Origin of the sequence: Peteryoungia algae, from assembly GCF_030369675.1 — a bacterium.
Taxonomy (GTDB): Bacteria; Pseudomonadota; Alphaproteobacteria; order Rhizobiales; family Rhizobiaceae; genus Allorhizobium; species Allorhizobium algae.
In genome coordinates, this window is sequence record NZ_CP128477.1 from 218,504 (window position 1) to 444,099 (window position 225,596).

Annotated in this window: 214 protein-coding genes, 1 tRNA gene and 2 pseudogenes (2 of these 217 running past the window's edge); 95 read left to right on the forward strand and 122 right to left on the reverse strand. The window is 62.1% G+C overall.

Annotated elements, in window-relative coordinates:
- The 10 genes from QTL56_RS01195 to QTL56_RS01240 form a co-directional block, all read left to right on the forward strand.
- Positions 1-482 carry the 3' end of an ATP-binding protein gene (locus tag QTL56_RS01195; RefSeq protein ID WP_245137595.1) on the forward strand. The gene continues 913 nt to the left of window position 1, outside the view, so the window shows 482 of its 1,395 coding nt (coding positions 914-1,395); its start codon lies off the left edge, out of view; its stop codon occupies positions 480-482.
- A 123-nt stretch (positions 483-605) separates the two neighbouring features.
- Positions 606-1,019, forward strand: coding sequence for an RT0821/Lpp0805 family surface protein (locus tag QTL56_RS01200; protein WP_229576540.1), 414 nt, complete (start codon positions 606-608; stop codon positions 1,017-1,019).
- Between the two features lie 197 nt (positions 1,020-1,216).
- Positions 1,217-2,422 (forward strand): c-type cytochrome biogenesis protein CcmI, encoded by a 1,206-nt coding sequence (gene ccmI, locus QTL56_RS01205; protein ID WP_245137593.1) that lies wholly within the window; start codon positions 1,217-1,219, stop codon positions 2,420-2,422.
- On the forward strand, positions 2,419-2,871 hold the full coding sequence (ccmE, locus tag QTL56_RS01210; protein WP_245137591.1) for a cytochrome c maturation protein CcmE: 453 nt from the start codon (positions 2,419-2,421) through the stop codon (positions 2,869-2,871). Before ccmI ends, ccmE begins: the two co-directional genes overlap by 4 nt.
- Positions 2,868-4,856, forward strand: a complete 1,989-nt coding sequence (locus QTL56_RS01215) for a heme lyase CcmF/NrfE family subunit (RefSeq protein WP_245137589.1) — start codon at positions 2,868-2,870, stop codon at positions 4,854-4,856. Before ccmE ends, QTL56_RS01215 begins: the two co-directional genes overlap by 4 nt.
- A 143-nt stretch (positions 4,857-4,999) precedes the next feature.
- A complete protein-coding gene (locus QTL56_RS01220; protein ID WP_229576749.1) occupies positions 5,000-5,455 on the forward strand; it encodes a cytochrome c-type biogenesis protein in 456 nt (151 codons plus the stop codon).
- Positions 5,456-5,916: 461 nt separating this feature from the next.
- Positions 5,917-7,464, forward strand: a complete 1,548-nt coding sequence (locus QTL56_RS01225; RefSeq protein ID WP_245137588.1) for a Do family serine endopeptidase — start codon at positions 5,917-5,919, stop codon at positions 7,462-7,464.
- A 97-nt stretch (positions 7,465-7,561) separates the two neighbouring features.
- Positions 7,562-8,320, forward strand: a complete 759-nt coding sequence (locus QTL56_RS01230) for a response regulator transcription factor (protein ID WP_280640741.1) — start codon at positions 7,562-7,564, stop codon at positions 8,318-8,320.
- A 1-nt stretch (position 8,321) separates the two neighbouring features.
- Complete coding sequence (locus QTL56_RS01235) at positions 8,322-9,737, forward strand: sensor histidine kinase (protein ID WP_245137586.1); 1,416 nt, start codon at positions 8,322-8,324, stop codon at positions 9,735-9,737.
- A 53-nt stretch (positions 9,738-9,790) separates the two neighbouring features.
- The gene (locus tag QTL56_RS01240) at positions 9,791-12,742 is read left to right on the forward strand and encodes a bifunctional [glutamine synthetase] adenylyltransferase/[glutamine synthetase]-adenylyl-L-tyrosine phosphorylase (RefSeq protein WP_245137583.1); all 2,952 of its coding nucleotides are present in this window, start codon (positions 9,791-9,793) and stop codon (positions 12,740-12,742) included.
- Between the two features lie 19 nt (positions 12,743-12,761).
- Here QTL56_RS01240 and QTL56_RS01245 read toward each other — a convergent pair whose 3' ends face one another.
- The 3 genes from QTL56_RS01245 to pepN form a co-directional block, all read right to left on the reverse strand.
- The gene (locus QTL56_RS01245; protein WP_245137582.1) at positions 12,762-14,252 is read right to left on the reverse strand and encodes an oligosaccharide flippase family protein; all 1,491 of its coding nucleotides are present in this window, start codon (positions 14,250-14,252) and stop codon (positions 12,762-12,764) included.
- Positions 14,253-14,391: 139 nt separating this feature from the next.
- Positions 14,392-16,746 (reverse strand): PAS domain-containing sensor histidine kinase, encoded by a 2,355-nt coding sequence (locus tag QTL56_RS01250; protein WP_245137581.1) that lies wholly within the window; start codon positions 16,744-16,746, stop codon positions 14,392-14,394.
- A 266-nt stretch (positions 16,747-17,012) separates the two neighbouring features.
- Complete coding sequence (pepN, locus tag QTL56_RS01255) at positions 17,013-19,661, reverse strand: aminopeptidase N (RefSeq protein ID WP_245137579.1); 2,649 nt, start codon at positions 19,659-19,661, stop codon at positions 17,013-17,015.
- A gap of 508 nt (positions 19,662-20,169) precedes the next feature.
- Here pepN and QTL56_RS01260 point away from each other — a divergent pair.
- Entirely contained in the window at positions 20,170-21,108 is a 939-nt protein-coding gene (locus QTL56_RS01260) for a DMT family transporter (RefSeq protein ID WP_245137578.1), read from the forward strand.
- A 4-nt stretch (positions 21,109-21,112) separates the two neighbouring features.
- Here QTL56_RS01260 and QTL56_RS01265 read toward each other — a convergent pair whose 3' ends face one another.
- The gene (locus QTL56_RS01265; RefSeq protein WP_229576528.1) at positions 21,113-22,348 is read right to left on the reverse strand and encodes an MFS transporter; all 1,236 of its coding nucleotides are present in this window, start codon (positions 22,346-22,348) and stop codon (positions 21,113-21,115) included.
- A gap of 329 nt (positions 22,349-22,677) precedes the next feature.
- On the opposite strand from QTL56_RS01265, the gene QTL56_RS01270 reads away from it, so the two are divergent.
- A complete protein-coding gene (locus QTL56_RS01270) occupies positions 22,678-23,574 on the forward strand; it encodes a hypothetical protein (RefSeq protein WP_245137576.1) in 897 nt (298 codons plus the stop codon).
- A gap of 78 nt (positions 23,575-23,652) precedes the next feature.
- Here QTL56_RS01270 and QTL56_RS01275 read toward each other — a convergent pair whose 3' ends face one another.
- From QTL56_RS01275 to QTL56_RS01290, 4 genes are all read right to left on the reverse strand, one after another.
- The gene (locus tag QTL56_RS01275) at positions 23,653-23,811 is read right to left on the reverse strand and encodes a hypothetical protein (protein WP_229576526.1); all 159 of its coding nucleotides are present in this window, start codon (positions 23,809-23,811) and stop codon (positions 23,653-23,655) included.
- Positions 23,812-23,954: 143 nt separating this feature from the next.
- Positions 23,955-24,146, reverse strand: a complete 192-nt coding sequence (locus QTL56_RS01280) for a hypothetical protein (protein ID WP_229576524.1) — start codon at positions 24,144-24,146, stop codon at positions 23,955-23,957.
- 143 nt (positions 24,147-24,289) lie between these two features.
- Positions 24,290-25,180 (reverse strand): uracil-DNA glycosylase family protein, encoded by an 891-nt coding sequence (locus tag QTL56_RS01285; protein ID WP_245137575.1) that lies wholly within the window; start codon positions 25,178-25,180, stop codon positions 24,290-24,292.
- A gap of 266 nt (positions 25,181-25,446) precedes the next feature.
- A complete protein-coding gene (locus QTL56_RS01290) occupies positions 25,447-26,739 on the reverse strand; it encodes an Hsp70 family protein (protein ID WP_229576747.1) in 1,293 nt (430 codons plus the stop codon).
- A 260-nt stretch (positions 26,740-26,999) separates the two neighbouring features.
- On the opposite strand from QTL56_RS01290, the gene QTL56_RS01295 reads away from it, so the two are divergent.
- The gene (locus QTL56_RS01295; protein WP_245137574.1) at positions 27,000-27,197 is read left to right on the forward strand and encodes a hypothetical protein; all 198 of its coding nucleotides are present in this window, start codon (positions 27,000-27,002) and stop codon (positions 27,195-27,197) included.
- A gap of 62 nt (positions 27,198-27,259) precedes the next feature.
- On the opposite strand, the gene QTL56_RS01300 is transcribed toward QTL56_RS01295, so the two are convergent.
- From QTL56_RS01300 to QTL56_RS01320, 5 genes are all read right to left on the reverse strand, one after another.
- Positions 27,260-28,057 (reverse strand): hypothetical protein, encoded by a 798-nt coding sequence (locus QTL56_RS01300; protein WP_245137573.1) that lies wholly within the window; start codon positions 28,055-28,057, stop codon positions 27,260-27,262.
- Between the two features lie 116 nt (positions 28,058-28,173).
- The gene (locus tag QTL56_RS01305; RefSeq protein ID WP_245137572.1) at positions 28,174-28,413 is read right to left on the reverse strand and encodes a hypothetical protein; all 240 of its coding nucleotides are present in this window, start codon (positions 28,411-28,413) and stop codon (positions 28,174-28,176) included.
- A 129-nt stretch (positions 28,414-28,542) separates the two neighbouring features.
- A complete protein-coding gene (locus QTL56_RS01310) occupies positions 28,543-29,328 on the reverse strand; it encodes an SDR family oxidoreductase (RefSeq protein WP_245137571.1) in 786 nt (261 codons plus the stop codon).
- Positions 29,329-29,420: 92 nt separating this feature from the next.
- Complete coding sequence (locus QTL56_RS01315; protein ID WP_245137570.1) at positions 29,421-30,824, reverse strand: FAD-binding oxidoreductase; 1,404 nt, start codon at positions 30,822-30,824, stop codon at positions 29,421-29,423.
- A 92-nt stretch (positions 30,825-30,916) separates the two neighbouring features.
- Positions 30,917-31,828, reverse strand: a complete 912-nt coding sequence (locus tag QTL56_RS01320; RefSeq protein WP_245137569.1) for an NAD(P)-dependent oxidoreductase — start codon at positions 31,826-31,828, stop codon at positions 30,917-30,919.
- Positions 31,829-32,218: 390 nt separating this feature from the next.
- Between QTL56_RS01320 and QTL56_RS01325 the strand changes: the two genes are divergently transcribed.
- From QTL56_RS01325 to QTL56_RS01335, 3 genes are all read left to right on the forward strand, one after another.
- Complete coding sequence (locus tag QTL56_RS01325; protein WP_245137568.1) at positions 32,219-33,883, forward strand: electron transfer flavoprotein-ubiquinone oxidoreductase; 1,665 nt, start codon at positions 32,219-32,221, stop codon at positions 33,881-33,883.
- Between the two features lie 248 nt (positions 33,884-34,131).
- The gene (locus QTL56_RS01330; RefSeq protein ID WP_229576511.1) at positions 34,132-34,746 is read left to right on the forward strand and encodes a L,D-transpeptidase; all 615 of its coding nucleotides are present in this window, start codon (positions 34,132-34,134) and stop codon (positions 34,744-34,746) included.
- A 317-nt stretch (positions 34,747-35,063) separates the two neighbouring features.
- Positions 35,064-35,471 (forward strand): winged helix-turn-helix transcriptional regulator, encoded by a 408-nt coding sequence (locus QTL56_RS01335; protein WP_229576509.1) that lies wholly within the window; start codon positions 35,064-35,066, stop codon positions 35,469-35,471.
- 21 nt (positions 35,472-35,492) lie between these two features.
- Here QTL56_RS01335 and QTL56_RS01340 read toward each other — a convergent pair whose 3' ends face one another.
- The gene (locus QTL56_RS01340; RefSeq protein ID WP_245137567.1) at positions 35,493-36,395 is read right to left on the reverse strand and encodes a DMT family transporter; all 903 of its coding nucleotides are present in this window, start codon (positions 36,393-36,395) and stop codon (positions 35,493-35,495) included.
- Between the two features lie 128 nt (positions 36,396-36,523).
- Between QTL56_RS01340 and QTL56_RS01345 the strand changes: the two genes are divergently transcribed.
- Positions 36,524-36,997, forward strand: a complete 474-nt coding sequence (locus QTL56_RS01345) for an Lrp/AsnC family transcriptional regulator (protein WP_245137566.1) — start codon at positions 36,524-36,526, stop codon at positions 36,995-36,997.
- 55 nt (positions 36,998-37,052) lie between these two features.
- Here the strand turns inward: QTL56_RS01345 and QTL56_RS01350 are convergent, their stop codons facing one another.
- Complete coding sequence (locus QTL56_RS01350; RefSeq protein WP_245137565.1) at positions 37,053-38,279, reverse strand: MFS transporter; 1,227 nt, start codon at positions 38,277-38,279, stop codon at positions 37,053-37,055.
- A 247-nt stretch (positions 38,280-38,526) separates the two neighbouring features.
- Here QTL56_RS01350 and QTL56_RS01355 point away from each other — a divergent pair, with 247 nt between their 5' ends.
- Positions 38,527-39,438: a diacylglycerol/lipid kinase family protein gene (locus tag QTL56_RS01355; RefSeq protein ID WP_245137564.1), complete on the forward strand. Its 912-nt coding sequence runs from the start codon at positions 38,527-38,529 to the stop codon at positions 39,436-39,438.
- Positions 39,439-39,475: 37 nt separating this feature from the next.
- On the opposite strand, the gene QTL56_RS01360 is transcribed toward QTL56_RS01355, so the two are convergent.
- From QTL56_RS01360 to QTL56_RS01380, 5 genes are all read right to left on the reverse strand, one after another.
- A complete protein-coding gene (locus QTL56_RS01360) occupies positions 39,476-41,083 on the reverse strand; it encodes an ABC transporter ATP-binding protein (protein WP_245137563.1) in 1,608 nt (535 codons plus the stop codon).
- Between the two features lie 2 nt (positions 41,084-41,085).
- A complete protein-coding gene (locus QTL56_RS01365; RefSeq protein ID WP_245137562.1) occupies positions 41,086-42,210 on the reverse strand; it encodes an ABC transporter permease in 1,125 nt (374 codons plus the stop codon).
- Positions 42,203-43,126: an oligopeptide ABC transporter permease OppB gene (oppB, locus tag QTL56_RS01370; RefSeq protein ID WP_229576502.1), complete on the reverse strand. Its 924-nt coding sequence runs from the start codon at positions 43,124-43,126 to the stop codon at positions 42,203-42,205. Before oppB ends, QTL56_RS01365 begins: the two co-directional genes overlap by 8 nt.
- A gap of 64 nt (positions 43,127-43,190) precedes the next feature.
- Positions 43,191-44,789 carry a peptide ABC transporter substrate-binding protein gene (locus tag QTL56_RS01375; protein ID WP_229576501.1) on the reverse strand — a complete coding sequence of 533 codons (1,599 nt, stop codon included), beginning with the start codon at positions 44,787-44,789 and terminating at the stop codon, positions 43,191-43,193.
- Positions 44,790-45,047: 258 nt separating this feature from the next.
- Positions 45,048-46,406: a glutamine synthetase family protein gene (locus QTL56_RS01380; RefSeq protein WP_245137561.1), complete on the reverse strand. Its 1,359-nt coding sequence runs from the start codon at positions 46,404-46,406 to the stop codon at positions 45,048-45,050.
- Between the two features lie 191 nt (positions 46,407-46,597).
- Between QTL56_RS01380 and QTL56_RS01385 the strand changes: the two genes are divergently transcribed.
- Positions 46,598-47,971: an aspartate aminotransferase family protein gene (locus QTL56_RS01385; RefSeq protein ID WP_245137560.1), complete on the forward strand. Its 1,374-nt coding sequence runs from the start codon at positions 46,598-46,600 to the stop codon at positions 47,969-47,971.
- On the opposite strand, the gene QTL56_RS01390 is transcribed toward QTL56_RS01385, so the two are convergent.
- The 6 genes from QTL56_RS01390 to QTL56_RS01415 all read right to left on the reverse strand — a co-directional run bounded on the left by QTL56_RS01390 (position 47,972) and on the right by QTL56_RS01415 (position 52,059).
- Positions 47,972-49,198: an RNA polymerase sigma factor gene (locus QTL56_RS01390; protein WP_245137559.1), complete on the reverse strand. Its 1,227-nt coding sequence runs from the start codon at positions 49,196-49,198 to the stop codon at positions 47,972-47,974. It abuts the gene before it with no gap.
- A gap of 9 nt (positions 49,199-49,207) precedes the next feature.
- On the reverse strand, positions 49,208-49,570 hold the full coding sequence (locus QTL56_RS01395; RefSeq protein WP_245137558.1) for a YciI family protein: 363 nt from the start codon (positions 49,568-49,570) through the stop codon (positions 49,208-49,210).
- Positions 49,570-49,956 (reverse strand): YciI family protein, encoded by a 387-nt coding sequence (locus QTL56_RS01400; RefSeq protein WP_245137557.1) that lies wholly within the window; start codon positions 49,954-49,956, stop codon positions 49,570-49,572. The genes QTL56_RS01395 and QTL56_RS01400 overlap by 1 nt, the downstream gene beginning before the upstream one ends.
- A 354-nt stretch (positions 49,957-50,310) precedes the next feature.
- Positions 50,311-51,084 carry an SDR family NAD(P)-dependent oxidoreductase gene (locus QTL56_RS01405; RefSeq protein WP_245137556.1) on the reverse strand — a complete coding sequence of 258 codons (774 nt, stop codon included), beginning with the start codon at positions 51,082-51,084 and terminating at the stop codon, positions 50,311-50,313.
- A gap of 88 nt (positions 51,085-51,172) precedes the next feature.
- Positions 51,173-51,460: a DUF2218 domain-containing protein gene (locus QTL56_RS01410; RefSeq protein WP_245137555.1), complete on the reverse strand. Its 288-nt coding sequence runs from the start codon at positions 51,458-51,460 to the stop codon at positions 51,173-51,175.
- A 2-nt stretch (positions 51,461-51,462) separates the two neighbouring features.
- A complete protein-coding gene (locus QTL56_RS01415; protein WP_245137554.1) occupies positions 51,463-52,059 on the reverse strand; it encodes a PadR family transcriptional regulator in 597 nt (198 codons plus the stop codon).
- A 152-nt stretch (positions 52,060-52,211) separates the two neighbouring features.
- Here QTL56_RS01415 and QTL56_RS01420 point away from each other — a divergent pair, with 152 nt between their 5' ends.
- Positions 52,212-52,685, forward strand: a complete 474-nt coding sequence (locus QTL56_RS01420; RefSeq protein ID WP_245137553.1) for an OsmC family protein — start codon at positions 52,212-52,214, stop codon at positions 52,683-52,685.
- 12 nt (positions 52,686-52,697) lie between these two features.
- Here QTL56_RS01420 and QTL56_RS01425 read toward each other — a convergent pair whose 3' ends face one another.
- Positions 52,698-53,582 carry a LysR family transcriptional regulator gene (locus tag QTL56_RS01425; RefSeq protein WP_245137552.1) on the reverse strand — a complete coding sequence of 295 codons (885 nt, stop codon included), beginning with the start codon at positions 53,580-53,582 and terminating at the stop codon, positions 52,698-52,700.
- A 98-nt stretch (positions 53,583-53,680) separates the two neighbouring features.
- On the opposite strand from QTL56_RS01425, the gene QTL56_RS01430 reads away from it, so the two are divergent.
- Positions 53,681-54,781 (forward strand): aldo/keto reductase, encoded by a 1,101-nt coding sequence (locus QTL56_RS01430; RefSeq protein WP_245137551.1) that lies wholly within the window; start codon positions 53,681-53,683, stop codon positions 54,779-54,781.
- 40 nt (positions 54,782-54,821) lie between these two features.
- Here QTL56_RS01430 and QTL56_RS01435 read toward each other — a convergent pair whose 3' ends face one another.
- Positions 54,822-56,324: an AMP nucleosidase gene (locus QTL56_RS01435; RefSeq protein ID WP_229576489.1), complete on the reverse strand. Its 1,503-nt coding sequence runs from the start codon at positions 56,322-56,324 to the stop codon at positions 54,822-54,824.
- A gap of 103 nt (positions 56,325-56,427) precedes the next feature.
- Positions 56,428-56,598, reverse strand: coding sequence for a hypothetical protein (locus QTL56_RS01440; RefSeq protein WP_229576488.1), 171 nt, complete (start codon positions 56,596-56,598; stop codon positions 56,428-56,430).
- 279 nt (positions 56,599-56,877) lie between these two features.
- On the opposite strand from QTL56_RS01440, the pseudogene QTL56_RS20870 reads away from it, so the two are divergent.
- A pseudogene (locus QTL56_RS20870) lies at positions 56,878-57,043 on the forward strand (VOC family protein); the annotation flags it as partial.
- 74 nt (positions 57,044-57,117) lie between these two features.
- Here the strand turns inward: QTL56_RS20870 and QTL56_RS01445 are convergent.
- Positions 57,118-57,453 carry a DUF2147 domain-containing protein gene (locus QTL56_RS01445; protein ID WP_229576487.1) on the reverse strand — a complete coding sequence of 112 codons (336 nt, stop codon included), beginning with the start codon at positions 57,451-57,453 and terminating at the stop codon, positions 57,118-57,120.
- Positions 57,454-57,962: 509 nt separating this feature from the next.
- On the opposite strand from QTL56_RS01445, the gene QTL56_RS01450 reads away from it, so the two are divergent.
- Positions 57,963-58,229, forward strand: a complete 267-nt coding sequence (locus QTL56_RS01450; protein ID WP_229576486.1) for an SEL1-like repeat protein — start codon at positions 57,963-57,965, stop codon at positions 58,227-58,229.
- A gap of 150 nt (positions 58,230-58,379) precedes the next feature.
- On the opposite strand, the gene QTL56_RS01455 is transcribed toward QTL56_RS01450, so the two are convergent.
- The 3 genes from QTL56_RS01455 to QTL56_RS01465 all read right to left on the reverse strand — a co-directional run bounded on the left by QTL56_RS01455 (position 58,380) and on the right by QTL56_RS01465 (position 60,568).
- Positions 58,380-59,492 carry a pyridoxal phosphate-dependent aminotransferase gene (locus QTL56_RS01455; protein ID WP_245137550.1) on the reverse strand — a complete coding sequence of 371 codons (1,113 nt, stop codon included), beginning with the start codon at positions 59,490-59,492 and terminating at the stop codon, positions 58,380-58,382.
- A gap of 109 nt (positions 59,493-59,601) precedes the next feature.
- A complete protein-coding gene (locus tag QTL56_RS01460; RefSeq protein ID WP_229576484.1) occupies positions 59,602-60,018 on the reverse strand; it encodes a PilZ domain-containing protein in 417 nt (138 codons plus the stop codon).
- 196 nt (positions 60,019-60,214) lie between these two features.
- A complete protein-coding gene (locus QTL56_RS01465; RefSeq protein ID WP_245137549.1) occupies positions 60,215-60,568 on the reverse strand; it encodes a hypothetical protein in 354 nt (117 codons plus the stop codon).
- A gap of 332 nt (positions 60,569-60,900) precedes the next feature.
- Here QTL56_RS01465 and QTL56_RS01470 point away from each other — a divergent pair, with 332 nt between their 5' ends.
- Entirely contained in the window at positions 60,901-62,118 is a 1,218-nt protein-coding gene (locus tag QTL56_RS01470) for an NAD(P)/FAD-dependent oxidoreductase (protein WP_245137548.1), read from the forward strand.
- A gap of 104 nt (positions 62,119-62,222) precedes the next feature.
- Here the strand turns inward: QTL56_RS01470 and QTL56_RS01475 are convergent, their stop codons facing one another.
- Together QTL56_RS01475 and QTL56_RS01480 are read right to left on the reverse strand one after the other, a co-directional pair.
- Complete coding sequence (locus tag QTL56_RS01475; protein WP_289393570.1) at positions 62,223-63,143, reverse strand: tyrosine-type recombinase/integrase; 921 nt, start codon at positions 63,141-63,143, stop codon at positions 62,223-62,225.
- Between the two features lie 311 nt (positions 63,144-63,454).
- Complete coding sequence (locus tag QTL56_RS01480) at positions 63,455-64,459, reverse strand: porin (protein WP_245137546.1); 1,005 nt, start codon at positions 64,457-64,459, stop codon at positions 63,455-63,457.
- A 606-nt stretch (positions 64,460-65,065) separates the two neighbouring features.
- Between QTL56_RS01480 and QTL56_RS01485 the strand changes: the two genes are divergently transcribed.
- A tRNA-Ser gene (locus QTL56_RS01485) sits at positions 65,066-65,156 on the forward strand.
- Between the two features lie 239 nt (positions 65,157-65,395).
- The gene (locus QTL56_RS01490) at positions 65,396-66,436 is read left to right on the forward strand and encodes a porin (RefSeq protein WP_245137545.1); all 1,041 of its coding nucleotides are present in this window, start codon (positions 65,396-65,398) and stop codon (positions 66,434-66,436) included.
- A 125-nt stretch (positions 66,437-66,561) separates the two neighbouring features.
- On the opposite strand, the gene QTL56_RS01495 is transcribed toward QTL56_RS01490, so the two are convergent.
- Together QTL56_RS01495 and QTL56_RS01500 are read right to left on the reverse strand one after the other, a co-directional pair.
- Positions 66,562-67,422 carry an alpha/beta fold hydrolase gene (locus QTL56_RS01495; protein ID WP_245137544.1) on the reverse strand — a complete coding sequence of 287 codons (861 nt, stop codon included), beginning with the start codon at positions 67,420-67,422 and terminating at the stop codon, positions 66,562-66,564.
- Positions 67,423-67,509: 87 nt separating this feature from the next.
- The gene (locus QTL56_RS01500; RefSeq protein ID WP_245137543.1) at positions 67,510-69,579 is read right to left on the reverse strand and encodes a lytic transglycosylase domain-containing protein; all 2,070 of its coding nucleotides are present in this window, start codon (positions 69,577-69,579) and stop codon (positions 67,510-67,512) included.
- Positions 69,580-69,800: 221 nt separating this feature from the next.
- On the opposite strand from QTL56_RS01500, the gene dapA reads away from it, so the two are divergent.
- Positions 69,801-70,685 carry a 4-hydroxy-tetrahydrodipicolinate synthase gene (dapA, locus tag QTL56_RS01505; RefSeq protein ID WP_245137542.1) on the forward strand — a complete coding sequence of 295 codons (885 nt, stop codon included), beginning with the start codon at positions 69,801-69,803 and terminating at the stop codon, positions 70,683-70,685.
- Between the two features lie 370 nt (positions 70,686-71,055).
- On the opposite strand, the gene QTL56_RS01510 is transcribed toward dapA, so the two are convergent.
- Positions 71,056-71,400, reverse strand: coding sequence for a hypothetical protein (locus QTL56_RS01510; RefSeq protein WP_229575762.1), 345 nt, complete (start codon positions 71,398-71,400; stop codon positions 71,056-71,058).
- 324 nt (positions 71,401-71,724) lie between these two features.
- Here QTL56_RS01510 and smpB point away from each other — a divergent pair, with 324 nt between their 5' ends.
- Positions 71,725-72,201 (forward strand): SsrA-binding protein SmpB, encoded by a 477-nt coding sequence (gene smpB, locus QTL56_RS01515; protein WP_229575763.1) that lies wholly within the window; start codon positions 71,725-71,727, stop codon positions 72,199-72,201.
- Positions 72,202-72,512: 311 nt separating this feature from the next.
- Here smpB and QTL56_RS01520 read toward each other — a convergent pair whose 3' ends face one another.
- A complete protein-coding gene (locus tag QTL56_RS01520; RefSeq protein ID WP_229575764.1) occupies positions 72,513-73,097 on the reverse strand; it encodes a LabA-like NYN domain-containing protein in 585 nt (194 codons plus the stop codon).
- 295 nt (positions 73,098-73,392) lie between these two features.
- Between QTL56_RS01520 and rpoZ the strand changes: the two genes are divergently transcribed.
- The 8 genes from rpoZ to era all read left to right on the forward strand — a co-directional run bounded on the left by rpoZ (position 73,393) and on the right by era (position 80,122).
- Positions 73,393-73,794 carry a DNA-directed RNA polymerase subunit omega gene (rpoZ, locus tag QTL56_RS01525; RefSeq protein ID WP_229575765.1) on the forward strand — a complete coding sequence of 134 codons (402 nt, stop codon included), beginning with the start codon at positions 73,393-73,395 and terminating at the stop codon, positions 73,792-73,794.
- Between the two features lie 97 nt (positions 73,795-73,891).
- Positions 73,892-76,120 (forward strand): RelA/SpoT family protein, encoded by a 2,229-nt coding sequence (locus QTL56_RS01530; protein WP_229575766.1) that lies wholly within the window; start codon positions 73,892-73,894, stop codon positions 76,118-76,120.
- A gap of 230 nt (positions 76,121-76,350) precedes the next feature.
- Positions 76,351-76,500: a DUF3563 family protein gene (locus QTL56_RS01535; protein ID WP_229575767.1), complete on the forward strand. Its 150-nt coding sequence runs from the start codon at positions 76,351-76,353 to the stop codon at positions 76,498-76,500.
- A 126-nt stretch (positions 76,501-76,626) separates the two neighbouring features.
- Positions 76,627-77,208, forward strand: coding sequence for a DUF2062 domain-containing protein (locus QTL56_RS01540; protein WP_245137782.1), 582 nt, complete (start codon positions 76,627-76,629; stop codon positions 77,206-77,208).
- Position 77,209: 1 nt separating this feature from the next.
- Positions 77,210-77,614, forward strand: a complete 405-nt coding sequence (acpS, locus tag QTL56_RS01545) for a holo-ACP synthase (protein WP_229575768.1) — start codon at positions 77,210-77,212, stop codon at positions 77,612-77,614.
- A 97-nt stretch (positions 77,615-77,711) separates the two neighbouring features.
- On the forward strand, positions 77,712-78,449 hold the full coding sequence (lepB, locus tag QTL56_RS01550; RefSeq protein ID WP_229575769.1) for a signal peptidase I: 738 nt from the start codon (positions 77,712-77,714) through the stop codon (positions 78,447-78,449).
- Positions 78,446-79,171 carry a ribonuclease III gene (gene rnc / locus QTL56_RS01555; protein ID WP_229575770.1) on the forward strand — a complete coding sequence of 242 codons (726 nt, stop codon included), beginning with the start codon at positions 78,446-78,448 and terminating at the stop codon, positions 79,169-79,171. Before lepB ends, rnc begins: the two co-directional genes overlap by 4 nt.
- Before the next feature lie 9 nt (positions 79,172-79,180).
- Positions 79,181-80,122: a GTPase Era gene (gene era, locus QTL56_RS01560; protein WP_229575771.1), complete on the forward strand. Its 942-nt coding sequence runs from the start codon at positions 79,181-79,183 to the stop codon at positions 80,120-80,122.
- Positions 80,123-80,143: 21 nt separating this feature from the next.
- On the opposite strand, the gene QTL56_RS01565 is transcribed toward era, so the two are convergent.
- The gene (locus tag QTL56_RS01565) at positions 80,144-81,307 is read right to left on the reverse strand and encodes an AbrB family transcriptional regulator (RefSeq protein ID WP_245137541.1); all 1,164 of its coding nucleotides are present in this window, start codon (positions 81,305-81,307) and stop codon (positions 80,144-80,146) included.
- A 105-nt stretch (positions 81,308-81,412) separates the two neighbouring features.
- Here QTL56_RS01565 and QTL56_RS01570 point away from each other — a divergent pair, with 105 nt between their 5' ends.
- Together QTL56_RS01570 and recO are read left to right on the forward strand one after the other, a co-directional pair.
- Complete coding sequence (locus QTL56_RS01570) at positions 81,413-82,048, forward strand: TetR/AcrR family transcriptional regulator (protein WP_245137540.1); 636 nt, start codon at positions 81,413-81,415, stop codon at positions 82,046-82,048.
- Between the two features lie 53 nt (positions 82,049-82,101).
- Positions 82,102-82,875, forward strand: coding sequence for a DNA repair protein RecO (gene recO, locus QTL56_RS01575; RefSeq protein ID WP_245137539.1), 774 nt, complete (start codon positions 82,102-82,104; stop codon positions 82,873-82,875).
- Here recO and QTL56_RS01580 read toward each other — a convergent pair.
- From QTL56_RS01580 to QTL56_RS01600, 5 genes are all read right to left on the reverse strand, one after another.
- Positions 82,803-83,057 carry a hypothetical protein gene (locus QTL56_RS01580; protein ID WP_229575775.1) on the reverse strand — a complete coding sequence of 85 codons (255 nt, stop codon included), beginning with the start codon at positions 83,055-83,057 and terminating at the stop codon, positions 82,803-82,805. The genes recO and QTL56_RS01580 overlap by 73 nt on opposite strands.
- Before the next feature lie 401 nt (positions 83,058-83,458).
- The gene (locus tag QTL56_RS01585) at positions 83,459-84,679 is read right to left on the reverse strand and encodes an MFS transporter (protein WP_245137538.1); all 1,221 of its coding nucleotides are present in this window, start codon (positions 84,677-84,679) and stop codon (positions 83,459-83,461) included.
- Positions 84,680-84,814: 135 nt separating this feature from the next.
- Entirely contained in the window at positions 84,815-85,660 is an 846-nt protein-coding gene (locus QTL56_RS01590; protein ID WP_245137537.1) for an MOSC domain-containing protein, read from the reverse strand.
- A gap of 13 nt (positions 85,661-85,673) precedes the next feature.
- Positions 85,674-86,327, reverse strand: coding sequence for an HD domain-containing protein (locus tag QTL56_RS01595; RefSeq protein WP_245137536.1), 654 nt, complete (start codon positions 86,325-86,327; stop codon positions 85,674-85,676).
- 66 nt (positions 86,328-86,393) lie between these two features.
- Entirely contained in the window at positions 86,394-89,165 is a 2,772-nt protein-coding gene (locus QTL56_RS01600; RefSeq protein WP_245137535.1) for a DUF2339 domain-containing protein, read from the reverse strand.
- A gap of 231 nt (positions 89,166-89,396) precedes the next feature.
- Here QTL56_RS01600 and nadA point away from each other — a divergent pair, with 231 nt between their 5' ends.
- The 4 genes from nadA to QTL56_RS01620 all read left to right on the forward strand — a co-directional run bounded on the left by nadA (position 89,397) and on the right by QTL56_RS01620 (position 93,539).
- On the forward strand, positions 89,397-90,467 hold the full coding sequence (nadA, locus tag QTL56_RS01605) for a quinolinate synthase NadA (protein ID WP_229575780.1): 1,071 nt from the start codon (positions 89,397-89,399) through the stop codon (positions 90,465-90,467).
- Positions 90,468-90,492: 25 nt separating this feature from the next.
- On the forward strand, positions 90,493-92,085 hold the full coding sequence (locus QTL56_RS01610) for an L-aspartate oxidase (RefSeq protein WP_245137534.1): 1,593 nt from the start codon (positions 90,493-90,495) through the stop codon (positions 92,083-92,085).
- Between the two features lie 13 nt (positions 92,086-92,098).
- Positions 92,099-93,004, forward strand: a complete 906-nt coding sequence (gene nadC, locus QTL56_RS01615; protein WP_245137533.1) for a carboxylating nicotinate-nucleotide diphosphorylase — start codon at positions 92,099-92,101, stop codon at positions 93,002-93,004.
- Between the two features lie 238 nt (positions 93,005-93,242).
- A complete protein-coding gene (locus QTL56_RS01620) occupies positions 93,243-93,539 on the forward strand; it encodes a hypothetical protein (RefSeq protein ID WP_289393338.1) in 297 nt (98 codons plus the stop codon).
- Between the two features lie 58 nt (positions 93,540-93,597).
- Here the strand turns inward: QTL56_RS01620 and QTL56_RS01625 are convergent, their stop codons facing one another.
- From QTL56_RS01625 to QTL56_RS01665, 9 genes are all read right to left on the reverse strand, one after another.
- A complete protein-coding gene (locus QTL56_RS01625; RefSeq protein ID WP_245137531.1) occupies positions 93,598-94,488 on the reverse strand; it encodes a mechanosensitive ion channel family protein in 891 nt (296 codons plus the stop codon).
- A gap of 61 nt (positions 94,489-94,549) precedes the next feature.
- Positions 94,550-95,512 (reverse strand): NUDIX hydrolase, encoded by a 963-nt coding sequence (locus tag QTL56_RS01630; protein WP_229575785.1) that lies wholly within the window; start codon positions 95,510-95,512, stop codon positions 94,550-94,552.
- Positions 95,509-96,045, reverse strand: coding sequence for a tyrosine phosphatase family protein (locus QTL56_RS01635; protein WP_245137530.1), 537 nt, complete (start codon positions 96,043-96,045; stop codon positions 95,509-95,511). Before QTL56_RS01635 ends, QTL56_RS01630 begins: the two co-directional genes overlap by 4 nt.
- Positions 96,042-96,671, reverse strand: a complete 630-nt coding sequence (locus QTL56_RS01640) for a YfbR-like 5'-deoxynucleotidase (protein WP_245137529.1) — start codon at positions 96,669-96,671, stop codon at positions 96,042-96,044. The genes QTL56_RS01635 and QTL56_RS01640 overlap by 4 nt, the downstream gene beginning before the upstream one ends.
- Position 96,672: 1 nt before the next feature.
- Positions 96,673-97,515, reverse strand: coding sequence for a CAF17-like 4Fe-4S cluster assembly/insertion protein YgfZ (ygfZ, locus tag QTL56_RS01645; protein WP_245137528.1), 843 nt, complete (start codon positions 97,513-97,515; stop codon positions 96,673-96,675).
- 95 nt (positions 97,516-97,610) lie between these two features.
- Positions 97,611-98,351 (reverse strand): hypothetical protein, encoded by a 741-nt coding sequence (locus QTL56_RS01650; protein ID WP_245137527.1) that lies wholly within the window; start codon positions 98,349-98,351, stop codon positions 97,611-97,613.
- 19 nt (positions 98,352-98,370) lie between these two features.
- Complete coding sequence (locus QTL56_RS01655) at positions 98,371-98,628, reverse strand: hypothetical protein (RefSeq protein ID WP_168801212.1); 258 nt, start codon at positions 98,626-98,628, stop codon at positions 98,371-98,373.
- Between the two features lie 94 nt (positions 98,629-98,722).
- A complete protein-coding gene (locus tag QTL56_RS01660) occupies positions 98,723-99,100 on the reverse strand; it encodes a TIGR02301 family protein (protein ID WP_245137781.1) in 378 nt (125 codons plus the stop codon).
- Between the two features lie 47 nt (positions 99,101-99,147).
- A complete protein-coding gene (locus QTL56_RS01665) occupies positions 99,148-99,573 on the reverse strand; it encodes an NUDIX hydrolase (RefSeq protein WP_245137526.1) in 426 nt (141 codons plus the stop codon).
- 134 nt (positions 99,574-99,707) lie between these two features.
- Here QTL56_RS01665 and QTL56_RS01670 point away from each other — a divergent pair, with 134 nt between their 5' ends.
- Positions 99,708-100,472, forward strand: a complete 765-nt coding sequence (locus tag QTL56_RS01670; protein ID WP_245137525.1) for an SOS response-associated peptidase — start codon at positions 99,708-99,710, stop codon at positions 100,470-100,472.
- A gap of 73 nt (positions 100,473-100,545) precedes the next feature.
- Here the strand turns inward: QTL56_RS01670 and QTL56_RS01675 are convergent, their stop codons facing one another.
- The 3 genes from QTL56_RS01675 to QTL56_RS01685 form a co-directional block, all read right to left on the reverse strand.
- A complete protein-coding gene (locus QTL56_RS01675) occupies positions 100,546-100,683 on the reverse strand; it encodes a hypothetical protein (protein ID WP_229575793.1) in 138 nt (45 codons plus the stop codon).
- A 194-nt stretch (positions 100,684-100,877) separates the two neighbouring features.
- A complete protein-coding gene (locus QTL56_RS01680; RefSeq protein WP_229575794.1) occupies positions 100,878-101,738 on the reverse strand; it encodes a CDP-alcohol phosphatidyltransferase family protein in 861 nt (286 codons plus the stop codon).
- A 12-nt stretch (positions 101,739-101,750) separates the two neighbouring features.
- Positions 101,751-102,449 (reverse strand): phosphatidylserine decarboxylase, encoded by a 699-nt coding sequence (locus QTL56_RS01685; RefSeq protein ID WP_245137524.1) that lies wholly within the window; start codon positions 102,447-102,449, stop codon positions 101,751-101,753.
- 244 nt (positions 102,450-102,693) lie between these two features.
- Here QTL56_RS01685 and QTL56_RS01690 point away from each other — a divergent pair, with 244 nt between their 5' ends.
- On the forward strand, positions 102,694-103,977 hold the full coding sequence (locus QTL56_RS01690; protein ID WP_245137523.1) for a GGDEF domain-containing protein: 1,284 nt from the start codon (positions 102,694-102,696) through the stop codon (positions 103,975-103,977).
- A gap of 16 nt (positions 103,978-103,993) precedes the next feature.
- On the opposite strand, the gene QTL56_RS01695 is transcribed toward QTL56_RS01690, so the two are convergent.
- Positions 103,994-105,883, reverse strand: a complete 1,890-nt coding sequence (locus QTL56_RS01695; protein WP_229575797.1) for an ABCB family ABC transporter ATP-binding protein/permease — start codon at positions 105,881-105,883, stop codon at positions 103,994-103,996.
- 113 nt (positions 105,884-105,996) lie between these two features.
- On the reverse strand, positions 105,997-108,063 hold the full coding sequence (locus QTL56_RS01700; protein ID WP_245137522.1) for a LysM peptidoglycan-binding domain-containing protein: 2,067 nt from the start codon (positions 108,061-108,063) through the stop codon (positions 105,997-105,999).
- A 158-nt stretch (positions 108,064-108,221) separates the two neighbouring features.
- Here QTL56_RS01700 and QTL56_RS01705 point away from each other — a divergent pair, with 158 nt between their 5' ends.
- Positions 108,222-108,842, forward strand: coding sequence for an LOG family protein (locus tag QTL56_RS01705; RefSeq protein ID WP_245137521.1), 621 nt, complete (start codon positions 108,222-108,224; stop codon positions 108,840-108,842).
- A gap of 57 nt (positions 108,843-108,899) precedes the next feature.
- Here the strand turns inward: QTL56_RS01705 and rarD are convergent, their stop codons facing one another.
- Both rarD and QTL56_RS01715 read right to left on the reverse strand, forming a co-directional pair.
- On the reverse strand, positions 108,900-109,796 hold the full coding sequence (gene rarD / locus QTL56_RS01710) for an EamA family transporter RarD (protein ID WP_245137520.1): 897 nt from the start codon (positions 109,794-109,796) through the stop codon (positions 108,900-108,902).
- A gap of 160 nt (positions 109,797-109,956) precedes the next feature.
- On the reverse strand, positions 109,957-110,862 hold the full coding sequence (locus tag QTL56_RS01715) for a LysR family transcriptional regulator (RefSeq protein ID WP_245137519.1): 906 nt from the start codon (positions 110,860-110,862) through the stop codon (positions 109,957-109,959).
- A gap of 100 nt (positions 110,863-110,962) precedes the next feature.
- Here QTL56_RS01715 and QTL56_RS01720 point away from each other — a divergent pair, with 100 nt between their 5' ends.
- The gene (locus QTL56_RS01720) at positions 110,963-112,138 is read left to right on the forward strand and encodes an MFS transporter (protein ID WP_229575802.1); all 1,176 of its coding nucleotides are present in this window, start codon (positions 110,963-110,965) and stop codon (positions 112,136-112,138) included.
- An 11-nt stretch (positions 112,139-112,149) separates the two neighbouring features.
- On the opposite strand, the gene cimA is transcribed toward QTL56_RS01720, so the two are convergent.
- From cimA to cysS, 5 genes are all read right to left on the reverse strand, one after another.
- Positions 112,150-113,766 (reverse strand): citramalate synthase, encoded by a 1,617-nt coding sequence (gene cimA / locus QTL56_RS01725; RefSeq protein WP_245137518.1) that lies wholly within the window; start codon positions 113,764-113,766, stop codon positions 112,150-112,152.
- A 25-nt stretch (positions 113,767-113,791) separates the two neighbouring features.
- Positions 113,792-114,751 (reverse strand): prolyl aminopeptidase, encoded by a 960-nt coding sequence (gene pip, locus QTL56_RS01730; RefSeq protein ID WP_245137517.1) that lies wholly within the window; start codon positions 114,749-114,751, stop codon positions 113,792-113,794.
- 1 nt (position 114,752) lies between these two features.
- Positions 114,753-115,244, reverse strand: coding sequence for a GFA family protein (locus QTL56_RS01735; protein WP_245137516.1), 492 nt, complete (start codon positions 115,242-115,244; stop codon positions 114,753-114,755).
- A complete protein-coding gene (locus tag QTL56_RS01740) occupies positions 115,241-115,708 on the reverse strand; it encodes a GFA family protein (protein ID WP_245137515.1) in 468 nt (155 codons plus the stop codon). The genes QTL56_RS01735 and QTL56_RS01740 overlap by 4 nt, the downstream gene beginning before the upstream one ends.
- 134 nt (positions 115,709-115,842) lie before the next feature.
- Positions 115,843-117,327, reverse strand: a complete 1,485-nt coding sequence (gene cysS / locus QTL56_RS01745; RefSeq protein WP_245137514.1) for a cysteine--tRNA ligase — start codon at positions 117,325-117,327, stop codon at positions 115,843-115,845.
- 308 nt (positions 117,328-117,635) lie between these two features.
- Between cysS and QTL56_RS01750 the strand changes: the two genes are divergently transcribed.
- Complete coding sequence (locus QTL56_RS01750) at positions 117,636-118,877, forward strand: GGDEF domain-containing protein (protein WP_245137513.1); 1,242 nt, start codon at positions 117,636-117,638, stop codon at positions 118,875-118,877.
- Here the strand turns inward: QTL56_RS01750 and QTL56_RS01755 are convergent, their stop codons facing one another.
- The 8 genes from QTL56_RS01755 to alr all read right to left on the reverse strand — a co-directional run bounded on the left by QTL56_RS01755 (position 118,878) and on the right by alr (position 126,209).
- Positions 118,878-119,756, reverse strand: a complete 879-nt coding sequence (locus QTL56_RS01755) for a DMT family transporter (protein ID WP_245137512.1) — start codon at positions 119,754-119,756, stop codon at positions 118,878-118,880.
- A 55-nt stretch (positions 119,757-119,811) separates the two neighbouring features.
- Positions 119,812-120,552, reverse strand: coding sequence for an SDR family NAD(P)-dependent oxidoreductase (locus QTL56_RS01760; protein WP_245137511.1), 741 nt, complete (start codon positions 120,550-120,552; stop codon positions 119,812-119,814).
- A 126-nt stretch (positions 120,553-120,678) separates the two neighbouring features.
- A complete protein-coding gene (gene purF / locus QTL56_RS01765) occupies positions 120,679-122,169 on the reverse strand; it encodes an amidophosphoribosyltransferase (RefSeq protein ID WP_229575811.1) in 1,491 nt (496 codons plus the stop codon).
- Positions 122,170-122,293: 124 nt separating this feature from the next.
- Entirely contained in the window at positions 122,294-122,890 is a 597-nt protein-coding gene (locus tag QTL56_RS01770) for a CvpA family protein (RefSeq protein WP_245137510.1), read from the reverse strand.
- A gap of 88 nt (positions 122,891-122,978) precedes the next feature.
- Complete coding sequence (gene radA, locus QTL56_RS01775; protein WP_229575813.1) at positions 122,979-124,382, reverse strand: DNA repair protein RadA; 1,404 nt, start codon at positions 124,380-124,382, stop codon at positions 122,979-122,981.
- Entirely contained in the window at positions 124,383-124,703 is a 321-nt protein-coding gene (locus tag QTL56_RS01780; RefSeq protein ID WP_245137509.1) for a type II toxin-antitoxin system RelE/ParE family toxin, read from the reverse strand.
- A complete protein-coding gene (locus QTL56_RS01785; RefSeq protein ID WP_245137508.1) occupies positions 124,700-124,990 on the reverse strand; it encodes a ribbon-helix-helix domain-containing protein in 291 nt (96 codons plus the stop codon). Before QTL56_RS01785 ends, QTL56_RS01780 begins: the two co-directional genes overlap by 4 nt.
- 52 nt (positions 124,991-125,042) lie before the next feature.
- Complete coding sequence (gene alr / locus QTL56_RS01790; RefSeq protein WP_245137507.1) at positions 125,043-126,209, reverse strand: alanine racemase; 1,167 nt, start codon at positions 126,207-126,209, stop codon at positions 125,043-125,045.
- An 84-nt stretch (positions 126,210-126,293) separates the two neighbouring features.
- Here alr and QTL56_RS01795 point away from each other — a divergent pair, with 84 nt between their 5' ends.
- From QTL56_RS01795 to QTL56_RS01805, 3 genes are all read left to right on the forward strand, one after another.
- Entirely contained in the window at positions 126,294-127,157 is an 864-nt protein-coding gene (locus tag QTL56_RS01795) for an AraC family transcriptional regulator (RefSeq protein WP_229575817.1), read from the forward strand.
- 69 nt (positions 127,158-127,226) lie between these two features.
- Positions 127,227-127,928, forward strand: coding sequence for an AzlC family ABC transporter permease (locus QTL56_RS01800; protein WP_245137506.1), 702 nt, complete (start codon positions 127,227-127,229; stop codon positions 127,926-127,928).
- Positions 127,925-128,227: an AzlD family protein gene (locus QTL56_RS01805; RefSeq protein WP_245137505.1), complete on the forward strand. Its 303-nt coding sequence runs from the start codon at positions 127,925-127,927 to the stop codon at positions 128,225-128,227. The genes QTL56_RS01800 and QTL56_RS01805 overlap by 4 nt, the downstream gene beginning before the upstream one ends.
- 37 nt (positions 128,228-128,264) lie before the next feature.
- Here the strand turns inward: QTL56_RS01805 and QTL56_RS01810 are convergent, their stop codons facing one another.
- From QTL56_RS01810 to QTL56_RS01840, 7 genes are all read right to left on the reverse strand, one after another.
- Positions 128,265-129,761, reverse strand: coding sequence for a replicative DNA helicase (locus QTL56_RS01810; RefSeq protein WP_229575820.1), 1,497 nt, complete (start codon positions 129,759-129,761; stop codon positions 128,265-128,267).
- Between the two features lie 253 nt (positions 129,762-130,014).
- Positions 130,015-130,590 carry a 50S ribosomal protein L9 gene (rplI, locus tag QTL56_RS01815; RefSeq protein WP_229575821.1) on the reverse strand — a complete coding sequence of 192 codons (576 nt, stop codon included), beginning with the start codon at positions 130,588-130,590 and terminating at the stop codon, positions 130,015-130,017.
- A gap of 13 nt (positions 130,591-130,603) precedes the next feature.
- A complete protein-coding gene (locus QTL56_RS01820; RefSeq protein ID WP_245137504.1) occupies positions 130,604-131,581 on the reverse strand; it encodes a DUF2232 domain-containing protein in 978 nt (325 codons plus the stop codon).
- Positions 131,582-131,761: 180 nt separating this feature from the next.
- On the reverse strand, positions 131,762-132,010 hold the full coding sequence (gene rpsR / locus QTL56_RS01825) for a 30S ribosomal protein S18 (protein ID WP_003502063.1): 249 nt from the start codon (positions 132,008-132,010) through the stop codon (positions 131,762-131,764).
- A 23-nt stretch (positions 132,011-132,033) separates the two neighbouring features.
- Entirely contained in the window at positions 132,034-132,489 is a 456-nt protein-coding gene (gene rpsF, locus QTL56_RS01830; protein ID WP_229575823.1) for a 30S ribosomal protein S6, read from the reverse strand.
- Positions 132,490-132,800: 311 nt separating this feature from the next.
- Positions 132,801-133,733: a calcium/sodium antiporter gene (locus tag QTL56_RS01835; RefSeq protein ID WP_245137503.1), complete on the reverse strand. Its 933-nt coding sequence runs from the start codon at positions 133,731-133,733 to the stop codon at positions 132,801-132,803.
- Between the two features lie 132 nt (positions 133,734-133,865).
- Positions 133,866-134,909, reverse strand: coding sequence for an aldo/keto reductase (locus QTL56_RS01840; RefSeq protein WP_245137502.1), 1,044 nt, complete (start codon positions 134,907-134,909; stop codon positions 133,866-133,868).
- 208 nt (positions 134,910-135,117) lie between these two features.
- Here QTL56_RS01840 and fabD point away from each other — a divergent pair, with 208 nt between their 5' ends.
- The 7 genes from fabD to gmk all read left to right on the forward strand — a co-directional run bounded on the left by fabD (position 135,118) and on the right by gmk (position 141,711).
- A complete protein-coding gene (gene fabD, locus QTL56_RS01845; RefSeq protein WP_229575826.1) occupies positions 135,118-136,062 on the forward strand; it encodes an ACP S-malonyltransferase in 945 nt (314 codons plus the stop codon).
- A gap of 30 nt (positions 136,063-136,092) precedes the next feature.
- Positions 136,093-136,830 carry a 3-oxoacyl-[acyl-carrier-protein] reductase gene (fabG, locus tag QTL56_RS01850; RefSeq protein WP_136558750.1) on the forward strand — a complete coding sequence of 246 codons (738 nt, stop codon included), beginning with the start codon at positions 136,093-136,095 and terminating at the stop codon, positions 136,828-136,830.
- A gap of 277 nt (positions 136,831-137,107) precedes the next feature.
- A complete protein-coding gene (locus QTL56_RS01855) occupies positions 137,108-137,344 on the forward strand; it encodes an acyl carrier protein (RefSeq protein WP_006727438.1) in 237 nt (78 codons plus the stop codon).
- 132 nt (positions 137,345-137,476) lie between these two features.
- Positions 137,477-138,733, forward strand: a complete 1,257-nt coding sequence (gene fabF, locus QTL56_RS01860; protein ID WP_245137501.1) for a beta-ketoacyl-ACP synthase II — start codon at positions 137,477-137,479, stop codon at positions 138,731-138,733.
- A gap of 190 nt (positions 138,734-138,923) precedes the next feature.
- Positions 138,924-140,147, forward strand: coding sequence for an endolytic transglycosylase MltG (gene mltG / locus QTL56_RS01865; RefSeq protein WP_229576019.1), 1,224 nt, complete (start codon positions 138,924-138,926; stop codon positions 140,145-140,147).
- 22 nt (positions 140,148-140,169) lie between these two features.
- Positions 140,170-141,060 carry a YicC/YloC family endoribonuclease gene (locus tag QTL56_RS01870; RefSeq protein WP_245137500.1) on the forward strand — a complete coding sequence of 297 codons (891 nt, stop codon included), beginning with the start codon at positions 140,170-140,172 and terminating at the stop codon, positions 141,058-141,060.
- Positions 141,061-141,063: 3 nt separating this feature from the next.
- Positions 141,064-141,711: a guanylate kinase gene (gene gmk / locus QTL56_RS01875; protein WP_229575830.1), complete on the forward strand. Its 648-nt coding sequence runs from the start codon at positions 141,064-141,066 to the stop codon at positions 141,709-141,711.
- Positions 141,712-141,772: 61 nt separating this feature from the next.
- On the opposite strand, the gene betC is transcribed toward gmk, so the two are convergent.
- On the reverse strand, positions 141,773-143,290 hold the full coding sequence (betC, locus tag QTL56_RS01880; RefSeq protein ID WP_245137499.1) for a choline-sulfatase: 1,518 nt from the start codon (positions 143,288-143,290) through the stop codon (positions 141,773-141,775).
- An 11-nt stretch (positions 143,291-143,301) separates the two neighbouring features.
- Positions 143,302-144,252 carry a choline ABC transporter substrate-binding protein gene (locus tag QTL56_RS01885; RefSeq protein ID WP_370660379.1) on the reverse strand — a complete coding sequence of 317 codons (951 nt, stop codon included), beginning with the start codon at positions 144,250-144,252 and terminating at the stop codon, positions 143,302-143,304.
- A 106-nt stretch (positions 144,253-144,358) separates the two neighbouring features.
- Between QTL56_RS01885 and QTL56_RS01890 the strand changes: the two genes are divergently transcribed.
- Complete coding sequence (locus QTL56_RS01890; protein WP_245137497.1) at positions 144,359-145,270, forward strand: LysR substrate-binding domain-containing protein; 912 nt, start codon at positions 144,359-144,361, stop codon at positions 145,268-145,270.
- A 40-nt stretch (positions 145,271-145,310) separates the two neighbouring features.
- On the opposite strand, the gene rsmA is transcribed toward QTL56_RS01890, so the two are convergent.
- From rsmA to lptF, 6 genes are all read right to left on the reverse strand, one after another.
- Positions 145,311-146,138, reverse strand: a complete 828-nt coding sequence (gene rsmA / locus QTL56_RS01895; protein WP_245137496.1) for a 16S rRNA (adenine(1518)-N(6)/adenine(1519)-N(6))-dimethyltransferase RsmA — start codon at positions 146,136-146,138, stop codon at positions 145,311-145,313.
- On the reverse strand, positions 146,138-147,160 hold the full coding sequence (pdxA, locus tag QTL56_RS01900; RefSeq protein WP_245137495.1) for a 4-hydroxythreonine-4-phosphate dehydrogenase PdxA: 1,023 nt from the start codon (positions 147,158-147,160) through the stop codon (positions 146,138-146,140). The genes rsmA and pdxA overlap by 1 nt, the downstream gene beginning before the upstream one ends.
- Before the next feature lie 18 nt (positions 147,161-147,178).
- Positions 147,179-148,123, reverse strand: a complete 945-nt coding sequence (locus tag QTL56_RS01905) for a SurA N-terminal domain-containing protein (RefSeq protein WP_229575836.1) — start codon at positions 148,121-148,123, stop codon at positions 147,179-147,181.
- Positions 148,124-148,257: 134 nt separating this feature from the next.
- Entirely contained in the window at positions 148,258-150,591 is a 2,334-nt protein-coding gene (locus QTL56_RS01910) for an LPS-assembly protein LptD (protein ID WP_245137494.1), read from the reverse strand.
- Positions 150,591-151,634 (reverse strand): LPS export ABC transporter permease LptG, encoded by a 1,044-nt coding sequence (gene lptG, locus QTL56_RS01915; protein WP_229576020.1) that lies wholly within the window; start codon positions 151,632-151,634, stop codon positions 150,591-150,593. Before lptG ends, QTL56_RS01910 begins: the two co-directional genes overlap by 1 nt.
- A 35-nt stretch (positions 151,635-151,669) precedes the next feature.
- Positions 151,670-152,836, reverse strand: a complete 1,167-nt coding sequence (lptF, locus tag QTL56_RS01920; protein ID WP_229575838.1) for an LPS export ABC transporter permease LptF — start codon at positions 152,834-152,836, stop codon at positions 151,670-151,672.
- Positions 152,837-153,106: 270 nt separating this feature from the next.
- Between lptF and QTL56_RS01925 the strand changes: the two genes are divergently transcribed.
- Together QTL56_RS01925 and QTL56_RS01930 are read left to right on the forward strand one after the other, a co-directional pair.
- A complete protein-coding gene (locus tag QTL56_RS01925) occupies positions 153,107-154,603 on the forward strand; it encodes a leucyl aminopeptidase (protein ID WP_245137493.1) in 1,497 nt (498 codons plus the stop codon).
- Positions 154,604-154,623: 20 nt separating this feature from the next.
- The gene (locus QTL56_RS01930; RefSeq protein WP_229575840.1) at positions 154,624-155,073 is read left to right on the forward strand and encodes a DNA polymerase III subunit chi; all 450 of its coding nucleotides are present in this window, start codon (positions 154,624-154,626) and stop codon (positions 155,071-155,073) included.
- A gap of 118 nt (positions 155,074-155,191) precedes the next feature.
- On the opposite strand, the gene QTL56_RS01935 is transcribed toward QTL56_RS01930, so the two are convergent.
- Together QTL56_RS01935 and QTL56_RS01940 are read right to left on the reverse strand one after the other, a co-directional pair.
- Positions 155,192-157,081, reverse strand: coding sequence for an ABC-F family ATP-binding cassette domain-containing protein (locus QTL56_RS01935; RefSeq protein WP_245137492.1), 1,890 nt, complete (start codon positions 157,079-157,081; stop codon positions 155,192-155,194).
- 103 nt (positions 157,082-157,184) lie between these two features.
- The gene (locus QTL56_RS01940) at positions 157,185-158,207 is read right to left on the reverse strand and encodes a diguanylate cyclase domain-containing protein (protein WP_245137491.1); all 1,023 of its coding nucleotides are present in this window, start codon (positions 158,205-158,207) and stop codon (positions 157,185-157,187) included.
- Positions 158,208-158,496: 289 nt separating this feature from the next.
- On the opposite strand from QTL56_RS01940, the gene QTL56_RS01945 reads away from it, so the two are divergent.
- Positions 158,497-158,796: a hypothetical protein gene (locus QTL56_RS01945; protein WP_229575843.1), complete on the forward strand. Its 300-nt coding sequence runs from the start codon at positions 158,497-158,499 to the stop codon at positions 158,794-158,796.
- The gene (locus QTL56_RS01950; protein WP_289393362.1) at positions 158,793-160,385 is read left to right on the forward strand and encodes a methyl-accepting chemotaxis protein; all 1,593 of its coding nucleotides are present in this window, start codon (positions 158,793-158,795) and stop codon (positions 160,383-160,385) included. The genes QTL56_RS01945 and QTL56_RS01950 overlap by 4 nt, the downstream gene beginning before the upstream one ends.
- A gap of 103 nt (positions 160,386-160,488) precedes the next feature.
- Here the strand turns inward: QTL56_RS01950 and QTL56_RS01955 are convergent.
- Positions 160,489-160,992, reverse strand: a pseudogene (locus tag QTL56_RS01955) (DinB family protein).
- A 134-nt stretch (positions 160,993-161,126) separates the two neighbouring features.
- Here QTL56_RS01955 and QTL56_RS01960 point away from each other — a divergent pair.
- Positions 161,127-161,810 (forward strand): glutathione S-transferase family protein, encoded by a 684-nt coding sequence (locus QTL56_RS01960; protein ID WP_245137178.1) that lies wholly within the window; start codon positions 161,127-161,129, stop codon positions 161,808-161,810.
- Positions 161,811-161,927: 117 nt separating this feature from the next.
- A complete protein-coding gene (gene ndk, locus QTL56_RS01965; protein ID WP_102021392.1) occupies positions 161,928-162,350 on the forward strand; it encodes a nucleoside-diphosphate kinase in 423 nt (140 codons plus the stop codon).
- Between the two features lie 109 nt (positions 162,351-162,459).
- On the opposite strand, the gene QTL56_RS01970 is transcribed toward ndk, so the two are convergent.
- Both QTL56_RS01970 and QTL56_RS01975 read right to left on the reverse strand, forming a co-directional pair.
- On the reverse strand, positions 162,460-162,972 hold the full coding sequence (locus tag QTL56_RS01970) for a hypothetical protein (protein WP_245137177.1): 513 nt from the start codon (positions 162,970-162,972) through the stop codon (positions 162,460-162,462).
- A complete protein-coding gene (locus QTL56_RS01975; RefSeq protein ID WP_245137176.1) occupies positions 162,969-163,520 on the reverse strand; it encodes a CGNR zinc finger domain-containing protein in 552 nt (183 codons plus the stop codon). Before QTL56_RS01975 ends, QTL56_RS01970 begins: the two co-directional genes overlap by 4 nt.
- Positions 163,521-163,580: 60 nt before the next feature.
- Between QTL56_RS01975 and QTL56_RS01980 the strand changes: the two genes are divergently transcribed.
- Positions 163,581-164,477: a branched-chain amino acid ABC transporter permease gene (locus QTL56_RS01980; RefSeq protein WP_245137175.1), complete on the forward strand. Its 897-nt coding sequence runs from the start codon at positions 163,581-163,583 to the stop codon at positions 164,475-164,477.
- Here QTL56_RS01980 and QTL56_RS01985 read toward each other — a convergent pair.
- The 5 genes from QTL56_RS01985 to QTL56_RS02005 all read right to left on the reverse strand — a co-directional run bounded on the left by QTL56_RS01985 (position 164,467) and on the right by QTL56_RS02005 (position 168,707).
- Positions 164,467-164,940 carry a molybdenum cofactor biosynthesis protein MoaE gene (locus QTL56_RS01985; RefSeq protein ID WP_245137174.1) on the reverse strand — a complete coding sequence of 158 codons (474 nt, stop codon included), beginning with the start codon at positions 164,938-164,940 and terminating at the stop codon, positions 164,467-164,469. The two genes, QTL56_RS01980 and QTL56_RS01985, sit on opposite strands and share 11 nt — an antisense overlap.
- Before the next feature lie 25 nt (positions 164,941-164,965).
- Positions 164,966-165,220, reverse strand: coding sequence for a molybdopterin converting factor subunit 1 (gene moaD / locus QTL56_RS01990; protein ID WP_229575851.1), 255 nt, complete (start codon positions 165,218-165,220; stop codon positions 164,966-164,968).
- Position 165,221: 1 nt separating this feature from the next.
- The gene (gene pgsA / locus QTL56_RS01995) at positions 165,222-165,803 is read right to left on the reverse strand and encodes a CDP-diacylglycerol--glycerol-3-phosphate 3-phosphatidyltransferase (RefSeq protein WP_229575852.1); all 582 of its coding nucleotides are present in this window, start codon (positions 165,801-165,803) and stop codon (positions 165,222-165,224) included.
- Between the two features lie 121 nt (positions 165,804-165,924).
- Positions 165,925-167,952 carry an excinuclease ABC subunit UvrC gene (gene uvrC / locus QTL56_RS02000; RefSeq protein ID WP_229575853.1) on the reverse strand — a complete coding sequence of 676 codons (2,028 nt, stop codon included), beginning with the start codon at positions 167,950-167,952 and terminating at the stop codon, positions 165,925-165,927.
- Positions 167,949-168,707, reverse strand: coding sequence for an SDR family oxidoreductase (locus QTL56_RS02005; RefSeq protein ID WP_245137173.1), 759 nt, complete (start codon positions 168,705-168,707; stop codon positions 167,949-167,951). The genes uvrC and QTL56_RS02005 overlap by 4 nt, the downstream gene beginning before the upstream one ends.
- A gap of 367 nt (positions 168,708-169,074) precedes the next feature.
- Here QTL56_RS02005 and QTL56_RS02010 point away from each other — a divergent pair, with 367 nt between their 5' ends.
- Entirely contained in the window at positions 169,075-169,734 is a 660-nt protein-coding gene (locus tag QTL56_RS02010; protein ID WP_229575855.1) for an outer membrane protein, read from the forward strand.
- 80 nt (positions 169,735-169,814) lie between these two features.
- Here the strand turns inward: QTL56_RS02010 and QTL56_RS02015 are convergent, their stop codons facing one another.
- The 3 genes from QTL56_RS02015 to QTL56_RS02025 are packed head-to-tail and all read right to left on the reverse strand — an operon-like array spanning position 169,815 to position 172,077.
- The gene (locus QTL56_RS02015; protein ID WP_245137172.1) at positions 169,815-170,411 is read right to left on the reverse strand and encodes a glutathione S-transferase; all 597 of its coding nucleotides are present in this window, start codon (positions 170,409-170,411) and stop codon (positions 169,815-169,817) included.
- Between the two features lie 30 nt (positions 170,412-170,441).
- On the reverse strand, positions 170,442-171,200 hold the full coding sequence (locus tag QTL56_RS02020) for a ribonuclease T2 family protein (protein WP_245137171.1): 759 nt from the start codon (positions 171,198-171,200) through the stop codon (positions 170,442-170,444).
- A gap of 13 nt (positions 171,201-171,213) precedes the next feature.
- Positions 171,214-172,077, reverse strand: coding sequence for a 23S rRNA (adenine(2030)-N(6))-methyltransferase RlmJ (locus QTL56_RS02025; RefSeq protein WP_245137170.1), 864 nt, complete (start codon positions 172,075-172,077; stop codon positions 171,214-171,216).
- 33 nt (positions 172,078-172,110) lie between these two features.
- On the opposite strand from QTL56_RS02025, the gene QTL56_RS02030 reads away from it, so the two are divergent.
- Positions 172,111-174,267 carry a molybdopterin-containing oxidoreductase family protein gene (locus tag QTL56_RS02030; RefSeq protein WP_245137169.1) on the forward strand — a complete coding sequence of 719 codons (2,157 nt, stop codon included), beginning with the start codon at positions 172,111-172,113 and terminating at the stop codon, positions 174,265-174,267.
- 4 nt (positions 174,268-174,271) lie between these two features.
- Positions 174,272-174,859 carry an NUDIX domain-containing protein gene (locus QTL56_RS02035; RefSeq protein ID WP_245137168.1) on the forward strand — a complete coding sequence of 196 codons (588 nt, stop codon included), beginning with the start codon at positions 174,272-174,274 and terminating at the stop codon, positions 174,857-174,859.
- Between the two features lie 9 nt (positions 174,860-174,868).
- Here the strand turns inward: QTL56_RS02035 and purN are convergent, their stop codons facing one another.
- Together purN and purM are read right to left on the reverse strand one after the other, a co-directional pair.
- A complete protein-coding gene (gene purN / locus QTL56_RS02040; RefSeq protein WP_245137167.1) occupies positions 174,869-175,525 on the reverse strand; it encodes a phosphoribosylglycinamide formyltransferase in 657 nt (218 codons plus the stop codon).
- On the reverse strand, positions 175,522-176,595 hold the full coding sequence (gene purM / locus QTL56_RS02045; protein WP_229575862.1) for a phosphoribosylformylglycinamidine cyclo-ligase: 1,074 nt from the start codon (positions 176,593-176,595) through the stop codon (positions 175,522-175,524). Before purM ends, purN begins: the two co-directional genes overlap by 4 nt.
- Before the next feature lie 240 nt (positions 176,596-176,835).
- Here purM and QTL56_RS02050 point away from each other — a divergent pair, with 240 nt between their 5' ends.
- The 4 genes from QTL56_RS02050 to ppx all read left to right on the forward strand — a co-directional run bounded on the left by QTL56_RS02050 (position 176,836) and on the right by ppx (position 182,490).
- Entirely contained in the window at positions 176,836-177,990 is a 1,155-nt protein-coding gene (locus QTL56_RS02050) for an AI-2E family transporter (RefSeq protein ID WP_229575863.1), read from the forward strand.
- Complete coding sequence (hdaA, locus tag QTL56_RS02055; RefSeq protein WP_245137166.1) at positions 177,991-178,704, forward strand: DnaA regulatory inactivator HdaA; 714 nt, start codon at positions 177,991-177,993, stop codon at positions 178,702-178,704. It abuts the gene before it with no gap.
- A 63-nt stretch (positions 178,705-178,767) separates the two neighbouring features.
- The gene (locus tag QTL56_RS02060) at positions 178,768-180,957 is read left to right on the forward strand and encodes an RNA degradosome polyphosphate kinase (protein WP_245137165.1); all 2,190 of its coding nucleotides are present in this window, start codon (positions 178,768-178,770) and stop codon (positions 180,955-180,957) included.
- A 12-nt stretch (positions 180,958-180,969) separates the two neighbouring features.
- Entirely contained in the window at positions 180,970-182,490 is a 1,521-nt protein-coding gene (ppx, locus tag QTL56_RS02065) for an exopolyphosphatase (RefSeq protein ID WP_229575866.1), read from the forward strand.
- 69 nt (positions 182,491-182,559) lie between these two features.
- Here the strand turns inward: ppx and QTL56_RS02070 are convergent, their stop codons facing one another.
- From QTL56_RS02070 to QTL56_RS02120, 11 genes are all read right to left on the reverse strand, one after another.
- Positions 182,560-183,918, reverse strand: coding sequence for an esterase-like activity of phytase family protein (locus QTL56_RS02070; protein ID WP_245137164.1), 1,359 nt, complete (start codon positions 183,916-183,918; stop codon positions 182,560-182,562).
- Between the two features lie 108 nt (positions 183,919-184,026).
- The gene (gene lhpI / locus QTL56_RS02075) at positions 184,027-185,712 is read right to left on the reverse strand and encodes a cis-3-hydroxy-L-proline dehydratase (RefSeq protein ID WP_245137202.1); all 1,686 of its coding nucleotides are present in this window, start codon (positions 185,710-185,712) and stop codon (positions 184,027-184,029) included.
- Entirely contained in the window at positions 185,712-186,722 is a 1,011-nt protein-coding gene (locus QTL56_RS02080; protein WP_245137163.1) for a DUF2891 domain-containing protein, read from the reverse strand. The genes lhpI and QTL56_RS02080 overlap by 1 nt, the downstream gene beginning before the upstream one ends.
- The gene (locus tag QTL56_RS02085; RefSeq protein WP_245137162.1) at positions 186,719-187,696 is read right to left on the reverse strand and encodes a small ribosomal subunit Rsm22 family protein; all 978 of its coding nucleotides are present in this window, start codon (positions 187,694-187,696) and stop codon (positions 186,719-186,721) included. Before QTL56_RS02085 ends, QTL56_RS02080 begins: the two co-directional genes overlap by 4 nt.
- Before the next feature lie 9 nt (positions 187,697-187,705).
- Entirely contained in the window at positions 187,706-188,203 is a 498-nt protein-coding gene (locus tag QTL56_RS02090) for a GNAT family N-acetyltransferase (protein WP_245137161.1), read from the reverse strand.
- A gap of 3 nt (positions 188,204-188,206) precedes the next feature.
- Complete coding sequence (gene rnd, locus QTL56_RS02095) at positions 188,207-189,352, reverse strand: ribonuclease D (RefSeq protein ID WP_229575872.1); 1,146 nt, start codon at positions 189,350-189,352, stop codon at positions 188,207-188,209.
- Between the two features lie 115 nt (positions 189,353-189,467).
- A complete protein-coding gene (locus QTL56_RS02100; RefSeq protein WP_245137160.1) occupies positions 189,468-190,355 on the reverse strand; it encodes an MBL fold metallo-hydrolase in 888 nt (295 codons plus the stop codon).
- Between the two features lies 1 nt (position 190,356).
- Positions 190,357-191,766 carry a multicopper oxidase family protein gene (locus tag QTL56_RS02105; protein WP_245137159.1) on the reverse strand — a complete coding sequence of 470 codons (1,410 nt, stop codon included), beginning with the start codon at positions 191,764-191,766 and terminating at the stop codon, positions 190,357-190,359.
- A gap of 98 nt (positions 191,767-191,864) precedes the next feature.
- Complete coding sequence (locus QTL56_RS02110) at positions 191,865-193,103, reverse strand: MFS transporter (protein ID WP_229575875.1); 1,239 nt, start codon at positions 193,101-193,103, stop codon at positions 191,865-191,867.
- Positions 193,104-193,233: 130 nt separating this feature from the next.
- Positions 193,234-194,079 carry a hypothetical protein gene (locus tag QTL56_RS02115; protein ID WP_245137158.1) on the reverse strand — a complete coding sequence of 282 codons (846 nt, stop codon included), beginning with the start codon at positions 194,077-194,079 and terminating at the stop codon, positions 193,234-193,236.
- Positions 194,080-194,082: 3 nt separating this feature from the next.
- The gene (locus QTL56_RS02120) at positions 194,083-194,514 is read right to left on the reverse strand and encodes an ABA4-like family protein (RefSeq protein WP_245137157.1); all 432 of its coding nucleotides are present in this window, start codon (positions 194,512-194,514) and stop codon (positions 194,083-194,085) included.
- Between the two features lie 99 nt (positions 194,515-194,613).
- Here QTL56_RS02120 and QTL56_RS02125 point away from each other — a divergent pair, with 99 nt between their 5' ends.
- The 3 genes from QTL56_RS02125 to aspS all read left to right on the forward strand — a co-directional run bounded on the left by QTL56_RS02125 (position 194,614) and on the right by aspS (position 198,038).
- Positions 194,614-195,222: a TetR/AcrR family transcriptional regulator gene (locus QTL56_RS02125; protein WP_245137156.1), complete on the forward strand. Its 609-nt coding sequence runs from the start codon at positions 194,614-194,616 to the stop codon at positions 195,220-195,222.
- A gap of 60 nt (positions 195,223-195,282) precedes the next feature.
- Positions 195,283-196,083 (forward strand): endonuclease/exonuclease/phosphatase family protein, encoded by an 801-nt coding sequence (locus QTL56_RS02130; protein WP_245137155.1) that lies wholly within the window; start codon positions 195,283-195,285, stop codon positions 196,081-196,083.
- Between the two features lie 164 nt (positions 196,084-196,247).
- Positions 196,248-198,038 (forward strand): aspartate--tRNA ligase, encoded by a 1,791-nt coding sequence (gene aspS / locus QTL56_RS02135; protein WP_245137154.1) that lies wholly within the window; start codon positions 196,248-196,250, stop codon positions 198,036-198,038.
- 124 nt (positions 198,039-198,162) lie between these two features.
- Here the strand turns inward: aspS and QTL56_RS02140 are convergent, their stop codons facing one another.
- Positions 198,163-199,359: an aq_1923 C-terminal domain gene (locus QTL56_RS02140; protein ID WP_245137153.1), complete on the reverse strand. Its 1,197-nt coding sequence runs from the start codon at positions 199,357-199,359 to the stop codon at positions 198,163-198,165.
- Positions 199,360-199,565: 206 nt separating this feature from the next.
- Between QTL56_RS02140 and parC the strand changes: the two genes are divergently transcribed.
- A complete protein-coding gene (gene parC, locus QTL56_RS02145) occupies positions 199,566-201,842 on the forward strand; it encodes a DNA topoisomerase IV subunit A (RefSeq protein WP_245137152.1) in 2,277 nt (758 codons plus the stop codon).
- Between the two features lie 74 nt (positions 201,843-201,916).
- Here parC and QTL56_RS02150 read toward each other — a convergent pair whose 3' ends face one another.
- The gene (locus QTL56_RS02150; protein ID WP_245137151.1) at positions 201,917-203,980 is read right to left on the reverse strand and encodes a putative bifunctional diguanylate cyclase/phosphodiesterase; all 2,064 of its coding nucleotides are present in this window, start codon (positions 203,978-203,980) and stop codon (positions 201,917-201,919) included.
- A 163-nt stretch (positions 203,981-204,143) separates the two neighbouring features.
- Here QTL56_RS02150 and QTL56_RS02155 point away from each other — a divergent pair, with 163 nt between their 5' ends.
- Positions 204,144-205,187, forward strand: coding sequence for a class I SAM-dependent methyltransferase (locus tag QTL56_RS02155; RefSeq protein WP_245137201.1), 1,044 nt, complete (start codon positions 204,144-204,146; stop codon positions 205,185-205,187).
- 84 nt (positions 205,188-205,271) lie between these two features.
- On the opposite strand, the gene QTL56_RS02160 is transcribed toward QTL56_RS02155, so the two are convergent.
- From QTL56_RS02160 to hemB, 3 genes are all read right to left on the reverse strand, one after another.
- Positions 205,272-206,033, reverse strand: coding sequence for an arginyltransferase (locus QTL56_RS02160; protein ID WP_245137150.1), 762 nt, complete (start codon positions 206,031-206,033; stop codon positions 205,272-205,274).
- 120 nt (positions 206,034-206,153) lie between these two features.
- A complete protein-coding gene (locus QTL56_RS02165) occupies positions 206,154-206,612 on the reverse strand; it encodes an RDD family protein (protein ID WP_245137149.1) in 459 nt (152 codons plus the stop codon).
- Between the two features lie 69 nt (positions 206,613-206,681).
- Positions 206,682-207,698: a porphobilinogen synthase gene (hemB, locus tag QTL56_RS02170; protein WP_245137148.1), complete on the reverse strand. Its 1,017-nt coding sequence runs from the start codon at positions 207,696-207,698 to the stop codon at positions 206,682-206,684.
- Between the two features lie 174 nt (positions 207,699-207,872).
- Here hemB and QTL56_RS02175 point away from each other — a divergent pair, with 174 nt between their 5' ends.
- The 3 genes from QTL56_RS02175 to QTL56_RS02185 all read left to right on the forward strand — a co-directional run bounded on the left by QTL56_RS02175 (position 207,873) and on the right by QTL56_RS02185 (position 209,989).
- On the forward strand, positions 207,873-208,310 hold the full coding sequence (locus tag QTL56_RS02175) for a DUF6163 family protein (protein WP_229575888.1): 438 nt from the start codon (positions 207,873-207,875) through the stop codon (positions 208,308-208,310).
- Between the two features lie 132 nt (positions 208,311-208,442).
- Positions 208,443-208,952, forward strand: coding sequence for a transcriptional regulator LdtR (gene ldtR, locus QTL56_RS02180; RefSeq protein WP_229575889.1), 510 nt, complete (start codon positions 208,443-208,445; stop codon positions 208,950-208,952).
- A 257-nt stretch (positions 208,953-209,209) separates the two neighbouring features.
- Positions 209,210-209,989, forward strand: coding sequence for a hypothetical protein (locus QTL56_RS02185; protein WP_245137147.1), 780 nt, complete (start codon positions 209,210-209,212; stop codon positions 209,987-209,989).
- Positions 209,990-210,019: 30 nt separating this feature from the next.
- Here the strand turns inward: QTL56_RS02185 and QTL56_RS02190 are convergent, their stop codons facing one another.
- Positions 210,020-210,223 (reverse strand): hypothetical protein, encoded by a 204-nt coding sequence (locus tag QTL56_RS02190; RefSeq protein ID WP_245137146.1) that lies wholly within the window; start codon positions 210,221-210,223, stop codon positions 210,020-210,022.
- A 425-nt stretch (positions 210,224-210,648) separates the two neighbouring features.
- On the opposite strand from QTL56_RS02190, the gene QTL56_RS02195 reads away from it, so the two are divergent.
- The 8 genes from QTL56_RS02195 to QTL56_RS02230 all read left to right on the forward strand — a co-directional run bounded on the left by QTL56_RS02195 (position 210,649) and on the right by QTL56_RS02230 (position 220,082).
- Positions 210,649-211,977 carry a L,D-transpeptidase family protein gene (locus tag QTL56_RS02195; RefSeq protein ID WP_229575890.1) on the forward strand — a complete coding sequence of 443 codons (1,329 nt, stop codon included), beginning with the start codon at positions 210,649-210,651 and terminating at the stop codon, positions 211,975-211,977.
- 189 nt (positions 211,978-212,166) lie between these two features.
- A complete protein-coding gene (gene glyA / locus QTL56_RS02200) occupies positions 212,167-213,456 on the forward strand; it encodes a serine hydroxymethyltransferase (protein WP_229575891.1) in 1,290 nt (429 codons plus the stop codon).
- Between the two features lie 12 nt (positions 213,457-213,468).
- On the forward strand, positions 213,469-213,945 hold the full coding sequence (nrdR, locus tag QTL56_RS02205; protein ID WP_229575892.1) for a transcriptional regulator NrdR: 477 nt from the start codon (positions 213,469-213,471) through the stop codon (positions 213,943-213,945).
- Positions 213,946-213,948: 3 nt separating this feature from the next.
- Positions 213,949-215,037: a bifunctional diaminohydroxyphosphoribosylaminopyrimidine deaminase/5-amino-6-(5-phosphoribosylamino)uracil reductase RibD gene (ribD, locus tag QTL56_RS02210; protein WP_245137145.1), complete on the forward strand. Its 1,089-nt coding sequence runs from the start codon at positions 213,949-213,951 to the stop codon at positions 215,035-215,037.
- Between the two features lie 576 nt (positions 215,038-215,613).
- Positions 215,614-216,072 (forward strand): 6,7-dimethyl-8-ribityllumazine synthase, encoded by a 459-nt coding sequence (ribH, locus tag QTL56_RS02215; protein WP_229575894.1) that lies wholly within the window; start codon positions 215,614-215,616, stop codon positions 216,070-216,072.
- 3 nt (positions 216,073-216,075) lie between these two features.
- On the forward strand, positions 216,076-216,552 hold the full coding sequence (nusB, locus tag QTL56_RS02220; protein ID WP_229575895.1) for a transcription antitermination factor NusB: 477 nt from the start codon (positions 216,076-216,078) through the stop codon (positions 216,550-216,552).
- 10 nt (positions 216,553-216,562) lie between these two features.
- Complete coding sequence (locus QTL56_RS02225) at positions 216,563-217,789, forward strand: MFS transporter (RefSeq protein ID WP_229575896.1); 1,227 nt, start codon at positions 216,563-216,565, stop codon at positions 217,787-217,789.
- Between the two features lie 154 nt (positions 217,790-217,943).
- The gene (locus tag QTL56_RS02230) at positions 217,944-220,082 is read left to right on the forward strand and encodes a sodium-translocating pyrophosphatase (protein WP_245137144.1); all 2,139 of its coding nucleotides are present in this window, start codon (positions 217,944-217,946) and stop codon (positions 220,080-220,082) included.
- A gap of 95 nt (positions 220,083-220,177) precedes the next feature.
- On the opposite strand, the gene QTL56_RS02235 is transcribed toward QTL56_RS02230, so the two are convergent.
- Positions 220,178-220,681: an outer membrane protein assembly factor BamE gene (locus QTL56_RS02235; protein ID WP_229576021.1), complete on the reverse strand. Its 504-nt coding sequence runs from the start codon at positions 220,679-220,681 to the stop codon at positions 220,178-220,180.
- Between the two features lie 240 nt (positions 220,682-220,921).
- On the opposite strand from QTL56_RS02235, the gene QTL56_RS02240 reads away from it, so the two are divergent.
- The 7 genes from QTL56_RS02240 to QTL56_RS02270 all read left to right on the forward strand — a co-directional run.
- Positions 220,922-221,461: a ubiquinol-cytochrome C chaperone family protein gene (locus QTL56_RS02240; RefSeq protein ID WP_245137200.1), complete on the forward strand. Its 540-nt coding sequence runs from the start codon at positions 220,922-220,924 to the stop codon at positions 221,459-221,461.
- A 64-nt stretch (positions 221,462-221,525) separates the two neighbouring features.
- On the forward strand, positions 221,526-222,086 hold the full coding sequence (locus tag QTL56_RS02245) for a YceD family protein (RefSeq protein ID WP_245137143.1): 561 nt from the start codon (positions 221,526-221,528) through the stop codon (positions 222,084-222,086).
- Between the two features lie 101 nt (positions 222,087-222,187).
- Complete coding sequence (plsX, locus tag QTL56_RS02250; RefSeq protein WP_229575899.1) at positions 222,188-223,234, forward strand: phosphate acyltransferase PlsX; 1,047 nt, start codon at positions 222,188-222,190, stop codon at positions 223,232-223,234.
- Positions 223,235-223,250: 16 nt separating this feature from the next.
- Positions 223,251-224,222, forward strand: coding sequence for a beta-ketoacyl-ACP synthase III (locus QTL56_RS02255; RefSeq protein ID WP_245137142.1), 972 nt, complete (start codon positions 223,251-223,253; stop codon positions 224,220-224,222).
- A gap of 109 nt (positions 224,223-224,331) precedes the next feature.
- Positions 224,332-224,670, forward strand: coding sequence for an integration host factor subunit alpha (locus tag QTL56_RS02260; RefSeq protein ID WP_054150580.1), 339 nt, complete (start codon positions 224,332-224,334; stop codon positions 224,668-224,670).
- A gap of 125 nt (positions 224,671-224,795) precedes the next feature.
- Positions 224,796-225,329 carry a MerR family transcriptional regulator gene (locus QTL56_RS02265; protein ID WP_229576023.1) on the forward strand — a complete coding sequence of 178 codons (534 nt, stop codon included), beginning with the start codon at positions 224,796-224,798 and terminating at the stop codon, positions 225,327-225,329.
- Between the two features lie 84 nt (positions 225,330-225,413).
- A protein-coding gene (locus tag QTL56_RS02270; RefSeq protein WP_245137141.1) for a hypothetical protein crosses the window boundary here: on the forward strand, positions 225,414-225,596 show its 5' portion. Its footprint extends 246 nt past the window's final position; only the first 183 of its 429 coding nucleotides appear in the window; the start codon lies at positions 225,414-225,416; the stop codon falls past the right edge of the window.

Here is a 225,596-nt window from a genome sequence, read left to right on the forward strand (position 1 = left end):
GCGTTCTGGCCCGCACCGAGGCTCAGCCGGTTCTGGAGCGTCTCGTTCGTGTCATGCGCAAGCTGAATGCCGAAGTGGCCTTCGAGCTCGATGCCGCGCCGGATCTGACTTTTGCCATGGAGCAGCAGGACGTCGAGGAAGTCGTCGGCAACCTCCTGGAAAACGCAGCCCGTTTTGCCCGCACCAAGGTGGTGACCCATGTTGTCATGACCGCACGCGAAGACGACCTGACGGACGGACGGCGCGGTTGGATCGAGGTCGTGGTCGAGGACGATGGGCCGGGTCTGGCGCCCGAAGAGATCGGCGAGGCCCTGAAACGTGGGCGAAGGCTGGACGAAAGCAAACCCGGAACGGGGCTAGGCCTGTCGATCGTCAAGGAGATTTCCGGGGAATATCAGGGTACATTCGGCCTGTCACGGGCCGGGATCGGCGGACTTCGCGCACAGTTGATCCTACCGGCTGTGACCAAAGACACTGGGTGATTGATTTTCCTGTGAAATTACATAGGTGTATAGGACGGCATTCGGCCAGCTGGCGGCATCCTTCGCGAAAGCGCGACAGGCGATGATCGGCAGCAACAATTCGACGGGACTTGGAACGGTCTGATGAGTGTGAAGCGATTCGGGATATTGGCAGCCACGGCCCTCGTGTCGCTTGCCCTTGTGGGCTGCACCACCTCGGGCGGCGGCCGCTCGGCCACTGCCAAGGCCAATTCCGCCGTCTATATCGCAGCACTTCAGGGCGGCATCGTCTCCCGCGTGGGCGTCGAGCTGTCGCGCAGCGAGACGCAACGCGCACTGGAAGCCGAATATCGCGCACTGGAAGCAGCCCCCGGTGGCCAGCCCGTGACCTGGGCAGGCTCAAATATGCGCGGCGAGGTCGTGGCGGCCGCGCCCTATCAGGTCGGCAAGCAGAACTGCCGCCAGTTCACCCACAAGGTGGTGAACGGCGGGCGTGAATTGCAGGCACGCGGTGCGGCCTGCCGCAATTCGAACGGGACCTGGACACCGTTGAGCTGAGGGCGCTGGCCCAAGCCTGATCCCGAAACGCAAACTCGATCTCCGCGTGACGGGGAAGGCCACTCTTCCCGCTTGACTTGGGTCAAGGCCGGGCGGGTTATGGCGGCCTAGAGAAGTCTTGCGGCCAAACGCCTCAACTTTCCGTCAGGGGGTGTTTGGCTGTTGGAAAGCACCCGTCCTTGACGTAATTGGGTCTCATGTTGTTCTGGATCATCTCCGCCCTGCTGACGGTCGTTGTCGCCGTCATCCTGCTCTCTCCGCTGATGCGAGCATCGGCCCGTGCATCCCTTTATGACGAGGGCGAGGCGGCTGTTTATCGTGACCAGCTGCGCGAACTGGAGCGGGACAAGGCGACAGGCCTGATATCCGCCGATGACGCCGACTATGCGCGCGCCGAAATCGGCCGCCGTCTGCTGGCGGTCGCCGGCCGTGCGACGACCGGCGAGGCGGCAACCGAACGGGCGTTCGAAGCCGCCGCAGCCGCGCCTGTTGCGCGCCGTCGCTACGGGCTCTCCCAGGCCTTCATCCTCCTCTGTCTTCCCGTCATCGGGCTCGCGGGCTATCTCGAAATCGGGAGCCCCGGCACGCCCGATGCGCCGCTCGCCGCCCGGATCGAAAATCCCGGCGATGACGTTGGTCTGCTCGTGGCCAAGGTCGAGCGGCATCTGGCGAGCAATCCTGAAGACGGCAATGGCTGGAACGTGCTGGCGCCCGTCTATTTCCGCATCGGCCGTTTGCCGGATGCCGAGATTGCCTATCGCAATGCGATCCGCATTCTGGGGCCCGATGCCGAGCGCATGAATGGCCTTGGCGAAACGCTGGTTCTGCGCAGTGACGGGATCGTCACGGACGATGCGCAGATGGCTTTCCAGGCAGCGCTGAAGCTCGAGCCGAACAATCCGCGTGCGGATTTCTATCTGGCCTTGGCGCTGGAGCAGTCCGGTCGTCGTGCCGAAGCTCTGGCCGCCTTCCAGGCGATTGCCACAGCCTCACCGCCAACCGCACCCTGGATGTCGCTGGTCAACCAGCACATTGCTGCCAACAGCGCCGGAGTGCCGCTCGCCAACGCCCCAGCGGCATCGGTGCAGCCGACGGCTCCGGCAGCACTCGGCAATCCCTCGGCAGACGACATTGCCAATGCGCAAGCGATGTCGGAAGACGACCGCAGCGAGATGATCCGCGGCATGGTGGCGAGCCTCGATGCGCGGCTGAAGGAAGACCCCAACAATTTCGAGGGCTGGATGCGGCTCGTCCGCTCCTATGCCATGCTGAAGGACAAGGAACGGGCGCAAGCCGCGCTGAAGGATGGCCTCAAGGCCTTCCCGGCTGACGGCGCCGAGGGCCAGCAGTTGATCGCCATGGCGACGGAACTCGGCCTTGATGTCGAGGAGGTGAGCCAATGACCCGCAAACAGAAACGTCTGGCTGTGATTGCCGGTGGCATGGGGTTCATCCTGACGGCCGTGCTTTTGATCATGTTCGCCTTCGGACAGTCGATCGCCTATTTCTACGTTCCCGGTGATCTCGCCAAGGCCGATCTGCAGCCGGGCACCCGCATTCGCCTAGGGGGCCTGGTCGAAACCGGCTCGGTCGTGCGGGGCGAGGGATCGACCATCACTTTCACCGTCACCGATACGCTGAGCGAACTTCCCGTCACCTATACCGGTATCTTGCCCGACCTGTTCCGCGAGGGGCAGGGCGTGGTGGCGGAAGGCCGGTTCGAGGGCATGGGCAAGGTCTTCGTGGCCGATACCGTGCTTGCCAAGCATGACGAGACCTATATGCCGAAGGATGTGGCCGATCGTCTGAAGGCGCAAGGGGTGGAACTCAGCGGCAAGGAAGAGATCCGATGATCATCGAGCTTGGCCATTATGCCCTCGTGCTGGCACTCGCCACCTGTCTGGTCGTCTCCATCCTGCCCGTCATCGGCGCCCGCCGCGGGGATGCGGCAATGATGGCCGTCGCGACAACAGGGACCTATGCGCTCTTCCTGCTCGTCGCCTTTTCCTTCGCGGTTCTTACCTACGGCTACGTCGTCTCCGATTTCTCGGTGCAGAACGTCTTCCAGAATTCGCACTCTCTCAAGCCGATGATCTACAAGGTCTCCGGCGTCTGGGGAAACCATGAGGGCTCGATGCTGCTCTGGGTGCTGATCCTGACGCTGTTCAGCGCCATGGTCGCCTTCTTCGGCACCAACCTGCCGGACCGCCTGAAGGCCAACGTGCTGGCCGTGCAAGCCTGGATCACGACGGCCTTTACCCTCTTCATTCTCCTGACCTCGAACCCCTTCGCCCGCCTGTCGCCCATTCCGGCCGAAGGACAGGATCTCAATCCCGTCCTGCAGGATATCGGCCTCGCGATCCATCCGCCGCTGCTCTATCTCGGCTATGTCGGTTTCTCCGTCTGTTTCTCCTTTGCGATCGCCGCCTTGATGGACGGCCGCATCGATGCGGCCTGGGCGCGCTGGGTGCGGCCCTGGACGCTGGCGGCCTGGGTGTTCCTGACGGCCGGCATCTCCATGGGCTCCTACTGGGCCTATTACGAACTCGGCTGGGGCGGCTGGTGGTTCTGGGATCCGGTCGAAAACGCCTCCTTCATGCCCTGGCTTGCGGGCACGGCCCTTCTGCATTCGGCGCTGGTCATGGAAAAGCGCGATGCCTTGAAGATCTGGACGGTGCTGCTCGCCATCATCGCCTTCTCGCTGTCGCTGCTCGGCACCTTCCTGGTGCGGTCTGGCGTGCTGACCTCCGTGCATGCCTTCGCGACAGATCCGACGCGCGGTGTTTTCATCCTCGGCATTCTCGTCATCTTCATCGGCGGGGCCTTCACCCTCTTTGCGCTGCGCGCACCGATGCTGAAGGCCGGCGGCCTGTTCCAGCCGATCTCGCGCGAGGGGGCGCTCGTCCTCAACAACCTGATCCTCACTGTCTCCACCGCGTCTGTTCTGATCGGCACGCTTTATCCGCTGCTTCTGGAAACGCTGACGGGTGAAAAGATTTCGGTCGGTCCGCCCTTCTTCAACATCACCTTCGGGCTTCTGATGATCCCGCTGCTTCTGGCCGTGCCCTTCGGGCCGTTTCTCGCCTGGAAGCGCGGCGATCTGCTCGGGGCTCTGCAGCGCCTCTACGTGGCGGCCGCACTCTCTCTCGTTCTCGGACTTGGCCTCTGGTACGCGCAGAATGGCGGTCCCGTCATGGCAGTGGGAGGCCTTGCGCTCGCCTTCTTCGTCATGGGGGGAGCGATCGCCGATCTCTGGTACAGGGCAGGCTTCGGCACGCATCCGCTGTCGACCGCCTGGAGCCGCCTCAAGGGCCTGCCGCGGTCCGCCTTCGGCACAGCGCTGGCGCATTTCGGCATGGGTGTGACCGTGCTCGGCGTCGTGGCCGTGACCACCTTCGAGACGGAAACCGTGGTCGAGATGAAGCCCGGCATGACGGCGGAGGCCGGCGGTTATGTCGTGACGTTCGACGGCATTCGCGCCGCGACCGGACCGAACTACACGGAGGATCAGGGACACTTCACCATCCGCGAGGGCGGTGTCGAGGTGGCCGATGTCTGGTCGTCGAAGCGGCTCTACACGGCGCGCCAGATGCCAACCACGGAGGCCGGCATCGTCACTTTCGGCTTCAGCCAGCTCTATGTGTCGCTGGGTGACCCGATGGCAGACGGCGGTATCGTGGTGCGCGTGTGGTGGAAACCCTGGATCCTCTGCATCTGGTACGGCACTCTCGTGATGATGGCGGGCGGTATCGTCTCGCTCTCGGACCGCAGACTGCGCGTTGGCGCGCCGAAGCGGGCCAAGGTGGCGGCAAAGCCGGCTCTGGAGGCTGCGGAGTGATGGGCTGGTTTCAGAAGATTGCCCCACTTGCAGCTGCCGCCGGCTTCTTCCTGCAAGCGGAAGGAGGGGCGAGACCGCCGATGTCGACCATGTCTTCTCCCCGCTTGCTGACAGAGGGTCTGGCGGAGGGGCGAAGCCGCCGGATGCTGCGTTGCCTGTTCATCCTGCTGGCCCTCCTTCTGACCCCCATTCATGCCTTCGCGGTCAATCCGGACGAAGTGCTGGCCGATCCGGTGCTCGAGCAGCGTGCGCGGGCGCTGTCGGCGGAACTGCGCTGCATGGTCTGCCAGAACCAGTCGATCGACGATTCCAACGCCGAACTCGCCCGCGATCTGCGCGTGGTGGTGCGCGAGCGGCTGGTGGGTGGCGATAGCGACGAGCAGGTGCTGGACTATGTCGTGTCGCGCTATGGGGAATTCGTGCTTCTGAAGCCGCGACTGAGTGTCCGTACGATCGGGCTCTGGGGCGCACCGGCGGCGCTCGCCATTATCGGTCTGATCGTGGCTGTGGTCTATACGCGCCGACGCGCTGTGCAGCCCGTGGCAAAGCTGTCGCCGGACGAGGAAGCGCGGCTCGGCAAGCTGCTGGATCGGGACTAGTCAAGGGCGCTTCCAGATCGGCGTCGTCAGCCAGCGCCATGCCCGGCGGCCGCCCGCGACCATGGCGGATCGTCAGGACACGCTGGCCGCGCCGATCTCGAGGTGGATCAGATCGTCTCCGGCAACGAACCGCCTTTGCGCCGCAAATACTCTCTTGCGCGGGGCGAAAAGTGCCCTGGCGCGTGACTGCGCCCGGCGTGAAGGTCGAACACCAGTCGAAGCGTGAGCGGATCTGACAGCCGCTGTTTCGATAGCGCTTACTGTTCCGGTTTCAGGACGGACAAATGCGTCAGCCGGGACCGGGTCCACGACAGGCGTACCTGTCGACGAACATTACGAAGAATTCATCTGCCGTACAGTTCGCCGTAACCTGACAGCTCCTATATCTCTCCTCATCCACCGCTTCCCGCCGCCAGATTGGCCGGCGGCTCCAGTCAGATGAACAGATGAAGGTAGATCACATGTCCAAGAACAAAGGTCGTTCGTTGCAGTCGATCCTGAAGACCTCCACCACCGCCGGCCTCACCGCCATGATGCTGGTGACGGCCGCCCCCTTCGCCGCCGTGCCGGCGCTTGCCGCACCGGTTGAAGTGGACGCGCCGCAGGTGCCGAGCTTTGGTGATGTCGTGCAGGCCGTCCTGCCGGCCGTCGTGTCCGTCCGGGTCCAGTCGAACGTTCAGCCGGCATCGTCCGACGAAAGCAATTTTTCCTTCAACTTTGGCGGTCGCAGCTTCGAGGATCTGCCGGATGATCACCCGTTGAAGCGCTTCTTCCGCGAATTCGGTGGTCCAGGCATGGAAGGTGGTCCGCAGGAGCGTGGCCCGCGTGCCGAGCGTGGTCCGGGTCGCCTGCGTCCGACCGCACAGGGGTCCGGCTTCTTCATCTCCGAAGACGGCTATGTCGTCACCAACAACCACGTCATCGACGACGGCGCCGCCTTCACCATCGTGATGAACGACGGCAAGGAATACGACGCCAAGCTGGTCGGCAAGGATAGCCGCACGGACCTGGCGCTGCTCAAGGTCGACGAACCCGACACGAAGTTCACCTATGTGAAGTTCGCCGATGACGAGAAGGTCCGCGTCGGTGACTGGGTCGTCGCCGTCGGCAATCCCTTTGGCCTCGGTGGCACCGTGACTGCCGGTATCATTTCGGCCCGTGGCCGCAATATCGGCTCCGGCCCCTATGACGACTACCTGCAGATCGATGCCGCCGTGAACCGCGGCAATTCGGGTGGACCCGGCTTCAACCTGAACGGCGAAGTCGTCGGTATCAACACGGCGATCTTCTCGCCCTCGGGCGGCAATGTGGGCATCGCCTTTGCGATCCCGGCCTCGGTCGCGACTGACGTCATCGCCAAGCTCAAGGAAAGCGGCACGGTTTCGCGCGGCTGGCTCGGCGTTCAGATCCAGCCCGTGACCAAGGACATCGCCGACAGCCTCGGCCTTGCCGAGGATAGTGGCGCCCTGGTCGTTGCCCCGCAGGCCGGTTCGCCCGGTGAAGCGGCCGGCATCAAGCAGGGCGACGTGGTGACGGCCGTCAATGGTGACCCGGTCAAGGATCCGCGTGATCTGGCCCGCCGCATCGGAGCCTTTGCACCCGACACGACGATCGACGTCTCGCTCTGGCGCGATGGCAGGGCAACCGAGGTCAAGGTCAAGCTCGGCGAACTGCCGGCCGACCAGGCAGCAAGTGCCGAGACCGAGAACAATGCGGCCCCGGCGCCGGAAGCCGAGCAGGAACTGTCGAGCCTCGGCCTTTCTGTTCGTCCGGCCGAAGACGGGAAGGGCCTTGCCATCGTCGATGTCGATCCCGACAGCGACGCCGCTGACAAGGGCCTGAAGTCGGGCGAGACGATCACCTCGGTCAACAACCAGGAAGTCTCGTCTGCGGCCGACGTGCAGAAGGTTCTCGACCAGGCCAAGAAGGACGGCCGCACCCGGGCGCTCTTCCAGGTCGAATCGGAGAATGGCAGCCGCTTCGTGGCGCTTCCAATCAACCAGGGCTGATTGTGATGTGACAAGGGGCGCCGGCGGTCTAAGGCCGGCGGCGCCCCTTGTCGTTTTCGACGGTCGGTGACCGTCTGGTGTCAGGAAAGGACGAAGCATGGGGATCGTGGAACAGGGACAGCCGGACACCGGCGAAACCGGCTATACGGTGGCGGATGCCGAGGCTAATGTCGCGCGCATGAAGATACTTGTCATCGAAGACGACCTGGAAGCCGCAGCCTACATGACCAAGGCCTTTCGCGAGGCCGGCATTGTCGCCGATCACGCGAGTGACGGCGAAAGCGGTCTTTTCATGGGCACGGAAAATACCTACGACGTCATGGTCGTCGACCGTATGCTGCCGCGTCGGGATGGCCTTTCGGTCATCAGCGAGCTGCGCAAGCGTGGCATCGATACGCCGGTTCTCATCCTGTCTGCCCTCGGCCAGGTGGACGACCGTGTGACGGGTCTGCGCGCCGGCGGGGACGACTACCTGCCCAAACCCTACGCCTTTTCCGAATTGCTCGCCCGTGTCGAGGTGCTCGGCCGCCGCAAGGGCAAGCCCGAGCAGGACATGGCCTATCGCGTCGGTGATCTCGAACTCGACCGTCTGTCACACGAGGTGAAGCGGGCCGGCAAGGAAATCCTGTTGCAGCCGCGCGAATTCCGCCTGCTGGAATATCTGATGAAAAATGCCGGCCAGGTGGTGACCCGCACCATGCTGCTTGAAAACGTCTGGGACTATCACTTCGACCCGCAGACCAATGTCATCGACGTGCATGTCTCGCGCCTGCGGTCGAAGATCGAGAAGGATTTCGACCGGCCGCTCCTGAAGACCGTGCGGGGTGCCGGTTACATGATCAAGGACGAAGGCTGACATGCGGCTGAAGTCCCGTCTCGGGGTGCTGGCCAAGTCCACGGCCGTCCGGCTTTCCGCGCTCTACATCATTCTTTTCGCGCTGTGCGCCGCCTTCCTCGTCTTCTACGTGACGGGGCTTGCCGAGCGTATCATGAACAATCAGACGCGTGAGGCGCTGCGCCAGGACGTGACCGAGATCCAGGGCGCTTTCGAGCGCGGCGGGATCAACCAGCTCCTGCGGACCCTGGAACGTCGCGCGCGGCAGCCGGGTGCCAATCTCTACGTGATTGCAAGCCCGACCGGCGAGATCCTCGCCGGCAATGTCGCCTCGCTGCAGCCCGGCGTCTTCGACGAGGAGGGCTGGACCAATTTCCCCTTCCGCTACCAGCGCTATACCGACAGTGGCGTTGCGAAGCGTCATCTGGCGACCGGGCATGTCTTCGTCCTGGAGAACGGCATCCGGGTTCTGGTCGGCCGCGACCTTGGCGAGCCCGGCAAGCTGCGCCAGCTGGTGCGGCAGGCGTTGATGGTGGCGCTGCTGATCATGGGAGTCGGTGCGGTGGTCATCTGGTTTGCCATTGGCCGCAATGCGCTCAAACGCATCGACCGAGTCTCGGCGGCCAGTCAGAAGATCATTTCAGGCGATCTGTCGCAGCGTCTGCCGGTTTCCGGTTCAGGCGACGAGTTCGATCGCTTGTCCTCGTCCCTGAACGAGATGCTGGGGCGGATCGAGCAATTGAACGAAGGCCTGAGACAGGTCTCCGACAACATCGCCCATGACCTGAAGACACCGTTGACACGCCTGCGCAACAAGGCGGCCGACGCATTGGACGAGGACGATGCGCAGGCGAGAAGAGCGGCGCTGGAGACGATCATCTCCGAATCCGACCAGCTGATCCGGACGTTCAACGCGCTGCTGATGATCTCCCGCGTCGAAGCCGGGTCGATCGCGGCCGAGCTGACTGACATCGACATTTCCACCATCGCTGCCGACAGTGCCGAACTCTACGAACCCGTGGCGGAAGAGGCGGGACAGGTCATGGTCTGCGAGATCGCACAAGGACTATCGGTTCGGGGAAATCGCGAACTCGTGGGTCAGGCGATCGCCAATCTGATCGACAATGCGATCAAGTATGGCAGCCAGGGCGATGCGGGGTCCGAGATCCGCGTGCGCGTGGCGCGTGGCGACACTGGCCTGGAAATCTCAGTCTCCGATCAGGGAGCCGGCATTGCCGAAGACAAGCGGGCCGAGGTGGTCAAGCGCTTCGTCAGGCTGGATAAGAGCCGCTCGAAACCGGGCACAGGATTGGGACTCTCTCTGGTCGAGGCGATCATGGCCCTGCATGGCGGGCGGCTTGTCCTCTCCGACACCCGCAGCCATCCCGACCATCCGGGCCTGACGGCGACGATGGTCTTTCCCGGAATGAGGCCGTAACCTATCCGGGCTCGAGATTCGCCAGGCAATCTCGGCCGGGAGAGGAGGCGCTGATGGGAGACGGCAGGACGAGCAGATTGTCCGATGTGGTGGAGGGCGTGATCCGTCCACTGAACCAGACGGAATTGAAGGCTGCAGTCAGCCTGCTGAAGGACCTGACGAAGCAGGAGGCGGGGCTTGCCGAACATCTGTCGGCAGAGGGGCCGCTGCGCCAATTCGTGCTCGCGGCCTTTACACTCTCTCCCTATCTGCGCGATGTCGCGAACCTCACGCCATCCTTGCTGCTCGAAGCCATAGCATCGCCGCTGGAGCCGCAACTCCTCGACGCAGTCGAGGAGGCCCGCACCGCCTGGAGGCCCGATGCCTCCGGTGTCGCTCCTGCGGAGACGGATGTCATGGCGCGGCTGCGACGCGCCAAGCGCAAGGTCGCCTTCCTGAGCGCGCTCGCCGATCTCGCCCGCGTCTTTACGGCGCGCGACACCACCGCCTGGCTGAGCGCCGTGGCGGATGCCGCGGTGGCGGCAGCCATCGACCACCTGCTTCTCACAGGTCATTACGGCGGCAAGCTGACGCTGAAGGATCGCGACAATCCGGCCCATGGCAGCGGGCTCATCGTGCTGGGCATGGGCAAGCTCGGCGCGCGCGAGCTAAACTATTCCTCCGATATCGACCTCGTCATCTTCTACGATCCGGAAGCCGGCATCCTGAAGGATCCCGATGAAGCAATGGAAACCTATGGGCGGATGATGCGTCGTCTGGTGCGCATCCTGCAGGAGCGGACCGCAGACGGCTATGTCTTCCGTACAGATCTGAGGCTGCGGCCCGATCCGGGCTCGACGCCGCTTGCCGTGCCGGTCGAGGCGGCACTTATCTATTACGAGGGCAGGGGACAGAACTGGGAACGCGCCGCCTTCATCAAGGCTCGGCCCGTGGCCGGCGACCTGAAGGCGGGCGAGGGTTTCCTGCGTGAACTCGTGCCCTTCGTCTTCCGCAAATATCTCGACTACGCGGCGATCGCAGACATCCACTCGATCAAGCGCCAGATCCATGTGCACAAGGGGCATGGCGCGATCGCGGTCAAGGGGCACAACGTCAAGCTCGGGCGCGGCGGCATTCGCGAGATCGAGTTCTTCGCCCAGACCCAGCAGCTGATCGCCGGCGGCCGCATGCCGGACCTGCGTTGCCGGCCGACCGAGGAGGCCTTGAAGGCGCTCGCCGCCGCCCGCTGGATCGATGATCAGACGGCGGAGGAACTTACCGACTGCTACTGGTTCCTGCGTGACGTCGAGCACCGCATCCAGATGGTGCATGACGAGCAGACCCACGTCCTGCCGGAAACGGAGGCGGAGCTGAAGCGCATCGCCTTCATGCTGGGTTTCATCGACACGACGGCCTTTTCCCGGGCCCTGGAAACGGCACTGAAAACGGTCGAGAAAAGGTATGCCCGGCTGTTCGAAAAGGAGGAGGGCCTGTCGAGTTCGACCGGCAATCTCGTCTTTACCGGCCAGAAGGACGATCCGGATACGCTGAAGACCCTGAAGGACCTCGGTTTCGAACGGCCGGAGGACATCTCACGCGTCATCCGGACCTGGCACTACGGTCGCTACCGTGCGACGCAATCGGTCGAGGCCCGCGAGCGGCTGACCGCGATGACGCCGGATCTGCTGAAAGCCTTCGGCGAAAGCCGGCGTGCCGACGAGGCGTTGCTGCGCTTCGACAACTTCCTCTCGGGCCTTCCTGCCGGCATCCAGCTCTTCTCCCTGCTCGGCAACAATCCCGCCCTTCTTCACCGGATCGTCAACATCATGGCGGCCGCACCGCGGCTCGCCGAGATCATCGCGCAGCGACCGCATGTCTTCGACGGCATGCTGGATCCGGTCCTCCTGGTCGAGCTTCCCACCCGCGACTATCTCGGCAGGCGACTGAAGAGTTTTCTCTCCGGCGCCACCCACTACGAGGAAATTCTCGACCGGCTGCGCATCTTCGCCGCCGAGCAGCGCTTCCTCATCGGCATTCGGCTGCTGACCAGCGCGATCGGTGGCGCGCAGGCCGGCCATGCCTTCACCGATCTCGCCGGCCTCGTCATCGACGAGGCGCTGAAGGCTGTGGTGGCAGAAATGGAGATCGCCCATGGCAAGATCCCCGGCGGCCGCGTCGCTCTGGCGGGCATGGGCAAGCTCGGCTCCTACGAATTGACGGCGGGCTCCGATGTCGATCTGATCCTGCTGTACGAACATGACGAGGATGCGCCGGAATCGGACGGGGTGAAGTCGCTCGATCCCGTGCGGTATTTCACCAGGCTCACGCAGCGGCTGATCGCGGCGCTTTCGGCGCCGACGGCAGAAGGTGTGCTCTACGAGGTCGACATGCGGCTGAGACCCTCCGGCAACAAGGGGCCCGTCGCGACAAGGCTCAGATCCTTTGCCCGCTACCAGCGCGAGGAGGCATGGACCTGGGAGCATATGGCGCTGTCCAGGGCGCGCATGCTGTGTGGCGATCAGAGCCTGATCAAGGAGGCCGAAGGCATCATCGAGGAAGTGCTCGGCGCGCCACGGGATACGGCGAAGACCGTCAAGGATGTCGTCGAGATGCGGGCGCTGATCGAGCAGGAGAAGCCGCCGAAAGACATCTGGGATATGAAGCTCATTCCCGGCGGCTTGATCGACATCGAGTTCATTGCGCAATATCTGGCGCTGACGGCGCCGGCCAAGGGGCTCCACGTCCGGACCAATGAGCTTTCGACGGCGGACGCGTTGAAGGCCCTGGGTGAGCTCATCGATCCGAACGATCTCGATACCTGCCTGACAGCCTTGAAGCTCTACACCGATCTGTCGCAGGTAATCCGTCTTTGCATCGATGGTCCCTTCGAACCGGCAAACGTCCCGGCGGGTCTCACAGATCGCCTGGCGCGCGCGGCCGACTGCCCGGATCTGAAGACCACGGAAGCCGAGATCAAGCGGCTGGCGAAGGCGGTGCGCAAGGTATTTGCGCGGGTCGTGGCCTGACGGAAGTGTTGCCGCTGGCTCAGGCGCCCCCGCGGCCGCTGATCAGCTTCAGCGGCTTCAGGCCGAAGCCGAGCAGCAGGTTGAAGGTTGCGCGATCGAGCAGGAAGACCAGAAGCGCCACCAGGGGCCAGACGGCACAGGCGAGAATGAAGGCGGTCAGCCAGTCGTCGATCGTCAGGTGGGCAAAGGTCGCGGCGGCCAGAAGCGCAAAGGGCAGGGCAAGCGGCAGGACGACGCGCCGCAGGATGCCGCTCAGTGCAAGATGACCGCCGAAATCGAAGAGCGACCTGAGTGCGGCCGCAACCGCGGCCCCGACGATGCCGAATTGCATGGTCAGCAGGACGAGGACACCGGCAAAGGGCAGAAGAAGGCCGAGATGTAGCTTGGCGATGAGGTCCGGACGGTGCTGGCTGTGGATCAGCCAATAGGGCGCGAAGATCAGCGAATTGAGCCAGATCGAGGTGACGAGGATCGTTGCGGGCACACCCGCCCGGTCGGCAAAGGCGTCTCCGAGCCAGAGGGTCAGGAGCGGATCCATCAGCAGGATCGTCGAGGCGCAGATGCCGCCATAGAGGAGTGCCGTGATGACGAGGACGCGGGCGCTGAGTGCCTTGGCTTCGTCCGGCATGGAACTGGCGAGCCGCGGGAAAATCGCCCGCGAGATGGCGCCGGGGATGATCTGGCTGCGCGAGATCAGGTTGAGCGGCACGGCGTAATAGGTGACCGCTGCGACGCCGAAGAAACGTCCGACCATCAACTGGTCGAGAGAGCCGAGAATCGGGGTCAGCACCGACGAAATCGTCACCCAGCCGCCATAGGAGAGAAGCTTGCGTGCCCGGTCCATGTCGAAATCGGTGATCCGGATCGGTCCCTCGATCGAGTTGATAGCGACGAAGATGGCGAGCATCAGCAGCACCCGGGCAAGCACCGCGCCGGGGATGACTGTGCCGAGATCTGGCGAGACAAAGACCGCGAAGGCGAGCGGCAGGATCTGTGCGAAGATAGCGCCCGAGACCTGCAGCACATTGGCGAGCGCAAAATTCTCCCGCGCCTCGATCGCATCGATGCCGGCACCGTTCAGGATGACGAGGGGCAGGAGAAGGGCGATCCAGGGCATGGCCGCCTTCACTTCATCCTCGATCTCGATCGGCACCTGCACCACGCCGCCGACGATGTAGGAACCGAGCAGATAAAGCAGGAAGGCGCCGAAGAAGGTCATCGACGCATTGATCGTAAAGGAGGTGACGATGACCCGGGCGCGTTCGCGCTGATCGGAATGGTCAAGGCGGGCCAGCGCGTTGATCGTGGCGGGTGCCAGACCGAGTTCGAGAAAGCCGAGATAGCCGATCATCACCCAGATCAGCGAGATGACGCCGTATCGGGCATCGCCGACATAATCGATATAGACGGGGACCGTCAGGATCATCACCGGGATCGGCAGCAGGGCGCCGATCAGGTTGATGATGAAATTGACATAGAGCCGATTGCGCGGCTTGCCTGCACTGGCCATTGCGGTCCCTTGATGTCCACCGGCATTCAACCGGATTGTCCCGAGCCTGTCATGGCCCGCCGACTCTTACAGATGGGTAAGTCGGGCCGTCTATTCGGCGGGAAGGGTTACCAGCGGGTGAACATGCGCGCGATGCGTGTCAGGCGCGGCGCTTGAGACCTTGCGCGACGATGACGTCGGGGATGCGAAGCGCAACGACCGTGCCCAGGCCTTCGCGCGAGCGGATCTTCAGGGAACCGCCATGCAGGGCAACGAGCGAGCGGGAGATGGCAAGCCCGAGGCCCGAGCCGCCCTTCGACTTGGCATACTGGCTCTGCACCTGTTCGAAGGGGTTGCCGATCTTGCCGAGCGCGCTCTTCGGAATGCCTATGCCGGTGTCTGCGATGGAGACGATCACGGCGCCCTGGACTTTGCGGGCCCGCAGTGCGATCTTGCCGCCATCGTCGGTGAACTTGACGGCGTTGGAGAGGATGTTGAGGAGGATCTGCTTGATCGCGCGGCGATCGGCGATCAGGGAGAGACCGTCCTCGACGCGCTGCTCGACGGTGATGTTTTTCTCTTCGGCCGGGATCGCGGTGAGGCGCATGCTCTCTTCGATCAGCGGGCACAGATCGATCGTTTCGCAGCGGATCTTCATCTGGCCCGCCTCGATCTTCGACATGTCGAGGATGTCGTTGATGACGTTGAGGAGGTGCTTGCCGCTTTCGTGGATGTCCTTGGCATATTCCTCGTATTTCGGCGAGCCGACCGGGCCGAACATGCCGGCGAGCAGGATTTCAGAGAAGCCGAGGATGGCGTTGAGCGGTGTTCTGAGCTCGTGGCTCATATTGGCGAGGAATTCCGATTTTGCCTTGTTGGCGGCTTCGGCATTCTGTTTTTCGGCGAGATATTTCTCGTTGGCGTCGGAGAGTTCGGTCTTCTGGCGCTCCAGGATCTTCTGCGAGGCGGAGAGATCGCCGATCGTGGCCATCAGGCGCCGTTCCTGTTCGCGCAGCCGCTCCTGATGGCGCTTGAGCAGCGTGATATCGGTGCCGACGGAAACAAGGCCGCCGTCGCGGGTGCGGCGCTCGTTGATCTGTAGCCAGCGCTCGTCGGCGAGCTGGACTTCCGAGGTGCGGGAATTGGTGCCGTCGTCGGCATCGGCGATGCGGCGCTGGATGATCGGCTTGTCGGCTGCAGCAAGCACCAGGGCGCGCTCCTTGCCCGGGACGAGCACGGCATCGGGCAGACCATAGACCTTCTGGAAATGGCCATTCCAGGCCACCAGCTTGTCGTTCTTGTCCCAGAGCACGAAGGCTTCCGAGGTGCATTCGATGGCGTCGGCGAGGCGCTGGTCGGCTTCGGCGTAACGCTGGGCGAGCCGGTGCTGCTCGGTCACATCCATGGCGATCCCGATGACATGCAATTCGCCGGTGCTGGTCGAGATGATCTGGGCGCGGGCGCGCATCCAGACATAATGGCCCTGGGCGTGGCGCATGCGGAAGATCTGGTCGATATGGCGTGAGCTGCCACGGCCGACGGAGCGGGCGAGCGCATAGAGATTGCCGTCATCGGGATGCATGAGGCGGGCGGCATCGGCGAAGGTGAGCGGCTGGGAGGAAGGCGCAAGGCCCAGCATCTCGTACATCGAGCTCGACCAGACGAGCTTGCGGCTTTCGAGGTCGAAATCCCAGAGACCGCAGCGCCCGCGGGCGAGCGCGGTCTCGACGCGCAGATTGGATTCCAGGAAGGTGTCGTCCGCTTCGCGTGCCCGTTTCACCTGGTAGAAATAGGCGTAGAGGATGACGAAGAGGATGACGGTGATGCAAGTGAAGAGCGTCGTGTTCAGCGAAAGCTCGCGGCGCCAGAAATCGCCGACGGCCTGAAGCGTGTGGGCGGTCACGATCAGAGCGCCGTCCGTGCCGATCGGCGTGAAGATCGCATGATGTGGTACGCCGTTCAGTTCGGTGTCGAAGGCGCCGGTGCGATTGCCGGATTGCCGGAAGATCATGACTTCGGGCAGAAGGCTCGACAGGGACAGGCCCACCTGGGCCGCAGCCTCCGGAGAAGCCGCAAATACCCGGCCGGCCGGATCGATCAGGAGCACGAAGGCTCCATTGGCAAAATGTCCGCGGTCGAGGAACGTGGCGAGGCGCTTCTCGGCTTCGGCGCGGTCGCGCATTTCGAAGAGCGCGACCCTTTCGTCGAAGACGGCACTGGCCGTTGCAGCGATCAGCGCCGTCGACTGGCGCACGGACGCTTCCATGCGCTGGTACTCGTTGACGATCCCGATGGTCCGGGCCAGCGCCACAACAGCGAGAAAGGCGAGAATGAGGATCGGAATGGCCCGGCGCAGGATCGTCTCGATCCGCCGCGAACGGGTGGCTCCTTGCCCCGGACTGGATGACGACGCGCCGAACAACGCCTCGCCGACGCGCCCGAAGAATGCCCCCATGTCCGAAAATTTGATGCGCAGCCGCTCATCGGCTGCGGTGACCCGCCGCGCGTCCAACATCGTCCCTGCCTCTATCCCTCGTGCGATTCGTTAGCGCCGCTCGCCCGAATCTGACGCCAAGGAATCATGGCCGATTCGCCTTGTCCAGAGTGGGTGGGTAAAGAAAATATTAACCCCTTGCTCCGACTCCTCTTTTTTATTGGCGGCCTGACAAGCGGCTGAATCTGATGGAAAATTAGCTGGTGATGTGGGCTCGATGAAACAGGTTCGCATGAAAAAGGCGCCGATTTTGGCCGGCGCCTTTTTTGAGTGCAATGATGGCCCGGTCAGCTCTTGAGGATGCGGTCGACGATGTCGCGCACATCCGTCGAAAGCGACGTGGACGCTTCAATCGCGGCCAGCGCGGTGCGCGCCTTCTCGGCACGCGCGGGCTCAAGCAGGCGCCAGGACCGGAGCGCGGTCAGGAGACGTGCGGCGAGCTGCGGGTTGCGCGGGTCGATCGCGAGGATCTGCTCGGCGAAGAAGTCGTAAGCCGCACCGTCTGCACGGTTGAAGCCGGTCGCATTGCCGAAGGCGAAGGTGCCGACGAGCGAGCGGACCCGGTTCGGATTGGTCGGCGCGAAATGCGGGCTTCCCATGAGGGCCTTGACCCGGTCGAGGCTTCCCGATCCCGGGATTGTCGCCTGGATCGAGAACCACTTGTCGAGCACCAGCGCATTCGAGGCGAAGCGGGTTTCGAAGGCGGCCAGTGCATCCATCGCTTCGGCCGAATCCGGGAAGCGATGGGTGAGGATGGTGAGGGCCTGCGACAGGTCCGTCATGTTGTCGGCCCTGGCGAAGGCTGCCGCGGACAGGGCCGGGGAATTCTCGGCAATCGTCAGGAACGAGAGCGCAATGTTCCTCAGCGAACGCTTGCCGGCGCCTGTCGCATCCGGTGTGAAGGGGCCGGAGGCCGAATGGGCGTCATGGAGTGTGCGGAAGACCTCGACGCCTGCGGTCGCGATGGCGGACAGCACGGCTTGGCGGCCGGCATGGATTGCATCGGGGTCATTGTTGCCGCCGAGCTCGCGGGCAATGTCGGCTTCGCTCGGCAGGCTCAGCGCCTGCGCGCGGAACGCGGGCTCCAGCTGCTCGTCGGCAGCGACAGCCAGCAGCACCTCGATGAAGGACGCGCTGGTCGTGATCGCCTGTCCCTCGCGGGCGCCCTTGGCGGCATCCGTCAGGACCGGCAGGGCGAGATCGGTGATGGCCTGCCAGCGGGCGAAGAGGTCGCTGTCGTGGCGGCCGATATGGCCGAGGTCTTCGGCGCTCTGCGAGAAGTGCAGGGTGACGGGGGCCGAGAAGCCCCGGTTGAGCGACACGACCGGACGGCTGCCGATGCCGGAAAAGGTGAAGCTCTGGGCGCGTTCGGTCAGATGCAGGACCTCGCCGGTGACCTCGCCGCCGGAAATGCCGGAAGCCGTGGCCTCGGAGCCGTTTTCGGAGATGAGTGCGAAGCGCAGCGGGATGTGCATCGGCTCCTTGGCGCTCTGGCCGGGCGTGGCCGGGATCATCTGTTCCAGCGACAGCGTCAGGGTCTTGGCACCGGCGTCATAGGCCGAGGAGACGGTGATCTGCGGCGTGCCGGCCTGATGATACCAGAGGGCGAACTGGGTGAGATCGCGGCCGCTCGCATCCTCGAAACATTTGACGAAATCCTCGACGGTCGAGGCATCGCCATCGTGGCGTTCAAAGTAGAGGTCCATCCCCTTCTTGAAATCGTCGCGGCCGAGAATGGTCGCGATCATGCGGGTGACCTCGGAGCCCTTCTCATAGACGGTCGTCGTGTAGAAGTTGTTGATTTCGCGGTATTTTGTCGGGCGGACCGGATGAGCGAGCGGACCGGCATCCTCCGGGAACTGCTCCGAGCGCAGGTGGCGGACTTCCGCGATGCGCTTGACCGAGCGCGAGCGCATGTCGGCCGAAAACTCGTGGTCCCGGTAGACCGTCAGGCCTTCCTTCAGGCAGAGCTGGAACCAGTCGCGGCAGGTGATGCGGTTGCCGGTCCAGTTGTGGAAATATTCATGCGCGATGATCGCCTCGATATTCGCGTAATCCTGATCGGTCGCGGTCTCGGGGTCGGCAAGCACATACTTGTCGTTGAAGATGTTGAGGCCCTTGTTCTCCATGGCCCCCATGTTGAAGTCGGAGACAGCGACGATCATGAAGATGTCGAGATCGTATTCGCGGCCGAAGACCTCTTCGTCCCACTTCATCGAGCGCTTCAGCGCATCCATGGCATAGGCCGCACGCGGCTCCTTGCCGTGTTCGACATAGATCTTCAGCGCGACTTCGCGGCCGGACATGGTGGTGAACGTGTCTTCGACGATGCCGAGATCACCGGCGACCAGCGCGAAAAGGTAGGACGGTTTCGGATGCGGGTCGAACCAGGCGGCGAAATGCTTGTCCGGGCCGAAACCGGCACCCCCAAGGAAATTGCCGTTGGACAAGAGCAGCGGATTGGCGGCCTTGTCGGCGATAATGTTGACCGTATAGACGGCGAGCACATCGGGACGATCGGGAAAATAGGTGATGCGGCGGAAGCCTTCGGCCTCGCACTGGGTGCAGTAGATGCCGTTCGAGCGATAGAGACCCATCAGCTGGGTATTGGCCTCCGGATTGATCATCGTGACGACGGTGATCTCGAAGGGAACCGATTCCGGCAGGTCGCGGATAACAAGGCTCTCGGGTGCAGCGGTATAACGTGCAGGATCCATCTCGATCTGGTCGAAAAGCAGGCTCGTCATGGTGAGGTCGTCGCCATCGAGCACCAGAGGCGCATTGGCATCGACGCCTTCCCGCCGATGGAAGATCAGGCGGGCTTCCACCTTGGTTTCCGTTGGGTCCAGTTCGAAGGTCAGATCAACCCGTTCCAGAACGAAGTCGGTGGGGCGGTAGTCTGCCAGATGAACGATCCGGCCCGTATCTGTGCGCATAATGTGTCCTGGTCGCTGCGGGGTTGGCCACCAGAATGCGCGCGGAGAAAGCGCTCAACCGAATGGCTCAAGTTGCGGGCGATGATTGCAGCAATTTCTGAACGATTATTAAAACATGAGATAATTTTGATGATGGACTTGGCGCATGGGCCAATTTTCTTCGTTGAAAAGGGTCGATGCGGGGCGAAGTCCAAGAATAGTCAAACTGATCTTGGACGAGACAAAGTCATGTAGGGTGACGCTGCAGGTCCGCCGGGTGACGCTGCAGGCGCATTGATGGCGAGACGCCCCAGAGGCAAGACGATTTCTCGGCTTGAGCGTGGCATCAACGCCTTTCGCCGAAATAGCCCGTGATCTCAGTCTATTCCTGGGGGCGCCTTTGGCGAAATACGGGGCTTGCGAAGATGCGACCGGCATGCATGCTGGTCACCTGTCGAGTCACCGGCGAGACCGTTGCCGCTTCCCATTCACTGCGCCCCGGCGCAGCTTGCCCCAAGATTTCACGAATATGGCTTTTGCCGATCCAGATCCCCTCCGCGGCATTGTGCTGAAAGTCTGTTCGGTCACGGTCTTCGTCGCCATGCAGACCTGCATCAAGCTCGCCGGCAGCGGCATCCCGCCAGGCCAGATAAGCTTTCACCGCTCGGCCTTCGCCATCCTGCCGATCCTCGGCTATCTCGCCTGGCGCGGCGAATTGCGCCAGGCCATGCAGACAAACAACCCCGTCGGGCACATCAAGCGCGGCCTGCTGGGCGTCTGTGCGATGGGGGCCGGTTTCTATGGCCTGGTGCATCTGCCGCTACCGGATGCGATTGCGATCGGCTATGCCATGCCGCTCCTGGCGGTCGTCTTTGCCTCGGTCTTCCTGAAGGAGACCGTCCGGCTCTATCGCTGGACAGCGGTCGTCATCGGGCTCGTCGGGGTCCTGATCATATCTCTTCCCAAGCTCACCCTGTTCGGCGAGGAGGGCCTCGGTTCCGATGCGGCAGCGGGCGCCATGGCCGTCCTGATCTCCGCTATGCTGGGAGCAGGCGCCATGCTGCAGGTCCGCCAGCTCGTGCGCGAGGAGAAGACCTCGACCATCGTCCTCTTCTTTTCGCTGACGGCGGCACTTCTCTCGGCGCTCAGCTGGTTCTTCGGCTGGGCGGAACTCTCCTGGTGGTCGCTGGGACTTCTGGCGCTGGCCGGCATTTTCGGCGGACTGGGGCAGATCTTTCTCACCGAGAGCTATCGTTTCGCCGACGTCTCGACGATCGCGCCCTTCGAATATTGTTCGATCATTCTCGGATCGATCGCCGCCTATATGCTGTTTTCCGAAGTGCCGACGATGACGACCCTGATCGGGGCGGCGATCGTGGTTGGAGCCGGCATCTTCATCATCTACCGCGAACACCAGCTCGGCCTTGAGCGCCGGGCGGCCCGCAAGGCTGCAACGCCCCAAGGCTGAAACGTCAGCTCTCTACCTCGGCAATCGGAGAGGCGTTGTCGGCGCCCTGCATCGGCACGATCGTGGCCTGGAAGTCGGCCTTCTCTTCCGGTGTGACGGTATCGGGACGACGCGTGATACGCCAGGCGGCATAGCCGGCATAGAGCGCGAAGCCGGAGCCGAGGAAGGCGATCAGGGCGCTCGGACCCAGCCCTTGCATGAGCGTTCCGGCCATCAGCGGACCGGTGACCGTGCCCAAGCCGTAGAGAATCATGATGCCGCTGGACAGCGTCACATATTCATGTGGTTCGGCAAGATCGTTCGCATGCGCAACGTTCAGTGAATAGATCGGGTAGAGCACCGTGCCGACGAAGAAGCCGGCGATATAGACGGCTGTCGGGTCCTCGGCACCAAAGGCCAACATCATGCCGCAGGCGCCGACACCGAAAAGGCCGCATGCAATCATCACAAAGCGGCGATCCAAGCGGTCGGAGACACGCCCGATCGGCACCTGCGAGATGGCACCGCCCGCGAGGAAGGCCGCAAGCAGCGTGGCGCCTTGCGCGGTGTTCATGCCGATGCTCTGCGAATAGACGCCGCCAAGACTGCCCCAGGTGCCCGACAGGGCACCTGTCAGCAGCGAACCGAAAAAGGCGATCGGAGAACGGCGATAGAGACGCTTGAGGTCGAAACGCGCCTCTGCAATCGGGCTCGGTGACTTTGCAGTCGACAGCGCCACGGGAAAGAGCGCGAGCGAAAAGATCAAGGCGCAGACGATGAACAGGTCGGGTGCATTCACGTCCCCGAGCGGAACGATATATTGGCCGCCGATCGAGCCGACGAGACAGGTGACCATGTAGACGGAGAAGAGCGCGCCACGATTTTCGTTGGTCACGCGTTCGTTGAGCCAGCTCTCGACCAGGAGATAGGCGCCGGCAATGGCGAAGCCGGAAAGGCCGCGGAAGATCGTCCAGGCCCACCATTCGACCACAAGGGCGCAAAGCAGGATCGAGACGGTCAGCAGCGTGATCAGCGCGCCGAAAACCCGGACATGCCCGACGCGACGCACGAAGATCGGCGTGACGACGCAGGAGACCGTGAAACCGAAAGTGTAGCCTGTGGCGATGACCGAGATGATGAAGGTCGACCAGCCTTCGCTGAGCGAGCGGATCGGCAGCATGTAGCTCATCAGACCGAAGCCGGCCATCATCATGAGGGTCGACATCATCAGGGTGGCGATCGATGCGAGACTGGACAGCATTGGGCCTCCCCCGGGCTCTCTGAACGGAAATTGTGCCAGCAATGCTGCCTGCGTGAAATTTCGGATACGACGCGATGCGCCGCATTTGCGGGCGGCGATGCATCTTCTCGCATGGCTATAGGCAATAATTGATTGAAAGTTCGTAAGGATTTCGTTTACGCTGTTGATATTCCGGGGAAAAGCGGCCGGCCATCGGCCTTTCACCACCAAGGGAAGCATATGGGGCAGACGGATACGACACGGCAGAAGGCCGGGCACTCGCAAGAGGGGTCGTCCATTGTGTGTGATCGCTCCCATCTGGCATGGATCGGACCATTCAGGAGAGCACCATGACGCTCTCTGCAGCCGATATCCTCGGTCATCCTCACTTCGTTCCGGCCTTGCGGGCCTATGCCGCGGAGCTTCGCGGCCAGTTCGACCAGAGCCCGCGGCTTTCGCGCATGCTTGCCTCCCATCAGCGCTGGTTGCTCAGCCAGGCGGCCTTTGCGCTGCAGCTTGAATATGATCCCTTGCAGCCGGGCAGCGGGCTCACGACCACCAATCTGCGCGAGATCATCACCTCCAACAACGCGGCCAGCCGCAACACGGTGCTGAATTTCCTCGATCAGTTGTTGAGCTACAAGTTCGTCCGTATCGTCGGCGATCCGAACCGGCGACCCAAGCGGTACGAGGCGACCGAGATACCGACGCTGGCCATGCACCAATGGCTGGTCACAAATCTGCAGCTTCTCGACCAGCTGGACGGTGGCGACCGGACGGCGACGCTGGCGGCGCAGCCGGACCTCTTTCGGCGGATCCAGCCGCAGATTGCCCGTCGCGCCTGTCTGCATCCGAGCTGGCTGGAACCCCCGTCGCGCGTGGCTCTTTTCCTCTGGACAGAGGCTGGGGGCCTCGTAATGGACGAACTCGTTCGCCGTGCCATGGAGCTGGAACCCGACGGCGAAGGCTACAATATCGGCCGCATCGACGCGCGCCTGATGGCCGAGCACTTCATGATATCGCGCACCCACCTGCAGCGGCTATTCCGCCGGGCGGTGGAGGCTGGTTGCCTCTACTGGCCAGACGGCGACCGCAATCATTGCGTCCTCAGGCGTGACTTCCTCGACGAATATTGCGGCTGGCAGGCGATCAAGTTCTCCATCGTCGATTTCGCCTATGAAAGGGTCTGCGGGCCCGTTCGCCTGGGAAAGCAGGAACCGCGCCTCGGCGCAGTCGGCGGTCTCTAAGGCCCCGCAGCCGACCCACCATGCAAAAAGGCCCGCGTGAGCGGGCCTTGTGACAAGTTCAGACGGTTCTTGACGCGATCAGAAGCCGAGTGGCTGCAAGGCGCGCTGTTCTCCACGGGCCTGAACCATCTGACGCTTGCGCGCTGCAGTCGACAGCTCTTCCGAAGCACTGACGGCGTGGCCGATCTGATGCATGGCCTGGCGCAGGCTGCGGACGGGGTGGAACGAGATGCTCATGGACGTCTCCTCTGCTCTACATGCATATCGATTTCAACATGTGTATCTGTTCATGATTGAACTTATATTGCAACGCACAAATCGGAAGCCCTGATATGCGTTCGATGCAAGACGCCAGATGAGGCGGCTTGTCCGTAATCTCGTCAGGCGCGGAAATCGGCGAAAACGGAGGCAGGGCGGGCAATGCGGCCGGCTTGGCCGGAATGCCGTGCGCTCAGCTGTTCAGAGCAAGCGCCGCTGGTTCCCCGATTGTAGGGGCTTGTCGTGCGACCATGGTCGCCGGCGAGACGCAACGTCTCGAACTTGCAGTGGATGGGGCGGGTGCGAAGGCTCACGGCGGTCTTCCTTTAAAAGTGTCCCTCCCACTTTCGACTCTATATATCGCAGTGCAGCATAGATTCGGCAATGAACACCGCCGCGATCCTGCCTTGCGCCATTTGCATGGCTGCCGTCATAATTTGTTAACGTTGACGAATCTTTAGCCGTTTTGCGGCGGATCCAGGCGCTCGGAGAATGCGAGCAGGTCCATCCAGGCGAGCGCCTTGCTCGCGGGAGCGGCGAGCAGTTCCTGCGGATGCAGCGTGGCCATGGCCTGCACCGCATGACCGCCGGCGCCGATCTCGCGCCATTTTCCCCGAAGCGCGTGGATCGTCCCCGTCTCGCCGAGGAAGAAGCGGGCGGCGAAATTGCCGAGAACGAGGACGAAGCGGGGTTCGGCCAGCGCGATCTGCCGCTCGATGAAGGGGCGGCAGATGGCGGTTTCCGGTGTGGACGGCATGCGATCGCCAGGTGGTCGCCACGGGATCACGGTCGAGATCAATACACTGTCACGCGTCTGGCCGATGGCCGACAGCATACGGTCGAGCAGCAGACCGGCACGTCCGGAAAAGGCATGTCCCTCGCGGTCGTCATCGGCATTCGGCATCGGGCCGATCACCATGATGCCGGAAGTGCCGCTTCCCATCGCAGTGATCGTCGAGCGGGCAGACGTCTTCAGATTGCAGCTGGCAAAGCCTTCGATGGCGGTTTTCAGCTCGGCGAGCGAACGGGCGCTCTCGGCGGCGAAGCGCGCTTCGGCCACGGCATTTTCGTCGGGAATGGCGGGCAGGGCGGACCCCTGGGACGGCTGTGCCCGCGACGGCTGCCGCTCTGAGGGCGGTGCTCCGCGCGCGGGTGCCGTCCGGGAGGGGGCATTTTGCGCCGGCGCGTCGGTCGTCGGCCGCGTCACCTGCCGCGCTGCCTTCTCCGCCTGGAACGCTGCAATCCGATCCACCGGCGCGTCTTCCACGAGCCATTCCACGCCGGCTTCCGCATGGAATGCGAGAAGCGCTGCGAGTTCAGCGGGCGTCATGTCGGAGGCCTGGATCATCATCCCGTTCTAGTGCGTTCGGACGGCGGAAGGCAAATGGAAAGCAAGGGCCCGCCCGAACGACAAGTGTTCATCCAGAGGCAGAAGCGGCAGCGACCCTCGAATGACGAGGGCGGGTGGGTTCTGGCTGGCTTCGATCCTGCGAGATCCGCTGCTGCAGGTGTTTCAGGATGAGAAAGGGCGGAAGGCCCTATCCCGGCAATCCGCCACATCAAACCACGCAGAGGCTTGCGTCTCCCCTCCATCTGAAGGGAAGAAGCGGAGCATCACGCCACCCATTGCTCGATGTCGTCGCGTTCGCCGATCAGCGAAAGCCCGTGCGCGATCGAGACGAGTTCGCCGCCGGTCTCGATCCGGCTTGCGTCGAAGCGACGATGGAAGATGTCGCGCACGGCGGGCACGAAGGATGTGCCGCCAGTGAGGAAGATCTTGTCGATCGTTTCCGCCGGCGTGTTGGTCGCCGTCAGTACGTCGTCGAGCGCCTCTTCCATGCGGGCGAGGTCCTCGGCAATCCAGCTTTCGAAATCGCGGCGTGTCACGCGCTTCTCGCCGGCCTTGCCGAGCGGAGCGAAACGGAATTCGGCTTCCTCGGACGAGGACAGGGCCATCTTGGTGGCCGAGACCGCCTGGTAGAGCGGATAACCCTCGTCGTGATCGATCAGGTCGATGAAGAGCTCCAGTTTTTCCGGCTCTTCGGCCTGGCGCACCAGCGATTTCAAGTCGGCGAATTCCTTCAGTGTCTTGAAGACGGAAAGCTGGTTCCAGCGGGAGAAGGCGAGGTAGTAGTTGCTGGGAACATCGAGAAGCTTGCCGAAGCTCTTGAACTGGCTGCCCTTTCCGATCTCCGGAGCGACGAGCTGGTCGATGATGCGGGCGTCGAACTGGTCGCCGGCGATGCCGACGCCGGACTGGCCGATCGGCGTGGCCTTCAGCTTGCCGGCTTCGGTCGAGAACCGGATCAGCGAAAAGTCGGTCGTGCCGCCGCCGAAGTCGGCGACAAGGACGGTGGCATCGCGCTTCAGCGTGCGGGCAAAATAGAAGGCGGCCGCGACCGGTTCATAGACATAATGGATTTCGGGAAAGCCGAGCCGCGTCAGCGCCTCGTTGTAGCGTGTGACGGCAAGGGCAGGATCGGGGCTTGCGCCGGCGAAATGCACAGGGCGGCCGGCAACGAGGCGCTTGGCACCTTCGGGCCATCCCTCACCGCCATAGGCCTGCAGACGCTTCAGGAAGACCTCCATCAGGTCCTCGAACTGGAATCGGCGGGCGTGGACGAGCGTGCCCTGGAAAAGGGCGGAGGCCGCAAAGGTCTTGATCGACTGCAGGAAACGACAATCGCCGGGATTGTCGATGAAGGTGCGGATGGCCGCCTGGCCTGCCTCGACCTTGAGCGCGCCGGCACCAAGCTGTGGATCTTTCAGGAAGGAGAGCGCGGTGCGCATGCTGTCGGTGGTACCGGCCGGCGAGGTGAAGGAGACCGAGCGCGTGTCGTCTCCGCTTTCCGCGACGGCGATCACGGTATTGGTCGTGCCGAAATCGAGCCCCAGCGCCTGAGCCATGGCTATCGCCCCCTTGTTCCTGTGTCGGATGTCTGTGAAAGCCGGCGGACCGGCGCTGCTCGGCGGTGCCGAGGAATGAAAGAGGGCGCCTGATGCCACAGGGGACGGGCAAGGGCAAGCGACCATTTTGTGACGCGTGCGGATCTGGCCGGTCTGCGCTCCAGGGTTCGCGCCAGGGGATGGCAGCCGGCCGGAGAATCAGCCGTATTGGCGGTTCGTTTGCTGCCGGACTATGCCTGGCCGACTCTGGAACCCGCCAAATGTCACCCTCGCGCGCCATTCTGCATTGCCTTGCCGCCCTCGCCATCCTGGCGGGTTTCCTCTGGATCGGGCAGGGTTCCGGAAATTTCCCCTATCCGGCGTCGAGCTTCATGATCGATCAGCGCCCTTGGATCCTCTACGGCGCAATCCTTGCCGTGGCCGGCCTGGGAGGGCATGTGCTGCTGCGCCGTCGGTGATGCCGAAGCGCATGGAAAAAGGCCCGCCATCCGACGGGCCTTTTCCGTTTATGACCGTGTGGTCACGCCTGCTTATAGACCTTCACCACGTCGGCCACGTCGACAGTCTGGCGTTGCGGATCGAGCGCGAGGGTAGCCCTGGCCGATGCATTCGGGTCATCGGCACCGGAGAGCAGGCCGGCGATGATGCGGGCCTGGGACACTTCCAGCGCCCTGTCTCGTCCACGATTGAGGCTTTGGTCGACCAGAGCTGTGAGGCGTTCTCTGAACACGGCATTGCCCCTCTGCGGCGCAGCGGGCTCCCCGCGATAAGCGGCAAGGGCCGCAGCCTCGATGTTATCCTCGGCTGATTTGCCGCGATCAACGACGGCCGGCGCAGCTGCCCGATCGCTGGCAGCAGGGGAGGGCGTGCCGGACGATGCATTGTCATCGGTTTCGGCATCGGACGCCTGATCGGCTTCCTTCGCCGGAGGCATGGTGTCGGCTGTGTCGTCAACCTGCGCGCCGGAGCCCGAACCGCTGTCGTCCGCGGTGACACCATTGTTGGATCCGGTACTTTGCCCAGCGCTCTCAGGTGCAGTCTCCGTATCCGCGTCGTCGCCGACGGGTTCTGCATCCGGTTGCTCGGCGATCGGTTCTTCGGCAGGCGTGGGCTGATAGGTCCCGTCGTCGACATCGCCGGGTTCTGTCGTATCCGGCTCCTGATAGGATGAACCGGGTGTTTCCGACGGCGAAGGTGACGATGTCGAGCCCGACGTGCTGCTACCGGAGGAGGATGTCGAGCCGGCGTTTGAGGAGCTGGAGGACGACGAGTTGTTGGTCCCGGATGAGCCTGAACCGAAAAGCAATGGGGCGAGCATGTTTGGCCATGAGGTTGGAGTTGCATTGTTGGCAGGGCTAATACAAGCAATCCATTGAACAAACGTCGCTTTCGCTTGTTCAGTTTGTGTCAAATACCACCGGCTCGGGGAGAGGCTCAGACGTCCAGATAGAGACGCGCGGCCATTGGCGGTCCATCGAGCGGAACGTGCTCGTTTTCGAATGTTTCGAGCTTGGTCAGGAAGTGATCGATGATCCTGCCATGACTGGCGTTTCGACTGGCGTTTCGAGAGCGCGGGACGCGCGCGCGCTCTTCTGCGACAGGCTCGACATCGCTTACAAGAGCGGCTGGGGCGAGCGCCAGCAGCATCCGGGCTTCATGTCCGGCATCGGTCATCACGGGAACTCTCATCTCCCAGGTTTCTCACCTGGGAGTAAACGCGAGAGATTGCGATCCTGTTCAGCCGATCGCTCTCATTTTAGACAATGCGAAAGTGATGCCGGCAACACATGCTCACGCCCATCCTCAGATCGAATGGGCCGCCCCGCCATCGACGCGCAGCATGGTTCCGGTGACGTAACTGGCCGGGACCGAGCAGAGGAAGGCGGCGGCGGCGGCGAATTCCTCGACCTTTCCCAGCCTCTGGGCGGGGATCGACTTGACCGAGGAGGCGCGGACCTCGTCGAGGCTGCGTCCGGTGCGCTTGGCATTGGCGCCATCCAGTTCGTCGATCCGGTCCGTATGGATGCGGCCTGGCAGCAACATGTTGGCGGTGACGCCGTAGGATGCGAGTTCGGAGGACAGTGTCTTGTTCCAGCCGACAAGGGCGCCGCGCAAGGTGTTTGAGAGCGCCAGATTGGGGATCGGCTCGAAGACGCCCGACGAGGCGACAGTCAGGATGCGGCCAAAGCCTTGCGTCTTCATCAGCGGCGTGAGCGCATTGGTGAGCGTGATGACGCGCACGACCATGGACTGGAAGAAGTTGTAGAGCTTTTCGGCGTCCATCTCCTCGGCCGTGCCGGGCGTCGGGCCACCGGTATTGTTGACGAGGATGTCGATGCCACCAAGTGTATGGTGCACTGCCTGCAGCATCTGATCGACGAAATGGGCGTCGGCGAGGTCCGCCACCACGTAATCCGCCTTGCCGCCGGCAGCCTTGATGGCGTCGACATTCGCCTTCAGCTTGTCCTCGGTGCGTCCGCAGATGAGCACGTGTGCGCCTTCTGCTGCGAGCGCTTTCGCGATGCCGAGGCCGAGGCCGCGCGATGCGGCGAGAACGAGAGCGCGCTTGCCGGAAATACCGAGATCCATGATGGTGTCCTTGTCTGATGCATTGTGTCTTCGCGCACTCTATCGAGCGAGGCCGCTGACCGGAACCCCGACAATCAGCGCATGAACCGAAATCAGAACGGCGCCTTGCCCGGGTTGAAGAGCATGACCGGATCGAGCATCACTTTTATCTGTCGGGCGAGCGCCTGTTTCACCGGATCGACATGGGCGAGATAGGCCAAGCGCTTGTCGAGCCCGACGCCGTGTTCGGCGGAGAAACTGCCACCCGATGACGTGATGCCGGCATAGACGGCGGTTTCCGCAAGCGCCTTCAGGTCGATGGGCAAAAGGCCCGGGGCTGCAATGGCGATATGCAGATTTCCATCGGCGATATGGCCGTAGACATAGGCGTCGAGGCCGTTGCCGATGGCTGCGAGGCGTGCGGTGACATCAGCGACATAGACATCGAGCGAAGACGGCGGCATGGACACGTCGAAGGAGGGCGCGTTCGGGAAGGCCGCGAAGTAGAAGCCCGAATCTTCACGCAGATCCCAGAAGCGGCGCGCCTGGTCGGACGTCTGGGCGACGATCCCGCCTTTCAGATCCGCCTCTTCCCAGAGATCGGCGAGCGCTTCCTCGAGCTGCGCGGTCGCTGCGTCCGCGCTGTCGCCGGAGACTTCGACGAGCAGCACGGCGGCGTCCTCCTCCCGCCAGGAGAGGTCGAAACCCTTGAGGCTCGCATGATCGCGCACGTAGCGCGGCCACATCATCTCTGCGGCTTCGAGCTGAAGCGTCGGGTGCCGACGCAAGCATGCAGCGACCTGCAGTGCACGGGCGGCATTCGCAACGCCGAGCAGAGCGACGGAGCGATGCGGCCGGATCGGTTCCACCCTCAGCACGACCCGCGTGACGAAGCCGAAGGCGCCCTCGCTGCCGATGAAAAGCTGCTTGAGGTCGGGGCCGGCAGACACCTTGACCACCCGCGTCATATCGGAAAGGACCTCGCCCGTGGGCAGGACGACTTCGAGGCCGAGGATCTGGTGGCGCATCACGCCATTGCGGAAGGCGAGAATGCCGCCGGCATTGGTTGAGACCATGCCGCCGATCGTGGCCGAGCCACGCGAGCCGAGATCGATGCCGGTCGTCAGGCCATGCGGTGCGAGCGCCGCTTGAAGCGCTTCGAGCGTCACCCCGGAGCCCACCTCGACGGTTTCTTCTTCCGCGCGGATGGCGATGACCCGGTTGAGCCGGGCGCTGGACAGGATGACCTCTCCGGCACGGCTGACACTTCCCCCGACGAGGCCGCTCAGGCCACCCTGCGGAACGATCGCCACATGGTTGGCCCGGCACCAGGAAATCAGCGCGGCAGCCGCTTCCGTCGAGGCGGGCTGCGCCATCACCCTGGCGTCAAGGTTCGCCGGGTCTTCGCCGGGATGTCTGCCGGCAAGGGCATCGGGGCCGAGGATCCGCAGGTCCCGATGCAGGCCGTCAAGGGCGCGGGCGAGGTCTGTCGGTGAGAAGGTCGGATGCGAAGACATGCGGAGAGAGCCTGATCTGTTTGCGGCTTCTTCGCTGGAAAATCCGGTCGCCGCAAGTCATCCCGCTGTCATTCCAGACCTCTTCACGTCTCTCAGAGCTCTGCCGGAAAGCCCGGTGCGCGCAGGTCTGTGCCGGTCGCATCCTCCAGGAGCTTCACCACCTGCGATGACCAGGCGTCGCCGCCGTAAGCTGCGCGGGCACGGATGAAGGTCTGAAGCGCATGGGAGGCGAGGTCGAGCGGCACGCCGAAATCGCGGCCGAAGCCGAGCGCGAAGCCTAGATCCTTGACGGCGAGATCCATGGTAAAGTTGATGTTGTAGCTGCCGTTGAGGATCACCTGGCCCTCGGTCTCGTGCACGAAGCTGTTGCCCGAGGAGGCCTTGATGATGTTGAAGCCATCGGTGAGGTCTATGCCGCCCTTCTTCGCCAGCATCAGCGCCTCGCCGGTGGCAATGAGGTGGATGAAGGCGAGCATGTTGGTGATCACCTTGATCACCGAGGCCTTGCCGAGCGGGCCGGCGCGGAAGATCTGGTTGCCCATGGCCTGGAAGGCGGGGAGATGCAGGTCGTAGAGATCGCTGTCGCCGCCGATGATGACGGTGATCTCCCCGGACGCAGCCAGGTGGACGCCGCCGGTGACGGGAGATTCCAGCATGCGTACGCCGGCATCGGCTGCGATCTTGCCGAGCCGCAGGACTTCCTGCTCGTCGAGTGTGCTCATCTCGATCCAGGTGCCGCCGGGTTTGAGACCCTTGAGGATGCCGCGCTCTCCTGTCAGCACCCGTTCGCTGACCCTGGGCGACGGCAGGCAGGTGATAACGGCATCGGCGGCTTCTGCCACGGCCTGCGGATCTGCCGCGAAGCGGGCGCCGGCGGCCAACAGTTCCTTGGCGTTGTCGGGGTCGAGATCGTGGACGATGACGGAAAAGCCGCCGCGCACGAGGCTGCCTGCGAGATGGCGGCCGAGATGACCGAGCCCGATAAAACCGTATGTAAGTGCCATGTATGAGTTCCCCTGCTGGCGTTTTGTCGAGAGACTGCGATAAAGCCGCAAGCTGTTCAAAGGCAGATTTGGGCGAGCGACACCAGATGACGCGGAGAGAACAGGTCCGCAGTATTTTTTTCTCGCCGTCATGGTCATCCGGTCTTGCTGCATGGCCCCGCCTGATGATGAGCGCTCCAGTGCATCCAGTACCCCCGATCGGCCTCCTGCCCAGACTGCATGCAGCGGTGCACAATCGACAGATTGACCCTTACGTGCACGTAAGATATTCTGCGACTTCACACCGCCCTGCCGGAATTTGCGCCTCGGCGCGTCGCGCTTCGGCTCGACAATCCGGCTGGGTTTTGTCAAGGAGGAGGGCGGAAAGCACCGCCTGGCGAGGAACGACCGATGAGCACCGAGATGGAACTGCCTGAACGCGAAAGCATGGAATTCGACGTCGTGATCGTGGGCGCAGGCCCGGCGGGTCTGTCGGCGGCGATCCGGCTGAAACAGGTCAATCCGGACCTGACCGTCGTCGTGCTCGAAAAAGGCGCCGAAGTCGGTGCGCATATCCTCTCCGGTGCCGTGGTCGATCCTGTCGGTGTCGACAAGCTGATCCCCGGCTGGCGGGAGGAAGCCGACCATCCGTTCAAGACGGAAGTAACCGACGACCAGTTCCTGTTCCTCGGCCCCGCTGGCTCGGTCCGTCTGCCCAATATGCTGATGCCACCGCTGATGAGCAATCACGGCAATTACATCGTTTCGCTCGGCAATGTCTGTCGCTGGCTCGGCGCCCATGCGGAAGCGCTCGGCGTCGAAATCTATCCGGGCTTTGCAGCAGCGGAAGTGCTCTACAATGACGAAGGCGCCGTAATCGGTGTCGCAACCGGCGACATGGGCGTCGAGAAGAACGGCGAGCCGGGCCCGGCCTACACGCGCGGCATGGAACTGCTCGGCAAATATGTGCTGATCGGCGAAGGCGTGCGCGGTTCGCTCGCCAAGCAATTGATCGCCAAGTACGATTTGTCGCGCGACAGCGACGTGCAGAAGTTTGGCATCGGCCTCAAGGAGCTCTGGCAGGTCAAGCCCGAGCACCACAAGCCGGGCCTCGTGCAGCACTCCTTCGGCTGGCCGCTTGGAATGAAGACCGGTGGCGGCTCCTTCCTCTATCACCTTGAAGACAACATGGTCGCCGTCGGTTTCGTCGTGCACCTGAACTACAAGAACCCCTATCTCCACCCGTTCGAGGAATTCCAGCGCTTCAAGACCCACCCGGCGATCGCGAAGACCTTCGAAGGCGGCAAGCGTTTGTCTTATGGCGCCCGTGCCATCACCGAGGGCGGCTACCAGTCGGTGCCGAAGCTTTCCTTCCCGGGCGGCGCGCTGATCGGCTGTTCCGCCGGTCTCGTCAACGTGCCCCGCATCAAGGGCAGCCACAACGCCGTGCTTTCGGGCATGCTGGCGGCGGACAAGATCGCGGCCGCAATCGCTGCCGGTCGCGCCAATGACGAGCCGATCGAGATCGAAAACGAATGGCGTTCGACCGATATCGGCAAGGATCTGAAGCGGGTGCGCAACGTCAAGCCGCTCTGGTCCAAGCTCGGCACAGCGCTCGGCGTCGGGCTCGGCGGCCTCGACATGTGGATGAACCAGTTGCTCGGCTTCTCCCTGTTCGGCACGCTGAAACATGGCAAGACCGATGCGGAATCGCTGGAGCCGGCGGCAAATCACAAGCCGATCGCCTATCCGAAGCCGGATGGTGTGCTCACCTTCGATCGTCTCTCCTCGGTCTTCCTGTCCAACACCAATCATGAGGAAGATCAGCCGGTCCATCTCAAGGTCAAGGACATGGACCTGCAGAAGCGCTCCGAACTCGAGGTCTATGCCGGTCCGTCGACACGCTACTGTCCGGCGGGCGTCTATGAATGGGTCGAGAAGGACGGTGACCAGACCTTCGTGATCAACGCCCAGAACTGCGTCCACTGCAAGACATGTGACATCAAGGACCCGAACCAGAACATCACCTGGGTGCCGCCGCAAGGTGGCGAAGGGCCGGTCTATCCAAACATGTAAATGTTTGGGAGCCGGCCCGCACGGACCACCGTAGAAGTGTCCGGCGAAGGGCCGGTCTATCCGAACATGTGAGTACAAAAGGGCGGTCGAGAGGCCGCCTTTTTCATTGCTCAAATATGCATGAGCGCTGCACGGACGCTGCCTCTTCTTCGCCATCTATGTTAACGGCCATCCGCGGATTTAACCCTCCATTAACCATGAATTTCTAGGCTCCCGGTAACGAATCGCTTTCCGAGGACCTCTGAATCATGACCATTTCGCGCCGCGGTCTCCTGTTCGGTCTGCCGCTATTTCTGGCCGGCTGCCAGTCCATGCCCAACCAGCAAGCCATGTATGGTGACGTGCCGGACGAGCCGCATCCGCTGAAGAAGGTGCCGATCGAGAAGATCAAGCCGGAGCTGCGCCGTCAGGAAGTGGCATATGAAACGTCGCATCCGGCCGGAACCGTTGTCGTCGATACCCCGGCCCGGCGGCTCTACTACGTGCTCGGCGATGGTCGCGCGATGCGTTATGGCATCGGTGTTGGACGCAACGGCTATGCGCTTGCGGGCAATGCCTATGTCGGCCGCAAGGCCGAATGGCCGACCTGGACGCCGACGCCGAACATGATCCGCCGCGATCCGGAAAAGAATCTGAAATATGCGGGCGGACTGCCCGGCGGCCCGAACAACCCACTCGGTGCGCGCGCCATGTATCTTTATCGCGGTGGCAACGACACGCTGTTCCGTCTGCATGGTACGAATCAGCCCTGGTCGATCGGGCAGGCCATGTCTTCCGGCTGCGTGCGCATGATGAACCACGACGTGATCGACCTTTACGAACGTGTGAAGGTCGGCTCCAAGGTCATCGTCATGCAGGCCTGATCGCGCCGTCGATCCGTTTGATCCCATCCCGTGGCGCCGGTCTCCGATCGGCGCCACGTTTCTTTCAATACCGCGTGGCGAGGGCCTGTAACCTCTCACGTATACTCACGTCTGCGAAATCGCCCCTGTTGCCTCGCGACTTTGCCTCAATCTCCCCGCAATGAAACTTTTCGGCGCGCTTATGCGTCGAACCTCCTGTTGACACTGTGTCGACCAAGTCCAGCCGGTTCGAGCCTTTGCGCGACCTCCGGCTGGGTCTAAGTGGGAACAGACGTGCCGGGCTCCGGCCGCGTCTAGGATTTGAGAAAGGATTTTACATGGCTCGCGATACGAACGCCGGAATGTCGGACCTCGGCGGTTCCCAGATCGAGGCAACCCTCCAGCTTCTCGACGGCAAGTGGAAGGGCGTCATCCTCCACCATCTCCTGCGTGACGAGGTCCTCCGCTTCAACGAAATCTGCAAGCGCCTTCCGGCGATCACCCACCGCATGCTCTCGAAGCAGTTGAGGGATATGGAGCTGGCCGGGCTCGTCGCCCGCACGGTCTATCCCGTCGTGCCGCCAAGGGTGGACTATTCGCTGACCCCGCTCGGACGCAGCCTCGAGCCTGTCATCCAGGCGATCGGCCGCTGGGGTCAGGAGAATCTTGTCTCCGTCGAAGGTGGGGCACCAAAGCCCAGTCTGCACCCGGTCGGCAGCGCCGCAATCATGCGTTCTGCCGCCTGAGCCCCTGAGGGCTCCGCGTAATCAACGCCGAGACAGAAGGCCGGTGGACAAGAGGACGCCCAGCCCGGTGACGAGAGCCGCCACAATGGTCGCTGTACCAAGGGGTTCCGAAAGGAAGAGCGTTCCACCGATTGCCGCTGCCACCGGCGTGATCGCCGTATAGGCTGCGGCCTGCGTGCCGCCGAGGGTTCGAACCGCAGTGCCGTAGAGCAGCGTTGCGACAAGACCGGACAGGAGGCCCTGCGTGACAGCCTGCAAGGCAATTTCCCCTGCAGGGGCCGAAAGGAATTGTGTGCCCACGAAAGGCAGGGCGGCGAGGTTGAAGATCGTCGACCAGACGCAGATCAGCGCCGCACCCTCGAAGGCATTGAGACCGCTGCGCCGGAAGGCATGCGTGTAGACGGCCCAAAGGGTCGCCCCGATCGGCAGGATGACGAAGCTGATCCAGCCCAGTCCGTCGCCACCGAGATTGCCGAACAAGAGGACACCGCCGCCCGCGAGAATTGCCAGCATGCCGAGCTTGCGCCAGCGGTCCGGCTTCTCTCCGAGAAACAACATCCCGATCAGGGCAACCGCAAGCGGCATCAGTCCCGGTAGCAGGACCCCGGCCGCAGACGCAGGTGTGTGGCGCAAGCCGAAGGCGACGATCTGGAAAAAGGGCGCCCCGGATCCGAGGACCATCAGCGCAAGCGCGCCTGTGGCGCCCTTGGGAAAGAGGCCGGTTCGCCACCAGACCGGTGCAAGCACCAGCGCCGGAATGCCATAGCGCAACAGGCTCAGATCGACCGGCCCAAGTCCGGCGCCGACGCTGTGGCGGGTGGAGACCAGCCAGGTAGCCCAGATGAGAACGACGGAGAGTGCGGACAGGGCACCAAGCGCCGAGCGGCGCGAGTCGGGGATGGGAGAGACGCCGACGATGGACATGCTGGGCTCCAGACGAGTTCGTTGCCGCTATTCTACGGCTGCCGATCAGGCATGTCCTTGCCATTTTTGCCCCGTGGCGATAGGAAAATGGCAGAATTCGTCAATTATTTCTCCGAAAATGATCACTTATGCCAAAGCTGGACAAATTCGACCATGCCATCCTGGGGCTGCTCCAGGACGATGCACGCACCACCAATGTCGAGATCGCCGACAAGGTTGGGCTTTCGCAATCGCCGTGCCTGAGGCGGATTCGCCAGATGGAGGAGAGCGGCATCATCAGGGGATACCGTGCCGATCTTGATCGCCGAGCGCTCGGGCTCGAACTCACCGTCTTTGTGGCCTTCAAGGTGGCCCGGCACACCCGGGAAAATGCGGACACGCTGCAACAGGCCCTGCTCGACATTCCAGAAGTGGTCGCCTGCTACATGACATCGGGCGAGTCGGATTTCCTGGCGGAGGTCGTTGTTGAAAACCTATCCGCCTATGAGGCACTCTTGACCGAGCGGCTTCTCGTCCTGCCGAATGTCACCGACATCCGGTCGAACTTTGCCATCCGGAGCATCAAGACCGGGGCGCCGCTGAAGCTTCCCGCGCGATCCTGATGGCAGGATGGAAAGCGCCGCATCACCGACCCAGGTTTGCTTGAGGAAGAGGCACTCAGGCCCGTGCCGGCTTCTTTTCGAGCGCCACCGAAATCACGAAGATGATCAGGCCGAAGGCCGAGAGAACAGCGCCGACATAGCCGGTGGCGCCGTAACCATAGCCTGCCGCGATGACCAGACCGCCGAGCCATGCTCCAAGCGCATTGGCGATGTTGAAGGCAGAATGGTTGGTTGCGGCGGCGAGCGTCTGGGCGTCGGCTGCGACATCCATCAGCCGCGTCTGAACGGCCGGGCAGGCGGCAAAACCGCAGCCTGTCAGGAAGACGCAGACACACAGCATGACGGGATTGTGCGCTGTCAGCGAGAAGACGGTCATCAGCACGATATTGAAGGCGAGCATGCCGCCGATCGTGCCCTTCAGCGAATAGTCCGCCATCCGGCTGCCGACTATGTTGCCGACATTCATCCCGATTCCGAAAAGGGCGAGAACCACGGCAACCATGCTGGCCGGGAGGCCGGCCGTATCGGTCACGGTCTTCGCAATATAGCTGAAGATCGCGAACATGCCGCCGAAGCCGACGGCGGCGACACCGAAAGACAGCCAGACCTGCAGGCGACCAAAGGCCGACAATTCCCGGCGAATGCTCGCACCTTCGGCCACTTCGTCCTTCGGCAGGTAAAGCGCAATCAGCGCCACGGTGATCGCGCCGATTGCAGCCACCATCAGGAATGCGGCCCGCCAACTCATTATCTGGCCGAAAAACGTAGCGATCGGCGTGCCGATCAGGGTGGCAATGGTGAGACCCAGCATCACGCGCCCGACGGCCCGCACCCGACGATGCGGTGGGGCCATGGATGCAGCCACCAGGGCTGCCACGCCAAAATAGGCGCCGTGGGGCAGGCCCGTGACGAAGCGAAGCAGCGTAAAGGCCGAGAATTCGGTAGCAAGGGCGCTGGCGAAATTGCCGATGGCGAAGAGACCCATCAGCATCAGAAGCAGCGTCTTGCGCGGTAGCTTGGCGGCCAGCGCCGCGATGATCGGTGCGCCGATGACAACGCCCAGCGCATAGGCGCTGATCACATGGCCGGCCTGGGGGACAGTCACGCCATAGGTCTGAGCGACCTCCGGCAGCAGGCCCATGATGACAAATTCGCCGGTGCCGATCCCGAATCCACCGGCGGCGAGCGCCAGTTCGATGAGAAGCACGGTCGCGGCGGTCGGCGCATGTGGCTCACGCCTGTCCGTTTCGAGAAGCTGTCCAAGCGGCGAACAATCGGTCATGCAAATACCCTGCGCGCCGGCGCGGAACACGTGGCGCAAATGCTTCTCGAAGAAGCGGCTATGGAAGAAAGGCCCGAAAGCCGGCTGAAATGGGAATCGTTGCGTATCATATCGATCTGCGCTGCGGCAAAGGCTTTTGGCGCAAACCTTGAAAATGGCTGAAACGCTATTGATCTGTGCTCCAGAGAAACTTTTCACAGGCCGGGGCGTTTAGCGCTCTGGCCTGTTCAGGCCGCGAAAGGGCGAGATGAAGATCAAGGCAGTACTCAATCGCGACGGTGGTACATTCAAGACCACCGACATGAAGACCTATTGCGAGAAGGCCATCCATGCCTTTGCCGCAAGGGGGCATGAGCTCGACTGCACGGTGGTGGCCGGCGACGAAATCGTCGAGGCGCTGGATCGAGCCGCCGAAACGCCAGGGATCGAGGCCATGCTCGCCGGGGGAGGAGACGGAACCATTTCGACCGCGGCGGCCGTCGCCTGGAAGGCGAAACTGCCGCTCGGCGTCATCCCGGCAGGCACGATGAACCTCTTTGCCCGGTCGCTGACGCTGCCGCTCGACATCTGGAAGGTGCTCGACGTGCTCGCCAGTGCCCAGATCGCCGATGTCGACATCTCGACCGCCAATGGCCGCCCCTTCGTCCACCAGTTTTCCGCCGGCCTGCATGCCCGGATGGTGCGCATGCGCAACCAGATGGATTTCGCCTCCCGTCTCGGCAAGATGCGGGCGAGCACAAGTGCTGCCTTCGGCGTCATGCTCGATCCGCCTCGCTTCGACGTCGTCTTCGACATCGATGGGGACGGCAATTGCGAGGAGCGCCCGGTCTCGGCGATCTCGGTCTCCAACAACCCCCTGGGCAACAATTCGCTGTTCTTCGCGGACCGGGTGGATACGGGCAAGCTTGGCGTCTATGTCGCCGATCCGCTTGAGCCGACCGGCGTGGGCAAGCTCGCCTTTGACATCATCAGAGGCAAGTTCAAGGAGAATGACGCCGTGACGGCATCCACGGCGCAGAAAATCCTTCTGCATTTCCCGAAGCACCGCAAGGGAGCGGCCTGCGTGCTGGACGGCGAACTGCTTCGCATGCCCGCCGACGTGGAGATCAAGATCCATGCCGCAGCACTGAAAGTCCTCAAACCTCAGCCGGAGGCCTGAGGGAAGGGCGCCCGGAACAGCCCGGGCGCCCATGCTCTCAATGGCTGAAGGCCGCCGCGATCAAGTCGCGCGTGTAGTCTTCCCGCGGGCGTTCAAAGATCTCATCGGTCGCGCCCTGTTCGACAATCTTGCCATTCTTCATGACGATCACATGGTCCGACATCGCCTTGATGACCGAAAGGTCGTGGCTGATGAAGACATAGGACAGGCCATGCTTGTCCTGGAGGTCGCGCAGTAGCTCGATCACCTGGCGCTGGACCGAACGATCGAGTGCGGAGGTCGGCTCGTCGAGGATCACCACCTTCGGCTTCAGGATCATCGAGCGGGCAATCGCGATGCGCTGCCGCTGGCCACCCGAAAACTCGTGCGGATAGCGATTGCGCGCCGCCGGATCGAGGCCGACTTCCTTGAGGGCCGCGATGGCGCGGGCGTCCCGCTCGGCCCGGCTGAGCTGGGGCTCATGCACATAGAGGCCTTCGGTGATGATTTCGCCGACCGTCTGGCGCGGCGAGAGCGAGCCGTAGGGGTCCTGGAACACCAATTGCAGCTGTTTGCGGAAGGGGCGCATGCCGGCCCGGTCGAGGCTGGTGATGTCAGCCGTCTCGAAGCGGAAGGCGCCATCGGCTGCAAGCAGCTTGAGCAGAGCCCGTCCGAGTGTCGACTTGCCTGAACCGGATTCGCCGACAATGCCAATCGTCTGCCCCTGACGGAGCCGGACGCTGACCTGATCGACCGCCCGGAAGGTGCGGTTGGGGCGCAGGAACCCACCGCTGCCGATGTCGAAGTCGACAGTCACGTTGCGCCCTTCCAGAACCACCGGGGCATCGTCTGCCGGGGCAGGCTTGGTACCTGTCGGTTCGGCGGCGAGCAGCATTTTCGTGTATTCATGCTGGGCATTGCCGAAGATCGCGTCGCGGCTCCCGGTCTCGACGATCTCGCCCTTGCGCATGACGGCGACCCGATCGGCGACATGCCTGACCACGCCGAGATCGTGGGTGATCAGGACGATCGCCATGCCGAAACGCTTCTGCAGGTCGGCGAGTAGATCGAGGATCTGCGCCTGGATGGTGACGTCGAGTGCGGTCGTCGGTTCGTCCGCGATCAGCACGTCCGGCTCGTTGGCCAAGGCCATGGCGATCATGACACGCTGCCGCTGGCCGCCTGACATTTCGTGCGGATAGCTGTCTATGCGGCGCTCGGGATCGGGGATGCCGACCAGTTTCAGGAGCTCCAGGACGCGGGCACGCGCTTCCGTCTTGCTCATGCCCCGATGATGGATCAGCGGTTCTGATATCTGCTTGCCGATCCGGTAAAGCGGGTCGAGCGAAGTCATCGGCTCCTGGAAGATCATGGTAATCTTCGCGCCACGCACCTGATTGAGCTCGCGCAGCGGGAGGCCGACAAGGTTCTTGCCACCATAGACAGCCGTGCCACTGACATCGCCGTTCTTGGCGAGCAGGCCCATGATGCCCATCATCGTCTGGCTCTTGCCGGAGCCGCTTTCGCCAACGATAGCGAGAGTTTCGCCCTTCTTCACCGAAAAGCTGATGCCCTTGACCGCCTCGACTGTCCCGTCGGGTGTCGCGAACGTCACCTTGAGGCTGGAAACGTCGAGCACGGTTTCATTGTGTGTCTTGTTGTCCATGCTCATCGGTCCTTCGGATCCAGTGCATCCCGCAGGCCGTCGCCCACGAAATTCAGCGAAAACAGTGTCGTCACGAAGAAGATCGCCGGGAAGATCAGAAGCCAGGGTGCGTTCTGCATGCTGGCAGCCCCTTCCGAGATCAGCGTGCCCCAGCTGGCGAGCGGCGCCTGAACACCAAGGCCGAGGAAGGACAGGAAGCTTTCGAGCAGGATGACCTTCGGCACGATGACGGTGACGAAGACGATGACCGGGCCGATCGTGTTCGGGATGATGTGGCGGCGGATGATCTGCCAGTCGGTCAGGCCCAGGGCTTCTGCAGCACCAACGAATTCACGGCGCTTGAGGGACAGGGTCTGGCCGCGCACGATACGGGCCATTTCCAGCCATTCCACCGCCCCGATCACCAGAAAGATCAGGATCACCGATCGCCCGAAGAAGACCACGAGCACGACGACCAGAAAGACGAAGGGCAGTGAGTAGAGGATCTCGACGATACGCATCATGATGTTGTCGACGCGCCCCCCGAGATAACCCGAGGTCGCGCCATAGATGACGCCGATCCCGAGCGAGACGAGGCTGGCGGCCAGGCCGACGGCAAGCGAGATTTGCCCGCCGAGCATGACGCGGACCAGAAGGTCGCGGCCGTTCGAATCCGTTCCGAAGGGGAAATAGGCCTGATCCACATTGCCGGAGACGGTGATGGTGCGACCGTCCGCCGATTGCTCGACGACTTCCGAATTCTTGAATTCGTTGTTGCGGTCGAAGTAGCGGATGGTGCGAGGATCGATTTCCGCATCCGCGCTGATCACGGCGGTGAAGAGACCATCCTCGACCGAAAAGCGGTCGAGGGTCACTCTTGCCCGCTGGGCAACACTTTCGGCAACTTCCTGCAGGGTCTCGGGGTCGGGCCGCGGCGAGAGGCTTGGCGGCACGCTGACATAGGACGAAAAGACCTGGTCGTAGCTGTGCGGCACAAAGAGCGGGCCGGCAAAGGAGAACAGCGTGATGAAGACCAGAAGCACGCAGCCGGTGATGGCGGCCTTGTTGCGGCGGAAGCGCATCAGGGCGAGCTGAGCCAGGCTGCGCCCGGTGATTTCGACTTGAGGAGAAAGAGCGGTATCAGTCATTGCGAACCCTCGGATCGAGCAGGCCATAGGCGATGTCGACCAACAGGTTGAAGACGATCACGAACACGGCAACGAGGATGACGGTGCCCATGACGAGGGGATAGTCGCGGTTGAGCGCGCCGAGCACGAAGTAGCGGCCGACACCGGGGATGGTGAAGATGGTCTCGACAACGGCCGAGCCGGTGAGCAGAGCCGCAGCGCAGGGCGCGAGATATGAGACGATCGGCAGCATTGCGCCGCGCATGGCATGGGTGACGACCACGACACGCGAGGGCAGGCCATAGGCGCGTGCCGTGCGGATATGATCGGTGTGCAGGGCCTCGATCATCGCGCCGCGGGTGAGGCGGGCAAAGACGGCGAGCTGCGGCAGCGCCAGCGCCGTGACCGGCAGGATGAGATAGCGCAGCGAGCCATCGCCCCAGCTGCCGGCCGGCAGCCAGTTGAGGATCACCGCAAAGACAAGCGTGAGCACCGGACCGACGACGAAATTGGGAATGGTCACGCCGATCGTTGCGAAGGACATGACCGCGAAGTCGATCGTGCTGTTTTGCCGGAGCGCTGCGACCGTGCCGAGCAGGACGCCGCCGATCAGCGCGACCAGAATGGCGATGCCGCCGAGCTGGATCGAATAGGGCAGGGCCTTGCCCATCAGCTCCGAAACGGTGTTGTCCTTGTAGATGAAGCTCGGCCCGAGGTCGCCGGTGACGGCATTGCCGATATAGCTCAGATACTGGCTGATCAGCGGCTGGTCGAGCTTGTAGGTGGCCATGATGTTGGCCATCGTCTGGGGCGGCAGGGGCCGTTCCAGATTGAAGGGACCGCCGGGCGCAAAGCGCATCAGAAAGAATGAAATGGTGACGACGATGAAGATCGTCGGGACGGCACTCATCAGCCGCCGGAGTACGAAGGATGTCATGTCCTGCTCCTGAGAGGACGACGCGCGGCCAAGGAGCCGTGCGTCGTCCGGTCACGTGACGAGATTATTCAGCGACGCGAAGGAAGCGGCTGAGATGCTCGTTGGCGGCATTGTCCTGCCAGCCGCTGACGCGGTCGGAGACCAGCCACAGATTGGCCGTGCTCATCAGCGGGGCGATGGGCTGGTCACGCATCAGGATGACTTCGGCATCATGCATGATCTTCTTGCGGGCTTCGGCATCCCCTTCGGCGTAGGACTTGGCCATCAGCGCGTCGAATTCCGGATTGTTGTACTTGCCGTAGTTGAACGAGGTGTTGGTCGAGACGTTGAGGGCGAGGAAGTTTTCCGCGTCTGCGTAGTCCGAGACCCAACCGGCGCGGGCGACATTGAAGGCGCCGCCTTCCTGCAGATAGGCATAGTGCGAGGCGACGTCGAGATTGGTCATCGTGACGCTGGCTCCGAACGTGTTCTTCCACATGTCGGCGACAGCCGTCGCGACACGCTCGTGGTTCGGGTTGGTGTTGTAGCGGATCTCGATGGCAAGCGGCTTGCCGCCGTCACCATAGCCGGCTTCCTTCATCAGTTCGATCGCCTTGTCTTCACGGTCGAGCTGCGACATTTCGGCGAAATCGGCCTTCGCCGCCTCGTAGCCGCCCAGACCATCCGGAACGAGCGAATAGGTCGGCAGCTGCGCACCGGAGTAGATTTCCTCGGCGAGGAAGTCGCGATCGACGGCCATGGAAAGCGCCTGGCGCACGCGCACGTCGCTATAGGGCTCCTGGCGGGTGTCGAAGACGTAGTAGTAGGTCGAGGCGGATGGCGAAACGTGAACCTGCTCGCCGTAGCTTTCCTTCAGGCGGTCGATCTGGTCGGCCGAGAAGTTGTAGACGAGGTCCATTTCCTTGGCTTCGAAACGGCGCACCGAGGCGGCCTGATCGTCGATCGGGTAGAACACGACCTTGTCGATCTGAGTGTTGGCGGCATCCCAGTGGTGTTCGTTCTTGAGCACGACGAGGTTGTCGTTCGGCACATGGCTTTCCAGCTTGTAGGCGCCGTTCGACACCATCACGCCCGGCTTGACGAAGTCCTTGCCGTTCTTTTCGAGGCTGGCCTTGGAAACGGGAAGGGCAGTCTGGTGGGCGAGCAATTCGAGGAAGAACGGAGTTGCGCGCTCAAGCGTGATTTCCAGCGTCTTGGCATCGACGGCCTTCGCGCCGATCTCTTCCAGCTTCGCTTCACCCGTGTTGGCCTTTTCGGCATTCTTGATCGGGTAGAGGATGTTGGCGTATTTGGCTGCGGTTTCCGGGTTCTGGACACGCTGGATCGAGAAAACGAAATCCTCGGCGGTCACCGGCGAACCGTCGGACCAGTTGGCGTTTTCGCGGATCTTGAAGGTGTAGACCGTGCCGTCATCGGAGATGGTCCAGCTTTCCGCCGCGCCCGGAACGATCTCGCCCTTGGCGTCGTAGATGGTCAGACCTTCATAGAGATCCTTCAGAATGAAGGCTTCGATATCGATCGATGTATTGGCCTGGTCAAGCGTCTGCGGCTCGCCCGAATTGCCACGGTGAAGTACGACTTCGGCCAGCGCCTGGCTTGCGCCAAACATCAGCGAGGTCAGAAGGAGAGAGGTGCCGAGCAGCCGGCGCGTCTGTATGGACATTATTTGAACTCCCAGTTCACGTTAACGGAAATGGACAGAAGGATATTCCCGCCGGGGTAGCAAGCCGCATTTTTCTCGCCACCCCAATTTTGGGGAGGATCTGCGGTCGGCCGCCTGTGACTTGGACCGAAGATTTCGCTTGCAGGTTTGACGGCGACATAAAATTATCGCGTCATTTTTCGTGCAGAATACGACACGGGCGGCTTGAGAGCCGCCCGTGTCAGAATATCGATCGTCTTTGTGAGATTGGATCGAAAATCAGATCCGCGGCAGATAGGTCTGGTAATCGAAACTCGACACGGTGCGCAGATAGGCCATCGCCTCCTTGCGCTTGGTGTCGCCATAGATGCGCTGATATTCTGCCCCGAAGACGTCACTGATAAACGCCGACGAACGGAAGCGCTCGACGGCGGTGAGGAAATCGTAAGTGAGCATGTCGGGGTTTTCAGGCGCGCTATCCGGCGTCGTGACCTGGCCGGGATCGAGATCCTCTTCAAGGCCCAGCAGGATGCCGCCGAGGATGGCGGCAAGCAGCAGATGCGGATTGGCGTCCGCACCGGCGACACGATGTTCGATACGGGCGGCCGGGCCATCCTTGTCCGGAATGCGGATCGCCGTGCCGCGATTGCCAAAACCCCAGTCGATCTTGTCGGGGGCAAAGGAGCCCGGTTGGAAGCGGCGATAGGAATTGGCAAAGGGTGCGAAGATCAGCTGCGCATCCTGCATGCTCTTCAGCATGCCGGCGGTGATCGACTTCAGCTTCACCGGATCGCCACCCTTGGCGTCGAGGATATTGCGGCCCTGACCGTCGATGATCGAGGCATGCACATGCATCCCGGAGCCTGCATGATCGCCATAGGGCTTGGCCATGCAGGTGGCCTTGAAGCCGTGCCGGCGCGCGGCAAAGTCGACGACGCGCTTCAGATAGATGCAATCGTCGGCCGCCGCCATCGCATCCGGCTTGTGCAGGAGATTGACCTCGAATTGCCCGGGGCCGAATTCCGCTGTCGTCGCGTCCGCCGGCAGACCCATCTCGTCGCAGTATCCGCGCACGGTGTCGAGGAAGTCTTCCATGGCAGCGGTCGCGCGCATGTCATAGAGCTGGTAGCCCTCGACCTCGCCATTCATGACCAGCGCCTTGGGCGGCATCGGCACGCCGGTCTCGCGAAAGTCCGGCTCCATGACGTAGAATTCGAGTTCGGTCGCAACCACCGGTGTCAGGCCCTTCTCCTCGAAGCGCTTCATCACATTGGCGAGGATCGCACGCGGGCAGACGAAATGCGGCTCGCCGGAGAGCGTGTGCATGGTGGCAAGCACCTGCTTGGAGCCGGCTGGCCCCCAGGGCAGCGTGGTCAGCGAGTTCCTGTCCGGGGTGCAAATGCCATCGGGGTCGCCGAGCGTCAGCGAGATCTTGGTGATGTCGTCATTGTCGTCGCCCCAGATGTCGAGCGACTGGGTCGAGGCCGGCAGGCGCACCGTGTTCTTCCAGACCTTGTCCTCGGCCTTCAGCGGGATCATCTTGCCGCGCAAGTCGCCGTTCATGCCGACGAGCAGCACCTCGATGCGCGCGGAAGGGTCGGCTGCGGTCTGATCGGCGGCCTCGGTCGGTGCTGTCATGGGAAAACTCTCGTTGGCTAAGGGGCGGATTTGGCCGGAGGAACGCGGCAATCGGTGCCTTGCCAAACGCGTTTTGGACGGTCATGTTCGTAGCCGATAATGTTCCGCCTTTCAATGCGGGGCAAGGCAGGCACGCGGACCAAGTTTGGCCGCGAAAGCAACAGCTTCCGCCCCGGTCAAGGATCCGACCCATGAACAAGCCGCTTACCGCCGTCTCCAATCTCGGTGCCATCGACGCTGCCCATCACCTTCATCCCTTCTCGGACATGAAGAAGCTGAACGCATCAGGCACCAAGATCATCACCCGGGCGGAAGGCGTGCATATATGGGATTCGACCGGCAAGCAGTATCTTGATGCCTTTGCCGGCCTGTGGTGCGTCAATGTCGGTTATGGTCGCAAGTCGATCGCAGACGTGGTTCACGCCCAGATGCTGGAGCTGCCCTACTACAACACCTTCTTTGGCACCACGACGCCGCCGACCACGCTGCTTGCCCAGAAGATCGCCGAAAAGACCGGGCCGAAGCTGAACCGCGTCTTCTTCTCCAATTCCGGATCGGAAGCCTCCGACACCTGGTTCCGCATGGCGCGCGTCTACTGGAAGGCGCTCGGCCACGAGACCAAGACGCAGGTGATCGCCCGCAAGAATGCCTATCACGGCTCGACGGTGGCAGGCGCCTCTCTCGGCGGCATGACCTGGATGCATGAGCAGGGCAACCTGCCGATCGAAGGCATTCACCACATCAACCAGCCCTATTGGTATGCCGAAGGCGGGGATCTTTCTCCGGAGGACTTCGGTCTGAAGGTCGCCCGCGAGCTGGAGGAGAAGATCCTCGAACTCGGCGAAGAGAATGTCGCAGCCTTCGTCGCTGAACCGATCCAGGGGGCCGGCGGCGTCATCGTCCCGCCCTCGACCTACTGGCCGGAAATCAAGCGGATCTGCGCCAAGTACCAGATCCTGCTCGTCGCCGACGAAGTCATCTCGGGCTTCGGTCGTCTGGGTTCGTGGTTCGGCCACCAGTATTTCGATTTCGAGCCGGACCTCGCCCCGATCGCCAAGGGTCTGTCATCAGGCTATCTGCCGATCGGCGGCGTGCTGGTCTCCGACCGGGTGGCCGAAGTCATGGTCAACGAGCTCGGCGACTTCTATCACGGCTACACCTATTCCGGTCACCCGGTGGCGGCGGCAGCAGCCCTTGAAAACATCCGCATCATCGAGGAGGAAGGCCTGGTCGAGCGTGTGCGCGACGATACCGGCCCCTATCTCGCGCAGGCACTCGCCTCGCTCACCGACCACGAACTGGTCGGCGAAGCCGTCAGCGTCGGCCTTATGGGCGCCGTCCAGATTGCTGCCGACAAGGCGACCCGCCGCCGCTTCAAGAAGCCTGATGACACGGGGACGGGCGTGCGCAACCAGTGCGTCAATGCCGGCGTCGTGCTGCGCGCCACGGGCGACCGCATGCTCTTTTCGCCGCCGCTGATCATCTCGCGTTCCGAGATCGACCAGGCGGTCGATACGCTGCGATCAGGGCTCGACTGGCTGAAGGACAATCGCGGCGAGGGCTGATCAGCCGGATGCATTCAGCGCACGCAAGCGCGCTTCGATGAAGGCGACCTCATGCGCCTGGGCCGTCAGCTCCTGGGCGGCCTTGTAGCGCTGTCGCGCCTCTTCCACGCGGCCCAGGCGTCGCAGCAGGTCGGCAGCAACGCTGTGGGCCAAAGAATAGCGCTGCATCAAGGGGTCGGCGAGCAGGGTTTCGACCTGCAGGAGGCCGGCGGAAGGTCCTTCGACTTCGGCCAGTGCCACCGCCCGATTGAGCCGGACCACGGGTGAGGGAGATGCCTCGAGCAGCAGGTCATAGAGGCTGACGATGCGCCGCCAATCGGTGTCTGCCATGCTGGGGGACAGTGCGTGACACAGCGCAATCGATGCCTGCAGACCGTAAGCGCCAATCTCTCCGGCCGCGTGGATGCGGCATAGGAGCGCCTCGCCTTCCGCGATCAGGCTGCGGTCCCAGAGGTCGCGGTCTTGGTCTGCAAGCAGGACAAGGTCTCCGCGCGCGTCGAGCCTGGCATGCCGTCGCGACTGCTGGATCAGCATCAGCGCGAGAAGCCCGAGGGCCTCTGCATCCGGCAACATCGAGGCGACGAGCCGACCGAGATGGATGGCGTCCTCACACAGCCGCTCGGCGGCGCCCGCCCGCATGTGTCCCTCGTTGAACAGCAGGTAGATGACCGCGAGAACCGTTTCCAGGCGGCCTTCGAGCGCCTGCCCCTCCGGCACCGTGTAGGGGATGCGCTGGTCGCGAATGCGAGCCTTGGCCCGCACGATGCGCTGGGCGATCGTGGCCGGCAGGCCCAGAAAGGCTCGGGCGATCTCTTCCGTCGTCAGGCCGCAGACCTCCCGCAGGGCGAGCGCGATGCGTGCCTCTTCCGGTAGGGCCGGGTGGCAGCAGGTGAAGATCAGCCGCAACATGTCGTCATCGATCGTCACGGGCTCATCCTCCGCCTGTTGCGCGAGATCGGAGAGATAGGCGATGTCTTGCTGGTGACGGTCGAGCAAAGCGCGCTTGCGCAGCCGGTCGATGGTCCGGAATCGACCGGCCGAGACCAGCCATGACACCGGGTTGCGCGGCATGCCCTTGGTCGGCCATTCCCGGGATGCTTCCAGGAAGGCGTCGTGCAGGGCTTCTTCGGCGAGGTCGAAACTGCCGAGCAGCCGGATCAGCGCGGCACGGATGCGTGGCGCCGACTGCCGGTAGACGGTCTCGATCTGCTGCGCCGGATCCTGCACGGGCTTCCCTCAGGCTCCGTCCAGCACGAGCGTCCGCACCGGCCGGACCTCCACCACGCTGTGTTGCAGTGATGGAATGGCCGACGCGATCCGGATCGCTTCATCGAGATCCCGGGCTTCGAGCAGGTAGAAGCCTCCGATATGCTCCCGGCTTTCGGCAAAGGGACCGTCATGCACCGTGATGCCCTTGGCCGAGCGCCGGATTGTCATCGCGCGTTCGGGTTCCTCCAGCGCTTCCGACACGATGTGGTGGCCAGATGCGATAATGCTCTCGTCGAAGGTGAAATGCTCGGCGACGATCCGACGGTGGTCGGCCTCGGAAATTGCCGCGATCTCCTGCGGATTGGTATGGATGAAGCAGACGAAACGCATCAGGAAGCCTCCTCGACCATGGCGGGTTCGTCATGTTCGGGAATATGGCACAAGGCCCGGACTTCGATACTGCCATAGCGGGCGATCGGGACCTGGCTTGCGAGCTGGGTGGCTTCGGCAAAGTCGCGCGCCTCGATCAGCAGGAAACCGCCGAGATGTTCGCGGCTTTCCGTGAAAGGCCCGTCGGTCGTCGTGAGCTGGCCCTGGCGGACCCTCAGGGTGAGCGCCGTATCGGGTGAGGCCAGAGGGGAGGCGAGCAGAAGATGACCGCGTTCGGCGAGCTCGCGGTCATAGGCCAGCGATTGTCGATCGAGCTCGCGGTGTTCCAGGGGGCTCAAGGCCGCCATAACCTGCTCGTCGAGCCAGACCTGACACAGATATTTCATGCAGAAATCCTCCCGGTTTTCCGCCGGATGGTGGCGGATACCAGCCTTGTCGATTTCATCATCGCGAAATCGACAATGGAGCGCACGAAAAAAATCCGGCAGCTCTGTCGATTGGACAGGCGACCGGCCGACCAGGGGCACACGCTGACTGGAGGATGCCATGCATGTCGTCGAAGCCGCCCTGTTCGAAGCCCTGACCCAAAGCCGGAGACCTGCAAGGCCGGCCGTTGATCCGCAGCGCGTCAAACCCTCAGGAGACCCGCGAAACCCTTTGCCCTTGTCGATGCTTTCGCGCATGACAGCCCGGGTGACGGGTCTGGCGAACCGCCTCCGTCATCCGGGTGGTCATCGGGTTCAAGGCATGAGCTGACCGCCATTGACGTCGATCGTCTGGCCGGTGATGTAGCCCGACAGCATTGGCGAGGCGAGAAAGAGATAGGCGCCAACGCAGTCATCAGGCGTGCCGGTGCGCTTCAGGGGTACACTGCCAGCGACCTGGTCGAGCTGGCCGGGCAGCGCAAACTTGTCCTGGAAGGGCGTCACGATGACACCGGGTGCCACCGCATTGACGCGGATATCGTATTTCCCGATTTCCAGCGCCATGCCCTTGGTGATGGCGCCGACAAATGCCTTCGAGGAGCCATAGACACCGGAACCCGCCGTGCCACCGGTGCGGGCCGAGATTGATGTCGTGTTGATGACGAAGCCGCCCTGTTTCTTCAGATGCACAATCGCTGCTTGCGTGGTGGATAGCACGGAGCGGGCGTTCACATCCATCACCTTGTCGTATTGGGCGTCCGTCATGTCCTCGTAGAGCACGCGGCCGATCATGCTGCCTGCATTGTTGATCACCCCGTCGAGCCGGCCGAAGGCCTTGGCGACATGAGCGACCGCCTCGGCCATGGCTTCGGAAGATGCAGCATCGGCCTTGACCAGCACGACGCTGCCGCCGGCCGCGTCAATGTCGCGGGCGATCGCATGAGCGGCTTCCGCATTGGAGTTGTAGTGCAACCCGACCAGCGCGCCCTGAGCGGCGAAGGCCCGAGCCAGCGCCTCACCGATACCACTCGACGCACCGGTGATGAGCACGGCCTTGCCGGCGAGATCAGGAATTGTAAGTGTTGTCATGGCGGTTTCCTCCTGTTGTCGGACAAGTTTAGACCGGCCTTGCGCCGCTTTGGCAAGGCCGGTTTTGTCGCCGATGACACGATGCGTATCAGACGGTGCGCCACTCGAAGGGCAGCGGCGCCTCGCGGAAGGCGAAGCGGTCGAGATGGCTCGAAACCACGCCCTTCATCCTCTCCAGCACCTCGGGCGAGTTTGCCTCGATCTCGACAGTGAGTGCCTGGTCATCCGAGGTCATCACGGCCGTCGCCTCGGGAAACGAGACCACGCCCTTCTGTTCGCCCAGTTCGACCTCCAGCTTGTGCGCCCAGTGCTTGCAGAGCTGCTGTAGATATTTCCAGCCGCTATCGGTCGGAACCACTGCAATAGTCTTCACCATGATCAGAGCCTTTCAATCTTGCCGACCGCCTCATCGAGAATGCGGGCGACGTCCAGTTGGGTCTCGCGGGTCGTGCCTTCGCGAGACAGACAGTCGTGCAGCGCCTGTTTCAGATTGCCCATCGCGCGGCGGACGGGAGCCGTGTCCGTGCGTTCACTTACCTTGGCAAGTGCGGTCAGTCGCCCCATGGCGACGGCCAGCTCATCGGCGCGGTCCGTAAGGTGCTGACGGCCGGCTTCTGTAATGGTCATCAGCTTGCGCGGTCCATCGCTTTCGACTTCCTCCGCAAGGTCCATGTCGAGAAGCAGCGTCATCGTCGGATAGACGACACCCGGCGAGGGCGCATAGGCGCCGCCGGAGAGGCTCTCGATCTCGCGGATCAGGTCGTAACCGTGGCGTGGCTGGTCTTCGATCAGCTTCAACAGCACGAGCCGAAGCTCGCCGCCTTCGAACATCCGCCGCCGTTCGCCGCCACGGCCACGCGGGCCACCGCCCATCGGGCCACCAAACGGTCCGCCATGGCGCATGGCATGCATGGCTTCGCGAAAGGCGAGATAGGGATTGCCGCGCTCGCCGCGGCCGGAATGACACTGTTTCATGATGGTTCTCTCTCAATTGCAATTGCATCTAAGATATATCTTGGAATACTCGTTGCAAGAGGGCGGCGACATTTTCCGAAGGCCAGACTTGGGCCTTGGCTCCGCAAGCGGCGAAGGCCTAGTATGGCATCAAGATTCGAGGGGAGCAGGCGATGAGCGAAAAGCGGCACGAATACGGGGTCACGATCACCTGGCAGGGCAATACCGGGACGGGCACATCCGGATATCGCGACTATGGCCGCGATCACCTGATATCGGCTGGCGGAAAGCCGGACATCCTGGCATCCGCAGATCCCGCCTTCCGGGGTGATCCCGCCCGATGGAACCCGGAGGATCTCTTCCTCGCCTCACTCTCGGCTTGTCACAAGCTCTGGTACCTGCATTTCTGCGCCGTCTCGGGTGTCATCGTGGTGGCCTATGAAGACCATGCCGAAGGGGTGATGGAGATGGATGCGGACGGGACCGGCCGCTTCGTCGACGTCCTGCTCAAGCCCCGCGTCACCATCAAGCGCGGGACCTTTCCGCAACTGGCCCTTGAACTGCACGGCGATGCTCACGAAAAGTGCTTCATCGCCAATTCCGTGAATTTCCCGGTGCGCTGTGAGGTGATGGTCGAGGAGGTCTGAGCTTTCTCTGTCTCAGGTCCGCAGCGCCGTGATCAGCGCCCGCAGCGCCGGCGGCGATTGGCGGCGGCTGGGATGGTAGAGGTGTAGCCCGGGGAAGGGCACGCACCACGCGTCCAGCACCTGTATCAGCCTACCGTCCGCGATCTCGTCCGCGACTTCCTCCTCCATCATGTAGCCGAGTGCGGCGCCAGAACGAACGGCCGCCGCCATCAGAGCGCCGTCATTGGCGATGAACTGGCAATTCGGGCGGATGTTGAACTCGCGGCCGTCCTCTTCGAGATCCCAGGGCATGATGGCGCCGGATCTCAAGCGAAAGCCGACACAGACATGATTTTTCAGGTCGGCCGGTTTCTTCGGAAGCGGGTACTGCTCGAAATAGGCGGGCGTGCCGATGATGACGGCTCGGAGCGTCGGTCCGACAGGGATGGCGATCATGTCCTTGTCGACCGACATGTGAAAGCGGATCCCGGCATCGAAACCTTCCGAGACGATATCGCTCAGGCGATCCTCGACATTGACTTCGACCTTGACCTCGGGATGGGCGAGCAGGAAGGCTGGAAGCTTCTGGAGCAGCACGGTTTGCGCGGCATAGGTCGATGCCGTCAACCGCACCGTGCCCGAGACGCGACTGCGCCAATGAGCGAGCGAGGCCAGGCCTTCCTCGATGCTGGTAAGTGCCGGCGATACCGTGTCGAGCAGGCGCTCACCCGCCTCGGTCGGAGCGACGCTGCGGGTCGTGCGGGCCAATAGCCGCACGTCGAGTCGTGCCTCAAGATTGCGCATGGCGTGGCTGAGCGCCGACGGTGAAATGCCGAGCTTGGCCGCGGCCCGCGTGAAGCTGCGCTCGCGGGCGACGCTGGCAAAGGCGAGCAGATCATTGAGCTCATTGCGTTCCATTCATGCAAGTTGCTCATAAAGGCATGCAGGGTGCAAGCACTAATCCAGATGCTCCTGACGCTCTATCTCCAGTGTCGACGCAAAGAAGGAGCGGACACATGAACCTGACCGATTATCGCACGCTGGGCCGTTCGGGCCTGATCGTCAGCCCTCTGGCGCTGGGAACCATGACCTTCGGCGCCGAGCGCTGGGGCGCTGGCGAGAATGTCGCGCGGGCCCTGTTCGACGCCTATGTCGGTTCCGGCGGCAATTTTCTCGATACGGCCGACATCTATTCAGGCGGCCAGAGCGAGGAAATGCTGGGCCGGTTCGTCGCCGATAGCGGATCGCGCGACCGTCTGGTGATTGCGACCAAATCCGGCTTTGCCCGCGGCCAGGGCACACCGCTCTGGGCAGGCAACGGCGCCAAGAATATCCGCCTTGGCATCGAGGGCTCGTTGACGCGGCTGAAGACCGATTACATCGACATGTATTGGATGCATGTCTGGGACAAGGTCACGCCGGCGGAGGACGTGCTCGAAACGCTCGTCCAGGCCGTACGCTCTGGCAAGATCCTCCATTACGGCTTCTCGAACACGCCCGCCTGGTATGTGGCGAAGGTGGCGACGCTCGCCGCCGCCCATGGCCTGCCGACCCCGATCGGTCTGCAATTTGGCCATTCGCTGATCGAGCGCGGCGTCGAGCTGGAGGTCTTGCCGGCTGCAGGAGAGTTCGGAATGGGGCTTGTCCCGTGGAGCCCACTGGCCTTTGGTCTGCTCACCGGCAAATATGATCGTGGCATGCTGGAGCGCGCGAACCGACCGACAGAGCTGCCCGACAGGGGTGCGAAGAGCTCTGAGAGCGAAAGTGACGGCCGCCTGAATGGCGACAATCCCTATGGCGGCATGCTGTTTACCGAGCGCAACTTCGCTATCGTCGATGTCGTGAAAGAAGTGGCCGGTGAACTGGGCCGGTCTCCGGCAGAGGTGGCGCTCGCCTGGGGCACCGGGCGCAAGGGCGTCTCCTCCGTGCTCGTCGGTGCCAGTCGCGTTGAGCAGTTGACGCAGAACATCGCCTCGCTCGACATCATCTTGGACGATGATCAACTGCGCCGGCTCGACGAGGTGAGTGCGCTACCGCTGCTCAATCCCTACTTCATCTTCAAGATGCCGTCGGAGGCCTTGTTCGGCGGTTCGAAAGTGACGGCTTGGCAGGACTGAACGAAAACGGGCGGCCCATGGGCCGCCCGCGTGACTTCGATTACTGAAACGCCGTCTCGAAGAAGCTTCGAAGCTTGCGCGAATGCAGCGCCTCGGTCGGCATGGCGCCGAGCTTTTCCAGCGCCCGGATGCCGATCTGCAGATGCTGGCTGACCTGCGTCTTGTAGAAGGCCGTCGCCATGCCCGGAAGTTTCAGCTCCCCATGCAGCGGCTTGTCGGAAACGCAGAGCAGCGTCCCATAGGGCACGCGGAAGCGGAAGCCGTTGGCGGCGATCGTTGCCGATTCCATGTCGAGCGCAATGGCGCGCGCCTGCGACAGGCGCTTGACCGGTCCGCGCTGGTCGCGCAGTTCCCAGTTGCGGTTGTCGATCGTCGCGACCGTGCCGGTGCGCATGATGCGCTTGAGTTCGAAGCCCTCGTAGCCGGTGATCTCCTCGACCGCGTCTTCGAGTGCCAGCTGCACTTCCGACAGGGCCGGGATCGGCACCCAGACGGGCAGGTCATCGTCGAGCACGTGATCCTCGCGCATATAGGCATGTGCCAGCACATAGTCGCCGAGACGCTGGCTGTTGCGAAGCCCGGCGCAATGGCCGAGCATGAGCCAGGCGTGCGGTCTGAGAACCGCGATATGGTCGGTGATCGTCTTGGCGTTGGAGGGCCCGACGCCGATATTGACGACGGTGATGCCACCATGCCCCTTTTTCTTCAGGTGATAGGCCGGCATCTGCGGCAGGCGCCCGAGCGCGACACCTTCCGTCGGCTCTGTATGGCCCGCGGGTGTTACAACATTGCCGGGCTCGATGAAGGCGGTGTATCCGCTGCCGCCGTCAGCCATCAGTTTGCGCGCATAGGCGCAGAATTCGTCGACATAGAACTGGTAATTCGTGAACAGAACGAAGTTCTGGAAGTGGTTCGCGCTCGTCGCCGTATAATGCGAAAGCCTTGCCAGCGAGTAGTCGATGCGCTGCGCCGTGAAGGGCGCCAGCGGATGCGGCTGGCCGGGCAGGGGCTCGTATTCGCCATTGGCAATCTCGTCATCGGTGACCGTGAGATCGGGCGTGTCGAAAATGTCGCGCAGCTGCATGTCGACGAGCCCGCCGGCAGAGGCTTCGACATGGGCGCCCTCCGCGAAGGCGAAATGCAGGGGGATCGGCGTTGCCGATTCCGATACCGTGATCGGCACCTGATGATTGCGCATCAGGAGCGCGAGCTGTTCTTTGAGATAATGACGGAACAGCTGCGGTCGAGTGATCGTGGTGGTGTAGATTCCGGGCGACGTCACGTGGCCGTAGGAGCGACGGCTGTCGACATGGCCGAAGCTCGTCGTCTCGATGCTCACCTGCGGATAGAAGGCGCGGTAGCGGCCTTCGATGGGACCGCCTTTGGCGAGCGCCGAAAAGGCGTCGATCAGGAATGTCGTATTGCGCTCGTAAAGCGCAGTCAGTGCATCGACGGCCGCAGTCGCGTCCGTGAAAACCTGAGCTGTGAACGGCTCTGGGCTGATGGAGTTCTGGGGTGCGGGGGACAAGATTCGTGTTTTCATGGCGCATTATAGGAGACGAAATCTGACAAGCAAACGACGTCATAGCGGATGCGTCAAGAATTCTTGCAAGACGAAACAAGACGCTTGCTGCGCGACGCTTTGATCAGAAGGTCGGCCGGCAGCTGTTGAGGCCTGTCGGCGTGCAGCTTGCAACCATGCCCGAGGACAGGTGACGAACGCCCGGCTGGTTGTTGACGACAAGCTGGGCGAACATGACGGCGAAAATCGCCATGGTCAGCGAGATGATCGTGAGACGACGTGCCAGCTTTGCCATGTGCGTGATCCTTTCCAATCCGATGAAAAGCTTCTAGCGCAGCGGCTCTGAACCTCGTCTGAGACGACGGTTCATCTGGCATTCAGAAGGGTTAACCGATATTCACCGTTCTCCGCCAATGACCTTTTGCCTTGCCGCGGCTTCTGGTCAAACCGGGAGCCGACGGGCACCGTCCCGTCCCGTTCTTCCTCCGGAAAGGCCACGCGCTTGGTGCTAAACGTAGATTTCCATGTCGGCCTGCTCGGATGTCGAAATGTCTTCGAACCCCAGGGCGGCTGATTCGACGTCGCCCATATGATGGTCGAGATAGCGACCGGCTTCATGACCTCGCGCAGCAACGAGGGCTCATATGGTCAAGCGCTTCAAGGGCAGGGAGTATGGACTTCGCGTCTTTGTCTTCGAGGTCCCCGACGGCAACCGCATCGACGTCGGGCAGCCGATCTGAAGTGTCGATGAACGCATAAAAAAGGGCGCCGGTTGCAGCCGGCGCCCTCTATGTGCTTCTAAACGTCGATCGCCTCAGAGGCGTGTCCAGGTCTGTGTCTTGCAGAGCACGGCCATGACACAGCCCTTCATCTTCAGCGAATTGCCGGAGACGGAGCCGGCACCCGAATAGGTCTTGTCAGTTTCCGGATCGGTGATCTCGCCCTTGTAGCTGTCGCCGCTGCCGGCCATCTTGCCGATCTGCTTGCCACTGTGCTGCCCGCTCTTGAGCGTCACGCAGAAGGAGCCGCCGCAGGGCGCGATCTGGGCTGTGGCACCCGACGCGGTCTTCCAGTTGCCTTCGATGGGTTCGGCGGCCTGGGCCGAAAAGGCCGAAAGCGCGAATGCTGCCGCAATGATGATGGAACGCATGGTCTGATCTCTCCTCCCGAGATGATGGTCCTTTCCCGAGGTCGGCTCCAGTCCTCTCTGCAGCCGGTCCAGCGGTTAAGATTTATCTTACGCACACGTAAAGGTAAAAGCAATCCGGCCCGAAAAAGCAGGCGTGGATAGCGGCCGGACACTGCAAATTCGGCAGTTTTCCAAAATGCCTTCGGATAACAGGGTGAAGAATTGGTTGATTTCACAGCATGAAACTTTCGTAAATTTTGCCGTGAATGCCTTGGATAGCAGGCCATGTGATACTTAACGGAATCCGAAGTTTACGAAGCTTTTGTACTTTGTTTTCAGCAAATTAAGGATGCATTTTAAGCGAGTTTCAAAGACCGTCCGGCATAGTGGACCCATCAAACGAGCAGGGAAAAACCCCGCCGAACCCGACCGAAGCAAGAATGACCGGACAAAGATCCGGCGCTGTTTCGGAAGGGCCCGCAAGGGAAAACAGGGACATTTGAGAAACTAGGCAAACAGGGACAAAACCAATGGCACGCTTTGAAATGCACAATTCCGAATATGCCACGATGGGTGGCGAAACCCGGGCCGACGTCTTCCGCGACATGGGCCTGATGTATGCGACCGGTCGCGGTTGCCCTGTTGACCTCGTGTCGGCGCATAAGTGGCTGAACATCGCCGCGATCAAGGGCTGTGACCGCGCTGCCGAGCTGCGCGCCGACCTCGCAGAAACCATGAGCAAGATCCAACTCGCCGAGGCGCTTCGTGCCGCCCGCGAATGGATGACCATGCACTGACCGATTCCGGCCGCGACAGCGGCGGGAGGATTAGAAAAACAACCCAGTGGGGAACGTGGCGGGGACCTTTGGACGGGGCCAGGGCCAACACTTTGCAAGACCGCGACCGGCAGAAACAAGGCCGGCGCGGTCTTTTTCATTGCATGGACGTCAGCGCAGGTGCGCGAGAACCTTTGGCAGTGCCTCTTCGAACAGATCGATATCTTCAGGCAGCCCTGCTGAGACCCGGATGCAGCGGTTGAGCGGCGCCACGCCCGGCATGCGGATGAAAACCCCGTGCTCCATCAGCCCGTCGACGATGGCCCGGGCGAAGACGCCGTCGCGACCGGTATCGATCGCAACGAAATTGGTCGCCGAGGGCAGGGGCGTCAGTCCATTGGCAGTCGCGACCGTCGCGATGCGGTCGCGCGCCGCCTTGATCCGCCCGACAACCTCAGAGAGATAGGCCTGGTCTGCCAAGGCCGCGAGCGCTGCCTCCGTCGATAGCCTGGGCATGCCGAAATGATTGCGAATCTTGTCGAAGGCGCCGACAGTGCCCGGCGTGCCGACCCCGTAGCCGACGCGGGCGCCCGCCAGGCCATAGGCCTTGGAGAAGGTGCGCATGCGAATGACATTCGGCAGGTCGATCAGCGCATCCGTCGCCGGGATGGACCCCGCCGGCGCCGTCTCGCTATAGGCCTCGTCGAGAATGAGGAGTGTGGTCGAGGGCAGGGCGCGGGCAAAGGCGACGATGCTGCCTGCATCCCACCAGCTCCCCATGGGATTATCCGGATTGGCGAAATAGACGAGGGGAGCATCTTCCCGCCTGACAAGATCCAGAAGGGCGTCGAGATCCTCGCGATCGTCGCGGTAAGGGGCGGTCACGAGACGGCCGCCGAAACCATTGACGTGGAAGTTGAAGGTCGGATAGGCGCCGAGCGAGGTGGCGACCGGCATGCCGGGTTCGATGACGAGGCGCACGATGAGACCGAGCAGGTCGTCAATGCCTTCACCGATGGCGAAATTCTCCGGCTTCAGGCCGAGATGAGCCGCCAGCGCCGCCTTGAGCGCATGGTTCTCCGGGTCGTTGTATTTCCAGATTTCGCCTGCCTTGTCGGCGATCGCGGCCAGCACCGAAGGGGCCGGGCCGAAGCCGCTTTCGTTCGCGCCGATGCGGGCCCGCACGGCAAGACCGCGCTGCCTTTCAATGGCTTCGGGACCGACAAAGGGAACGCTGGCGGGAAGAGAGGCAGCAAGAGGTGTGAAGCGGGAAAAGGCGGTCATTGCGAAGCGGGTTCCGGCGGATCGAGTTCGATCCGCTCACAATAAGTAGCCCAGCTTCGGACGCAAGGCCGGATCGTCCAGGATCGGGCGCCTTCCGACAGCCGGGTGTTCAGCGGCCGAGCCTTGCTCCATTGCCGTTCTGGAAGGGCTTCACGGGTGTGTTGACGGCTTCGCCGAGCATGAAGTCGGCGCGGACGATCCGGTGCAGCATATGCTCGGAAATCGGTGCGATAAATTTGACCCCGACGCGGTTGCCATTGCGATAGGCCTCCGCACAGCCGATGCGGTCGGCAAGGCCGACGATCTGCAGATAATAATGAGAGGAAAGACCGATGGCGGTCGTCAGCTCGATGGCAGCGCCGCCTTGGGATATGTCGACCACTTCGCAGCTGCGGATCGTGATGCCGGTGAGGCCTGAGCGGACCGACATGACCTTGGCCGGCCGGCGAACATAGAAGCGCTCCCATTTGCGCTCGTACATTTCCGATCGGACTCCAGCCAGATGCGTCGCATTTTCCATCGCCATGACCGGCTCTCCCAACTTGTCTGCCCTGCACTCTGGAGATGAAGATTTGCATTAGCATCAACAAGTTCGATCAAGTTTTACCGATGTCGAATATTCGGTGCCAATGCGCCCGAGGCAAGCAAAGGGACGCGCCAAAGACCGTGCGCGCCGGCCCGGCATGCCTTGCCCCTTGGCTGAGTGAACAAGGTGTCGCGGGTCAGTGGCCGGTTTCGAAGGCCAGGCGAACGACGTGGTGAAGGAACTCCGGATCGAGCAGCATGTTGAAACCGACCGTCAGCTTCTCGGCTTCGCGGCGGATCAACGTGCACCCGATATCGTCGTGGATGCCGAGGATTTCGAGGAAGAAGTTCGACGGCACGATGACATGGGGAGAAACGTCGAGCTCTGCGCCATGCAGTGAGATGGTGCGGATCAGGCAACGCTGAGACTTTGACATGCTCAGGTGATGGCCGACAAAAACGATCTTGCCGGGCCGTTCAATCCTGAATTTCTCGAAGATCTGATCCCGAGGAATGTCAGATTTTGCGTCAGCTATCCTTTGCAAGGGCATGTCACCCTCCTACCGCGTCTCGTTACAGGAACAGCCTAGCGCATGGTCGTTACCAGATGATGGATGTGATGGCTCGAATGCGAGCGTCATCGGGATTTCCCTGTTCTGACAGCACCTTCGTCCCGCAAGACCTGTCCCATTTCGAACAGCGATGGCGGACCATGCCTCCGAAAGGCAGTTCCTTCAGGGATCGGTGAGCGCGCTTCAGTGCCGCTGGCACAGGGCGGACAAACTTGACCGAAAATTGCCACAGGGCTAGGCCTTGCTGCACGACATCGCCGTCGGTCAATCGTCGGCGATTCCTATGAGACAGACATTTGGGAGTACAGTACGTGGCGGGACGATTGGTCATAGTGGGGGCAGGGCAGGCGGCTTTTGCACTGGCTGCAAAGCTGCGGATGCTGAAAGATGCTCGCCCGATCACCATGATCGGAAATGAGCCGGTCCTGCCCTATCAACGCCCGCCGCTGTCGAAGAAATATCTGCTCGGTGAGATGAGCTTCGACCGCCTGCTGTTTCGGCCCGAAGCCTGGTATGCCGACAACAATGTCGAGATCCGGCTGTCCACACCGGTCGAAGCGATCGATCGCGAAGAGCGCAGCGTCAAGCTCTTCGACGGCAGCGATATCCCTTACCAGACGCTGGTCCTCGCCACTGGCGCCACTCCGCGCCGCCTGCCGCCAGCCATCGGTGGAGACCTTGGTGGTGTCTACACCGTGCGCGACAAGGCGGATGCCGACCGTCTGGCCGAGGAGATGAAGCCTGGCCACCGACTGTTGATCGTCGGAGGCGGCTATATCGGCCTTGAAGCCGCTGCCGTCGCGCGCAAACTCGGACTGGATGTGACGCTGATCGAGATGGCCGACCGCATTCTCGCCCGCGTCGCAGCCCGTGAAACGGCCGACGCGATCCGCGCGATCCACGAGTCCGAGGGTGTCTCCGTCTCCGAAAAAACAGGCCTGACGCGGCTGATCGGCGATGAGGGGCGGGTGAAGGCGGCGGAGCTTTCGGATGGTCGCGTGATCGACGTCGATATGGTCATCGTCGGGATCGGCGTGGCCCCGAATGATCGCCTGGCGGCAGATGCCGGGCTCGAGGTGCAGAATGGCATCGTGGTGGATGCCTTCGGGCATACCAGTGATCCGGCAATCTTTGCCATGGGTGACTGCGCCGTTCAGGACTGGAAGGGGCAGCAGGTGCGGCTCGAATCCGTCCAGAACGCCGTCGATCAGGCGGAGGCGATTGCAGCCGTGCTCGCCGGTGGCACCGAGCCCTATCGTCCGAAACCCTGGTTCTGGTCGGACCAGTATGAGGTGAAGCTGCAGATCGCGGGCTTCAATCTGGGTTACGACCAGACGGTGGTCCGTTCCGGTGCGCGCGAGGGCAGTCTGTCGATCTGGTACTTCCGTGGCGCCGACTTCATCGCCGTCGACGCGATCAACGACGCCAAAGCCTATGTCACGGGCAAGAAGCTCCTGGACATGGGGCGGTCGGTCGACAGTGCTGCGATCGCGGATCCCACGCTCGACCTCAAGGCTCTGATCGCCTGAGGGGCTGAAACGAAGCAACTCGCGGCGAATTGCTGACGGCAATCAAAATGACAAAGGCCGGCAAAATGCCGGCCTTTGTCATTGGTATCCATGAAGGCAGTGGTTCAGTTGGAGCCCATTCTCTCGAGCACCGGAACGCACATGTCGAGGTCGTGCGATGCCAGATGCGCATAGCGCATGGTCATGGTCAGTGTCTGATGACCGAGCCACATCTGGACGCGGCGAATGTCGATCCCGCCCTGGACCAGTCGCGATGCGCAGGTATGACGCAGCACATGCGGCACCACGTCCTTGTCATCGGCAAAACCGATGGCATCCTTGGCATTGTGCCAGGCAACGCGAAAACGCTGTTGGTCGATCTCGGCAAAGGGGCCGGCATGGCGCCGATCCGAAGACGCAATGGCCTCAGCCGCCCTCTGAGTGAGGGGTACGGACCGTGAGCGGCCGGATTTCGTCACCCAGAAGGTCACGCGGTTCTTGTGAATGTCGCCCCAGCGGAGGTTGAGCCCCTCGCTCAGGCGCGCGCCGGAATCGACGAGAAAAAGGCAGAAACGATAATAAAGTTCGGAATGCGCACGGATCTCGGAGAACAATGCATTCTCTTCATCCCGGTCGAGAAAACGGATTCGACCTGCCTTTTCCTTTTGTCGTTTGAATTCCGGCAGACTGTGAACGTCTCCCATCTTATACGCCTTTCGCAGCAGTTTGCTTAAGGCCGCCATCTTTCGATTGATGGTGGCATTGCTGTTACCGCGTTTGCGCAATTTGCCAATCAACTGGTCGAGCATCTCGTCCGAAAAGGCCGAAAAACTCGGAAAATCAAGGAGATCGTGAAGCTCTCCGATAAAATTTGTTACGTTATATTTGTGGCTGCCATTCATCCACAACAGGTCGCCATATTTGCCGAACAGTTCGCGCAGATTTGTCTCGCGCACCTCGTGCAGGACTGTGCCCTGATTGTATTGATAATGAACCGAATAATCGGGCACGCCTACAAAGACGTCAAAACCCTTCACGGCCGGCATTTCCACCTGCATGTATCCCCCAAATTTCCCTTTTGGCGAGCACGCGAACGAGCTCACCGCCCGTCCCCACGGGCGTACTTATCGTTATATCTGATAACAAGTATAGTGCAAAACAGCACAAACTGTCCGGAGCGGCTCGCTTCGAGCCTGTCAAATGGTGTCGATTGGACCTCTTTCTGCAGGATTCCGGCAGGGCTACCGGCGGCTTAAATCATTGAAACCAAGGGCAAGGCAGCGGCGGATCCGCAAAGCCAAAGAGGGTCCGGCTCGTGAAAGCCGGACCCAACACTTTTTCGTCAATCCGATGTGGATTAGAACGAACGGGTCAGGCGAACGAAGCCATCCCAGTTGCTGTCAGCATCTTCGAGGTCGCGGTAGCGAACGTCAGCCGATGCAGTCAGGCCAGCAGCCAGCTTGTATTCGACGAAGAGGTCAGCGCCCCAAGCGTCGGCGCCAGTGAAGTCGTAGTCACCCCAGTAAACAACCTGCGGAGTGATGGAGAACTTCTCGGTTGCCTTGAAGGTGTAGGCAGCGCCGACAGTCCATTCAGACGCGAAGTCGTAGCCGGTCGACTGGCCAGAAGCCCAGCCAGCAGCGATGCCGAGCGTACCCGGACCGAGATCAGCAGAGAGAACGCCAGCGATGCCGCCTTCCTTGTCGCCGAAGTCGTACACGCCGTTGACGGTGACGGTTGCCATGCCGAGGGTAGCCGAAGCAACAGCTTCGAGACCAACTTCGTTGCCGGCATATTCGTCGGACAGGTCGTCAACGCCGAGACCAACCGTGAAGGCATCAGCCGAGTAGGTGTAGGTGGCAGTGTTGAACTTGGCATTGCCGAAGAACGAGTCAGACTCGCCGGCCAGACCCCAGTCGTCAGCCCAGGTCAGAGCGCGGCCGACCTTGAAGCCACCAACGGTGATGTAAGCCTGATCCAGCTCAACGGTCTGACCGTCAAGGTCTGCACCCTGGCTGTCGGCCTGAATACGGATATAGGAACCGATGGTGCCCAGCTCCGAGTCATTCTTGGCTTCGAACGACAGACGTGCACGAACAGCGCTGTCCCAATCGTCATTGGTCGTCGTGGTCCCGAAGAGACCGCTGTTCTCGTTCGCCGAAAGGGTCACGCGAACTTCGCCGCCGATCTTCAGGCAGGTTTCGGTGCCGGGGATGTAGAAGTAGCCGGTGCCGAAGGCGTCGCAAACGCGAACGTATTCCATGGGCTCGGGCTCGGCGGCGACGATTGCGTCAGCGGCCTGAGCGCCGGAAACTACAGCGAGAGCTGCAGCGGAGCCGAGAAGAAGGCTCTTGATGTTCATTATTGACCTCCAGTCAAGTTTCGTATGGGTCTGGGTTATTTGGCTGAAGGACAGCATTCCCTGCCCCATCCCCGTCGGTTTCAGAAGACGGACGATCCACCGCCTCGCTTCCGAGGTTGAAAATACAAAACCGCACCGGTCATGCAATCACCAATGAGCGGAAAGGCGAAAAAGCGGTCACCCTTCCACCCGGCCTGTTGCTGAAAGGCCACAAAGTCGTGATGCCAGCCCTCACTTCATTTAGGTTTCGTTAAGAAAAGCCAAGCAAAACCGGCGCTTATTGAGGGGATGCGACCCGGAGCGACACGGCCTCAAAAGCCACTTGCCTCCCATTTTGGCACAGGATTCCGCAAAAAGTTGCAGTCCGAACCATCTGCTCTCACCCTCCGAATGCATTGTTCGATCAGACGGTTTCGAGGCGTAGCAGTGAATTTCGACCTGAGAAGGCCTGGCAAGTGACAGAATCATGTCCCGACGGAATCGCGATTCGCATTTCGTCGATTGCAGATGCATGCTTCGTCCTCTGGAATATGCCGGGCGCTAAAATGTGCAGAGCCGAGAAAAGGCCTTGCATTCACTGATTCAAGCAAATAATCAGGCGGCACCGGAGAGGTGGCCGAGTGGTCGAAGGCGCTCCCCTGCTAAGGGAGTATACGTCAAAAGCGTATCGAGGGTTCGAATCCCTTCCTCTCCGCCATCACGATATTCCCTGACATGATCGATTGAGCTTCACACGGGGCTTTCGCACGCCTGGTTTTGGCAGCTCGTCTTCGTGCCTGGCGCGGCGACGGTGGGGCCGGAATACAGTGACATTGAGTGCGATCCCGCAGGGGCTGACATCACCAGCAAAATCGTAATTTGGCCTAAGTGACTGTAAATGCGTGATTTTCCGGCCGTAGGGACGCCGTGACCTCTATAATTGACTGGAGGTCAATAATGAACATCAAGAGCCTTCTTCTCGGCTCCGCTGCAGCTCTCGCTGTAGTTTCCGGCGCTCAGGCCGCTGACGCAATCGTCGCCGCCGAGCCCGAGCCCATGGAATACGTTCGCGTTTGCGACGCCTTCGGCACCGGCTACTTCTACATCCCCGGCACCGAAACCTGCCTGAAGATCGGCGGCGAAGTTCGCGTGACCCTTTCGGCGAACGAGAACAGCGGTCTCTTCGGGACCACGACGACCAATGACGATTGGGACAGCGCTGTTCGTGCACGTCTGTCGTTCGAAGCCAAGAATGACTCGGAGCTGGGCACCATCGGTTCCTACATCCGTATTCAGGCCGACAGCCAGGGTGCTACCACGTCGGGCGTTGGTGTGACACTTGATCAGGCATACATCACCGTTGGTGGCTTCAAGGTTGGTCGTGCGGTCACCTTTGCTGACGATTGGGGTCTGGCTGGCGAGTCCGACTCGTTCTTCGGTAATACGAAGTTCAATATGGCTTCCTACACCTACTCGGCTGACGCCTTCACGGTTGGTCTCGGCATCGACGACCTGTCTGACTCCGGCGCTGTTGCTGGCACCCCAGGCTTCCTCGGCGGCGGCAACGAAGTTGGCCTGGAAGGCGTTGTTTCCGCTTCCCTCGGCATGGCAACCGTCACCGTCAACGGCGTTTACGACTTCGGCTCGGAAGAGGGCGCCATCGCTGGTGTTATCGCTGCTGACGTTGGTCCGGGCACTTTCGCGCTCGCTGCTGCTTGGGCTTCTGGCCAGTCGACCGGCTACGACTTCACGTCTGAATGGACGGTTGGCGCAGCCTACACCTTCAAGGCAACTGACAAGCTCTCGATCACTCCTCAGGTAGTTTACTGGGGCGACTACGGCTTCAACGCTGCTGGCAATGATGCTTGGGGTGCAGACCTGCTTGTCGAGTACAAGCTGGCTGCCGGCCTGACCGCTTCGGCTGATGTTCGTTATCGGGATCTGGAAAACAGCGGCGACAACTGGGATGGCTTCGTTCGCCTGACTCGCTCCTTCTAATTCGATCTCCAGATCGGATAAGGGAAGCCCGGCCTTGTGCCGGGCTTTTCCGTTTTGAACGTCGAAATGGCGGGGAAGAGCGTTTGGCCGACGCCTTGCGCCAGAACACGCCCCGCGCGGGCTGTCTAGCGCTGCAGAAAGCCGCCAATCTCCTCCGCCAGCCCTGAGAGATGCAGCAGCGGCGCGTGCCCTTGACCTCCGGCCTCGATCGCCACCAGTCCCGGATGCCGCCGCACCATCTCCTCCACGGTATCGGGCGACAGCAGGCGCGAGTGTTCGCCCCGTACCACCATCATCGGTTTCTCTGTCAACGCCGCGAACTGCGGCCAAAGATCCGGCAGGCCCTGGCTGAGGTCAGCGGTCCGGAACTGTTCGGCAATATCGGGATCGAAATCCGCCACCACCTGGCCATCCACTTCCCGGTAAAGCGCCTGCGCCATGTGGGCCCAGTCTTCGCCGCCGAGCGCCGGGAACTCCGCCCCATGCGTGGCCCGCAGGATTTCCGCCGCCTCCGCGAAATTCGCCGGCGTCCGGCGGCTCCCGAGATAGCCCTGAATCTGCCGCAGCCCGTCCACGTCCAGCACGGGGCCGATATCGTTCAAAACCAGACGTTCGATGCGCTCCAGATGCGTCATGGCCAGAACATGCAGGATGAGCCCGCCGCGCGAGGTTCCGATGAAGGCAGCGCTTTCGATCTCCAGCTGGTCCAGCACGCTGATGACATCTCCGGCTTCCACCGGGATCGTGTAGCGCTCGGGCTGTGGGTCGCGATCGGAGAGCCCGCGCCCGCGCGAGGAGATCGCGATCACCCGCCGGCTATAGGGCGGCGCCGCAAGGATGCGGGCGAGATCCTCGAAATCCAGAAGGTTGCGGGTGAGCCCCGGCAGGCAGACGACCGGGATCCCCGGATTGTCGTCGCCATGAATGCGCACATGCAGCGTCAAGCCATCTGGCACGGTGATGAAACGGTCGATGCTGTCGGCCATGCGGCACTCCCTCGCGTCGTGATACCCATGCGAGCCTAGCCGAGGCTGCGCCCGGGGTCATCCATCAATCAGGGGAGGGTGGGCGACCTACCGCCCGAAGCGCAGGTCGTGCACGATGTCGGTCTTCTGGCCGAGCCGGCTCTTGTAGACCTGATAATTTTCCATCACCCGCATGACGTAATTGCGCGTTTCGGGAAAGGGGATTCGCTCGATCCAGTCGACCACCTCGTCGATCGACTTGCCGCGCGGATCGCCATAACGTTCGATCCACTCAGGCACTTTGCGCGGACCGGCATTATAGGCGATGAAGGTCAGGATATAGGAGCCGCCGAAAGCGTCGATCTGTTCGCCGAGATAATGGGCGCCAAGCGTGGCGTTGAAGCCGGGATCCCGCGTCAGCTTGTCCGGTTGATAGGCGATGCCGTGCCGTGCCGCGACCCCCTTGGCGGTGGAAGGCAGGAGCTGCAACAGCCCGCGCGCATTGGCCGGTGAGACGGCCGCCGGATTGAACGCGCTCTCCTGACGGGCGATGGCATAGGCGAGCGCCTTGCCGGAGCCTGCAATATTGGCGCTGGCCGGGATGACGCCGACGGGGAAGGCAAGCGCTGGAACATCGATGCCCCGCGCATAGGCCGTCTTGCCGATCTGCAGCGACAATTGATGCCCGCCCTCCGATTTTTCCGCCCGCGCGCTGAGGAGTGCGAGTTCGCCGGGACTGTCCAGCTGATCGGCGAGCGCCCGGTAGAGGCTCTGCGCCCGCCAGCCATGGCCGGCCGCCTCGTAACGCGCGATCGCCTGGATCGCCTCGCGGCCTTGGAAACGCTGACGGTCTTCGTCGCTGGGCTGCGGATAGGGGATCTGAATGCCGGGCCTGTCGATGCGCGCCGCTGCGAGTTGACCGTAGAAGGTGCTCGAATGCTGGGCCGCGCGGGCCAAATGCTCCCCTGCCTTGCCGTCCTTCAATGCTTCCGCGGCGCGGCCCAGCCAGTACCAGGCCCGGCTTGCCGAAAGCGGCCGGTTCGAGACCTCGAGGATGCGGGCAAAGTGTTCGCTTGCGGTTTTGGGATCGTTGAGGGCGCGGAGCGCATACCAGCCGGCATGGAATTCGGCGTCGGCAATATCCGTCGCTTCGGTCGCCACATGACGCGAAACGATCTTGTACGCCTCGCGATACTTCCCGAGATCGGCGAGCCCGCGCGCAACGATCCGCTGCTCGTCCCACCAGGCGCCGCCATTGATCAGCACTTTCGGATCGCGCGGCATCTGCTCGATCAGTTTGGCCGCCTCTTCGAAATCCTGGGCACGCCGGAGGGTCTCAAGGCGGATGAAGAGCAGGGCAGGGTCCTTTGCCCAGGACTTGTCGACGGCTGCAATCAGCGCATCGACATTCTTCGCGCGCGAGATCAGACCTGCCCAGGCCTTGTACAGCGATTGTGCCTCACCGAGCGTGGCAAAGCGTTTCGCCTGGCTCGCCCGCTCGCGGTAGAGCAGATAGTCCATGCGCGCGCGATGGTCGGCCGTCGTCAGCAGGCCGGAAAATTCCGATATCACCCGGTCTTCGGTCTCTACATCCAGCGCATCGCCGCGCCAGAGGTCGCGGATGAGGCGGGTGGCCCTGGCCTTGTCGCCGCTGGCGAGATGGGCGCGCGCCAAAAGCATCGTGCCTTCGGTCGTCTCTGGTGCGGTGTCGCCGAAGGCGGCGAGCACGGCGGCGGGCGCCGGGTTTTCGCGGAAGAGCGCCTTTTCCGAATTCGCCCGGAAGGATTTGAGCCCCGGCCAGCCCTGAAGCTGCCGCTGGGCGCCCGCAATCTCGGTCGCCGGCACGTCGCCGAGCCCCGACATTGATATCGACCAGGTCAGCATCTGCCGGTCGAGGCTGTCGGGCATGCGGTTGCGGATGGCGATCGCCTCGGCGCCGTCGCGGTTTGACAGCGCGTCCAACCCTGCCTTGAGCTGCGGATTGACGGCCGCCAGCCGCTCACCGCGCGGAATGGCGCCTGTCGTCTCGAACGAAGGGGGCGTGGCCCTAGCAGGCGCAAAGCCCAGCGGCTTGACTGCAGGCACCGGAACGGAGGCCGGTTCCTGGCCCAGCACAGGCAGCGGCAGCACGGCAAGGCCGAGGCCGAAAACGGTAGCTTTGAGAAAGGTCGTCTTCATCCACACACCGCAACCATAACACAACGCCGCCAGTAGGCGGAGAACGTGGTTAACAAAGCCTTGACGTGGTCGTTCACATTCTCTCGAACGAAGCCTCGGAAAACCGTCACAAATCTCCCTTGCATGCGCTTGTCGCACCCGAAGGTGCGAAGTAATGTGCCCCCGATTTAGGTTCAGAATGCGGCCGAAGCGTGGATCTCGGCCCCCGAGGAGTTCATTGCATGTATCAGGGATCCATTCCCGCACTCGTCACGCCGTTCACAGATGCCGGTGCTGTCGACGAGCAAGCCTTCGCCGCCCATGTCGAATGGCAGATTTCCGAAGGCTCCTCCGGCCTCGTGCCCGTCGGCACCACGGGCGAATCGCCGACGCTGTCCCATGACGAACACAAGCGCGTGGTCGAGCTTTGCGTCGAAGTGGCGAACAAGCGCGTGCCCGTCATTGCCGGCGCCGGCTCCAACAACACGCTTGAGGCCATCGAGCTTGCCCAGCATGCCGAAGCCGTCGGCGCCGATGCGCTGCTCGTCGTCACGCCCTATTACAACAAGCCGACCCAGAAAGGCCTGATCGCCCATTACAAGGCGGTCGCCGAAGCCGTCTCGCTGCCGATCATCATCTACAACATTCCCGGCCGCTCGGTGATCGACATGTCGCCCGAGACGATGGGCGCGCTCGCCAAGGCGCACAAGAACATCGTCGGCGTCAAGGATGCGACCGGCAAGATCGAGCGCGTCTCGGAACAGCGCATCACCTGCGGCGCAGATTTCGTCCAGCTCTCGGGCGAGGATGCAACGGCGCTCGGCTTCAACGCCCATGGTGGCACCGGCTGCATTTCCGTCACCGCCAATGTCGCCCCGCGCCTCCTGGCCGAATTCCAGGCCGCGACCCTGGCTGGCGATTACGCCAAGGCGCTTGGCCTTCAGGATCGCCTGATGCCGTTGCACAAGGCGATCTTCCTCGAGCCCGGCCTTTGCGGCGCGAAATATGCCCTGAGCCGCACCCGCGGCATGAACCGCACTGTCCGCCTGCCGCTGCTGGCGACGCTGGAAGCCTCGACGGAAGCCGCGATCGACGCGGCGCTGAAGCATGCGGGACTGCTGAACTGAGGGAATGACAAAAGGCCGGCGGAGACGCCGGCCTTTTTGGTTGGGCTGTGCGGAAGCACTCAAACGGCTTTCGGGTTGGCCTGACCAAGTTCTCTATCGAGGGCATCTGTGGTTGGATTGGAGCTAGGGTCACCAGACCAACCGTCGCGCACCCACCCCCACCTTTATTCCCCCATCCTCCATTCCATATCCGTGACAACAGCCACGCCACCCAGGCACAGGTGCCCCACGACAAAATGCCAGGTGAGACGGAAGACAAGACCATGTCCTCCAGAGGCCCACCGCGCACCGTCGCCCCCCCCCCAAAAAAACAAAACGGCAGGTCACCAAAAGCAACCTGCCGCATAAAGATCATTCGAAGAAAAACGGATCAGAAGTCGAGCTCGAGTCCATTTTCGCAGAAGTCGAACTTGGCCGGCTCCGACTCGCTGCCGTCGGCAAATGTTGCCTTGACCCACTGCGCGCAGCTTTCGCCATTTGTGCTCTGATCCCAGACGAGATCGACAGTCGATCCCGGCTTGATGCCGCTTCCGATGTCGAAATAGCCCCAGTCACTTTTGTTCTCCGACACCAATATTTCGGTAATCGCCGTGCTGGTCGAGTTGCTCGCCGTAAACGAGAATTCGTTGGCTTGGGCGGCAGTAGACACCATCCCGTTACCGGCAACTGCAAAAGCAATTGCAAACAGGCCGAGACGAGCGCGATTGAAATTCATGTTCTGTCCTCAGATCAATGTGGGTTGGATGCCGCTTCTTCTTGCACTGTCCTTCCGGAAAGTCGATGTAAATGATGGCCTTTGTGAAGTCCCCCCAAAAGCGGTTTTTCAACTTCTTGCAAAGCTGCGATGCCGATCGGATGCGGCGCGCAGATCTATCCGATGCGAGATGTCGATGCCCGTCGCACGCGCTGTCCCGCGCGCTGGTGCTCCCCCACCTTTATTTCCCCCCCATCCTCCATTACATACGGATGATAACAGCCACGCCCCGCCCGGGCGCAGGCGACAGACGACAAAATCCCGGGCGAAACGGAAGATTAGACCATGGCCCCCAAAGGCTCGCAGCGCACCGTCAACAAGATCGTCGCGGAAAACCGCAAGGCGCGCTTCAACTATGAGATCATCGACACCTACGAGGCCGGTCTGGTTCTGACCGGCACGGAGGTCAAGTCGCTGCGCGAGGGCAAGGCCAATATCGCCGAATCCTATGCCTCTGACGAGGGCGAGGAGATCTGGTTGATCAATTCGCATCTGCCGGAATATCTGCAGGCGAACCGTTTCAACCACGAGCCGCGCCGCCGCCGCAAGCTGCTTTTGTCCAAGCGTGAGATCAACCGACTGCGCGTCTCGATCAATCGCGAGGGCATGACGCTGGTGCCGCTCAAGATCTATTTCAACGAGAAGGGCAGGGCGAAGCTGGAGCTGGCGCTCGCCAAGGGCAAGAAGCTGCACGACAAGCGCGAGACCGAGAAGGAACGCGACTGGAATCGCCAGAAGCAGCGCATTCTGAAGACGGGCTGAGTCTGATGGCGCGCGCGCATCTGAACGGCACCCTCGGCCCCATCGTCTGCGAGGCGATCTGAACTGTTTCCCGAGAGTTTTAAGGGCAGGGGTGTCGGCAAATACCGCCCCTCTTTGCCCTGCCGGGCCTCTCCCCCAGAAGGGGGAGCGTGGCTGACCAGCCGGTCTCTCGCCCGTCTTTTGGATCGCTGAACAAAGCGGCAAGCCCCACGCACCGCACTCCCCTTGGTGAGGAAGATGTCACGCAGTGACAGAGAGGGGGCTTAGTCGTGCGGCGCAGCCGGAGACCCCGGGAAAGAATCCAAAGACCTTCAGTGCTCGTCTTCGCTCGCCGTTGCCGGTTCCGGCGTGCGCGGCGTGCCGCGTTCGGACGGATCGCGGCCGATTTCGGCTTTCAGCGTCACCAGGTCGATGAAATGGTCCGACTGGCGGCGCAGGTCGTCGGCGATCATCGGCGGCTGGGTTGCCATGGTCGAGACGACGGAGACCTTGCGGCCCTTGCGCTGCAGCGCTTCAACCAGCGTGGTGAAATCGCCGTCGCCGGAGAACAGCACCAGATGATCGACCGTTTCGGCCTGCTCCATCGCGTCGATGGCAAGCTCGATATCCATATTGCCCTTGACCTTGCGGCGGCCCATGGAATCGGTGAATTCCTTCGCCGGCTTGGTCACGACCTTGTAGCCGTTGTAGTCCAGCCAGTCGATCAGCGGGCGGATCGAGGAATATTCCTGGTCCTCGATGAGGGCGGTGTAATAATAGGCGCGCAGCAGATAGCCGCGCTTCTGGAAGGCTTTCAGAAGCTTGCGGTAATCGATGTCGAAGCCGAGGCTTTTGGACGCGGCATAAAGATTTGCGCCATCGATGAAGAGGGCAATTTTCTCGCGCGGGTCGAACATTTCGATATCCTTACGTCAAATATAATCAACTTCGGCAATCGGCAATCAAAACAATACCTTGCCTCTCAAGATATGACCATGACTTTACATTATGAAATGATCATATAAAAATCTATCTAGGGCATCGTTTGGTGCAATCCAAGCAGCCTGTGGTTGAAACGTGGTGTAGAAAGCCTCTTTTTCGGCCCCTATTTTTGGGCTTGGAGGCGTGTCGGCACGAAAAACTTGAATTTGCCGTCCATTGCCTGTATCGCACCCGTCAATCCCACGCATTCAAGATCGCAAAGGACAGGCAATGGCCCGTGTCACCGTTGAAGATTGCATCGACAAAGTCGAGAACCGCTTCGAACTCGTTCTGCTCGCGAGCCACCGTGCCCGCCAGATCTCCCAGGGCGCGCCGATCACCATCGATCGCGACAAGGACAAGAACCCGGTTGTAGCGTTGCGCGAAATCGCCGACGAGACGCTCTCGCCCGACGACCTGAAGGAAGATCTGATCCATTCGCTGCAGAAGCACGTCGAAGTCGACGAGCCCGAGCAGGAGCCGAGCTCGATGCTGGCTTCGACCGGCACCGCCGGCAAGGGCGACGAAGAAGACGATCTGCCGGAAACGGTCACTTTCGACCAGATGTCGGAAGAGGATCTTCTGGCCGGTATCGAAGGCCTGGTTCCGCCGGAAAAGAGCGACGATTACTAATCGTCAACCTGTCGGAATCTAGTCTGTTTCTGACTGTAGGATCTTGTGCGCCAGTCTCGTCGACTGGCGCGCTTTTTCGTTTGTGGAGACGAGTGGAATGATGCGGCAATACGAGCTCGTGGAGCGGGTGCAGGAATACAAGCCCGACGCCAACGAAGCTCTGCTCAACAAGGCCTATGTCTACGCCATGCAGAAGCACGGCAAGCAGACACGCGCCAGCGGGGACCCCTATATCTCCCACCCGCTCGAAGTTGCCGCCATCCTCACCGACATGCATCTCGACGAATCGACGATCGCCGTTGCCCTCCTGCACGACACGATCGAGGATACATCCGCCACCCGCGGCGAGATCGACGAACTCTTCGGTGAAGATATCGGCCGCCTGGTCGAAGGTCTCACCAAGATCAAGAAACTCGACCTCGTCACCAAGAAGGCGAAGCAGGCGGAAAACCTGCGCAAGCTCCTGCTTGCCATTTCCGACGATGTGCGCGTGCTGCTGGTCAAGCTCGCCGACCGCCTGCACAACATGCGCACGCTCGAACACATGCGCGACGACAAGCGCGCCCGCATTTCCGAAGAGACGATGGAAATCTATGCGCCGCTCGCAGGCCGCATGGGCATGCAGGACATGCGCGACGAGCTGGAGGACCTGTCCTTCCGCTACATGAACCCGGAAGCCTATGAGACCGTCACCCAGCGGCTGGCCGAGCTTTCGACCCGCAACGAAGGCCTGATCACCAAGATCGAGGACGAACTGCGCGATCTGCTCGTGGCGAACGGCCTGCTGAACCCCTCGGTCAAGGGACGGCAGAAGAAGCCTTATTCGGTGTTCCGCAAGATGCAGTCGAAATCGCTCTCCTTCGAGCAGCTTTCCGACGTCTATGGCTTCCGCATTCTCGTCGATGACATTCCCGGCTGCTACCGCGCGCTCGGCATCGTGCATTCGCGCTGGCGCGTCGTGCCCGGCCGTTTCAAGGATTATATCTCGACGCCGAAGCAGAACGACTACCGCTCGATCCACACCACGATCGTCGGCCCGTCGCGCCAGCGCATCGAGCTGCAGATCCGCACGCGGCGCATGCACGAGATCGCCGAATTCGGCATCGCTGCCCATACGCTCTACAAGGACGGCGAAAACGGCGAGGCCAACGAGCCGCTGCAGCGGGAAAGCAATGCCTATTCCTGGCTGCGCCACACGATCGAGGCGCTGGCCGAAGGCGACAATCCGGAAGAATTCCTGGAGCATACCAAGCTCGAACTCTTCCAGGACCAGGTCTTCTGCTTCACGCCCAAGGGCAAGCTGATCGCGCTCCCGCGTGGGGCAACGCCGATCGACTTCGCCTATGCGGTCCATACCAATGTCGGTGACACCTGTGTCGGCGCCAAGATCAACGGCTCGATCATGCCGCTCGTCACCCGCCTGTCGAATGGCGACGAGGTGGAGATCATCCGCTCCGGCGTGCAGGTGCCGCCTGCCGCCTGGGAAGAAATCGTCGTCACCGGCAAGGCCCGCGCTGCCATCCGCCGCGCCACCCGCATGGCGATCCGCAAGCAATATGCAGGCCTTGGCCAGCGCATCCTCGAGCGAACCTTCGAGCGCGCCGGCAAGATCTTCTCCAAGGATACGCTGCGTCCGGCGCTGCATCGCCTGGGGCAACGCGACGTGGAAGACGCGATCGCCTCGGTCGGCCGAGGCGAGACCTCCTCCCTCGACGTTCTCAGGGCCGTCTTCCCCGACTATCAGGACGAGCGTGTCACGGTGAAGCCGTCCTCGGACGACGGATGGTTCGCCATGAACAGCGCCAATGGCATGGTCTTCAAGATCCCGGGTCCCGCCCATCCGAAGGGCGATGTGCCGACTGCCGGCGATGGTCCGGACCCCCTGCCGATTCGCGGACTTTCGGGCAATGCGGAGGTGCATTTTGCCCCCGCAGGTGCCGTTCCGGGCGACCGGATCGTCGGAATCATGCAGGATGGCAAGGGCATCACCATCTATCCGATCCAGGCCTCTGCCCTGCAGCGCTTCGAAAACGAGCCGGAACGCTGGATCGACGTGCGCTGGGATCTCGACGAGGCGAACAAATCCCGCTTCGTCGCCCGCATCCTCATCAACGCGCTGAACGAGCCGGGTACGCTGGCGACCGTTGCCCAGTGCATTGCCCGTCTCGACATCAACATCCGCGTTCTGAGCATGATCCGCATCGCCACCGACTTCACCGAGATGGGGATCGACCTGGAGGTCTGGGACCTGCGCCAGCTGAGCCAACTCCTGAGTGAGCTGAAGGAACTCGACTGCATCTCGACGGTCAAGCGCGTCTACGACTGAGCGGAAGAAGCGAACTTCGGCTTGTGACTCGGGCGGGCGTGGTTCGCCCGCCGCTCGAAAGTCAGGCGTTCTGCCTGTCGTTTCATCACATTCCTGCCCAAATCGTAAACCTCGACCCCCTTGCCATGCGCTTGGCGCATGGCTGACTTCAGTTCTTGTCTCTGGTGGATTGTGCGACGCACCATTATCTTCCTTTCAACAGATGAAGATAAAGAACTGAGGACAAAACGATGTTTACTCCGATCCGCAAATTCGCCCGCGCCCTTCGCGTTCCGACCACTGCCGAGCGCGAAATGAACTACCTGAACGGCGCCCGCGATCTCGTCGATCTGGAATATCGCCAGCGCGAAATCGACCGTGGCATGTTCCGCCGCGGCTGATGCGCCGACCGACCAGATCTGGTCAATGCTGTGACGCCGGTTGAACGCCGGCGTCTTTGCTTTTTTGGCGACTTTCAGAACCTGTTTTCCTTGCCGAAACCATCCCGGATCAACTACATATCCCGCATGCTGTTTCGACGACGCCACCCGGTTTCCTACCTGACGAAGTTGCGTGAGCTCCTCTGGCCGCGGCGTGGCTTCATCCGCTCGTATCACTATCTGACCAAGCGCATCCTGCGTCTGTCGGCGACGCCGCATGCCATCGCGGCCGGTGTGGTTGCCGGCGTTGTCGCTTCATGGACGCCCTTCATCGGGCTGCACTTCCTGCTCGCCTTTGCCTTCGCCTATCTGATCGCCGGCAACATGGTGGCCGCTGCCATCGGCACGGCCTTCGGCAATCCGCTGACGTTTCCGCTGATTTGGGCGGCGACCTGGGAGATCGGGCATCGGATGATCGGCAAGGGCGCGCCACTCGGTGATAGCATCGATCTGGAACGCAAGTTTTCCATCGGTGCGATCGAAACCATGTGGCAGCCGATCTTGAAACCCATGTTGATCGGCGCGATCCCGCTGGCCGCCGTCAGTGGTGTGGTCATCTATTGCGTGATCTACTTCACCGTGGCGAAGTTCCAGGCGCGGCGTCGGGAACGTCTCGCCGCAAAGGCGCGTGCGCGGCTTGCTAAAGCACTTCAGGAATCGAGCGTCTGACATGATCATCGGCATTGGCAGCGACCTCGTTGACATCAGACGGATTGAGAAATCGATCGACAGGTTCGGCGAGAAATTCACAGCACGCTGCTTCACCGATGAAGAGCAGGCGCGCGCGAACGGCCGCAAGGACTGCGCCGCCTCCTATGCCAAGCGCTTTGCCGCCAAGGAAGCCATGGCCAAGGCACTGGGCACAGGCATCGCCGAGGGCGTGTTCTGGAAAGAAATGGGTGTCGTCAACCTGGCCAACGGCAAGCCCGGCCTCGAATTGACCGGTGGGGCCGCGAAATGCCTGGAACGCCTTCTGCCTCCAGGGCATGTCGCCCAGATCCATCTCACCATCACCGACGAATTTCCCTATGCCCAGGCATTCGTCATCGTCGAGGCCCTGCCGGAAAACCGGTGAGTTAACTGGTCGCGCTGGTCGAGGGGGCTACGCGGTTGCCGCGCTCGCCCGAACCGACTAGAGAGAGCAGGATTTTCGCAAGAAGGAACCGACCCGCGTGAGCGAAGAAAAGAAGCAAAGTGCCCTTTGGGAAAACGTCAAGGTCATCATCCAGGCCCTGCTCCTGGCCATGGTGATCCGGACCGTGTTCTTTCAGCCCTTCACGATCCCATCAGGCTCGATGATGCCGACGCTGCTGGTCGGCGATTACATCTTCGTCAACAAGTTCTCCTACGGCTATTCGAAATATTCGCTGCCCTTCTCGCCGAACCTCTTCGAAGGCCGCATTTTCGCCAGTGAACCGGAGCGCGGCGACATCGCTGTCTTCCGCTTCCCGCCGAATCCCAGCATCGACTACATCAAGCGCGTCGTGGGTCTGCCCGGCGACCGCATCCAGGTGATCGGCGGCGTGCTGCAGGTCAACGGCAAGCCAGTGCCGAAGATCCAGGACGGCGTCTTTACCTCCGACTACCGCATGGATCCCGGCACCGATGTGCCGGTCTTCCGTGAGACGCTGGACAATGGCGTCAGCTATGACACGCTCGACCAGGCCCAGGATACGCGCGGCGATGACACGCGCGAATTCATCGTGCCGGACGGCCATTATTTCATGATGGGCGACAACCGTGACAATTCGCTCGACAGCCGCTTCGACGTCGGCTTCGTGCCGGCCGAGAACCTGATCGGCAAGGCGTCGCTGATCTTCTTCTCACTCGGCAACGACACCTCGTTCCGCGAAGTCTGGAAATGGCCCGCCAACATGCGTTGGGATCGTCTGTTCAAGGTGGTCGAATGAAGAACAGGAAGACGGACGGCGAACAGGACTGGGCGCAGCTGGAAGCTGCGATCGGCCACACATTCGCCGACCGGGAACGCCTGATCCGGGCGCTGACCCATGCCAGCGCCCAGGTCTCGCGGGGGAAGAAGGGCGACTACGAACGGCTGGAATTCCTGGGGGACCGGGTGCTCGGCCTCTGTGTCGCCGAAATGCTCTTCACCACCTTCCGCGATGCGACCGAGGGTGAGCTCTCGGTCCGCTTCAATCAGCTGGTCAGCGCCGAGGCCTGCGCCTCCGTTGCCGACGAGATGGAGCTGCACCGCTACATCCGCACCGGCTCTGACGTGAAGAAGATCACCGCAAAGAACATGCTGAATGTACGCGCGGACGTGGTCGAAAGCCTGATCGCGGCGATTTACCTGGAAGCCGGATTGGAGGCCGCACGCGGCTTCATCCTGAAATACTGGAAGGATCGCGCGGCCCATGCCGATGGCGCCCGCCGCGACGCCAAGACCGAATTGCAGGAGTGGACGCATGCCAAGTTCGGCAAGCCGCCCATTTACAAGGTTGCCGATCGCTCCGGACCGGATCATGATCCCCGCTTCACGGTGATCGTCGAGATCCCCGGCCTGAAGCCGGAAACTGGCATTGACCGTTCCAAGCGTGCCGCCGAACAGGTGGCCGCGACCAAGATTCTCGAACGCGAAGGCGTATGGGCCAAGCCCACAGACGCCAATTGATTGGACACCATGACCGACACTGAGACAGAGGACGGCGGCGAAGCCATCGTCAACACCCCGACCCGATCCGGCTTCGTTGCCCTGATTGGCCCGACCAATGCCGGCAAGTCGACGCTGGTCAACCGCTTCGTCGGTGCCAAGGTGTCGATCGTCAGCCACAAGGTACAGACGACCCGCGCCGTGATGCGCGGGATCGCGATCCACAAGAACGCCCAGATCGTTTTCATGGACACGCCCGGCATCTTCAAGCCACGCCGCAAGCTCGACCGCGCCATGGTGACGTCGGCCTGGGGCGGGGCCAAGGATGCGGACATCATCCTGCTCCTGATCGACAGCGAACGGGGGCTGCGTGGCGATGCCGAAGCGATCCTGGAAGCGCTGAAGGATGTGCCGCAGCCGAAGATTCTCGTTCTCAACAAGATCGACCGGGTGCGCCACGAGGACCTGTTCAAGCTTGCGGAGACGGCGAACGAGTTCGTCAAGTTCGATCGCACCTTCATGATTTCAGCCACGACAGGCTCTGGCTGCGAAGATATCATGGATTATCTCGCCGAGACTTTCCCGGAAGGCCCATGGTATTATCCGGAGGATCAGATCTCGGATCTGCCGATGCGCCAGCTCGCCGCCGAGATCACCCGCGAGAAACTCTTCCTGCGCCTCCACCAGGAGCTTCCCTATTCCTCGCATGTCGAGACCGAGAGCTGGGAAGAGCGCAAGGATGGCTCGGTGCGGATCGAGCAGGTCATCTATGTCGAGCGCGACAGCCAGAAGAAGATCGTGCTCGGCAAGAACGGCGATGCGATCAAGGCAATCTCCACGGCCTCCCGCAAGGAAATGTCCGAGATCCTCGAACAGCCGGTGCACCTCTTCCTCTTCGTCAAGGTGCGCGAGAACTGGGGCAACGATCCCGAGCGCTTCCGCGAAATGGGTCTCGAATTCCCGCGCGACTAAGTTCAACTGCGCGAAGGGCGCTCAGCCCTTCGCCACCCGCCTTGCGACGAAATCCGAGATTGTCGGTCCGATCAGGATGATCAGGATGAGCCGCATGGTCTGCAGCGCCATGATGAAGGACATGTCCACCGGCGTCGTTGCTGCAATGATTGCGATGGAATCGAGCCCGCCGGGGCTGGTCGCGAGATAGGCGGTCAGCGGGTCGATGTCATGCAACGACCAGAGCAGGAAGGCGAGGCCGCCGCTGAATGCCATCAAGACCAGGATGGAACCGACGATCTGGGGCAGGGCGCTTGCCGCATGCCTGAGGATGCGCCGGGTGAAGGACAGTCCGATCCGCCAGCCGATGACCCCGTAACCGAGCGCAAGCAGCCATTCGGGCAATTGCAGCGTGATGTAACCCATCACATGCAGCGCGGTTGTGGCGACGAGCGGCAAGAGCATGGTTCCGGCCGGTATGCGAAGCCAGGCTCCGACCAAAGCGGCGGCGAGGGCCGCAGCAAGGGTCAGGCCGAGATCGAGCCAGTCCGTTTCCGGAAACCAGACGACTGTTTGCGCAGCTCCACCTTCGACATTGAACACGAACGCCGCCATCAGCGAGGCGCCCGTCGCGACAAAGGCGACGCGCAGATACTGCATGAAGGCCACCAGCCTCGGATCGCCGCCATGCGCCTCGGCCATCAGGACCATGGCGGAGGCGGCGCCCGCGGACGTGCCCCAGATCGCGGTCGTGCCAGGCAGGATCTCGGCCCTTGCCATGAAATAGCCGAGCAGGCTGCTCGCCGCGATGATGGAAAGCACGACCGAGAGGAAGATCGGCCAGTCCTCGGCGACGGTCGAGAGCGTGCCGAGGTCAATGGATCTGGCGACGATGCAGCCGATCAGCGAATGGGCGAAGATATAGGGGAAACGATGCACGGAGAGCCGGGCGCCGTTGGTGGCGACCAGAATTGCCGCGACCATCGGGCCGAGCAGCAGCGCGCCCGGGATATGCGCCAGATACAGTCCGCCGGAGATGGCAAGGGAGAGCGCAAGAAGTGCAGCCCAGCGGACAAGGAGGGGAAGTGGCGTCAGCAATCCGGGTTGCGGCGGCGGGCTGGCCGCGATTGCAGCCGTCGTGCCCTGATTTGCAACGCCATCCGGGTCGACCGGCGAAAGCGTCACGGGATCCTTGTCCGAAGCCATGAGCGTCTCCGTCCTTCGTCTGAGAACCTTTTGCCGGAAAGTTCTGGACGAAAGCGTGATTTCATCAAATAAATGAGGCGCACCTCACAAACGAGTTTTATGAGCATGACCTCGCAAAAGTCAAGTTCGGCCAGGCTTCAGACCGCCCCGCCGCCGACAGCCAAGGAGCCGAAACGCAAGCGTGGCATCGCACGGGTGGCGAAGCTTCTCGATGCCGGTGCCGCCGTCTTCGCCGAGCAGGGCTACAAGGCAGCGACCATGACCGAGATCGCCGCCCGCGCGGGTGCGCCGATTGGCTCACTCTACCAGTTCTTTCCCAACAAGGACGTGCTCGCCGACGCGTTGATCGCCCGCTACGCCGAGCATGTCGAGGCGGCGCTCGACCGGATCAGGGCGGAAGCCCGCGAACTGGACGGGACGCAGCTTGGTGACCGTTTGCTCGATGTCCTCGTCACCCATGCGACAGAGCGCAGTCTGGCACTGAGCCTGCTTGATGCCCGCTGGGAACAGCCGGGCGTTCGTCCGGGAATCCTGCGGGAGAACCTGCGGCGGCGGATTGCGGAAATCCTCAGCATCTGGCGCCCGGATCTTGCCGAGGATCAGGCGCAGGCCATGGCGGTGGTCCTCTTTCAGGCGATGAAGTCGCTCGTGCAACTACATGAAGAAAAACGCTATCCCGGCAAGGCCGAGGCGATTGCGCAGTGGCGCGGCTGGGTGCAGCGTTATCTCGGCGAAATCTGATCACGCCGCCGAAAATCCTCGCGCTCTCTGGTGCTCTGCGATAAAACCCGACCATGCAATGGACAGACGAGGCGATCCTGCTCGGGGTGCGTCGGCATGGCGAAACAAGCGTCATCGCCGAGATGATGACTCGCACCCGTGGACGCCATCTCGGCATGGTGCGCTCCGGCCGGTCACGGACCATGCAGCCCGTCTTGCAGCCCGGGAATCGTCTCGAAGTCACCTGGCGCGCGCGACTCGACGAACATCTCGGTGAATACCGGATCGAACCGCTGATGCTGCGCGCCGGACGGCTGATGGAAAGTGCCACCGCCGTCTACGGTGTGCAGGCGCTTGGCTCGTTGCTGCGTCTGCTGCCTGAACGGGATCCGCATCCGCATCTCTTCGAGGCACTGGATGTGATTCTCGACCATCTGGAGGAGCCGGCGACGGCCGGCGAGCTTTTCGTTCGCTTCGAATTGGCACTGCTGAACGATCTCGGCTTCGGACTGGATCTGGAGGAATGTGCAGCGACCGGTTCGCGCAACGATCTGGCCTATGTCTCGCCGAAATCGGGCCGGGCAGTGAGCCGGGAGGCAGGCGCGCCCTGGGCCGACAAGATGCTTGCCCTGCCGGATTTCCTGACGCCAGGCACGAACCGTGCGGCCGATCCGGAGACCCTGGCCGAAGCCTTCAGGCTTACAGCCTATTTCCTGGATCGGCACGTCTATGTGCCGCGGGGGCTGGAGCCCGGCGCGGCACGCGAGGGTTTCTGTCAGGCCGCGTTGAAGACCTTGCGGTCGCTGGAGGCGCCTGGCTCGTTGGCGGCGCCGAAGAACACGGCCTGATCCACGGGCGCGGAATTCGCCATGTGCTGGTGGATGGCCATCTGCAATTCGCTGACGCTGCGATAGACGCCGCCATCCAGCTCGATGACCGGATATTTGACGGCGATGAACTTGATCCGATCACCGTCGGGTATGGTGATGCCAACCGGAACTCCGGCATATTCGATAACTTGCTTCTTCATAACGAGTATCCCCGCGCGTGCATATTGGCACGGCGCTGTTTCATGAGTCGTTTGTGGGTATCAGGCTTGGGGCTGCGTCACATTCGACAGGAGCAGGCGTAATGGCGTTTCACCATCACGAGGCACGGGGTCGTCTGCCAGGATCGGATGGCATCAAGAAATACAACCTGCATTTCGCTGACCTCCTTCTTTTGGCTACGGCCTCCAGAATCGAGGCCGTTCATGGTTCGTCGTCAGTGTCCGAACCAGCTTGCACAAGGTAGGTGCTGGGTCCGAATCCGTCAACGGGCATTGATCAGAAAATAAAATAATTTTCTGTGACAGTGCCTGTTGATTGAATTCATGGGAATTTTGATCCGGCACAAAGGAAATGCCGGAATTTGATCTCACTTTGGGCGTAATTACGCTGCGGCGACGACCGGGCGTTCGACGGCTTTCTCGGTGATAGGCCAATGCACTATAGCCGCGAAGATCCCGAGCGCCACACCCAGCCACCAGACCTGGTCATAGGTTCCGAACTGGTCATAGAGATAGCCGCCCATCCAGACGCCCAGAAACGAGCCGATCTGGTGGGACAGGAAAACGAGACCGCCGAGCAGCCCGAGATGACGCGTGCCGAACATGATGGCGACGAGTCCATTGGTCGGCGGCACGGTGGACAGCCAGAGAAGGCCCATGACGGCGGCGAAGATGACAACCGAAAACGGTGTTTGCGGCATAAGCAGGAAGAGCGTCACCGTGATCGAACGGCCGATATAGATATAGGCGAGGAAATAGGGCTTCGAGTAACGCTGGCCGATCCAGCCGGCGGCCAGGGATCCGATAATGTTGAAGAAGCCGATCAGGGCCATGGCGATGACGGCATAGCTTGCCTCTATGCCGATGTCGCCGAGATAGGCCGGGAAATGCGCGGTGATGAAGGCGACCTGGAAGCCGCAGACGAAGAAGCCGGTGGTGAGCAGGAGATAGCTCTTATGCGCGAAGGCCTCCTTCAGCGCTTCCGCCACCGTCTGCTTGTACTGGTTGCCTGACTGGCTGCCTGACTGCGCATTGCCGCGCAGCGGAAAGGCCAGGAGCGGCACAACAAGCATCATCACGGCAATAATGACGAGACTGTCCGACCAGCCGAAGGCCGAGATGAAGCCTTGGCTGAGCGGCGCAAAGAGGAACATGCCGGCGGAACCCGCAGCCGTGCCGATACCGAACGCCATCGAGCGTTGCTCCGGCGTCACATTGCGCGCGAAGGCGGAAAGAATGACGCTGAACGATCCGGCGCCGATCGCCGTGCCGATCAGCACGCCACCGCCGATATGCAACCAGATCGGCGCACTCGCAAAGGCCATCATCACGAGGCCGGCCGCATAGAGAACGCCCGACATGACAAGCACGCGACCGGTGCCGTATTTGTCGGCAAGCGCCCCGAAGAACGGCTGGCTCACACCCCAAAAGAGGTTCTGGAAGGCCATGGCGAGACCGAATGTCGAGCGGTCCCAGCCACGATCGGCCAGCATCGGCAACTGGAAGAAGCCCATGGCCGACCGCGGCCCGAACGTCATCACGGCGATCAGCGATCCCGCGAGAATGATGAGCCAGGGCAAGGCCGGACGGCTGGTGGTCGTCATGGGGGTTTCTCCTCTATCGACCACACAATAGCGCAGTCGATCCATGAGCAGAAACGCCATTTGATGAACTGGCCATCAAGCGATTTGATGAATGTCAGGGGAAGGACCGGGCGGCCGGGATCCAATCCGACAATCTCACCGCTGCTTGATCGCCCACGCCTCCCGGCTCCCGAGCACCGTCACCGCATCCCCGACCCGCACCAGACCCTCGCCCTGCGGCACGGCATTCCAGCCAAAGAGCGGCCCCGGCACGCGCCGGTCGGCTGACATTCTCAAGCGCCCCATGGCCGGCATCGGGTTGGCGCCCGCGCGCGATCCCGTCTGCTGGTCCTGCGTTGTCATGATGCAGCGCGGGCAGGGTTTGACGAAATCGAAGCGGATGCCGCCGATCTCGAGACCCGTCCAGGCATCCTCCGCCCAGGCCTCGTCGCAGTCGACGACAATATTGGGCCGGAACCGGTCCATTCCGACGTCGCCTTCGCCATGTCGTGCCATGTCCTCGTTCAGTGCCCGGAGCGAAGCTGATGTCGTAACGAGGATCTGGTAGCCGTCGGCAAAGCCCATGGGCGAATTCTCGCCGGCCCATTCCGCGCTCGCCTGACGGCGGCTTTGGCCATCGAGAAAGACGAGTTTGACGGGCCGTGCAAACCAGTCCGAGAGCTTGTCGTTGATGCTGTCATGCGCGACGGCGGCACTGACGATCGAGCGCCAGATCGCCACATCCATGCGGTTGTCCGGCTGCGGCGGCGCGACCATCATCTCGCGCCCGTCTTCAAGGCGAAGCGTCAGATAGGCCGCTGCCGGCAGGGCGGTGAGGCGCGCAAGCTCAGGCAGTTCACGCTGGGTGATGAACTGGCCCGAGGGATCGACCAGCATCATGCGGCGGTCGCCGGCAAGCCCCATGGCATCGATGCGCGCCTGTGGCAGGGCAATGCCGCGGGCGCTCTTGAACGGATAGATGAAGAGATTGGTGATCTGCATGGTGCCGTGCCCTTCAGATTTCGTCGCGGAACATGGAGAGGAAAAGAGTGAGCCGCTCATGCCGCTCCTTCGCGAGCTTTGCGCCCGTTTCGGTCTGGAAGCCGTCGGAAAGCTTGAGCAGCTTGGCCGGAAAATGGTCGATGGCATAGGATCGGTCGTCGAGCGGTCGATGCTCGGCGCCGGGATCGGCGGGATGGTAGAGCCCCGAGCCCATGCGGCCGGCGATGTAGAAGCAGCGCGCCACACCGACCATGCCGATCGCGTCCAGCCGGTCGGCATCCTGCAGCATCCTCGCTTCCAGCGTTTCCGGCGGGATGTTGGCGGAAAAGCTGTGGGTCAGGATGGCATGGGCAACCGCCGCGATCTTCGCCTCAGACCAGCCGAGCCCGGCAAGGATGCCGCTCGCTTTCTCTGCCGCAAGCTGTGAAGCCTGCGACCGGAGCGGCGAGCTCTTCTCGACTGCGACGCAATCATGCAGCAGGACGGCAGCCGCAAGGACCTCGGCATCGCCGCCTTCACCCACCTGGATCTTCAGCGCATTCTTGAAGACGCGGTGGATATGGGCGAGGTCATGCGAACCGTCGTCGCCTTCTGTCGCATGGGAAAGCAGATCGGCGGCGAGCGCCTCGTGGGGGGCAAAATCAGCGGCGGTGAGAAGGGCGGTCAAGTGTCAGTCCCCGTTTGGAATGGTCGCATCTAGCCTTGCGAGCGCCCACTGTTCAACCGCCCTTGATTAGATCACCGTCGGCGCCTCCTTGTCGTCCGTCGTGGGCCTCTCTGCCGACTTGCCTCTCAGGATCTTCTGGTAGAAGAGCCCGATGCCGATCAGGACAAAGCCGAGGCCGATGAAGGAGAGCGCGCGCAGTACGCCTTCGAGATTCGCCATGTCGATCAGGAAGACCTTGGCCACGGTTAGCATCACGATGACCGCAGACGCGATGCGCAGGCTTCTTGCATCGAAGCGCGAGCCGAGCGCGAGCAGCCCGACACCGATCGCAAGCCACGCGACCGAATAGCTATAGGTCTCAGCCTGCTCGAAGCCCTTCCAGTAGGCAATGAACTCGCCCTGCCAGAAGCGCCGCACCGAAAGCGTCACCCAGGCAAAGCCGAGCACCGCACCGGACAAGGCCTGCAGGATGACATAGGGCAGTGGCCGCTTGTCTCGCGCATAGAAGGCAAGGCCTGCGTAGGCGAGGCCGGGCAGAAGATAGCCGATCAGCAGCAGATTGATCAGCGGCCAGTTGCCGGTGCTCTCGCCGGTGAAATAGGGATTGAGCGCACCGAGATGCAGGCTCACCGTCTGCAGGACGGCGATCCCGCCCGCCAGCATGGAGCCGAAACGGAAGACGGGGCTAGGCGATTTGAGATCGAGCGTCATAAGGATGCCTGAAAGGCCGACGACCAGCAGCGTGTAGATCGACTGCTCACCAAGCGTCGGAACGCTGGAATCCAGCACGCCGCCATTCATGGCATGGCGAACGAGGATGGCGATGGCGAGAAGGCCGAGAAGGCTGGCGAGCCCCTGCAGCGCATGGCGGGCGCGTTGAGCGGGCCAGTTCCGGATTTCGTAGGCCGAGAGCAGCGCAAGCAGGGCCGGGATCCCGTAACCGGGCAGCAGCGGGTTGAGGATCGGGGTGCGCGACAGGGCATCCGGCCCGACCAGCGTCGGATCCCAGGCGACGCGGACCAGAACTCCGCCGAGTGAGATGACCATGACCCAGGCAAGCCCGCTCCATGGGCGCCGGCGCGTCGCCATCAGATAGGCGAAGCCGAGCAGCGCGAGCAGGATCGTGGTGACGATCCCGTCGGTCAGCGCATGCAGGGCAAGCGCGAAGGCTGCGAAACTGCCGAAGAGAAGCAGGTCGATGCCACGGCGGAAGCCGGGCAGCGCGCCCTGACGGTATAGAAACTCGCAGGCGCCGAGCAGCACGGCGCCGAGGCCGATGGCAAAGAGGCCATGCGTCCAGTCCCGGGCATAGACGCCGTAAAACACGAAGGTGATCGACGCGAGCAGCACCGGCAGGGAAGCCGTGATCGCAGCCCAGACCGTCGAGAACAACGGGTCGGCGGCATGGCGGCGGCGCATCTGCGCAAGTCCGAGAAGCACGAAGACGGCGGCGAGACCGAGGAAGATGTACATCACCGGACCACCGAGGTTCACCGCGACAGTGTCGTCCGTGCCGAAACCGAGCAGCAGGATCTGTGCCTGAGTGATCAGGCCGGACGTCATGACAGCACCGAGAAGAGCGCCGACGGTCGCGATGACTGTGGGCCAGAAGGCGCCGAACCGTGCACTGCCGGCGGCAGACAACGCCGCGATCAGCGCCGCAAAGCCGAAGAGCGGCAGCGAGACCGTCAGCCCGCGCTCAAGCATGACGAGTGCCGGCAGGAGAACGGCGAGCGACAGGGTGATGTCGAGGCCGAGCGAACCGGTGGCCATCCGGCCCCCGATTGCTTCGAGCGACAGCCTTTCCTCCGGGCCTGCCGGATCATCCGCCGTCGCGCCGGGCCAGATGAGCACCCAGGCGGCAATCATCGCGAGCAGGGAGAGGGTGATCGGGGTGGTGTCGTCCAGTTCGATGAGCGCGATGAGGCCCCAGATGCCCAGCAAGGCCTGCGCAATCGACGGCACGATCAGCCAGCCTTTCATGCGTGACGCGAGCGTCGTCGCCACCTGGGCGACGGTCAGAAATAAGAACAGCGTCCAGAGGCTGGGCGCTGTCGTCGAAATCAGGAGCGGGGTGACCATCGAACCCGCTAGCCCCAGGCCCGCCAGCGCTTGCCCATGCAGCAGTGAGAGGCCGAGCACGCCAAAGGCGGTGAGCGCCAGAAGCAGGAACGCGAGCGTCGGGCCAATGAAATCGTAGATACCGTGGGCCGCATAGATCGAGCCGAACAGCGAGACTGCGCCCGCTGCCGTCAGAATGCCTGGCACCATGGCGTTGGCGTAGAGGACCTCCGCCTTTGGCAGCGCATTGCGGCGGATGAGGTCACCGAGCGCGATCAGGGCAAGGCCGAAGAGGGCAGCGAGCGTCAGGCGAACGCCCGGGCCAAGCAAGCCGCTCTCGATGGAATAGCGCACGAGAAAAACACCGCCGAACGCCAGCGCGAGACCGCCGGCCCAGACCGCCCAGCGCGCGCCGAGCAGGTTCTCGATACTTTCTGCCGGTGCTTTGGCGTGGGTTTCCTGACGCGCCGCAGCGGGAAGCAGATCTGCGGCGGTGTTCGGTATGGAGGCCGGCTCGCTTTGTCGGGGTGCTCCATCGGCGACTGGCTCATCGCGAACAATTGCCGCTTCCGTATCGAGCGGCAGGACCACCTGGTCGGGATCGGTCTGCGCATTTTCGACAGCGGGGCTCGCGAGTTCGCCAGCCGATCCGCCCAGCCGAAAAAGCTTCTCCCTGATGTCGCCGAGTTCCTTCTCGAGCCTATCGATCCGTTTGGTCGAGCCTCTGAGGAGGATGAAGAGAACGCCAATCAGGATCAGCGGCAGCAGTTCGAACATTGAGCCTCGCAGCACTTTGCGGAAGGAGCGGACAAACTAGCGTTTTTCTTGGCAAGGGAAAGCGTTCTGCGTCACGGCGTGGCCGGAGCGGAGGCGCACACTCGGCACGGTGTGCCAGAACCTCACTTGCAATCCCGCCCGAAAATTTCTACATCCGCAATACCGGTGATCACCGGTTTTCTTTGGAATTTGTTATGCTCGAAGTGAGCATAACCGAGGGAGGAAATGGCCATGGGATCGCAGCAGATGCCACAAACCCGTCCCGTATCCCGTTCGGCAGCCGAGCGTTTCGGCGTCTGGGAACGCCCGGATCTGACCTATACACCGGCCGTGGCGAAGGAGACCGAGCACCTCTATGAGCGTGTCCGCGATTTCATCCCTGCGATCGAATGGCCGGTCTTTGCGCCTTACATCCATGCGATCAACCGCCTGAAAAAGGAACGCGGCGCGGTCATCCTCGCGCACAATTACCAGACGCCGGAGATCTTCCACTGTGTCGCCGACATCAAGGGCGATTCGCTGCAACTGGCCCGCGATGCCGTCAGCGTCGATGCCGAGATCATCGTCCAGTGCGGCGTGCATTTCATGGCCGAGACCTCGAAACTGCTCAATCCGCAGAAGACGGTCCTGATCCCCGATGGGCGCGCGGGATGCTCGCTGTCGGAATCGATTACCGGCGCAGATGTGCGGCTGCTGCGCGAGCGCTATCCCGGCGTTCCCGTCGTCACCTATGTGAACACGTCTGCCGACGTGAAGGCGGAGACGGATATGTGCTGCACCTCGGCCAATGCCGTCGACGTCGTCAACAGCTTCGACAGCGATACCGTGCTCTGCATTCCCGATGAATATCTCGCGATGAACGTCGCCAACCAGACACACAAGAAGATCCTCACCTGGAAGGGCCATTGCGAAGTGCACGAGCGCTTCACCGCCGATGAGCTCCTCGAATACAAGAAGGCCGACCCGCGCATCGAGATCGTCGCTCACCCGGAATGCCATCCGAGCGTGCTGGCGGTTTCCGACTTTGCCGGCTCGACCAAGGGCATGATCGACTATGTGAAGACGAACCGGCCGGCCCGGGTGCTGCTCGTCACCGAATGCTCCATGGCCTCCAATATCCAGGTCGAACTGCCGGAGGTCGATTTCGTCAAACCCTGCAACCTCTGTCCGCATATGAAGCGCATCACCCTGCCGAAGATCCTCGACAGCCTGCTGTTCATGACGGAGGAAGTCACGGTCGATCCGGCAATCGCCGGTCGGGCGAGGCTTGCCGTCGAGCGGATGATCAATCTGAAGAATTGAACACCAGCCGGCCGGGGAGGGCTGAATGGCGACCAACATCGAATCCATGCGGCCGCAATCCTGGCAGGGCATCGACGACATCGTGGTCGTCGGCGGCGGGTTGGCCGGCCTCTTCTGCGCGCTGAAACTGGCACCACGCCCCGTCACGATCCTCGCCGCTGCCCCGATCGGGCAGGGGGCGTCGTCGGCCTGGGCGCAAGGCGGCATTGCCGCTGCCATGAGCCCCGGCGACAGCTTCGACAAGCATCTGGCGGACACGGTCGTTGCCGGTGCCGGACTGGTCGAGGAAAAGATGGCACGGCTGATGATTTCCGAAGGGCCTGATCGCGTGCATGATCTGCTCGCCTATGGGGTGCCGTTCGACCGCGATCTCGAAGGCCATCTGCTTTTGTCGCGCGAAGCCGCTCATTCCGAGCGGCGCATCGTCCGTGTCGCAGGTGACCGCGCGGGCGGAGCCATCATGGAGGCGCTGATATCAGCCGTGCGCCGCACGCCCTCGATCCGGGTGATGGAAGGTTATGTCGTCGAGGAACTGATCGCAGAAGGCCGCTTCGTGTCCGGCGTCGTCGCCCGGCCTGATGCCGGCCAGTCGAAGAGACGCGTGGCCTTTCCCGCCCGCGCCGTTGTGCTCTGCTCCGGCGGCGTCGGCCATCTTTACCAGGTGACCACCAATCCGGCCGAGGCCCGCGGCACCGGTGTCGGCATGGCCGCCAAGGCGGGCGCCGTGATCGCCGATCCGGAATTCGTCCAGTTTCACCCGACGGCCATCGACATCGGTCAGGATCCGGCCCCGCTTGCGACCGAAGCGCTTCGCGGCGACGGGGCTGTTCTCGTCAACCGCGCCGGCCATCGTTTCATGACCGACCTGCATGCCGATGCCGATCTCGCACCCCGTGACATCGTCGCGCGGGGTGTCTTTGCCGAAGTGGCGGCCGGTCGCGGTGCCTTCCTTGATTGCACCAAGGCGATCGGCAAGGATTTCGCCAAGCGTTTTCCGACCGTTCATGCCTCCTGCATCGCGGCGGGCATTGATCCCGTGACGCAAGCCATCCCGGTCGTGCCGGCCGTGCACTACCATATGGGCGGCGTGCTCGTGGATGCCGATGGCCGGACCTCGCTCGACGGGCTCTGGGCCGCAGGCGAAGTCACCTCCAGCGGCGTGCACGGTGCCAACCGGCTCGCCTCCAACTCGCTTCTCGAAGCCGTGGTCTTTGCCGGGCGGATCGCGGATTCGATCAAGGGCATGATGCCGGAATCCGCCCTTTACGAATGGGGGCGGACGGCCGGCGAAAACGACGATCTCGTCACCGTGGAGGATAGTCCCGAACTGTCGGCGCTGCGCGGCCTGATGAGCGCGCATGCCGGCGTGATCCGCGACGAGGCTAGCCTCAAGCTTCTGATCCAGGAACTGGTCGGGCTCGAGCGCAAGCGCCCGCGTGTGCGCTTCTCCAACATCACGGCGACCGCCAAGCTGATCGCTGTCGGCGCCTATCTTCGCACAGAAAGTCGCGGTGCCCATATGCGCGCCGATCATCCGCAGCCGCAAGAGGCGCTGCGCCACCGTACCTATCTGACGCTCAAGGATGCAACCCGCATCGCCGCCGAACTGGCCGGCTGAGGAGAATACGCTGATGACCAGAAGCCTTCGCCCGCAATTGTCGCCGCTGATGATCGAGGATCTCGTCCGCAACGCCTTGCTGGAGGATCTTGGCCGCGCCGGCGACATCACTACCTATGCCACGATCGGTCCGGAAAAGACGGCGACCGCCGAACTGAACAGCCGTGAACACGGTACCGTGGCGGGACTACCACTCGCTGAGGCCGCCTTCCGCCTGATCGATCCATCCGTCCGATTCGAGGCGCTGGTTGCCGATGGTGACACGGTTGCTCCAGGCGAAGCGATCGCCCGTGTCTCTGGCAATGCCCGTTCGCTGCTGTCGGCAGAACGCGTTGCCCTGAACTTTCTGATGCATCTCTCGGGTGTTGCCAGCTACACGGCGCGTTTCGCCGCCGAGATCGCCCATGCGACTGCGCGCGTCACCTGCACCCGCAAGACCCTGCCGGGGCTGCGGGCGGTCGAGAAATATGCGGTGCGTCTGGGCGGTGGCTCCAACCACCGGTTCGGTCTGGACGACGCGATCCTCATCAAGGACAACCACATCGCGGTATCCGGCGGTGTGGCCTCCGCGATAGAGGCGGCCCGCGCTTATGCGGGCCATCTCGTGAAGATCGAAGTGGAGGTCGATGGCCTCGACCAGATGCGTGAGGCGCTGACGGCACGCCCAGATGTGATCCTGCTCGACAATATGGGCCCTGACCTGCTGCGCAGCGCGGTTGCAATCAACCGGGAACATCATGGTCTGGCCGTCGAAACCTATCCTTCGGATGTCCGTCGCGTGGTGCTGGAAGCCTCGGGCAACGTCAACATCGAGACCATCCGGGCGATCGCCGAAACCGGCGTGGACTACATCTCGACGTCGAAGATAACCATGGCGGCCCCGACCCTGGACATCGGTCTCGACATAGTGATTGCATAAGTCGGCCAAAATTTGCACCGAGTTTTGCATCGCAGCAAATCCATACTCCTGCAACGTTCCGGAAAACCGAGTTAAGTCAATAGCTTGGTCTTCTATGAGCGGAAGCTTCGCTACTTTTCACCCGTGATTCCTGGTTTTTGACCATGAAAATCGAATCTCATACCCCGGTAACCAAGGTTTCGGACGGGTAAATCGGATGCGGAATCTGGGCATTGATAGGTAAAGCGTGGGGGTTTGCATGCCGACGATGACTTTGTCGCCTGATAGCGCTAACGATGAAATGACTTCGATCGTGAATGCTTCCAAAATGGGGGCCCATGCTGTGGTCGACCTTGCCGAATGCGAGGTGGATCTTTCCCGTCAGCCTGGGATACCGTCGAGCATGCTTGACCGGCCCTATGCGACACCAAACGCGGAAACCGGCTCTACGATGACGCCAGACGAAACGGTCTGCGTCCTTGAAGTTCTCGCTGAGATGCAGCGCATCATAGACAGGCATCTGGAAAAGACCGAACAGGCGCAGCCGAAGCGCTGAGCCTGTCGTCTTGATCCTCGACAAGATCCTGAGCCAAGGCTGTGGCGGCAGACCTGGTTCAGGTTTCCTTCGCCCGGGCGTCGACGAAGCGTTCGGGCAGGGCGACCACTTGCGGCGTGCCGTGATAAGTCACCTGCGGGAACGGGATGGAAATCCCGTTCTCGTCGAAGGACTTCTTTACATTCTTGATCATCTCGCGTGACGTCGGCCAGTAATCCGGGGCCGCAGTCCAGTACCACAGAGTGATCACAACCGCGCTGTCCCCCAGCTGATCGACATGGGTGGAGATTGCCGGAGTCTCGAGGACACGCGAATCGGCCTCGGCATGATCGCGCATGATCTTTTCGGCCAGGTCGATATCGTCCTCATAGCCGATTCCGACCTTCAGTTCGAAACGGCGTGTCGGCAGCCGGCTGAAATTGGTGATCGGCACATTCCAGAGCGTCGAGTTCGGCGCCAGCCGGTAGAGGCCGTCTGGTGTCTTGAGCTCGGTAGCGAAGAGGCCGATCTCGACGATAATGCCCGAAATGGAGCCCGTATCGATATACTCCCCGACCCGGAACGGGCGAAGAACGAGCAGCATGATGCCGGCAGCGATGTTCTGCAGGGTTCCCTGCAGTGCGAGGCCGATCGCGAGGCCCGCAGCACCAAGGGCCGCGATGATCGAGGCAGTCTGCACGCCGAACTGGCCGAGCACGGTGACGAAGACGAGAATGAGCGCGCCGTAGCGCACGACGGTGGCAAAGAAGCGCGCAAGCGTTTCGTCGAAGCCGCGGATCTTGCTCAGGCCCGCATGGGTCCAACGGCTGAGCAGAGCTGCCAGCCACCAGCCGACGAGAAGAAGAAAGAACGCCCCGACAATGGAGAAGGAATACTGGACGGCGAGCTGACTCGCTTGGGCCAATGCTGCCTGTGTCGCGAGGATTGCGTCATTCGTCTCGAATTCCATGCCGTCATGCTCCATGTCTGTTGGCCGTCCCAAGGGCTAGATGGGGCAGGACGGCACGAGGTCAACCACTGCTTCGCCCGCCAACCTTGAGGCCGGGTGCCGGGCGTTCTTCGAGAACCTTGCGGCGAAACCGGAAAAGGGCCGCCGGACGCCCGCCCGTCGCTGACAAGGTCGAGCCGGTCGGCTCGACGAGCTCGGCACCTTCAACGAGCCGTCGAAAATTCTGCTTGTGCACATGCCGTCCGGCGATCGCCTCGACCGTCCCTTGCAGATCGGTCAGCGTGAACTCCGGCGGCATCAGCTCGAAGATCACGGGGCGATACTTGATCTTGCTGCGAAGCCGCGCAAGCGCAGTGGCCGCAATACGCCGATGGTCGTGCCGCATCGGTCGCCCGAGAAGCGTTGAGGTTCGCCGGATTTGCGCGCGCCCGTCCAGCACAGCTTCCTCCACCAGACCGGCTTCATAGAGAAGTTCGTAGCGCTCAAGCACGCGCTCCTCGTCGAAGGGGAAATCGTCGAGACCGAAGGCCAGTTTCAGACGCGAGCGGCGCGAAACGGCGGCGGGTGCCTCTTCGGCCCAGGCCCTGAGCGCCGGGAGCATGGCCCCGTCGAGCAGCGCCGGGCGCCCCTGTCGCCAGTCTTCCCAGGGCAGATAACCGTACCAGTCCCGCCACCGCGCGCCGGAGAGCTCCAGCCGCGCATCGCGGTCGCTGTCCAGCCGGGTCAGAGCGAGATAGCCGACCGAGACGACATGCGGCCCCTGATCGCCGGGCATTTTGTGGCGGCCACGATCGCCGAAAGTGTAGAGCTGCTCGATGTAGCCGAGTTCCAGCGCCGTCTGGGCCTCGACCGTGTGGCGGAGCGACATTTCCATCGTCCGGTGCCTGTTCGGATCGAAGGGGCCGAAGGGCAGGGCGTCGAGCGCATCGCCATCCTCGCCGACGACGAGAAGGCGCGGCGTGCGGGAATTGATCGCGACGATCGCCGCATTGAGGCCGATTTCGATCTCCGCCGGTGTCGTCATGGCATGCTCGGCTCGCCTAGGGACAGCGGCAGCGCAAACGGCGTGTTGCCATCGGCATCGGCGCCGCGTCCGAGCGCCTTGACGGCTTTTGCGAGCCGTCCACCGCGCTGAAGCATTTCGTCGCCGATCTCGACAAGCCGCATATTCGGCGTGGCAAAGGGCGAGGCCGCACGCAGCCGCCGTGCCAATGCATCGTCGTCGTCGTCGGGTGCGACGGCAAGGCTGGCGATCATCGCGGCTGCCGGCGAGCGTGAAACGCCCATCCAGCAATGCACGACGAGCGGCAAGGCCTGGTCCCAGTCTCTGGCGAATGCGATGATCTCGGCCACATGCACTTCCTGTGGCGCGATCAGATCGCCCGTGCCGGCAAAACTGATATCGTTCATCGTGAGTTTCAGGTGCCGCTCCGCCTGGATGACCGCCGGCCGGTGGAAATCCTGATTGGCGGCGAGCAGGCTGATCATCTCGCGCGCCTTGTGACGGACGGCCATTTCCGCAATGCGGGCGAGCGGCGAAACAACGATCAGGCTCATGCGCGTGCCCAGGTCGAGGATTGTCTGGCAGCCTCGATTTCCTCGAAGCGCTCCAGGAATTTTGCCTGTGCCTGATAGGCGGGTAGCGGCTCGATCAGGATCGTGTCGCGGGTGAAGCCCTTGGGCTGCCCGAAGAACTTGCGGGCTTCCACCTCCGCAAATCCGGCAAGCACCGTCGCCTCGAAATAGGCGGCGATCATGTCGGCCTTCTTGATCAGATCCTTGAGGGCCGCCTTCGGATGTGCCGGCAGGCCGAAGCGCAGATGCACGGCCGCTTCCAGCCGCTTCTCCACCACCTTGTAGCCTCCGCCCACCACGGCCTTGAACGGTGAAATCATGTCCCCGATCACATATTCCGGGGCATCATGCAGAAGCGCGACCATCAGGTCGTCCGATGTGGCCTTCGGGTTGCAGCGGCGAAATATGTCCTCGACGATCAGGCTGTGCTGGGCGACCGAGAAGGCGTGGTCGCCGGAGGTCTGGCCGTTCCAGCGCGCCACACGGGCAAGGCCGTGCGCGATGTCGGTGATCTCCACGTCGAGCGGCGAGGGATCGAGCAGGTCGAGCCGACGGCCGGAAAGCATGCGCTGCCAGGCGCGGGCGGACAGGGGAGCCGGAGCACCCATGTCACGCCTCCTCCGAGGCAGACGGGAAGCTGAGCCCGCTCCAGCCGGGAAGGGCAAGGGTGACGGGCACCTCTCCGGCAAGGATCGCTTCACCCGCGTTGATGGCTTCGCCGGCCTTGTCGATCCGCACGATCGCCAGCCCGCGTGAGCCCGCGACGGTGCCGAGCGCGCCGATCTGCTTGCCGCCGATCGTGATGTCCGTCCCGCTTGCAGGCAGGGCCGTCTCGGCCGAGACAATGACCACGCGGCGACGTGCGGTCGCGCGATGCTGCATGCGCGAGACAACCTCCTGACCGACATAGCAACCCTTGCGGAACGAGACGCCGCCCGACTTGTCGAACAGGATGTCATGCGGGAATGCATCCTGCAGCGCGTAGTCGAAGCCCGATTCGGGCACGCCGTGGAGAACGCGCAGCGCGTCATATCCCTCCCGGTCACCGGCGTCGTCGACATGCCCCAGCTGACGGCGCACTTCGGTTCCGGCAAGCGCGAATCGCTGATCGGCCAAACCGCCGCCCGTGCCGCCCGCGCCGCCCCAGCTGACGGTCGCACCTGTTTCCACCTGCGTTTCGATCGTCACCGGCGCGCGCAGCTTGTACATCGTCATCCGCCTGACAAAGGCGTCCGTCTGGTCGCGCCGGATGTCGATCAGGAAGCTGTCCCCGTCGCGTGAAATCAGGAAGTCGAAGAAGATCTTGCCCTGCGGCGTCAGCAAAGCGCCCGGCCGCAGCTCGTCAACCGCCAGTGCGCCAAGATCGGTGGTGATGAGGTTTTGCAGAAAATGCTCCGCATCCGGACCGGCAATTTTCACGAAGGCACGATCGGGCAGGAAGGCTGAAGGCATGAGGGTCACCGGGCTGTTGCTCTGCGGACTGAGTTAGGCGCTGCAAGTCTAGACGACAAGCAGTGCTCATCACAGCCCACAGTTTGCGCCGTCGCTCAGTCGCCGACGGTGATGAACTTCCATCGACCGTCTGGAGTGATCCCGACGCGAAAGAAGTTGTAATTGCCATATTCCTGCATCTCGGCAACGTCGCCTGCTGTGACGATGCGGAGCAGCTCGACCTTTTCCCGCGGCGTGAGCAGACCAAGCGACTTGCCGGCGAAATAGGGCCAGACATAGGTCTCTTCCGCAGAGCCCGGGTCGAGATGCACGAAGCCGGTCGTGAGGATATCGAGCAGGATCGCGAGGATTTCCATACCCTCGCTGTCGCCCGAAACCGCCTTGAGAGCATCGACCGGATCCTGATCGGGATCTTGCAGCGGGACGCTCGTCTGGTCCGGTCCCGGATTCATCAACGGCTTCAGCTTCGAAATGTCACCGGTCTTCGCCGCCTCGATGATCAGTTCGCGCATCCGTCGCACGGGCTCCGGCGCCTTCTCGATGTCGTAGATGACCTCGACCGGCGGTGTCTCCGGCTCGACGCTTTCGACCTCTTCTGGATCCGAACGCTTGATCAGCGGATCCGGATCCGGGATGACGGGAAGACTATCCTCGATTACATCCTGCTCGTGACCGGGCAGGGGGGCAACTGTGTCCGATGGCGTGTCGCCGGATGGCGGAGTGATGTCCCTGATATCGGAGAGCGCAACGGCTGGCAGCGCCAGCGCGGTGGAGGCGAGCATGAGCGTCAACGCGCCCGTCAAGCGAAAGAGCCTGACCCGCGACGAGATCATCATTCTGTCCCTCGATTGCTGATTATTGAAGCTGGCGTTCTGGCGAGAACTCACCGGCGAGCAGCCGGGCCTTGAGAGCATCGAGAATGGCTTCCGCGCCGTGTTCGCCATGGATGCGGATCGTTTCGCGCATGGCGAGCGCAAAGGCTGCGTCCGCAATGATTTCCGGCTCGATTCCGTCAGCCATGCCGTCCGCCCAGGCTTCGTTCTGGTATTCCAGCGCAGCCTGCATCTTTTCGTGCACGATCATGTCGTCGATTTCGTTGCGGCGCGGTTCCATGGGCATTCCTCGAAGCACTTACTCAGTCCTTAACGACCCTATCAGCCTTTTGCCAAAACGACACGGGGGCAGACCAAAAGAGGTGAATTATTCGTTAATTTCCGAAGCGTGCGGTAATTTCTGTGGCAAGTGTTGCCCCTTCGTTACGGTAATTCTGCTCTGCACGAACAGCCGCCGCCGTGCAAGAGGTGTAGACGGAGGCGAAGGATCGATAACCGCGATTATAGGCCGCCGTCAGCCGCGCGCGCCGTGTCGGCTCCGCCTTCGTCTCGGCATCGAGCAGGGATTGCAGCGACTGTCGCCATTCCGGTTCGCCGTCGGCCTTGCAGAGATTGCGCAGGTAATGCACCGCACCGATGATTTCCGAAAGCCGTGCCAGGCGGTCGTCATAAGGAGTCGACTTCGCCGCTTCGGCCGGCGGCGGAACGATGATCACGCTGCCTTCCTGGGCGATCGATTGCCCGGCGAACATGACGAGCAGGAGAAGGGCTGCGGCCCGAAGGTTGGATCTCGTCTGGGTCACGCCGTGCTCCCTGCGCGAAGGCTCGGCGCCAGCCGGACGATGCAGTCGCGTACGCTCTCCGGAATGGGAAGATCGAGGATCTCCTGCGGCAGAAACCACTCGGCCTCCAGCGCATCGCTCTGGGCCTGCGCTTGTTGTTGGTCGTCCGCATCCACTTGGAAAACAGAGAGCATGAAATGGCTGCCGGAGACCCCGGTCTCGGGCTGGAGCTCCACGATCTCGAACAAGCGTGGGTTGCGACCGATAAGCCCCGTTTCCTCGAAGAGTTCGCGCAGGGCGGTCTCAGCCGGTGTCTCGCCGGGTTCGGCCCGACCTCCGGGAAAGGCATAGAGGTCGGCGGCAGGCGGATTGCCGCGCCGCACGAGGAGAAAGCGCCCGGCCCGTTCGACGATGGCGGAAGAGGCGAGGCGGGGCATGCTCATCAAACAAGAACTCCGGTCGAAAGCGAAACTGCGCCGCGCGAAGCAGTGCAGTGTGATTATCGCGGGCTTTGGGCCCCCCTGCAAGCACGGCGTCGCGCCTTGACCCAGGTCGATGCGACTGCCATCTAATCCACATGTGCGGACGTTTTGCCCTGACAGCGAGCCCTGAAGAAGTGCGCGAGATCCTCGGTGTGATCGAGCTCGACGGCTTTCCGCCGCGCTACAACATTGCGCCGACGCAACCGATCCTCGTTGCCGTCGCGTCGCCACCGGCCGATCCGGGGTCAAACCGGCCGGATCGCATGGCGCTTCTGGTGCGCTGGGGCCTGATCCCGTCCTGGGTCAAGGACCCCAAGGAGTTCACGCTTCTGATCAATGCCCGCTCTGAAACGGCGATTGAGAAGGCTTCCTTCCGGGCCGCCATGCGTCATCGTCGCATCCTGGTGCCAGCCTCGGGCTTCTACGAATGGCATCGCCCCTCCAAGGAGAGTGGCGACAAGCCGCAGGCCTATTGGATCCGCCCCAAGACCGGTGGCATCGTCTGCTTTGGCGGGCTGATGGAGACCTATATGTCGAAGGACGGATCCGAACTCGATACCGGCTGCATCCTGACCGTTGGTGCGAATCGGTCCATATCGCAAATTCACGACCGCATGCCAGTCGTGATCGCGCCGCAGGATTTCACGCGCTGGCTCGACTGCCGACATGGCGAGCCCCGTGATGTCGTCGATCTGATGCGTCCGGCCGATGAGGATTACTTCGAGGCGATCCCGGTTTCGGATCTCGTCAACAAGGTCGCCAATGCCGGACCGGAGCTTCAGGTTCCGGTAGAGCCTGCCCCCAAAAAGCAAAGGCCCGCCTCGGACAGGTCCGGCGACGGGCAGATGAGCCTGTTCTAGCGAAATTCCAGCAAAACTCAGAACCGGTTTTGCGTCCGGAATTCTATGAGAACAAAGAGAGAGGGCAAGGCCCTCAGGCGAGCTTCGGTGTCGGCTTGCGCTTCAGCATCAGGGCTGCTGCCAGAACGGCCTTGAGGCCGAGCGGGCGGTAATTCAAGGCGAGGTTCTCGGGTGCCGGCTTCTGTTGCGCGGCTTCGGTCTGCGTCGTCATCGTCATGTTCCTTGGAGTGTTTCCTGACCGGTATTCTTTTGTTCGCGGCTCTCTCTGCGGAGAACATGACAAAAGCGTGACCGGAGCTGCGAAACAAATCAATTTTGAAGAAAAAGAGTAGAAATGGAGAGCCCCGCACGACCTTTTCGGTCTGGCGGGGCTGGAAACTCTTCAAACTCAGGGAGAAACGCGTCTCAGACTCCCCGGTCGATCTCCGAAAGTCCGTTTTCAGCCGATTCTTCATCGATCGTCAGCGTGCCGTAACGGCGATGCCAGTTCCGAGCCCCGAAAGGCAGTGAGCAGAGATAGAGAAGCACGCTCACGACCAGAACTTCCCAGGTGAAGCTCATCAGAAGTGCGACATAAAGCACGACGCAGAGGATCATCGGCAGCACGAAATCCCGACGGATATGGCTCGTCTCCGACTTTCCCGACCAGACCGGCAGGCGGCTGACGAGGAGATAGGCGATCACGATCGTATAGGCGGTGCTGGCATAGGCGAAAGCGCCGACGGGAGCCACGCCGAGGAACCCGAGATAGACCGGAAGCAGAACGAGTGCCGCCCCGGCCGGTGCCGGCACCCCGACGAAGAATTCCGATTGCCAGGCCGCCTTGGTCTCGCGCTCGTCCATGACATTGAAGCGCGCCAGACGAAGGCCGGCGGCGATAGCGTAGATAAGAGCCGCGATCCAGCCGAGGGAACGGGCCTGGTCGAGCACGAAGACATAGAGCACAAGGGCAGGGGCGACGCCGAAATTGATGATGTCGGCGAGCGAATCCATCTGTGCGCCAAACTTCGAGGTCGCCTTCATCATGCGCGCAACCCGCCCGTCGATGCCGTCGAGGAAGGCAGCGGCCAGAACCATTGCTACCGCCAGCTCGTAGCGGTTCTCGAAGGCGAGGCGCACGCCGGTCAATCCCGCGCAGATGGCGAGCACGGTGATCAGGTTCGGAATGATGAGCCGAAGCGGGATTTCGCGAAGCCGCGGCCCGCGCGCACCGGCATCGGTTGCAGCTGCGGGTCGTGTTTCGGTCGTCGAGTTCGGGGCTTCCATCGACATTCTTCCTTAGCTGCGGCGGCTGATGGTCGGCCCCTTGGTCGAACCGAATTCGGCAATGACAGTCTCGCCGGCAATCGCGGTCTGGCCGAGCGAGACGCGCGGCTCGAAGCCGGCCGGCAGGAAGACGTCGAGACGCGAGCCGAAACGGATGAGACCAAAACGCTCGCCTGCATCCAGCGGTTCGTTCGGATTGGTCCAGCAAATGATCCGGCGAGCCACGAGACCGGCGATCTGCACGACGCCGATCTGGCCGTTCTTGCTGTCGATGACGAGGCCGTTGCGCTCATTGTCGACGCTCGCCTTGTCGAGTTCGGCGTTGAGGAACTGACCTTCCTTATAGGCAATCGTCGTCACGCGGCCGCGAACAGGCGCGCGGTTCACATGGCAGTTGAAGACGTTCATGAAGACCGTGATGCGCAGCATCGGCTCATGGCCGAGATTGAGCTCCTCCGGCGGGATCGACATCTGCACCGAGGACACACGGCCGTCGGCCGGGCTGATGACAAGATCGTCGTCCTGCGGCGTGACGCGCTCGGGATCACGGAAGAAGTAGGCGCACCACAGCGTGAGCACGAGGCCGACCCAGAACAGCGGATCCCAGATCCAGCCGAGCACGAGCGAAGCGACAAAGAAGGCAGCAACGAAGGGATAGCCTTCCTTGTGCACGGGAACGATCGTTTTACGGATGGTTTCGAACAGGTCCATGGGGTCCTCGGTCTTTGAAATGTTTCGCCCGTGACTACTCTGAAAGCCGGACATGGGCAATGCCGACAGCCAAATCAAGCGGGTCTTAGGAACATGTGACAATCTGCACGTGGCCCAAAAAAAGATTGTCGTGTTCTTATCCCGTCGAGATTTTGTAAATAACTGCACCCTAAAAAAGAGGGATTAGATTTAACAGTGAGCCAGGTCTGGTGCCCTTGAAGGCCGATCGGGAAGAGGACTGAGATTGCAGCTCGCCAGAACACCCATATCGTATACGGATACGGCTTCACTTGTCACGATTGGCTGGTATTCCGCTGGCGATTTGCCGCCACCTTCCTCGATCGCAGCACTCGCTCCCGTCTCCGTGCCGACGCTGGATGATCTCGCCGCGCTGTCGATCTGCTTTCTCGATGCGGCAAACAGCAATGCCCTGGACACCCTGCAGCGTCTGCGGAACACCTACCATGATGGTGTCTATGTCGTCGCCATCACAGGAGCCGCAGCGCCGGAATTTCAGGCCGAGCTCTTCGAGGCAGGCGCCGACGATTTGCTTCTCGAGGACGGTGCCCATCACGTGTTGCGCTGTCTTCTTCGCGCAAAACGCCATCTAAGCCTGGTTGAGGCTCAAGAGCGAGCGCGAGAAGCGCTTCAGGAACGGCTGGACACCTGGCAGGACGGCCTCGATCATCTGCCCACGCCGATCTACCTCAAGGACGTCGGCGGCCGCTATCTGGGCTGCAACATGGCCTTTAGCCAATTTATCGGCACCAGTCGCGACGAGGTGATCGGGCACACGCTTGCCGAATTCCTGCCGCAGGACGTCGCAGAGACCCACCGCCAATCCGATCTCGAAGTGATGCGCAGGGGTGGAGTCATCCGGGTCGAAACGGATATCCGCGTTCCCGAGACCGGCAATCGGCACATCATGCTGCACAAGGCCTGCGTCGCCTCCGGTGATGGCGTTGTGCGCGGCATTGCAGGCCTGGTGCTCGACATTACCGAACGCAAGGAACTGGAAGCGATGCTGATCGCTGCGGCAGAGCGCGACCCGCTCACCAATGCCTATAACCGGCGCAAGTTCTTCCAGGTCGCCACATCGGCGACGGAGCTGGTGTCCGGGGGCGGCGGTCGCTTTGCCGTTGCCGTCATTGATGTCGACCAGTTCAAGTCGATCAATGACGAATTGGGTCACGGTGAGGGGGATCAGACCCTCTGCTCGATCGTCGACAGGCTGCGCGCCCAGGAGGCGGAGGGCGTGTTGATCGCCCGGGCGGGTGGCGAGGAGTTTTTTGCCTTCTTCTCAGGCGAATGCGCCCTGCGTGCCGCGGAGATCCTTGAACGCATGCGAAGCGATATTGCCCGCCATTGCACGGTCTCCACCGCAGCGGGGGCCGCCGGAACGATCAGCATCGGTCTCGCGGACTTCGATCCGCGTGAAGAAACCATCGATCACGCGCTTCGGCGCGCAGACCTTGCGCTCTACCGCGCGAAACGCGACGGCCGAAACAGGCTCTGCAAGGCGGATTGAAGTCGCCTCGGTCTGATCAGGTCGCGGGCGGACGCCGCACGACCACGCCCAGTTCGTCGCTTTCGCGCACCTGCCGCAACATTTCTTCCGCCTGGGTTGCTTCCCGCTGGCGATTCCACATCGAGGCGTAGAGTCCGTTCTGTTCCAGCAGTTCGGCATGGCTGCCGCGCTCGGCGATTTCGCCCCCCTTCAGGACGATGATCTCGTCGGCTCCCACAACCGTCGAAAGGCGATGGGCGATGACCAGTGTCGTGCGGTTCTTCGACACGATGTCGAGCGCCGACTGGATCTCGTGCTCGGTCGTGGTGTCGAGCGCTGATGTCGCCTCGTCGAGGATCAGGATTGGCGGGGCCTTGAGAACCGTGCGCGCAATGGCGACACGCTGCTTTTCGCCGCCGGAGAGTTTCAGTCCCCGTTCGCCGACCTTGGTCTCGAAGCCCTCGGGCAAATCCTTGATGAAGTGCGAGATTTGCGCGATTTCGGCCGCCTGGACAATGTCTTCCTCTGCCGCGCCAGGGCGGCCGTAACGGATGTTGTAGGCGATCGTGTCATTGAACAGCACGGTATCCTGCGGAACCATGCCGATGGCTGCGCGAAGCGACTTCTGCGTAACGTCACGCACATCCTGCCCGTCAATGGTGATCGAGCCCTTCTGGACGTCATAGAAGCGGTAGAGCAACCGGGAAATGGTGGACTTTCCCGCACCGGAAGGCCCAACCACGGCAACAGTCTTGCCGGCCGGCACTTCGAAAGACACGCCCTTGAGGATCGGACGATCAGGGTCGTAATGGAAGTGCACGTCCTTGAAGGCGATGGCTCCCTGCGCAATGGCGAGCGGCTTGGCTCCGGGACAGTCGACGACCTCGGCCTCGACCTCCAGAAGCTCGAACATCTGCTCGATATCGGTCAGGCCCTGGCGAATTTCGCGATAGACGAAGCCGATGAAGTTGAGCGGGATCGAGAGCTGCATCAGCATGGCGTTGACGAAGACGAAATCGCCGATCGTCTGTTCGCCCCGCTGCACGGCGAGTGCCGACATCACCATGATGATCGCGGTACCCACGCCGAAGATCAGGCCCTGGCCGAAGTTGAGCCAGCCGAGCGAGGTCCAGACCTGGGTCGCCGACTTCTCGTATTTTGCCATGGAGGCATCGAAGCGCCTGGCCTCCATCTCCTCATTGCCGAAATACTTCACGGTTTCGAAGTTCAGGAGCGAATCGATCGCCTTGGTATTGGCATCCGTATCGCTCTCATTCATCGCGCGGCGGATACCGATGCGCCAGTCGGAGGCCCGGATGGTGAACCAGATATACGCCCAGACGGTAAACGCGGTGACGCCGAGATAGGAGAAGCCGTAGGTCCACCAGAAGATCGCGGCCGTCAGGATGAACTCGATCAGCGTCGGGATCGAGTTGAGGATCGTGAAACGCACGATTGTCTCGATGCCCTTGGTACCGCGCTCGATGATGCGGGACAGGCCGCCCGTCTTGCGCTCCAGATGGAAGCGCAATGACAGCTGGTGCATGTGCACGAAGGTCTTGTAGGCAAGCTGGCGCACGGCGTGCTGGCCGACGCTGGCAAACAGCGCATCACGCAGTTGGTTGAGACCGACCTGTGCGATGCGGGTGAAGTTGTAGAAGATGACGAGCGCGACAGCGCCGAGCAGGAAGGTCGGCAGGATCCCGGCCATGTCCAGGCGGCCGTCAAGCGCATCCGTGGCCCATTTGAAGAAGTAGGGAACGAGGATCAGGACGAATTTCGAAATGATCAGGAAGACTGTGGCCCAGACCACCCGCATCTTCAGATCGAGCCGGTCGGCCGGCCACATATAGGGCCAGAGGTTGACGAGGGTCTGCATGGGGTTGCCGTCGTCGGCCGATACCGTTTTCTTCTTCGCTTCCGCCATCCCCGACCCTCTCGATTGCCTGCAGATTAAAAAGCGGCGATCCCTTTGGGGATCGCCGCCGACACTCACTTAGGTTTCCGCTTCCGCGAATACAATAACAGAACTGTGAAAGCTCAGTTCACCGGCTCGCCGAGCAGTCGCTTGCGATGGATCTCCTCGGCATTCGGAAGGGCTTCACGCGGTACGGTGAAGATCTGGCCGGGTTCGATGCGATCCGGATTGTTGATCGTGCTTTCATTGGCAAGATAGATGGTGGTGTAACGGACACCCTGACCATAGACGCGACGCGAAATCTGCCAGAGCGTATCGCCCCGACGGATGATCACGCTGTTGTCGCTCTGCGCGAGCGGAGCCTGCTGGATCGTCTTCGGCTCGGCAGAAGATGCGGTGGCAGGGGGTGAGGCTTCCGGGGCAGTGTTGACCGATTCCGTTGTGCCAAACAGAGCGGGTTCCGCCAGAAGGTCGCGGATGAGCGCGACGAGTTTTGGCAAGGCGGCGCCAAGGGCGTCCACATTGCCTTTCGGCAGGCCCTGAAGCAGCTCAAGCGCCTCCTGCGCCTTGACCGCCTGGGCGCCGACCGCCGCCGTGAATTCGGGCGCAGCGCCCGCCTCGGCGCGGAAACCGGCGATCGACTGCAGGCCGATTTCGGTGGCCGAACGGGCAGCGGCCGCCTGTTCGAGCGCAGGCTTCTGGCCGTTCGAGAAGAGGTTTTCCAGAATGGTCATTGCCTTGGTGAGCGAGATGCGGAGGCGTTCGAACTCGACCTGCTGCGGGCCCGCCGCGGCAGCGGCTGCCGGGTTGGCGGTCTGCGCGACGACGGAAACCTGATCGCCGGCGGGACGCTCGAAGGGAACCGAGGCGCGCACGACGACCTTGCCGGTGGCATCGAGCAGTTCGACCTCGATGATATGGTTGCCGACTTCCAGCTTCATCTGACCTTCGATGACGAAATTGCCACTGGCATCGCTCGCCACGTCCCCGATCAGGGCCTTGTCGGCAAAGCCGCGAACAGTGGCCCCCGCCGGTGCCTTGCCGGCGACGAAGATGCGGTCTCCCTCGATTTCAACGGCAGTGACCTGAACCTCGGTTGCCCCGGGCAGGGCAGGCGCGGGGTCGATCGACGGCTGGCTTGCCGGAGCGGCCGCCGTTTCGCTGCTGCCGGGCATGACGGGCGCAGAGCCTGCGAGTTCGCTCGCGGCAGCCGGAAGTTCGGGCAGGGGCACGCCGCCGGCGGCTGCGGTTGGGCGCGCGACGCGATCCGTGGTCTGGGCTGCAGCCGATTGTGTGCCGGCGATCTCGGAACCCGGAAGTGTAATCATGCGGCTTGCTGCGCCCGGCTTGGAGACCATGGCAAGCAATTCGCCCTTGCCGCCTTCCGGCACAGAGACCGTTGCGACTTCCTCCGAGGTCACGACCGTGCCGTCAGGACCGGTTGCCCGGATCTGCAGCGAATGGTCGCCGGGGGCGAGCGGCTCATCGAGCACGGCTGCGAAATCGCCGGTCGCATCGACCGTCTGCGAGGAGATAACCCGCTCGCCATCGAGGATTTCGACCTTTGCCCCGGCGGTGGCATTGCCGGCAATGACGGTCGAACCATCCGGCTCGACGCGCAGGACGTCGAAGCGTGGGGTAGCCGGGTCGGCGTCTTCGACAACCGGGGCAGGGGTGACTGGATTGCCGAGCAGGGCTTCCTTGATGGAGGCAACCATGCTGGCGGCCTTGGCCGGATCGGCGGGCAGTTGCTGCAGAAGGGCAAGGGCACGGGCCGCATCGGCCTGAACCGCCTTGATGCCGTCGGTGAGGGTGACATCCAGCCCTTGAGGGATCTCGATCGAAGCCAGCGCCTGGACAGCTCCCTGAGCAAGCGTGCGTGCTGCCGTATACGCTTCGATGCCAGGCGTGCGACCGTCGGCGAAGAGGGCGGAGACGCCGTCGACCGCCTTCACCGCCTCGGCCTTCAGCCGATCCATCTTCTGGCTTGCTGCGCTCGCGACGTCTTCCACGCCAGCTTCGGCCGTGGCGGCAGCCTGCTCGGCAGCAGACGTGACAGCGTCGGCAGCAGCGTTGACGGTCGGCGCGTCGGAGGACGGCGCGTTGATGCGCGGCATGATGACGAACACCATCAGCAGGCTGACAATGGCCAATACGAGCAGCACCACCCAGAGGGCACGGTTCTTCATGTCTCAAGTCTCCCGGCGGAACAGCCGCCATATCCCTTGGAATTGCTAGCCTTAACTGCTTGTTTCGACAAGCGTCGCGACCCGATTCCACCCGGTTGGCCCGCGGTTTTCTGCCAATTTTGTTGACCTTGCGCGGATGAGCCTGTTTTTTGCCCATCATGAGTGAACAGAAAACCCCGATTCGATCCGTCTGCGTCTATTGCGGCTCACAGCCCGGACGCGACCCGTCTTTCATGGACGCTGGCCGCACATTTGGCCGCGCGCTGGCCGAGAGCAACCTTCGGCTTGTCTATGGCGGTGGCACCAAGGGCATCATGGGCGCGGTCGCAGCCGGTGTCCTGTCTGCCGGGGGGCATGTGACCGGCATCATACCCGAATTCCTGGTCGACATGGAAGCGACGCGCCATTCGCTGGGGCAGCTCAACGAATTGATCATCACAAAGGACATGCACGAGCGCAAGCACGCCATGTTCGAGCGCTCGGATGCTTTCGTCACGCTGCCGGGTGGTATCGGCACTCTGGAAGAGATCGTCGAGATCATGACCTGGGGCCAGCTTGGCCGTCACACCAAGCCGATGGTCTTTGCCAATGTGAACGACTTCTGGAAGCCGATGCTGGAACTCGTCGACCACATGTCGGCCTCGGGCTTCATCCATACGGCCCATCTGGTTCGCCCGCTGGTCATCGACCGGATCGAGGATATCGTACCGGCGATCGAGGCGCGCTGGGCCGAGACCGGAGCGCCCGAGGGCGACCCGGAGACGATTTCCAGGCTTTGATACCAAGTCTCGAGCCTACGGGTTCCGGTCATCGAGATCTGGTGGCAGACGAAGCGGTCAACGCTGCCGGAGCATCGGCAGCGTATAGATCACGAGAGCAGACCAGATCAGCGGGAAGGCGACAGCCTTGGCCGCGCTGAAAGGTTCATTGAAGACAAAGACGGCGGTGATGAAGATCATCGACGGCGCGATATACTGCATGATGCCGATCGTCGACAGCCTGAGCAGCTTTGCCCCATTGGCATAGAGGATCAGCGGGATGGCCGTGACCAGTCCCGCGGATGCGAGCAGGATGGAATCGCTCGCATTGCCCATCAGGAAATGCCCGCCTCCCTGCAGGTTGAGATAGACGAGATAGCCGAGCGCGATCGGCGAAAGCAGCAGAACTTCGAGCAGGAAGCCCTGGTTCGGCCCGATCGGCAGCGTCTTGCGGAAGAAGGCGTAGAAGCCCCAGGAGAAGGTAAGCGCCAGTGCCACCACCGGCAGGCGCCCAGCTTCCACGGTGAGGATGACCACGGCGAGCACCACGAGTGACAGGGCCGCGATTTGGGTGCGCTTGAGCTTTTCCTTCAGGATCACCGCGCCAAGCAGGATCGAGAACAGCGGATTGATGAAATAGCCCAGCGCCGTGTCGAGCGCGTGCCCCGTGCCGATCGCCCAGACATAGATGCCCCAGTTGACGCTGATCAGGGTCGCGGTCACGGCGGCCATGCCGAGCATGCGCGGATTGCGGATTGCTTTCTTTAAGTCATCCGTGCGCTTCAGCACGATCAGGAGCAGACCTGCGACCGGGACGGACCAGAGGATGCGATGCGCGATCACTTCGGCCGGCGAAATATGCGAAAGCGCCTTCATGTAGAGCGGCAGGAAACCCCAGAGCAGATAGGCGGAGAGCGCAAACAGGAAGCCGTTGAGGCTGTCCTTGTTCTCGGCGGGGGCAGAGGCATCGGCCATGGTGTTTCCTGACTTTTGTTATGCTTTGGAAACGGCCATACGCCTGCCGGGTTGCGCGCGCAAATTCATTTGCGTGAAGGATCCTTCATCCGGCGCGATCAGTGGCGTGCAACCGATCGGTTCCGGCGGGGAAGCGGCAAGTCTCCCCAGCATCTGCGTCTCAGGAAACACGCCCGTGCTTGGCCAGGAAGTCCAGCATCACGCGAATGCGTGCCGGTAGGTGGCCTCCCTGGCCGACATAGACGGCGTGGAAGGGTTCGCTGAGCCGGGTCCGTGGATCATCGAGTACCGTCACCAGCCGACCGGCCTTCAGGTCCTCGGCCACGGTGAACTGGGCGAGCTGTACGAGACCGGCCCCGCCGATGGCAAAGTGTCTGAGCGCTTCGCCGTCGCTGGCACTGACCCTTCCGACCACGGGCACCTGAACGATTGTCTCGCCGTCCGGCGCGGACCATTCCCGTCGAGCCCGCACATAGCCGAAGCCGAGCCGGTTGTGGCGCTCCAGATCAGATGCGGTTTCTGGAACCCCGTGGCGTGCCAGATAGGCGGGCGACGCAACGATGAGCAGCGGCGTTTCGCCGAGCTTTCGGGCCACCAGGCTGGAATCGCGCATGGTGCCTGCGCGGATGGCGATGTCGGCCTGTTCTGCGAGCAGGTCAATGACGAGATCTGTCTGGGCGACTTCGACTGAAATGCCCGGATAGGTTTCCAGGAAAACCGCCAACAGCGGCGCCAGGACATGGGTGCCATAGGCCGCGCTGGTATTGATGCGGATCAAGCCACGGGGATCGTCGAGATTGGCCGCACTTCGCTCGGCCTCCTCCATGTCCGCGAGGATCCGAACAGACCGCTCGTAGAAGGATCGACCCTCTGGTGTGAGCAGCAGCTTGCGCGTGGTGCGGTTGACCAATCGCGTGCCGAGTCGCGCCTCGAGCCGCGCGACCAGTTTGCTGACGGCCGACGGTGTCATGCGAAGATACCGCGCGGCGGCTGAAAATCCGCCTTGTTCGACCACCTGCACGAACACTTCCATTTCGCCGGAACGGTTGATGTCCTGCCTTGCCATTGTGAATTCATTTCATGAATGTTGTGCTTCAACGAAGACTATTTCATCGAGCGCAGGCTGTCTATCTGAGGTGCATCCAAGTCAATAGGAATGCATCTCAATGCCTCTCGCTCTCTATGCCCTGACCGTCGGTGCCTTCGGCATCGGCGTCACAGAATTCGTCATCATGGGCTTGCTCATCGATGTCAGCGGCGATCTCGGTGTCTCCATCGCGGCAGCCGGCATGCTCATTTCCGGTTATGCACTGGGCGTGGTCTTCGGCGCACCGATCCTGACCGTTCTGTCCAGCCGTTGGCCACGCAAGACCGTGCTCATCGCGCTGATGGTGATATTCACCATCGGCAATATCGCCTGTGCGCTGGCACCCAACTACGAGACCCTCATGGCGGCAAGGCTGCTTGCCGCTCTGTCGCATGGCACCTTTTTCGGTGTCGGTTCCGTCGTCGCGACGGGTCTTGTGGCGCCGGAGCGCCGCGCATCCGCGATCGCCATCATGTTCACCGGCCTGACGGTCGCCAATATCGCAGGCGTTCCCTTCGGAACCTGGCTCGGCCAGGAATATGGATGGCGCACCACATTCTGGGCCGTCGCCGTGGTGGGTGTCGCCGCACTTGCCGTACTTGCGATCTTCCTGCCCCGCGATGACAGCAAGCCAGAACCTCAGGACTGGCGCTCGGATCTTGCCACGATGGCACGCCCCCAGGTGCTGGCCGGGCTTGCGATCACGGTACTCGGTTATGCCGGCGTCTTCACGGTCTTCACCTATATCGCGCCTGTTCTGACCCAGGTGACGGGCTTTTCAGACGCTGCCGTATCGCCGATCCTTCTGGTCTTCGGGGTCGGCCTGATCATCGGCAATCTCGTCGGCGGCAGACTGGCCGACCGCAATCTCGACCGGTCCATCTTGCTGACGCTCGCCGCTCTGAGCCTCTCCCTCCTGGTCATGGCTTTTGTCCTGCCGGAAAAGGGCTTGATGGTCGCGATGGTCGGTCTGGTCGGCGCCGCAGGTTTCGCCACGGTCGCACCGCTTCAGATGCGGGTCCTCGAAAAGGCGCAAGGTGCGGGCCAGGCGCTGGCCTCCAGCTTCAACATCGCGGCCTTCAATCTCGGCAATGCCATCGGCGCCTGGGGCGGCGGTCTGGCCATCGACCATGGCCCGGGACTTTCAGCCCTGCCACTGGTGGCGGCGGCATTCCCGATCGCAGCCCTGTTGCTGTTTTTCGCAGCCCAGCGCTACGAGCACAGAGGTCAGAGCCGCGAGCGGATCGCAGCCTGACGGCGAAGCTCTTACTCAGCCGCGATCTGGCCCGCCAGTTCGCGGTTTTTCATCAGCTTGTAGACGATCGAATCCATCAGTGCCTGAAAGGAAGCGTCGATGATGTTTTCTGAGACGCCCACTGTCCACCAGCGGGCGCCGGTGGCGTCGGTGGATTCGATGAGAACGCGGGTGATGGCCTCCGTGCCACCGTTGAGGATGCGCACCTTGTAATCCGCCAGTTCGAGATCCAGGATTTCACCCTGATACTTGCCGAGATCCTTGCGCAGCGCAATATCGAGCGCATTGACCGGCCCGTCGCCCTCGGCAACCGACATCACCGTCTCGCCATCGACCAGCACCCGGACGACCGCTTCCGACACCGTCTTCAGCAGCCCATGACTGTCGAAGCGGCGCTCGACCATCACCCGGAAACTCTCGACCGCGAAGAAATCCGGCACGGTGCCGAGCGTCTTCAACGCCAGAAGTTCGAAGCTCGCATCCGCGCCTTCATAGGCATAGCCCAGCGCTTCGCGTTCCTTGACGACAGAGATCAGCGTATCGAGTTTCGGATCGTCCTTGGCAACCGTGATGCCGCGGCGCTTCAGTTCGTTGAGGAAGTTGGCCTTGCCGCCCTGGTCGGAGACCATGACCTTGCGGAAATTGCCGACACTTTCGGGCTCGACATGTTCGTAGGTCTTCGGATCCTTGAGCAGCGCCGAGGCATGGATACCGGCCTTGGTGGCGAAGGCGGAGGCGCCGACATAAGGGCTCTGGTGATGCGGCGAGCGGTTGAGAAGCTCGTCGAAGGCGCGCGACAGACGGGTCAGACCGACCAGCTTCTCCCGGTCGATCGACATCTCGAAGCGCGATGCATAGGTTTCCTTCAGACAGAGCGTCGGGATGATGGTGACGAGGTCGGCATTGCCGCAGCGCTCGCCGATGCCGTTGAGCGTGCCCTGGATCTGGCGCGCGCCCGCTTCAACCGCAGCGAGGGAATTTGCGACCGCCTGGCCGGTGTCGTTATGCGCATGGATGCCGAGCGAGGAACCGGGAATGCCGGATGCGATCACCGCAGACACGATCTCGCGGATCTCCGGCGGCTGCGTGCCACCATTGGTGTCGCAGAGCACCACCCAGCGGGCTCCCGCCTCGTAAGCCTCCTTGGCGCAGGCCATCGCATAGTCCGGATTGGCTTTGTAACCGTCGAAAAAATGCTCGCAGTCAACCATGGAAAGCTTGCCCGCCGCGACCACGGCCTTGACGCTATCGCGGATGCTTTCGAGGTTTTCCTCATTCGTGCAGCCGAGCGCCACCTTCACATGATAGTCCCAGCTCTTCGCCACCAGACAGACGGCATCCGCCTTGGACTGGATGAGCTGGCTCAGGCCCGGATCGTTGGAGGCAGAAACGCCGGCGCGCTTGGTCATGCCGAAGGCGACGAAGCCGGCCTTCTGCGTGCGCTTTCTGGAGAAGAATGCCGTGTCGGTGGGGTTCGCGCCGGGATAGCCGCCTTCGATGAAGTCGATGCCGAACTCGTCCAGCATCGTCGCGATGGCGATCTTGTCCTCGACTGAAAAGTCGATGCCCGGTGTCTGCTGGCCGTCACGCAGCGTTGTGTCGAACAGGGTGATCTTTTCAAGCGTCATGCGAGTGCCCCTCCGGCATGCCAGTTCAGTTCTTTCCCGCAAACCGATCCGTCGCCCGGATCAGCTGGTCGAGGATCCCAGGCTCGAGAAACGCGTGGCCCGCTCCCTCGATCAGATGGAAATCTGCCTTCGGCCAGGCCTTGTGCAAAGCCCAGGCATACTTGGCCGGGCAGGGCATGTCGTAGCGGCCATGGATGATCACGCCGGGAATGTCCCGGAGCTTGTCGGCATCGCGCAGGAGCTGCCCTTCCTCAAGCCAGCCGGCATGGACGAAGAAGTGGTTTTCGATGCGTGCAAAGGCCAGCGCAAAATCGGCATCGTAGAAGTGGCCGGAATAATCAGGGTTCGGCAGGAGCGTGATGGTCTCGCCCTCCCAGGTGCTCCAGGCGACGGCGCAGCGCAACTGCTCCTCGCGGTCGGTGCCGGTCAGACGCCGGCGATAGGCGGCCATCATCTCGTGGCGTTCGTTATCCGGGATCGGGGCAACGAACCGCTCCCACTTGTCCGGGAACATCTCGGAGACGCCGAACTGGTAGTACCAGTCGAGCTCAGCCCTGGTCAGCGTGTAGATGCCGCGCAGCACGAGCTCAGAGACGCGCTGCGGATGCGTTTCCGCATAGGCGAGCGCCAGCGTCGAGCCCCAGGAGCCGCCGAAGACGAGCCATGTTTCGACGCCCATCATCTCGCGCAGGCGTTCGATATCCGCGACGAGATGCCAGGTGGTGTTGGCTTCGATCGAGGCATGCGGGGTCGACTTGCCGCAACCGCGCTGGTCGAACAGGATCACATCGTAAAGCGCCGGATCGAAGAGGCGGCGCTGCGAAGGGCTGGTTGCGCCGCCAGGGCCGCCATGCAGGAACACTGCCGGCTTGGCGCCCTTTGTACCGATGCGCTCCCAGTAAACCCTGTGGCCGTCGCCGACATCGAGCATGCCGGTCTCGAAGGGTTCGATGTCGGGATAGAAGCCACGCAATTCGCTCGTCATGTCAAATGTCCTTCTTCGGTGGCCAGGCCGCCGTATCGTGATCGGGATGCTGCCGCGATGTGGCGGCGATCCCGGCATTTCCCGCCGGAAGGTCCGAACGGTCCGTCGGTTTTTCGGAAAGGGAAAAGAGTTTGTCGAACCAGGAGACGCGACTTTCGACGCCGTCCTGCGAGATGGGCTCGGCGAGGTTCGGCTTGTCGAGGCTGCCGATCGTCACACTGATATAGGGCGAGCCTTTGGTGCGGAAGAAGAGCGGCGTACCGCAGTCCTTGCAGAAGCCGCGTCCGCACCGGTCCGATGACTGGAACCAGCTCGGTTCGCCGCGCATCAGCAGGAAATCCTCCTGCCTGGAGCCCGCAAGCGCCATGAAAACATTGCCGCTCGCCTTCTGGCACATGCGGCAGTGGCAGATATGCGGATAGCCGAGCTCGCCCGCGATCTTGTAGCGGATCGCGCCGCACTGACAGCCGCCGGAATGCACCTGTCGGGTCATTGGTCATCCTCCGGTGGCCATATCGTCGTGTCATGGTCGGGATGCTGGAAGCTCTCGATCGAGGCGAAGAACGCCTCCATGTCAGGGCTGGTGAAGGCCGGTTTGTCGAACAGTTGGTCAATCCACGGCAGGCGCTGGTGATGGTTCACCTGGATCTGCGGCTCGAAATGCTCCGGGTGGTCGAAGGCGCCGATCGCCAGCTCGACGCCATTCGGATGCTGATAGGTGAGCGGCGTGCCGCATTTGGCGCAGAAGCCGCGCTTGACCTTCGCAGACGAGCGATAAAGCATCGGCTGTCCGCGCGTCCAGGTCAGATGCGCCTGGTCGGCGGTGACGAAGGCGCCGAAGAAGGAGCCGAACTGCTTCTGGCACATGCGGCAATGACAGATCGACGGCCGTCCGAGCTTCGATGCCTGGAACCGGATCGCGCCGCATTGGCAGCCGCCGCTATGAAACTCGCTCATCCGGTCTTCCTCACTGCATCGTCATGTAGACGGTAACGCCGATAATCACCGCGGCAATCAAGGCACCCTTGGCGATCAGGCCATAGAGCAGCCATTTCGGCATCTTGGTGTTGGGGTTCGGCTGGGTCATGCAGCTACCGCTTGACCTCCCATGTCGTCACCCGATCGCCGGTCTCCTTGTCCTTGCCGTCCTTGAGCTGGATGCCCTTGGCGGCGAGCTCGTCACGGATGCGGTCCGCCTCGGCGAAATTCTTCGCTTTGAGCATTTCAAGACGCATATCGACGAGCGCCTGGACGGCGGCGGAGAAGTCGTCGCTCAGCTCTGCCTTCTTCGGTGCAACACCCAGGAGGGCTGCCGAGGCGGCGAACAGAGATAGCTTCGACGGGTCCGCATTGGCCGCCTGGGCGAGCGCATGAACCGCCTGAACGGCAGCAACCGTATTCAGATCGTCCGAGAGTGCCTCAAGAACCGATGCATCCGGTGCCGTGTCCCCGGCGTCACCCGCTGGCCACTTCGCCAGCAGCCGCTCCGCCTCCTCCAGCCGCTTCACCGAAAAGTCGATCGGCTCGCGGTAATGCGTCATCAGCATCGCAAGCCTGAGAACCTCGCCCGGCCACTTGCGCCCGCCAAACTTCTCCGTCGCAAGCAACTCGTTGATCGTGACAAAATTGCCCTCCGACTTCGACATCTTGCGGCCCTCGACCTGCAGGAAGCCGTTATGCATCCACACCGTCGCCATCAGATCGTTGTCGAAGGCGCAGCAGGACTGGGCGATCTCGTTTTCGTGGTGCGGGAAGATCAGGTCCAGCCCGCCGCCATGGATGTCGAACTGGTGCGGCTTGGCCTTCGCCCTGGGAGACAACCGGTCCTTGATCTCTTCCCAGAGATAGCGGTCGGCCATGGCAGAGCATTCGATATGCCAGCCGGGACGGCCATGGATCGGATAAACAGTCTTTTCGAAGGTGAAGCTCGCGGGCCAGCCGGGTTCGGTGTCGGCGGACTGCTTCCACAACACGAAATCGGCCGGGTTCATCTTGTGGTTCTCGACCGCGACACGCGCGCCCGCCTGCTGGTCCTCGAGCTTGCGCTTCGACAGCATGCCGTAATCCGCCATTGAGGCGGTCGAAAACAGCACTTCGTGGCCCTCCGAGCCTTGCGCCACATAGGCATGGCCCATGTCGAGCAGGCGCTGGATGATCACGATCATCTGGGGAATGTTGTCGGTGGCGCGCGGTTCGACGGTCGGCTTCAGGCAGCCGAGCGCCGCCACATCCTCGTGGAACTGGCTTTCCGTCTTGCCGGTCACGGCCCGGATCGCCTCGTTGAGGCTCATCGAACCATCGCCAATCTGGCCGCCGAAATCGCGCAATGCCCGCGCGTTGATCTTGTCGTCGACGTCGGTGATGTTGCGCACATAGGTGACCTTGTCCGCACCATGGATGTGGCGCAGCAGCCGGTAGAGCACGTCGAAGACGATGACGGGGCGCGCATTGCCGATATGGGCGAAGTCGTAGACGGTCGGCCCGCAGACATACAGGCGCACATTGTCGGGGTCGATCGGCTCGAAATCGACCTTCTCGCGTGTGAGCGTGTTGTAAAGCTTGAGGCCGCCAGCCATGTGAAACTCCCAGAATGAATGGACCCGGCTGGACCGGGTCGTTTGTCATCTGGGTCTATGCAGGAGACGAAAACGGCCAGGCCAGCGAAGCGCTAGCGAATAATGGTCCCGCAAATGATGCAGAGGCTCGTTTTCATGACGCGCTTTATGGCGCGCGTCGCGATTTTGGTCAAGGGCAGTCGGCGTGTGCCCCGATATGGAGGTCCGGAGTGCCTCGCTCCTGACGGACTTTGGGGAATTAAGGCTTTCTCAACGGAAATACCCCAATTCTAGGGGGAATTTTCCCGCCCTCGGAGATGATCTTCGGCATGGACCAGACGCTGCATCTGCCCACCATCATGGTCGTCCATGCGGTGATCATAATGATTTCCACCCTGGCTACGATCTACATGTGGTTGCGTTATCGCGGCAGTCACGTGCTTCCAATCCTCGTGGCCGCAGGTCTTGCCGGCTGTGCCGCCATGCTCCTTCATGCAAATCGCGGCACTTTGCCACTCACCCTTTCGTCCGGATTGGGAATCGGCCTCGGCATTCTCGCCGTCGGCCTCTTTTGGCAGGCGGTGGTTGTCTTCGAAGGCGGGCGCCTGTCGATTGCAAAGGCCTCTGCGGGTGGGCTCGCGTGGATCCTGCTTTGGTTCACGCCAATGCTGCAGAATTCGATCGAAGCCCGGGCCGCGACATTGTCTCTGCTCCTGGCCGGCTATTGTTTCCTGACGGCGCAGCTAACCCTGGTGCGCGCAAAGCACGAACCGCTGCCTTCGCGGTCGATTGCGGCAACCACAGCCGGCTTGCGTGGCCTGCTGTGGCTGGCGGCCGTGCCGCTTAGTGTCTTCGTTGCTCCGCCCTATGCCGAGGATGGAAGCACGGCACAGTGGTTCGCACTCGTCACTCTGGCGAACTCCATGCTGAATATCCTCTCGCTGGTCTCGCTGCTGGTCATTGCCAAGGAGCGCGACGAGCGGCGCTATCGGCTGGCCTCCGAGCGTGACCCCCTCACCAATCTCCCGAACCGCCGCACCTTCGTGACCGAGGCCGCCGAAATGCTCCACGAAGCCGAAGGCGGCGCGAGCCTCCTGCTCTTCGATATCGATCATTTCAAGTCGGTGAACGATACCCATGGTCATGCAGCCGGCGACCAGGTCCTCCTCGCCTTCTCGCATGCCATCGACCAGCGCATGCCGAAGGGCTGGCTTTTTGCCCGGATCGGCGGCGAGGAGTTCGCCTGCCTCATGCCACGCATGAGCGCGCAACAGGCGGTCGCGGTCGCCGAAAATCTCCGCCTCGCCATTGCCGACATGGCGATGCCGGGCTTGGGCGCTTTGCGGATTGCGGTGAGCATAGGCGTCTGTGAAGCGACGCAACGGGGAACGGGACTCGACACAATGCTCGCCAGTGCGGACGCTGCCCTTTACCGCGCCAAGGCGGATGGTCGCAATTGCGTACGGCTCTACGAGCCCGCGACCCTGCTTGTCGAAACGGGCCAATCGATTGCGCTGGCCGATCCGCAGCCGCGCCTGGGACTGGCGCGCATCCGGCGACGCTCTGCCTGATCAGGTCGCAGTCCGCGGCAAGCGCAGGAGACCCAGCACCAGCGCACAGCCGAGGATGATCACGACGCCCCCGAAGAGTTGCACCGTCGTCAAGGCCTCGTCCAGCACCAATGCACCAACAAGCACTGCGACCACGGTGACGGCAAACTCGACGCTGATCGCCGCCGTCGCCCCGATGCTTTTGACCAGGCTGAAGTAGAGAACATAGGTGAGGGCGCTCATCAGCGCCGCCAGCGCCACGAGATAGAGATAATCCAAGGCGACCGGTGTGCCCGGCACGGGCACGAACCAGAGAAGTGGCAGCGTCAGCATGCCACCGGCGATGAAGGAGCCGATGGTCACTTCCCAGGGGCCGGTGCCGGAAAGATGCCGGCTGGCATAATTACTGCCAAAGGCGGCGGAAAAGGTCGAGCCGATCATCGCGAAGCAGCCGAGCAGGAACCCACCGGTGACGGGCACGGCCGGAAAGCCGACCAGCATGACGATGCCGATCGTCCCGAGCACGAGACCGAACACACGCGCCTGCGTGATGCGTTCCAGTCCCCAGAGCTGGGCGATCACCATGGAAAAGAGCGGGATCGAAGCGACGAAGATCGCAGCCATGGCCGTCCCGATCAGCGGCGTCGCATAGGACAGCCCGATCAGCTGCCCGGCCACCGTGGTGGCGCCGACAACAGTGAAAGGCAGCCAGCCGGCGCCAAAGTCGAGCCGCCGCCGCATCATCCTGGCGATCGCATAGAGCAGGGCGCCCGCTATGAAGCAGCGGAAAGTGACCGCGCCGATCCAGCCGAATGCGTCGACCACATGCAAGAGAAGGAGGAAGGAAAGTCCCCAGGCCAGCGACAGATAGGCATAGGCTGCAAAGTCTCTGGGGGCCATGCGCTGGTCTCGAGATTTGGCGGCACTCGGGCCGCAGATGAGAAGGCCGAAACTCTTATTCCGGCATCCGGTAGTCGACGATCTTGCCTTCGCGCACCTGGTAGAGCTTGCCGGTTTCCGTCTGCTCCGGGCCGACCAGCGGCAGAAGCTTCCCGGCGACTTCGGAAGGGTGAGGCAGGGTCTCTGGATCTTCGCCCGGCATGGCCTGCGCACGCATGGCGGTGCGAGTGGCACCGGGGTCGACGCAAAGGATACGCAGCGGCAGGCGTTGTGTCTCGGCAGCCCAGGTGCGGGCAAGGGCTTCGACGGCGGCCTTGGAGGCGGAGTAGGGCGCCCAGAACGGACGGCACTTGTGAGCGGCGCCTGAGGACAGGATCAGTGCGCGGCCCTGATCAGACTTGACGAGCAGCGGCTCCAGCGAGCGGATAAGCCGCCATGTGGCTGTGACGTTGATCGTCATGACCTTGTCGAACACCTTCGCCTCGACATGGCCGATCGGCGCGATGACGCCAAGAACGCCCGCGTTCAGCACGGCGATGTCGAGCTTGCCCCAGCGCTCGAAGATGTGACCGCCGAGCTGGTCGATGGCAGCCATGTCCGAAAGGTCGAAGGGCACCAGTGTCGCTGTTCCGCCGACCGCCTTGATCGCATCATCCAGCTCTTCCAGACCGCCCACGGTGCGCGCGCAGGCAATGACGTGGGCGCCAGCCTTGGCCAGTTCGATCGCGGTGAAATAGCCGATGCCGCGCGAGGCGCCGGTGACGAGCGCGATCCGTCCCTTGAGGTCGATGGTCATGATCTGTCCTGTATTCCCAGAGCACTTCCGATGAAAACCAGGTCACCGGAAATGCTCTGTCTCCTTGATTCGACGCAGTCCGGACACAAAACTGCTGACGCACTTTTGTTGGACATGTTCTTAAGCTCAGCCGTTGGCGGCGAGCATGCTTTCCTTGCGGCCCGGCTTCTCGCTCTCCTTGTCGACGAGACGCGTCGGGTAGTCGCCGGTGAAGTAGTGGTCGGTGAACTGCGGGTTTGCCGGATCCCGCGGTGCGCCGCCGACTGCGGTGTAGAGACCGTCGATCGACAGGAAGGCCAGCGAATCCGCACCGATATACTTCGCCATGGCTTCAATGCCGAGATACTGGTTGGCGAGCAGCTTTTCGGCGTCGGGGGTGTCGATGCCGTAAAAATCCGGGTGGAAGATCATCGGGCTTGCGACCCGGATATGCACTTCCTTTGCGCCAGCGTCGCGGATCATCTGCACGATTTTCAGCGAAGTCGTGCCGCGCACGATGGAATCGTCGACCAGCACGACGCGCTTGCCTTCGATCATCGCCCGATTGGCCGAATGCTTGAGCTTGACGCCGAAGGCGCGGATCTGCTGGGTCGGCTCGATGAAGGTACGACCGACATAGTGGTTGCGGATGATCCCGTATTCGAAGGGAATGCCGCTCTGCTGGGCATAGCCGAGGGCCGCCGGCGTGCCGCCATCCGGCACGGGAACGACGACATCGGCTTCGACAGGCGCTTCGAGCGCGAGATTCATGCCGGCATTCTTGCGCGTCGTGTAGACGTTGCGGCCAGCGACGACGGAATCGGGGCGGGCGAAATAGACATATTCGAACAGGCAGACGCGTTCGGGCAGCGGACGTGCCGGCATGCGGGATTCGATCGTCACCGAGCCATCGGCCTGGGTTTCGCAGATGATCACTTCGCCGTTCTTCACGTCGCGGACGAATTTCGCGCCGATGATGTCGAGCGCGCATGTCTCGGAACAGAAGATCGGCTTGCCGTCGAGGTCGCCCAGGACCAGCGGTCGGATACCGATCGGATCGCGTGCGGCAATCAGCTTGGTGCGGGTGAGGGCGATCATCGCATAGCCGCCTTCCATCTGGCGGATGGCGTCGATGAAGCGGTCGGTGGTCGAGGCATGGCGCGAGCGGGCGATGAGGTGCAAGACGACCTCGGTGTCCGAGGTCGACTGGCAGATGGCGCCGGTCGCAATGATCTGGCGGCGCAGCGTCAGGCCGTTGGTGAAATTGCCGTTATGGGCAATCGCGATGCCGCCTTCTTCGAGTTCGGCAAACAGTGGTTGAACGTTGCGCAGAGCCACTTCGCCTGTGGTCGAGTAGCGGGTGTGGCCGATCGCCTGCGGGCCGGGCAGCTTCGCCAGCGTCACCGGGTTGGTGTAGTGGTCACCGACGAGCCCCATGTGCTTTTCGGTATAGAACTGCCGCCCGTCGAAGGAGACGATACCGGCCGCTTCCTGACCGCGATGCTGGAGCGCGTGCAGGCCAAGCGCCGTCAGCGTTGCGGCTTCCGGATGCCCGAGAATGCCGAACACGCCGCATTCTTCGTGGAACTTGTCGTCATGGCTACCATAGACGACATGGGAGGGGCTGGACTGCTTCATGGCGAGGGCCTTTGCTCCTGGGACAGATGCGGGTGCTGCGCTTTGAACAGTCAAGCCGCCGGTCTGTCCCGATCCGGCGGCGTCTGTCGTGTCTCAAATCGCGCGACGCAAGGCCGCGAGAGGATCAGTTGGCGGGTGCCGGGGTCTGTTCGGCAGGCGCCTGGTCTGCAGGGGCCGTTTCGCCGGCAGCGCCGGCTTCGGCATCTTCGCGACCGAGGATCCGTTCCCGGATCTGCGGCTCGATATCCTCGGGCAGAACGGCTTCGAGTTTTTCGACCAGTGAGTCCAGGAATGGCTTGGACTTGGAATTGTTGACCCAGTCCGGGCGCTGGCCAGCATCGATCAGCCAGTTCCAGAAGGCGACGGCGACGACGAGCAGCAGCAGGCCGCGCGCAGCGCCGAAGAGGAAACCGAGCGTCCGGTCCAGCGCGCCGATCCGGCTGTCGATGATGAAATCGGCAATGCGCGAGGTGATGAAGGAGATGACGATCAGTGCGATCAGGAAGATGATGCCGGCAGACCCCGCGAGCGCGATGCGCGCGTCGCTCGTATAGTTCATGAGGTAGGGCACGAGCAGGGGATAGAGATAGTAGGCGGCTGCCACCGAGCCCGCCCAGCTTGCGATGGACAGCACTTCACGCGAAAAGCCGCGCACCATCGCCAGCACCGCTGAAAACAGGACGACGCCGAGGACGATACCGTCAAAAATAGTGATGGGCATAAATTCCAACTCCAGGGCCACCGGCAAAAACCGGCATTGATGTCACCGCGAACCCGCCGGAACGCGTTCTCTCACGCGTCGGACCGGGTCAACCGTCCTCCTGATCTGCGGGGGCTTTCAGCCGGGAACCGGCGATCCGCGCCACGAGATCGGGAAGGCTGTCCACTTCCCTCCATTTGCCCTTCGAACCCTTCGGCAGGTCCGGCGAGGCAGCCGGCAAGACCGCGGCGGAGAAACCAAGCTTTTCCGCCTCTTTCAGCCTCTGGGCCGTGTGGGCCACCGGCCTCACTGCCCCCGACAGGCTGACTTCGCCGAAATAGACGCAATCGGCGGGAAGGGCAAGACCGGCCAGCGATGAAACCAGTGCTGAAGCAATCGCCATGTCGGCCGCCGGTTCACGGATCCGGTAGCCGCCGGCGACGTTCAGGTAAACGTCATGCTGCCCGAGCCTGACCCCGCAATGCGCCTCCAATACCGCCAAAATCATGGCGAGACGTGACGAATCCCAACCGACGACGGCGCGGCGAGGGGTTCCGAGTGATGTCGCAGCCACAAGCGCCTGCACTTCGACGAGCACGGGTCGCGTGCCTTCCATGCCGGCGAAGACGGCCGCCCCGGGCGCCTTTTCGTTGCGCTCGCCGAGGAAAAGCTCGGATGGATTGGCCACTTCCCGCAACCCCTTGTCCGACATTTCGAAGACGCCGATCTCATCCGTCGGCCCGAAACGGTTCTTGACCGTGCGCAGGATGCGGTAGTGATGGCCGCGATCCCCCTCGAAATAGAGGACCGCGTCGACCATGTGTTCGACGACACGGGGGCCGGCGATCTGGCCTTCCTTGGTCACGTGCCCGACCAGGACCATGGTGGCGCCCGTCTGTTTGGCATATCGGATCATCGCCTGCACGCCGGTGCGCACCTGGGTCACTGTGCCCGGCGCGCTGTCGGCGGTGTCGCTCCACAGCGTCTGGATCGAATCGATGATGACGAGATCCGGCCGTTTGCTTTCCGAAATGGTCGCAAGGATATCCTCGACGTTCGTTTCGGCGGCGAGCAGCACGTCGGTATCGGCTGCACCGAGGCGCTGAGCCCTGAGCCGAACCTGTGCCACGGCCTCTTCGCCCGACACATAGATGACGCGATGGCCGCGCCTCGACAGGGCCGCCGCCGCCTGCATGAGTAGCGTCGATTTGCCGATGCCGGGATCGCCGCCAATCAGCACGGCAGAACCTCGGACGAAACCACCGCCGGTGGCACGATCGAGTTCGCCCATGCCGGTCGGAATACGCGGTGCCTCCTCGATCTCGCCCGACAGCGCGGTGAGCGTAACGGCACGCCCCTTCTTCGGCGCCTTGCCGGGGCCGGAGCCGATCCCGCCCATCGGATCTTCCTCGACGATGGTGTTCCACTCGCCGCAGCCATCGCATTTGCCCGCCCAGCGGGAATGAACCGTGCCGCAGTTCTGGCAGACGAATTGGGTCTTGGCTTTGGCCATTCAGTCTTCACTTTCAGGAAAGGTGTCGGGAGTGATGCCTTGTCGACCATGCGTGATGCGGAGAGCAACAAGAGCGTCTTTGACGACACGGAAATAGATGCATCGAGGCCTGTAGGGAAATGCGCGTAATCCTGGTTTCAGCCATTCACGGCAGACGCCGGGGTTTCTGGAGCCAGCAAGGTCGATGATCTTCCGCTCGCTATCGCTCGTGAAGCGCTCGGCCGCAAGCGGGCTTCCCTCATAGAGGTAATTGTAGATCTGGATCAGATCCTCGATGGCCTGGGGGGGCAGTCGATAGCGTCGACCGGAGCTGCTGCTCACCGTCGTGCCTTCGCTTCCGCGATGACGAATGCAGTGAGATCGCCCGGCTCGGAAAACTCTTTGACGTCGCCGGCCTCTATGGCTTCATCCGCCTGATCGATCATAAATCGCAGTTCGGCGACCCGCTCCTGCTGACGCTCGCTCTCGGCCAGGAGACCAAGACCGGCACGCAACATATCCTCAGCGGAGGCATAGGCGCCGTTGCTCACCTGCCGTTCGACAAACGCGGATTCGTCCGGCTCCAGGTCCACCTGCACGGTCGAATGGGATGGATGGCCTTCGGTCATCGGTGACTCCATTGCTGGAACAATAGCAGAACAAACCCGGCCGCGCCAGACCTCAGTCCTCGCCCTCCAGATAGATCCGTTCATACCGCAGACCAAGACCCGTCAGCATTTCGTAGCCGATCGTGCCTGCAGAGCGGGCGACGTCATCGAGTCTCATCGAAGGTCCAAAGAGTTCGACATAATCGCCGCTGCGCACAGCATTTTCTGGCAGATCGGTGACGTCGAAGATGGTGAGGTCCATGGTGACCCTCCCGACGACGGGCACGCGCTTGCCGGCGATAACGCCGTGCGCACCCGGAAGCCCGGTCTCGCGCAGCGGGATTCCGGAGCCGGAGAGGTTGCGCAGATAGCCGTCGGCATAACCGGCGCTCGCGACTGCAAGCCGGCTGTCGCGCGCGAGCGCATGGGTCGCACCGTAGGAGACGCTCTCGCCGGCCTTCGCCTCGCGGATCTGTAGGATGCGCGCCTCGGCCTTGACCACCGGCTGCATCGGGTTTTCCGCACCGTTGACGGCTTCGCCGCCATAAAGTGCAATGCCGGGACGGGTGAGATCGAAGTGATAATCGGATCCGAGGAAAATGCCGGCGGAGGCCGAAAGACTGGAATCGATTCCTTCGAAAGCCGCGCTAACCGTCCGGAATTTCTCCAGTTGTAGCCGGTTCATCGGCGAGGCCGGATCATCTCCGCAGGCGAGGTGGCTCATCACCAGCACGGGATCGAGGCTTGCCGGGCGCGAGACGTCGTCGGTCAGGGCGAGCGCATCGGCAAGCGGCAGGCCGAGACGGTTGAAGCCGGTATCGACATGCAGCGCGCAGGGGTAAGGGCCGCGCTCGGTCAGCACTGCCATCCAGAAGGCGAGTTGCTCCTCCGAGGCGATCACCGGGACCAGATCGTTGGCGAAGAAGACGTCTTCCTGTCCCGGCCAGATGCCTGACAGCACGAAGATCCGGGCTTCCGGAGCATAGGGCCGGAGTGTCGCTCCTTCGGCCGGCACGGCGACGAAGAAGTCACGCGCCCCCGCTCGGTAAAGCACCTGTCCGACATCCTCTATGCCGAGGCCGTAGGCATCCGCCTTGACGACGGCGGCGGCCCGCGCCCGGCCGGATCGCCGCGCCATTTCGCGCCAGTTCTCGGCGATTGCCGAGAGATCCACGGTCAGGCGCAGCGGTGCCGAAAGAAACTCCTCCGGCGCATCGAGAATGGTGAAACGGTCTGTCATAAAGGCTTCTGGTCGGTTGATCTGTCCCGCGACCCTAGCACTTTTCTTCAAGACGAAAATGCGGCGGCCCGATATTATGCTGCTATGCACAGTGTTTCGCAGCAAGAGGCGGCCGAAGCCAACCCGGTCTCACGGCAGGAGCAGACCCGCTTCTGGCGGGATGCACGCTTCCGTGACATGGAATGCCTGAGCGCCTCTTTCATCACCCATGAATTCTCGCCGCACTCGCACGATACCTTCTCGATCGGAGCGATCGAGGTCGGCTGCCAGGTCGCGAGTATCCGCGGCACGCGCGAGCACACTGGCCCCGGGGCGCTCTACCTCATCAATCCGGGCGAGGTGCATGACGGCCAGCCAGGCGCACCGGAAGGCTATCGCTACCGGATGATTTATCCCGAGGTGTCATTGCTGACGGATATCATCGAGGACGTGACCGGCCGCGCTTTCAACGGCATGCCAAGCTTCGACCGGCAATTGCTCAGTGATCCAGAAGTCGCCAGGGCCTTCAACCTCGCACACAGCCGGATGGAGAACGGCGGGGTGGCGGAACTGGAAAGCGAGGAGAGCATGTACTGCGTGCTCGCCACCATGTTCGCCCGCCACGGCAGCGATATCCTCCGCGCACCCGATCACAGCGAGCCGCGCGCCATGCGCCGCGTGCGCGATTACATCGCCGCCCATTTCGACGCGGAAATCGGATTGGAAGCCCTGGCCAAGGCGGCAGGTCTCAGCCGTGCCCACATGATCCGGGCTTTCCGCAAGCACTATTTCATTACGCCGCATGCCTTCCAGACGGACATGCGCATCCGCCATGCGAGACATCTTCTGCGTATGGGCGCCACCCCGTCGGAAACGGCAGCCGCCTGCGGCTTTGCCGACCAGGCCCACATGACCCGTCAATTCAAGGCCCGTACCGGTCTCACGCCAGCGGTCTTTCGCGCCGGCTGATCACTTTCATTCAAGACCCGGCGCAGGCAGGCGCCTATCCCGGCGACTGTGTTCTGTATGGGAGACGCCATGACATCCGCTGCACGCCTGGAGATGCGCCAGGGCTGTCACTCCATCCTTCCGCTGACCGTCGCAGTCGTACCCATCGGGCTCGTCTTCGGCGCCGTCGCTGCCACCAAGGGACTTTCCGCTCTTGAGGCCATGCTGATGAGCGCGCTTGTCTTTGCCGGTGGCTCGCAATTCGTCGCGATGGACCTCTGGACCCATCCGGCAAACATGGCAGCGCTCGGCAGCGCTGCCCTTCTCGTCAACATCCGGCATGTCCTCATGGGGGCCTCTATCTCGCGGCATATGGCTGAATTCTCTGGTCGGCAGAAAGTCATGTCGATGCTCTTTCTCGCCGACGAGATCTGGGCGGTCGCAGAGTTTCGCGCGCGCGGACACCGGTTGACCCCGGTCTGGTTCTTCGCCGCCGCCTTGCCTTTCTATCTTGCCTGGGTGCTGTCGGGGTTCACCGGTGCCCTCCTTGGCGCCATGGTCGGAGATCCGGCAGTAATTGCCATGGACTTTGTCTTCCCGGCCGTCTTCGTCATCCTGATCTTCGGCTTCTGGCGTGGCAACCATACCGGATGGATCCTCGTCGGAAGCGCGGCTTCAGCCCTCCTGGTTCATCATGTCGTGCCGGGTGTCTGGTATATCCTGGGCGGCGCACTCGGCGGCGTTGCCATGGCCGCCCTTGCCTCGCGCAGGGCGCGGGAGGTTCGTCCATGACCCTCGATCTGATGACGGTGCTTGCGATCTGCGCCATGTCGGCGGCCACCGTCGCGACCCGTTTGGCCGGCCTGTGGGTCGGTCGGCTTCTGAAGCTGTCGCCGAATACCGAGGAGATCCTCGGCGCCATCCCGCCCTCGGTTCTGATGGCCGTGGTGGCACCCACCGCCTTTGCAACCGGCTGGGCCGAGACGATCGGATGCGTCGTGGTGGCGATTGCCGCAACCCGCCTGTCGCTCCTGCCCGCCGCCGCATGTGGCGTGGGTGTGGTCGCGGCCCTTCGGTCGCTGGGCCTCTAGCAAACAGAAAGGGCGCCTTGCGGGGCGCCCTTCGATCTCACGGCTCTTCGTATTGAATGAAGCTCGGCTCGGCCAGGTCCGCGAAGCGGGTGAATTCCGACTGGAAGGCGAGCTTGACGGTACCCGTCGGTCCGTGGCGCTGCTTGGCGATGATGACGTCGGCCGTGCCCTTGACCTTGTCCATATGCGCTTCCCATTCGGGATATTTCGGATCGGCGAGATCCCGGGGCTCCATGTTCTTCACATAGTATTCCTCACGGAACACGAAGAGCACGACGTCGGCGTCCTGCTCGATCGAACCCGATTCGCGAAGGTCGGAGAGCTGCGGGCGTTTGTCTTCGCGGCTTTCCACCTGACGCGAGAGCTGCGACAGGGCAACGATCGGTACGTTCAACTCCTTGCCGAGCGACTTGAGGCCCGTGGTGATCTGGGTGATTTCCTGCACGCGGTTTTCGCCCGCCTTTCCGGCACCCGTCATCAGCTGGATATAGTCGACGACCAGGAAGTCGAGGCCGCGCTGACGCTTCAGGCGGCGGGCTCGGGCGGAAAGCTGGGCAATCGAGATGCCACCGGTCTGGTCGATGAACAGCGGCACCTTCTGCATGGTCTGGCTGAAGCCGACGAGCTTCTCGAATTCATGCTCGGTGATGTCACCACGGCGGATCTTCGACGAGGAGACCTCCGTCTGCTCGGACATGATACGGGTGGCGAGCTGTTCGGCCGACATTTCCAGCGAGTAGAAGCCGACGACGCCGCCGTTCTTTGCCTTGAAGGAGCCGTCGGGCAGGACTTCGGGCTCATAGGCCGCCGCGATGTTCCAGGCGATGTTGGTCGCAAGCGAGGTCTTGCCCATGCCCGGGCGTCCGGCGAGAACGATCAAGTCGGAGCGCTGCAACCCGCCCATCTTGGCATCGAGGGACTGGATACCGGTCGAGACACCGGAGAGGTTGCCGTCGCGTTCGAAAGCCGCGCCCGCCATGTCGACGGCCTGGGCGACCGCATCCGAGAAGGATTGGAAGCCGCCGTCGTAGCGACCGTTTTCGGCGAGTGCGAAGAGCCGGCGTTCGGTGTCTTCGATCTGCGCCTGCGGTGGCATGTCGAGTGGCGCATCATAGGCGATGTTGACGACATCTTCGCCGATCTGGATCAGCGAGCGGCGCAAGGCCAGATCGTAGATAGCGCGACCATAGTCCTCGGCATTGATGATCGTCACCGCTTCGGAGGCCAAACGTGCGAGATATTGCGCGACCGTCAGGTCACCGACCTTCTGGTCGGCCGGCAGGAAGGTCTTGATGGTGACCGGGTTCGCCGTCTTGCCCATGCGGATGATTTCCGAGGCGACCTCGAAGATCTTCCGATGCAATGGCTCATAGAGATGTTCGGGCTTGAGGAAATCGGACACACGGTAGAAGGCATCATTGTTGACGAGGATCGCGCCCAGCAAGGCCTGTTCGGCTTCGATGTTGTTCGGCGCCTCCCGGTAGAGGGGCTCGGCCGGCTGGACCGGGCTCAGTTTGCGCGCAGCATCGTTCATTCGTTCGCATCCGTTCAGTGTGTCGGCGGTGGCTGCACCATAGCGACAAAGCGGGCCGGCGGAATGGCTTCCACCGCAACCCACATTGATTCACAGGCACATTGTCTCCACTTCACAAAAAGCCCAGGAATCCGATCTTTTCGGTTGACTGTGACATTCGGCGAATCGGCGTTGGGATGCTCTATTTTAGCAGAGCACAAACGAAAAACGCCCGGAAAAATCCGGGCGTTTCGCTTCAACCTGGGGCTGAAAATCAGGCGTCGTCGCCGTCCATGTCGGCATCCGGATCGAAGAAGTCTTCCGGACGCAGGGCGTCTTCGTCGATGCCGTAGATGGCGTCGGCCGAGGTGAGGCTTTCGCCCTTGGACTGGCGCTCAGCTTCGTCGGCCGAACGTGCAACGTTGAGTTCGACGGAGAGTTCGACTTCCGCATGCAGGTGCAGCGTGACCTGATGCAGGCCGATGGCCTTGATCGGGGTGTTCAGCTCGACCTGGTTGCGGCCGATGTTGAAGCCTTCGGCAGCCAGGATTTCGACGACGTCGCGGGCAGCGACCGAACCGTAGAGCTGGCCGGTTTCACCCGCCGAGCGGACGACGATGAAGGACTTGCCGCCAAGAGCGTCGGCGACCGTCTGGGCTTCCGACTTGCGCTCGAGGTTGCGAGCTTCGAGCGTGGCGCGCTCGGAATCGAAACGCTTCTTGTTGGCTTCGTTGGCGCGCAGCGCCTTGCCCTGCGGCAGCAGGAAGTTACGAGCGAAGCCGTCACGAACCTTGACGGTTTCGCCCATCTGGCCGAGCTTTGCGATGCGTTCGAGGAGAATGACCTGCATGATCCTGTTCCTTTCAGTTGTCAGTGTCGGAGTTTGATGTGTCGGCCTTGCCGGCCGGCGTCAGGGCAACGGTCCTTCGTGTGTCCGAAAGGCCGATGATGAAGGGGATCATGAGCGGAAGCAGCATGATCGAAGAGAGGTAGGCGAGTACGAGTGCCGGCAGGCGCCAGTCCTTGCCGCGGGTCTTCAGATGCAGCGAGGCGAAGCCCGCCATCAGGAAGCCGGCGCCGAAAGTGCCGCAGACGGTTGCGCCAATCATCGCGGGTACGCCGCCGATAAAGCAGGCAACGATGCCGGCGAGGAAGATGAAGACCGTGTTGCGGTTCATGCGCAGAGCCGACGGAAAATCCTCGCGCGGACGCTTGTTGCGGCCCGAAGCGGTGACGATGCGCATGGCGATGTAATACATCATCGTCAGGAGCAGCACCCAGGTGCCGCCCTGGATGATCGGCAGCAGCACGACCATGCTGCGCTTCAGCTGTTCGAGCGCCACCGCATCCGGCGCCATGGCCGGATCCTGCGCATTCATCGCCTGTGTCATGGCGTCGACCAGCTGGCCGGTAAATTCCGGCCCAAAGCCAATGATGACACCGAGCACGACGACGGCAATCGCCACGAAGCTGCAGAGCTGCAGAAGAATGTCGGAGAGCGGGTACCAGGCGATCAGATCATCCGGACCGCCGAGTTCGGACGCGGGGCGCGCCAGGCTCGACAGGTGGGCCAGCCAGCCGGCGGGGGCGAGCGTGAAGATCGCCATGCCGAAGGCAAACATCGGCGAGACGCTGACCGTGCCGAGCAGGGCGGCGGTCACGATCGCGGTGATCGCCGCGGCATTGCCCCAGCCGAGGCCGACGATGAGAACGGGAAGGGCGGATGCTGCATAAAGAATGGAGGCAAGCGTCGGCTGCGCCGCAGCACCCAGCACGAGCAGGGCGGCGGTGATACCGGCAACAAAGCCGGTCGTCAGCAATTTCGCATTCAGTTTCTGCAACGTCGCTGTCCTGCTGGTTCAAGCAGTTAGGGGAGAGCTCGAGCGATCTCGCAGAAGCATCCCCAACATGGGATTTCGCCTGGCGTCGCGACAAGCGCGCCACCGGGCGTCGGTTCCGATCCGCGCCCAACGCGGAAGGGATGAAGCCCGCCGGCAGGCGCCGGCAGGCTTCAGATCAGATTAGGCTACGACGTAAGGCAGCAGGCCGAGGAAACGGGCGCGCTTGATGGCCTGGGCCAGTTCGCGCTGCTTCTTCTGGGAAACTGCGGTGATACGCGAAGGAACGATCTTGCCGCGCTCGGAAATGTAGCGCTGCAGGAGACGGACGTCCTTGTAGTCGATCTTCGGAGCATTCGCGCCCGAGAAGGGGCAGGTCTTGCGACGACGATGGAAGGGACGACGTGCCTGAGAAGAGGATGCATCAGCCATTGTGTTTTCTCCTTTTGCTCAGATTACGCGCGGTCTTCGCGCGGACGGCGCTCGAAGCCACCTTCGCGGGGGGCACGGTCCGGACGCGGACCACGATCGCCGAAGTCGCGGCGCGGGCCACGATCGTCGCCGTCACGACGCGGACGGTCGTCACGGTCGCGCTTCTGCATCATCGCGGACGGGCCTTCTTCGTGGGCTTCGACGGCGATGGTCATGTAACGAAGAACGTCTTCGTTGATGCGCATCTGGCGCTCGACTTCGTGAACAGCAGCCGCCGGAGCGTCGATGTCCATGAGAGCGTAGTGAGCCTTGCGGTTCTTCTTGATGCGGTACGTCAGGGACTTGAGGCCCCAGTTTTCAACGCGCCCGACCTTGCCACCGTGAGCTTCGATAACACCCTTGTACTGTTCGACGAGGGCATCAACCTGCTGAGCGGACATATCCTGCCGGGCAAGGAATACGTGTTCGTAGAGAGCCATGTAAGCTTTGCCTTTTCTTGCGGTTGTCGTCACCCGGATCCGGCGCTAAGCCTCAACGACTGCTCCTGTGCGGCACAGGCCACGGCAAGAAAAGCGTTGTGTTCGAGACGGTCGAGAGCGGAGACACGGGAGGCCGGAAACCCTTATGGTTCCTGCTGCAAGCCTCGCGACCTGCCAGCCCTCCGTTCAGCCACCAGCCAGAGGACCGGGTGTTGTGAACGGCGCGCTTATACGCGCATTGGCCACAAAAGCAAGGGTCGCACGGCAATTTCTGCCGGCGGCCCTGCCGATAATCTGTGGCCTTCCCGTCTTCAAACCTGCGTCAGTGCCGCTGTGTAGCCGACATAGGCGACCAGCATCGCGCCTGCCGTCAACCTGCGCACCCCCAGATGGGCCAGAAGCAGGAAGGCGAAGCCGAGCGTGACGGCCAGCATGACGGGCACGTCGAAGCTTCCAAAGCGTGGCGCGACGGCAATCGGCTGGATGACCGAGGTCACCCCGAGAATGAACAGGATGTTGAAGATATTCGACCCGACAATATTGCCGATCATGATGTCGGAATGCTTTCGAAGCGCCGACATGACCCCCGTGGCCAGTTCCGGAAGGGATGTCCCGACGGCGACCACTGTCAGTCCGATGACCGCCTCCGAGACGCCGAAGTCGCGAGCGAGGCTGGTTGCGCCGCGCACGAGAAGTTCGGCACCGACGAAAAGCGTTGCGAGGCCGCCGAGGATGAGCACGGTCATGAAGCCCGTGCCGAGCGTCTCGTGCCTGACGTCTTCATCCGCGAGCTCGTCGAGCGACCCCTTGCCTTGAACATAGGCATAGACGATGTAGGCAAGCAGGGCCACGACCATCAGCAGCCCTGCCAGCCGTCCGATGGTCGGAAACTGCGTGAGGCCGAGCAGAAGGATTGCCGCGCCGATCATCACATAGGTGTCGCGCTTCACACCCTTATCCCAATGGGTGATGGGAAAGATCATAGCGCAGGCGCCGACGATCAGAAGAATGTTTGCGGCATTTGAGCCGACGACATTGCCGAGCGCGATATCGGATGAGCCGGTCAGGGCGGCACGGACGGAGACCAGAAGTTCTGGCATGGATGTGCCGAAGCCGACGATGACCAGCGACACGATCAGCGTTGGAATGGCCAGCTTCTGTGCGACGGCAATCGCCCCGCGCAAAAGCCACTCCGCCCCGAAGTAAAGGCCGACCAGGCCTCCGGCTACGAATAGGTAATCCAAGCATTCCCCCTGTGTTCCGGACGCAATGGCCGATGTCCTGATCGCCGCCATAAATGGGATTGGGCAGCGGCGATGGTAGGGTGCACCTATTCACGTTTTTGTAGGTGCTGGACGCCGACTATCCGCGAAATGTCAGATCGGCATCGGATACTCGCGGTGGATCTTCGCGATTTCCTTGATGATGTCGTCGGAGAGGGTAAGGTCGGCTGCTCCGATGTTGATCTCCAACTGGTCCATCGTGGTCGCGCCGATGATGACCGAGGCCATGAAGGGGCGTGTCAGGCAGAAGGCCAGCGCCATGGCCGAGGGGTCGAGCCCGTGTTTGGCGGCCAGTTCCACATAGGCGCGGGTGGCGGCTTGCTGCTGCGGTACCAGACGTCCGCCGATGTCGCCATTGATTGAACCGCGTGAACCGGCCGGCTTCCGTCCGTCGAGATACTTGCCCGACAGAATGCCGCCGGCGAGTGGCGAATAGGCGAGCAGGCCGACGTCCTCATGGTGCGAGAGTTCGGCGAGATCGAGATCGTAATGCCGGTAGAGCAGATTGTATTCGTTCTGGATGGTCGCGACGCGCGGCAGACCTGTGGCTTCCGCAAGCGAGAGATATTTCTGCGTGCCCCATGTGGTCTCGTTCGATAGCCCGATGGCTTTCAGCTTGCCGGCCTTCACGCAGTCGCCAAGAGCCTCAAGGATCTCCGCGATCTCGGCGGAAGCCCTTGCCTTGTCCTGCTTGAAGGGGTTGTAGCTCCAGGCGCCCCGGAAATGGAAATGTCCACGGTTTGGCCAGTGGATCTGATAGAGATCAACATAATCGGTCTTGAGCCGCATAAGGCTGGCATCGAGTGCCTCCTTCACCGTGGCGCCGGTAATCGGCTTGCCCTCGCGGATATAGGGTCGGCCCGGTCCTGCGACCTTTGTTGCCAGAACGACCTTGTCACGCTTGCCTGAATTCTTGAACCAGTCGCCGATCAGGCGTTCCGTGTCGGCATAGGTCTCTGCAGAAAGCGGCGTCGTTGGGTAGAGTTCGGCCGTATCAAAGAAGTTGACGCCATGCTCGAGCGCATAATCCATCTGCGCGAACGCATCCTCGGGACTGTTCTGTGACCCCCAGGTCATCGTGCCCAGGCAGATTTCGGAAACAAGGATATCGGTTCGGCCGAGCCGGTTCATCTTCATGGGTATGCCTCGATAAATGGAGAGAGTGTCTTGGGAGACGGAGAGCGGTCAGCGGCAATTTAGGCAGAAATTGATGCACCGCAAGATGCCGATAGCTGTGGAGCAGCCCTTGTGGAAGGCCCGTTGGGCTGGTTGCGGAAGGGGTGCGAGGCTTGACTCGCAAGGTCCATATGTGAATTGACAGGGAAAAACCCAGGGAGAAACGCCCATGTCAGTCGCATTCACATTTCCCGGCCAGGGAAGCCAGGCCGTCGGAATGGGCAAGGAACTTGCCGACAATTTCGCCGAAGCCCGCGCCGTCTTCGCGGAAGTCGACGAAGCGCTCGGCCAGAGCCTGTCCGACATCATGTGGAACGGTCCGGAAGAGACGCTCACTCTGACCGCCAATGCCCAGCCGGCTTTGATGGCGGTCTCCATGGCGGTCATCCGCGTGCTCGAAGCCAAGGGTCTCGATCTGAAGACGAAGGTCGCCTTCGTTGCCGGCCACTCGCTCGGCGAATACTCGGCGCTGTGTGCCTCTGGCACGTTCTCGATCGCCGATACCGCGCGTCTCCTGCGCATTCGCGGCAATGCCATGCAGGCAGCCGTGCCGGTCGGCGCTGGCGCCATGGCCGCGATCATCGGTCTGGAGCACGGCGACGTACAGGCCATCTGCGCGGAGGCCTCTGCCGTCGGTCCGTGCCAGATCGCCAATGACAATGGCGGCGGCCAGCTGGTCATCTCCGGCGGCAAGGCGGCGGTCGAGAAGGCTGCAGCGCTGGCGACCGAGAAGGGCGCCAAGCGCGCCATCATGTTGCCCGTTTCTGCGCCTTTCCATTCGGCCTTGATGGGCCCGGCGGCAGACGCGATGCGCGAAGCTCTGTCCAAGGTCGAGAAGAAGGATCCCGCGGTGCCGCTGATCGCCAATGTCCGCGCAACGCCTGTCACCTCCGCTGCCGAAATCGCCGACCTGCTGGTCGAGCAGGTGACGGGTCAGGTCCGCTGGCGCGAAACCGTCGAATGGTTCGGCGCCAACGGCGTCACAACGCTTTATGAAATCGGCGCCGGCAAGGTCCTCACGGGGCTCGCCCGCCGCATCGACAAGAACATCAGCGGCATTGCCGTGAATGGCCCGGCCGATATCGACGCGGCGATCGCCGCGCTGAACGGCTGATCGCCTCAACGAACAAGAAGGAATTCAATCATGTTGGATCTGACCGGCCGCAAGGCACTTGTCACCGGCGCCACCGGCGGCATTGGTGAAGAAATCGCAAGGCAGCTGCATGCCCAGGGCGCAATCGTCGGCCTGCACGGCACGCGTGTCGAAAAGCTGGAAGCGCTCGCAGCCGAACTCGGCGACCGCGTGAAGATCTTCCCGGCAAACCTGTCGGATCGCGACGAAGTGAAGGCGCTCGGCGAAAAGGCCGAAGCCGAACTGGAAGGTGTCGACATCCTCGTCAACAATGCCGGCATCACCAAGGACGGCCTGTTTGTCCGCATGTCCGATGCCGACTGGGATGCGGTTCTCGAGGTCAATCTGACCGCCGTCTTCCGCCTGACACGCGAACTGACCCATCCGATGATGCGCCGCCGTTTCGGCCGCATCATCAACATCACCTCCATCGTCGGCGTGACCGGCAATCCGGGTCAGGCCAATTACTGCGCATCCAAGGCCGGCATGATCGGCTTTTCGAAGTCGCTCGCCCAGGAAATCGCCACGCGCAACGTGACTGTCAACTGCGTCGCGCCCGGCTTCATCGAAAGCGCGATGACGGGCAAGCTCAACGACAAGCAGAAGGACGCCATCATGGGAGCAATTCCCATGAAGCGCATGGGCACCGGAGCCGAGGTCGCCTCCGCCGTTGTCTACCTCGCCTCCAATGAGGCAGCCTACATGACGGGGCAGACGCTGCACGTGAACGGCGGTATGGCGATGATCTGATCTCGTTGCCGGAAACTGCCCCTCTGCAATAGGATGTTGACCGAGGCAAAGGGGCGAATTTCTGGCTTTGCGGCGCGCTGAAACCGTGTTAAGCGGGCCATGACTGTGAGCAGTTGCTCCGTCTCATGAGCCGAAGTTTATGCTTTTGTTCGCATAAACCGCTCTGGGTCTGGGCCGAACGGGTTTGCTGGTGGGGACGAAAGCGATCACTGGCGGAATGCAGGGCAGGGACGCCATTAAGGCTCCCTCTGAATTTTAGAAGGTCGAGGATACCGACATGAGCGATATCGCAGAACGCGTGAAGAAAATTGTAGTTGATCATCTCGGCGTTGACGCTGAAAAGGTTGTCGAAGGCGCCAGCTTCATCGACGATCTGGGCGCTGACTCGCTCGACACCGTCGAACTCGTCATGGCGTTCGAAGAAGAATTCGGCGTTGAGATCCCGGACGATGCTGCTGACTCGATCCTGACGGTCGGCGACGCTGTGAAGTTCATCGAGAAGGCTCAGGCCTGATCGATCACACTGCTGCGGAAGGCGGGCTTTATGCCCGTCCTGTCCGCTTGGGCCCGCGATGAGCGGGCCTTGTTGTATCTGGACCTTTGTTTACAATGACTTCGGTCAAAGAATTTGGGTGGGCCTCGCACGATGAGACGTGTCGTCATCACCGGTACCGGCATGGTATCGCCTCTGGGATGTGGAACGGAATTGACCTGGCAGCGGCTGCTGGCCAGCCAGAGCGGCGCCCGGCGCGTCACGGAGTTCGAGGTCGAAGATCTGCCTGCCAAGATCGCCTGCCGCTTGCCCACCGAGGGCGAAGGTGCCTGGAATCCGGATGACTGGATGGAGCCCAAGGAGCAGCGCAAGGTCGATCATTTCATCATCTTTGCGGTCGCTGCGGCCGACATGGCGCTGAAGGATGCCGGCTGGGCGCCGAGCACCTACGAAGACCAGTGCCAGACCGGCGTGCTGATCGGCTCCGGCATTGGTGGCATCGAAGGCATCGTCGAGGCGGGGCACATCCTGCGTGACAAGGGGCCGCGCCGGCTCTCGCCCTTCTTTATTCCAGGCCGCCTGATCAATCTGGCCTCCGGCCATGTCTCCATCCGCCACAAACTGCGTGGCCCCAACCATTCCGTCGTCACGGCCTGTTCCACCGGCGCGCACGCGATCGGTGATGCGGCCCGTCTCGTTGCCCTCGGCGATGCCGACGTCATGGTCGCCGGCGGCACGGAATCGCCGATCAACCGCGTTTCTCTCGCGGGCTTTGCCGCCTGCAAGGCACTCTCGACCGCCCGCAACGACGATCCGACAGCGGCCTCCCGTCCCTATGACAAGGACCGCGACGGTTTCGTCATGGGCGAGGGCGCCGGCATCGTCGTGCTCGAAGAACTGGAACACGCCAAGGCTCGCGGCGCCAAGATCTATGCCGAAGTCGTCGGCTATGGTCTTTCTGGCGACGCCTTCCACATCACGGCGCCTTCGGAAGACGGCGACGGGGCGTTCCGCTGCATGACCATGGCGCTGAAGCGTGCCGGCCTCTCGGCGGGCGATATCGACTATATCAACGCCCATGGCACCTCGACCATGGCGGACACGATCGAACTCGGCGCCGTCGAACGGCTTCTGGGCGAGCATGCTCCGAAGGTCTCGATGTCCTCGACCAAGTCGGCAATCGGCCACCTGCTCGGTGCCGCCGGTGCCGTCGAGGCAATCTTCTCGACGCTGGCGATTCGCGACAACATCGCGCCGCCGACGCTCAACTTGGACAATCCCGATGTCGAGACGATGATCGATCTCGTGCCCCACAAGGCGCGCAAGCGTGAGATCAACGTCGCCCTGTCGAATTCCTTCGGCTTTGGCGGCACCAATGCATCGCTGGTGCTGAAGCGCTACGAGGGCTGATCTGAACCCGGGCGGCAGGAGTTTGGTCCCGTCGCCCGTGATAGCTCTGGATGAAGGCGGGATGCTCTTGCCCGCTCCCTTGGACTGCGGTTAGAAATCATGCCAACGCCCGGCGCACCGCGCCGGACGATGACCCGGATTTTTGCCGCATTGCTGGATGAAACAGCCGCGAGTGCGAAACAAAGAAGGATTGCCGGTGACCGACAACAGCCAGAATGGCGGTAGCCAGAACAACGGTGTCTCCTTCGGCCGCGATGCCGATAACCAGCCGGGCAAGGGCCCCTTCATTCCGAAGTCGCCCAACGAGGCGCTGCGCCCCGAGCGCGTGCCGCAGCCGCCGCGCCGCTCGCGCAAGGCTCGCAGCCAACTCGTGATCTTCCTGAACTTCCTGATGACCATGGCGGTCTTCGTCTGTGTCGTCGCTGTCGCAGGCTTCTTCTATGTCATGGACAGCTATCAGAAGCCCGGACCTCTGGCGGCCAACACCAATTTCGTGGTGCGCAGCGGCGCCGGTCTCGCCGAGATCGCCAACAATCTCGAGCGCAACGGGATTGTCTCGGATGCCCGGATCTATCGATACGTTACCACGACCTATCTCGCCGACGGCCAGACCCTGAAGGCCGGTGAATACGAGATCAAGGCCGGTGCCTCGATGAAGGAGGTCACGGCCCTGCTCGAGTCCGGCAAGTCGATCCTCTATGCGGTGTCCTTCCCGGAAGGCCTGACCGTCAAGCAGATGTTCCAGCGTCTTGCTGCCGATACCGTGCTGGAAGGTGAACTGCCGACGGAACTGCCGCCGGAAGGCAGCCTGCGCCCCGACACCTACAAGTTCACCCGCGGCACCAACCGCGCCGAGATCGTCACGCAGATGCGTGCGGCGCAGGATCGGCTGATCGACCAGATCTGGGAGAAGCGCGATCCGGATCTGCCGGTCGAGACCAAGGAAGAATTCGTCACGCTCGCCTCGATCGTCGAGAAGGAAACCGGCAAGGACGACGAACGCGCCCACGTGGCCTCCGTGTTCATCAATCGCCTGAACAAGGGCATGCGCCTGCAGTCGGATCCGACCATCATCTATGGCCTCTTTGGCGGTGACGGCAAACCGGCCGATCGTCCGATCTTCCAGTCGGACATCCGCAAGGAGACGCCCTACAACACCTATGTGATCAAGGGCCTTCCACCCGGTCCGATCGCCAATCCGGGCCGCGCGGCACTCGAATCCGTCGCCCATCCGTGGAAGACGGAAGATCTCTACTTCGTTGCCGATGGCAATGGTGGCCACGCCTTTGCGCCCACGCTGGACGAGCACAATGCGAACGTGCGCCGCTGGCGCAAGATCGAGGCCGAACGCGCCCAGACGCCGCCGGCGACCCTCGATGTCGAACCGGAAATCGATCCGGCGGCGAACGATTGAGACTGGCATCAGGGGGCGGGGCATGACACTGCAATCCATGACGGGCTTCGCCCGCATCGAAGGTTCGTCCGGGCGATACCGCTGGGCCTGGGAGTTGCGTTCGGTCAACGGCAAGGGGCTGGATCTGCGCACGCGACTGCCGCAGGGACATGAAGCCCTGGAAGCCGACATTCGTCGGCTCGCTGGCGAGCGTCTGACCCGCGGTAACCTGCAGATTGGCCTCAGCGTGGCAGTCAGTGAAAACCGGGTGGAGGCCGTGCTTAACCGGGATGCGCTCGCAGCCGTGCTTTCGCTTCGCGACGAACTGGGCCCCGACATGCTCGATCCCGCGCCGCTGCGGCTCGACACGCTGCTGTCGATCCGGGGCCTCGTGGACATGCGCGAGGCGACCGACGACGCGGATGCGATTGCCGCTCGCGACACCGATATCCTTGAAGGCCTCGAGCGCGCGATCGCTGCGATCACCGAGATGCGCACGGCGGAGGGCGCGGCGCTCCGCCGTATCCTCGAAGAACAGATCGCAAGGATCGAGGATCTCGCCCTCCAGATCGAGGCCGATCCTTCCCGTTCTCCGGAAGAGATCGCCCGCCGCCTCGAAGCCCAGCTCGCCACGCTGATGGATACGACCAATGGCCTCGACCGCGATCGCCTGCATCAGGAAGTCGCCATGATCGCCACCAAGGCGGATCTGCGCGAGGAGATCGACCGGCTGAAGGCGCATGTGACTGCCGCCCGCGAATTGCTCGCCACAGGCGGCCCTGTCGGCCGCAAGCTCGATTTTCTGGCGCAGGAATTTAACCGAGAATCAAATACTATCTGTTCCAAATCCAATGCCGTCGCCGTCACCGCTGCCGGCATCGAATTGAAGGTCGTCATCGACCAGTTCCGCGAACAGGTCCAGAATCTGGAGTAGTCCATGGCCGAGAGTGAGTCTGCACACGTCAAGATTGCCAGGCGCGGCCTGATGCTGGTCATCTCCTCACCATCGGGTGCGGGGAAATCCACCATTGCCCGCACGCTGATGGACAAGGACAAGCGGATTGGCCTTTCGGTCAGCGTCACCACGCGCCAGCGTCGCCAGAGCGAAATCGAAGGCGTGCACTATAATTTCGTGTCGCAACGGGAATTCGAGCGACTGCGCGACAGCGACTCGCTTCTAGAATGGGCGCAGGTGCACGGCAATTATTACGGCACGCCGCGCGAGGCCGTGGAAACGGCTATGGGCGAGGGGCGCGATATGCTCTTCGACATCGACTGGCAGGGCGCCCAGCAGTTGCAGGACAAGATGTCGGCCGATGTCGTCTCGATCTTCATCCTGCCGCCGACCATGGCGGAGCTCCAGTCCCGGCTGCATCGCCGGGCCGAGGACACCGAGGAGGTCATCCAGACCCGCCTTGACAATTCCCGTGCCGAGATCGCCCATTGGCGCGAATATGACTATGTGATCGTCAACGACGACCTGCAGGCGGCTTTCGACGCGGTTCAGTCAATCGTCAAGGCCGAGCGTCTGCGCCGCGACCGCCGTCACGGTCTCTTCGATTTCGTCGAGGGGCTGATCGCCTGACACTTTAAAATTGCGAATGAAAGAAGGGCGGCAGATTGTATCGGCCGCCCTTCTTCTTGGATCATTCGCCTCTCGGGAAGCGCTGGTTTTCCTCGAGAATGTTGAGGTCCATGTGATTGCGCATGTAGCGCTCCGAGGCCTTCTGCAATGGCTGGTAATCCCAGGGGAAGTAGGCGCCGTTGCGCAGCGCGGCATAGACGATGTGTCGCCGCGCCTGGCTTTCCCGAACGGCTGCATCGAAGCGCTGAAGATCCCAGCGGCTTGAGGCTTCCTCGCCAAGCAAGGCCATGATCTCGGCTGCTGCCGGATCTTCCGCCAGATTGGTGAGTTCGTCTGGATCGGCTTCGAGATCCGTCAGGACCGGCGGATCAGCCTCGCAGAGCGTCAGTTTGTACCGCTCATTGCGCAGCCCGACCATTGGGCTCACCGTACCCTCCGCCGCATATTCCATGGGCACGATGCCTCGCCCACCGGTGCCGGTCGCAAGAGGCATCAGGTCCTCGCCATCGGTCCAGTCGGAGATGGTCGAGATGTCGATACCCGCAAGGCCGGCAAGCGTTGGCGTGACATCGAGCGTGGAAGCCGGCGTCGTCACCAGTCTGCCTTCGATCCCCGGGATTGCCATCATCATCGGCACCCGCGCGGAGCCCTCGAAGAAGTTCATCTTGAACCAGAGGCCGCGCTCGCCCAGCATGTCGCCATGATCGGAGACGAAGAAGATGACCGTATTGTCCGACATGCGGGTGCGATCGAGCACGTCGAGGATCTCGCCGATCTTGTCATCGACATAGGAGATGTTGGCGAAATAGCCCTGGCGTGCCCGCGCGACATTTTCGTCAGTGATGTCGAATTCGAGATGGTCGCAAGCATCCATCAGGCGGCGCGAATGCGGATCCTGGCTGTCGTAGGGAATTGCAGGCACTCGCGGCGCAAGGGCCTCGCAGCCGTCGTAGAGATCCCAGTATTTTCGCCGTGCGACATAAGGGTCGTGCGGATGCGTAAAGCTCACCGTCAGGCACCAGGGGCGCTCGTCATGGCCGCGCGAGAGATCGTAAAGCCGGCGGGTGGCGTTGTAGGCCACCTCGTCGTCATACTCCATCTGGTTGGAGATTTCAGCGACACCCGCACCGGTGACGGAGCCGAGATTGTGGTACCACCAGTCGATGCGCTCGCCCGGCTTGCGATAGTCAGGCGTCCAGCCGAAATCGGCGGGGTAGATGTCGGTCGTCAGCCGCTCCTCGAAGCCATGCAACTGATCCGGTCCGACGAAATGCATTTTGCCCGAAAGGCTCGTCTGGTAGCCGGCCGCTCGCAAGTGATGCGCATAGGTCGGGATGTCTGAGGCAAATTCGGCCGCGTTGTCATAGACGCGGGTGCGGCTCGGCAATTGGCCCGACATGAAGGAGGCCCGTGCCGGGGCGCAGAGCGGGCTTGCCGTATAGGTATTTGCGAAGCGCACGGAGCGCTTCGCCAGGGACTTGAGGTGCGGCGCATGCAGGAAGTCGGCGGGACCATCCGGAAAGAGGGTCCCGTTGAACTGATCCACCATCAGGATCAGGATGTTGGGGCGAGGGGTCATGCGTCGATCCCTCAAAGACCGAGAGCCGACTTGACCGCCACATCACCCGGCTGCCCGTCGAAGGTGGTGACACCCTTCAGCCAGCCGTCCAGAACAGCCGGATTGGCCTTCAGCCAGGCCGATGCGGCCTCCTTGGAATCCTTGCCGCCGAGGATCTCGCCCATCAGCACGTTTTCCATCGAGATGTCGAACGTCATCTGCGTGAACAGAGTTGCGGCATTCGGGCAGCCCTCGCTCCAGCCGCTGCGCGCGAGTGTGTAGACTTCGGCGCCGCCGAAATTCGGACCGAAATAGGCGTCGCCGCCGGAGAGATAGGTCAGATCGAAGCGCTCGTTCATCGGATGCGGTGCCCAGGCGAGGAAGACGACTCCCTTGCCTTCCTTCGAGGCGCGCTCGACCTGGGCCAGCATGGCCTGTTCACCCGACTCGACCAGTTGCCAGTCTTTGAGGCCGAACTCGCCGGCATCGATCATTTTCTGGATGTTGGCATTTGCCGGAGCGCCCGGCTCGATGCCGTAGATCTTGCTTTCGAATTCGTCCGGGTTCTTGCCGAGATCGGCGAAATCCTTGATGCCCTTTTCCGCGGTCGCGGTGGGTACGGCGAGCGTGAACTTGGCACCTTCCAGATTCTTCGCGACAACCTCGATGGCCTTTGCGCTGTTCAGGTCGTCGATGAAGGCTTGCTGCGCCGGCATCCAGTTGCCGAGGAAGACGTCGATTTCGCCGTTCTTCATCGACTGGTAGCCGATCGGCACAGAGAGCGTCTTGACGTCCGGCTGGTAGCCGAGAGCCTCCAGGACGACCGTGGCGACGCCATTGGTCGCGGTGATGTCGGTCCAGCCCGGATCGGACAGGCGGACGGTCTTGCAACTCTCGGCGTCCTGCGCGGCTGTGCTGCCAGCCATGAGAAGCAGTCCAAGACCCGCTAAGCCGCCGAGCCTGCTGCGATTGCCTGATGTCATGCGCATGGTGGTTCCCTCTTTTTGTGGTATTGTCTTCGCTTATTCAAGATGCGGTACGAGTGCCTGTGAAGCTGGTATTTTTTGATGTTTGCCATAAGTCCTCTCTATGTCTGACGAGCTGATAGATCTGGCCTGGATGCGGCTTCTGGTCGAGGTCGATCGCCGAGGTTCGCTGTCGGCCGCCGCCGAGGCGCTCGGCCTCAGTCAGCCGGCCGTCAGCTATCAGATCCGTCTTTTGGAGCAGCGTGCCGGTCTACCGCTTCTCCAGCGGCTCCACCGAGGCGTGCGCTTTACCGACGAGGGCCGTCGCCTGCTGGCGATCGCCGAACGCACCGTGGCAGAGGTGGACAGCCTGCAACGGAGCCTGCGCGCCGCTCGCCGCCGTCCGACAGTCCGTCTTGCGACCGATTACGCGTTTTCCAGCCTCTGGCTCATTCCGCGCATGCATGCGTTTCGCCAAAGTCATCCGGAAATCGACCTGCAGATCGTCGCCACACAACGACTCGGACACCATTGGCGTGAAGATGCTGATCTGGCGGTCGCCTTCGGAACCGTGGACGAGTTTTCGGCCCGGGGCAGGTTGCTGATGCCGGAGCGGGTGGTGCCGGTCTGCACGCCGGCCCTCGCCGCGCGACTGGCTGGGAACGCGAGCGCCCTGGTTCAGGCGGGACCACTAATCCATCTTGAAGCGGATAATCTCTCCCCTTGGCTCGATTGGAAATCCTATTGCGCAGGCGCTTCGATCGGCGCCATAGAGCAGGATCGTCCAGGTGATCTGCGCTTCAACACCTATGCGCTGGTCATCCAGGCCGCCTTGAGCGGGCAGGGGTTTGCCCTCGGCTGGTTGGGCATCATCGATCAACTGATCGATTCCAACCTGCTGGTCGTGACCGGACAGACAGTGCAGGTTCCGGAACGGGGATATTGGCTGGTGGATGGGACCGACAGCCCTGCTGCCAGACTTCTGGCCACCTGGCTGGTCCACGAAACGACAGCGCCGGTCGCGGCTGCGCCCTGAGGCCGGCCCACAGGGCGTGCGGCTCACCGCTTGCTGAAATTCAGATCAGGTTGGCGATCCGGCAAAATTCCTCGACGCTGAGCGTTTCCGCCCGGCGCTGCGGATCGATATCGGCGCGGGCGAGCAACGCCTCGCCGCCGATCGGCTTGAGGCTCTGACGCAGCATCTTCCGACGTTGGCCAAATGCCGCCAGCGTCACCTTTTCCAGCTTGTCCGGATCACAGGGCAGAGGCTTTTCGATCGGCTCCAGATGGACCACGGTCGACGTCACCTTGGGCGGCGGCGTAAAGGCCTGCGGCGGTATGTCGAAAGCCATGTGCGCATTCGTCCGCCAGCCGCAGAGCACGCCGAGACGGCCATAGTGATTGTCGTCCTCGCTGGCCACGATCCGCTGTCCGACTTCCTTCTGGAACATCAGCGTCAAAGACTGCCAGAATGGCGGCCAATGCCCGGGTAGCAGCCAGTTGACCAGCAATTGCGTGCCGACATTATAGGGGAGATTGGCGATGATCTTGACCGGTTCGCCCCGAGCCAGCGTTTCGAAGTCCGTCTTCAGCGCATCCCCCTCGATTACCTCGAGGCGGCCGGGATAATGATCTGCGATTTCCTGGAGTGCCGGCAGGCAGCGCGCATCGCGCTCGATGGCGATCACCTTTTTTGCCCCGAGCGCCAGGATCGCGCGGGTCAATCCGCCCGGTCCCGGTCCCACCTCGATGACGGTCGCCCCTTCGAGTGAGCCGGCCGTACGTGCGACCTTCTGCGTCAGGTTGAGGTCGAGCAGGAAGTTCTGTCCGAGTGCCTTCTTGGCATCCAGTCCATGGCGCGCAATGACATCGCGCAGCGGCGGCAGTCCGTCGAGTGCAGCCATCAGCCGGTTACACCCTTCGCCTGGCTCATTCTATCGGCCATCTGCAACGCTGCAACCAGGCTGGTTTCCCTGGCATGCCCTGTGCCGGCAAGGCCGAAGGCCGTGCCGTGATCTGGTGACGTGCGGATGAAAGGCAGTCCCAAGGTGACGTTGACGCTGTCGTCAAAACCCAGCGCCTTGGCGGGGATCAAGGCCTGGTCGTGATACATGCAGATCGCAACGTCATAACGACCCCTGGCATCATCATGGAACATGGTGTCGGCGGGCAGGGGGCCGAATGCGTCGACGCCTTCGTCGCGCAACAGGCGGATCGCGGGATGGATGATGTCGTCGTCCTCGTGCCCGATGGCGCCACCTTCTCCCGCATGCGGATTCAGGCCCGCGACGGCGAGCCGTGGCGACGCAAGGCCGAAGCGGGCGCCGAGATCCCGCGCAACGATGCGACACGTGTCGACGATCAGGGTCTCGGTGAGCGCCGTCGGGACATCCTTGATCGGAATGTGAATGGTCACGGGAACCGCCTTGAGCTTCGGCCCGACCAGCATCATCACCGGCATGCAGGGTGTGCCGGTCGTCCGCGTGGCGAGATCGGCGAGGAATTCGGTGTGGCCGGGAAAGCCGAAGCCGGCCTCATAGAGCACAGACTTGGCGATCGGATTGGTGACCACGGCCCGAACCTGGCCGGACAGGCAGAGCGAAACGGCCGTCTCGATCGCTGCGATCGTGCCGCGCGCATTCGAAACATGCGGCTTGCCGGCGAGGACATCGACCCCGGTCGGAATGCTGTGGACCGGCAGGGCATCGCCGAAAAGCGCGCCGGCATTTGGCGCATCCGTCTCGATGATGGGCACATCCAGATCGAGCTGTCGCGCACGGACCCGGAGGACGGCCGGATCACCGATGTAGAGAAACGGCGGCAGTCCGCTTTCGCCCCGTCTCAGCCATGCCTGGAGAGCAATATCCGGCCCTATACCGGCCGGATCGCCCTGGCTGAGGGCAAGCGGGAGGACGCCATCGGTCATCGATCGGCCTTTCGCCGCTTACTGCAATACGATCTGGGCCTTGGACCGCAGTTCTTCGAGGTATTTCTCGGCGTTCGGGTTCTCGCCCTGCTGTTCCTTGCCGATGTCCTCGGCGCGGAACACAACCTCTGCTGCGACATCGTCGGAGACCTGGCGCTGATTGCAGATGGCGAGATATTCGACGCCACGTTCGGTCACGCGTGTGCCGGTCGTCCCGCCATTCGCCTTCTCGATCAGGGGCTTCCACTCCGGTGGCAATTCCGGCTCCAGCACCCGGCCAAGATTGCGGATCGAGACGTCGAGATAGTTCTTGGCGAATTCCATCGCCTGATCGCAGCCTGGGAAGGAGGCGCGGGACTTCTCTGCCTCCGCCTTGCGCTTGCCCACGATGCCTTTTTTCGATGCGGGTACGACGAAGACGACCTGCTTGAGGAAGTATTCGGTCGTGATCGGCTTCTGCTTGTTTTCCAGAAGGCGCGTGACGAGATCCTGGTTCGACAGACGACCGCGCGAACCGGCGCCGTAACGGGCATTGACCAGACGCGGCCAGCTCATCGAAACCGCAATATAAGCCTTGAAATGTGCCGCGCCGACGCCGGCCCGATCGAGGACCGAAGTGAGCTGCGAGACCGACAGCTTGTTCGAACTGGCGAAGCGTTCGAACGAGGCGTCGACATCCGCCGTGCTAACAGACAGGCCGACGCGGGCGATCTCTTCGCGCTTCAAAGCTTCGTTGACGAGTTCTTCCTTGGCGATTTTCTGCAGGTTGCCGCTGCGGCGCTGCAGGCGCAGGAAAGCGGCACGCCGCGCGACATCACCGCTCGTGATCGCCGTCTTGTTGACGACGGCGACGACGGATGTCGCTGCCTGAGCCGGTGCGCTCATCGGAGTGGGGCTCACGCTCAGGGACAGCGCGATGACGCCGGCAAGCAAGACGCTGGTGCCCTTTTTCGCTGTAGCCATCTGTAATCCTTTCTCCGGAAGATCATGCATCATCCGGACGTTCAACATTAAACGTACGACGGAGTTTAAAACTGCCGCACGGATTGCACAATCCGTGCGGCAAAACAATGACCTCCGCAGAAGCGGTTCCGACGTCAGAACGACGTATCGCTCAGATTGATCTCGCCGAGCGTGCGGAAGACCAGCCTGCCGCCGACCGTCCAGTCGTTTGCGGTCTCGTCGTTCGGGTCATACTTGTCCGAATAGGCGATCGAGAAGACGGTACATTCGTCAGCATAGGAAATGCCCACGCTGCGGCGGTTGAACGAATTCGCGTCGATATCGTAGTTGACCGAACCGAAAACGGACCAGTTCTGATTGAGCTTGATCGTCGATGAACTGGCGACGGTCTGATTGTCTTCGTCGAAGGAATATTCGGGACGGGCATCGACATGGGTAAAGGTCAGGCTCGTCTCGAAGCGGTCCTGCGCGTAAGTGGCGTTCAGGTCGGTTCTGCGAACTTCGAGCGTCTTCTCATCCAGGCGCACGCCGGCGGAAAGGGACAGGCCCACCGGCAGTTCGAAGCCAGCCGATGCCACAAAATCGGAGACATCCGTCTCGAGACCTGAATCGGTGCCGACAGCCAGAAGGTCCTCGGTCGCATAGGAGTTCAGGCCAGCCAGATGATAGGACTGGCCGATAACCGCGCGGACACCGACGCCATTGTCGAAGCTGCCCGTGTAACGCATGCCGACATTGGCCCGCGTTCCACCCTCGACGCGGTCGAAGCCTGAAAACTTGTTACGCGAGAAGAGGTTGCTCGCATCGAAGACCAGGCTTTGCGAGTCCTCGTTGGGCAATTCGCCCGCGTAGTCCTCGTCGTTGCGTGCATAGATCTGGGCGATCGGCTCGATGATATGCGTGCTGTTGTCGCTGGTGATCAGCCAGGGATACCGAACCTCGACGCCAGCCGTCAGCAAGGCGCGCGCCGGAGCGTCGTTCGAGGTGTAGCTGCCGGCATAATTGGCAGGCGTATCCATTGCGAGACCATAGACGTCGCCGCGTGCGGCGAGCAAAGGCGTGATCTGCAGGCCGCCCGGCCCATCAAAGGTGCGCTCCCATGCGAGTTCGCCGCTGAGGCGGTTCATATTGCCCTTGAGGCCACGATAGAGATCGTCGACGCCGTCGTCATCCATATCAGCCGTTTCGTCCGAGAAACGGGAGAGCGAGGTGAAATTCAGCGTTCCGGACAGCTGGCCGCCTGCCACGAGTTCAGGCGCATAATAGCTGTAGTCGATGACCGGCAGGACCGTAGCCTGCTTCTCTTCGGCGGTGTTCTCAAGATCCGCGTCCTGAACGTCGAAGTAGTAGCCGCGCATGTCGAAGAAATTGCGCTCGCCGACACCGGTCAGGTAGGCGGTGTTGGTGTTGGTCGAGCTGTTCAGACCTTCAACGCCATAGGTACGCGCGAAGTTGTTGTCCGTCTGGAACATCACGTCCCAGCCGAAGCTCCAGCGCGGATTGATCTTGAAGTCGCCCTTGGACGCGACGAGGCCGCGGAAATCCCGCTGGGCGTCGCTGGTGCCAGCGGTGAACTCGTCGGTATTCATCTGGCTTATGCCGGCAAGGCGCAGGCTGGCCTGTCCCTTTTCAAACCGCTGACGAACTTCGGCTTCCAGAAGCACGCCCTGGGCACTGAATCCGGTCGTCGTGATCGTTGCATCGCGATCCGGCGCAATGGCAATATAATAGGGAACCGAAATGCCGAAGCCGACATTTTCACCCGAGCGGAATTCGGGGAAGAGGAAACCGGACTTCCGCTTCACTGTATTGTCGGGAACCTCGATGAAAGGCAGAGTGGCAATCGAGCGTCCGAAAAGTTCGAACCGTGCCTTCTCCAGACGAACGGTCTGCTTCTTGCCGTCCTGCACGACCCGTTCCGCCTTGACCTGCCAGATCGGCGGTCGCGACGGATTTTCGGCGCAAGGCAGGCAGGCCGTATAGACGCCCTTGTGCAGGATCATCTGGGTGCCGCCAACGCGCTCGGCGCTTTCGGCAACAAGACGCGTATTGTCGGAGGTCTCGACGCGAAGCGCCCTCAGGAAACCGTCGGAAAAATTGTCCGTGACATCAAGCGATTCCGCATAGATGCGGTTGCCGGTCGGCTCCACGAGTTCGATATTGCCGGCCGCGGTGACGCGACCCGTCTTCTGGTCGTAGACGACCTGTCGGGCAACCATCTGGTAGCCCGCATAATTGATCTGGACCGCGCCATTCGCGACAACGCGCTCGGCATCACGGTCATAAACGAGTTCATTGGCTGCAAGGAGCAGCTTCGCGTCATCAGGGAGTTTGCTTGCCGTCGTCGCTGAGTCCGACAGGCTCTGCGCATGCACGAGAGGCGCGGTGAACGGCAAAGCGCACACAGCGACACTGGTCAGCAGGGCTACTGAGAGCCTCCTGATATTCCCGCGGTCTTTTACCGCCACTAACCATCCTCCTTGTGAAGCAGAATCGTTGCCCCTAATGCCATCGCTACGACAACTGGGACCCAGGCCGCAACATACGGCGGCATGACGCCGCTGCTTCCGAATGCCCTGACGAGCACTGTGACAACATAAAGCACGAAGCCTGACAATATTCCACCGAGAATCACCGTCCTCGATTGGTTGATACGGCTGAATTTCAGCGAAACGGTTGCCGCGATAAGTGTCATTGCAATCATCAGGAAAGGCAGCGAAAGCAGCGAGTGGAACTGGGTCTCGAGCGCATATGGCGCGATTCCGAATGACCGGGCAACTTCAATTTTCCGAAAAAGATCATAAAAAGCAACGCTTTCAGGCTTTGCCAGTCGTTGCTGAACGAATTCCTCGTTGAGGTTGGTGGCCACGCGCGCATCGGCCACGCGCGACTGGATCTCGCCGGGACGTGTCTCCAGCACGTCGGTAAGCATCCAGTAACCATCTTTCAACTTCGCAGTGCGTGCATCCTGACGAAGGATGATGCGGCCATCCGGGTCGAAGTGCAGCAATACGGCATCGACCAGCAGCGCCCCATCCTCCAGGACGGCGCGCGCGCCAAGCGCAACATCGTTATCTCCGCTCGATTGGCGCAGCCACGGAATGGGTGCGGGCTTGGAACTGCCCGAGGTTCCGCGCCATTGTGTCTCGATTTCGGTGCCCTGCCTTGCGCCCCAGGCTGCCAGGGGGTTGATCACCAGCATCGTCAGCAATCCGAGCAGAGTGGCGCCGACAAGAAAGGGGGTCATGAACTGCCACACGGAAATGCCCGCCGCCCGCGCGACCACCAGTTCGGACTTGCGGTTCAGCGCGATCAGCGTCGCCATTCCGACGAACAGGCCGATGAAGGGCACGGTCTGCTGGAGGATGAGCGGCAGCCGTAGCGCGGTCAGGTAGAGGACGCCGGGGACCGAGTAACCCGGCAGGCTGTCGTACCGGCCCGAGGTTTCGGTGAAATCGATGAGATAGGTAATCGAGACGACGCCAAGCAGAAACCAGAACGCGGTGATCATGTAGCGGCGAAAGAAATAGAGGCCCAGAGTCCAGATCACGCGGCACCTCCGGTTCCTGCGCCGAGGCGCTTCTGTGTCAGCGTCACCGCAGTCTGGATCAGGGACGAGATCGCTTTGGGCAGCTTCGGGCTGCGGTTCGTGACCAGCATGAAGGCAGCCGCAGCGCCGCATGCGAGCGGAACAAGATAAAGCAGCGGGACGAGTGCGGTCGAAGCCTCCGCCAGCGAAGTCATGTAGTTCGACGCCCAGAACAATGTGAGCGCCATCAGCAAGGCCGACGCCATCGGGTGCAGGCGCGCCTCGCGATGGGAGCGGGCATCCCCGCACATCATCAGGCTGATCAAGGCAAAGACGAGCGGGAAGAAGGAGGCGCTGATCCGGCGGTGAAGTTCTGCGCTGAAATCATTCGGCTTGGCGATGTACCGCTCGTCGAGCGGATCCGGATCCATCAGATAGAAGAGATCGCGGTCCTTCGCACTGAACCGTGCCTGGCCGCGCTCCTCGGACAGGTCCGAAAGGTCGAAAGCGTAGCGATCGAAGCGGATTACGGTTACGTCGCCACTCGGCGCCTTGCGTTGCACTTCGCCGTCCTGCATCACGAGCGACTTGCCGCTCTCGTCCACGGCGCCCTCGCGCGCATAATAGATGAGTTCGGAGGCGGGGTCGCGGGAATCGGCAACCAGAAGGCCCTTCATCGTCCGTCCCGACTGGCGCTCGGAAATCTGGACATAGAGACCAGGCTCGATCTGACGAAACGTCTTCTCCTCAATGACCGAAGAAAGCAGGTCTGCATAGGCGGTCGCGATCATCGTGCGAACATTGACGCGCATGGCGGGTTCGACGAAGCCCATCATGACAAAGGAGAAGATGCTGAGCCCGGCAGCAAGCAGGATCAATGGCCGCTGGATGATCGAACGAGGTGCCCCGGCCGCGTCGATCACGGCGAGCTCCGAATCGTTGTTCATCGTGGTCAGCGTATGGGTGATGCCGATGACGAGTGCGAAGGGCAAAACCGTCGCGACGATGGTGGGCAGGATCATCGTCGCCAGCACCATGAAGGAGCCTACGGACTGCCCGCTGTCGGTCACGAGGTTGATGCGCTGCAATACCTGCGTGGTCCAGATGATCGCCAGCACCGGAAGCAGTGCTGTAAGAAACATCAGGACGACCCGTCGCAGAATGTATTGTTCGAGTATCTTCATAGGGTTCCCTTGCAGGCGCGACACGCAGACTTCGCGCCGAGGATCGACTTTCTCTACGACGCTTGCGTCGATTTGGCGACCAGCCCATCGCATTTTCCCCGGTCCCGTAAAATTGTTTTTTCTGGCACCGCGATAAATCGGACACGCTCGTGACGGATCCGAGCAATCCGGGGATGAGGCGACGAATGACGGGGCAAACTCTTGCCATCGTTTGCGAAAAGACCATGATCCCTGCAACCCTTCCGTCATACCAATTCAAGGTGCCCCCAAATGTCGTTGAAACTCGTCATCTCTTTCGCCAAGTCCCACACTGCGACAGGCGGCCTCGCCATCCTGCTGACGGCGTCTGGCGCAGAGAAGCCTGCAGGGGCGACGGAGGCGGATCCGGCGGGTGTCTTCGCCCGTGCAGCGAAGGCTGGGAAGTTCACCGGCAAGGCACTTTCGACGCTGGATATCGTCGCACCGCATGGTTCCGCGCTAGATCGCCTCGTGGCGCTCGGAATGGGCAAGCCTGATTCACTGGCTGCCCATGACTGGCTGAAGGCTGGCGGTTCTGCGACGGCCGCCTTGAAGGGGGCAGAGAACGTCGCGGTCTATCTCGATGCGTCTGGCATTGACGTAACGCCCAAGGCGGCTGCCGATTTCGCCCTGGGCATGCTGATGCGCGCCTACAAGTTCGACACCTACAAGACGAAGAAGAAGGCGGACGACGAAGAGGAAAAGACGGCAAAGACTGTCAAGGTGACCATCGTGACCGAGCAGGCGGCCGCCGCGAAGAAGGCATTTGCCGAAGCCGAAGCCATTGCCGAAGGCGTCGTGCTCGCCCGTAATCTGGTCAATGAGCCAGCCAATGTTCTCGGTCCCCTCGAATTTGCCGCCAAAGCAAAGGAACTCGAAAAGCTCGGCGTCGGGGTCGAAATTCTCACCGAGAAGGAGATGTCAAAGCTCGGCATGGGCGCACTTCTCGGCGTGGCACAGGGCTCGGTGCGTCCGCCGCGCCTCGTCGTCATGCAGTGGAAGGGCGGCAAGTCCAAGGACAAGCCGATCGCCTTCGTCGGCAAGGGTGTCGTCTTTGATACGGGCGGTATTTCGATCAAGCCGGCCGGCGGCATGGAAGACATGAAGGGCGACATGGGCGGCGCAGCCGCAGTGGCCGGTCTCATGCACGTGCTGGCGGCCCGCAAGGCCAAGGTCAACGCCATCGGCATCCTCGGCCTTGTCGAGAACATGCCGGACGGCAATGCCCAGCGTCCGGGTGATATCGTGACCTCCATGTCGGGCCAGACCATCGAGGTCATCAACACCGATGCCGAGGGACGCCTCGTTCTCTGTGACGCACTCTGGTATTGCAACGATCGTTTCGAGCCGGCCTTCATGATCAACCTCGCCACCCTGACGGGCGCCATCACGGTTGCGCTCGGCAATCAGCAGGCCGGCCTGTTCTCGAACGACGACGACCTGTCCGAAAAATTGCTGGCGGCGGGCAAGGTGACCAACGAACGCCTGTGGCGCATGCCGCTGGGCAAGGAATACGACAAGATGATCGACTCGAAGTTCGCCGACATGAAGAACACCGGCGGTCGTCTGGCGGGCTCGATCACGGCTGCCCAGTTCCTCAAGCGCTTCGTCAAGGACACCCCCTGGGCGCATCTCGATATCGCCGGTACCGCCATGGGCTCGCCCAACGACGAGGTAAACCAGTCCTGGGGCTCCGGCTACGGTGTCCGCCTGCTCGACGAACTCGTGCGGGCAAACTACGAGTCGTGATCCTGGAGCCTGAGCGCCGGATGGCCGAAGTCCTGTTCTATCACCTGACGGAATCGAAACTCGAGGATGCGCTGCCGCCTCTCCTGGAGAAGAGCGTCGAGCGCGGCTGGAAAGTTGCCGTGCAGACGCGCGATGCCGAACGGCGTGATGCGCTCGATGCCCATCTCTGGACCTTTCGGGAGGAGAGTTTTCTCCCGCATGGCACGGATGAGGGTGCATCGCCGGATCGGCAACCCGTGCTGCTCACGATCGAACGGGAAAACCGCAATGCAGCGAGCGTTCGTTTCCTGGTGGATGGAGCCGAGCCGCCGGAGGATCTCGCCTATGACCGCGTGGTCTTTGTTTTCGACGGCTATGACGCTGCGCAGCTCGAGGCAGCGCGCGGCCAGTGGAAGAAGCTCAAGGCCGCGGGACATGCACTGACCTACTGGCAGCAGAGTCCCGAGGGGCGGTGGGAAAAGAAGGCGTAGCGGCCTGATGCAGATCGCGGCTGCCGCCGATATCGGTGCGGTGAGGATCCTCGCCAGCATGGAGAAGGATAGCGCTGGAGGCCTCGGCGCCGTTCTGGGGGAAGCAGGCGCGTGGGCTTTAGCCGGCCATGCCTTCTTCATACTCGGCCGAAAGTTCGAGCCACTGCTCTTCCGCCGCTGAAAGCTTGGCGGCCGCTTCGCCGCGCTGTTTGGCTTTTTCGGCCGCCTTGGCGGGTGCCTTTTCATACAGCATCGGGTCAGCAAGCTCCTTGTCGAGCGCCTGAATCAAACTCTCCAGCTTCTTCGTCAAGGCCTCGACTTCGTTGATCTTTTTCTTCAGGGGCGCAAGGCTCGCCCGCCGGTCGGCCGCCGCTTTGCGCTGCTCGGCCTTGTTGACGGTGTCAGCACCGCTGTCGACCTTGTCCTTCTCGACCGGCTTTTTGCCCGATGCGATGATCAGCGAGCGATACTCCTCCATGTCGCCGTCGAAGCTGGTCACAGTGCCGTTGTTGACCAGCCAGAGCCTGTCGACGGTCGCCTCGATCAGATGGCGATCATGGCTGATCAGGATGACGGCGCCCTCATAGTCGTTGAGCGCCTCGATCAGTGCCTTGCGGCTGTCGATGTCGAGATGGTTCGTCGGTTCGTCGAGGATCAAAAGGTTCGGCGCGTGGAAGGCCGCAAGCCCCATGAGAAGACGGGCCTTCTCGCCGCCCGAGAGATCCTTGGCGGCCGTTTCCATCTTCTCGGTCGCCAGGCCCATCTGCGCGACACGGGCACGCACCTTGGCTTCCGGCTCCAGCGGCATCAGCCGGCGCACATGGGCGACCGGGCTTTCATTCGGGATCAGATCGTCGAGTTGGTGCTGGGCGAAGAAGCCGATCTTCAGGCTCGACGCGGTCTTCAACTGTCCGCCCTGGGCTTCCAGACGTCCGGAAATGAACTTTGCAAAGGTCGATTTGCCATTGCCGTTCGAGCCGAGCAGCGCGATGCGGTCGTCATTGTCGATCCGCAGATTGAGGTTCTTCAGGATCGGTTTGCCGGGCTCATAGCCGACCACCCCCGCGGAAATCGCGACGATCGGGGAGGCGGGCTGCTTCTCCGGCTTGGGGAAGGTGATCGGATGGACGTGATCCTCGATCACCGCTGCCACGGTGCCCATGCGCTCCAGCGCCTTGATGCGGCTCTGGGCCTGCTTGGCTTTGGTTGCCTTGGCGCGAAAGCGGTCGATGAAGCTCTGCAGATGTTTGCGCGCCGCGTCGTTCTTCGCCTTGGCCTTGGTCTGCAGTTCGTCGTTCTCGGCCTTTTGACGCTCGAAGCTGTCATAGCCACCGCGATAGAGGGTGAGCTTCTGCTGATCGAGATGGATGATTGAATTGACGGCCGTGTTCAGAAGATCCCGGTCATGGCTGATAATGATGACCGTGTGCGGATAGCGCCGCACATAGTCCTCAAGCCAGAGCGTGCCTTCCAGGTCGAGATAGTTGGTCGGTTCGTCGAGCAGCAGCAGGTCCGGCTCGGCGAAAAGCACTGAGGCGAGCGCCACGCGCATGCGCCAGCCGCCGGAAAAGGATGAAGCCGGGCGCAGCTGCGCCGCGTGGTCGAAGCCAAGGCCCGACAGGATCGTTGCGGCGCGGGCTTCAGCCGAATGCGCGCCGATGTCCGCCAGACGCGTCTGAATTTCGGCAATCCGATGCGGGTCCGTCGCGGTTTCGGATTCCGCAAGCAGTGCCGCCCGTTCCTTGTCGGCGGCAAGCACGATCGAGATCAGCGAATCTTCGGTCCCCGGCGCTTCCTGTGCGACCTGGCCGATGCGAGCGTTTTTCGGGATCGAGATATTGCCGCTTTCGGAGGCCAGATCACCCGTGATGATGCGGAAGAGGGTCGACTTGCCCGCTCCATTCTTGCCGACAAGGCCAGCCTTTGTGCCGGCCGGCAGCGAGACGCTGGCATGGTCGATGAGCAGGCGGCCTGCGATGCGGGCGGAGATGTCGTTGATGGTGATCATGGTTCTGGCTTTTGGCCGATGTCACGGCCAAAGGCAAGCGGGCGAGGGCGCCCAGTTCAACCTGCCAGTCGAAGCCGTCAGTCGAAGCTGTCAGCCGATTCCGTCAGGCGACGTTGCGCTTGCCGGGCTTGTGGCCGATGATCGGCTGGCGCGGGTTCTGCCGGGCCAGCATCGTGGCTGTCTTGGCAATGGCAAGCCAGCTTGTCGGATCCGGCGCCTCGTGGGCCATGGCGTGGCCGATGGCTAGCGGCAGCCCGCCGGCATTTTGTGAGGTTGCCGAGGCGAAGACGAGATTGTTTTCCGCCGTCGTGAACAGCCGTTCGGCGATGATATGCGCCTCATCGGCATTGATGCCATCGAAGACGAAGGCAAAGGTGTCGGCCTCGATCCGCGCGATGACGTCATGCTTCTTGATGGCCTTGCGGAAAATGCCGGCAAGTCCCCTGATGAGCTTGCTCACGGCCTCGTCGCCATACTGCTGCTTCAGGCCGGAATGATCGAGGATCTCGATCAGCACGAGCGCACTCGGCTTGGCAGCCGAGGCCTCGGCATGGGCCTCTTCCAGCTTCTGGAGGAGGCTGATGCGGTTCGCGAGCCCCGTCAGGTGATCTCGGTTCATCGCTGCCTGGGCGGCGCGGATGCCGCGATCGGCGCTTATCAGGCTCTCCAGCCCTTCCGCGACCTCTGATGAAAGTGCGGTCTCGGCCTTGATCATGTCTGTTGCGATCGAGGAGAGCAGGTTCAGCTCGCCGAGAAGCTGATTGATGCCGATGGACTCATCTTCGCGGATCGAGCGGATGACACCCTCCACCGAATTGGTAAAGGCCCGCTTCTGGGTGAGGCCGAGCGACAGGTGATTGCTCATTCGGGTCAGCGTCTTCAGGGTCTCGTCCTGCAACCGCTCGGCCGAAACGCCGCAATGAGCGGAAATGCGATGCTTGAGGCCGAGCTGGTCGAGTGCCATTTGCGGCGGGCGTGTGCCGAGTGCTGCGAGTTCGCGCGCAAGCTCCAGATTTCCGGCGGTAAAGGCTTCATGGACCAGTTCGAAATTGCGCGGGAGACCGGCGATCTGGTGCTTCAGCATGAAGGCCGTGACCTTCTGGAAATCTTCTGCAAGTCCGCTCATCAATACCGTCCTGACCATGCGATGTGTTGGGCCTCGTCTGCCGGAAGCCCGATTTCTTCCCGCAGTATTTAGGTCTTCTAACATGCCGATACATACGAAACGGTTAAGGCAGACGATTTGTCCTGGCTTTCCTATGGCGCTTGCGAAGCTGAATTCCCCAAAGAATGTGGGGGGTTCACCGTTCAATTAAGCATATCTTAGAAATGTTCATGGTTTAACCAACTGTCTGATTGCATGCCGGGCGTATGGCTTTCGCTGGAGCCTTCGCCCGGCGAACATCCATAGGCCCATGAAGTTCCTTATTTCCGCAGTCTACTTCTCGCTGGCGGTCGCCGTCGTCGCTGTCATTGCGGCAAGGCCGTCCGGCCCCTTCGTGCTCGTCGTAACCTCACCCACTGCGCAAGCGGCTGGTTCAATGGCCGTCATCGACCGGGCAGACGGCGCTTTTGTTTGGGCCGGAAGCGTCCCCTGGATGTCGGTCGCCTACTCGCAGGCTCCCGATTTCGCGGAGCGGCTGCTCGACGCGGGCGCGTTGCTCGTCATCAACCATGATCTGGCACTTGGTTGCCTGCAAGGAATGAACACATGAACGAACTTGAGAAGCTCAGAGACAGGGTCTCTTACGGCATCGTCGGACTGCTCTGGACCAACTTTGCCCTGATCGTGATCCGCAACCTCTTTCGCGAGGAAGGTGCCGACTGGACGATGATCCTCGGCACGGTCATGCTGTTGCTGCCGGCCACCTTGCTGTGGAGCCGCGATCGCACTGGCGCGACCACCCGTATGGTGACCTCGATGGCCAATGCAGCAACCGTTGCCATCCTCGTTTTCGCGTTCCAGGGATCGCCGCTGCAGATCGACCTGCATATGTATTTCTTCGCAAGCCTGGCAATCTGCGCAGCCTGGATCGATTGGCGGGCCATCATCGGCTATGCCGCCCTCGTCGCGGTCCACCATCTCCTGCTTTATGTCGCTATGCCCTTGGCCGTGTTCCCGGGCGATTCCGATTTCTCACGCGTCATTCTGCATGCCGTCGTGCTGATCGTGCAGAGCGTGGTTCTGATCGCCCTGACATCGGCCGTCGTCAAAGCCTTCGATGTCTCGGACAAGGCGGTTGCCGAGGCGGTTGCCGCCGAGCGCGAAGCGGTTGAGATGGCCGATCGTGCCCGACGCACGGATGCCGCTGCCGAGGCTGAACGCTCCAAACGGGAAGCGGAGAAGGCGCGGGAAGCCGAAGCAATCGACTACGCCGTGGCCGAACTGGCGAAATCATTGCAGAAGCTGGCAGATGGCGATCTATCGTGCCGTATCGACGGCAATTTCTCCGGCCCGCTCGATGAATTGCGGACCTCCTTCAACGCTTCTGTCCAGAAACTCGAAGTCGTCGTGTCCCAGGTTGGCCAGGTCGCCACTGTCCTGCGGAATGGTGCCGGTCAGATCGACCACGCCAACAACGACCTGTCAGCGCGGAGTGAACGCCAGGCGGTTTCCGTCGAAGAGACCGCAAGCGCATTGTCCAGCGTGATGTCGACCGTCAAGGAGACGGCATCCGTCGCAGATTCGGTCGGCAAGCTGGTCAACCAGGCAAGAACGGGTGCAGAGCGTTCCGGAACCATCGTTACTGATGCCGTCTCCGCCATGAGCCGCATCGAGCAGTCGTCGCAGTCGATCTCCAACATCATCGGCGTCATCGACGAAATCGCCTTCCAGACGAACCTGCTCGCGCTCAACGCCGGCGTCGAAGCAGCCCGCGCCGGTGAAGCCGGCAAGGGTTTCGCAGTCGTCGCCCAGGAAGTCCGCGAGCTCGCGCAGCGCTCGGCCAATGCCGCCAAGGAGATCAAGGCCCTGATCAACACCTCGGGCGAGGAAGTCCGCCACGGTGTGTCGCTGGTCGACCAGGCGGGCGAGGCGCTGAGCACGATTTCGACGGAGGTTCAGGCGATCAGCCGGGAGATCTGCAAGATCATCGATGGTGCGAAGAGCCAGGCACAGGGGCTGGCCGAAATCGACTCAGCGATTGGCCACATTGACAGGAACACCCAGCAGAATGCGGCAATGGTTGAAGAATCGAGCGCGGCAATCCAGCAATTCGTCCAGGAGGCAACGACCCTCGATCAGCTGATGGCTCAGTTCCAGGTGGGCTCGAGGACAGGCCACACGTCCCGGCGGGCCGCCTGACGGCGGACGGGTTTCCACAAGTTGTGAAACACGGGAGGTCGCGGTTGCCGCGGCCTCCTTTTTTGTGTCGAGGCCCGATCGTTCAGAGCGCTGGTGCGACACCTCACACCCAGGCCTTGCCCTCGCTGCGCAGAAAATAGATGAGGTCGAGTCCGAGGCTTGGCTTGCCCATTGACGTCAATCCGGCATGCACCTGTCCCCTGTGATGGGTCTGGTGATTGAAGATATGGGTGAGGGCAGGCCAGAGCTTCTGCGTGACGATTTCGGGTGAACTGACCGGCGAATAGCTGAACGGCTGCTCGATCGCCTCCGGTGTCAGGCTCCGGGTAAAGCGGATGAGGCGGTCGTCTTCTTCCACCCGCGCGGCACGCAGATCCTCGAGCCGCTCATAGGGGCGTTCGTTGAGGGCCTTTGGCTTCGGGCCTTGGCCGGTGAAGCGGTTGAGCCAGATCCGGTCAGCGGTGATCAGATGGCTGAGAGTGGCGAAAATCGAGCCGAAGAAGGCACCCGTGTCCTGATGCAGCTCTTCCTACAGCTGCGCTGCCGCAGCATAGACGAGCCTGTTGGCCCAGGCATTGTAGTCGGCGAGCATGTGGTAGTTTTGCATGTCGTGCTCCTGGTCAAGGTCCAGGTTCAGTCTAGACAGGTTTCGCCGAAATGGGATTGATGGGTCCCATGAAAATTGCTGATTTGCATCCCGCTGCCGGATGGGCATGTGTGATGGGACACAAGGAGAAACCGATGACGATCACGCTTTATTCGCTGTGCGGTGCTGATGCCGCTCGACCCTTCTCGCCGCACTGCTGGAAGGTGGTCATGGCGCTGCGTCACAAGGGCCTGAGCTTCGAGGAGCGGCCGCTGGCCTTCACGGTGATCCCGACGGTGGAGAACGGAGCCTCGAAGACCGTACCGGTCCTGCGCGATGGACAGGAACTGATCTCCGACAGTTTCCGCATCGCGCAATACCTCGAAGAGGCCTATCCGGATGCGCCGAGCCTCTTCGGCGGGCGGGGCGGTGTGGCTGCGGCGCGCCTGGTGGAAGGCTATTCGCTGCATGTCGTGCATAGCGTGATCACGCGGATCCTGCTGATCGACATCCACGACATGCTAGCCCCCGCCGACCAGGCCTATTTCCGCAAGAGCCGTGAGGAGCGGCTGGGAAAAAGCTTCGAAGAAATGGCCGCAGGACGCGATGCCGCGATCGCCGCCTTGCCGGCAGCCCTCCAGCCGCTGCGCCACACGCTCGCCTTCCAGTCCTATGTCGGGGGCACGACGCCACTCTTCGGCGACTATATCCTCTTCGGCGCCTTGCAGTGGTTGAGGGTCACCACGGGGTCGATTCATCTTCCGGGCGACGATCCGGTGAGCCTCTGGTTCGACCGCTGCCTCGGTCTCTACGACGGTGCCGCTCGGGCGGTTGCATGACTGTCTTCCAGGGTCGGATTGTGACGTCCGCGTGAAAATAGAAGACCCCTCTTGTCTTCGTGATTCGGGGCGGGTAGATACCGCCCACTTTCCCTGACAGACAAAAGGATGAGACAGATGGCGATTGAACGCACCTTCTCGATGATCAAGCCCGATGCCACCAAGCGCAACCTGACCGGTGCGATCACCAAGGTCTTCGAAGACAACGGCCTGCGCGTCGTCGCTTCCAAGCGCGTATGGATGAGCCAGCGCGAAGCCGAAGGCTTCTACGCCGTTCACAAGGAACGCCCCTTCTTCGGCGAACTGGTTGAAGGCATGACCTCCGGCCCGACCGTCGTTCAGGTTCTCGAAGGCGAAAACGCCATCCTGAAGAACCGCGAGATCATGGGTGCCACCAACCCGGCCAACGCTGATGAAGGCACCATCCGCAAGATGTTCGCTCTCTCGATCGGCGAAAACTCGGTACACGGTTCGGACGCTCCGGAAACCGCTGCCGAAGAAATCAAGTACTGGTTCGCAGACACCGAGATCGTCGGCTGAATCAAGTCCCGAGGCGAGAGCTTCCAGATATCTTGAAAACCTGAGAAACCGGGGCCGAAAGGCTCCGGTTTTTCGTTGCGAGACGATGGCCGGCGACAGACGCTGGAGCTCAAGCGGCTGGGCAGGTCTGCCCCTTGGCATAATCTACCGTCCCGTCGGCGCCGTAGACCTCGGGATTTGGGGTGTAGACTGGCCCAACCACCAATGCCTTCCCCGGCATGACCGTCTGGTCGAGGCTTGAGGTCAAAGTCGTCTCGATTGTCTGCTGCACTTTGTCCGACGCATCGAGGATACGGATCGAGACCGCATAGGGGCGGTCCTTGATGACGCAATGCACCGGCGGGCTCTCCAGCGACACCTTCTCCCAGAACGGGAAGATCTTGGTGCGGGTGACAAGGGGAGCGCCGCCGGCAGGGTTCTCAAATGTCGTCTCCACGAAACTCGGATCGGGCAGCGGCCCATTGCGGGCAAGCGTCACGACATAAGTTGCCTGCGCCACACGATAATTGAAGATGAACACCTTGCCGGAGAGCTTGAGGGGTTCGTCCAGGTCCTCGCGCTGGCAACCGGTAAGCCAGGATAGCGCCAACAACAGGCTGACGACGATCGGTATAGCCTTCATGGCGAAACCTCCTTCCTCTTGCGGTGATAGTGGCGGTTGGCCTTCACCCGATTGCCGCAGACCGCCATATCGCACCATGTCCGGCTGCGGTTCTTGCTTCGGTCGATGAAGAGCCATCCGCAATGCCCGCAGATCTTCATGCGTTCGGGGCAAGGTTCGCAGACGAGGGTGAGCGCCGAGCGCGCTGTCGCCGCCTCCAGACTGTCATCACCAGGGGCGGCGCGCAGGGCAGCCGCCGCCGCTTCCAGCAGTGCGGCGAGTTGGTGGCGCCCCTCTTCGCCGAGCACCCGTTGACGAAAATAGGTGTCGATCGCTTCCCGGAGTTCGAAGAAAAGTGGCGCGTTTTGCGGCCGCACCGGCTGCAAGACGTCGAACCTGCCCCGTTCTGCAGAAAGTCGCGAGGCCGCATCCGCGAAAGCCCCAAGCTGCTCCGGCACGGCAAAACGGTCGCTGCGGCCGTCTGGTTCGTGCCGCAGGATGACGCTGTTCGCCACATCGAGCGCGAGCGCGCCGCCGACGAAGCGGTGAGGGGTCCATGTGAAGATCATGGCGTCTAATATAACTGGTAAATATCATTTTGACAGTTATAAACGTCACTGGAGGGACATATGGTCTATCTGGTCCAACAGCTCCTGAATGCGCTGCCGCTGGCGAGCCTCTATGCCTGCCTGGCCTTCGGATATTCGCTCGCATTCGGCGTCACCAGGCGACCGGACATCACCTTCGGCGCATTTGTCGCCTTTGCCGGCCAGATATGCCTCCTGTTCACCGATTATGGCTGGAACCACCTCTATCTCGTGCTGCCGGCAGCGCTCGGGCTCGGCCTCTTCGCAGGCGCTGGCTATACCCTTTTCGCCGGCTTCTGGAATGCGCGCACCGTGATGCTGCCGCTGCATAAACGCTCCCCCAATGCGGTAATCGCAGCCTCGCTCGGCGTGCTGCTTCTCCTCTCGGAAGGCGCTCGTATTGCACTCGACACCCGAAGTCTCTGGCTGCCGCCCATGGGGGAGCAGTTCGTGCCGCTCTTCGTGATCGAGGGATCCCAGATCGGTCTGACCCGCCTGCAGATCCTGCATGTCGGGCTGATGCTCTCCTTGGTAGCCGGCGGCCATTGCCTGCTGTCGGTCAGCCGGGCAGGACGTCTCTGGCAGGCTGTCTGCCAGGACCCTCTCGCCGCGAGGCTCGTCGGCATCGACGCTGACCGCATCTTCGTGGCGGCGCTCGTGGCCGCGAGCGCCTTCGCTGCCTTCGGCGGCCTGTCCGCGACCGTAGTGTACGGCACCATGGATTTCGGCGCGGGTCTGATGTTTGGATTGAAAGTGGTTCTGATCGCGGCCGTCGGCGGCTATTCGCGTCCGCTGCATTCGGCGCTGGGTGCTGCTGCAGTCGGATTTGCCGAGCAACTCTGGAGCGCCTATGGCACGATGATCTGGCGTGACGTTGTCATCATTTCAGCGCTTGTCTGGCTGCTGGTGATCAGCAGGCGCGAACGGATCATTCCGTGAGCCAGCGATCCCGCGCGCTGTCGTCGGCATCCTTCGCTTCGACCCACGCACCGCTATGGCCATCCTTCCCGTGCGCCTTCTTCCAGAAGGGGGCGGAGGTCTTGAGGAAGTCCATGACGAAATTGGCGCCATCGAAGGCCGCCTGGCGATGCGGTGCTGCGGCAAGCACAAGCACGATCTGCGCGCCCGCCTCGATCCGGCCGAAACGGTGGATGGCTGTGAGGCCCAGAAGCGAAAACCGGTCCATGGCAATCTCTGCGATGCGCTGCATCTCGGCTTCTGCCATGCCGGGATAATGTTCGAGTTCGAGTGCGGCCAGGGCCCCGGCTTCGTCACGGCACAGGCCGACAAACGAGACGAGCGCACCGACATCCTTTCGCCCGTTCGTGAGCTTCCGCGATTCTGCGGCAGCGTCGAAATCGTCCGGCTGAACGGAAATGGTGGGTATGGGCCTGGCCGTCATGGTCTCAACTCCCGCGGCGGGCCTTTTAGCCCCCGGTCATCGGCGGAAAGATGCCGATTTCGCGGGCGCCCGCGATCGATTCGTGGTGCTCGATATGCTCCTGGTTGACAGCGACGCGGATCGCTTTCGGAAAGCGGAGAGCCTCTTCATATCCTTCGCCGAGCGTCGCGAGCCAGGCAACGAGATCACCGGCGGTCTTCACCTCGACCGGTATGTCGAGCTCTTCTTCGCCTTTGCCGACCCGCTCGCGAACCCAGGCGAAGTAGACGATCTTCGCCATCTCAATCCACCATGTGCTTCGCACCGGCGCGGAAATAGTCATAGCCGGTATAGATGGTCAGGATCGCCGCGATCCAAAGCAGGGAGATGCCGATTTCAGTTGTGTAGGGCAGCACCTTGGCGCCAGCGGGTCCGGCGAGCAGGAAGGCGAGCGCGAACATCTGCGCCGCCGTCTTCCACTTTGCGATCTGCGTGACCGGCACGCTAACCTTCAGTGCCGCGAGATATTCGCGCAGGCCCGAAACCAGGATTTCGCGGCAGAGAATGGTGATCGCTGCCCAGATCGACCAGCCGGCGATTGTGCCATCGGCCGCCATCAGCAGAAGTACCGAGGCGATCAGCAGCTTGTCGGCGATCGGGTCGAGCATCCTGCCGATGTTCGACGTCTGGTTCCAGATCCGTGCCAGATAGCCGTCGAGATAGTCCGTGATCGAGGCGGCGATGAAGATCGCAAGGCCCGTCCAGCGCGCAAAATCGGAACTCTGCAGTTTGCCTTCGACGAAAAAGCACACGACGATGAGCGGCACGGCCAGGATGCGGGCGTAGGTGAGGAGATTGGGAATGTTGTATGCGCGCGAAGCCATGATGCCCTGTCTTTGTATTCTGGTGCTTCAATAGATGTGAGGGTTTTCGGTCGGGGCCGTCAACCTAAGAATTTTGAATGACCTTCGCGAACCTCTCGACCCCGGATGCGTCATTTCCGTGTCAGTCGCCGCTGCTGTCGTGAAAATGGTTGTAGATCAGGCGCGCGACGGCTTCGGATATGCCCTCGACCGCCATCAGGTCGCTGACGGCGGCCCGCGACACGGCTTTGGCCGTGCCGAAATGCTGAAGCAATGCCCGCTTGCGAGTCGGACCGATGCCGGAGATTTCGTCGAGCGGGTTCTTGATCATCTCCTTCTTGCGGCGCGCCCTGTGGGAGCCGATGGCGAAGCGGTGGGCTTCGTCACGCATGCGCTGGATGAAGTAGAGGACGGGATCGCGCGGCGGCAGCGTAAAATCGGGCTTGCCCTGGACGAAGAAGCGTTCGCGACCTGCATCGCGGTCCACGCCCTTGGCAACGCCGATGGCAATCACGCTGTCGGTGATGTCGAGTTCGTCAAGGATCTTGCGCACCGCCGACATCTGACCCTGGCCACCATCGATCAGGATGACATCGGGCCAGGCGGGAAATGCCGTATCGGCGCTGTCCTCGGGCGCCGCACTGCGGTCCGGTTTGCCTTCTTCCTTCAACAGACGCGAGAAGCGCCTTGTCATCACTTCCCGCATCATGCCGAAGTCGTCGCCCGGCGTGATGTCGGTCGATTTGATGTTGAACTTGCGATACTGGCCTTTCACGAAACCCTCGGGCCCCGCGACCACCATGCCGCCGACGGCATTGGTGCCCATGATGTGCGAGTTGTCGTAAATCTCGATGCGGCGCGGCACGTAAGGGAGCTGGAAGGTCTCGGCGAGCCCTGCAAGCAGGCGCGACTGGGAGGCCGTCTCGGCCAGCTTCCGCCCATGCGCCTCGCGGGCATTGGAATTGACGTGATCGACGAGATCCTTCTTTTCCCCGCGCTGCGGCACGCTGATCGATACCTTGTGGCCGGCCTTCTCGGATAACGCCGTGGCCAGAAGGTCCTGTTCCTCGACCTCTTCCGACAGGAGGATGAGCCGCGGAACGGGCTTGTCATCATAAAACTGTGCAAGGAAGGAGTTGAGCACCTCCGCTGCGCTGAGTTGCGGGTCGGCCTTGGGGAAATAAGCCTGGTTGCCCCAGTTCTGGCTGGCCCGGAAGAAGAAGACCTGGATGCAGGAAAGCCCGCCCTCGTGATGGATGGCGAAGACATCGGCTTCTTCGACGCCGGCCGGATTGATGCCCTGATGGCTCTGAACATGGCTAAGCCCGGCCAGACGGTCGCGGTACACGGCAGCGCGCTCGAAATCGAGATCCTCGGCCGCCTCGTTCATCGCACGCGCGATGGACTCCTTGACGTTCTGGCTCTTGCCCGAAAGAAAGTCCTTCGCTTCACGAACGAGACCGCTATAGCCCTCGTCGCTGATTTCATGGGTGCAGGGACCCGAGCAACGCTTGATTTGATAAAGCAGGCAGGGCCGGGTGCGGCTTTCGAACACGCTGTCCGTGCACGTGCGCAACAGGAAGGCGCGCTGTAGCGAATTGATCGTGCGGCCAACGGCGCTGGCCGAAGCAAAGGGGCCGAAATAGTCGCCCTTGCGGGCACGTGCGCCGCGATGCTTGTAGATGGCAGGCGCGCGGGTGTCGCCGGTGATCAGGATATACGGAAAACTCTTGTCGTCGCGCAGAAGCACGTTGAAGCGCGGCCGCAGGCGCTTGATCAGGTTTGCTTCGAGCAGCAGCGCCTCGACCTCGGTGCGGGTCGTCACGAATTCCATGTGGACGGTATCGCGCACCATGCGCGCCAGCCGGTTCGAATGCACGCGCCCCTGGGCATAGTTGCTGACGCGCTTCTTGAGGCTGCGCGCCTTGCCGACATACATGACCTCGCCGTCCTTGTTCAGCATGCGGTAGACGCCTGGAGCGTTCGGCAACCGCTTGACGAACTCGCCGATCAGGTCGGCACCGGTCAGCCCGGTCTCATCAAGACCATCGACATGCCAGTCGATCTCGATCCCGGTGCGCGCCGGTTCGGGATCGACGGCGATGTCCTCGTCGTCGTCTTCCGTTCCGTCATAGAGAACGCCACCGTCGGGCAGCTTTCCTCCATTCATTCATTGATCTCCGTGCCGTGCCAAATCAGATGCTGGCCCCCATCCAAGGCGATCATTTGGCCGGTGATCGACGGTGTGTCAAAAAGAAACCGGATCGTACGGCCGAATTCGTCGAGCGAAGGGCCGCGCTTCAAGGGGAGGCTGTCTATCTGCGCCTCGAAATCCTCCGGCCGCTGTCGCTCGGAAATCAGGGTGGGGCCGGGGCCGATGGCGTTGACCCGCACCCGAGGTGCAAAGGCCTGCGCCAGCGTCTTTGTCGCTGTCCAGAGCGTCGATTTGGAGAGCGTGTAGGAGAAGAAGGTGGGCTTCAGCGCCAGCACTCGCTGATCGATGATGTTGACAATGAGGCCGGATCGATCCTGCGGCAATTCCCTCACCAGGGCACCGCTCAAAATGGCGGGCGCCCGAACATGCACATTGAAGTGACGATCGAAGACAGCGGCATCGAAATCGACGGCCGTATCGTCTTCGAAGACCGACGCATTGTTGACCAGCAGGCCGACAGGGCCGAATTCCGCCGTCGTCCGGGCGATAAGTGTCTCGATCTCGGAAATGTTACCGAAATCCGCCTGAAGCGCGATCGCCTGCTTTCCTTGTGACCTGAGGTCCTTTGCATGAGCTTCCGCCGCCTCGAGCGCGCCGTTTGCATGAAGGGCAACGGCGAATCCATGTGCAGCCAAGTCTTCGGCTATAGCGCGGCCAAGTCGTTTCCCGGAACCGGTGACCAAAGCCACCTTGGGGATGCTGTTTTGCATCGGATTACCTTGCGTCGTCAGGGTTGGTGCACTGCATATATGTCGTCTTTGCGAGTTTTAAACCGTGCGAAAGGGAATCTCGGCGGGTATTTAGCTTCGGCTTTCATCAGTACAGAGCGAGTATAGCTTTTGATGACCTTCAACTAATTCTGTAAAGGATTTGTTATGGTTAACGAATAGTTTGTGTCTTTTAAGCAACGTCCCGATTTGGTCACTGATGTGCCACAATGAATTCACATTTCGGCTCTTTCAATTCCTCAATTGGCCGCCAAATGTACATTCGGAACGGGCAGGGAATACCCAATAAACGTTCAGGCCGCCGTTGGTTCTGATTGAAGTGCGGCCCGGAACTGTAAAGGAGACTAACATGCGTAACCTCAAGATCATGCTTCTGGCATCCGCCACCACCGTCGTCGCTTTCGCCGCCCAGGCTGCTGACGCCATCTACCAGGCACCGGAAGCTCCGGCTGCTGCCGAATCCTACTCTGCGCCGGCCGGCAACTGGTCTGGCGCCTATGTCGGCGGTGGCATCACTTATGACATGGGCAAGTTCACCGGCTCGTCGGACGGCCGCGACGCCGATGGCATCGGCGGCACCGTTTACGGCGGTTACAACATGCAGAGCGGCTCCATCGTTTACGGTGCTGAAGCCGACATCAGCTACGCCGGCGAAGACGGCTCGGCCGGCACAGACGCAACTGCAGGCAGCCTCAAGGGCACCCAGGGCGTCAACGGCTCGGTCCGTGGTCGCGTCGGCTACGACCTGAACCCCTTCCTCGTCTACGGTACGGCCGGTGTGGCTGTTGCCAACCACGAGCTGGAAGGCAATGGCACGAACGACGAGAAGCTGGCAGCTGGTTACACGGTTGGTGCCGGTGTCGAGACCTTCGTCACCGACAACATCACCGCACGCGTCGAATACCGCTACAGCGACTACCAGAAGCGCGACTTCGATCTCGGCACTGGTGCGATCTCCAAGGGCTTCGACGACCACTCGGTCAAGGTCGGCATGGGCGTGAAGTTCTGATCCACGCGATCAACTGCACAAGGAAAAGCCGGGCATCGTCCCGGCTTTTCTGTGTCTGGAGATAAGAGAGCGATAGCGGCTCAGGCCTTGGGCCGAAGCGCTGGATAGGGCTCGAAGGCTTTCGCAAACTTGGCCGGCCATTCGGTGAGCGCGGCCCGGCCTTTCTCCCAATCGCCGGGGAAACGCAGCATCAGATAGCCAAGTGTGGCTGCAAGCGCGAAATGACCGCCATGCAGCTTCTTGCCGATCTTCGGCAGGTGTTTGTCCAGATGGTCGAGGCTGCGATTGATCTTCGCCCACTGCCGCTCGATGACGTCCTGGCTGACCAGTTCCGGTGGCCGGAAGCGCTTCTCGTAGACAATGGCCAGCAGGCAATCGGCGATCCCGTCTGCCAGCGCTTCCAGAACCTCGGCCTCGGTCCGCTTTTCGTTCTTCTTCGGATAGAGACGCTTGTCCGAGGCCCGGTGCAGGTATTGCATGATCGCGCGACTGTCGAAAATGGCGGTGCCATCCTCGGTAACCAGTGTCGGGATCTTGCCGAGCGGATTGGCGTCGAGCAGGTGCGACGGGTTTTCCGCCGTGTTCACCCGGATCTCCTCCAGTTCGATGCCGAGATGGCGGGCCGCCATGCGGACTTTGGAAGAATAGGGCGAGGCGGGCGCGAAGAGCAGCTTCATGATGGGTTCCTGTGGCTCTCGTTGCGGGGGTCAGCGTGTGGCTGGAATGACGATGTCTGACCGGCGGCAGGATCGGCTGTCGACTTCGGGGCAGGTCCGGAAGCCCAGCGACTTGTCCAGACAGATCCTGACTTCATCGACTCTCTCCCTATCACAGGTCACCGCCACTGCCGAGCGGGCAAGGCCCGGATTGCTGCGGATGAAGGCTGCTTCAACCGCCTGCGGAGATGTGCGGCTTTCCCTGTCGACATCCGAAAGCTCAGCCGGAATGCGAATGCTATCATAGGCTTGGCGGACCAGCTTGAAGTAGTCGCTCATGGAAAGGCTGGAGCAGGACCCGTGCTTGCGCCATTGGTGACCGATCAGGCCCATGCTCGGCATGATGTCCATGACCGTGCGTCCGATCCGTTCCGGCACCCGGGAGCCCTCCGAGGTCGGACAGTTTTCCGGCCAACCCTTGTCGTTCTGCGGCCAGAGCCCGTGTACGACCCAGCCGAATTCCTTGTCCTCGCCGCATTGCTCGCGATTGCGGCCTGCCGCTTCGCTGTCGCAGAAGGTCGGCGACCAGGAAAGCGCGAGCACGTAAAAATCGAAGCCGCGCCCCTGTGGGACCGACGAGGCCGGTTTGATGGGGGAAGGGGATTGCTCCGCCGAAGGCTCGGCTGAGGGCGTGGGCGAGGAGACCGTTGCGACCGTCCGATCGGCGGGTGCCTCGGCCGGCAGGAAACTGTAGACGGCAGCTGCAGCAAGCATCAGGCCGAAGGCGATGAAGCCGGTATAGCGTCCCATTGCGATCCTCCGCTCAGTCTTCCCCACGCAGCCAGAAACAGCGATGCGAGGCATAGCGGTCCTGTGCCATCAGCCGCTTCAGCTCGGGAAGTGCCAGATGCATTTCGTCTTTCAGCGTGAAGGGCGGATTGACGATGACGAGCCCGGTGCCGGACAAGCCCGTCTGCTCCCGGTCACTCTTCACGTGCAGTTCGGCACAGAGCATCTTCGGAATGCCGAGTGCTTGCAGCGCCTCGTGAAACTCCTTGATCGGCGCGCCCTTCTTGATCGGGTACCAAAGGCAGTAGACGCCGTTGCCGAAGCGTCGATGCGCCTTGGCGAGCCCGTCGACCAGTCGCTCGTATTCGCCTTCGATCTCGAAGGGCGGGTCGACCAGCACGATGCCGCGCTTCTCCTTCGGCGGCAGATGGGCGTTCAGTGTCAGCCAGCCGTCGAGTTCCGTCACACGCACCTGGAAGTTACCCTCGAAGAGACGGGACAGCGCCCTTGAATCCTCTGGATGCAGTTCCATCGCCGAGAGTCGGTCCTGCGGGCGGAAGAGATCGCGGGAAAGCTTCGGGGAACCCGGATATTTGACAAGCGGCCCGCCAGGCTTGCGATCGGGGTTCAATGCCTTCACCGCATCGAGATAGGGCGCCATGATCTCGGCCACCTTGTCCGGCAGCTCGGCATCGATGACCTTGCCAATGCCCTCGAGCCATTCTCCGGTCTTCTGCGCTTCGTCCGAGGAGAGGTCGTAGAGGCCGATCCCGGCATGCGTGTCGAGTACGCGGAACGCCTTGTCCTTCTGCTGCAGATAGACGATCAGCCGCGACAGGACGAGATGCTTCAAGACATCGGCAAAATTGCCCGCGTGATAGATATGGCGATAATTCATGTGCGGTTCCGATGGCGTCGATGATTTGTTCGAATGGGGCTTTTGAGGTGTCAGGCCATGGCCTATAACCGGCCCATGAACATCCAGAGCCCCATCCGAAACCGGTCGGTCGGTCATACGGCCTGTCCGCATGACTGTCCATCCACCTGCGCCCTCGACGTCGAGCTGACGGAGGACGGCCGCGTCGGCCGTGTGCGGGGAGCGACCGGGAACAGCTACACCGCCGGCGTCATCTGCGCCAAGGTCGCGCGGTATGCCGAGCGGCTCTATCACCCGGATCGCCTGATGAAGCCGGTGCGCCGCGCCGGCGCAAAAGGGGCCGGTCAGTGGCAGGATGTCACCTGGGAAGCCGCCCTTGACGAAATCGCCGACGCCTTCGTCAAGGCCGAACAGCGTCATGGCTCGGAGGCCGTCTGGCCCTATTTCTATGCGGGCACCATGGGCCTCGTGCAGCGCGATTCGATCGAACGCCTGCGCCATGCGAAGCAATATTCCGGCTTCTTCGGCACGATCTGCACCAACATGGCCTGGACCGGCTATGTCATGGGCACCGGCACGTTGCGCGGCCCCGACCCGCGCGAAATGGCGGTGTCGGACTGCGTCGTGATCTGGGGTACCAATGCGGTCGCCACCCAGGTCAATGTGATGACCCACGCAATCAAGGCCCGCAAGGATCGCGGCGCCAGGATCGTCGTCGTCGATATCTACGACAATCCGACGATGAAGCAGGCCGACATGGCCCTGATCCTGAAGCCGGGCACGGATGCGGCACTGGCCTGTGCTGCCATGCATGTTGCGTTCCGCGACGGCTATGCCGACCGCGATTACATGGCGAAATTCGCCGACGATCCGGCAGGGCTCGAAGCGCATCTGAAGGACAAGACGCCGGAATGGGCCTCGGCCATAACAGGCCTCTCGGTCGAGGAGATCGAGGCCTTCGCCCGCCTCGTCGGCCAGACGAAAAAGAGTTACTTCCGCCTCGGCTACGGCTTTACCCGCAGCCGCAACGGTGCGGTTTCCATGCATGCGGCCCTGTCGCTCGCAACGGTTCTCGGCTCCTGGCAATACGAAGGCGGCGGTGCCTTCCATTCGAACAGCGACATCTTCCAGCTGAACAAGGCGGAGCTGATGGGCACGGCCATGGTCGATCCTGACATCCGCATGCTCGACCAGTCGCAGATCGGCCGCGTGCTGACCGGCGATGCGGAGGCGCTACGCCATCGCGGACCCGTAGACGCGCTGATCATCCAGAACACTAACCCGGTGAATGTGGCTCCCGAACAGCGGCTGGTGAAGCAGGGCTTCCTGCGCGACGACCTCTTCGTCGCCGTGCATGAGCAATTCATGACCGAAACGGCGGAACTCGGCGATATCGTGCTTCCGGCGACCATGTTCGTCGAACATGACGACATCTATCGCGGCGGCGGCCAGAGCCATATCCTGGTCGGGCCGAAGCTCGTCGACGCCCCGCCGCTGGTGCGCACCAATCTCTTCGTCATCGAGGAACTGGCCAAGCGCCTCGGCGTGGCGGGTCGCGCCGGCTTCGGCAAGACCGAGCGAGAGCATATCGAGCGCATGCTCTACATCAGCGGCAAGCCGGATTTCGACACGCTGATCGAAGACAAGTGGCTGGACTGCCAGCCGGCCTTCGAAGACGCGCATTACCTGAACGGCTTTGGCCATCCGGACGGCAAGTTCCGCTTCAAGCCGGATTGGGAAAACACACCGGCCCCGAACAAGCCACCGGCAAGGCTCGGATCGCTTGGTCCGGTCAAACTGCTTCCAACTTTCCCCGATCAGGTCGACCTGATCGAAACCGCTGATGCCGAGCATCCCTTCCGGCTCGCGACATCACCGGCGCGCAATTTCCTGAATTCGACCTTCGCCGAAACCAAAACGTCCCGCGATAAGGAAGGCCGACCCGAGGTCATGGTCAATCCGGTCGATGCAGCAGCGCTTGGCCTCGCCGAGGGCGACATCGTGCAATTGGGCAATACACGCGGGCAACTCCGCATCCATGCGAAGATCACCGATGCGGTGAAATCAGGCGTGCTCGTGGCCGAGGGCCTCTGGCCGAACAAGAGCCATCTCGACGGCGAGGGCATCAATGTCCTGACCGGTGCCGATCCGGCGGCCCCGCACGGCGGTGCCGCCTTCCACGACAATAAGGTCTGGATGAGAAAAGCTTGAAGTCATGAGCATTTTCGACAAGGCCCGGATCTCGATCCTGGAAGACAAGACGCTGTGGAAGGGATGGAGCCACCTGCGCGGCATCACCTTCGATTTTTTCCGCGAGGGCAGGGCGCCGCACAGGCTGACCTGGGAGGTCTTCGACCGCTGGAATGCCTCGGCCATTCTTCTGCACAATGTCGAGCGCGACACCGTCACCCTGGTGCGACAGCTGCGCATCGCCGCCCATCTTTGCGGCGAACATCCCTATCTGCTTGAAGCCCCGGCCGGCTTCATCGATGACGGTGAAACGGCGCTGCAGGCGGCTCTGCGCGAAGCACGCGAAGAGACCGGCTACCAGGTTGCCAAGGCGACGCCAGCCTTTGCCGCCTTCATGTCGCCCGGCTCCGTCACCGAGAAGCTGCACGGCTTCTACGCCGCCGTCACCGATGCCGACCATGTCGCCGAAGGGGGCGGGCTCGAGGATGAGCACGAGGATCTCGAGGTCGTCGAGATCGGTTTCTCTGAAGCTATGGAAATGGTCGATGCAGGCGAGATTATCGACGCCAAGACGATCATGTTGCTGCAATGGGCAGCACTGAACAAGCGCTGACGCAGTGCCTCAGGCGCTAATCAGCCTGACGTTCGCATCCGTCTCGGATGCCAGCCGCTCGACACTCCCGTCGGCGCGCATGGTGACGCCACCCGATGCGACCAGCTTCAGCGCCGCCGCATAGGTTTGATGCTCCACTGTCAGCACCCGTGCGGCCAGCGCCTCGGCCGTATCGTCGATCAGCACAGGCACGACCGCCTGGGCGATGACCGGCCCCTCATCCATGCCTTCGGTGACGAAGTGCACGGTGCAGCCGGCGACTTTCATGCCGGCATCGATGGCCCGCTGATGCGTGTGCAGGCCGGGAAAAAGCGGCAGCAGGGACGGGTGAATGTTGAGGATCTTTCCCTCATAGGCGCGGATGAAGTCGCCTGAGAGCAAACGCATGTAGCCGGCGAGGCAGATCAGGTCAGGGCCGATCTCGGCGAGTGCGGCAAGGATCGCGGCCTCATGCTCGGCCTTCGAGCCAAAGGCCTTGCGCTCGAAGACGCGTGTCGGAATGCGGAGCGCTTGCGCTTTCGCAAGGCCGCCGGCCTCAGGCTTGTCGGAAAAGACCGCGACGATCTCGGCCGGATAGTCGGCCGCTTCGCAAGCCCTGGCCAGTGCCAGCATGTTCGACCCGCCGCCGGAAACGAAGGCGACGACGCGTTTGCGGCTGTCGCTCATAGGGCGAGCGTACCCTTGTAGGTCACGCCATGCGCACCCTCTTCGCGGGCGATCATGCGGCCGAGGCGGGCAACGGTTTCACCCTCGGCTTCCAGCGCCTTGGTGACGTCGTCAACCTTGTCGGCGGAGACCACGACGATCATGCCTATGCCGCAGTTGAAGGTGCGCAGCATTTCATTCTGGGCAACGCCACCGGTCTTGGCGAGCCAGGAGAAGACGGCCGGCACCTGGAAGGAGGAGAGATCGATCTCGGCGGCGAGGTGCTTCGGCAACACGCGCGGAATGTTTTCCGGGAAACCGCCGCCGGTGATATGGGCGAGCGCCTTGAGCGACTTGGTTTCCCTGATCGCCTTCAGGAGCGGCTTCACATAGATCCGGGTCGGGGTCAGCAGGGCAGCACCCAGCGACTGTCCCTCGGCGAAGGGAGCCGGTGCGTCCCAGGCAAGGCCCGAGAGCTCGACGATCTTGCGCACCAGAGAAAAGCCGTTGGAATGCACGCCCGAGGAGGAAAGCCCGAGGATCACGTCGCCCTCGGCGATATCGCCTGATGGCAGCAGTTCGCCGCGCTCGGCAGCACCGACGGCAAAGCCTGCGAGGTCGTAATCGCCCTTGGAATACATGCCCGGCATTTCAGCGGTCTCGCCGCCGATCAGCGCGCAGCCCGCCTCGCGGCAGCCAGCAGCGATGCCCTGAACGATGGCAGCCCCCTGGTCCGGATCGAGCTTGCCGGTGGCGAAATAGTCGAGGAAGAGAAGGGGCTCTGCGCCCTGCACGACGAGGTCGTTGACGCACATGGCAACGAGGTCGATGCCGACCGTGTCGTGGATATTGGCGTCGATGGCGATCTTCAGCTTGGTGCCGACGCCATCATTGGCTGCCACCAGGATCGGATCCTTGAAGCCGGCGGCCTTCAGGTCGAAGAGCCCGCCGAAGCCGCCGATCTCGCCATCCGCACCGGGGCGCCGGGTCGACTTCACGGCCGGCTTGATCTTCTCGACCATCAGATTGCCGGCATCGATGTCGACGCCCGCATCGCTATAGGTCAACCCGTTCTTGCCAGCCTGGCTCATGCCTGCCTCCGATCCTGCGAGAATTTCGGCTGGCCATGGCATGAAGAGCCTTCAGATGCAAGCTGCGAGGTGCAGAAGCCCACGATTTCCCGGGCATTCTGGCATCCCATTGCACCTTGTCGCTGCCGATCGGGTCGGAGTTCTTGACCAAGCCTTTGCCTGTACCCTATCTCCTTCTCTGGCGCCGCAGCATGCGAACCTCGTTTGCAAGTGGCAGGTTACGTGGGAATGGAGACGCATATGGCTCGCAACATCAGTGCAATTGGCCTGCGCCGCCAGGTGTTTTTCTGGCTGGTGACACTGGCGATCTTCATCGCCTTCCTGATGCTGTTCTCGTCCATCCTGTTGCCATTCATCGCCGGCATGGCGCTTGCCTATTTCCTCGATCCCGTCGCCGACAGGCTGGAGCGTATCGGCCTGAGCCGCCTGATGGCGACAGTGGTGATCCTCGTCTCCTTCGTCATCGTGTTCGTTCTGTCCCTGATGATCATCATCCCGGTGCTCGCCAGCCAGCTCAACGAATTCATCCAGCGCGTGCCCGGATATATCACGCAGCTGCAGACCTTCATCGCGACCTCGAATGCTTCCTGGCTTCCGGATTGGGTCGATGGCCAGATGGGCACGATCCGGGAGAATTTCTCGCGTTATCTGAGCGAAGGCGTCGGCTTCCTGGGAACTCTGGTTGAGCAGATCTGGAATTCCGGCAAGGCGCTACTCGACATCGCCTCGCTTCTGGTCGTGACGCCGGTCGTCGCATTCTACCTGCTGCTCGACTGGGATCGCATGATCGAGAAGGTCGACAGCTGGGTGCCGCGCAACCAGCTCGGCACGGTGCGTCAGCTCGCGACCGAACTCGACAACACGATTGCCGGCTTCGTGCGCGGCCAGGGGTCGCTCTGCCTCATCCTCGGCATTTTCTACGCGATCGCGCTCTCGGCCGCCGGCCTGAATTTCGGCCTGCTCATCGGTTTCTTCACCGGCATGATCAGCTTCATTCCCTATGTCGGCTCGACGGTCGGCCTGCTCCTGTCGCTCGGCGTCGCCATCGTCCAGTTCTGGCCGGACTTCATCTGGGTCGGCGTCATTGCCGGCATCTTCTTCCTCGGCCAGTTCATCGAGGGAAACATCCTGCAGCCCAAGCTGGTGGGCAAGAGCGTCGGCCTGCATCCGGTCTGGCTGATGTTCGCGCTCTTCGCCTTTGGCGCGCTCTTCGGCTTCGTCGGCGTGCTCGTGGCGGTGCCGGCTGCCGCCGCCATCGGCGTGCTTGTCCGGTTCGCCATATCGCGTTATCTTGACAGCGATCTCTATTACGGAACGGCGCTCGTCATTGCGCCGCCTTCCCCTGCCGTCGGCGAGATCGAACCTCCAAGCTCCAGAGACGTGTCCGAGACGTGAATGACTGACGCCAAGATGGCTCCCGCAAAGCGTGGAGCCGCCGAACAGCTGCCGCTCGCCTTCGAGCATGGCTCTGCCACCGGCCGCGACGACCTGCTGGTTTCCGAGCGCATGGCCGCGGCCGTGTCGATCGTCGACGCCTGGCCGAACTGGCCGTCGCCGGTGGTGATCCTCGCAGGCCCGGAAGGTTCGGGAAAATCGCATCTCGCCCAGATCTTTCGAGACATCAGCGGTGCGGCCGATATTCTGCCGCAGCCGGGCGAGGGGGCATCGCAAGTCGCGGCCATCGGCCCCGTCCTGTTCGAGGATGCCGACCGCCGGGGTTTCGACGAGGTCGAGCTGTTCCACGTCATCAATGCGGTGCGCCAGCACGGCACGACGCTGCTCATCACGTCGCGCAGCTTTCCGCCCTCGTGGAATGTCCAGTTGGCGGATCTCAACTCGCGCCTGAAGGCGGCCACTGTGGTCGAGATCGGGGCTCCGGACGAAGACCTTCTCGGTCAATTGATCACCAAACTCTTTGCCGACCGCCAGCTTTGCATCGATGACAAGATCGTCGGCTATATCGTCAGCCGCATGGAGCGCTCCTTCCTTGCCGCCCAGATGGTGGTCGATCGCATGGACAGGCTGGCGCTTGCCAGGCGCGTCAGGATCACACGCAGCTTGGCGGCAGAGGTGCTGGAAACGCTGGAGGCGGCCGACGGTACGGATTGAGCGTCACAGATCTGTCGTCATACTGTTATAATTGGCCGGGAACGATAACGAAGGGACGGAATCATGGACAGCGCGGTACACAGTACGGGCGGCGACAGAGGCGAGACAGCATCCGCCGAGGACCTGTTGGCCAGCCCTCTGCGCTTCATCAATCGTGAATTCTCCTGGCTGCAGTTCAACCGTCGTGTTCTCGAGGAAACGCTCAACACCGCGCACCCGTTGCTGGAGCGCGTTCGTTTCCTGTCCATCTCGGCAGCCAATCTCGACGAATTCTTCATGGTCCGCGTCGCCGGCCTCGAAGGTCAGGTCCGCCAGGGCATCGTCATCAAGAGCCCCGACGGCAAGACCCCGGCCGAGCAGCTCGACGACATCCTGAAGGAAATCGACAATCTGCAGATGGAGCAGCAGGCGTCGCTCGCCGTCCTGCAGCAATATCTCGCGCAGGAGGACATCCTGATCGTGCGCCCGGCCGCCCTTTCCGAGGCGGATCGCACCTGGCTGGAGACGACTTTCGAGGAGTCGATCTTCCCGGTCCTGACACCGCTTTCCATCGATCCGGCGCATCCGTTCCCGTTCATCCCCAATCTCGGCTTCTCCATGGGCCTGCAGCTCTGCTCGAGCCGCAATGGCGATCCGATGACCGCGCTGCTGCGCCTCCCGACCACCCTCGACCGCTTCATTCGCCTGCCTGATGACGGCAACACGATCCGCTACATCACGCTGGAGGACATGGTCGGCCTTTTCATCAACCGGCTTTACCCGGGCTATGAGGTCAAGGGCTTCGGCACCTTCCGCATTATCAGAGACAGCGATATCGAGGTCGAGGAAGAGGCCGAGGATCTGGTGCGCTTCTTCGAAACGGCGCTGAAGCGCCGTCGTCGCGGTTCGGTCATCCGCATCGAGGTCGATTCCGAAATGCCGGTCGCGCTTCGCCAGTTCGTCGTGCACGAACTCGGTGTTGCCGATAATCGCGTCGCGGTGCTTCCCGGCCTGCTGGCGCTCAACACCATATCCGAGATCACCAAGGCGCCGCGCGACGACCTCCGTTTCGAGCAGTACAATGCCCGCTTTCCCGAGCGTGTCCGCGAGCATGCCGGCGACTGCCTCGCGGCGATCCGCGAAAAGGACATGATCGTCCACCACCCCTATGAGAGCTTCGACGTCGTCGTGCAATTCCTGTTGCAGGCGGCCCGCGACCCGGATGTGCTGGCGATCAAGCAGACGCTTTACCGCACCTCCAACGACAGCCCGATCGTGCGCGCCCTGATCGATGCCGCCGAAGCCGGCAAGTCGGTGACGGCCCTGGTCGAGCTCAAGGCCCGGTTCGATGAGGAGGCCAACATCCGCTGGGCCCGCGACCTGGAACGCGCCGGTGTGCAGGTCGTCTTCGGCTTCATCGAACTCAAGACACATGCCAAGATGTCGATGGTCGTGCGCCGCGAGGATGGCAAGCTTCGGACCTACTGCCACCTGGGCACCGGCAATTACCATCCGGTCACGGCGAAGATCTATACGGACCTCTCCTTCTTCACCTGCAACCCGAAGATCGCCCATGACATGGCGAACATCTTCAACTTCATCACCGGTTATGGCGAGCCGGAAGAAGGAATGAAGCTTGCTGTGTCGCCGCATACCCTGCGCCCACGGATCCTCACGCACATTCGCGAGGAAACGGAGAACGCCAAGGCAGGGCGTCCGGCCGCGATCTGGATGAAGATGAATTCCCTCGTGGATCCCGAGATCATCGATGCGCTCTATGCGGCGAGTGGCGCCGGCGTCGAAATCGATCTGGTCATCCGCGGCATCTGCTGCCTGCGGCCACGTGTGCCCGGTCTGTCGGAAAATATCCGGGTCAAGTCGATCGTGGGGCGCTTTCTCGAACACAGTCGCATCTTCTGCTTCGGCAACGGCCATCGCCTCCCGTCGGAAAAGGCGCTCGTCTATATCGGCTCGGCCGACATGATGCCGCGCAATCTCGATCGCCGCGTCGAGACTCTGGTGCCCCTGATCAATCCGACGGTGCATGAGCAAGTCCTGTCGCAGATCATGCTGGGCAACCTGATTGACAATCAGCAGAGCTACGAGATATTGGCCGACGGGACGTCACGCCGCATCGAAGTGCGACAGGGTGAGGAACCTTTCAACGCCCAGCACTATTTCATGACCAATCCCAGCCTGTCTGGTCGGGGTGAAGCTCTGAAGTCGAGTGCACCGAAACTGATCGCCGGTCTGATTTCCGGCAGGAAACGATAACACTGGACCCTCATGACAAGATCTGAAGCGCAGGGGCGCCTTCCGGGTATTGCCCCTGTCTCCGTTGTCGACATCGGCTCGAACTCCATTCGTCTCGTGATCTATGAAGGGCTTTCGCGCGCGCCGACGGTTCTCTTCAACGAGAAGGTGCTTTGCGGCCTTGGCCGGGGCGTGGCCACGACCGGTCGGATGGACGAGGAAGGTGTCGAGCGGGCGCTGGCGGCACTGCGCCGGTTTAGGGCGCTCTCGAACCAGGCCCAGGCGACTCGTATGTATGTGCTCGCCACCGCAGCTGCCCGCGAGGCCTCCAACGGCCCCGATTTTATTGCCCGTGCTGAAGAGATCCTCGGCCACGAGGTTCAGGTACTGACCGGCGAGGAGGAAGCGAAATACTCGGCTCTCGGCGTCGTCAGCGGCTTCCACAACGCGGATGGCATTGCCGGCGACCTTGGCGGCGGGTCGCTCGAACTGATCGACATCAAGGGCAAGGGCTTCGGCAAAGGCATCACGATGCCGCTCGGCGGCCTGCGTCTCTCGGAGAGCGTCGATGGTTCGCTTCCCAAGGCCCGCACGCTGGCGAAAAAGCTCGTCGGCGATGCCGCCCTGCTGAAGAAGGGGCAGGGGCGCACCTTTTATGCCGTGGGCGGCACATGGCGCAATATCGCCAAGCTCCATATGGAGATCCGCAAATATCCGCTGCACATGATGCAAGGCTACGAACTGCCCTATGACGAGATCGCTTTCTTTCTGGAAGAGATCATCTCGGGTGCGAACAGCCGTGATCCGGCCTGGTCGACCATTTCCAAGAGCCGACGCAACCTGATCCCCTTCGGCGCGATCGCCATGCGCGAGGTGATCGAGGTGATGAAACCGAAAGGCGTCTGCTTCTCAGCCCAGGGTGTGCGCGAGGGCTATCTCTATTCGCTGCTGCTCGAAGAGGAACAGGCGCTCGACCCCCTGATCGAGGCTGCCGACGAGCTGGCGATCCTGCGTGCCCGCTCGCCCGAACATGCCCGCGAGCTCGCGGACTGGACGGGCCGGATGATGCCCTTCTTCGATATCGAGGAAACGGAAGAGGAAAGCCGCTATCGTCAGGCCGCCTGCCTGCTTGCCGATATCAGCTGGCGTGCCCATCCCGATTATCGCGGCCTGCAGGCACTCAACGTAATTGCCCACTCCTCCTTCGTCGGCATCACCCACCCGGGCCGCGCCTTCATCGCGCTCACGAACTATTACCGCTTCGAAGGCCTGCACGACGACGGCCAGACCGGACCGCTCGCGGCAATCGCGACCGAGCGCCTGCTGGACCGGGCAAAGCTCGTTGGCGGCATGTTGCGGGTGGTCTATCTCTTCTCGGCATCCATGCCGGGCGTCGTCCACAATCTCACATTCCGGCGATCCGACAATGCCGATCTCGACCTCGAATTTGTCGTGCCGAAAGCCTACGAGGAGTTCTCCGGGGAACGGCTCGATGGTCGCCTGATGCAGCTCGCCAAGCTCACCGGCAAGCGCCTGGCCTTCGTCTTCGAATAGGGTTGATTGATGAACCGAACAGAGTGAGAGCGGGCCTTGAGCCCGCTCTCTTCGTTTCAGGCGTCGCGCTTACTTCGCGCCAAGGAATTCGCCGACTTCGAGCAGGACGAACTCGTTGTCATCGGCCTTGTCCAGCGCACGACCGGCCGAGAAGGGCAGGTTGTTGTCGTTGCCGACGATGATGTGGGTCGGATCGACCACGTCGACATTCTCGATGGTGACGAAGGGCATGTCGTAGAAGCCTTCGCCGCCGCCGTGGCGCTTCTTGTTGTCGGGGTCTTCGATCTTCATCAGGTCGATGTAACCGATCTTGCGCACCGCCTTGCCGGCATTCTCTTCCGTCATCTCGATCTTGTAGATCCGCTTGTGCTTGGCCGGAACGGCGAAGCAGTCGGCAGCCGGTGCCTTCGGATCAGCGCAGGCCTTGTCAGCCACGCCAGCACCATTGTCGCGCTCGATGACGAGGGCCGTCGTCTCATCGATCATGTTGAAATCGCCGATCGCCTCGCCGCCTTCCGACAGCGGATAGAGCCAGGTCTTGCCGGTCCAGGACTTGGAGGCGGCATCAAGTTCGATGATGCGCAGTGCGGTCAGACCGTCCGCCTTTTCCACGGAACCGTCTTCGAGATAGAGCGGGCCTTCGAGCATGCCATAGAGTTTCGTGCCATCCTTCGACATGGCAAGCCCCTCATAGCCACCGGAACGCTTCAGGTTGAACACCGGCATCTTGGCGGAAGGATTGGCTGGAACGACGAGCGTCGGATTGTCGGGTGACTTGACCTCGATCTCGCCGGCCTTCGTGGACATGACGTCGGTCAGCGCGCCCTCGGCCGAGAACTTCAGCATGTAGGGGCCGAGCTCTTCGCCGACCCAGAAACCGTCTGAGACCGGCTGGATGGACTCGACGTCGAAATCGGCACCCGTCAGATAGCGCTTGTCCGAGCCTTCCATGGCGATCGGGAAGGGGGCCTTCTTGTCCGGGTCGGAGAGGAACAGGGTCTTTTCGACGTTTACGGTGCCGGCTTCCCAATCGAAGGTCAGGTGATGCAGCATCAGCATGGCGTCGGTGGAATTGGCCTTCGAGCCGAAGCCATTGTCTGAGAGGCTCCAGAAGGTGCCGTCTTCCATGGCCTTGATGCCGGAGAAGCCCTGCAGCGGCTGGCCGTCGAAGGGAAGCGACAGGCCCGTCAGGCGCACGCCATCCTTGCCGGGAACGCTGCCAAGCGCATCCGCGCGGCTGCGGTCAGCCGTCGTGAACTTGCCGGAGGTCTTGAGATAGGCGGGCGCATCGGCGGGGGCTGCGATGATCGTGTTGGCCGGCAGAATGGCGTGGTTGACGAGCTTGGCCGGGAAGGCCTTCTCCTCGGCCGAGGCCTGGGAGACGAAGAGGACGAAAAGGGCGGCAGATGTCAGAAGGGCTTTGGTCATGGCGTCACCTTGTTGGACGGGAGGAAACGCCGCTGTCCTTAAGGAGCCTTCATGTCGCACCGATTGCTGTTGGGTGAAGTTTCAGTGACGCCACCCGTTACCCACAGGCTAGCCGAGCCAAGCGGGCAGGTCGCCGCGGTCCTCACCTGCCACAGCAGCCTCGACACAGGCCGCGAGGCTGCCGAAACGCATGGTACGGCCGGTGAGGCCGGGGCCGTAATGGGCATATTTGCCGGAATTGGTCATGATGGTGAGGGCGTCGACCGGAATGATCGGCTCGGTCACCATGCACCAGCAGGTGTCGTTGACGAGGGTCACCCCGAATGCCAGCAACGCTGCCACAGCACCAGAGGCCTCTGCCTTCGCCATCTCTGCGCGCCCGCAGGTCACAACGAGCGGCACGTGGGCATGCCGCGTTCTGCCGTGGCAAAGCGCGGCAAGGGCCGCCATTTCTGTCGCGGAGAAATGTGGATTGCCGAGCGAGACGAGCTGCACTGCACCCGGATCCGCACCGTTCAACTCGTGCCAGGCACGCAGCAGGTCATCGGCAGTGAGTGCAATCGTCTGCAAATCCAGCGCCGCAAAGGTCTCAGGCTCGCATGCCTCCGGTGTCACGCCCGCGATATGGATCATCGGTGCTGCCGATGTGGTGGCGAAGGCAGCCCCGAAGGCCTTGAGCGCGTCCGAATCCGGCTCGTATTCCGATAGCCCCTCAACGAGCGGGATAGCATCAGGCGAAACGGTCCCGATCAGATAGCCGATCAGCGGCCAGAGGCTGTCGTCCGCATTCGCAAGCGGGGGCACGGTGACGCGGAGCCGTGGCGCGCGCTCCTCCGGCAAATGACAGCCCGCCCTGGGTGCCCGGCCCGTCAGCGCGATCGCGATGTCGAGATAGTCGGGATATTTCATCGTGCGCGCGCCGAGCACGCTGTTGGCATAGACGACGGCATTCGATTCCGCCCAGACGATCTGCTCGTCACGCGCGGGCCGATCGTCGAGCAGATAGGGTGCGCAGGTGAAAGTCGGTTGCGCCCCCATCGCCACATAGGCATCGGCCACGGCCGCTGCCGGTTTGCCCAGCGCTTCCGGTACGCCTTGAACCAGCCAGCGACGATGATCGACCGAAATCGCATTCAGCGTCGTCGGCACCACGACGCGCCCGCCCAGGTCGCGCAGTTTTTCCGCAAAGGCGAGACCACCGGGACCGGTATAGATGCAGCCGTCGATATGGGCGCGCGTGATGTCGATCAGTTCGGCCGCGCCCGCGAGGGCTGCCATTCTCAGCACCATCCGCATGGCAACGGCAGCCGCTTCGCCACGCTCGCCCGCGAGAATGGCTTGATCTTTGTCCGTGAGCGCGATGTTGGAGCCAACGTCGGCGAAAGCGTTGCTGATCCGGATGCGCCCGGCTGTCTTCAGCCCGGCAAAGGCTTGCCCGCCGACCGCAATGACCGGAATGGACCGCCCGAAGACCTCCTCTGCGACGATGACGCCGAGCGTGATGATGGCCTCGGAATGTTCGAGCACGATCGCCGCAGGGCCCTGGCCGTTGAGAATCAGTTCAAGGATGACGCCGCTGCCGGTGCATGAGCCACGGCTCGTCGGCAGCGCCAGCACGCGACCCGTCAGCCGTTCACCACTCAAGGGATGGTGTCGGTCGATGATCTCGCCGGTCACAGCATCGACGCCGCCCCAAAAGCTGAGCGCCGTGTCGGTGAACAGCACTTCGCCCTCGGCAGATCCGGAGACGAGCACGCGGCCCGTGATGTCGACGGTGTCATGGAGGCTGCCCATCATTTCGTCTCCGTCAGGTCCAGGACTGCAAAACTTGCCAGCCAGTGTTCACCCATATAGTCGCCGGCCACATGCGCGATCCCTGCTGTTAGATGCCGATGCACGGCATCGCGCATCACGGGTCGGCGCGGGTCCGTGTCCGTCAGGGTGTTCGCCAGAGATGACCAGCACCAGGCGCGGCTGATGTTCAATCCATCGAGATGGGCAATCTTGCCGTCCGAGCGATCGGAAACGGAGGCGGGCGCAAACAGCGTGCGCGGCTGGCTGGCTGCGATCTCAGGCAGGAAAGCGTCGAACCAGCGGGCAAAGTCGGCAGCCGGCAGAAGCCGGCGCATGCATTCCGCCTCGATCAGCGCAGGCGAGAGGAAGTCGTCCCCCGACGGTTCGCCCCAGGCGGGGCAGGCGGTGTCAGAGCCGTACCAGCGTTGCGCCGTGGCGCGCAGCAGTTCGAAGAAAGTATCGTCTCCGACGGTCTCGGCGAAGTCGGCGGCAAGCCTCAGCGCAAAGGCTGTGTTGTAATGTGTGCCCACCCGCACCGGATAGGTGGCAAGCGGCAGGAAGTCGCGAAAGCGCTGGACGATCCGCTCCGTCAGCGGCGACAGCGCAGCACCCCAGGCGGGATCCTCGTGGCCCTGCAACTCGGCGGCAAGCTTCAGCAACCAGCCCCAGCCATAGGGACGCTCGTAACCGCGTGCCATCGGCCGGTCGAAATAGGCGCCCTCGCCGGCGACCCTGTCGGGGACGAGCATCGCGCCAAAGAGGTACCGGATCGCCTGCGCCTCTGGCATGTCGGGATAAAGCCGCAGCAGCCGCGCCAGCATCCAGTAGCCGTGCACGCAGGAATGCCAGTCATAGCTGCCATAGAAGACCGGATGGAGTTCGGACGGCGTCCGGGCGTCATCAGGTCCTTCAAGCCCGTGCAGGATGTGGTTGGGATATTCGCGGGTGACATGGCCGAGCGCGATCGCGGCAAGGCGGGAGGCAAGCTGGGGTGTCAGCCGCGTGGTCATCCCTTGTCTCCGAGTTCGAGCCGGTCGCCCCAGTCGGCCCGACGGATTTCCTTGAAGGCGTCCCCGTCGCGTTTGCTGAGCGTGAGTTCGGAAGCCGTCCCGTCGGTGCGACAGAGCTTCACGCGGCCGACGCCGCCATTGACGCGCGGCGGAGACAGCACGCGGTCACCGCGGATGATCACAGGCTCGCGCGAGGCGGCGATGAAGATGTATTTCTCGTCCTCCCACGGCACTTCGGCGCCCTTGGCCAGACGATGCACCCGCGAGCGTGCCACCCGCCTTGAGAAATGGCACCAGTCCGGTGCCACGATCGGACAGTCGTGAGAATGCATGCAAGGGGCCACAAGATGGGCTCCGAGTGTGCGCAGCTTGTCACGAACCGCGAGAATACGCTGCCAGCCGGCCGGTGTGCCCGGTTCGATCACGACGAGCATACCCCTCGTGAGGGTCCAGAGCCTTTCTGTGACAGATGCGATGCTTGCGGGCGGAAGTTCGTCCAGGACGTAGGCGAGCGTCACGAGATCGGCATGATCGAGCGTTGGGATCTTGCCGGTAACGTCGCCCGACTGCCAGTGGCTGGTCACGGTGCCGGAGGCGGCAAGTTTCTCGCCGACGCTGCGGATCGCGCCGCTGGCTTCCACCATCTCGGCAGAGCCGAGGCTCGACCAGGTGTCGGCCGCCGCCCAGAGTGCTGTGCCGGGTCCGCAACCGAGATCGATGAGTGTCTCCGGGGCAAACTCCGGTGCCGCATCCTCGACCATGGCCAGGGCCGCGCGGACCGCGGCGAACGTGGCAGGCAGGCGGGTCGCGAGATAGCCCTTGGCGGCCAGCGCATCATCAATATGGAAGCGCCCGTCACGCACTTCGCGCCGATATCGATCAGACAGCTGGGCGCTCGCCTTGGCAAGCTTGTCCAGTGGCTCGCCTGATAGCATCTGGTCGACGGCCGAGCGGAGGGGGGCGGGAAGCTCCATGAGGACAGCTCAGCCGCGTCGCGCCGCCCATTCCGGGCGGAGAATGGACATCATGAAAAAGTCGCAGCGGCTGCCATCCGGCAGGAGACCCGCCTCTCGCATCACGCCTTCATGGATGAAGCCGTTTCTGCGGTACACCGCCTGCGCCCGAAGGTTTTCGCGCACAACGTCGAGCCAGAGGCGATGCGTATTGGTTTCGAGGAAGGCAAAGTCGACAGCACCGGCCAGCAAGGGCGTGCCCACCCCTTTCTCCGGACTGGCCACGGCGATGCGCTTGACACAGGCATTGCCGTCACGGTGCCCGAGATCCATCAGAATGACGAAGCCGAGGGATGCGCCTTCCGCGTCCTCGCCGATCAGATAGGCGAAGGCGGGGTCCGGAAGCTGAGCCTGGTGTTCGTCGAGACTGTAGCGCCCGATAAACTGATCATAGCCGGGCTTGCGCTCGGTCTCCATGATGAACGGGATGTCTGCCTCCGTTGCACGGCGCAGGGATAGCGCCGCCATGGATCAGAACTCCACCGCTTCGACGCGCTTGTCGACGAAGCGAAGGCCGACACCGCCGGAGATCAGCTTCAGCGCCAGATCGCCGAACAGTTCCTTGCGCCAGCCCTGGAGGGCCGCCACTTCGGCCTTCTCGCCTTCGGCTGCGATCTTTTCCAGGTCTTCGCTGTTGGCGATCACCTTGGAGGCGACGCCGTGCTTTTCCGAGGTCAGGCGGAGCAGGACTTTCAACAGTTCGACAGCCGACTGCGTGCCCTCGGGCGCATGCGCATGACGCTGCAGATGCGGCATGTCCGCCTTGGGAAGAGCGAGTGCCGTATTGACCTGTTCGATGATGGCAGCCCCGGAACTCGACCGCTCCCAACCTTTTGGAATGGTGCGCAGGCGACCCAGAGCCTCGGTATCCTTCGGCTGCTGTTGGGCGATTTCGTAAATTGCATCGTCCTTCAAGACGCGCGAGCGCGGCACGTTGCGGGCGCGCGCCTCGCGCTCCCGCCAGGCGGCGACATATTGCATGACCGCAAGTTCGGTCGGCTTGCGCAGGCGCATCTTGAGCCGTTGCCAGGCCTGTTCGGGCGGCAGGTCATAGGTCTCGCGGGACTCGAGGATCGCCATTTCCTCGGTCAGCCATTCGGCCCGGCCTTCGGCTTCCAGCTGGCCCTTCAGCTTCAGATAGACATCGCGCAGATGGGTGACATCGGCCAGCGCATAGTCGAGCTGCTTTTCGGACAGAGGACGGCGGCTCCAGTCGGTGAAGCGCGAGGTCTTGTCGATATGGACGTTTTTCACCTTCTGCACGAGCTGGTCGTAGGAGACCGAGTCGCCGAAGCCGCAGACCATGGCCGCGACCTGGGTGTCGAAGATCGGGTGCGGGAGCAGGTCGCCCAAATGGAAGATGATTTCGATGTCCTGGCGGGCCGCATGGAAGACCTTCACCACGGCGGTATTCGCCATCAGTTCGAAGAAGGGCTTGAGGTCCATGCCCTTGGCCATGGGATCGACGATGTATTCATGCTCCGGGCTTGCCATCTGGATGAGGCAGAGTTCCGGCCAGAAGGTCGTTTCGCGGAGGAATTCCGTGTCGATCGTGATGAAATCGGATTGGGCGAGAAGGCGGCAGGCCTCTTCGAGCGCGGCAGTGGTATCGATCATTTCGTCTCGGTCATGGAAACTACAGGATCAACCTTAGTTTCCCTTCTGGCCTTCCTTGTCAATATGAACAGCGGGGAAAGCAGGCCGCAGCGGGCCTCGCATGGCCAATGTCCCCTTATTCGTCGGGGGATGCGCCCTTCAGAACCGCAATGTTCTGGCTGTGGACGGCCTTATAGGGCGCGAAATAGGTGAGCGTCCCCGCTTCGAGCTCAGGCGCAATGAAGCTTTCCAGCCCCTCGTCCTTAAGGTTGGGATCGTCAAGACGGGACATCAGCCGCGTGAGATAGTCTCGCGTTGCAGTTATCAGCGACGGTGGATAGCCGCCGGATGCGATCACCTGCTCGTCGCCGTGATTGGGCAGGATGTGGCTGACGTCGAGCATGGCCAGCCGGTCGAGTTCGGCGATGTGCCGCGCGGTATGCTCCGGTTCGGAAATATAGGTGACAGTGTCTTCCAGCGTGTCGCCGGCGAGCAGCACGCCAAGATGCGGCAGAAGCAGGACAGTGCCATCGGCACTGTGAATATCGAACTGCATCAACCTGACCGTGATCTCTCCAAGCTCGAGCACCATTTCACCCTCGAAAACATCGGTCGGCATGATGACCGGATTGATCGGCGGATCCTTGGTGACAAGCACTTGGCGTTTCTCGATCAGGGTGTTGCGCGTCAACTTGTTCGACAGGATCGGACAATCGATGAAACCGGCACTGCCCGCCACATGATCCGTGTGCCAATGGCTGAGCACGACCCGGATGCTGGTTACGCCCAGGCCATAGAGATGGCTGCGGATGGCGCGCGCGTGGTCGAAGGAGATATGGGTGTCATAGACGATCGCGTCCGTTCCCGAGACGATCGCATAGCTCGCAACACCGAGGCTGTAGGCGCCGTCATCAAGCCAGTTGGGCTTGTCCGAATGCAGCCGCTTTCCGTCGATGCGCCCGTCATAATAGGCAAAGAGCCCCGGATAGGGCTCGTGGATACGCATCGTCTCGGAAAGGCTCATGTCATGTCACTCGGAAATAGCCGGTCATGCCGGTCTTCTGGTGTTCGATGATGTGGCAGTGGAAGACCCAGTCACCGGGATTGTCGGCCACCAGCGCAAGCTGGACCTTTTCATCCGGTAGCACAAGATAGGTGTCCGACACGAGCGGCTGCACCGGCCGCTTGTTCGAGGCGAGAGCCTTGAAGTTCATGCCATGCAGATGGATCGGATGGGCATGCGGCGTGACGTTCTCGACATTGAGCAGATAGGTCTGGCCGAGCTTCAGCTCCGCGATTGGCGCGGTCGGATCGGGTGTGTCGCCCGGATAGGGCACCTTGTTGATCGCCCAGAAGGAATAGCCGATCGAGCCGCAGATCGATTCGCGCGCCGCATTCTCGGCGGTGGCACTGAGCAGCAGCGGGATCGGGGTGGCGCTGGAAAGGTCCGCCTCCACCCCGGCATTTTCGGCGAGCGGCCCGAGATCGCCGAGATCGCGTTTCAGTGACGCGCCGACGGCACGAAACCGTGCCACCACCTTCGGCGTCGAGGGGCGGATGTCCTCCAGTACCATCTCGCCGCCCTCGCTGTCAGCAACCCGGACTGCGAGATCGAGCCGCTGGCCGGGCGAGACGACGGCCATGTCGAGCGCCATGCGCTCCGGCACCGGATGCCCGTCGACCGCGATGATCTGCGCCTCGGCGCCTGCGAGCTTGAGATTGTAGATGCGCGTTACGTCGGCGGCGAGGATACGGACCCGCACCAGCCCTCCGGCTGGCACGTCATAGCGCGGTTCGGTCTGCCAGTTGGCGGTGCGGAGTGTTCCGAAGGTTCCGGTCTTGGCTGCATCGCGCGGCTTGAACTGTTCGATGAACTGGCTGTCGTCGCCGAGCCGGAAATCCCGGAGGTTCAGCACCACTTCGCCGTCGAAGGCGGGGTCCCTGTCATCCTCGACCACCAGCACGCCGGCAAGTCCGCGCCCCATCTGGGTCAGCGTGTTGCAATGTGGATGGTACCAGAACGTGCCCGCATCCGGAGGCGCGAAGGCATAGTCGAAGCTGTCGCCGGTATAGACATAAGGCTGGGTGACGAAAGGTACGCCATCCTGATCGTTGGGCAGACGCACACCGTGCCAGTGAATGGTCGTCGGCTCATCGAGCCGGTTGATGAGCCTGGCCGCAAAAGCTTTGCCGCGCCGGGCCCGCAGGATCGGCGGGGAAGGGTCTGCGCTGGTTTGCCCGGCCAGTGCATATCGCATGACGCCGCGCGTAGCCTGCTTGCCGTCGAGCAGAACGTTGCCGCTCAGGGCTTCGATCTCGACTGGATCGGGGGCCGAAAAGGCCCGCGTGAGGCGCGGCATCACAGCAAGACCGGTACCATAGGCACCGAGCACGGCGGCAGATTTCAGAAGGGTGCGTCTGGTAACAATGGTCACGGTCGGAACTCTCGCTGGTCACCCATCTCATAAAGTTGAGGTGTCTGATCAGCAATAGCGACGTTTGGTCATGCTGTCGCAGCCAAGGCAGGGCCGGCTCAACCGCCATCCTTTTCGTTCGGTGGCGTTGCAAGCTTGCTGAAGAATGTCGAGGTGCGCAGCAGGCTGCGGAAGCGCATCCGCCGCTCTTCGGTCGGCACGGCTTCGCGCGCCCGGATACGGGCAAGCGTGTAGGCGGCGAAGAAGGTTAAGACGACGATCACATAGGTGAACAGCGCATGCGGCCCGAACGCGTCCATCAGGAAGGAGGCGAAGAGTGGTCCGACGACCGCGCCGACCGACCAGAAGAACAGCGTGCCGGCGGACACCAGGGCATGTTGACCCGGTGCCGCATGGTCGTTGGCATGAGCCGAGCAGAGTGAATAAAGCGGCAGTGCAAAGGCGCCGAAGGCGAAAATGCCGATGAAATTGGCGACGTCGCTCTCTCCCGCGAGGAAAGCGAGGAAGATCGAGGCGAACAAGGCCCCGATCGTCGAAACAAGAATGATGACACGGCGATCCAGCTTGTCGGAATAATGGCCGAGCGGATATTGCAGCACGATGCCGGCGAAGATGCCGATGCTCATGAAGCTCGCGATCGAGGTCACCGACATGCCGATGCCATCGGCATAGATCGGCCCGAGCGAGCGGAAGCTCGAATTGGTGAGCCCGATGACGATGCAGCCGACGGTCGCGAGTGGCGACACGGACCACAGGACCTTGATGTCGAACTTGACGTCCTTGGGCGGTGCAGGGCTCGACTTGTCGGCGAACGAGATCGGCACGAGCGACAGCGAGAGGGCCATGGCGATGATGGCGAAAAGATCGATGCCGCTGACACCGAAGAGCGGGATCATGTACTGTGCCGCCGTTACCGAGCCGAGATCGACGAAGCGGTAGACGGAAAGCGTGCGCGCCCGCGTGGCATTGGTGACGCGGGCGTTGAGCCAGCTTTCGACGACTGCGAAGAGGCCGGAAAAACAGAGGCCTTGCACGAGGCGCATGAGGAACCAGGAGATCGGGTCGATCATCAGCACCATCATGATCGAGGCTGCCGAGGCGATGGCCGCAAGCGCCGAGAAGGCGCGGATGTGGCCGATCGCCCGCATGATCTTGGTGATGTAGACGCAGCCGAGCACGAAGCCGATGAAATAGCCCGTGCCGACCATGCCGATGACCGAGGTGCTGAAACCTTCCTCGATGCCGCGAAGCGAGATGAATGTGCCCTGCAGACCGTTGCCGCCGATCAGGATGCCGGCGGTGAGAAGGAGAGGGATGAGGGGGCGGATATCGTGCATGAAGGGCCTGCGGGCCGCGGCGAGGGCGTGTGATGTGAGTCTGTGCCGTGGCAGACCGCATTCCTAGCCTCGAATCGCCGTTTGCAACAGGTCAAAATCCACGCTTGCCGCCCACCTGCATTGGTTACCTTCAAAGCAGGGGGTAGCCCTGCACGGCCTGGATGAAGGTGGCACCCACGACGGCAAGACAGACGAGCGCGCCGATGACGATGCCAGGTCTGGCGAAACGTGCTGCGAACCGGTCGAGACTGAGGCCGAGGAGCGGCAGTGCCTGCATGATGTGGGTGGCGAAGAAATGCGGCACACGCAGATCGCCCCCGCTGCGCGACCAGCCGAAGAGCGGCAGCCCGCCGAGATCCGTCCTGACGCCGCCGACCCAGTGCCCCGGGCCGTCGATCTGCCCGCTGCCGAGCGCGAAGGCGGTGAAGAGTGTCGCCACACTGCCGAGCACGAGCCCCCAGCCGCCACCGAGGCGCAGGCCGATGGGTGCGTCCGGACGCGGTCGCAGCAGGATGTAGAGCCCGATCACAAGGCTCGACAATACGAGAAGGGCAGCACCTGCGCCCATTACATTGTAGGCGATCGCCTCGGCCGGACTGCCGACGTTGAAATGTGAGGCCCTGCCGCGGGCGGCCTGCAGCGTAATGTAGAAGATCTCGCCGCTGGCGGTGATCACGGCCATGAGGCTCGCAAGCCAGACGCCGCGACCAGTGCGGGTCCGAACGTCAATCAGCGGCAGGAGAACCAGCAGCGTTCCGAGCATCAAGACCAGCGAAGCCTGGAACTTCAGGGGTTTGATCCAGACGCTGATATCGTTGATCAGTCGATCGTCGACAAAGAACGCGGTGAGGCTCGGCAGCGCCAGTGCCACCTGCAGGCCAATGCCGACGATCAGCAGGCTGCGGGTGCGGCGCTCGGCCGCCACGAAGTTCTGCGCCGGGGCGAGCGCCAGGCTGTCATGGAAGAGCATGGTCATCAATCAGGCCTTTCGGGCGGTGAGCGCCATTTCGCTGGCGCGGGTGATGAAGAACAGCAGGAGGCCGAGCGGGCCGAACATGAAGGTCGCGACCAGCATCGGCGCCTGCAGCAGCCGGTTGTAGCCGCGCCTGTCGGCCTCGACGGCGATCCAGGTGCCGATGAACAGGTCGAAGGCGAGGTAGTGGACCCAGCCTGCGACCAGCACCGGATCGTCCAGGAACAGGGTCCGCACCTCGGCAATCGAGCCGAAGCCGCCGCCCTCGACGCGGAAGAAATAGACGAAGATCAGGACGGCATAGGTGAGCGATAGCGCGCCGATCAGTCCGCATCGGATGAACCCGATGAGGGCGGGCCAGCGGGGTGCCAGAATGAGCAGGAGCCAGCCGGCCATGGCAGTGCTGCTGGTGGTCGAAAACACGGTGTCGGGGGACATGGGAGCCTCATCTTGACGGTGACAAGATTAGCATGCGGGATAACTTGGCAATGTCAAGATTGATTTTGACGGCGCGGTTTCGAGCGGTTATGAAGGGGCATGGCGAGACAAAAATCCTATCACCATGGCGATCTGCGCCAGGCTCTCATCGACACCGGGCTCACCATGCTCGAAGAGCATGGCCTGGAAGGCCTGACGCTGCGCAAGCTGGCCGCGCGTGTCGGCGTGTCCCATGCGGCTCCCGAACATCATTTTCCGTCGCTGCGCCACCTGATGACGGCCTTTGCCGTCGAGGGATTTCGTCAGTTTGCAGCCTCGATGCGCTCGGCCATGGCGGTGGCGCCCGATGATCCGGCAGGGCAGTTGCGTGCAGCCTCCCGCGGCTACCTCGCCTTTGCCTCGTCCCGGCCGCATCTCTTCAGGCTGATGTTCACGGCCAGCCGGCTTGACTGGGACGATCCGGCCATCGGCCCGACTGCCAGTGCCGCCCATGCGGTCCTGGTGGAAATCTCGGTTCCGGTTGCGAAACGCATGAAGCTGGATACACCTGAGGGCAGGGCGGCCGTCGAGCAACTCGTCTGGTCACAGATCCACGGCCATGCGCATCTGATGATCGACGGCAAGCTTCAGCAGGGCGGCGGCGGCGGCACCGGCTGTGAGCCGTTTGCGGCGCCGCTGGATCTGGCAAGTGTGTTGTTACCGGAGTGAAGGGCGCGAACGCCTCACGCAACACACGGTTCTCCGGCAACGAACAGGAAGCGGAACGGGATGAAGATAATGTGCCTCAACGGCTGGGGCGGAAAGCTGCATCAAGAACTGACGGCATACGTCAAGGACGTATCGCCCGATATCCTCTGTCTGCAGGAGGTCACGCACAGTCCTGCTGCAGAGTCGGAGTGGCTGACCTATCGAGACGGCGACCACATTCTGCCGCAGCGGGCGAACTTTTTTCGTGATGTCGCCCGCGTGCTTCCCGATCATGTGTCCGTGTTCTGTCCGGCAGCACAAGGAACGCTTTGGGATGGAGAACGCGCGGTGCCGTCCCAATGGGGACTGGCGACCTTTGTCCACAGCGCCCTCCCGGTGACCGCGCAGGTTCAAGGCTTCGTCCATAAGGCATTTTCGCCGCATGGTTATGGAGAGCACCCGAGATCAAGAAGCGCGCATGCCGTTCGCGTCTACGACTACGAACAGGACCGGTTCCTGTGCATCGCCCACATGCACGGGCTTCGCGATCTGAACGGCAAGAGTGACACGCCCGACCGCAGGCTGCAGGCCGAACGACTGGCGGAACTGGTCGCCCATGTGTCTGAGCCGGAGGATGGACTGATCGTATGCGGAGATTTCAACATCGAGCCGAACAGCGAGACCTTCGAGATACTCGGCACGCTCGGACTTGCGGACCTCGTCACCACGAGAGGGTTTCCAGGCACGCGCACATCTCATTATGCGAAGCCGGGCAGGTTCGCCGACTACATGCTGGTCAATGAACACGTCGCGGTTTCGGACTTTTCCGTCGTATTCGATCCAGAGGTTTCAGACCACTGCCCGCTGGTGCTGACGATCTGATTGGTTCTCAGGTGTGAATTGCGTCAATTGACGCGAGGAGCGAAGCCCCAAGCCTCCAGCCTTGACAAATCAGGCGGGTCATGCGCTTTTCCGCCCGATTTTCTATCGGTCGCGCGCCTCTCATGATGGTGCCCTGGCGTCCGTCACATTCGGGAAACTTGACCATGCATCCTTACCGCAGCCACACCTGTGCCGCTCTTCGCAAGTCCGATGTCGGGCAGACCGTCCGACTCTCCGGCTGGGTTCACCGTGTCCGCGACCATGGCGGCGTGCTCTTCATCGACCTGCGCGATCATTATGGCATCACCCAGGTCGTGGCTGATCCGGACAGCCCGGCCTTCAAGGCGGCCGAAATGGTGCGCGGCGAATGGGTGATCCGCATCGACGGCCGCGTCAAGGCCCGGACAGACGAAACGGTCAACAAGAACATGCCGACCGGCGAGATCGAGCTTTATGCCCAGGAGATCGAGGTTCTCTCGGCTGCCAAGGAACTTCCGCTGCCGGTCTTCGGCGAGCCGGACTATCCCGAGGATGTGCGCCTGAAGTACCGCTTCCTCGACCTGCGTCGTGAAACCCTGCACAAGAACATCGTCAAGCGCACCCAGATCATCTCCTCGATGCGCACGGGTATGGCCGCTGCCGGTTTTGCCGAATACTCGACCCCGATCCTGACGGCCTCTTCGCCGGAAGGCGCGCGTGACTTCCTCGTGCCGAGCCGCATCCACGAAGGCAAGTTCTTCGCGCTGCCCCAGGCACCGCAGCAGTACAAGCAGTTGCTGATGGTCGCCGGCTTCGACCGCTATTTCCAGATCGCACCCTGCTTCCGCGACGAAGACCCGCGCGCCGACCGCCTGCCGGGCGAGTTCTACCAGCTCGACGTCGAGATGAGCTTCGTTACCCAGGAAGACATCTGGGGCACGATGGAGCCGATGATGACCTCCGTCTTCGAGCAGTTCGCCGAAGGCAAGCCGGTCACCAAGGAATGGCCGCGCATTCCCTATGACGTCGCGATCCGCAAATACGGCTCCGACAAGCCGGACCTGCGCAACCCGATCGTCATGGAAGGCGTCACCGACCATTTCCGCGATTCCGGCTTCAAGGTCTTCGCCGGCATGATCGCGTCCAACCCGAAGGTCGAGATCTGGGCAATCCCCGCCAAGACCGGCGGCAGCCGCGCATTCTGCGACCGCATGAACGCCTGGGCGCAAGGGCAGGGCCAGCCGGGCCTCGGCTACATCTTCTGGAAGGAAGAGGACGGCAAGATTGCCGGCTCCGGCCCGCTTGCCAAGAACATCGGCGAAGAACGTACCGAAGCAATCCGCCAGCAGCTGGGCCTCGAGCCGGGCGACGCCGCCTTCTTCGTCGCCGGCGATCCGGCCAAGTTCTACAAGTTTGCCGGTGAAGCCCGCACGCGCGCCGGCGAGGAGTTGAACCTCATCGACCGTGATCGTTTCGAAATGTGCTGGATCGTCGACTTCCCGTTCTACGAATACAACGAGGACGAAAAGAAGATCGACTTCGCCCACAACCCGTTCTCCATGCCGCAGGGTGGTCTGGAAGCGCTGGAAAGCCAGGATCCTCTGTCGCTCAAGGCCTATCAGTATGACGCGGTCTGCAACGGCTTCGAAATCGCCTCTGGTTCGATCCGTAACCAGTCGCCGGAGCTGATGGTCAAGGCCTTCGAAAAGGTCGGCCTGTCGCAGAGCGATGTCGAGGAACGCTTCGGCGGCATGTACCGTGCCTTCCAGTATGGCGCCCCTCCGCATGGCGGCTGCGCCTTCGGCATCGACCGCGTGGTCATGTTGCTGGTCGGCGCGAAGAACCTGCGCGAAATTTCGATCTTCCCGATGAACCAGCAGGCCCAGGACTTGCTGATGAACGCCCCGTCGCCGGCGACGCCCGCACAGCTGCGCGATCTGGCGCTGCGTGTCGTGCCGCAGCCGAAAAAGGACTAATCGGGTCCGGGTATCTGGAGATGACGAAGGCCGGGAGTGATCCCGGCCTTTTTTGTTGTGTCTCGGGACATGCAAAAGCCCGGCTGCTTTCGCAACCGGGCTCTTGTCTTGAACGCCGAGGCAATCAGTCGTTTGCGGTGACCTTGAGCCCGATCAGGCTGGGAATGGTCTCCGGCGCGCCCATGGCCGCACCCATGATCATCGGGAACGCAATCGGATTGGCCGGAGCGGCGGCAATGGTGAGTGCCTTCGGATCGTCGATATAGGTGTTGACGGCAGCCGAGACCTCGTTCTGCAGCGCACCGAGCTTGGCCTGGGCGAGCAGGATCGGGACCATGCCCTTGACCATCTGCGCCATCGTCGCGCCATCGGTCCCCTGGCTCTTGCCGGCATAGTCGAAGCCGCGCTTGGTGATCCCCGCATCCTCGAAGCGGATCTGGGCATCGACAAGCGACATCTGTTGCACGAGCCCGAGCATGGCGAGACCGGCGGCCTGCTGGGCCTGTTCGTTCTGCGGCTGTGCCTGCATCATGCGGGCCTGTTCCTGCATCTGCTTGACGAGCTCAAGCGTGTAGCCGGACATCGAGAAGGCGAGGCTGAGCTTGCCGACATTGGCAAAATCGATCGAATAATCCTCGATGTCGATCGTGCCGCTTTCGACTTCCCAGCTGCCGGACAGGTTCATGTTGCCGTCGAGGCTGGTCAGGCCGAGCGCTTCGATCGTTTCCCGGGCCTTCGGGTCTTCGACCGCGCCAAGATCGGCCTTCACGCCGGTGACAGTCCCCTCGAAGGTAATGGTGCTTTCATCCTCGGACAGGCCCATCGTGCCCACGGCTTCCGACAGGGAAAAGACGGGCTTGCCGTCTGCGGTGACGTCTACCGGGCCACTGTGTGCCTCTTCGTAAAACATCAGCGAATCGATACCTTCGGCACTGGTGTCGCCGGGCACATAGACGCCGGAGAGGTAGAGGTCCTGAACCTTGAGCGTGGATTTCTCCTCGGTGACATTGACCTCGGGAAATTCAACGCGCTCGATGTAGTAGGAGCCGCCTTCTTCCTCGCTGACACCCTGGAGCGTCACTTCCTCAAGTGCCAGGGGCTTTCCAGCCGTGGGGCCGTCAACGCCGAGCTTCAGGCCCTTGAGGATCACGTCGGTGCCGTCGACCTCGATGCTGTCCGCAGTGATGCTCGTACCGCCGGTGGCGAAGGAGGCATTGATCTTCTTGAGCAAATCCTGTCCGTCCAGCGCGAGCGCGGGGTTGGTGAAAGCGCAGAGCGCCGCGCCCGCAAGCAGAATTCGGGTGGAACGGTACAAGGTCATGACGAGGTCCTCTGTTGATTTTGGCAGCGTTTGACGTGCCCAAAAGGTCGGCGATATTTATAAGGGGGATTGAAAAAACGTCCACCGGTTTTCGCCATAGACCGGTGCGTGCCGATTGTGGCGTGATGACGGTCACAGCCCCTTAATCCACAGGCAGAATCCCCGGTTTCCTTGCCGTTCCGGGTCTTCTCCGCTAGGGGAGACCCATGGGGACAAATCAGCTTCCGCCCGAAGAGGGTGGCGACAACATTCTTCCGGTTGACCTGAAGGCGGCGCTCGAAGAGCGCTATCTCGCCTACGCCTTGTCGACGATCATGCACCGCGCTCTGCCGGACGTCCGCGACGGACTGAAACCGGTGCATCGCCGTATCATCCACGCGATGAGCGAGATGGGCATCAGGCCGAACTCGGCCTTCAAGAAATGTGCCCGTATCGTCGGTGACGTCATCGGTAAGTTCCACCCGCATGGTGACCAGTCGGTCTATGACGCTCTGGTGCGCCTGGCTCAGGACTTCTCGCAGCGCTATCCGGTCGTGGACGGGCAGGGGAACTTCGGCAATATCGACGGCGACAGTGCTGCAGCCTATCGTTACACCGAAGCCCGCATGACGGATGTCGCGGCCCTGCTTCTCGAAGGCATAGATCAGGACGCCGTCGACTTCCGTCCGACCTACAACGAGGAAGACGACGAGCCGACGGTTCTTCCGGGCGCCTTCCCGAACCTTCTCGCAAACGGTGCGACCGGCATTGCGGTGGGCATGGCGACCTCGATCCCGCCGCACAACGCCCATGAGCTTTGTGATGCTGCCCTCTACCTCATCAAGAGCCCCGGCGCCTCCGTCGAGGATCTGTTTGCCGATCCGGAGCATCCGGAGCGCGGTGGCATTGAGGGGCCAGACTTCCCGACCGGCGGTGTGATCATCGAGAGCCGTGCCTCGATGCTCGAGACCTATCGTACCGGACGCGGCGGCTTCCGGGTGCGTGCCAAGTGGGAAATCGAGGATCTCGGCCGTGGTGGCTATCAGATCATCGTCACGCAGATCCCCTTCCAGGTGCAGAAGTCGCGCCTGATCGAGAAGATCGCCGAACTCCTGATTGCTCGCCGCCTGCCGCTGCTCGAAGACGTGCGCGACGAAAGTGCGGAAGACGTACGCCTTGTCCTCGTGCCGAAGAGCCGCACGGTCGACGCCACGCTGCTGATGGAATCGCTGTTCAAGCTCACCGAGCTCGAGAGCCGCATTCCGCTCAACATGAATGTGCTGTCGCAGGGCAAGGTGCCCAAGGTCATGGCCCTCAACGAGGTGCTGACCGAATGGCTGGACCACCGCAAGGACGTGCTCGTCCGCCGGTCGAAGTTCCGCCTGGCCGCAATCGACCGCCGCCTCGAGATCCTCGGCGGCCTGCTGATCGCCTATCTCAATCTCGACGAGGTGATCCGCATCATCCGCGAGGAGGACGAGCCAAAGCCTGTCCTGATCGCCAAATGGGATCTGACCGACAATCAGGCGGAAGCCATCCTCAACATGCGCCTGCGCAACCTGCGCAAGCTCGAGGAATTCGAGATCCGCAAGGAGCATGACGCGCTCTCCGCTGAAAAGGCGGAGATCGAATCCCTTCTCGCCTCCTCGGACAAGCAATGGCAGACGGTCGCCTGGGAAATCGGCGAGGTGAAGAAGAAATATGCGAAGGCGACCGAGCTCGGCCGCCGCCGCACCGTTTTCTCCGACGCCCCGAGTGCGGATGTCGAGGCGATCCAGCAGGCGATGATCGAAAAGGAACCGATCACTGTCGTCATCTCGGAGAAGGGCTGGATCCGCGCCCTCAAGGGCCACATCGCCGACACGTCAGCGCTGACCTTCAAGGAAGGCGATGCGCTGAAGGTGGCTTTCCCGGCCCAGACGACCGACAAGATCCTGATCGTCACAACGGGCGGCAAGGTCTATACGCTGGGCGGCGACAAGCTGCCGGGTGGCCGCGGCCATGGCGAGCCCTTGCGAATCATGGTCGACATGGAAAACGATCAGGATGTCCTCACCGCCTTCGTGCATGACGCCAGCCGCAAGCTGATCCTCGTCTCAACCGCCGGCAACGGATTCATCGTGCCGGAAGGCGAGGTTATCGCCAACACACGCAAGGGCAAGCAGGTGATGAATGTCGGCATGCCGGACGAGGCCAAGCTCGTGGTGCCGGTCAGCGGCGACCATCTGGCCGTGGTCGGCGAAAACCGCAAGCTGCTCGTCTTCCCGCTCGTCCAGATTCCGGAAATGACCCGAGGGAAGGGTGTCCGCCTGCAGCGCTACAAGGATGGCGGCATTTCCGACGTGAAGTGCTTTGCGATCGCAGACGGCCTGACCTGGGCCGACAGCGCCGGCCGCACCTTCACCAAGACGAAGGACGAGCTGGTCGAATGGCTCGGCGAACGCGCAACGGCCGGACGTCTGGTTCCGAAGGGCTTCCCGCGCAGCGGCAAGTTCTCTGGCTGATATCCCTGGATATGAGACGAAAAAAAAAGCCGGTCCCTGGGGGCCGGCTTTTTTGTGGGCGATTGTTTCGGGGGTCAGCGACCGCCGACGCTCGCCAGTCGTGGAAAGGGCTTGATCCGCACTTCATCGATCGGCGCCGGGCGGCCGAGAAAGTAGCCCTGTCCGAGTTCGATGCCGAGTTCGTGCATCAACTCGACATGGTCGGCGGTTTCCAGGCCCTCGATCAGGATCTTCAGGCCGCGATTGCGGATGAGGCGGATGATGTCTTCCAGCATGGCGCGGCCGGCAGGCCGGCGCGCATCCTGAAGGAAGGAACGGTCGATCTTGACCGTGTCGAAGGGGAAGAGCCTGAGCCAGGAAAGGCCCGCGAAACCCGTGCCGAAATCATCGAGCCAGATCCGGATGCCGAGCGCCTGCAAGTCGGTGATGCAGCGGATGACATCCGACTGCCCCTCCATGTCGATGCCTTCAGTGATCTCGAAAGCGAGTTGCGATCCGGCAACGCGGGTTTCTTCGAGAATGGTCGAAACGGCCAGAGCAAAGCCGCGCGACTTGAGCTGGATGGCCGACACGTTGACGCTCGCCATCGGTGCGACGCCTGTCGCCAGCACCTCGGTGCAGGCGCGCCGGATCGCCCATAGGCCGAGGTCGAGGATGGCGCCCGTGCGTTCGGCGACCGGAATGAACTGCGCCGGCGAGAGCGGCGTTCCATCAATCATCTTCATCCGCATCAGCGATTCCACCGCTTCGACACGGCCGGTCTTCAGGTTCTGGATCGGTTGGTAGACCAGGTTCACGAGGTCGTTCTTGATTGCCATGCGCAGCGTGGCTGCGATGTTCTCGTTATCGTCGCTGGTCAGCGGATCGTTCGGATTGAAGAGCCGGATACAGTTGCGACCGTTCGCCTTGGCGGAGTAGAGCGCCCGGTCTGCTTCGTTGATGATGCGCTCCAGCTTGGGCCCGGTCTGGGGGCGGGTATAGGATGCACCCACACTGACGGTGACGAAAGCCTGCCCGTCGCGTCGCTGGTCGTGTACGAGATGCAGACCCTCGACGGCACTGCGGATGATTTCGCCGAGCGCCATGACCTGGTCCCGGCCGGTCACGCGCGACAAGACGATGAACTCTTCGCCGCCGTACCGCCCAACGGAGGCGTTGAGCGGCTTCAGCGTCTCGCTCAAGACGTTCGCCACGAGGATGAGGCACCGGTCGCCGGATTGGTGACCATAGAAGTCATTGTATTTTTTGAAGAAGTCGACATCGACGAGAATGGCCGCGAAGGCCTTGCCCTCGGTCTGCCAGTCGTTCCAGTGGTCGCGCAATCGCTTGTCGACCGCACGGCGGTTTTCCAGGCCGGTCAGGTAGTCCGTGTTCGAGAGACGCTCCAGCGCGACGCCCCGCTTCTCGGCTTCGTCGTGTTGATGCGCGGCTTCGATAGCATTGAGGAAGACGTTGTATCGCTCTTCGTTGAGCTTCCAATTTACGTAGGACGTGAACAGGAAACATGAAGCGTAGAACAGAATGATCACCGCGCTTTGAGCGAACGAGAGCGCCGGCGCATAAAACATGCTGATCAGAAATATGACAAAAATGGTTAGTGAAGTCAGAACCGACATGCGGAAGACGAGGTTGAAGAAGAGGTTGGCACTCATCATGAAGATCGTGCCGAAGAGCATGTAGTAACGGAAAGCGTCCTCTGCCATTGTATGGGTCGAGGGGACCAGCCAGGCTAGATAGCCCATGACGACGGTCGCAGCACAGCTCAGATCTACCCAGCGAAGGTCCACGCGTCGCGTAACCAAGACTTCGACCACTGCAAGTGCGGATACGGCGACGACCACGCGCGCGATCACAGTCTGGAACGCAACGTCGGGTATAAGGAGCGCATCGGCGGCGCCGAAAAGCAGGTATACGAGAGCCGCGAGCCAGAGTCCTTGCCGCGTTTGGCGCAGCTGCGTCGAACTGCGATGTACTTGGTATAGCGCCTTCAGGGCCGGCGCAGTCAGTGTCTTGGAGTCGACCGCCGGCGGGCTGTAGACCGGAGGACCGGACCGGCTTCCGCCGGACTGCGGCGCGGCCTGAGCCAGCAAATTTTCGTCGCGACAACCGCGCACTGGGCTCTTGATGACCCGATCCATCACGACTCCATCGTTGGCGCAAACATCTGGCGCCGTGCTACACCATCCGTCTCACGTATTAACTATGTTTTAATGTCTGACTTAATTCGGAGTGCACTTACTGGCTTCTGCGATTATGGTTTACGAAGAATTAATATCAGCATTGAGTAAAAAGGAGCGAAGTGTGAGCGATTTGGAGATTGCATTCGATGGGCAGAGCCTAATCACGCCTGACTCCATTGCGGCGAAAGTCTTCGCGACCTCGTCTAAGGTCAGCGACAAGCAGGTTGCTGAAGCGCGTACCGAAATGGCACTTCACCTTCGCATGGCCGAGCAGCAATTCGAGCAGAAAACTCCGGTTGGACAGATCATGCTCCGCCTGCTCACTGGCCTCCATGGACTGCGCAACCGCTACTCGCTGAACGTCTGGGAGCAGCTCATTCCCTTGGCGCAGACCCACGCGATTGCTCGGCACTTCCATGAGGATCCTTTCACCCGCTGGTCTTTCGAGAAACCGCGCGGCTACTCGGGTGATGCGGGACTGCTCGACTTCATCTATGGCCACCCATCAGTCCAGTCGATGCTGGATGCGGCAAGTCCGATGGGCAAGGAAGTCCACGCCTTCACTAGCCAGTCGCCAGCGTGCGCCGCCGTCCGCGAACGGCGCGATCTGCTTGCCCAGTTTGTCGATGACGTAGCGTCTTCCCGGGGCGGGGAGGCTGAGATCCTGACGATCGCAGCGGGCCATCTGCGCGAAGGCAGTATGTCTCAGGCGCTGAGGGACAAGACGATCAAGCGTTGGCTCGCTCTCGACCAGGATCCTCTGAGTGTCGGTGCGGTGGCAAGTGAGTTCGCTGGCACGGCAGTGGAGGCGGTCAACGGATCCGTTCGCACAGTTCTGACCCGTGCCCAGACCCTCGGCACCTTCGATTTCATCTACGCCGCCGGCCTGTACGATTATCTGGCCGACGAGGTGGCGATCAAGCTGTCCCAGCGGTGCCTGCAGATGCTTAAGCCGAACGGAACCTTCCTGTTTGCCAACTTCTCGCAGGAAGTCCCCGACGACGGCTATATGGAAACGTTCATGAACTGGGCGCTTTTACTTCGGTCGGAAGAAGACATGTGGCGGATCATGCGCGGAGCGACTCAAAGTCTCGATGTCGAATGCTCGCTGCGCTTCGGCCAGAACAAGAACATCGTTTACGGCATCATCCGCAAGCTGTCCTGAAACGAAACAGCCCTCCGCCCAGAAACTGGGCGGAGGGCTCGAAGAATCCCAAAATGGCACGCTTGAAAGCGGTGATTTCGAAGATTACCCCTCAAATTCAGGGGTAAACCGTGCCCAGCCCTGGCTCATCAGGTGCTCCTGCGGCTGAAATCGGGTCTTGTAGCCCATTTTCTTCGAGCCCTGCACCCAATAGCCGAGATAGACATGCGGCAGGCCGAGGGCCCGTGCCCGGCGGATGTGGTCGAGCACCATCATCGTGCCCAGTGACCGCTTCTCCATGTCCGGATTGTAAAACGAATAGACCATCGACAGCCCGTCGCTCATCAGGTCCGACAGGGCGACGGCGACCAGTTCGCCCTGCGGTTGGGGGGAGACCCCGTCACCGGGCGTGCGCAGGCGGTATTCGATCACCCGCGTCTGCACATGGCTGTCTTCGATCATGATCGCATAATCGAGCGCCGACATGTCCGACATGCCGCCATTCTGGTGCCGATGGTCGAGATACTGGCGGAAAAGCGAGAATTGTTCGGTCGACGGCTGGGCCGGAAAGACCGTCGCGATGATGTCGCTGTTGACAGCCTCGATGCGACGGAAGCTGCGGCTGATCTCGAACTCGTTCACGAGAACCCTGACCGAGACGCAGGCCCGGCAGGATTCACAGGCCGGCCTGTAGGCGATGTTCTGCGACCGGCGGAAACCGCCCTGGGTCAAAAGATCGTTCATTTCGGTGGCGCGTGGACCGACGAGGTGGGTGAACACCTTCCGCTCCATCTCCCCCGCCAGATACGGGCACGGAGCTGGCGCCGTCAGGTAGAATTGCGGGGAAGGGGAGGTCTGCGTGTTCATCTGCTGCCGAAGAGAATCCTCTAGCCACTCCTGTTCGAGCTAGGATGGCGCAAGAATCGAAAAGGTCAACACTCCGGCGCAAATGCCGGAGTGCATTGTCACGAAAAGAGATTTCGAGACCTAGTAGGTGCGGACCGCAGCGGTGCCGAGCAGGAGGTCATGCACCAGGCGCGAACGTTCGATGAAGAGGCCGGCCAGCAGGATGAGCGGTGTCAGGACCGAATTCAGGATCCAGAACAGGGCCAGATGCGCGATCGCGGTGACGAAGTCGATCTTGCGTCCATCGAGGCGGACCATGGCGATGCCCATCATTCGCATGCCCGGTGTCGCCTGGGAGGGGCCGGCAAGCGACATGCCGAAATAGAGACCCGCAACGACGAAGAAGAGGATCGGATAGAGCAGCCAGCCCAAGCCGAGCGTCAGCACGCCGAGGAAGAAGACGATGACTGCCGCCGGGATCCACAGGAGACCGATGAACAGATAATCGACCAGAAAGGCGAAGACACGCCGTGAAAGCACGCCGCTATAGGCGCGCCAGTCTTCGGGGGCGGCATAGGACGGGTTGCTGTCGAGGCTCATGTCGGGCTCCTTGTGCGGTTCTGTTTCAGATATGGGGAGCGCGATGCCGAATGCAATAATTCGTGAGGATCAGCCCTGTTTCGCGAGAAGTCTGGCCACTTCGGGCGCAAAATAGGTGAGAATGCCGTCACAGCCCGCCCGCTTGAAACAGAGCAGCGTCTCCAGCATTGCGCGCTCGCCGTCGATCCAGCCATTGGCGGCGGCAGCCTTGATCTGGCTGTATTCGCCGGAGACCTGATAGGCAAAGACCGGCAGGCCGAAGGCTTCCTTGATCCGCCAGCAAATGTCGAGATAGGGGAGGCCAGGCTTCACCATCAGCATGTCGGCGCCCTCTTCGACATCGAGCGCGGCGTCCCGCACGGCTTCGGTGCCGTTGGCCGGATCGATGTAATAGGTCTTCTTGTCGCCCTTCAGAAGACCGCTGGTCGAGATCGCCTCGCGATAGGGGCCATAGTGGCAGGAGGCGAATTTGGTCGCATAAGACATGATGCCGACATCCTGGTGTCCCGCGGCATCCAGCCCCTGACGGATCGCCCCGATCCGGCCATCCATCATGTCGGAAGGCGCGATGATGTCGGATCCGGCATTGGCCTGCGCAATCGCCGCCTTGACGATTTGCTCTACCGTCTCGTCATTGACGATCTCGCCATCGCGCAAGATCCCGTCATGGCCGTGGCTGGTGAACGGGTCGAGCGCGACGTCGGTGATGATGCCGATATTGGGCACGGCTTTCTTGATGGCCGCCGTCGTCTGGTTGATCAGGTTGTTGGCGTCGAGGATCTGCGATCCCGTCTCGTCACGCAGTGAAAGATCGATGTTCGGGAAGGTCGCGAGCGCCGGGATGCCGAGGTCGGCGGCTTCCTTCGCGGCGTCAACAGCCTTGTCGACACTCATTCTGAAAACGCCGGGCATGGCGGCAATCGGATCCATGATGTTCGATCCTGGCACAATGAAGATCGGCCAGATCAGGTCATCGACGGTCAGACGGTTCTCCAGGACCATGCGGCGCTGCCAGTCTGATTTGCGCAGGCGGCGCATGCGCCTGTGGCCGGTAACTGCGTCTACCAGATGTGTCTTGTCCGTCATCAGCGTGATCCTCGTCTGTATCGGGCTGCTGATTAGCACGATGGCGGAAGCTTGCAAAACGGAAGGCGGCAGCGTCGGCCGGATCAAACGGTCGCAGCAGGCGCGTGCGATCAGCAGGGGAGGGTGCTCCGCCTGCGCTGGCGGAGGTCTTGCCTGCGGCCTATTCTGGCCCGCATGGAAGCTGATTCGACCAACACGCCCATTCGAAGCCTGACGGAGGCCGTCTTCGTCCTGTTTTTGCGCATCGTGGCCCTCGCTTGCCTCTGGTTCGGCCTGCAATACTGGGCGCTGCTCGTCGGCTTCAGTCACAATGGACTGGGGCGGTTCGACCTCCTCACCGCACCCTGGAGGGTCGCGGCCACGGGCCTCGCCGTGGTCTTTCCCGTGGCGGCGCTCGGGCTCTGGGTCGCCGGCTCCTGGGGCCCAGTCATGTGGCTTCTCGCCGCTGGCGGCCAGATGCTTATGTTCACCGTCTGGCCTGAAGTCTTCGGCCGCAACCCGCTCGCCGTCACCATGCATACGGCGGTCTTCGCGGTATATCTGCTTTTCCGCTTGGCGTTGTGGATCGAAGGGAGACACAAGCAGGAGCGTATAACGGTTGATTTACCCTGATCGCAGGAGGGGCTCTGGTAAGCCTCTGTTAAGCCTGCGTTTTAAATAGAATTTTATGCGCATTGGATACGGTCCTCATCAAGGCGGGAGAAAAAACCAACACCGCCAAACAAAACAGTGAGGCAGACCGATATGAACACCAAGCTCAAGCCGCAGCCGACCACTCTCGACCCGCAGGAAGAAGCGATCCGCTCGCTCTATCTCGAATCCCTGCACCTCGTCGAGCGCCTTCACCGCCGCCTTCTCGACGTCATCAAGGACGAGTTCGACCGCAAGGGTCGCTCCGACATCAATGCCGTCCAGGCGCTCCTGCTCTTCAACATCGGCAATTCGGAACTGACCGCCGGTGAACTGCGCTCGCGTGGTTACTACCTGGGTTCGAACGTCTCCTACAATGTCAAGAAGCTGGTCGATCTCGGCTTCATCAACCACCAGCGTTCGCGTGTTGACCGTCGTTCGGTCCGCATCAGCCTGACGGATGCTGGCCAGGAGATCGCCGAAACCGTCGCCAAGCTCTATGAGCGCCACATCGGCTCGATCCAGAAGGTCGGCGGCATCGGTGAAGACGAGTTCACCCAGATGAACAAGCTCCTGCAGCGTCTCGACCGCTTCTGGAACGACCAGATCCTGTATCGCCTCTAATCCACGAGTGGCTCCGACACCCACGCATTTCCTCCAGTCATGCTGTGGCATGAGAAGGCGCTAGGTCGCGGTAGATTCCGCACTATAGCGCCTTGTCTCGTTTTAGCTAGTTAACGAGTGATTGAGTGCCTATAACCGGCCAGCCTGCGGGGGAGGTGGCGTTGGCGAAAAAATCAGAACGGAAGAAGTGCTTTGTTGTCGGCCCAATCGGCGCCGATGATAGCGAGGACCGCATCCACGCCGACTAGCTGCTAGAGATGATCATCGAACCGGTGTTTGAAGAGCACTTCAATGAATTCGATGTTGTGCGGGCTGACAAGATTTCAGTGCCTGGCCGAATTGATGCGCAGGTGATCAGCCATCTGTTGGAGTCCGAGCTGGTCATTGCTGACCTTACAGCCTTAAATCCCAACGCATTCTACGAAATCGGGATCCGGCACACGGTTCAAAAGCCTATCATACATATGCATCTAGAAGGTCAGAGGATACCTTTCGATATAGCTTCGTTCCGGTCGATCAAGTTTGAGAAGAAAAGGCCGCGTGACTTAAGGCAAGCACGCGAAGCTCTCAAAGAGGCGGTGGCCATTGCGATCGATCCAGAGTACGAAATCGACAATTCGGTGACGTTCTCCAGAGGAAAAATAGAAGTTTCCGAAAATGCGACGCCTGCGGAGAAGCTGTATCTAGACCAACTCGACCTTATCCATTTCCGCTTGGAAACCTTGGAAACATCCCAGCACATAGCGGTTGGCGGACCGGTCACACGGAGATATTGGGCCACTCACTCGGCGATACCGGAACCCGCGTTCAAGGTCGCCGTCAGCAACAAGAACACGGCTCCGGATGCCGACTTAGAAGGAAAGATGTCGGAGATTCTTCGAGTTTTGCCCGGTGCATTTTACAGCCCAAGCGGGCGCACACATGGCATTCTTCACCTGCCAAACGTTGAAAGCGAGAGCAAGCTGTTAAAGTTTCTGCGGCAGCGTCTCGGAGAAGATTTCATAATTTCCCCCTGGCCCGCTGGGGACAAGTTTTAGCTTCCGCCATCCGCAACCTGAAAGGTTACTCTATTTCACTCGCCTTGGATTCTCAGCAGCAGCTTTATGCCCTGCCGCATTCGTTTTCATCGGGCCCTTCTGGCCCTTGGATGACGCGTCGCGAAAGATCGCTCCGATGTCATACTTCGCTTTTTCTCGCCGCTTGACCTTTTCTGCCTGTCGAAGTTCATCATCGCGGGCAATACGTTTCGCGGTCGGGTCCTCGTATTTCATGGGGCACCTGCTAGTGGGTGGCTCTTAGTTGCAGCAATCTACAATACTAATCATCGTAGACGGAAGGGGTTTGCTTCCACGTAGGCGCGGAGCTCTTCTAGGAACCAGATCCTGTATCGCCTCTGAAGAGTCCCGAACGACCTCCACAAGCGATCCACCGCTCGAAACCGGATGCTTCCTGCGAAGCGTCCGGTTTTCGCGTTTCAACCCTCACGATGCCGCTTAATGCCTACACACTCCCGTGACACACCCCCTTGGTGACACGAATTGGCCATATTGATATGGGACCGCCGGAACGAGAAATGGAGGCGTCTGACCCGTCTCCGATCGACCCCGCAACGCAGATTTCAGCCCTCGTGGCGGCGCTTTGTTAACCATGGCGCGATATGCGTTTGGTTCAGGTTCAGGATGAAACGGTAGGAAATATGTCCAAGAAGTCTGGAATTGTTGCTCTTTCGCGCCGATCGCTTCTCCGCGGTGCTGCTGCCGCTGGTGCTGCGGCGTTTGCCGGGCAAGCCGTGGCGCAGGACGCGATCAACGATCTCATCAATGCGCCGCGTCGTGGCAACTGGGACGACCAGTTCGATGCCCAGGCTTCCCGCACGGCTGCCGCCGTCTCGTCCAACAGCTCCATGCTGAGCGCCAACAATCTCGCCTATATGCAGCAGGCCATCGGTCAATATCAGACGATCGTCGCCAATGGCGGCTGGCCGACCGTCAACGCACCGGGTGCGCTGCGCATCGGCGCCATGGATCCGTCGGTCCAGAGCCTGCGCCAGCGCCTGATGATCGCCGGCGACCTTCCGCGGGAGGCCGGGCTTTCCGATTCCTACGATTCCTACGTCGATGCTGCCGTGAAGCGTTTCCAGGCGCGCCATGGCCTGCCGGAAGACGGCGTGCTCGGCGAATTCACCGTCAAGGCGCTCAATGTCGGTGCCGATGTTCGTCTGAACCAGCTCAACACCAACCTCGTCCGCCTGCAGTCGATGTCCGGTGACCTCGGTCCCCGTTACGTCACGGTCAATGTGCCGGGCGCTTCGGTCGAGGCCGTCGAGAATGACCGTGTTGCTCTGCGCAACACCGCCGTTGTCGGGCGTATCGACCGCCCGACCCACATGATCAATTCGAAGATCTACGAGGTCATCCTCAATCCCTACTGGACCGCGCCGCGCTCGATCATCGAAAAGGATATCGTGCCGCTGATGCGCAAGGACTCGACCTACCTGACGCGCAACAGCATTCGCCTGTTCGATGGCAGCGGCAATGAAGTCGCGCCGGAAACCGTGGACTGGAACGCCGCCAAGGCCCCGAACCTGATGTTCCGCCAGGACCCGGGCAAGATCAACGCCATGGCGTCGACGAAGATCAACTTCCACAATCCGCACAACGAATACATGCATGACACGCCCCAGCAGGGCCTGTTCAACAAGTTGATGCGCTTCGAATCCTCGGGCTGCATTCGCGTGCAGAACGTGCGTGACTTGATCACTTGGCTCCTGCGCGACACGGAGGGCTGGTCGCGCCAGGAGATCGAGCGCGTCATCACGACCCGCCAGAACAATCCGATCAAGCTGGCCGCGGAAGTGCCCGTCTATATCGTCTACATTACCGCCTGGTCGACGAACGACAACATCGTCCAGTTCCGCGACGATATCTATCAGAAGGACGGTGACGCGCAGCTGGCGCTGCAGGCCAATATCGGCGTCGAACAGTTTGCCGGTTCGGTCGAAGAGGACTTCGTCCCGTTGCAGTAAGGCCAAGCGCCCCGCTCGCTCCGGCTATTGGATTTGGAAGCCGCGCCTCGTGCGCGGCTTTTGCGTCTGTCCTGTGACGTTTCGACATGCAGCGTCAATTGATCCGCAAATGTCGCTCTCCGTATTGCTCTCGTGACTGCGGAACGTTAAGACCCCACAGCATCAAACGCTTTTGAGGAGCCTGCGATCATGTCGAACAACGATGCCTTCTTTTCTCGTTCTCTCGCCGATACGGACCCGGATATTTTCGGTGCGATCGAGAAGGAACTCGGTCGCCAGCGCCATGAGATCGAGCTGATCGCTTCTGAAAACATCGTCTCCCGCGCCGTGCTCGAAGCCCAGGGCTCGATCATGACCAACAAGTATGCCGAGGGATATCCGGGCAAGCGCTATTATGGCGGCTGCCAGTTCGTCGACATCGCGGAAGAACTTGCGATCGATCGCGCCAAGAAGCTCTTCGGTGTCAACTTCGCCAACGTCCAGCCGAACTCCGGATCGCAGATGAACCAGGCGGTCTTTCTGGCGCTTCTGCAGCCGGGCGACACCTTCATGGGCCTCGACCTGAACTCTGGCGGCCACCTGACCCATGGTTCGCCGGTCAACATGTCCGGCAAATGGTTCAACGTTGTCTCCTACGGTGTGCGTGAAGACGACCACCAGCTCGACATGGAAGACGTCGCCCGCAAGGCCGAACAGCACAAGCCGAAGCTGATCATCGCCGGCGGCACTGCCTATTCCCGCACCTGGGACTGGAAGCGTTTCCGCGAGATCGCCGATTCGGTCGGCGCCTATCTCATGGTCGACATGGCGCACATTGCCGGTCTCGTTGCCGGTGGACAGCATCCGTCGCCGTTCCCGCATTGCCACGTCGCGACCTCGACGACCCACAAGTCGCTCCGCGGTCCGCGCGGCGGCATGATCCTCACCAATGACGAGGATCTGGCCAAGAAGTTCAATTCGGCCGTCTTCCCAGGGCTTCAGGGCGGGCCGTTGATGCATGTCATCGCCGCCAAGGCCGTTGCCTTCGGCGAAGCGCTGCAGCCGGAATTCAAGGACTATGCCGCTCAGGTCGTGAAGAACGCCAAGGTTCTGGCCGACACGCTGATCAAGCACAATCTCGACATTGTCTCGGGCGGCACCGACAACCACCTGATGCTCGTCGACCTGCGCAAGAAGAACGCCACGGGCAAGCGCGCGGAAGCGGGTCTCGGCCGAGCCTTCATCACCTGCAACAAGAACGGCATTCCCTTCGATCCGGAAAAGCCCTTCGTCACGTCCGGTATCCGCCTCGGCACGCCGGCCGGCACGACCCGCGGCTTCAAGGAAGCGGAGTTCACCGAGATCGGCAACCTGATCGTCGAGGTCCTCGACGGCCTGAAGGTTGCCAATTCCGATGAAGGAAATGCGGCCGTTGAAAGTGCCGTGCGCGAAAAGGTCGTGGCTCTCACCGACCGTTTCCCGATGTACCCCTACATGTAAGGTTGGACGCGGATGCGCTGCCCCTTCTGCGGATCGGACGACACCCAGGTCAAGGACTCGCGACCGGCGGAGGACAATACCTCCATCCGCCGGCGGCGCATCTGTCCGGATTGTGGGGGGCGCTTCACAACCTTTGAACGGGTCCAGCTGCGCGAGCTGATGGTTCTGAAGAAGACCGGCCGAAAGGCTCCCTTTGCGCGCGACAAGCTGGTGCGGTCCTTCCAGATCGCACTGCGCAAACGCCCGGTCGATCCCGATCGCATCGAGCGCGCCGTATCTGGCATCGTTCGCCGCCTGGAAAGCTCCGGCGAAACCGAAATCTCATCCGAAGAAATCGGTCTGCAGGTTCTCGAAGCCCTGAAAACGCTCGATGACGTGGCATTCGTCCGCTACGCGTCGGTCTATCGGGACTTCTCCCATGCCGAGGACTTCGAAAACGTCATCGCCGAGATCAACGCCAAGATCTCCCGCGACAGCACCGCGGACTGAGGCGTGTCGATTACCGCCCGGGACGAAAGGTTCATGCGGGAGGCGATCGGGCTTTCCCTGACCCATGTCGGACGAACCGGTTCCAATCCCTCTGTCGGATGCGTGATCGTGAAGGACGGCCAGGTCGTCGGACGGGGCGTGACGGCACTGGGCGGTCGGCCGCATGCTGAGCCACAGGCACTGGATGAGGCCGGAGTGAAGGCGAGGGGCGCGACCGCCTATGTCACCCTCGAACCCTGCTCGCATCACGGCAAGACACCACCTTGTGCCAATGCAATCATTGCTGCTGGCATTTCCCGCGTCGTCGTGGCCGTGGCGGATCCGGATCCGCGGGTCTCTGGTCAGGGGCTGAAGATGCTGGCCGATGCCGACATCGAGGTGACCATCGGGGTTCTCCAGAAAGAAGCCAGGCGGGCCATGTCCGGCTACCTGACGCGCCAGACGAAAGGGCGCCCGCAAGTGATTCTGAAACTTGCCGTTTCCGCCGATGGCATGCTGGGTCGCGAGGGCGCCGGGCAGGTGGCGATCACCGGTGCGCAGGCACGCACGGAGGTTCACCGGCTGAGGGCCGCCAGCGACGCGATCCTCGTCGGCATCGGCACGGCGCTTGCGGATGATCCTGAGCTCACAGTAAGGCTGCCGGGACTGGAGGAGGCCTCGCCCTTGCGCGTCGTGGTCGACCGTCGCGCGGAACTGCCGGCATCGTCGAAGCTCGCACGCACAGCGGGCTCCGTCCCCGTGCTCGTCGCAGTATCGACGGGTGCCGAGGGAAACAGAGCAGCGCTCGCCGACGCGGGTGTCGAAATCGTCGAACTCGAAGGTGTTGAAGAATTGCTGTCCACGCTCGCGCAGCGCGGGATCTCGTCCCTCATGGTCGAGGGAGGAGCGAGGGTGGCCTCGGATCTGCTGTCCCGAGGCCTTGTCGATCGCATCCACCTGTATTGCGGAGAGATCGTCGTGGGGGAGGGCGGGATCGCATCGCCCATTACCGCTTCGCAAATGCCCGCGGGCTTCGCCCTGGCCGAGGAGCGAATGCTGGGGCGAGACCGGCTGCGGATCTACGATCGCCTGCCGGCCTCGGCCTGGGTTTAACCCCAGAAAAGCATGATCAGAATGATGATCGGGATCGGAATACCGAGAAGCCAGAGAAGAATGCCGCGACCCATGGGGACCTCCTGTTGCATGTCGGGCCCGGTCCTCCGCGCCCTGTGCCTCACAAACGGATCATCTCGTCTGATTGTTCCCGCAGCTGGCCCGGCGTCCGTGACGCGGAGCAAGGGGAGGCCAAAGCGGAGCGGTGGACGTGAGTGGACGTCGAAGGTAGCGCCGCCATCAGGCCTGCTCAGCGCCGACGATAGTGCGAAAACTCGCGATTGTGTGCGCATCGCTCAGTTGCAAGAACAAAGGTGGGATCCATCTGTCGCGGGATCCAGACCCTAAAGGTCTGATTTGCATGAAACAACCGTCACATAGTCCGCCCGGTTTCGGTTGATGTTAGCGAGGCTGGAACAAGGGGCCTGTTGAGCCTGCCTCTCAGCCACGCCGAGGCGCCCGCCCGGTGCATCCCCGCCCTGACGCAAAAACACTTGCCTTCCATGATATGGCGTGGTTTGACCGCGTTTCTGTTCGGCCAGCAGCCGCAATCACATTCAAGATCGGATCAGACCCATGGGAAACAAGACGGCTTCGCCGCATTTGCTGATCGTCGAGGCACGCTTCTACGACGACATGTCTGACGCCCTTCTGGACGGTGCCAAGCACGCACTCGAAGAGGCAGGCGCGACCTTCGACCTCATCACCGTTCCCGGCGCCCTCGAAATCCCGCCGGCCATCGCCATGGCGCTTGATGCCATGGATGACGAGGGGACGCAGTATGACGGCTTTGTCGCGCTCGGCATGGTCATTCGCGGTGAAACCTATCACTTCGACATCGTCGCCAACGAATCCTCGCGTGCCCTGATGGATCTCGCTGTCTCGGAATCGCTCGCCATCGGCAACGGCATCATGACCGTCGAGAATGACGAACAGGCCTGGGCGCGCGTCAAGCGCAGCGACAAGGACAAGGGCGGCTTTGCAGCCCGCGCTGCACTGACCATGATCGAACTGAAGCAGAAGCTGGGTGGCTGAGTGATGACGGGCGAAGACAAGCAGATGAAGCCGGCAAACCAACGTGGCGCAGCCCGCCTCGGCGCTGTGCAGGCTCTGTATCAGATGGATATCGCCGGATCCGGCGTTCTCGAGGTCGTGGCCGAATACGAAGCGCATCGTCTTGGCCAGGAAGTCGACGGCGAAACCTATCTCAAGGCGGATGCCTCGTGGTTCCGCTCGATCGTGGCTGGCGTCGTGCGTGACCAGACCAAGATCGACCCGATGATCCGCGCCGCGCTGCAGGACGACTGGTCGCTGTCGCGCATGGACAGCACGGTTCGCGCCATTCTGCGTGCGGGCACCTTCGAATTGATCGAGCGCAAGGATGTGCCCATTGCGGTCATCGTAACGGAATATGTCGAGATCGCGCAGGCCTTCTTCCCCGACGACGAGCCGAAGCTGGTGAACGCCGTTCTCGACCGCATTGCAAAGCAGGTTCGCGCCCCGGCGCAAAAATAGGAACGGACGAATGAGTGCAGCGACTGAGGCAGGGCTGGACGGACAAATCTTGACAGCCCGGCGCAATGTCGGACTGCTCGCGGTGGCCCAGGCGATCCTGGGCTCCGCTCCGCCTCTCGCTTTCGCCGTCGGCGGCCTTGCCGGTTTTCAGATGCTCGGTGCCGACAAGTCGCTGGCAACGGCACCGCTGACGGGCTTCAATGTCGGCGTGGCCTTGGGCGCAATTGTCGTGGCGGCTGCCTCCCGCGTTCTTGGCCGCCGCGAAAGCTTCATGGTCGGAGCGCTGATGGGCGCCCTTGGCAGCGCGCTCGCCGCCTTCGCCCTCATCCAGTCCAATTTCTGGATCTTCGCCTTTTCGCTGATGCTGATGGGCATTTCCGGCGGCTTCACCCAGAAGATCCGCTTTGCCGCCGCCGATGCCTCGCCGAGCTTTTACAAAGGCAAGGCCATTTCCTGGATCCTGGCGGCCGGCATCATCTCGGCGATCGTCGGGCCACAGATCGCGATCTGGCTCAAGGACGCACTGGCACCCGTCACCTTTGCCGGCGCCTTTCTCGGCATGGTGCCGCTGCTCCTCTGCGCCATCGCCGTTCTCTTCTTCCTGAAATTGCCGACGATCGCCGAGAAGAAGGCAGAAGCCACGGGGCCGACGCGGCCACTGAGGGAAATCGTCATGACGCAGCGCTTCATGACCGGCATGATCTGCGGCATCAGTTCCTATGCTTTGATGACCTTCATGATGACCGGTGCGCCGCTCGCCATGGTCATCGGCTGCGGCTTCTCATCAGAACTGGCGACCCTCGGCATCCAGTGGCATGTCATCGCCATGTTCGCTCCGAGTTTCTTCACCGGCGTGTTGATCACCCGTTTCGGAGCCGAGAAGGTCGTGGCCGCCGGCCTGCTCATCCTCATGGCCTGTGCCGTTGTCGCGCATACGGGCATCGAACTCTGGAATTTCTGGGGTGCGCTCGTCCTGCTCGGTATCGGCTGGAACTTCGGCTTTATTGGAGCGACGGCCATCGTCGCCTCCAGCTACCGTCCGGCAGAGGCCGACAAGGTGCAAGGCTTCCATGACATCATCCTGTTTTCGACTGTTGCGCTTTCGTCTTTTTCCTCCGGCAAGGTCTTCACCGCTTTTGGCTGGTCCGTGATGAACCTGGTCATCTGGCCGGTGACGATCCTCTGCCTTGTGCTGGTCCTTCTCCAGCTCCGCGCAGCCGCCCGCAGACCCGCCTAGGTTCCCTGCAAGCTGCGAAATATGCGTACTTGACGCGATGAAAAGCGCAACGCAATCTCGCCTCGCGTCGACGAGGTCTCGGAGGAGGGGGCCTGAGTCTGCGAGTCATGGCCCGCGATGAGTGAGGCGCGGGCAATACGGGAGGGTATTGCGAATGACGGTTCTTCTAGGCGTAATATTATGCGGGCTTCTGTCCGTGGTCTACGCGGTCTGGGCGACACGCTCGGTTCTCGCCGCAGATCAGGGCAATGACCGAATGCAGGAAATCGCAGGTTATATTCGCGAGGGCGCGCAGGCTTACCTCACTCGGCAATACCTGACCATCGCGATCGTTGGCGCCGTCGTATTCGTCGGTACATGGCTTCTTCTCTCCGGCACGGCTGCCATCGGCTTCATGATCGGCGCCGTGCTCTCCGGCGCTGCCGGCTTCATCGGCATGCATGTCTCTGTCCGCGCCAATGTGCGCACCGCGCAAGCCGCATCCCACAGCCTCGCGGCCGGTCTCGACATCGCCTTCAAGTCGGGCGCAATCACCGGCATGCTGGTGGCCGGTCTCGCCCTTTTGGGTGTCTCCATCTATTTCTACATCCTGACCGTGATCCTCGGCCATGAAAGTGGCTCGCGCGACGTGATCGACGCCCTCGTGGCCCTCGGCTTCGGCGCCTCGCTGATCTCGATCTTCGCGCGTCTCGGCGGCGGCATCTTCACGAAGGGCGCCGACGTTGGCGGTGACCTCGTCGGCAAGGTCGAAGCCGGCATTCCCGAAGACGATCCGCGCAATCCGGCCACCATTGCCGACAATGTCGGCGACAATGTCGGTGATTGCGCCGGCATGGCAGCCGACCTGTTCGAGACCTATGCCGTGTCGGTTGTCGCCACCATGGTTCTGGCCGCAATCTTCTTTGCCGGTTCCGCGGTGCTCGACATTGCAATGATCTATCCGCTCGCGATCTGCGGCGCCTGCATCATCACCTCGATCATCGGCACCTTTTTCGTCAAGCTCGGCACCAGCGGTTCGATCATGGGCGCGCTGTACAAGGGCCTGATCGTCACAGGGCTTCTGTCTGTCGGTGGTCTGGCGCTGGCAACCTCGCTCACCATCGGCTGGGGCTCGATCGGCACGGTCGCCGGGATGGACATCACCGGGATGAACCTCTTCATCTGCGGTGTTCTCGGCCTCGTCGTCACGGCCCTGATTGTCGTCATTACCGAATACTACACCGGTACGAACAAGCGTCCGGTCAACTCGATCGCCCAGGCCTCGGTCACCGGTCACGGCACCAATGTCATTCAGGGCCTGGCCGTGTCGCTGGAATCGACGGCGCTTCCGGCGATCGTCATCGTCGGCGGCATCATCGCGACCTACCAGTTCGCCGGCCTCTTCGGCACAGCGATAGCAGTCACCACCATGCTCGGCCTTGCCGGCATGATCGTGGCCCTCGACGCCTTCGGCCCGGTCACGGACAATGCCGGCGGCATCGCTGAAATGGCGCACCTGCCGCCGGAAGTGCGCAAGTCCACCGATGCGCTCGACGCCGTCGGCAACACCACCAAGGCCGTCACCAAGGGTTACGCCATCGGTTCGGCCGGTCTCGGCGCCCTTGTGTTGTTCGCAGCCTATTCCAACGACCTGGCCTACTTCGCGGCGAACAGTGCCCAGTATCCCTATTTCGCCGACATGGGGCCGATCTCGTTCGATCTCTCCAACCCTTATGTTGTAGCCGGTCTGATCTTCGGCGGTCTCATCCCCTACCTCTTCGGCGGCATCGCCATGACGGCCGTCGGCCGTGCAGCGGGCTCTATCGTCGAGGAAGTCCGTCGCCAGTTCCGGGAAAAGCCAGGCATCATGCAGGGCACCGAAAAGCCGGACTACGGCCGGGCCGTTGATATCCTGACCCGCGCGGCGATCAAGGAAATGATCGTCCCCTCGCTGCTGCCGGTTCTGGCCCCGCTCGTTGTCTATTTCGGCGTGCTTCTCATCTCCGGCTCCAAGGCGTCGGCCTTTGCGGCACTCGGCGCCTCGCTGCTCGGCGTCATCGTCAACGGCCTCTTCGTCGCCATTTCGATGACCTCGGGCGGCGGTGCCTGGGACAATGCCAAGAAGAGCTTCGAGGATGGCTTCATCGACAAGGATGGCGTCAAGCACCTGAAGGGTTCGGACGCCCACAAGGCATCCGTCACGGGCGACACGGTCGGTGATCCCTACAAGGATACGGCCGGACCGGCGGTGAACCCGGCGATCAAGATCACCAACATCGTGGCGCTCCTGCTTCTGGCCGTTCTGGCAGGCTGAGGCCGCGCACAATAAGAAAGACCGCGGAAGGCGCCTTCCGCGGTCTTGTCATGTCTGCGCTCCGGTGGACAGTGAAGTCCCCCGGGGAGGTGGCCTTACTGGCCGCCGAGAATATTGCGGACGCTGTTGGCTGCACCGCCGCCGCCGGCAAGCAGCTGCTGCAGGAAGGTAAGGTCGCGACCGCCGGTCGGGGTCGTCCGGGAAATCGAGTCGAATACCTTGCCGTCCTGCAGGGTATAATTGGCGCGCTGCGCCACGACGCCGTCCTTGTCGAAGTAGATCGCCAGGATCTGCTGATCGACAAGGCGCTGCTTCATGAAGGCCACGGTCCGGGTCCGCTTCTGGGAGATGTAGTAGAAGACCTCACCGTCGAAGGTCGCGGTGGTCGACGGTGTGCCGAGCGAGAGCAGCACCTGTTCGCGGCTCGAGCCGACCGGCACGAGATCGAGCGCGGCCTGGTCGACGACATAGCCGTTGTGGAAGACCTCGGAGGTTTGGCAGGCGGAAAGGCCCAGGGTAACGGCAACAGCAAGTGCGGTCGCGCTCAGGAGCTTCCTGTCCGACTTGAAAATCCGAATGTCCACGCAAACGTCTCCCATGACTGTCGATGGCACTTAAAATGCCGGATCGCTTCTGCGCATAGCATTGTGGCCTTTCCGGGGAAAGCTGCCGCAATGAAGGCGTTGCCGTTTTCTCGGTCATTCTGCCACGAGATGCGGCATCGGGGCCGGAGTTCGGCATTGCAATTCACGCCTGCTTCGGTAAACCAGCTTTCGCAATCATGCAACATGACCACGTCCGGGCTCACCACTTCGGTCGGCTCTTTTTGGTGGAATTGGATGGTATTCGGCTTTTTTAGGCAGAAAAGAAACAATCAGGTGATCGTCGAGCGCCAGTATGGCGCTCTGACGGAGGCCGCGCGCACGCCTGCCTTTTATCTCGACATGCATGTGCCCGACACCGTGATCGGCCGTTTCGAACTGCTGACGATCATGTTGATCCTGTATTTTCGCCGCACGGCGAAGTCCCCGCGCAGCGGCCAGGAGATCGCGCAGAACATCATCGATGCGTTTTTCGAGGATGTCGATCATTCGATCCGCGAGCTTGGCGTCGGCGATCCGGGCGTGCCCAAGCGCATGAAAAAGCTCGCCGGCATGTATTATGGCCGCCTCGAATCCTATGCCGGGGCGCTGGATCGCAGCGACCGGGCGGAGCTGGCCGCGGCGCTCAAGCGCAACATTCATCCCGACGGGGGCGAGACGGCACCCTCCATGCAGGCGCTGGCTGACTGGATGTTCGATGCCGAGCAGGCGCTAGCGACCCTGGATGAGAACGAGATTGAGACGGGCAGGGCCCGCATTGCCGTGCCCGGCGCCTGAGCAGCGTCCAGCGCTTTTGTGCGCAAACGCTTCGGGCCCGACGGCGAAACGAGGAATAGGGAAGATGACGAGCAGCAATACGAAGGATGGCGGTGAATTCACCTATCTGGTGAAGGTCGGCCATATCTCTGCCAATCCGGTCCGGGTGCACGTCGAGGCCGACGAGCGCGAGCGTGCGAACCTGGCGGATCTCTGGAGGGTGGAGGCCGTCAACCGGCTTTCCGCCGACCTGCAGATCGCCCGCTGGAAGAAGGACGGCGTGCGTATCACGGGGCGTGTGTCGGGAGAACTCGTGCAGGCCTGCGTGGTGACCCTGGAGCCGGTGGTCACAACGGTCGAGCAGGAAATCGACCAGATCTACGTGCCGGAAGGCTCCAAGCTCGCCCGCATCGTGCTTGATGGCGCCGGTGAGATGGTGCTGGATCCCGACGGCCCTGATCTGCCGGAACAGTTCACCGGAGATACGATCGATGCAGGCGCTCTGGTCGCCGAATTTGCCGCCCTTGACATCGACCCGTATCCCAAGAAGGAGGGTGTGACCTTCCAGGAGCACATCGAAAGCAGGGATGAGGTGGACAAGAAGCCCTCGCCCTTCGCGGTCCTCAAGGACTGGAAAAAGGATTGATCATCCCCCATCTGCACCTGCGGGTGGGTTGTGTGCCGAGTGAAAAGCGCTATTTTGGCCGAAAATATCGCTGACCAGCGATGAAGAAGGGTCAGGTCTAAGTGATCAGAATTTCTGTCGACGTCATGGGTGGAGACTTCGGTCCCGAAGTCGTCATCCCCGGAGCCGCCAAGGCACTCGAGCGTCATCCGGATGCCACCTTCCTTCTCTTCGGACAGCAGGAACGCTGCCTGCCGATCCTTGCGCAGTTTCCGAAGCTCAAGGAAAAGTCGACGTTCCACCACTGCGATATATCCGTCACCATGGACGAAAAGCCGAGCCAGGCGCTGCGTCGTGGCCGCTATGTCTCGAGCATGTGGCGATCCATCGAGGCGGTGAAGACCGGCCAGGCCGATGTTGTCGTCTCTGCCGGCAATACCGGCGCATTGATGGCCATGGCCAAGTTCTGCCTGCGCACCATGGCAACCATCGAACGCCCCGCGATCGCCGCCATCTGGCCGACGCTGTCTGGCGAGAGCATCGTGCTCGACGTCGGTGCGGGTATTGGGGCCGATGCCCAGCAATTGCTTGATTTCGCTGTCATGGGTGGTGCCATGGCACGCGCCCTGTTCGAAATCGAAAAGCCCATGGTCGGACTGCTCAATGTTGGCGTGGAAGAGATCAAGGGCCAGGAAGAGGTCAAGGAAGCCGGACGCCTGATCCGCGAAGCGGGTCTCGACACGATCGACTATTACGGCTTCGTCGAGGGCGACGACCTCGGCAAGGGGACCGTCGATGTGGTGGTGACGGAAGGCTTCACCGGCAATATTGCCCTGAAGACGGCTGAAGGCACGGCCAGGCAGATCGCCGAATATCTGCGTTCGGCCATGTCACGGACCTGGATGGCCAAGCTTGGTTACATTCTTGCCAAGGGTGCCTTCGACCGGCTTCGCGAGAAGATGGACCCCCGCAAGGTCAATGGCGGGGTCTTCCTCGGCCTGAACGGCATCGTCATCAAGAGCCATGGCGGCACGGATGCCGAGGGATTTGCGGCGGCTCTGGACGTGGGCTATGACATGGCCCGGAACGGTCTCACGCAGAAGATCGAAAACGACTTGAAGAAATATCACGCGCGGCACCCGTCCCCGGCTGGCCCCGAAGCAGCGTGAAAGGTGGGAAACATCCATGATCCGTTCTGTAGTTCGCGGTTTCGGAGCGTCGCTCCCGAAACGGGTGATGACCAATCGCGATCTCGAAAGCCTTGTTGAAACGTCGGACGAATGGATCGTCCAGCGAACAGGCATCAAGCAGCGCCATATCGCCGGTGAAGGCGAGACGACTGCCTCGCTCGGCGCAGCCGCTGCTGAGGAAGCGCTCGCCCGCGCCGGCCTGACCGCAGCCGACATCGATCTGATCATCTGTGCCACCTCGACGCCGGACAACACATTCCCGGCGACGGCGGTGAACATCCAGAATCGCCTCGGCATGCATCACGGTTTCGCCTTCGATGTACAGGCCGTCTGCTCCGGCTTCGTCTATGCTGTGGCAACCGCCGATCTCTACATTCGTGGCGGCATGGCCAAGCGCGTGCTCGTCATCGGTGCGGAAACCTTTTCCCGTCTCCTGGACTGGACCGATCGCACCACCTGCGTCCTCTTCGGTGACGGTGCCGGCGCTCTCATTCTGGAGGCTCAGGAAGGTGAGGGGACCATTGCCGATCGCGGCGTGCTGACCTCGAACCTGCGCTCCGACGGCGTCCATCGCGAAAAGCTTTATGTCGACGGCGGTCCGTCGACCACGGGTACTGTCGGTCACCTGCGCATGGAAGGCCGTGAAGTCTTCAAGCATGCAGTGGGCATGATCACCGACGTGATCGAAGGGGCCTTCAACGCGACCGGCACGACGGCCGATGACGTCGACTGGCTCGTGCCGCACCAGGCAAACAAGCGCATCATCGACGGTTCCGCGAAAAAGCTCGGCATCCCCGACGCCAAGGTCGTGATCACCGTCGACAAGCACGGCAACACGTCCGCGGCTTCCATTCCGCTGGCGCTCGCCACCGCAGCCGGGGACGGTCGTATCAAGCAGGGAGACCTCGTCATGCTCGAAGCGATGGGCGGTGGCTTCACCTGGGGTGCGGTGCTGCTGCGCTGGTAGCAATTTAAAACCCTAAAAATTGCGTGCCGACAAGCACTTGACCGTCGCGGCCAAGGGCAATAGTCTTTGCCCAATTCAACAAGATCATTGATTTAGGCGGGCGAGAACTATGGCCGGGAAGACAGTGACGCGTGCGGATCTGGCAGAATCAGTTTTTCGCAAGGTAGGTCTTTCCCGAACCGAGTCAGCCGAACTGGTCGAGACCGTTATCGACGAGATATGCAACGCGATCGTCCGCGGCGAATCCGTGAAGCTGTCCTCCTTTGCCACTTTCCAGGTTCGCAGCAAGAACGAGCGCATCGGCCGCAACCCGAAGACGGGCGAGGAAGTGCCGATTTCGCCACGCCGCGTCATGACCTTCAAGGCGTCCAACGTCCTGAAGCAGCGCATCCTGCGCGCCCATATCGCCCGCAAGGCCAAGCAGAAGCCCGTCAATCCGGCGGCCTGATATCGGCCAAAACCGGTGGAGCATTCGCCCTCCGGTCACCGAGTGCTTGAAAAACCGTCCTCAAACCGTTGAAATATGAGCCGAGTCGCGCGCCCGCGTGACCGTCGAGGAGCGCCGTGATGCAGTTGGACAAGAGCCCGGATGCTTTCCGCACCATCAGCGAGGTGGCGGATGATCTTGATCTGCCACAGCATGTCCTGCGCTTCTGGGAAACGCGTTTCCCGCAGATCAAGCCGCTGAAGCGGGGCGGTGGTCGGCGCTATTACCGCCCTGATGATATCGAGCTTTTGAAGGGCATTCGCCACCTGCTCTATGACCAGGGCTATACGATCAAGGGCGTCCAGAAGCTCCTGAAGACCAATGGCAACAAATTCGTCATGGCCGTTGCGACCGGCGATGTAGCCACGATGGAGGCGCTCGTCGCCGCCAGCGCTGCCAAGGGAGACGATCCCAAGGTCAATCTCGACGAGGACCAGGTCGTTGGCCGCCCAAAGGTGCGCACCAGCGGCCGGTTTTTCGGCTTGGTGGGAGGCGCCGGTGATGATGCGCCCGAGATCTCGGTCGGCAAGGGATCGGTCGGCAAGGAAGACCGCGCCCTGTTGCAGGAAGCGCTCTTCGACTTGCTCGAATGCAAGCGTCTGCTCGATCAGGTACGCTGACGCGCAATCCGGCAAACGTTCCCGAGTGGAACAGGAAAGCATCTCATGGCGTTCCGGAACCAAACGCAATCCGCGCGAGGTTCCATGAAACATATTCTGATATCGATCTCCATCCTGTCCCTTCTCGGCGCCATTCCGGCCCATGCCCAGGAAACGCTGGACAGACAGAAATCCGTTCCGGACGCCGCCGCCGAGGCGAGGCCCGCAACCGTGGAGGAGGCCTGCATCTTCGTCGCTGAGAGCATGTTGATGGTGAAGGACCTCAAG

Excerpts from the sequence above, each read along its gene's own strand:
- QTL56_RS01200 (WP_229576540.1), top strand. The coding sequence starts at position 606 with ATGAGTGTGAAGCGATTCGGGATATTGGCAGCCACGGCCCTCGTGTCG.
- ccmI (WP_245137593.1), top strand. The coding sequence starts at position 1,217 with ATGTTGTTCTGGATCATCTCCGCCCTGCTGACGGTCGTTGTCGCCGTC.
- ccmE (WP_245137591.1), top strand. The coding sequence starts at position 2,419 with ATGACCCGCAAACAGAAACGTCTGGCTGTGATTGCCGGTGGCATGGGG.
- QTL56_RS01215 (WP_245137589.1), top strand. The coding sequence starts at position 2,868 with ATGATCATCGAGCTTGGCCATTATGCCCTCGTGCTGGCACTCGCCACC.
- QTL56_RS01220 (WP_229576749.1), top strand. The coding sequence starts at position 5,000 with ATGCTGCGTTGCCTGTTCATCCTGCTGGCCCTCCTTCTGACCCCCATT.
- QTL56_RS01225 (WP_245137588.1), top strand. The coding sequence starts at position 5,917 with ATGTCCAAGAACAAAGGTCGTTCGTTGCAGTCGATCCTGAAGACCTCC.
- QTL56_RS01230 (WP_280640741.1), top strand. The coding sequence starts at position 7,562 with ATGGGGATCGTGGAACAGGGACAGCCGGACACCGGCGAAACCGGCTAT.
- QTL56_RS01235 (WP_245137586.1), top strand. The coding sequence starts at position 8,322 with ATGCGGCTGAAGTCCCGTCTCGGGGTGCTGGCCAAGTCCACGGCCGTC.
- QTL56_RS01240 (WP_245137583.1), top strand. The coding sequence starts at position 9,791 with ATGGGAGACGGCAGGACGAGCAGATTGTCCGATGTGGTGGAGGGCGTG.
- QTL56_RS01245 (WP_245137582.1), bottom strand. The coding sequence starts at position 14,252 with ATGGCCAGTGCAGGCAAGCCGCGCAATCGGCTCTATGTCAATTTCATC.
- QTL56_RS01250 (WP_245137581.1), bottom strand. The coding sequence starts at position 16,746 with ATGTTGGACGCGCGGCGGGTCACCGCAGCCGATGAGCGGCTGCGCATC.
- pepN (WP_245137579.1), bottom strand. The coding sequence starts at position 19,661 with ATGCGCACAGATACGGGCCGGATCGTTCATCTGGCAGACTACCGCCCC.
- QTL56_RS01260 (WP_245137578.1), top strand. The coding sequence starts at position 20,170 with ATGGCTTTTGCCGATCCAGATCCCCTCCGCGGCATTGTGCTGAAAGTC.
- QTL56_RS01265 (WP_229576528.1), bottom strand. The coding sequence starts at position 22,348 with ATGCTGTCCAGTCTCGCATCGATCGCCACCCTGATGATGTCGACCCTC.
- QTL56_RS01270 (WP_245137576.1), top strand. The coding sequence starts at position 22,678 with ATGACGCTCTCTGCAGCCGATATCCTCGGTCATCCTCACTTCGTTCCG.
- QTL56_RS01275 (WP_229576526.1), bottom strand. The coding sequence starts at position 23,811 with ATGAGCATCTCGTTCCACCCCGTCCGCAGCCTGCGCCAGGCCATGCAT.
- QTL56_RS01285 (WP_245137575.1), bottom strand. The coding sequence starts at position 25,180 with ATGATCCAGGCCTCCGACATGACGCCCGCTGAACTCGCAGCGCTTCTC.
- QTL56_RS01290 (WP_229576747.1), bottom strand. The coding sequence starts at position 26,739 with ATGGCTCAGGCGCTGGGGCTCGATTTCGGCACGACCAATACCGTGATC.
- QTL56_RS01295 (WP_245137574.1), top strand. The coding sequence starts at position 27,000 with ATGTCACCCTCGCGCGCCATTCTGCATTGCCTTGCCGCCCTCGCCATC.
- QTL56_RS01300 (WP_245137573.1), bottom strand. The coding sequence starts at position 28,057 with ATGCTCGCCCCATTGCTTTTCGGTTCAGGCTCATCCGGGACCAACAAC.
- QTL56_RS01305 (WP_245137572.1), bottom strand. The coding sequence starts at position 28,413 with ATGACCGATGCCGGACATGAAGCCCGGATGCTGCTGGCGCTCGCCCCA.
- QTL56_RS01310 (WP_245137571.1), bottom strand. The coding sequence starts at position 29,328 with ATGGATCTCGGTATTTCCGGCAAGCGCGCTCTCGTTCTCGCCGCATCG.
- QTL56_RS01315 (WP_245137570.1), bottom strand. The coding sequence starts at position 30,824 with ATGTCTTCGCATCCGACCTTCTCACCGACAGACCTCGCCCGCGCCCTT.
- QTL56_RS01320 (WP_245137569.1), bottom strand. The coding sequence starts at position 31,828 with ATGGCACTTACATACGGTTTTATCGGGCTCGGTCATCTCGGCCGCCAT.
- QTL56_RS01325 (WP_245137568.1), top strand. The coding sequence starts at position 32,219 with ATGAGCACCGAGATGGAACTGCCTGAACGCGAAAGCATGGAATTCGAC.
- QTL56_RS01330 (WP_229576511.1), top strand. The coding sequence starts at position 34,132 with ATGACCATTTCGCGCCGCGGTCTCCTGTTCGGTCTGCCGCTATTTCTG.
- QTL56_RS01335 (WP_229576509.1), top strand. The coding sequence starts at position 35,064 with ATGGCTCGCGATACGAACGCCGGAATGTCGGACCTCGGCGGTTCCCAG.
- QTL56_RS01340 (WP_245137567.1), bottom strand. The coding sequence starts at position 36,395 with ATGTCCATCGTCGGCGTCTCTCCCATCCCCGACTCGCGCCGCTCGGCG.
- QTL56_RS01345 (WP_245137566.1), top strand. The coding sequence starts at position 36,524 with ATGCCAAAGCTGGACAAATTCGACCATGCCATCCTGGGGCTGCTCCAG.
- QTL56_RS01350 (WP_245137565.1), bottom strand. The coding sequence starts at position 38,279 with ATGACCGATTGTTCGCCGCTTGGACAGCTTCTCGAAACGGACAGGCGT.
- QTL56_RS01355 (WP_245137564.1), top strand. The coding sequence starts at position 38,527 with ATGAAGATCAAGGCAGTACTCAATCGCGACGGTGGTACATTCAAGACC.
- QTL56_RS01360 (WP_245137563.1), bottom strand. The coding sequence starts at position 41,083 with ATGGACAACAAGACACACAATGAAACCGTGCTCGACGTTTCCAGCCTC.
- QTL56_RS01365 (WP_245137562.1), bottom strand. The coding sequence starts at position 42,210 with ATGACTGATACCGCTCTTTCTCCTCAAGTCGAAATCACCGGGCGCAGC.
- oppB (WP_229576502.1), bottom strand. The coding sequence starts at position 43,126 with ATGACATCCTTCGTACTCCGGCGGCTGATGAGTGCCGTCCCGACGATC.
- QTL56_RS01375 (WP_229576501.1), bottom strand. The coding sequence starts at position 44,789 with ATGTCCATACAGACGCGCCGGCTGCTCGGCACCTCTCTCCTTCTGACC.
- QTL56_RS01380 (WP_245137561.1), bottom strand. The coding sequence starts at position 46,406 with ATGACAGCACCGACCGAGGCCGCCGATCAGACCGCAGCCGACCCTTCC.
- QTL56_RS01385 (WP_245137560.1), top strand. The coding sequence starts at position 46,598 with ATGAACAAGCCGCTTACCGCCGTCTCCAATCTCGGTGCCATCGACGCT.
- QTL56_RS01395 (WP_245137558.1), bottom strand. The coding sequence starts at position 49,570 with ATGCGTTTCGTCTGCTTCATCCATACCAATCCGCAGGAGATCGCGGCA.
- QTL56_RS01400 (WP_245137557.1), bottom strand. The coding sequence starts at position 49,956 with ATGAAATATCTGTGTCAGGTCTGGCTCGACGAGCAGGTTATGGCGGCC.
- QTL56_RS01405 (WP_245137556.1), bottom strand. The coding sequence starts at position 51,084 with ATGACAACACTTACAATTCCTGATCTCGCCGGCAAGGCCGTGCTCATC.
- QTL56_RS01410 (WP_245137555.1), bottom strand. The coding sequence starts at position 51,460 with ATGGTGAAGACTATTGCAGTGGTTCCGACCGATAGCGGCTGGAAATAT.
- QTL56_RS01415 (WP_245137554.1), bottom strand. The coding sequence starts at position 52,059 with ATGAAACAGTGTCATTCCGGCCGCGGCGAGCGCGGCAATCCCTATCTC.
- QTL56_RS01420 (WP_245137553.1), top strand. The coding sequence starts at position 52,212 with ATGAGCGAAAAGCGGCACGAATACGGGGTCACGATCACCTGGCAGGGC.
- QTL56_RS01425 (WP_245137552.1), bottom strand. The coding sequence starts at position 53,582 with ATGGAACGCAATGAGCTCAATGATCTGCTCGCCTTTGCCAGCGTCGCC.
- QTL56_RS01430 (WP_245137551.1), top strand. The coding sequence starts at position 53,681 with ATGAACCTGACCGATTATCGCACGCTGGGCCGTTCGGGCCTGATCGTC.
- QTL56_RS01435 (WP_229576489.1), bottom strand. The coding sequence starts at position 56,324 with ATGAAAACACGAATCTTGTCCCCCGCACCCCAGAACTCCATCAGCCCA.
- QTL56_RS01440 (WP_229576488.1), bottom strand. The coding sequence starts at position 56,598 with ATGGCAAAGCTGGCACGTCGTCTCACGATCATCTCGCTGACCATGGCG.
- QTL56_RS01445 (WP_229576487.1), bottom strand. The coding sequence starts at position 57,453 with ATGCGTTCCATCATCATTGCGGCAGCATTCGCGCTTTCGGCCTTTTCG.
- QTL56_RS01450 (WP_229576486.1), top strand. The coding sequence starts at position 57,963 with ATGGCACGCTTTGAAATGCACAATTCCGAATATGCCACGATGGGTGGC.
- QTL56_RS01455 (WP_245137550.1), bottom strand. The coding sequence starts at position 59,492 with ATGACCGCCTTTTCCCGCTTCACACCTCTTGCTGCCTCTCTTCCCGCC.
- QTL56_RS01460 (WP_229576484.1), bottom strand. The coding sequence starts at position 60,018 with ATGGCGATGGAAAATGCGACGCATCTGGCTGGAGTCCGATCGGAAATG.
- QTL56_RS01465 (WP_245137549.1), bottom strand. The coding sequence starts at position 60,568 with ATGCCCTTGCAAAGGATAGCTGACGCAAAATCTGACATTCCTCGGGAT.
- QTL56_RS01475 (WP_289393570.1), bottom strand. The coding sequence starts at position 63,143 with ATGCCGGCCGTGAAGGGTTTTGACGTCTTTGTAGGCGTGCCCGATTAT.
- QTL56_RS01480 (WP_245137546.1), bottom strand. The coding sequence starts at position 64,459 with ATGAACATCAAGAGCCTTCTTCTCGGCTCCGCTGCAGCTCTCGCTGTA.
- QTL56_RS01490 (WP_245137545.1), top strand. The coding sequence starts at position 65,396 with ATGAACATCAAGAGCCTTCTTCTCGGCTCCGCTGCAGCTCTCGCTGTA.
- QTL56_RS01495 (WP_245137544.1), bottom strand. The coding sequence starts at position 67,422 with ATGGCCGACAGCATCGACCGTTTCATCACCGTGCCAGATGGCTTGACG.
- QTL56_RS01500 (WP_245137543.1), bottom strand. The coding sequence starts at position 69,579 with ATGAAGACGACCTTTCTCAAAGCTACCGTTTTCGGCCTCGGCCTTGCC.
- dapA (WP_245137542.1), top strand. The coding sequence starts at position 69,801 with ATGTATCAGGGATCCATTCCCGCACTCGTCACGCCGTTCACAGATGCC.
- QTL56_RS01510 (WP_229575762.1), bottom strand. The coding sequence starts at position 71,400 with ATGAATTTCAATCGCGCTCGTCTCGGCCTGTTTGCAATTGCTTTTGCA.
- smpB (WP_229575763.1), top strand. The coding sequence starts at position 71,725 with ATGGCCCCCAAAGGCTCGCAGCGCACCGTCAACAAGATCGTCGCGGAA.
- QTL56_RS01520 (WP_229575764.1), bottom strand. The coding sequence starts at position 73,097 with ATGTTCGACCCGCGCGAGAAAATTGCCCTCTTCATCGATGGCGCAAAT.
- rpoZ (WP_229575765.1), top strand. The coding sequence starts at position 73,393 with ATGGCCCGTGTCACCGTTGAAGATTGCATCGACAAAGTCGAGAACCGC.
- QTL56_RS01530 (WP_229575766.1), top strand. The coding sequence starts at position 73,892 with ATGATGCGGCAATACGAGCTCGTGGAGCGGGTGCAGGAATACAAGCCC.
- QTL56_RS01535 (WP_229575767.1), top strand. The coding sequence starts at position 76,351 with ATGTTTACTCCGATCCGCAAATTCGCCCGCGCCCTTCGCGTTCCGACC.
- QTL56_RS01540 (WP_245137782.1), top strand. The coding sequence starts at position 76,627 with ATGCTGTTTCGACGACGCCACCCGGTTTCCTACCTGACGAAGTTGCGT.
- acpS (WP_229575768.1), top strand. The coding sequence starts at position 77,210 with ATGATCATCGGCATTGGCAGCGACCTCGTTGACATCAGACGGATTGAG.
- rnc (WP_229575770.1), top strand. The coding sequence starts at position 78,446 with ATGAAGAACAGGAAGACGGACGGCGAACAGGACTGGGCGCAGCTGGAA.
- era (WP_229575771.1), top strand. The coding sequence starts at position 79,181 with ATGACCGACACTGAGACAGAGGACGGCGGCGAAGCCATCGTCAACACC.
- QTL56_RS01565 (WP_245137541.1), bottom strand. The coding sequence starts at position 81,307 with ATGGCTTCGGACAAGGATCCCGTGACGCTTTCGCCGGTCGACCCGGAT.
- QTL56_RS01570 (WP_245137540.1), top strand. The coding sequence starts at position 81,413 with ATGACCTCGCAAAAGTCAAGTTCGGCCAGGCTTCAGACCGCCCCGCCG.
- recO (WP_245137539.1), top strand. The coding sequence starts at position 82,102 with ATGCAATGGACAGACGAGGCGATCCTGCTCGGGGTGCGTCGGCATGGC.
- QTL56_RS01580 (WP_229575775.1), bottom strand. The coding sequence starts at position 83,057 with ATGAAGAAGCAAGTTATCGAATATGCCGGAGTTCCGGTTGGCATCACC.
- QTL56_RS01585 (WP_245137538.1), bottom strand. The coding sequence starts at position 84,679 with ATGACGACCACCAGCCGTCCGGCCTTGCCCTGGCTCATCATTCTCGCG.
- QTL56_RS01590 (WP_245137537.1), bottom strand. The coding sequence starts at position 85,660 with ATGCAGATCACCAATCTCTTCATCTATCCGTTCAAGAGCGCCCGCGGC.
- QTL56_RS01600 (WP_245137535.1), bottom strand. The coding sequence starts at position 89,165 with ATGTTCGAACTGCTGCCGCTGATCCTGATTGGCGTTCTCTTCATCCTC.
- nadA (WP_229575780.1), top strand. The coding sequence starts at position 89,397 with ATGGGATCGCAGCAGATGCCACAAACCCGTCCCGTATCCCGTTCGGCA.
- QTL56_RS01610 (WP_245137534.1), top strand. The coding sequence starts at position 90,493 with ATGGCGACCAACATCGAATCCATGCGGCCGCAATCCTGGCAGGGCATC.
- nadC (WP_245137533.1), top strand. The coding sequence starts at position 92,099 with ATGACCAGAAGCCTTCGCCCGCAATTGTCGCCGCTGATGATCGAGGAT.
- QTL56_RS01620 (WP_289393338.1), top strand. The coding sequence starts at position 93,243 with ATGCCGACGATGACTTTGTCGCCTGATAGCGCTAACGATGAAATGACT.
- QTL56_RS01625 (WP_245137531.1), bottom strand. The coding sequence starts at position 94,488 with ATGGAATTCGAGACGAATGACGCAATCCTCGCGACACAGGCAGCATTG.
- QTL56_RS01630 (WP_229575785.1), bottom strand. The coding sequence starts at position 95,512 with ATGACGACACCGGCGGAGATCGAAATCGGCCTCAATGCGGCGATCGTC.
- QTL56_RS01635 (WP_245137530.1), bottom strand. The coding sequence starts at position 96,045 with ATGAGCCTGATCGTTGTTTCGCCGCTCGCCCGCATTGCGGAAATGGCC.
- QTL56_RS01640 (WP_245137529.1), bottom strand. The coding sequence starts at position 96,671 with ATGGGTGCTCCGGCTCCCCTGTCCGCCCGCGCCTGGCAGCGCATGCTT.
- ygfZ (WP_245137528.1), bottom strand. The coding sequence starts at position 97,515 with ATGCCTTCAGCCTTCCTGCCCGATCGTGCCTTCGTGAAAATTGCCGGT.
- QTL56_RS01650 (WP_245137527.1), bottom strand. The coding sequence starts at position 98,351 with ATGATGATCTCGTCGCGGGTCAGGCTCTTTCGCTTGACGGGCGCGTTG.
- QTL56_RS01655 (WP_168801212.1), bottom strand. The coding sequence starts at position 98,628 with ATGGAACCGCGCCGCAACGAAATCGACGACATGATCGTGCACGAAAAG.
- QTL56_RS01660 (WP_245137781.1), bottom strand. The coding sequence starts at position 99,100 with ATGTTCGCCGGGCAATCGATCGCCCAGGAAGGCAGCGTGATCATCGTT.
- QTL56_RS01665 (WP_245137526.1), bottom strand. The coding sequence starts at position 99,573 with ATGAGCATGCCCCGCCTCGCCTCTTCCGCCATCGTCGAACGGGCCGGG.
- QTL56_RS01670 (WP_245137525.1), top strand. The coding sequence starts at position 99,708 with ATGTGCGGACGTTTTGCCCTGACAGCGAGCCCTGAAGAAGTGCGCGAG.
- QTL56_RS01675 (WP_229575793.1), bottom strand. The coding sequence starts at position 100,683 with ATGACGACGCAGACCGAAGCCGCGCAACAGAAGCCGGCACCCGAGAAC.
- QTL56_RS01680 (WP_229575794.1), bottom strand. The coding sequence starts at position 101,738 with ATGGAAGCCCCGAACTCGACGACCGAAACACGACCCGCAGCTGCAACC.
- QTL56_RS01685 (WP_245137524.1), bottom strand. The coding sequence starts at position 102,449 with ATGGACCTGTTCGAAACCATCCGTAAAACGATCGTTCCCGTGCACAAG.
- QTL56_RS01695 (WP_229575797.1), bottom strand. The coding sequence starts at position 105,883 with ATGGCGGAAGCGAAGAAGAAAACGGTATCGGCCGACGACGGCAACCCC.
- QTL56_RS01700 (WP_245137522.1), bottom strand. The coding sequence starts at position 108,063 with ATGAAGAACCGTGCCCTCTGGGTGGTGCTGCTCGTATTGGCCATTGTC.
- QTL56_RS01705 (WP_245137521.1), top strand. The coding sequence starts at position 108,222 with ATGAGTGAACAGAAAACCCCGATTCGATCCGTCTGCGTCTATTGCGGC.
- rarD (WP_245137520.1), bottom strand. The coding sequence starts at position 109,796 with ATGGCCGATGCCTCTGCCCCCGCCGAGAACAAGGACAGCCTCAACGGC.
- QTL56_RS01715 (WP_245137519.1), bottom strand. The coding sequence starts at position 110,862 with ATGGCAAGGCAGGACATCAACCGTTCCGGCGAAATGGAAGTGTTCGTG.
- QTL56_RS01720 (WP_229575802.1), top strand. The coding sequence starts at position 110,963 with ATGCCTCTCGCTCTCTATGCCCTGACCGTCGGTGCCTTCGGCATCGGC.
- cimA (WP_245137518.1), bottom strand. The coding sequence starts at position 113,766 with ATGACGCTTGAAAAGATCACCCTGTTCGACACAACGCTGCGTGACGGC.
- pip (WP_245137517.1), bottom strand. The coding sequence starts at position 114,751 with ATGACGAGCGAATTGCGTGGCTTCTATCCCGACATCGAACCCTTCGAG.
- QTL56_RS01735 (WP_245137516.1), bottom strand. The coding sequence starts at position 115,244 with ATGACCCGACAGGTGCATTCCGGCGGCTGTCAGTGCGGCGCGATCCGC.
- QTL56_RS01740 (WP_245137515.1), bottom strand. The coding sequence starts at position 115,708 with ATGAGCGAGTTTCATAGCGGCGGCTGCCAATGCGGCGCGATCCGGTTC.
- cysS (WP_245137514.1), bottom strand. The coding sequence starts at position 117,327 with ATGGCTGGCGGCCTCAAGCTTTACAACACGCTCACACGCGAGAAGGTC.
- QTL56_RS01750 (WP_245137513.1), top strand. The coding sequence starts at position 117,636 with ATGGACCAGACGCTGCATCTGCCCACCATCATGGTCGTCCATGCGGTG.
- QTL56_RS01755 (WP_245137512.1), bottom strand. The coding sequence starts at position 119,756 with ATGGCCCCCAGAGACTTTGCAGCCTATGCCTATCTGTCGCTGGCCTGG.
- QTL56_RS01760 (WP_245137511.1), bottom strand. The coding sequence starts at position 120,552 with ATGACCATCGACCTCAAGGGACGGATCGCGCTCGTCACCGGCGCCTCG.
- purF (WP_229575811.1), bottom strand. The coding sequence starts at position 122,169 with ATGAAGCAGTCCAGCCCCTCCCATGTCGTCTATGGTAGCCATGACGAC.
- QTL56_RS01770 (WP_245137510.1), bottom strand. The coding sequence starts at position 122,890 with ATGCCCATCACTATTTTTGACGGTATCGTCCTCGGCGTCGTCCTGTTT.
- radA (WP_229575813.1), bottom strand. The coding sequence starts at position 124,382 with ATGGCCAAAGCCAAGACCCAATTCGTCTGCCAGAACTGCGGCACGGTT.
- QTL56_RS01785 (WP_245137508.1), bottom strand. The coding sequence starts at position 124,990 with ATGACCGAAGGCCATCCATCCCATTCGACCGTGCAGGTGGACCTGGAG.
- alr (WP_245137507.1), bottom strand. The coding sequence starts at position 126,209 with ATGACAGACCGTTTCACCATTCTCGATGCGCCGGAGGAGTTTCTTTCG.
- QTL56_RS01795 (WP_229575817.1), top strand. The coding sequence starts at position 126,294 with ATGCACAGTGTTTCGCAGCAAGAGGCGGCCGAAGCCAACCCGGTCTCA.
- QTL56_RS01800 (WP_245137506.1), top strand. The coding sequence starts at position 127,227 with ATGACATCCGCTGCACGCCTGGAGATGCGCCAGGGCTGTCACTCCATC.
- QTL56_RS01805 (WP_245137505.1), top strand. The coding sequence starts at position 127,925 with ATGACCCTCGATCTGATGACGGTGCTTGCGATCTGCGCCATGTCGGCG.
- QTL56_RS01810 (WP_229575820.1), bottom strand. The coding sequence starts at position 129,761 with ATGAACGATGCTGCGCGCAAACTGAGCCCGGTCCAGCCGGCCGAGCCC.
- rplI (WP_229575821.1), bottom strand. The coding sequence starts at position 130,590 with ATGCAGGTCATTCTCCTCGAACGCATCGCAAAGCTCGGCCAGATGGGC.
- rpsR (WP_003502063.1), bottom strand. The coding sequence starts at position 132,010 with ATGGCTGATGCATCCTCTTCTCAGGCACGTCGTCCCTTCCATCGTCGT.
- rpsF (WP_229575823.1), bottom strand. The coding sequence starts at position 132,489 with ATGGCTCTCTACGAACACGTATTCCTTGCCCGGCAGGATATGTCCGCT.
- QTL56_RS01840 (WP_245137502.1), bottom strand. The coding sequence starts at position 134,909 with ATGAAGATGAACCGGCTCGGCCGAACCGATATCCTTGTTTCCGAAATC.
- fabD (WP_229575826.1), top strand. The coding sequence starts at position 135,118 with ATGTCAGTCGCATTCACATTTCCCGGCCAGGGAAGCCAGGCCGTCGGA.
- fabG (WP_136558750.1), top strand. The coding sequence starts at position 136,093 with ATGTTGGATCTGACCGGCCGCAAGGCACTTGTCACCGGCGCCACCGGC.
- QTL56_RS01855 (WP_006727438.1), top strand. The coding sequence starts at position 137,108 with ATGAGCGATATCGCAGAACGCGTGAAGAAAATTGTAGTTGATCATCTC.
- fabF (WP_245137501.1), top strand. The coding sequence starts at position 137,477 with ATGAGACGTGTCGTCATCACCGGTACCGGCATGGTATCGCCTCTGGGA.
- QTL56_RS01870 (WP_245137500.1), top strand. The coding sequence starts at position 140,170 with ATGACACTGCAATCCATGACGGGCTTCGCCCGCATCGAAGGTTCGTCC.
- gmk (WP_229575830.1), top strand. The coding sequence starts at position 141,064 with ATGGCCGAGAGTGAGTCTGCACACGTCAAGATTGCCAGGCGCGGCCTG.
- betC (WP_245137499.1), bottom strand. The coding sequence starts at position 143,290 with ATGACCCCTCGCCCCAACATCCTGATCCTGATGGTGGATCAGTTCAAC.
- QTL56_RS01885 (WP_370660379.1), bottom strand. The coding sequence starts at position 144,252 with ATGACATCAGGCAATCGCAGCAGGCTCGGCGGCTTAGCGGGTCTTGGA.
- QTL56_RS01890 (WP_245137497.1), top strand. The coding sequence starts at position 144,359 with ATGTCTGACGAGCTGATAGATCTGGCCTGGATGCGGCTTCTGGTCGAG.
- rsmA (WP_245137496.1), bottom strand. The coding sequence starts at position 146,138 with ATGGCTGCACTCGACGGACTGCCGCCGCTGCGCGATGTCATTGCGCGC.
- pdxA (WP_245137495.1), bottom strand. The coding sequence starts at position 147,160 with ATGACCGATGGCGTCCTCCCGCTTGCCCTCAGCCAGGGCGATCCGGCC.
- QTL56_RS01905 (WP_229575836.1), bottom strand. The coding sequence starts at position 148,123 with ATGGCTACAGCGAAAAAGGGCACCAGCGTCTTGCTTGCCGGCGTCATC.
- lptG (WP_229576020.1), bottom strand. The coding sequence starts at position 151,634 with ATGATCACCGCGTTCTGGTTTCTGCTTGGCGTCGTCTCGATTACCTAT.
- lptF (WP_229575838.1), bottom strand. The coding sequence starts at position 152,836 with ATGAAGATACTCGAACAATACATTCTGCGACGGGTCGTCCTGATGTTT.
- QTL56_RS01925 (WP_245137493.1), top strand. The coding sequence starts at position 153,107 with ATGTCGTTGAAACTCGTCATCTCTTTCGCCAAGTCCCACACTGCGACA.
- QTL56_RS01930 (WP_229575840.1), top strand. The coding sequence starts at position 154,624 with ATGGCCGAAGTCCTGTTCTATCACCTGACGGAATCGAAACTCGAGGAT.
- QTL56_RS01935 (WP_245137492.1), bottom strand. The coding sequence starts at position 157,081 with ATGATCACCATCAACGACATCTCCGCCCGCATCGCAGGCCGCCTGCTC.
- QTL56_RS01940 (WP_245137491.1), bottom strand. The coding sequence starts at position 158,207 with ATGAGCGGACTTGCAGAAGATTTCCAGAAGGTCACGGCCTTCATGCTG.
- QTL56_RS01945 (WP_229575843.1), top strand. The coding sequence starts at position 158,497 with ATGAAGTTCCTTATTTCCGCAGTCTACTTCTCGCTGGCGGTCGCCGTC.
- QTL56_RS01950 (WP_289393362.1), top strand. The coding sequence starts at position 158,793 with ATGAACGAACTTGAGAAGCTCAGAGACAGGGTCTCTTACGGCATCGTC.
- QTL56_RS01960 (WP_245137178.1), top strand. The coding sequence starts at position 161,127 with ATGACGATCACGCTTTATTCGCTGTGCGGTGCTGATGCCGCTCGACCC.
- ndk (WP_102021392.1), top strand. The coding sequence starts at position 161,928 with ATGGCGATTGAACGCACCTTCTCGATGATCAAGCCCGATGCCACCAAG.
- QTL56_RS01970 (WP_245137177.1), bottom strand. The coding sequence starts at position 162,972 with ATGAAGGCTATACCGATCGTCGTCAGCCTGTTGTTGGCGCTATCCTGG.
- QTL56_RS01975 (WP_245137176.1), bottom strand. The coding sequence starts at position 163,520 with ATGATCTTCACATGGACCCCTCACCGCTTCGTCGGCGGCGCGCTCGCG.
- QTL56_RS01980 (WP_245137175.1), top strand. The coding sequence starts at position 163,581 with ATGGTCTATCTGGTCCAACAGCTCCTGAATGCGCTGCCGCTGGCGAGC.
- QTL56_RS01985 (WP_245137174.1), bottom strand. The coding sequence starts at position 164,940 with ATGACGGCCAGGCCCATACCCACCATTTCCGTTCAGCCGGACGATTTC.
- moaD (WP_229575851.1), bottom strand. The coding sequence starts at position 165,220 with ATGGCGAAGATCGTCTACTTCGCCTGGGTTCGCGAGCGGGTCGGCAAA.
- pgsA (WP_229575852.1), bottom strand. The coding sequence starts at position 165,803 with ATGGCTTCGCGCGCATACAACATTCCCAATCTCCTCACCTACGCCCGC.
- uvrC (WP_229575853.1), bottom strand. The coding sequence starts at position 167,952 with ATGAATGGAGGAAAGCTGCCCGACGGTGGCGTTCTCTATGACGGAACG.
- QTL56_RS02005 (WP_245137173.1), bottom strand. The coding sequence starts at position 168,707 with ATGCAAAACAGCATCCCCAAGGTGGCTTTGGTCACCGGTTCCGGGAAA.
- QTL56_RS02010 (WP_229575855.1), top strand. The coding sequence starts at position 169,075 with ATGCGTAACCTCAAGATCATGCTTCTGGCATCCGCCACCACCGTCGTC.
- QTL56_RS02015 (WP_245137172.1), bottom strand. The coding sequence starts at position 170,411 with ATGAAGCTGCTCTTCGCGCCCGCCTCGCCCTATTCTTCCAAAGTCCGC.
- QTL56_RS02020 (WP_245137171.1), bottom strand. The coding sequence starts at position 171,200 with ATGGGACGCTATACCGGCTTCATCGCCTTCGGCCTGATGCTTGCTGCA.
- QTL56_RS02025 (WP_245137170.1), bottom strand. The coding sequence starts at position 172,077 with ATGAATTATCGCCATATCTATCACGCGGGCAATTTTGCCGATGTCTTG.
- QTL56_RS02030 (WP_245137169.1), top strand. The coding sequence starts at position 172,111 with ATGGGGCTTTTGAGGTGTCAGGCCATGGCCTATAACCGGCCCATGAAC.
- QTL56_RS02035 (WP_245137168.1), top strand. The coding sequence starts at position 174,272 with ATGAGCATTTTCGACAAGGCCCGGATCTCGATCCTGGAAGACAAGACG.
- purN (WP_245137167.1), bottom strand. The coding sequence starts at position 175,525 with ATGAGCGACAGCCGCAAACGCGTCGTCGCCTTCGTTTCCGGCGGCGGG.
- purM (WP_229575862.1), bottom strand. The coding sequence starts at position 176,595 with ATGAGCCAGGCTGGCAAGAACGGGTTGACCTATAGCGATGCGGGCGTC.
- QTL56_RS02050 (WP_229575863.1), top strand. The coding sequence starts at position 176,836 with ATGGCTCGCAACATCAGTGCAATTGGCCTGCGCCGCCAGGTGTTTTTC.
- hdaA (WP_245137166.1), top strand. The coding sequence starts at position 177,991 with ATGACTGACGCCAAGATGGCTCCCGCAAAGCGTGGAGCCGCCGAACAG.
- QTL56_RS02060 (WP_245137165.1), top strand. The coding sequence starts at position 178,768 with ATGGACAGCGCGGTACACAGTACGGGCGGCGACAGAGGCGAGACAGCA.
- ppx (WP_229575866.1), top strand. The coding sequence starts at position 180,970 with ATGACAAGATCTGAAGCGCAGGGGCGCCTTCCGGGTATTGCCCCTGTC.
- QTL56_RS02070 (WP_245137164.1), bottom strand. The coding sequence starts at position 183,918 with ATGACCAAAGCCCTTCTGACATCTGCCGCCCTTTTCGTCCTCTTCGTC.
- lhpI (WP_245137202.1), bottom strand. The coding sequence starts at position 185,712 with ATGGGCAGCCTCCATGACACCGTCGACATCACGGGCCGCGTGCTCGTC.
- QTL56_RS02080 (WP_245137163.1), bottom strand. The coding sequence starts at position 186,722 with ATGACCACGCGGCTGACACCCCAGCTTGCCTCCCGCCTTGCCGCGATC.
- QTL56_RS02085 (WP_245137162.1), bottom strand. The coding sequence starts at position 187,696 with ATGGAGCTTCCCGCCCCCCTCCGCTCGGCCGTCGACCAGATGCTATCA.
- QTL56_RS02090 (WP_245137161.1), bottom strand. The coding sequence starts at position 188,203 with ATGGCGGCGCTATCCCTGCGCCGTGCAACGGAGGCAGACATCCCGTTC.
- rnd (WP_229575872.1), bottom strand. The coding sequence starts at position 189,352 with ATGATCGATACCACTGCCGCGCTCGAAGAGGCCTGCCGCCTTCTCGCC.
- QTL56_RS02100 (WP_245137160.1), bottom strand. The coding sequence starts at position 190,355 with ATGAGCCTTTCCGAGACGATGCGTATCCACGAGCCCTATCCGGGGCTC.
- QTL56_RS02110 (WP_229575875.1), bottom strand. The coding sequence starts at position 193,103 with ATGCACGATATCCGCCCCCTCATCCCTCTCCTTCTCACCGCCGGCATC.
- QTL56_RS02115 (WP_245137158.1), bottom strand. The coding sequence starts at position 194,079 with ATGACCATGCTCTTCCATGACAGCCTGGCGCTCGCCCCGGCGCAGAAC.
- QTL56_RS02120 (WP_245137157.1), bottom strand. The coding sequence starts at position 194,514 with ATGTCCCCCGACACCGTGTTTTCGACCACCAGCAGCACTGCCATGGCC.
- QTL56_RS02125 (WP_245137156.1), top strand. The coding sequence starts at position 194,614 with ATGGCGAGACAAAAATCCTATCACCATGGCGATCTGCGCCAGGCTCTC.
- QTL56_RS02130 (WP_245137155.1), top strand. The coding sequence starts at position 195,283 with ATGAAGATAATGTGCCTCAACGGCTGGGGCGGAAAGCTGCATCAAGAA.
- aspS (WP_245137154.1), top strand. The coding sequence starts at position 196,248 with ATGCATCCTTACCGCAGCCACACCTGTGCCGCTCTTCGCAAGTCCGAT.
- QTL56_RS02140 (WP_245137153.1), bottom strand. The coding sequence starts at position 199,359 with ATGACCTTGTACCGTTCCACCCGAATTCTGCTTGCGGGCGCGGCGCTC.
- parC (WP_245137152.1), top strand. The coding sequence starts at position 199,566 with ATGGGGACAAATCAGCTTCCGCCCGAAGAGGGTGGCGACAACATTCTT.
- QTL56_RS02150 (WP_245137151.1), bottom strand. The coding sequence starts at position 203,980 with ATGGATCGGGTCATCAAGAGCCCAGTGCGCGGTTGTCGCGACGAAAAT.
- QTL56_RS02160 (WP_245137150.1), bottom strand. The coding sequence starts at position 206,033 with ATGAACACGCAGACCTCCCCTTCCCCGCAATTCTACCTGACGGCGCCA.
- QTL56_RS02165 (WP_245137149.1), bottom strand. The coding sequence starts at position 206,612 with ATGAGCCTCGACAGCAACCCGTCCTATGCCGCCCCCGAAGACTGGCGC.
- hemB (WP_245137148.1), bottom strand. The coding sequence starts at position 207,698 with ATGACGGACAAGACACATCTGGTAGACGCAGTTACCGGCCACAGGCGC.
- QTL56_RS02175 (WP_229575888.1), top strand. The coding sequence starts at position 207,873 with ATGGAAGCTGATTCGACCAACACGCCCATTCGAAGCCTGACGGAGGCC.
- ldtR (WP_229575889.1), top strand. The coding sequence starts at position 208,443 with ATGAACACCAAGCTCAAGCCGCAGCCGACCACTCTCGACCCGCAGGAA.
- QTL56_RS02185 (WP_245137147.1), top strand. The coding sequence starts at position 209,210 with ATGATCATCGAACCGGTGTTTGAAGAGCACTTCAATGAATTCGATGTT.
- QTL56_RS02190 (WP_245137146.1), bottom strand. The coding sequence starts at position 210,223 with ATGAAATACGAGGACCCGACCGCGAAACGTATTGCCCGCGATGATGAA.
- QTL56_RS02195 (WP_229575890.1), top strand. The coding sequence starts at position 210,649 with ATGTCCAAGAAGTCTGGAATTGTTGCTCTTTCGCGCCGATCGCTTCTC.
- glyA (WP_229575891.1), top strand. The coding sequence starts at position 212,167 with ATGTCGAACAACGATGCCTTCTTTTCTCGTTCTCTCGCCGATACGGAC.
- nrdR (WP_229575892.1), top strand. The coding sequence starts at position 213,469 with ATGCGCTGCCCCTTCTGCGGATCGGACGACACCCAGGTCAAGGACTCG.
- ribH (WP_229575894.1), top strand. The coding sequence starts at position 215,614 with ATGGGAAACAAGACGGCTTCGCCGCATTTGCTGATCGTCGAGGCACGC.
- nusB (WP_229575895.1), top strand. The coding sequence starts at position 216,076 with ATGACGGGCGAAGACAAGCAGATGAAGCCGGCAAACCAACGTGGCGCA.
- QTL56_RS02225 (WP_229575896.1), top strand. The coding sequence starts at position 216,563 with ATGAGTGCAGCGACTGAGGCAGGGCTGGACGGACAAATCTTGACAGCC.
- QTL56_RS02230 (WP_245137144.1), top strand. The coding sequence starts at position 217,944 with ATGACGGTTCTTCTAGGCGTAATATTATGCGGGCTTCTGTCCGTGGTC.
- QTL56_RS02235 (WP_229576021.1), bottom strand. The coding sequence starts at position 220,681 with ATGGGAGACGTTTGCGTGGACATTCGGATTTTCAAGTCGGACAGGAAG.
- QTL56_RS02240 (WP_245137200.1), top strand. The coding sequence starts at position 220,922 with ATGGTATTCGGCTTTTTTAGGCAGAAAAGAAACAATCAGGTGATCGTC.
- QTL56_RS02245 (WP_245137143.1), top strand. The coding sequence starts at position 221,526 with ATGACGAGCAGCAATACGAAGGATGGCGGTGAATTCACCTATCTGGTG.
- QTL56_RS02255 (WP_245137142.1), top strand. The coding sequence starts at position 223,251 with ATGATCCGTTCTGTAGTTCGCGGTTTCGGAGCGTCGCTCCCGAAACGG.
- QTL56_RS02260 (WP_054150580.1), top strand. The coding sequence starts at position 224,332 with ATGGCCGGGAAGACAGTGACGCGTGCGGATCTGGCAGAATCAGTTTTT.